General features: G+C 70.5%; 196 protein-coding genes, 1 tRNA gene and 3 pseudogenes (2 of these 200 running past the window's edge). 114 read left to right on the forward strand and 86 right to left on the reverse strand.

Annotated features, from left to right (window positions below):
- Together rsgA and aroA are read right to left on the reverse strand one after the other, a co-directional pair.
- Positions 1-126, reverse strand: partial view of a ribosome small subunit-dependent GTPase A gene (gene rsgA, locus CLV67_RS06080; RefSeq protein ID WP_106316139.1) — the start only. It extends 936 nt beyond the left edge of the window; only the first 126 of its 1,062 coding nucleotides appear in the window; it begins with the start codon at positions 124-126; the stop codon falls past the left edge of the window.
- Between the two features lie 3 nt (positions 127-129).
- The gene (gene aroA, locus CLV67_RS06085; RefSeq protein ID WP_106316140.1) at positions 130-1,425 is read right to left on the reverse strand and encodes a 3-phosphoshikimate 1-carboxyvinyltransferase; all 1,296 of its coding nucleotides are present in this window, start codon (positions 1,423-1,425) and stop codon (positions 130-132) included.
- 249 nt (positions 1,426-1,674) lie between these two features.
- Between aroA and CLV67_RS06090 the strand changes: the two genes are divergently transcribed.
- The 5 genes from CLV67_RS06090 to rsrA all read left to right on the forward strand — a co-directional run bounded on the left by CLV67_RS06090 (position 1,675) and on the right by rsrA (position 4,714).
- Complete coding sequence (locus tag CLV67_RS06090) at positions 1,675-2,352, forward strand: SOS response-associated peptidase (protein ID WP_106316141.1); 678 nt, start codon at positions 1,675-1,677, stop codon at positions 2,350-2,352.
- Positions 2,353-2,544: 192 nt separating this feature from the next.
- The gene (locus CLV67_RS06095) at positions 2,545-2,940 is read left to right on the forward strand and encodes a WhiB family transcriptional regulator (RefSeq protein ID WP_106316142.1); all 396 of its coding nucleotides are present in this window, start codon (positions 2,545-2,547) and stop codon (positions 2,938-2,940) included.
- 13 nt (positions 2,941-2,953) lie between these two features.
- Positions 2,954-3,562, forward strand: a complete 609-nt coding sequence (locus CLV67_RS06100) for an alpha/beta hydrolase family protein (RefSeq protein ID WP_106316143.1) — start codon at positions 2,954-2,956, stop codon at positions 3,560-3,562.
- Positions 3,563-3,633: 71 nt separating this feature from the next.
- On the forward strand, positions 3,634-4,437 hold the full coding sequence (locus CLV67_RS06105; RefSeq protein WP_106316144.1) for a sigma-70 family RNA polymerase sigma factor: 804 nt from the start codon (positions 3,634-3,636) through the stop codon (positions 4,435-4,437).
- Between the two features lie 4 nt (positions 4,438-4,441).
- Positions 4,442-4,714 carry a mycothiol system anti-sigma-R factor gene (rsrA, locus tag CLV67_RS06110; protein WP_106316145.1) on the forward strand — a complete coding sequence of 91 codons (273 nt, stop codon included), beginning with the start codon at positions 4,442-4,444 and terminating at the stop codon, positions 4,712-4,714.
- A 41-nt stretch (positions 4,715-4,755) separates the two neighbouring features.
- On the opposite strand, the gene CLV67_RS54690 is transcribed toward rsrA, so the two are convergent.
- Positions 4,756-4,830: a 50S ribosomal protein bL37 gene (locus CLV67_RS54690; RefSeq protein ID WP_369700219.1), complete on the reverse strand. Its 75-nt coding sequence runs from the start codon at positions 4,828-4,830 to the stop codon at positions 4,756-4,758.
- Positions 4,831-4,933: 103 nt separating this feature from the next.
- Here CLV67_RS54690 and CLV67_RS06115 point away from each other — a divergent pair, with 103 nt between their 5' ends.
- Complete coding sequence (locus tag CLV67_RS06115; RefSeq protein WP_106316460.1) at positions 4,934-5,149, forward strand: biotin/lipoyl-binding carrier protein; 216 nt, start codon at positions 4,934-4,936, stop codon at positions 5,147-5,149.
- On the opposite strand, the gene CLV67_RS06120 is transcribed toward CLV67_RS06115, so the two are convergent.
- Complete coding sequence (locus tag CLV67_RS06120) at positions 5,146-6,669, reverse strand: tetratricopeptide repeat protein (protein ID WP_106316146.1); 1,524 nt, start codon at positions 6,667-6,669, stop codon at positions 5,146-5,148. The two genes, CLV67_RS06115 and CLV67_RS06120, sit on opposite strands and share 4 nt — an antisense overlap.
- A gap of 162 nt (positions 6,670-6,831) precedes the next feature.
- On the opposite strand from CLV67_RS06120, the gene CLV67_RS06125 reads away from it, so the two are divergent.
- Both CLV67_RS06125 and CLV67_RS06130 read left to right on the forward strand, forming a co-directional pair.
- Complete coding sequence (locus CLV67_RS06125) at positions 6,832-7,866, forward strand: SIS domain-containing protein (protein WP_106316147.1); 1,035 nt, start codon at positions 6,832-6,834, stop codon at positions 7,864-7,866.
- Between the two features lie 26 nt (positions 7,867-7,892).
- The gene (locus CLV67_RS06130) at positions 7,893-9,437 is read left to right on the forward strand and encodes a sensor histidine kinase (RefSeq protein ID WP_106316148.1); all 1,545 of its coding nucleotides are present in this window, start codon (positions 7,893-7,895) and stop codon (positions 9,435-9,437) included.
- On the opposite strand, the gene CLV67_RS06135 is transcribed toward CLV67_RS06130, so the two are convergent.
- Positions 9,334-10,548 carry a glycosyltransferase family 39 protein gene (locus CLV67_RS06135; RefSeq protein ID WP_170153758.1) on the reverse strand — a complete coding sequence of 405 codons (1,215 nt, stop codon included), beginning with the start codon at positions 10,546-10,548 and terminating at the stop codon, positions 9,334-9,336. The genes CLV67_RS06130 and CLV67_RS06135 overlap by 104 nt on opposite strands.
- 403 nt (positions 10,549-10,951) lie before the next feature.
- Between CLV67_RS06135 and CLV67_RS06140 the strand changes: the two genes are divergently transcribed.
- The 4 genes and pseudogenes from CLV67_RS06140 to CLV67_RS53165 all read left to right on the forward strand — a co-directional run bounded on the left by CLV67_RS06140 (position 10,952) and on the right by CLV67_RS53165 (position 14,638).
- On the forward strand, positions 10,952-12,646 hold the full coding sequence (locus tag CLV67_RS06140) for a nitrite/sulfite reductase (protein ID WP_106316150.1): 1,695 nt from the start codon (positions 10,952-10,954) through the stop codon (positions 12,644-12,646).
- 154 nt (positions 12,647-12,800) lie between these two features.
- Positions 12,801-13,568, forward strand: coding sequence for a phosphoadenylyl-sulfate reductase (locus CLV67_RS06145; RefSeq protein ID WP_106316151.1), 768 nt, complete (start codon positions 12,801-12,803; stop codon positions 13,566-13,568).
- Positions 13,550-13,831: pseudogene (locus CLV67_RS53160) on the forward strand (sirohydrochlorin chelatase); the annotation flags it as partial. The gene CLV67_RS06145 and the pseudogene CLV67_RS53160, both read left to right, overlap by 19 nt.
- A 456-nt stretch (positions 13,832-14,287) precedes the next feature.
- Complete coding sequence (locus CLV67_RS53165) at positions 14,288-14,638, forward strand: CbiX/SirB N-terminal domain-containing protein (protein ID WP_249037937.1); 351 nt, start codon at positions 14,288-14,290, stop codon at positions 14,636-14,638.
- A 1,173-nt stretch (positions 14,639-15,811) separates the two neighbouring features.
- Here CLV67_RS53165 and CLV67_RS06155 read toward each other — a convergent pair.
- Positions 15,812-16,066 (reverse strand): WhiB family transcriptional regulator, encoded by a 255-nt coding sequence (locus CLV67_RS06155; protein ID WP_093619131.1) that lies wholly within the window; start codon positions 16,064-16,066, stop codon positions 15,812-15,814.
- Positions 16,067-16,477: 411 nt separating this feature from the next.
- Positions 16,478-17,428 (reverse strand): diacylglycerol/lipid kinase family protein, encoded by a 951-nt coding sequence (locus CLV67_RS06160; protein WP_106316153.1) that lies wholly within the window; start codon positions 17,426-17,428, stop codon positions 16,478-16,480.
- Positions 17,429-17,479: 51 nt separating this feature from the next.
- On the opposite strand from CLV67_RS06160, the gene CLV67_RS06165 reads away from it, so the two are divergent.
- Both CLV67_RS06165 and CLV67_RS06170 read left to right on the forward strand, forming a co-directional pair.
- Entirely contained in the window at positions 17,480-17,875 is a 396-nt protein-coding gene (locus tag CLV67_RS06165; RefSeq protein ID WP_239166008.1) for a hypothetical protein, read from the forward strand.
- A gap of 38 nt (positions 17,876-17,913) precedes the next feature.
- The gene (locus tag CLV67_RS06170; protein WP_106316154.1) at positions 17,914-18,606 is read left to right on the forward strand and encodes a FadR/GntR family transcriptional regulator; all 693 of its coding nucleotides are present in this window, start codon (positions 17,914-17,916) and stop codon (positions 18,604-18,606) included.
- Positions 18,607-18,840: 234 nt separating this feature from the next.
- Here the strand turns inward: CLV67_RS06170 and CLV67_RS06175 are convergent, their stop codons facing one another.
- Positions 18,841-19,239, reverse strand: a complete 399-nt coding sequence (locus CLV67_RS06175; RefSeq protein ID WP_106316155.1) for an ATP-binding protein — start codon at positions 19,237-19,239, stop codon at positions 18,841-18,843.
- A gap of 166 nt (positions 19,240-19,405) precedes the next feature.
- Entirely contained in the window at positions 19,406-19,810 is a 405-nt protein-coding gene (gene sodN, locus CLV67_RS06180) for a superoxide dismutase, Ni (RefSeq protein WP_093619126.1), read from the reverse strand.
- Positions 19,811-19,895: 85 nt separating this feature from the next.
- On the opposite strand from sodN, the gene CLV67_RS06185 reads away from it, so the two are divergent.
- The 3 genes from CLV67_RS06185 (at position 19,896) to CLV67_RS06195 (ending at position 22,729) form a co-directional block, all read left to right on the forward strand.
- Positions 19,896-20,204, forward strand: a complete 309-nt coding sequence (locus CLV67_RS06185) for a S26 family signal peptidase (RefSeq protein WP_275414863.1) — start codon at positions 19,896-19,898, stop codon at positions 20,202-20,204.
- 220 nt (positions 20,205-20,424) lie between these two features.
- Positions 20,425-21,612, forward strand: a complete 1,188-nt coding sequence (locus tag CLV67_RS06190; RefSeq protein WP_170153771.1) for an NAD(P)-dependent malic enzyme — start codon at positions 20,425-20,427, stop codon at positions 21,610-21,612.
- Positions 21,613-21,787: 175 nt separating this feature from the next.
- Complete coding sequence (locus tag CLV67_RS06195) at positions 21,788-22,729, forward strand: zinc-binding dehydrogenase (protein ID WP_106316156.1); 942 nt, start codon at positions 21,788-21,790, stop codon at positions 22,727-22,729.
- 176 nt (positions 22,730-22,905) lie between these two features.
- On the opposite strand, the gene CLV67_RS06200 is transcribed toward CLV67_RS06195, so the two are convergent.
- Positions 22,906-23,706, reverse strand: a complete 801-nt coding sequence (locus CLV67_RS06200) for an alpha/beta hydrolase family protein (protein ID WP_170153759.1) — start codon at positions 23,704-23,706, stop codon at positions 22,906-22,908.
- Positions 23,707-23,832: 126 nt separating this feature from the next.
- On the opposite strand from CLV67_RS06200, the gene CLV67_RS51705 reads away from it, so the two are divergent.
- Complete coding sequence (locus CLV67_RS51705; protein WP_170153760.1) at positions 23,833-23,994, forward strand: hypothetical protein; 162 nt, start codon at positions 23,833-23,835, stop codon at positions 23,992-23,994.
- On the opposite strand, the gene CLV67_RS06205 is transcribed toward CLV67_RS51705, so the two are convergent.
- The 7 genes from CLV67_RS06205 to CLV67_RS06230 form a co-directional block, all read right to left on the reverse strand.
- Positions 23,983-25,098, reverse strand: a complete 1,116-nt coding sequence (locus CLV67_RS06205; protein ID WP_106316158.1) for an acetate/propionate family kinase — start codon at positions 25,096-25,098, stop codon at positions 23,983-23,985. The two genes, CLV67_RS51705 and CLV67_RS06205, sit on opposite strands and share 12 nt — an antisense overlap.
- Before the next feature lie 151 nt (positions 25,099-25,249).
- Positions 25,250-27,322: a phosphate acetyltransferase gene (pta, locus tag CLV67_RS06210; protein WP_106316159.1), complete on the reverse strand. Its 2,073-nt coding sequence runs from the start codon at positions 27,320-27,322 to the stop codon at positions 25,250-25,252.
- Between the two features lie 60 nt (positions 27,323-27,382).
- On the reverse strand, positions 27,383-27,559 hold the full coding sequence (locus CLV67_RS51710; RefSeq protein WP_170153761.1) for a DUF6104 family protein: 177 nt from the start codon (positions 27,557-27,559) through the stop codon (positions 27,383-27,385).
- Positions 27,560-27,622: 63 nt separating this feature from the next.
- Positions 27,623-31,339, reverse strand: a complete 3,717-nt coding sequence (locus CLV67_RS06215; RefSeq protein ID WP_106316160.1) for a multifunctional oxoglutarate decarboxylase/oxoglutarate dehydrogenase thiamine pyrophosphate-binding subunit/dihydrolipoyllysine-residue succinyltransferase subunit — start codon at positions 31,337-31,339, stop codon at positions 27,623-27,625.
- Positions 31,340-31,513: 174 nt separating this feature from the next.
- The gene (locus tag CLV67_RS06220) at positions 31,514-32,320 is read right to left on the reverse strand and encodes an ABC transporter permease (RefSeq protein WP_106316161.1); all 807 of its coding nucleotides are present in this window, start codon (positions 32,318-32,320) and stop codon (positions 31,514-31,516) included.
- Complete coding sequence (locus CLV67_RS06225) at positions 32,317-33,237, reverse strand: ABC transporter ATP-binding protein (RefSeq protein WP_106316162.1); 921 nt, start codon at positions 33,235-33,237, stop codon at positions 32,317-32,319. Before CLV67_RS06225 ends, CLV67_RS06220 begins: the two co-directional genes overlap by 4 nt.
- Positions 33,238-33,274: 37 nt before the next feature.
- On the reverse strand, positions 33,275-33,943 hold the full coding sequence (locus CLV67_RS06230; protein ID WP_106316163.1) for a hypothetical protein: 669 nt from the start codon (positions 33,941-33,943) through the stop codon (positions 33,275-33,277).
- Between the two features lie 93 nt (positions 33,944-34,036).
- Here CLV67_RS06230 and CLV67_RS06235 point away from each other — a divergent pair, with 93 nt between their 5' ends.
- From CLV67_RS06235 to CLV67_RS06265, 7 genes are all read left to right on the forward strand, one after another.
- A complete protein-coding gene (locus tag CLV67_RS06235) occupies positions 34,037-34,798 on the forward strand; it encodes a GNAT family N-acetyltransferase (protein ID WP_106316164.1) in 762 nt (253 codons plus the stop codon).
- Entirely contained in the window at positions 34,795-35,577 is a 783-nt protein-coding gene (locus CLV67_RS06240) for a lysophospholipid acyltransferase family protein (RefSeq protein ID WP_106316165.1), read from the forward strand. The genes CLV67_RS06235 and CLV67_RS06240 overlap by 4 nt, the downstream gene beginning before the upstream one ends.
- A 73-nt stretch (positions 35,578-35,650) precedes the next feature.
- Complete coding sequence (locus tag CLV67_RS06245) at positions 35,651-36,364, forward strand: response regulator transcription factor (protein WP_106316166.1); 714 nt, start codon at positions 35,651-35,653, stop codon at positions 36,362-36,364.
- A 9-nt stretch (positions 36,365-36,373) separates the two neighbouring features.
- Positions 36,374-37,963: a sensor histidine kinase gene (locus CLV67_RS06250; protein ID WP_106316167.1), complete on the forward strand. Its 1,590-nt coding sequence runs from the start codon at positions 36,374-36,376 to the stop codon at positions 37,961-37,963.
- 39 nt (positions 37,964-38,002) lie between these two features.
- Positions 38,003-39,526 carry a S1C family serine protease gene (locus CLV67_RS06255; protein WP_106316168.1) on the forward strand — a complete coding sequence of 508 codons (1,524 nt, stop codon included), beginning with the start codon at positions 38,003-38,005 and terminating at the stop codon, positions 39,524-39,526.
- Positions 39,527-39,776: 250 nt separating this feature from the next.
- The gene (locus tag CLV67_RS06260; RefSeq protein ID WP_106316169.1) at positions 39,777-42,944 is read left to right on the forward strand and encodes a cyclic nucleotide-binding protein; all 3,168 of its coding nucleotides are present in this window, start codon (positions 39,777-39,779) and stop codon (positions 42,942-42,944) included.
- A gap of 40 nt (positions 42,945-42,984) precedes the next feature.
- On the forward strand, positions 42,985-43,200 hold the full coding sequence (locus CLV67_RS06265; RefSeq protein WP_106316170.1) for a hypothetical protein: 216 nt from the start codon (positions 42,985-42,987) through the stop codon (positions 43,198-43,200).
- On the opposite strand, the gene CLV67_RS06270 is transcribed toward CLV67_RS06265, so the two are convergent.
- Both CLV67_RS06270 and CLV67_RS06275 read right to left on the reverse strand, forming a co-directional pair.
- On the reverse strand, positions 43,197-43,544 hold the full coding sequence (locus CLV67_RS06270; protein WP_106316171.1) for a thioredoxin family protein: 348 nt from the start codon (positions 43,542-43,544) through the stop codon (positions 43,197-43,199). The genes CLV67_RS06265 and CLV67_RS06270 overlap by 4 nt on opposite strands.
- Complete coding sequence (locus CLV67_RS06275) at positions 43,526-43,888, reverse strand: MerR family transcriptional regulator (RefSeq protein ID WP_106316172.1); 363 nt, start codon at positions 43,886-43,888, stop codon at positions 43,526-43,528. Before CLV67_RS06275 ends, CLV67_RS06270 begins: the two co-directional genes overlap by 19 nt.
- A gap of 66 nt (positions 43,889-43,954) precedes the next feature.
- On the opposite strand from CLV67_RS06275, the gene CLV67_RS06280 reads away from it, so the two are divergent.
- Both CLV67_RS06280 and CLV67_RS06285 read left to right on the forward strand, forming a co-directional pair.
- Entirely contained in the window at positions 43,955-44,812 is an 858-nt protein-coding gene (locus CLV67_RS06280; protein WP_106316173.1) for a patatin-like phospholipase family protein, read from the forward strand.
- A gap of 1 nt (position 44,813) precedes the next feature.
- Entirely contained in the window at positions 44,814-45,854 is a 1,041-nt protein-coding gene (locus CLV67_RS06285) for a 1-acyl-sn-glycerol-3-phosphate acyltransferase (protein WP_106316174.1), read from the forward strand.
- A 16-nt stretch (positions 45,855-45,870) separates the two neighbouring features.
- Here CLV67_RS06285 and CLV67_RS06290 read toward each other — a convergent pair whose 3' ends face one another.
- Positions 45,871-46,629: a hypothetical protein gene (locus CLV67_RS06290; RefSeq protein WP_106316175.1), complete on the reverse strand. Its 759-nt coding sequence runs from the start codon at positions 46,627-46,629 to the stop codon at positions 45,871-45,873.
- Between the two features lie 142 nt (positions 46,630-46,771).
- Between CLV67_RS06290 and CLV67_RS06295 the strand changes: the two genes are divergently transcribed.
- On the forward strand, positions 46,772-47,920 hold the full coding sequence (locus tag CLV67_RS06295; protein ID WP_106316176.1) for an FHA domain-containing protein: 1,149 nt from the start codon (positions 46,772-46,774) through the stop codon (positions 47,918-47,920).
- A gap of 75 nt (positions 47,921-47,995) precedes the next feature.
- Here CLV67_RS06295 and rocD read toward each other — a convergent pair whose 3' ends face one another.
- From rocD to CLV67_RS06315, 4 genes are all read right to left on the reverse strand, one after another.
- Positions 47,996-49,210, reverse strand: coding sequence for an ornithine--oxo-acid transaminase (gene rocD, locus CLV67_RS06300; RefSeq protein ID WP_106316177.1), 1,215 nt, complete (start codon positions 49,208-49,210; stop codon positions 47,996-47,998).
- A gap of 55 nt (positions 49,211-49,265) precedes the next feature.
- Entirely contained in the window at positions 49,266-50,063 is a 798-nt protein-coding gene (ddaH, locus tag CLV67_RS06305) for a dimethylargininase (RefSeq protein WP_106316464.1), read from the reverse strand.
- Positions 50,064-50,322: 259 nt separating this feature from the next.
- Positions 50,323-50,889 carry a hypothetical protein gene (locus CLV67_RS06310; RefSeq protein ID WP_106316178.1) on the reverse strand — a complete coding sequence of 189 codons (567 nt, stop codon included), beginning with the start codon at positions 50,887-50,889 and terminating at the stop codon, positions 50,323-50,325.
- A 103-nt stretch (positions 50,890-50,992) separates the two neighbouring features.
- Entirely contained in the window at positions 50,993-51,598 is a 606-nt protein-coding gene (locus CLV67_RS06315) for an ATP-dependent Clp protease proteolytic subunit (protein WP_106316179.1), read from the reverse strand.
- Between the two features lie 91 nt (positions 51,599-51,689).
- Here CLV67_RS06315 and CLV67_RS06320 point away from each other — a divergent pair, with 91 nt between their 5' ends.
- Positions 51,690-52,523, forward strand: a complete 834-nt coding sequence (locus CLV67_RS06320; RefSeq protein WP_106316465.1) for an Fpg/Nei family DNA glycosylase — start codon at positions 51,690-51,692, stop codon at positions 52,521-52,523.
- Here CLV67_RS06320 and CLV67_RS06325 read toward each other — a convergent pair.
- Together CLV67_RS06325 and CLV67_RS06330 are read right to left on the reverse strand one after the other, a co-directional pair.
- Positions 52,495-53,526: a polysaccharide deacetylase family protein gene (locus CLV67_RS06325; RefSeq protein WP_239166005.1), complete on the reverse strand. Its 1,032-nt coding sequence runs from the start codon at positions 53,524-53,526 to the stop codon at positions 52,495-52,497. The two genes, CLV67_RS06320 and CLV67_RS06325, sit on opposite strands and share 29 nt — an antisense overlap.
- A gap of 531 nt (positions 53,527-54,057) precedes the next feature.
- Entirely contained in the window at positions 54,058-55,197 is a 1,140-nt protein-coding gene (locus CLV67_RS06330; protein WP_106316180.1) for a carboxylate-amine ligase, read from the reverse strand.
- A gap of 126 nt (positions 55,198-55,323) precedes the next feature.
- Here CLV67_RS06330 and CLV67_RS06335 point away from each other — a divergent pair, with 126 nt between their 5' ends.
- Positions 55,324-56,700 (forward strand): carbohydrate-binding protein, encoded by a 1,377-nt coding sequence (locus CLV67_RS06335; RefSeq protein WP_106316181.1) that lies wholly within the window; start codon positions 55,324-55,326, stop codon positions 56,698-56,700.
- On the opposite strand, the gene CLV67_RS06340 is transcribed toward CLV67_RS06335, so the two are convergent.
- Positions 56,675-57,355 (reverse strand): DedA family protein, encoded by a 681-nt coding sequence (locus tag CLV67_RS06340; protein WP_106316182.1) that lies wholly within the window; start codon positions 57,353-57,355, stop codon positions 56,675-56,677. The two genes, CLV67_RS06335 and CLV67_RS06340, sit on opposite strands and share 26 nt — an antisense overlap.
- 126 nt (positions 57,356-57,481) lie before the next feature.
- On the opposite strand from CLV67_RS06340, the gene CLV67_RS06345 reads away from it, so the two are divergent.
- From CLV67_RS06345 to CLV67_RS06370, 6 genes are read left to right on the forward strand one after another with little or no spacing between them, the layout of a single operon-like run.
- The gene (locus CLV67_RS06345) at positions 57,482-57,829 is read left to right on the forward strand and encodes a PadR family transcriptional regulator (protein WP_106316183.1); all 348 of its coding nucleotides are present in this window, start codon (positions 57,482-57,484) and stop codon (positions 57,827-57,829) included.
- Positions 57,826-58,680, forward strand: coding sequence for a hypothetical protein (locus CLV67_RS06350; RefSeq protein ID WP_106316184.1), 855 nt, complete (start codon positions 57,826-57,828; stop codon positions 58,678-58,680). Before CLV67_RS06345 ends, CLV67_RS06350 begins: the two co-directional genes overlap by 4 nt.
- Positions 58,673-60,319, forward strand: a complete 1,647-nt coding sequence (locus tag CLV67_RS06355) for an alpha-amylase family protein (protein WP_106316185.1) — start codon at positions 58,673-58,675, stop codon at positions 60,317-60,319. Before CLV67_RS06350 ends, CLV67_RS06355 begins: the two co-directional genes overlap by 8 nt.
- A 50-nt stretch (positions 60,320-60,369) precedes the next feature.
- The gene (fabG, locus tag CLV67_RS06360) at positions 60,370-61,131 is read left to right on the forward strand and encodes a 3-oxoacyl-ACP reductase FabG (RefSeq protein ID WP_106316186.1); all 762 of its coding nucleotides are present in this window, start codon (positions 60,370-60,372) and stop codon (positions 61,129-61,131) included.
- A gap of 48 nt (positions 61,132-61,179) precedes the next feature.
- Positions 61,180-61,575: a hypothetical protein gene (locus CLV67_RS06365; protein ID WP_106316187.1), complete on the forward strand. Its 396-nt coding sequence runs from the start codon at positions 61,180-61,182 to the stop codon at positions 61,573-61,575.
- Between the two features lie 27 nt (positions 61,576-61,602).
- Positions 61,603-63,033, forward strand: coding sequence for a glutathionylspermidine synthase family protein (locus CLV67_RS06370; RefSeq protein ID WP_239166004.1), 1,431 nt, complete (start codon positions 61,603-61,605; stop codon positions 63,031-63,033).
- Positions 63,034-63,576: 543 nt separating this feature from the next.
- On the opposite strand, the gene CLV67_RS06375 is transcribed toward CLV67_RS06370, so the two are convergent.
- Positions 63,577-64,011, reverse strand: a complete 435-nt coding sequence (locus CLV67_RS06375) for a hypothetical protein (RefSeq protein ID WP_106316189.1) — start codon at positions 64,009-64,011, stop codon at positions 63,577-63,579.
- Positions 64,004-64,369: a hypothetical protein gene (locus CLV67_RS06380; protein WP_106316190.1), complete on the reverse strand. Its 366-nt coding sequence runs from the start codon at positions 64,367-64,369 to the stop codon at positions 64,004-64,006. Before CLV67_RS06380 ends, CLV67_RS06375 begins: the two co-directional genes overlap by 8 nt.
- Positions 64,370-64,446: 77 nt before the next feature.
- Between CLV67_RS06380 and CLV67_RS06385 the strand changes: the two genes are divergently transcribed.
- Positions 64,447-65,340, forward strand: coding sequence for a Gfo/Idh/MocA family protein (locus CLV67_RS06385; protein ID WP_106316191.1), 894 nt, complete (start codon positions 64,447-64,449; stop codon positions 65,338-65,340).
- 295 nt (positions 65,341-65,635) lie between these two features.
- Positions 65,636-65,965, forward strand: coding sequence for a hypothetical protein (locus CLV67_RS06390; protein WP_106316192.1), 330 nt, complete (start codon positions 65,636-65,638; stop codon positions 65,963-65,965).
- Positions 65,966-65,972: 7 nt separating this feature from the next.
- On the opposite strand, the gene CLV67_RS06395 is transcribed toward CLV67_RS06390, so the two are convergent.
- Positions 65,973-66,950: a helix-turn-helix transcriptional regulator gene (locus tag CLV67_RS06395; RefSeq protein ID WP_106316193.1), complete on the reverse strand. Its 978-nt coding sequence runs from the start codon at positions 66,948-66,950 to the stop codon at positions 65,973-65,975.
- 296 nt (positions 66,951-67,246) lie between these two features.
- Between CLV67_RS06395 and CLV67_RS06400 the strand changes: the two genes are divergently transcribed.
- Positions 67,247-67,603 carry an STAS domain-containing protein gene (locus CLV67_RS06400; RefSeq protein ID WP_106316194.1) on the forward strand — a complete coding sequence of 119 codons (357 nt, stop codon included), beginning with the start codon at positions 67,247-67,249 and terminating at the stop codon, positions 67,601-67,603.
- Positions 67,604-67,671: 68 nt separating this feature from the next.
- On the opposite strand, the gene CLV67_RS06405 is transcribed toward CLV67_RS06400, so the two are convergent.
- The 3 genes from CLV67_RS06405 to CLV67_RS06415 are packed head-to-tail and all read right to left on the reverse strand — an operon-like array spanning position 67,672 to position 70,300.
- Complete coding sequence (locus tag CLV67_RS06405; protein WP_106316195.1) at positions 67,672-69,222, reverse strand: MDR family MFS transporter; 1,551 nt, start codon at positions 69,220-69,222, stop codon at positions 67,672-67,674.
- Positions 69,203-69,799 carry a TetR/AcrR family transcriptional regulator gene (locus CLV67_RS06410; RefSeq protein ID WP_146168996.1) on the reverse strand — a complete coding sequence of 199 codons (597 nt, stop codon included), beginning with the start codon at positions 69,797-69,799 and terminating at the stop codon, positions 69,203-69,205. The genes CLV67_RS06405 and CLV67_RS06410 overlap by 20 nt, the downstream gene beginning before the upstream one ends.
- 42 nt (positions 69,800-69,841) lie before the next feature.
- Positions 69,842-70,300, reverse strand: coding sequence for a hypothetical protein (locus CLV67_RS06415; protein ID WP_106316197.1), 459 nt, complete (start codon positions 70,298-70,300; stop codon positions 69,842-69,844).
- 132 nt (positions 70,301-70,432) lie between these two features.
- Between CLV67_RS06415 and CLV67_RS06420 the strand changes: the two genes are divergently transcribed.
- Entirely contained in the window at positions 70,433-71,956 is a 1,524-nt protein-coding gene (locus CLV67_RS06420) for a serine/threonine-protein kinase (protein WP_239166003.1), read from the forward strand.
- 77 nt (positions 71,957-72,033) lie between these two features.
- Entirely contained in the window at positions 72,034-73,746 is a 1,713-nt protein-coding gene (locus CLV67_RS06425) for a capsular polysaccharide synthesis protein (protein ID WP_106316199.1), read from the forward strand.
- Positions 73,747-74,768: 1,022 nt separating this feature from the next.
- On the opposite strand, the gene CLV67_RS06430 is transcribed toward CLV67_RS06425, so the two are convergent.
- From CLV67_RS06430 to CLV67_RS06440, 3 genes are all read right to left on the reverse strand, one after another.
- Positions 74,769-74,840 (reverse strand) — tRNA-Arg (locus CLV67_RS06430).
- A 180-nt stretch (positions 74,841-75,020) separates the two neighbouring features.
- Positions 75,021-75,671, reverse strand: a complete 651-nt coding sequence (locus CLV67_RS06435) for a DUF305 domain-containing protein (protein WP_106316200.1) — start codon at positions 75,669-75,671, stop codon at positions 75,021-75,023.
- A gap of 22 nt (positions 75,672-75,693) precedes the next feature.
- On the reverse strand, positions 75,694-76,488 hold the full coding sequence (locus CLV67_RS06440) for a thioredoxin-like domain-containing protein (protein ID WP_106316201.1): 795 nt from the start codon (positions 76,486-76,488) through the stop codon (positions 75,694-75,696).
- 87 nt (positions 76,489-76,575) lie between these two features.
- Here CLV67_RS06440 and argS point away from each other — a divergent pair, with 87 nt between their 5' ends.
- From argS to thrC, 4 genes are all read left to right on the forward strand, one after another.
- The gene (argS, locus tag CLV67_RS06445; RefSeq protein ID WP_106316202.1) at positions 76,576-78,237 is read left to right on the forward strand and encodes an arginine--tRNA ligase; all 1,662 of its coding nucleotides are present in this window, start codon (positions 76,576-76,578) and stop codon (positions 78,235-78,237) included.
- 3 nt (positions 78,238-78,240) lie between these two features.
- Complete coding sequence (gene lysA / locus CLV67_RS06450; RefSeq protein ID WP_106316203.1) at positions 78,241-79,626, forward strand: diaminopimelate decarboxylase; 1,386 nt, start codon at positions 78,241-78,243, stop codon at positions 79,624-79,626.
- Complete coding sequence (locus tag CLV67_RS06455; RefSeq protein ID WP_106316204.1) at positions 79,623-80,936, forward strand: homoserine dehydrogenase; 1,314 nt, start codon at positions 79,623-79,625, stop codon at positions 80,934-80,936. Before lysA ends, CLV67_RS06455 begins: the two co-directional genes overlap by 4 nt.
- Positions 80,937-81,030: 94 nt before the next feature.
- Positions 81,031-82,080: a threonine synthase gene (thrC, locus tag CLV67_RS06460; protein ID WP_106316205.1), complete on the forward strand. Its 1,050-nt coding sequence runs from the start codon at positions 81,031-81,033 to the stop codon at positions 82,078-82,080.
- Here thrC and CLV67_RS06465 read toward each other — a convergent pair.
- Positions 82,077-82,547: a MarR family transcriptional regulator gene (locus CLV67_RS06465; protein ID WP_106316206.1), complete on the reverse strand. Its 471-nt coding sequence runs from the start codon at positions 82,545-82,547 to the stop codon at positions 82,077-82,079. The two genes, thrC and CLV67_RS06465, sit on opposite strands and share 4 nt — an antisense overlap.
- A 234-nt stretch (positions 82,548-82,781) precedes the next feature.
- On the opposite strand from CLV67_RS06465, the gene CLV67_RS06470 reads away from it, so the two are divergent.
- The 5 genes from CLV67_RS06470 (at position 82,782) to CLV67_RS06490 (ending at position 91,998) form a co-directional block, all read left to right on the forward strand.
- Positions 82,782-86,048, forward strand: a complete 3,267-nt coding sequence (locus tag CLV67_RS06470) for an efflux RND transporter permease subunit (RefSeq protein WP_106316207.1) — start codon at positions 82,782-82,784, stop codon at positions 86,046-86,048.
- A gap of 79 nt (positions 86,049-86,127) precedes the next feature.
- Positions 86,128-87,384 carry an MFS transporter gene (locus CLV67_RS06475; protein WP_106316208.1) on the forward strand — a complete coding sequence of 419 codons (1,257 nt, stop codon included), beginning with the start codon at positions 86,128-86,130 and terminating at the stop codon, positions 87,382-87,384.
- A gap of 20 nt (positions 87,385-87,404) precedes the next feature.
- Positions 87,405-88,349 (forward strand): homoserine kinase, encoded by a 945-nt coding sequence (gene thrB / locus CLV67_RS06480; RefSeq protein WP_106316209.1) that lies wholly within the window; start codon positions 87,405-87,407, stop codon positions 88,347-88,349.
- A gap of 293 nt (positions 88,350-88,642) precedes the next feature.
- A complete protein-coding gene (gene rho, locus CLV67_RS06485) occupies positions 88,643-90,625 on the forward strand; it encodes a transcription termination factor Rho (RefSeq protein ID WP_106316210.1) in 1,983 nt (660 codons plus the stop codon).
- Between the two features lie 212 nt (positions 90,626-90,837).
- On the forward strand, positions 90,838-91,998 hold the full coding sequence (locus tag CLV67_RS06490) for a nitric oxide synthase oxygenase (RefSeq protein ID WP_106316211.1): 1,161 nt from the start codon (positions 90,838-90,840) through the stop codon (positions 91,996-91,998).
- Here CLV67_RS06490 and CLV67_RS06495 read toward each other — a convergent pair.
- Genes CLV67_RS06495 through CLV67_RS06505 form a run of 3 tightly spaced genes read right to left on the reverse strand, consistent with a single transcriptional unit; the run spans position 91,982 to position 94,551 of the window.
- A complete protein-coding gene (locus tag CLV67_RS06495) occupies positions 91,982-92,599 on the reverse strand; it encodes an RNA ligase family protein (RefSeq protein ID WP_106316212.1) in 618 nt (205 codons plus the stop codon). The two genes, CLV67_RS06490 and CLV67_RS06495, sit on opposite strands and share 17 nt — an antisense overlap.
- Position 92,600: 1 nt before the next feature.
- On the reverse strand, positions 92,601-93,497 hold the full coding sequence (locus tag CLV67_RS06500; RefSeq protein WP_106316213.1) for a phosphatase domain-containing protein: 897 nt from the start codon (positions 93,495-93,497) through the stop codon (positions 92,601-92,603).
- 13 nt (positions 93,498-93,510) lie between these two features.
- Positions 93,511-94,551, reverse strand: coding sequence for an RNA ligase (locus tag CLV67_RS06505; RefSeq protein WP_106316214.1), 1,041 nt, complete (start codon positions 94,549-94,551; stop codon positions 93,511-93,513).
- A gap of 199 nt (positions 94,552-94,750) precedes the next feature.
- On the opposite strand from CLV67_RS06505, the gene rpmE reads away from it, so the two are divergent.
- Positions 94,751-94,975 (forward strand): 50S ribosomal protein L31, encoded by a 225-nt coding sequence (rpmE, locus tag CLV67_RS06510; RefSeq protein WP_106316215.1) that lies wholly within the window; start codon positions 94,751-94,753, stop codon positions 94,973-94,975.
- 84 nt (positions 94,976-95,059) lie between these two features.
- On the forward strand, positions 95,060-96,154 hold the full coding sequence (prfA, locus tag CLV67_RS06515; RefSeq protein WP_106316216.1) for a peptide chain release factor 1: 1,095 nt from the start codon (positions 95,060-95,062) through the stop codon (positions 96,152-96,154).
- Here prfA and CLV67_RS06520 read toward each other — a convergent pair.
- Together CLV67_RS06520 and CLV67_RS06525 are read right to left on the reverse strand one after the other, a co-directional pair.
- The gene (locus CLV67_RS06520; protein WP_106316217.1) at positions 96,138-97,511 is read right to left on the reverse strand and encodes an outer membrane protein assembly factor BamB family protein; all 1,374 of its coding nucleotides are present in this window, start codon (positions 97,509-97,511) and stop codon (positions 96,138-96,140) included. The genes prfA and CLV67_RS06520 overlap by 17 nt on opposite strands.
- The gene (locus tag CLV67_RS06525; protein ID WP_106316218.1) at positions 97,508-99,004 is read right to left on the reverse strand and encodes a GGDEF domain-containing protein; all 1,497 of its coding nucleotides are present in this window, start codon (positions 99,002-99,004) and stop codon (positions 97,508-97,510) included. Before CLV67_RS06525 ends, CLV67_RS06520 begins: the two co-directional genes overlap by 4 nt.
- 69 nt (positions 99,005-99,073) lie before the next feature.
- Between CLV67_RS06525 and prmC the strand changes: the two genes are divergently transcribed.
- From prmC to CLV67_RS06545, 4 genes are read left to right on the forward strand one after another with little or no spacing between them, the layout of a single operon-like run.
- On the forward strand, positions 99,074-99,961 hold the full coding sequence (gene prmC, locus CLV67_RS06530) for a peptide chain release factor N(5)-glutamine methyltransferase (RefSeq protein WP_106316219.1): 888 nt from the start codon (positions 99,074-99,076) through the stop codon (positions 99,959-99,961).
- Between the two features lie 24 nt (positions 99,962-99,985).
- Complete coding sequence (locus tag CLV67_RS06535) at positions 99,986-100,630, forward strand: L-threonylcarbamoyladenylate synthase (protein WP_106316467.1); 645 nt, start codon at positions 99,986-99,988, stop codon at positions 100,628-100,630.
- A 7-nt stretch (positions 100,631-100,637) separates the two neighbouring features.
- Positions 100,638-101,228: an arsenate reductase/protein-tyrosine-phosphatase family protein gene (locus CLV67_RS06540; RefSeq protein ID WP_106316468.1), complete on the forward strand. Its 591-nt coding sequence runs from the start codon at positions 100,638-100,640 to the stop codon at positions 101,226-101,228.
- Positions 101,225-102,190: an L-threonylcarbamoyladenylate synthase gene (locus tag CLV67_RS06545; RefSeq protein WP_239166000.1), complete on the forward strand. Its 966-nt coding sequence runs from the start codon at positions 101,225-101,227 to the stop codon at positions 102,188-102,190. The genes CLV67_RS06540 and CLV67_RS06545 overlap by 4 nt, the downstream gene beginning before the upstream one ends.
- Here the strand turns inward: CLV67_RS06545 and CLV67_RS06550 are convergent.
- Positions 102,173-103,636, reverse strand: a complete 1,464-nt coding sequence (locus CLV67_RS06550; protein ID WP_106316220.1) for an SDR family oxidoreductase — start codon at positions 103,634-103,636, stop codon at positions 102,173-102,175. The genes CLV67_RS06545 and CLV67_RS06550 overlap by 18 nt on opposite strands.
- A gap of 52 nt (positions 103,637-103,688) precedes the next feature.
- Here CLV67_RS06550 and CLV67_RS06555 point away from each other — a divergent pair, with 52 nt between their 5' ends.
- From CLV67_RS06555 to CLV67_RS06615, 14 genes are all read left to right on the forward strand, one after another.
- A complete protein-coding gene (locus tag CLV67_RS06555) occupies positions 103,689-104,999 on the forward strand; it encodes a serine hydroxymethyltransferase (RefSeq protein WP_239165999.1) in 1,311 nt (436 codons plus the stop codon).
- 163 nt (positions 105,000-105,162) lie between these two features.
- The gene (locus CLV67_RS06560; RefSeq protein ID WP_106316223.1) at positions 105,163-105,579 is read left to right on the forward strand and encodes a hypothetical protein; all 417 of its coding nucleotides are present in this window, start codon (positions 105,163-105,165) and stop codon (positions 105,577-105,579) included.
- Positions 105,580-105,789: 210 nt separating this feature from the next.
- A complete protein-coding gene (locus tag CLV67_RS50945; protein ID WP_146168997.1) occupies positions 105,790-106,026 on the forward strand; it encodes an AtpZ/AtpI family protein in 237 nt (78 codons plus the stop codon).
- Positions 106,027-106,041: 15 nt separating this feature from the next.
- Positions 106,042-106,827 (forward strand): F0F1 ATP synthase subunit A, encoded by a 786-nt coding sequence (gene atpB, locus CLV67_RS06565; RefSeq protein WP_106316470.1) that lies wholly within the window; start codon positions 106,042-106,044, stop codon positions 106,825-106,827.
- 73 nt (positions 106,828-106,900) lie between these two features.
- Positions 106,901-107,128: an ATP synthase F0 subunit C gene (locus tag CLV67_RS06570; RefSeq protein WP_106316225.1), complete on the forward strand. Its 228-nt coding sequence runs from the start codon at positions 106,901-106,903 to the stop codon at positions 107,126-107,128.
- Positions 107,129-107,158: 30 nt separating this feature from the next.
- Entirely contained in the window at positions 107,159-107,701 is a 543-nt protein-coding gene (locus tag CLV67_RS06575; protein ID WP_106316227.1) for a F0F1 ATP synthase subunit B, read from the forward strand.
- The gene (locus CLV67_RS06580) at positions 107,701-108,522 is read left to right on the forward strand and encodes a F0F1 ATP synthase subunit delta (RefSeq protein WP_106316228.1); all 822 of its coding nucleotides are present in this window, start codon (positions 107,701-107,703) and stop codon (positions 108,520-108,522) included. Before CLV67_RS06575 ends, CLV67_RS06580 begins: the two co-directional genes overlap by 1 nt.
- 79 nt (positions 108,523-108,601) lie before the next feature.
- Positions 108,602-110,149, forward strand: a complete 1,548-nt coding sequence (gene atpA, locus CLV67_RS06585; RefSeq protein WP_106316229.1) for a F0F1 ATP synthase subunit alpha — start codon at positions 108,602-108,604, stop codon at positions 110,147-110,149.
- A gap of 2 nt (positions 110,150-110,151) precedes the next feature.
- On the forward strand, positions 110,152-111,090 hold the full coding sequence (locus CLV67_RS06590; RefSeq protein ID WP_106316231.1) for a F0F1 ATP synthase subunit gamma: 939 nt from the start codon (positions 110,152-110,154) through the stop codon (positions 111,088-111,090).
- On the forward strand, positions 111,090-112,532 hold the full coding sequence (gene atpD / locus CLV67_RS06595) for a F0F1 ATP synthase subunit beta (RefSeq protein WP_106316233.1): 1,443 nt from the start codon (positions 111,090-111,092) through the stop codon (positions 112,530-112,532). The genes CLV67_RS06590 and atpD overlap by 1 nt, the downstream gene beginning before the upstream one ends.
- A gap of 194 nt (positions 112,533-112,726) precedes the next feature.
- Positions 112,727-113,821: an LCP family protein gene (locus CLV67_RS06600; protein WP_239165998.1), complete on the forward strand. Its 1,095-nt coding sequence runs from the start codon at positions 112,727-112,729 to the stop codon at positions 113,819-113,821.
- A gap of 94 nt (positions 113,822-113,915) precedes the next feature.
- Positions 113,916-114,197: a F0F1 ATP synthase subunit epsilon gene (locus CLV67_RS06605; RefSeq protein ID WP_043524744.1), complete on the forward strand. Its 282-nt coding sequence runs from the start codon at positions 113,916-113,918 to the stop codon at positions 114,195-114,197.
- 8 nt (positions 114,198-114,205) lie between these two features.
- Positions 114,206-114,673, forward strand: a complete 468-nt coding sequence (locus tag CLV67_RS06610) for a DUF2550 domain-containing protein (RefSeq protein ID WP_106316235.1) — start codon at positions 114,206-114,208, stop codon at positions 114,671-114,673.
- 171 nt (positions 114,674-114,844) lie between these two features.
- A complete protein-coding gene (locus tag CLV67_RS06615) occupies positions 114,845-115,675 on the forward strand; it encodes a PhzF family phenazine biosynthesis protein (protein ID WP_106316236.1) in 831 nt (276 codons plus the stop codon).
- Positions 115,676-115,892: 217 nt separating this feature from the next.
- Here CLV67_RS06615 and CLV67_RS06620 read toward each other — a convergent pair whose 3' ends face one another.
- Together CLV67_RS06620 and CLV67_RS06625 are read right to left on the reverse strand one after the other, a co-directional pair.
- Positions 115,893-116,276 (reverse strand): VOC family protein, encoded by a 384-nt coding sequence (locus CLV67_RS06620; RefSeq protein ID WP_239165997.1) that lies wholly within the window; start codon positions 116,274-116,276, stop codon positions 115,893-115,895.
- On the reverse strand, positions 116,273-116,851 hold the full coding sequence (locus CLV67_RS06625) for a cob(I)yrinic acid a,c-diamide adenosyltransferase (RefSeq protein WP_106316472.1): 579 nt from the start codon (positions 116,849-116,851) through the stop codon (positions 116,273-116,275). Before CLV67_RS06625 ends, CLV67_RS06620 begins: the two co-directional genes overlap by 4 nt.
- 42 nt (positions 116,852-116,893) lie before the next feature.
- On the opposite strand from CLV67_RS06625, the gene murA reads away from it, so the two are divergent.
- Entirely contained in the window at positions 116,894-118,180 is a 1,287-nt protein-coding gene (gene murA, locus CLV67_RS06630; RefSeq protein ID WP_106316238.1) for a UDP-N-acetylglucosamine 1-carboxyvinyltransferase, read from the forward strand.
- Between the two features lie 5 nt (positions 118,181-118,185).
- On the opposite strand, the gene CLV67_RS06635 is transcribed toward murA, so the two are convergent.
- Complete coding sequence (locus tag CLV67_RS06635) at positions 118,186-118,518, reverse strand: hypothetical protein (protein ID WP_106316239.1); 333 nt, start codon at positions 118,516-118,518, stop codon at positions 118,186-118,188.
- A 118-nt stretch (positions 118,519-118,636) separates the two neighbouring features.
- Here CLV67_RS06635 and CLV67_RS06640 point away from each other — a divergent pair, with 118 nt between their 5' ends.
- Positions 118,637-119,485 (forward strand): 3-hydroxyacyl-CoA dehydrogenase family protein, encoded by an 849-nt coding sequence (locus CLV67_RS06640; protein WP_106316240.1) that lies wholly within the window; start codon positions 118,637-118,639, stop codon positions 119,483-119,485.
- Between the two features lie 94 nt (positions 119,486-119,579).
- Here CLV67_RS06640 and CLV67_RS06645 read toward each other — a convergent pair whose 3' ends face one another.
- From CLV67_RS06645 to CLV67_RS06660, 4 genes are read right to left on the reverse strand one after another with little or no spacing between them, the layout of a single operon-like run.
- Positions 119,580-120,332, reverse strand: coding sequence for a hypothetical protein (locus CLV67_RS06645; RefSeq protein WP_106316241.1), 753 nt, complete (start codon positions 120,330-120,332; stop codon positions 119,580-119,582).
- Positions 120,319-122,778, reverse strand: coding sequence for an FtsK/SpoIIIE domain-containing protein (locus CLV67_RS06650; RefSeq protein ID WP_106316242.1), 2,460 nt, complete (start codon positions 122,776-122,778; stop codon positions 120,319-120,321). Before CLV67_RS06650 ends, CLV67_RS06645 begins: the two co-directional genes overlap by 14 nt.
- A 39-nt stretch (positions 122,779-122,817) precedes the next feature.
- On the reverse strand, positions 122,818-124,155 hold the full coding sequence (locus CLV67_RS06655; protein WP_239165996.1) for a hypothetical protein: 1,338 nt from the start codon (positions 124,153-124,155) through the stop codon (positions 122,818-122,820).
- On the reverse strand, positions 124,152-124,772 hold the full coding sequence (locus tag CLV67_RS06660; protein WP_106316244.1) for a DUF4126 domain-containing protein: 621 nt from the start codon (positions 124,770-124,772) through the stop codon (positions 124,152-124,154). The genes CLV67_RS06655 and CLV67_RS06660 overlap by 4 nt, the downstream gene beginning before the upstream one ends.
- A 71-nt stretch (positions 124,773-124,843) precedes the next feature.
- Here CLV67_RS06660 and nucS point away from each other — a divergent pair, with 71 nt between their 5' ends.
- Entirely contained in the window at positions 124,844-125,503 is a 660-nt protein-coding gene (gene nucS, locus CLV67_RS06665) for an endonuclease NucS (RefSeq protein WP_106316245.1), read from the forward strand.
- Between the two features lie 3,345 nt (positions 125,504-128,848).
- On the opposite strand, the gene CLV67_RS06670 is transcribed toward nucS, so the two are convergent.
- The 3 genes from CLV67_RS06670 to CLV67_RS06680 are packed head-to-tail and all read right to left on the reverse strand — an operon-like array spanning position 128,849 to position 132,552.
- Positions 128,849-130,324, reverse strand: coding sequence for a DUF6297 family protein (locus tag CLV67_RS06670; protein ID WP_106316246.1), 1,476 nt, complete (start codon positions 130,322-130,324; stop codon positions 128,849-128,851).
- A complete protein-coding gene (locus tag CLV67_RS06675; RefSeq protein ID WP_106316247.1) occupies positions 130,321-131,049 on the reverse strand; it encodes an ABC transporter ATP-binding protein in 729 nt (242 codons plus the stop codon). Before CLV67_RS06675 ends, CLV67_RS06670 begins: the two co-directional genes overlap by 4 nt.
- Positions 131,050-131,058: 9 nt before the next feature.
- Positions 131,059-132,552, reverse strand: coding sequence for an aldehyde dehydrogenase family protein (locus CLV67_RS06680; protein WP_106316248.1), 1,494 nt, complete (start codon positions 132,550-132,552; stop codon positions 131,059-131,061).
- A 54-nt stretch (positions 132,553-132,606) separates the two neighbouring features.
- On the opposite strand from CLV67_RS06680, the gene CLV67_RS06685 reads away from it, so the two are divergent.
- On the forward strand, positions 132,607-132,939 hold the full coding sequence (locus CLV67_RS06685; RefSeq protein ID WP_106316249.1) for a hypothetical protein: 333 nt from the start codon (positions 132,607-132,609) through the stop codon (positions 132,937-132,939).
- A gap of 53 nt (positions 132,940-132,992) precedes the next feature.
- Positions 132,993-133,766: an alpha/beta hydrolase gene (locus CLV67_RS06690; RefSeq protein WP_106316250.1), complete on the forward strand. Its 774-nt coding sequence runs from the start codon at positions 132,993-132,995 to the stop codon at positions 133,764-133,766.
- On the opposite strand, the gene CLV67_RS06695 is transcribed toward CLV67_RS06690, so the two are convergent.
- The 4 genes from CLV67_RS06695 to mce form a co-directional block, all read right to left on the reverse strand.
- The gene (locus CLV67_RS06695; RefSeq protein WP_106316251.1) at positions 133,763-134,866 is read right to left on the reverse strand and encodes an AI-2E family transporter; all 1,104 of its coding nucleotides are present in this window, start codon (positions 134,864-134,866) and stop codon (positions 133,763-133,765) included. The two genes, CLV67_RS06690 and CLV67_RS06695, sit on opposite strands and share 4 nt — an antisense overlap.
- A gap of 41 nt (positions 134,867-134,907) precedes the next feature.
- Positions 134,908-136,350, reverse strand: a complete 1,443-nt coding sequence (locus CLV67_RS06700; RefSeq protein ID WP_249037938.1) for a Laminin subunit beta-1 — start codon at positions 136,348-136,350, stop codon at positions 134,908-134,910.
- Between the two features lie 230 nt (positions 136,351-136,580).
- Complete coding sequence (locus tag CLV67_RS06705; RefSeq protein WP_106316253.1) at positions 136,581-137,918, reverse strand: coiled-coil domain-containing protein; 1,338 nt, start codon at positions 137,916-137,918, stop codon at positions 136,581-136,583.
- Between the two features lie 290 nt (positions 137,919-138,208).
- Positions 138,209-138,676: a methylmalonyl-CoA epimerase gene (gene mce / locus CLV67_RS06710; RefSeq protein WP_106316254.1), complete on the reverse strand. Its 468-nt coding sequence runs from the start codon at positions 138,674-138,676 to the stop codon at positions 138,209-138,211.
- Positions 138,677-138,757: 81 nt separating this feature from the next.
- Between mce and CLV67_RS06715 the strand changes: the two genes are divergently transcribed.
- Both CLV67_RS06715 and meaB read left to right on the forward strand, forming a co-directional pair.
- A complete protein-coding gene (locus CLV67_RS06715) occupies positions 138,758-139,942 on the forward strand; it encodes an acetyl-CoA C-acetyltransferase (RefSeq protein ID WP_106316255.1) in 1,185 nt (394 codons plus the stop codon).
- Positions 139,943-139,991: 49 nt separating this feature from the next.
- Complete coding sequence (meaB, locus tag CLV67_RS06720; RefSeq protein ID WP_106316256.1) at positions 139,992-140,951, forward strand: methylmalonyl Co-A mutase-associated GTPase MeaB; 960 nt, start codon at positions 139,992-139,994, stop codon at positions 140,949-140,951.
- Between the two features lie 92 nt (positions 140,952-141,043).
- Here the strand turns inward: meaB and CLV67_RS06725 are convergent, their stop codons facing one another.
- Positions 141,044-141,625, reverse strand: a complete 582-nt coding sequence (locus CLV67_RS06725) for a PadR family transcriptional regulator (protein WP_106316257.1) — start codon at positions 141,623-141,625, stop codon at positions 141,044-141,046.
- A 53-nt stretch (positions 141,626-141,678) separates the two neighbouring features.
- Here CLV67_RS06725 and CLV67_RS06730 point away from each other — a divergent pair, with 53 nt between their 5' ends.
- From CLV67_RS06730 to CLV67_RS06740, 3 genes and pseudogenes are all read left to right on the forward strand, one after another.
- Positions 141,679-142,872 carry an FAD-dependent oxidoreductase gene (locus CLV67_RS06730; protein ID WP_106316258.1) on the forward strand — a complete coding sequence of 398 codons (1,194 nt, stop codon included), beginning with the start codon at positions 141,679-141,681 and terminating at the stop codon, positions 142,870-142,872.
- Between the two features lie 255 nt (positions 142,873-143,127).
- Positions 143,128-144,081 carry a tetratricopeptide repeat protein gene (locus CLV67_RS06735; RefSeq protein WP_106316259.1) on the forward strand — a complete coding sequence of 318 codons (954 nt, stop codon included), beginning with the start codon at positions 143,128-143,130 and terminating at the stop codon, positions 144,079-144,081.
- Positions 144,082-144,110: 29 nt separating this feature from the next.
- Positions 144,111-145,082, forward strand: a pseudogene (locus tag CLV67_RS06740) (arginase family protein); the annotation flags it as partial.
- 2,797 nt (positions 145,083-147,879) lie between these two features.
- On the opposite strand, the gene CLV67_RS06750 reads toward CLV67_RS06740, so the two are convergent.
- Positions 147,880-149,787, reverse strand: coding sequence for a penicillin-binding transpeptidase domain-containing protein (locus CLV67_RS06750; RefSeq protein ID WP_106316260.1), 1,908 nt, complete (start codon positions 149,785-149,787; stop codon positions 147,880-147,882).
- A gap of 167 nt (positions 149,788-149,954) precedes the next feature.
- Here CLV67_RS06750 and CLV67_RS06755 point away from each other — a divergent pair, with 167 nt between their 5' ends.
- On the forward strand, positions 149,955-154,817 hold the full coding sequence (locus tag CLV67_RS06755) for an NAD-glutamate dehydrogenase (protein WP_106316261.1): 4,863 nt from the start codon (positions 149,955-149,957) through the stop codon (positions 154,815-154,817).
- Between the two features lie 286 nt (positions 154,818-155,103).
- Here the strand turns inward: CLV67_RS06755 and CLV67_RS06760 are convergent, their stop codons facing one another.
- Positions 155,104-156,561, reverse strand: a complete 1,458-nt coding sequence (locus CLV67_RS06760) for a glycoside hydrolase family 3 N-terminal domain-containing protein (protein ID WP_106316262.1) — start codon at positions 156,559-156,561, stop codon at positions 155,104-155,106.
- 172 nt (positions 156,562-156,733) lie between these two features.
- On the opposite strand from CLV67_RS06760, the gene CLV67_RS06765 reads away from it, so the two are divergent.
- From CLV67_RS06765 to CLV67_RS06775, 3 genes are all read left to right on the forward strand, one after another.
- Entirely contained in the window at positions 156,734-157,912 is a 1,179-nt protein-coding gene (locus CLV67_RS06765; protein WP_106316263.1) for an ROK family transcriptional regulator, read from the forward strand.
- Positions 157,913-158,090: 178 nt separating this feature from the next.
- Positions 158,091-158,966 (forward strand): ABC transporter ATP-binding protein, encoded by an 876-nt coding sequence (locus CLV67_RS06770; protein WP_239165993.1) that lies wholly within the window; start codon positions 158,091-158,093, stop codon positions 158,964-158,966.
- The gene (locus tag CLV67_RS06775; RefSeq protein WP_106316264.1) at positions 158,966-159,856 is read left to right on the forward strand and encodes a ribokinase; all 891 of its coding nucleotides are present in this window, start codon (positions 158,966-158,968) and stop codon (positions 159,854-159,856) included. The genes CLV67_RS06770 and CLV67_RS06775 overlap by 1 nt, the downstream gene beginning before the upstream one ends.
- Positions 159,857-159,873: 17 nt before the next feature.
- Here CLV67_RS06775 and CLV67_RS06780 read toward each other — a convergent pair whose 3' ends face one another.
- From CLV67_RS06780 to CLV67_RS06805, 6 genes are read right to left on the reverse strand one after another with little or no spacing between them, the layout of a single operon-like run.
- Entirely contained in the window at positions 159,874-160,761 is an 888-nt protein-coding gene (locus CLV67_RS06780) for a methyl-accepting chemotaxis protein (protein WP_239165992.1), read from the reverse strand.
- Positions 160,758-161,300, reverse strand: coding sequence for a PAS domain-containing protein (locus tag CLV67_RS06785; RefSeq protein ID WP_106316266.1), 543 nt, complete (start codon positions 161,298-161,300; stop codon positions 160,758-160,760). The genes CLV67_RS06780 and CLV67_RS06785 overlap by 4 nt, the downstream gene beginning before the upstream one ends.
- Before the next feature lie 43 nt (positions 161,301-161,343).
- On the reverse strand, positions 161,344-162,264 hold the full coding sequence (locus CLV67_RS54175) for a methyl-accepting chemotaxis protein (RefSeq protein WP_106316267.1): 921 nt from the start codon (positions 162,262-162,264) through the stop codon (positions 161,344-161,346).
- Positions 162,261-162,839: a PAS domain-containing protein gene (locus CLV67_RS06795; RefSeq protein WP_239165991.1), complete on the reverse strand. Its 579-nt coding sequence runs from the start codon at positions 162,837-162,839 to the stop codon at positions 162,261-162,263. Before CLV67_RS06795 ends, CLV67_RS54175 begins: the two co-directional genes overlap by 4 nt.
- A 15-nt stretch (positions 162,840-162,854) precedes the next feature.
- Positions 162,855-163,208, reverse strand: a complete 354-nt coding sequence (locus CLV67_RS06800) for a DoxX family protein (RefSeq protein WP_106316268.1) — start codon at positions 163,206-163,208, stop codon at positions 162,855-162,857.
- Positions 163,205-163,666, reverse strand: coding sequence for a DUF6232 family protein (locus CLV67_RS06805; RefSeq protein ID WP_106316269.1), 462 nt, complete (start codon positions 163,664-163,666; stop codon positions 163,205-163,207). The genes CLV67_RS06800 and CLV67_RS06805 overlap by 4 nt, the downstream gene beginning before the upstream one ends.
- An 83-nt stretch (positions 163,667-163,749) precedes the next feature.
- Here CLV67_RS06805 and CLV67_RS06810 point away from each other — a divergent pair, with 83 nt between their 5' ends.
- The 3 genes from CLV67_RS06810 to CLV67_RS06820 all read left to right on the forward strand — a co-directional run bounded on the left by CLV67_RS06810 (position 163,750) and on the right by CLV67_RS06820 (position 168,247).
- On the forward strand, positions 163,750-164,523 hold the full coding sequence (locus tag CLV67_RS06810; protein ID WP_106316270.1) for an enoyl-CoA hydratase/isomerase family protein: 774 nt from the start codon (positions 163,750-163,752) through the stop codon (positions 164,521-164,523).
- Between the two features lie 91 nt (positions 164,524-164,614).
- Positions 164,615-166,627 (forward strand): Hsp70 family protein, encoded by a 2,013-nt coding sequence (locus tag CLV67_RS53175; RefSeq protein WP_239165990.1) that lies wholly within the window; start codon positions 164,615-164,617, stop codon positions 166,625-166,627.
- Positions 166,628-166,633: 6 nt separating this feature from the next.
- The gene (locus CLV67_RS06820) at positions 166,634-168,247 is read left to right on the forward strand and encodes an acetolactate synthase (RefSeq protein ID WP_203736865.1); all 1,614 of its coding nucleotides are present in this window, start codon (positions 166,634-166,636) and stop codon (positions 168,245-168,247) included.
- A 52-nt stretch (positions 168,248-168,299) separates the two neighbouring features.
- On the opposite strand, the gene CLV67_RS06825 is transcribed toward CLV67_RS06820, so the two are convergent.
- The 3 genes from CLV67_RS06825 to CLV67_RS06835 all read right to left on the reverse strand — a co-directional run bounded on the left by CLV67_RS06825 (position 168,300) and on the right by CLV67_RS06835 (position 169,535).
- Positions 168,300-168,701, reverse strand: a complete 402-nt coding sequence (locus tag CLV67_RS06825; protein ID WP_106316272.1) for a PLD nuclease N-terminal domain-containing protein — start codon at positions 168,699-168,701, stop codon at positions 168,300-168,302.
- 38 nt (positions 168,702-168,739) lie between these two features.
- The gene (locus CLV67_RS06830; protein ID WP_106316273.1) at positions 168,740-169,054 is read right to left on the reverse strand and encodes a DUF202 domain-containing protein; all 315 of its coding nucleotides are present in this window, start codon (positions 169,052-169,054) and stop codon (positions 168,740-168,742) included.
- Between the two features lie 106 nt (positions 169,055-169,160).
- Positions 169,161-169,535, reverse strand: coding sequence for a YidH family protein (locus CLV67_RS06835; protein WP_106316274.1), 375 nt, complete (start codon positions 169,533-169,535; stop codon positions 169,161-169,163).
- A gap of 409 nt (positions 169,536-169,944) precedes the next feature.
- On the opposite strand from CLV67_RS06835, the gene CLV67_RS06840 reads away from it, so the two are divergent.
- The 9 genes and pseudogenes from CLV67_RS06840 to gatA all read left to right on the forward strand — a co-directional run bounded on the left by CLV67_RS06840 (position 169,945) and on the right by gatA (position 181,651).
- Complete coding sequence (locus CLV67_RS06840) at positions 169,945-170,721, forward strand: electron transfer flavoprotein subunit beta/FixA family protein (protein ID WP_106316275.1); 777 nt, start codon at positions 169,945-169,947, stop codon at positions 170,719-170,721.
- Between the two features lie 17 nt (positions 170,722-170,738).
- Entirely contained in the window at positions 170,739-171,671 is a 933-nt protein-coding gene (locus tag CLV67_RS06845) for an electron transfer flavoprotein subunit alpha/FixB family protein (RefSeq protein ID WP_106316276.1), read from the forward strand.
- Between the two features lie 266 nt (positions 171,672-171,937).
- Positions 171,938-173,113, forward strand: coding sequence for a cysteine desulfurase family protein (locus CLV67_RS06850; RefSeq protein ID WP_106316277.1), 1,176 nt, complete (start codon positions 171,938-171,940; stop codon positions 173,111-173,113).
- Between the two features lie 9 nt (positions 173,114-173,122).
- On the forward strand, positions 173,123-174,241 hold the full coding sequence (gene mnmA / locus CLV67_RS06855; RefSeq protein ID WP_106316278.1) for a tRNA 2-thiouridine(34) synthase MnmA: 1,119 nt from the start codon (positions 173,123-173,125) through the stop codon (positions 174,239-174,241).
- Positions 174,198-175,229: a methionine synthase gene (locus CLV67_RS06860; RefSeq protein WP_106316279.1), complete on the forward strand. Its 1,032-nt coding sequence runs from the start codon at positions 174,198-174,200 to the stop codon at positions 175,227-175,229. Before mnmA ends, CLV67_RS06860 begins: the two co-directional genes overlap by 44 nt.
- 67 nt (positions 175,230-175,296) lie before the next feature.
- Positions 175,297-177,570, forward strand: a pseudogene (ligA, locus tag CLV67_RS06865) (NAD-dependent DNA ligase LigA); the annotation flags it as partial.
- Between the two features lie 275 nt (positions 177,571-177,845).
- Complete coding sequence (locus CLV67_RS06870) at positions 177,846-179,912, forward strand: putative bifunctional diguanylate cyclase/phosphodiesterase (RefSeq protein WP_106316281.1); 2,067 nt, start codon at positions 177,846-177,848, stop codon at positions 179,910-179,912.
- The gene (gatC, locus tag CLV67_RS06875) at positions 179,885-180,184 is read left to right on the forward strand and encodes an Asp-tRNA(Asn)/Glu-tRNA(Gln) amidotransferase subunit GatC (protein ID WP_106316282.1); all 300 of its coding nucleotides are present in this window, start codon (positions 179,885-179,887) and stop codon (positions 180,182-180,184) included. Before CLV67_RS06870 ends, gatC begins: the two co-directional genes overlap by 28 nt.
- Before the next feature lie 3 nt (positions 180,185-180,187).
- Positions 180,188-181,651 (forward strand): Asp-tRNA(Asn)/Glu-tRNA(Gln) amidotransferase subunit GatA, encoded by a 1,464-nt coding sequence (gatA, locus tag CLV67_RS06880; RefSeq protein ID WP_106316283.1) that lies wholly within the window; start codon positions 180,188-180,190, stop codon positions 181,649-181,651.
- A 37-nt stretch (positions 181,652-181,688) separates the two neighbouring features.
- On the opposite strand, the gene CLV67_RS06885 is transcribed toward gatA, so the two are convergent.
- The 5 genes from CLV67_RS06885 to CLV67_RS06905 form a co-directional block, all read right to left on the reverse strand.
- A complete protein-coding gene (locus CLV67_RS06885) occupies positions 181,689-183,128 on the reverse strand; it encodes a M1 family metallopeptidase (protein ID WP_106316284.1) in 1,440 nt (479 codons plus the stop codon).
- A 57-nt stretch (positions 183,129-183,185) separates the two neighbouring features.
- Positions 183,186-183,953, reverse strand: a complete 768-nt coding sequence (locus tag CLV67_RS06890) for a hypothetical protein (protein ID WP_106316285.1) — start codon at positions 183,951-183,953, stop codon at positions 183,186-183,188.
- Positions 183,954-186,017 (reverse strand): hypothetical protein, encoded by a 2,064-nt coding sequence (locus tag CLV67_RS06895; protein WP_106316286.1) that lies wholly within the window; start codon positions 186,015-186,017, stop codon positions 183,954-183,956.
- A complete protein-coding gene (locus CLV67_RS06900; protein WP_106316287.1) occupies positions 186,014-186,847 on the reverse strand; it encodes a hypothetical protein in 834 nt (277 codons plus the stop codon). Before CLV67_RS06900 ends, CLV67_RS06895 begins: the two co-directional genes overlap by 4 nt.
- 105 nt (positions 186,848-186,952) lie before the next feature.
- Positions 186,953-187,585, reverse strand: a complete 633-nt coding sequence (locus CLV67_RS06905; protein WP_170153762.1) for a Crp/Fnr family transcriptional regulator — start codon at positions 187,583-187,585, stop codon at positions 186,953-186,955.
- Positions 187,586-187,759: 174 nt separating this feature from the next.
- Here CLV67_RS06905 and gatB point away from each other — a divergent pair, with 174 nt between their 5' ends.
- Positions 187,760-189,259 carry an Asp-tRNA(Asn)/Glu-tRNA(Gln) amidotransferase subunit GatB gene (gene gatB / locus CLV67_RS06910; protein ID WP_106316289.1) on the forward strand — a complete coding sequence of 500 codons (1,500 nt, stop codon included), beginning with the start codon at positions 187,760-187,762 and terminating at the stop codon, positions 189,257-189,259.
- Between the two features lie 51 nt (positions 189,260-189,310).
- On the opposite strand, the gene CLV67_RS06915 is transcribed toward gatB, so the two are convergent.
- Positions 189,311-189,883, reverse strand: coding sequence for a hypothetical protein (locus CLV67_RS06915; protein WP_106316290.1), 573 nt, complete (start codon positions 189,881-189,883; stop codon positions 189,311-189,313).
- A gap of 118 nt (positions 189,884-190,001) precedes the next feature.
- Here CLV67_RS06915 and CLV67_RS06920 point away from each other — a divergent pair, with 118 nt between their 5' ends.
- The gene (locus tag CLV67_RS06920; protein ID WP_146168998.1) at positions 190,002-191,102 is read left to right on the forward strand and encodes a hypothetical protein; all 1,101 of its coding nucleotides are present in this window, start codon (positions 190,002-190,004) and stop codon (positions 191,100-191,102) included.
- A 110-nt stretch (positions 191,103-191,212) separates the two neighbouring features.
- Here CLV67_RS06920 and CLV67_RS06925 read toward each other — a convergent pair whose 3' ends face one another.
- From CLV67_RS06925 to CLV67_RS06935, 3 genes are read right to left on the reverse strand one after another with little or no spacing between them, the layout of a single operon-like run.
- On the reverse strand, positions 191,213-192,823 hold the full coding sequence (locus CLV67_RS06925) for a metallophosphoesterase family protein (RefSeq protein WP_106316292.1): 1,611 nt from the start codon (positions 192,821-192,823) through the stop codon (positions 191,213-191,215).
- A 48-nt stretch (positions 192,824-192,871) separates the two neighbouring features.
- On the reverse strand, positions 192,872-194,032 hold the full coding sequence (locus CLV67_RS06930) for a PQQ-dependent sugar dehydrogenase (protein WP_239165987.1): 1,161 nt from the start codon (positions 194,030-194,032) through the stop codon (positions 192,872-192,874).
- Positions 194,033-194,092: 60 nt separating this feature from the next.
- Positions 194,093-194,470 (reverse strand): PH domain-containing protein, encoded by a 378-nt coding sequence (locus CLV67_RS06935; RefSeq protein WP_106316294.1) that lies wholly within the window; start codon positions 194,468-194,470, stop codon positions 194,093-194,095.
- 221 nt (positions 194,471-194,691) lie between these two features.
- On the opposite strand from CLV67_RS06935, the gene CLV67_RS06940 reads away from it, so the two are divergent.
- Positions 194,692-197,163: a putative bifunctional diguanylate cyclase/phosphodiesterase gene (locus tag CLV67_RS06940; protein WP_106316295.1), complete on the forward strand. Its 2,472-nt coding sequence runs from the start codon at positions 194,692-194,694 to the stop codon at positions 197,161-197,163.
- Position 197,164: 1 nt separating this feature from the next.
- Here CLV67_RS06940 and CLV67_RS06945 read toward each other — a convergent pair whose 3' ends face one another.
- Entirely contained in the window at positions 197,165-198,178 is a 1,014-nt protein-coding gene (locus CLV67_RS06945) for a LacI family DNA-binding transcriptional regulator (protein WP_106316296.1), read from the reverse strand.
- Between the two features lie 273 nt (positions 198,179-198,451).
- Here CLV67_RS06945 and CLV67_RS06950 point away from each other — a divergent pair, with 273 nt between their 5' ends.
- From CLV67_RS06950 to CLV67_RS06965, 4 genes are all read left to right on the forward strand, one after another.
- Positions 198,452-199,735 carry an ABC transporter substrate-binding protein gene (locus CLV67_RS06950; protein ID WP_106316297.1) on the forward strand — a complete coding sequence of 428 codons (1,284 nt, stop codon included), beginning with the start codon at positions 198,452-198,454 and terminating at the stop codon, positions 199,733-199,735.
- Positions 199,736-199,800: 65 nt separating this feature from the next.
- Positions 199,801-200,781 carry a carbohydrate ABC transporter permease gene (locus tag CLV67_RS06955; protein ID WP_239165986.1) on the forward strand — a complete coding sequence of 327 codons (981 nt, stop codon included), beginning with the start codon at positions 199,801-199,803 and terminating at the stop codon, positions 200,779-200,781.
- 11 nt (positions 200,782-200,792) lie between these two features.
- On the forward strand, positions 200,793-201,632 hold the full coding sequence (locus CLV67_RS06960) for a carbohydrate ABC transporter permease (protein WP_373873117.1): 840 nt from the start codon (positions 200,793-200,795) through the stop codon (positions 201,630-201,632).
- Positions 201,633-201,807: 175 nt separating this feature from the next.
- Complete coding sequence (locus CLV67_RS06965) at positions 201,808-203,931, forward strand: PKD domain-containing protein (RefSeq protein ID WP_146168999.1); 2,124 nt, start codon at positions 201,808-201,810, stop codon at positions 203,929-203,931.
- A gap of 214 nt (positions 203,932-204,145) precedes the next feature.
- Here the strand turns inward: CLV67_RS06965 and CLV67_RS06970 are convergent, their stop codons facing one another.
- Positions 204,146-205,867, reverse strand: a complete 1,722-nt coding sequence (locus CLV67_RS06970; protein ID WP_170153763.1) for an AfsR/SARP family transcriptional regulator — start codon at positions 205,865-205,867, stop codon at positions 204,146-204,148.
- A 135-nt stretch (positions 205,868-206,002) separates the two neighbouring features.
- Between CLV67_RS06970 and CLV67_RS06975 the strand changes: the two genes are divergently transcribed.
- From CLV67_RS06975 to CLV67_RS06985, 3 genes are all read left to right on the forward strand, one after another.
- Positions 206,003-207,673, forward strand: coding sequence for a multicopper oxidase family protein (locus CLV67_RS06975; protein WP_106316301.1), 1,671 nt, complete (start codon positions 206,003-206,005; stop codon positions 207,671-207,673).
- Positions 207,673-208,404 (forward strand): hypothetical protein, encoded by a 732-nt coding sequence (locus tag CLV67_RS06980; RefSeq protein WP_106316302.1) that lies wholly within the window; start codon positions 207,673-207,675, stop codon positions 208,402-208,404. The genes CLV67_RS06975 and CLV67_RS06980 overlap by 1 nt, the downstream gene beginning before the upstream one ends.
- Positions 208,405-208,529: 125 nt before the next feature.
- Complete coding sequence (locus CLV67_RS06985) at positions 208,530-214,148, forward strand: peroxidase family protein (RefSeq protein ID WP_106316303.1); 5,619 nt, start codon at positions 208,530-208,532, stop codon at positions 214,146-214,148.
- A 98-nt stretch (positions 214,149-214,246) separates the two neighbouring features.
- Here the strand turns inward: CLV67_RS06985 and CLV67_RS06990 are convergent, their stop codons facing one another.
- The 4 genes from CLV67_RS06990 to CLV67_RS07005 all read right to left on the reverse strand — a co-directional run bounded on the left by CLV67_RS06990 (position 214,247) and on the right by CLV67_RS07005 (position 217,675).
- Positions 214,247-215,350 carry an acyltransferase family protein gene (locus CLV67_RS06990; protein ID WP_106316304.1) on the reverse strand — a complete coding sequence of 368 codons (1,104 nt, stop codon included), beginning with the start codon at positions 215,348-215,350 and terminating at the stop codon, positions 214,247-214,249.
- 2 nt (positions 215,351-215,352) lie between these two features.
- On the reverse strand, positions 215,353-215,850 hold the full coding sequence (locus CLV67_RS06995) for a hypothetical protein (protein WP_106316305.1): 498 nt from the start codon (positions 215,848-215,850) through the stop codon (positions 215,353-215,355).
- A 78-nt stretch (positions 215,851-215,928) separates the two neighbouring features.
- The gene (locus CLV67_RS07000) at positions 215,929-217,152 is read right to left on the reverse strand and encodes a hypothetical protein (RefSeq protein WP_146169001.1); all 1,224 of its coding nucleotides are present in this window, start codon (positions 217,150-217,152) and stop codon (positions 215,929-215,931) included.
- Positions 217,136-217,675 (reverse strand): sigma-70 family RNA polymerase sigma factor, encoded by a 540-nt coding sequence (locus tag CLV67_RS07005; protein WP_106316307.1) that lies wholly within the window; start codon positions 217,673-217,675, stop codon positions 217,136-217,138. Before CLV67_RS07005 ends, CLV67_RS07000 begins: the two co-directional genes overlap by 17 nt.
- Positions 217,676-217,872: 197 nt before the next feature.
- Between CLV67_RS07005 and CLV67_RS07010 the strand changes: the two genes are divergently transcribed.
- Positions 217,873-218,946, forward strand: a complete 1,074-nt coding sequence (locus CLV67_RS07010; RefSeq protein WP_146169002.1) for a hypothetical protein — start codon at positions 217,873-217,875, stop codon at positions 218,944-218,946.
- A 147-nt stretch (positions 218,947-219,093) separates the two neighbouring features.
- On the opposite strand, the gene ilvD is transcribed toward CLV67_RS07010, so the two are convergent.
- Positions 219,094-220,941, reverse strand: a complete 1,848-nt coding sequence (gene ilvD / locus CLV67_RS07015) for a dihydroxy-acid dehydratase (protein ID WP_106316477.1) — start codon at positions 220,939-220,941, stop codon at positions 219,094-219,096.
- A 102-nt stretch (positions 220,942-221,043) separates the two neighbouring features.
- On the opposite strand from ilvD, the gene CLV67_RS07020 reads away from it, so the two are divergent.
- The 5 genes from CLV67_RS07020 (at position 221,044) to serA (ending at position 228,599) form a co-directional block, all read left to right on the forward strand.
- Entirely contained in the window at positions 221,044-223,404 is a 2,361-nt protein-coding gene (locus CLV67_RS07020) for a putative bifunctional diguanylate cyclase/phosphodiesterase (RefSeq protein ID WP_307833844.1), read from the forward strand.
- 143 nt (positions 223,405-223,547) lie between these two features.
- Complete coding sequence (locus CLV67_RS07025; RefSeq protein WP_106316310.1) at positions 223,548-225,377, forward strand: acetolactate synthase large subunit; 1,830 nt, start codon at positions 223,548-223,550, stop codon at positions 225,375-225,377.
- Complete coding sequence (gene ilvN / locus CLV67_RS07030) at positions 225,374-225,892, forward strand: acetolactate synthase small subunit (RefSeq protein WP_106316311.1); 519 nt, start codon at positions 225,374-225,376, stop codon at positions 225,890-225,892. The genes CLV67_RS07025 and ilvN overlap by 4 nt, the downstream gene beginning before the upstream one ends.
- A gap of 76 nt (positions 225,893-225,968) precedes the next feature.
- Positions 225,969-226,982, forward strand: a complete 1,014-nt coding sequence (ilvC, locus tag CLV67_RS07035; protein WP_106316312.1) for a ketol-acid reductoisomerase — start codon at positions 225,969-225,971, stop codon at positions 226,980-226,982.
- A 30-nt stretch (positions 226,983-227,012) separates the two neighbouring features.
- The gene (serA, locus tag CLV67_RS07040) at positions 227,013-228,599 is read left to right on the forward strand and encodes a phosphoglycerate dehydrogenase (protein ID WP_106316313.1); all 1,587 of its coding nucleotides are present in this window, start codon (positions 227,013-227,015) and stop codon (positions 228,597-228,599) included.
- Here serA and CLV67_RS07045 read toward each other — a convergent pair.
- Entirely contained in the window at positions 228,596-228,946 is a 351-nt protein-coding gene (locus CLV67_RS07045) for a hypothetical protein (protein WP_106316314.1), read from the reverse strand. The two genes, serA and CLV67_RS07045, sit on opposite strands and share 4 nt — an antisense overlap.
- A 337-nt stretch (positions 228,947-229,283) precedes the next feature.
- Here CLV67_RS07045 and CLV67_RS07050 point away from each other — a divergent pair, with 337 nt between their 5' ends.
- Positions 229,284-230,309 carry a 3-isopropylmalate dehydrogenase gene (locus CLV67_RS07050; protein WP_203736863.1) on the forward strand — a complete coding sequence of 342 codons (1,026 nt, stop codon included), beginning with the start codon at positions 229,284-229,286 and terminating at the stop codon, positions 230,307-230,309.
- A gap of 145 nt (positions 230,310-230,454) precedes the next feature.
- On the forward strand, positions 230,455-230,686 hold the 5' end (the start) of the coding sequence (locus CLV67_RS07055; protein WP_106316316.1) for a branched-chain amino acid aminotransferase. It continues 866 nt past the right edge of the window; the window shows 232 of its 1,098 coding nt (coding positions 1-232); the start codon lies at positions 230,455-230,457; the stop codon falls past the right edge of the window.

Here is a 230,686-nt window from a genome sequence, read left to right on the forward strand (position 1 = left end):
CACGGTGATGACCAGGGCGTCGACGGCGTCGTCATGTTTCGGGCGGGTGCGGGTACGCGGGCGGGACGACCTGCCCGGCCGGATGCGGACGTCGTCCTCGTCGTACTCCCGTTTACGCGCTGGCAGGGTCTAGCTCCTCTTCGCCACGAGTCCCGCCCAGAGTTCGGGGAACTCGGGCAACGTCTTCGACGTACAACCTACGTCGGTGAGGTCGACGCCCGGCACGGCGAGTCCGATCACGGCGGCGGCATGGGCCATCCGATGATCCGCATACGTCTCGAAGACCGCCCCGTGCAACGGCCTCGGCTCGATGCGCAGACCGTCGCGGAACTCGGTCACCCCGGCGCCCACCTTGCCCAGCTCGGCCGCGAGAGCCGCGATCCGGTCGGTCTCGTGACCCCGGATGTGCTCCACCCCGCGCAGCTCGGACGGCCCCTCGGCGAGCGCGGCCAGCGCCGACACCACCGGCGTCAGCTCGCTCACCTCGGACAGGTCGGCGGTGATGCCGCGCAGCGTGCCGGTGCCCCGCACGGTCAGGCCCTCGGCCGAGGAGGTGACCTCGGCGCCCAGGCTCCGGAAGATCTCGGCGACCTGGCCGGCCGGCTGCCAGCTGTCGGACGGCCAGCCCGCCAGGGTGACGGCTCCGCCGGTGACCGCCGCCGCCGCGAAGAACGGTGCCGCACCCGACAGGTCCGGCTCGATCGTCCACGTCCGCCCGCGCAGCGTGCCCGGCTCGACCCGCCACACGTCCGGAACGCTCTCGTCCACCTCGGCGCCGGCGGCCCGCAGCATGTGCGTGGTCATCCGCAGATGCGGGGCGGACGGCACCGGCGGACCCTCGTGGCGCAGGGTCAGGCCCTTGGTGAAGCGCGCCGCGGACAGCAGCAGCCCCGAGACGAACTGGCTGGACGCTGACGCGTCGATCACGGCCTCGCCGCCCTCGACGCCGCCCGTGCCGTGCACGGTGAGCGGCAGGCCGCCGGTGGGCGAGGCGTCGAGCGACACTCCGAGCGAGCGCAGCGCCTCGACGATCGGCCCCATGGGCCGGTTGCGGGCGTGCGGATCGCCGTCGAACTCGACCACCCCGTCGGCCAGCGCGGCCGCCGGTGGCAGGAACCGCATGATCGTGCCGGCCAGCCCCACGTCGACCCGGGCCGGCCCGCGGAAGGGGCCGGGCGTGACCACCCAGCGCTCCTCGTCGGTGGTGTCCACCTCGACGCCGAGCGCGCGCAGGCCGGCGGACATCAGCACGGTGTCGCGGGCCCGTAGCGGCGCCTCGATCACCGAGGGACCGTCGGCCAGAGCGGCAAGGATCAGGGCGCGCGCGGTCATCGACTTGGAGCCGGGCAGCCGCACGGTCGCCGTGACCGGGCCGGCGGCGGGCGGGGCGGTCCAGGGGCGGGCTTCAGCAGTCACGCCCGCCATTGTGCCGCCGCCCTGTGACATTCCCCGGCCGCATTCCCGTCCCGCGAGACATCGCCGGCCCCGCACCGCCCGTCCGGGTGAACCCGGCTCTGTCGCACCGCTGTCCCGGGAGCGTCGACGCAGCGGTGGGACCCGGCTGGATCTTCACGGCTGTGCCTCCCCGCTGTGTCACCCGGCCTGAGACAGCGGTGCGACACAGCCGGGTTTCGGGGCGGACGGGGGTGCGGCGGGCGGCGTAACCTCCTGCTCATGTGCGGCCGATACGCGACGACCAAGAGCAACGCCGACCTCAGCAAGCTGTTCGAGGCCGTCGACGTCGCCGAGCCGTTGCGTGCCAGCTGGAACGTCGCCCCCACCGACCCGGTGCCGCTGGTGCGGATGTCGAAGGAGCACGAGGGCCGCGTCCTCGACACCGCCCGCTGGGGCCTGGTGCCGCACTGGGCCAAGGACCTCAAGGGTGGTGCGCGCATGATCAACGCGCGGGCCGAGACGGTCACCGAGCTGCGGTCGTTCGCGCCGTCGTTCGCGAAGCGGCGCTGCCTGGTCCCGGCCGACGGCTGGTTCGAGTGGGTCCGCGACGGCAAGCAGAAACAGGCGTTCTACATGACCCCGGCGGACGGGCAGCCACTGGTCTTCGCCGGTCTGTGGTCGGCCTGGGGCCCGGAGTCGGTGCTCACCTGCAGCGTGATCACGACCGCGGCGCTCGGCGGGCTGAAACGGGTGCACGACCGGATGCCGCTGATCCTGCCGGCCGACCGGTGGGACGACTGGCTGGCCGGCGGCGGCGACCCGGAGGCGTTGCTGCGGCCGCTCTCCGAAGGCGATCTCGAGGCGATCGAGGTGCGCCCGGTCGGAGCCGCCGTCGGCAATGTGCGGAACAACGGACCCGAGCTGATCGAGACGGCTGCCAACGTTACGCTTTTTTGAACTCTCAAAGATCATCAATAATATTTGTCGGGATATGTGGCTATTCTGAATAGGAAACTTTGTTTCAAGATAGACAACCCCCTTGTTCTGATCTTGTAGCCTGCGGTACAAACCAGCGCCGGAGTGGTGCTGGACCGTAAGGTGCGGCCCGGCCGCCACATGCAGTTCCGGTCCCACGGGGGAGGTGGGCTGATGACACGAGCACGCATGCCGCGTCCGCACGAAGTGGCTATCGCGCGACGCGACCCGCGACTGCTCGAGGCGATCGCGCAACGCAGCACTGATGAGGCCTGGCGCACACGCGGCGCCTGCCGGAGCGTGGATCCCGAGACGTTTTTTCCAGCACCGAACGAGCCCTCCGGCGGAGCCGTCGCGCTCTGCGGGACATGTGACGTGCAGGGGCCCTGCCTGGCCTGGGCGCTGCAGGTCGGTGACTGTCACGGGGTCTGGGGCGGCACGACGCCACGGGAGCGCCGGGCGATGCTGGTCGCCTGGCGGGAGCGGATCCAGACCAACGGTGAGGAGGTCGACGACTCGCCGGACGACGAGGATCGCCGTCTCCTGACCCTGACGCCGGTCAGCCGCTGATACAACGGAGCGCGTGACGCGCTCCGAGTTCACCATCGAGACCCCACGCGGCCCCGCCGTCGTGACCGTCACCGATCCGGCCGGTCCGGCGCTCGCCCTGCTCGTCCTCGGCCACGGCGCCGGGGGCGGGGTCGACGCGCCCGACCTGGTCGCGGTGCACGACGCGGCGGTGGCGGCCGGCGTGCGGGTCGCGCTGGTCACACAGCCCTACCGGGTCGCCGGTCGGCGTGCGCCCGCGCCGGCCGGCCATCTCGACGAGGCCTGGGTCACGGTTGTGGGCGCGTTGCGCGTACCCGATGTGCCGTTGATCGTCGGTGGCCGGTCCAGCGGAGCGCGAGTCGCGTGCCGGACCGTGACCGCGCTGGGCGCCGCGGGGGTTCTCGCCCTGGCCTTTCCGCTGCACCCGCCGGGCAGGCCGGAGAAGAGCCGGGCCGGTGAGCTGCCGGACGGCATTCCTACGCTGGTGGTCAGCGGGGATCGTGATCCGTTCGGAGTTCCGGAGGCCCACGGAACTGTCGAGGTGGCTGTTCGGCCAGGCGCGGTGCACGATCTGCGAAAGGATCTTCCCGGCACCGTGGGGATCGTTCTGGGATGGCTTCGCCGCCATTCCTGGGCACGGTGAAATCGGCCGGGAATGAGTGACCCCGTCACCGGCGTTATCCGACTGGACACATCAGCGGAAGGGGTTTGCCAGTGGGTGCCGGTGTCGGAAGCGTCGAGCGCGACGGCCGGAAGGCGGACCGGGTGCGGGACCTTCTGGGTTCCCCCGAGTGGCCCGCGGTGGAGGCTTCGCCCGCGCGGCGGTCGGTGAGCGTGAGCACACCGGCGGTTTTCGAGAGCGTTACAGGGGCACTACCCGTATCCTCGGCGGGGCGGTCGAGGGGAGAGTCCAGGGTGGCCCAGAAGGAACGGACCGAGGAGCGCCGCGCGCGCTTCGAACGTGAGGCGTTGCCGTTCGTCGACCAGCTGTATGCGGCCGGCCTGCGGATGACCCGTAACCCGGCTGATGCCGAGGACCTGGTGCAGGAGACGTTCCTCAAGGCGTTCTCCGCGTTCCACCAGTTCGAGCAGGGGACGAACCTCAAGGCCTGGCTCTACCGGATCCTCACGAACACGTACATCAACTCGTACCGGCGCAAGCAGCGGCAGCCCGTGCAGGCGCCGACCGAAGAGATCACCGACTGGCAGCTCGCGTCGAGCGAGTCGCACACGTCACAGGGTCTGCGGTCGGCCGAGACCGAGGCGCTGGACCGTCTGCCGGACAGCGACATCAAGGAAGCACTGCAGTCCCTGCCGGAGGACTTCCGGCTCGCCGTCTACCTCGCCGATGTCGAGGGTTTCTCGTACAAGGAGATCGCCGACATCATGGGTACGCCCATCGGAACGGTCATGTCCCGGCTGCATCGTGGCCGCCGCAACCTCCGCAAGCTCCTGGAGCAGTACGCGGTGGACCGCGGCATCACCCGGACCGCGACCTCCGAGCCTCAGGGGGCGTGACGACATGGAGCACGAAGAGAACGACTGCAGTTCCGTCCTCAGCGAGGTCTACCTCTACCTCGACCTGGAGTGCTCGGAGGACCGCCGCCAGCTGATCCAGAAGCACCTCGACGAGTGCGCCGGATGCCTGCGCGAGTTCGGCATCGAGCACGAGGTCAAGGCACTGGTCAGCCGTTGCTGCGGCGACGAGCGGGCCCCGGCCGAGCTGCGCGACCGGTTGCGGTCCAAACTCGGCCAGCTCGAGGTTCAGACCGAGACCCGGGAGTTCCTCCCCTGAACAAACCAAAAGGCCCGGCATCCGCCGGGCCTTTTTGTGTTCTAGCTGTTGGGGCGCTTGCCGTGGTTCGCGCCGCTCTTCTTACGGGCCTTCTTCTTACGGGCCTTCTTCGCCATGCCGACACTCCTGTTCGTCGTGCGTGAACTCGATGCCGATCGTAGTGGGCGGGTCAGGACGAGCAGGACTCACCCGCACCCTGGCCGTGATTTGATGACCCTCATGGCGGACGAGATCCGGGCCGAGATGGTCGCGAACGTGGGGAAGGTCGTGACGTCGCCGGGTGCCACCGTCGCCGAGGGCGACACCCTGGTGATCCTCGAGTCGATGAAGATGGAGATCCCGGTGCTCGCCGACTCCGGCGGCACGGTTTCCCAGCTCGCCGTCCACGAGGGCGACGTCGTCCGGGAGGGCGACCTCATCGCGGTGATCTCCTAGTCGCGGCGCCACCGCAGCAGCGACCGGCCCCGGCCGCGCTGGCGCGGAACTGCCGGCACCCGGAGCGTGGCCGCGGCCAGTTCCCGGGTGGGCCGGTCCAGGCCGGGTGCGGCGAGAGCCAGTTCGGCGACCGCGCGGGCGGACGGGCCGGAGGCGGTCTCGGTGAGCCGCGCGGCCACCACCGAGGCGATGTCCTCGCGGGCCTCCGGGTCCACCCATGCGTAGGCGATCAGCGCGAACAGCGCCGCCTGGGTCACCCGGTCCACGTCACCGTCGAGCAGGCCGAGCAGCAGGCGCCGGCGGCTGGACTCGGCCCACGGCTCCTCGGCCCCGTGGTGCAGCAGGCCCAGGCAGGCCCACACCTCCAGGCCGACCGTCTCCGGGTGGGCGAGCAGGGCCAGCAACTCCCAGGGCTCGACCAGGACCAGGCCGAGCGCCCGGTCGTAGGCGCCGGGCGGGTGCGGCCAGGTCTGCCCGGCGACCCGCTGCAGGCGGCGCAGCGCGTCCGCGGACGGTTCCGCGTTGACCGGGGCACGGCCGGCCGGCAGCGGCTGTCCGGCCGGCAGCCCGCCGAGCCACGGCGTGCTGCGGCAGCACTCCTCCAGGTCGGTGTGCTCGTGCGCGTCGTCCGGGTGGTCTCGGATGAAGTCGGCCAGCTCGACCAGGTGGGCGACGTCGCCGTCGGCGCGGTAGCGCAGCCGGTGGGCGGTGTGCACCACGCAGTCGAAGGCCGGGTCGCGTTCGAGGGCGAGCTCGGTCCAGCGCAGTGCCTCGTCGAGCCGGCCCAGGTCGGCCAGGGTGGCCGCGACGTCGGCGTAGACCGAGAGGTCGTCGGGGTCGTAGGCGACGGCCCTGCGGAGGGCGGCGAGCGCCTCGGGCATCCGGCCGGCGCTGCGGTACGCGTACCCGAGCCAGATCTCGCCGAGTTTGGACGGCTGCGCCCGTGCGCCGCGCCCGGCCCACTCGACGGCGAGACGGACCTCGCCGAGCCGGCGGGCCAGCGCCGAGCCGGCACCGAGCAGCATCGCGTGCTCGCCGTGCGCGGTGACGGCGTGCCGGACCACGGCCAGGTAGGGCCGGAGCGGGTTGACGGTGTCCGCCGGGGCCGGGTCGCCGACGGCGGTGCAGAGGCGCATCACGGTCCGTGCCAGCTGGCCGGGGTCGATGCGGGCGCCCAGTGACGGATCGGCGACCCACGGCACACCGGCCCAGTCGAGAGCCGGCGCGTGCCCGCTGGCGGCGGCGAGCAGGGGCAGGCCCTCCTCGGCGCGACCGGCGGCGGCCAGCAGATGTGCCCGGGCGGCGAGCCGGCCGACGGGTGCGTGCGGCTCGGCGGGGAAGAGTTCCAGCCCGCCGCCGGCCTGTGCCGCCAAGCGGCTGAGCAGCTCATGCGTGTCGGGCAGGGTGGGTGCGTGGGCCAGTGCAGCGGCGAGATGCACGGCCGCGGGCGCGGTCTCGCCGGCGTCCAGCGCGGCGCGTGCGCGCGCGAGATCACGGCGGGCCGATGGGCGGGAATCCACGAGTGAAGACCCTAGGGGAAGAGGGCCCGATTGTCAGTCCTCACGTTTGCTCATTCGTGCACGAAACCTTGACCAAGTAAGCTTGTTCTTGCAAGACTGCGCACGGAATGCGCATGGATAGCGCGAGAAGGGGAGGATCACGTGACACAGCGAGGCCAGGGGATGTCGGAGGACATCGCGGAACAACCCGCCGGTTTCGCGCGGCTGCTGGAGGCCGGCTCGTCCGGTGAGATCGCCGCGGTCGCCGCCGAGGTGGCACGCCGGGCGCCCCGCAGCGTCCTCTTCGTCGGCCGCGGCACGTCCGACCACGCGGCCCTGTACGGCGCCTACCTCGCCGAGATCCGGCTCGGCCTGCCGGTGGCCAGCGCCTCCCCGAGCGCGATCACGCTCTACGGCGCCCGCCCCGACCTCACCGGCACCCTCGTCATCGGTGTCAGCCAGAGCGGCGGCTCACCCGACCTCAGCGGTGTGCTCAGCGTCGCCCGGGAGACCGGTGCGCTGACCCTGGCGGTCACCAACAACCCCGACTCGCCGCTGGCCAAGGCGGCCGAGCTCTCCATCGACGTCGTCGCCGGGCACGAGCGGGCGGTGGCGGCCACCAAGACGTACACGGCCGAACTCCTCGCCCTGCTGATGCTGGTCGAGGGCATCCGCGCCGGTGACGGGCACCTGCCCGCCGAGGAGCGCGCCGCCCTCGAGAAGCTGCCGCAGCTGGCCTCCGACGTGCTGGCCGACCGGTCCGCCACCGAGCTGGCCCAGCGCTACCGGTTCGCGTCGAGCCTGGTCACCACCGGGCGCGGGTACGCCTACCCGACCGCCCGGGAGACCGCGCTCAAGCTGATGGAGACCTCGTACCTGCCGGCGCTCGCGTTCTCCGGCGCCGACCTGCTGCACGGGCCGCTCGCCATGGCCGACCCGGACGTGCCGGTCCTCGCCGTGGCCGGTGAGGGCCCCGGCGGGCAGTCGATGCGCGACGTGGTGGCCCGGCTCGGCGAGCGCCGCGCCGACGTGGTGACCATCGGTGCCACCGACGTGCCCGGAGCCTCGGGCCGGCTCGCCGTCCCGGCCGTCGACGAGCGGTATTCGCCGCTGCTCGACATCCTGCCGCTGCAGCAGCTCGCGCTGGCGCTCGCGCTGGCGCGTGGCGAGGACCCCGATGCACCGCGTGGACTCAAGAAGGTCACCACGACTCTTTAGAAACACGGGCATGAAAGGCTGGGGCCGTGTCCACCCTGCGTGATCTCGCCGAAGAACACACCGGCCTCAGCCCCGCCGACATCGACCATCTGCACCGGATCGCCGGCGACTGGCAGCTGCTCTCCGACCTCTCGTTCGCGGACCTGCTGCTCTGGGTGCCGATCAAGGGGGAGCCGCGGCGGCCGCGGGAATTCCTCTGTGTCGCGCAGGTCCGGCCGACCACCGCGCCCACGGCGTACCAGGACGACCAGGTCGGCAAGATCGTCGGCGGGCCGGAGGTGGCGCACCTGGACGTCGCGATCACGCAGGAGCGGATCTGGCGGGAGGGCGATCCGGTCTGGTACGGCGACACCCCGGCAAGACATGAGGCCATTCCGGTACGCCTTCGTGACGCCACCGATCTGGAGGAGGCGCTCAGCGAAGTGATCGCGGTGATCGGCCGTGACACCAACCTGAGCACCGCCCGCACCCCCAGCCAGCTCGAGCTCAACTACCTGACGACCGCCGACGACCTGGCGCAGATGGTGGCCGACGGCACGTTCCCGCCGCCCCGCATCCCCGGCGAGATCACCTCGGCGCCCCGCGTCGGCGACGGCCTGATCCGGCTGGACGCCTCCGGCAAGGTCACCTACGCGAGCCCGAACGCGCAGTCCGCGTACCGCCGGCTCGGTTTCAACGCCCACCTGGTCGGCGAGGAGCTGGCGAAACTGTCCAGCCGGCTCTCCGGCGACCCGCTGGAGGGCAACGACGCCGCCGAACGCATCCTGGCCTCGCTGCGCGGCGAGTTCCCGGCCCGGATGGAGGTGGAGGCCCGCGGCGCGACCGTGCTCACCCGGGCGCTGCCACTGCTGCCGGCCGGAGTTCCGATCGGTGCTCTGGTGCTGGTCCGGGACGTGACCGAGGTGCGCCGCCGCGAGCGGGCGCTGATGACCAAGGACGCCACCATCCGGGAGATCCACCACCGGGTGAAGAACAACCTGCAGACCGTCGCCGCGCTGCTGCGCCTGCAGGCCCGCCGGGTGGACGCACCGGAGGCTCGGATGGCCCTGGAGGAGTCGGTGCGCCGGGTCGCGTCGATCGCCCTGGTGCACGAGACCCTGTCGATGTCGAGCGACGAGGCGGTCGAGTTCGACGGCATCGTGGACCGGGTCGCGTCGGCCGCGACCGAGGTGGCCACCACCGGCTCCCCGGTGAAGATCCGCCGCGAGGGCACCTTCGGCGTGCTGCCGGCCGAGATCGCCACCTCGCTGGTGATGGTGCTGAACGAGCTGCTGATCAACGCGGTCGAGCACGGGTTCCCGGCACCCGACGAGGACGCCGACCCGCAGCCGCCCGAGATCGGCGGCGAGGTCGTGGTCTCGGCGCACCGGTTCCGCAAGCAGCTGCACGTCACGGTCGCCGACAACGGGCGCGGCCTGCCGGAGGGCTTCAAGTTCGAGGGCAGCAACCGGCTGGGCCTGCAGATCGTCAGGGCGCTGGCCACCGGCGAGCTGCGCGGCAGCATCGAGCTGCGCAACCGGGCCGGTGGCGGCACCGAGGCGGTCCTGGTGGTGCCGCTCGGTAAGCGCTGACCGCATGCCCGCCGGCCCGCCGCAACGCCGCCTGCTGCGGCAGCCCCAGGGCCGCGACCAGGACGATCGCGATCAGGGCCCGCAGCCACAGGCCGCGCAGGGCGGCCGCGGCGCAGAGCGTCACGGCCGGCAGGGCGAACAGCACGTACCGTGGATCCCACAGCGGCCCGGTCAGGAACGACGCGCCGACGAGCACGAGCGGTGGCACGGCGGCGAGCACTGCCAGCTCCCGCAGCAGCGCCCGGTCCGGCCACCGGGCGGTCAGGGCGAGCCCGGTCACCAGCAGCCCGGCGGCCGCCGCGCCGAAGAACGCCTCCGGCAGGGCGCCGACCAGATCCCACGGCGTGTCCGGGCGCCAGGCGAACAGCGCGGTGTGCTGCCGCACCCCCAGGGAGATCAACGGCGCCGGGGGTACGAGAGCGAGCACCGTGACCGGGAACCACCAGAAGAGCGCCCGTTCCCGGCTGAGCCGCCACCGGGACCACACCGTGTAGGTGTGCCCGGCCAGCACCAGCAGCGCCGCCGGATGGGCCAGCCCGGCCAGCGCAACCGACGTGCCGTACCCGAGCCAGCGCGCCCACCCCGGTTCGTCCAGCACCAGGTAGAGCATCAGCGTCGCGGCGGTGCCGAAGAGGAACGCGAGCGCCCACGGCTCGGCGGTCCGCGAGGTCCGGCCGACGATCGGCAGGACGGCCAGCAGCAGCCCGCCGCAGAGCCCGGCGCCCGGGGTGAGCACCCGCCGGCCGAGTTCGGCCGCGAGGCCCACGCCGAGGGTGACCGCGATCAGCGACGCGACCCGCAGGTCGACGATCGAGTCACCGGAGAGCTCGGCCCAGAAACGCAGGAACAGCTGGTACGGCACGTGCACGGCGTCGGTGGCCCGCCCGGCCTCCAGGATCCGCGCCGGCCCGAGCGCCGGGTCGGTGAGACCCTCGCGGGGACCGGGTGCCGGACCGCCCAGACCGAACCGCCCCGCGGCGAGTGTGACCGCGGCCGGGATCAGTGACGGCGCCCAGGTCCGGAGCAGACCGCCGCGCCGGCGCTGCCGGGCCGGGCGAGGGCCGGCGAGGGGCCGGGTCGGCGAGTCGTCATGGGCGGTGTCAGCGGGCATGCGCGCCTCCGGCCCGAGTGTCGCAATCCGGAGCCCTGACGTGCCACCCTGTCTCACCGTGCTGGTCTCGTTACCGCACGTGGCGTTACAGCTTAGGGGGAGACTGTTACAAGATGTTGGCGTTGTGCGACTCGGCACACTCCCGAAATCTGGACCGTGCTGGCCGAGAATGCCTGCGCGTGAGAGGCTTTTCCACATGACCGCTGCAGTTGACCGCCGCTTCGTGGCCCGCCGCCACGTCGACTATGGCCGTGTCCGCAGCGCCATGTGTCCGGCTTCCTGACGACGCCCGATTTCCAGTTCGGGCGCGAGACCGCCGGGCCCACTCCTGACACAGATGTCACGAGCCTCCTCAGGGCCGTGAGCGGCATCGCGCGCCCACCAGACCCGGAGGAACGCCGAGATGGCGCCCAGCAACACTCCCGCTGCAAGGCCGACCGCCCGCCCTCGTAAGGCGCGCGGCGAGGGTCAGTGGGCGCTCGGACACCGCGAGCCGCTGAACCCCAACGAACGCAGCAAGAAGGACGACAACCCGCTCAACGTCCGCGCGCGGATCGAGAACATCTATGCGCACGGTGGCTTCTCCTCGATCGACCCGGCCGACCTGCGTGGACGGTTCCGCTGGTGGGGCCTCTACACCCAGCGCAAGGCGGGCATCGACGGCGGCCGCACCGCGGTGCTGGAGCCGGAGGAGCTCGAGGACGAGTACTTCATGCTCCGCGTCCGCATCGACGGCGGCGCACTGAGCCTCGCCCAGCTGCGCGCCATCGCCGGCATCGCCACCGAGTTCGCCCGCGGCAGCGCCGACATCACCGACCGCCAGAACATCCAGATGCACTGGATCCGGGTCGAGGACATGCCGGAGATCTGGCGCCGCCTGGAGGCGGTCGGCCTGCAGACCACCGAGGCGTGCGGCGACTGCCCGCGTGTCGTGCTGGGCAGCCCGGTCGCCGGCATCTCGGTCGACGAGGTGATCGACGGCACGCCGGCGATCGACGAGATCGTCAAGCGGTACGTCGGCAACCCCGCGTACTCGAACCTGCCGCGCAAGTTCAAGTCGCAGATCTCCTGGCTGCCCGACGGTCCCTACCAGGCCAACGACATCTCGTTCGTGGGCGTGGAACACCCCGACCACGGCCCCGGCTTCGACCTGTGGGTCGGCGGTGGCCTGTCGACCAACCCGCGCCTGGCCGAGCGGCTCGGCGTGTGGGTGCCGCTCGCCGAGATCCCGGACGTGTGGGAGGGCGTGGTCGGCATCTTCCGCGACTACGGCTACCGCCGCCTGCGTCACCGGGCCCGCCTCAAGTTCCTGCTCGCCGACTGGGGCGTGGAGAAGTTCCGCGAGGTCCTGGAGAAGGAGTACCTCGGTCGTGCACTGATCGACGGCCCCTCGCCCGACCTGCCGGAGCGGCCGATCGACCACATCGGCGTGCACAAGCAGCGCGACGGACGCAACTACGTGGGCGCGGCGCCGGTCGTCGGGCGGTCGTCGGGGGAGCAGCTGACCAAGCTCGCCGACCTCGTCGAGGCGCACGGCTCCGACCGGGTGCGACTCACGGCGTACCAGAAACTCCTCGTCCTTGATGTTGCCGATGAGCAGGTGGAGAGCCTGGTGACCGGCCTGCGCGCGATCGGGCTGGAGGCACGGCCGTCGGCGTTCCGGCGGGGCACGATGGCCTGCACCGGCATCGAGTACTGCAAGCTCGCCATCGTCGAGACCAAGGCCCGCGGCGAGGAGCTGGTGGCCCGGCTCGAGGACCGGCTCAAGGAGTTCGACGCCGACCTCTCGATCCACATCAACGGCTGCCCGAACGCCTGCGCCCGCACCCAGGTCGCCGACATCGGGCTCAAGGGCCAGCTCGTCATGAACTCCCACGGCGAACAGGTCGAGGGCTTCCAGATCCACCTCGGCGGGGCCCTCGGCATGGCCAAGGGCGAGACGGCCGGCTTCGGGCGCAAGGTCCGCGGTCTCAAGACCACTGCCGAAGAGCTTCCGGAGTACGTGGAACGCGTGGCCAGGCACTACCTGGACGGCCGGGACGAGGGCGAGACGTTCTCGAACTGGGTGCTGCGGGCCGAGGAGGAGCTCCTCAAATGAGCGAGAACCGGCAACCGCCCCTGTACTGCCCCTACTGCGGCGACGAGGACCTGCGACCCAACGAGGCGTCGCATGGAGCCTGGGAGTGCCACTCCTGCGCCCGTGTCTTCTCCGTCAAGTTCATCGGCCTTCTGTCCAAGGGAGTGAGTGCCAAATGAGCGGTCTCCTCAACGCCTCCGGTCTGGGCCTGATCAGTCTGGGCGGGCCCGTTGTCAGCGCCGATTCCGAACGCCGGAAACCCTCCGAGCTCCAGGCCCTCGCCGTCGCCGCGGCCGAGGCACTGGAGGGAGCGCCCGCCGAGGAGATCGCCAAGTGGGCGACCGACACCTTCGGCGAGCGGTTCTGCGTCACCAGCTCGATGGCCGACGCCGTCGTGGCGCACCTGTTCTCCCGTGTCTCGCCCGGCGTGGACGTGGTCTTCCTCGACACCGGTCTGCACTTCCCCGAGACCCTCAAGGTCCGGGACACGGTCGTACGGACGATGAACGTCAACGTGCGCTCGATCCGCCCGCGCCTGACCGTCGGCCAGCAGGACGGCGAGTACGGCCCGCGCCTGTTCGCCCGCAGCCCCGACGAGTGCTGCTTCCTCCGCAAGGTCGAGCCGCTCGAGCGCGCACTCGGTGACTACGACGCCTGGGCCACCGGCCTGCGCCGCGACGAATCGCCGACCCGCGCCAACACTCCGGTCGTCGCGTTCGACGCCAAGAAGGGCAAGGTGAAGGTCAACCCGATCGCCGCCTGGACCGAGGACGACGTCAACGCCTACATCAGCCGGTGGAACGTGCCGGTCAACGAGCTGTTCAAGAAGGGCTACGGGTCGATCGGCTGCTGGCCGTGCACCCGGCGCACCAAGGCCGGCGAGGACCCGCGCGCCGGACGCTGGGCGATGTTCGAGAAGACCGAATGCGGTCTGCACGTCTGATCTCGTCGTCGCGGCCGGCCGTGGTCCTGGTGGCCCACGGCAGCCGTGACCCCCGGGCAGCCGCGTCGACCTCCTCGCTGGCGCGGGCCGTCCAGCGGGCCCGGCCGGAGTGGATGGTCCGGGCGTCGTACCTGGACCACGCCGGACCCCGCCCCCTGGACGTCCTGGCGGCCCTGCCCGGGCCACGTGCGGTTCTCGTGCCGTTGCTGCTCACCGCGGCCTACCACGGGCGGGTCGACCTGCCCGCGGTGATCCGGGAGGCCGCCGCCTCGCTGCCGATCCGGGTCACCGCCACCGATGTGCTCGGCCCCGCCTCGCCGTTGCTGCTCGCCGCCGTCTCCCATCGCCTCCCCGTCCCCGGCGCCTTCGGGCCCGCCTCGAGCCCGAGTGGCCCTTCCGGGCCCGCCTTGGGTACGGCCGGCCTGTCTGGGCACGGTCCGGGTGCGGGCAGCCCGTCTGGGACTGCCTTGGGTGCGGCCCAGTCGTCTGGGTCCGTGTTGGGTGCGGCCGGCTTGTCTGGTTCTGTGTTGGGTGCGGCCGGCCTGTCTGGGTCCGCGTTAGGTGCGGCCGGGTCGTCTGGGGCCGGGGCGTCTGGGGCCGAGTCGTCTAGGGCCGGGTCGTCTGGGGCCGAGTCGTCTAGGGCCGGGTCGTCTGGGGCCGAGTCGTCTAGGGCCGGGTCGTCTGGGGCCGAGTCGGGTGCGGGCGGGTTGGATGCCGTCGTGCTTGCCGCAGCGGGTACCCGGGACGCCGTTGCCCGGCAGACCGTTGCGGACGCCGCTGTGGCCCTCGGAGAGCGCCTGGGACTGCCGTCGGCGGTTTCCTATGCCTCCGGACCCGGTCCGCGGGCCGATGAGGCCGTCAGCGGGTTGCGCAAGGCCGGAGCCCGCCGGGTCGGTATGGCCGCCTACTTCCTGGCGCCCGGTCTCCTCTACGACGCGTCGGTGGACGCGGCCCTCTCGGCCGGTGCGGTGGCGATCGCCGAGCCGCTGGGCGACGCACCGCAACTGGTCCGCCTCATCGGCGCCCGGGTGGACGCGGTCCTCGCCGGTCCACTCGCGACCGCGGCCTGAGCGGTCGTCTCTCTCGCATCGGCTGCCGCACGCCGCTGCCCTCCCTCCTTCCTTCCCTCCCTCCCCTCTCTGCTTCCTCCGCCCTCCTTTCCCCCTCGCTCTCCCTCGTCCTCTCTCCCGTCGATCTTGTGAGGTTGGGGCTGTATCGAGGGCGTATCCGCACAAGATCTATGCGGATTGGTGCCAGGCGGAGGTGAGGGAGTGATCGCAAGCAGCGGCCGCCGCACAACTGCCGCAGATCTTGTGCATTTCGGGTCGCTGTGGCGGCGCAACCTCACAAGATCGGCGGGAGGTCGGTCGGGGAGGCGTGCAGGGACGGTGTGGAGGCCGGGCGGAAGCCCTCGGGGCCGGAGGGGCGCGGGCGGTGGTGGGGCGCGGGCGGTGGTGGGGCGCGGGTGGTGGGGCGTGGGTGGCGCTTGCCGCAGATCTTGTGCATTTCGGGTCGCTGTGGCGGCGCAACCTCACAAGATCGGCGGGAGGTTGGTCGGGGAGGCGTGCAGGGACGGTGTGGAGGCCGGGCGGAAGCCCTCGGGGCCGGAGGGGCGCGGGCGGTGCTGGGGCGCGGGTGGTGGGGCGCGGGTGGCGCTTGCCGCAGATCTTGTGCATTTCGGGTCGCTGTGGCGGCGCAACCTCACAAGATCGGCGGGAGGTCGGTCGGGGAGGCGTGCAGGGACAGTGCGGAGGCCGGGCGGAAGCCCTCAGGACAGGGGAGGCACGGGCGGTGCTGCGGCGCGGGTGGTGTGGGGCCCGGGTGGTGCTGTGGCGTCGGCGGTGCTGTGGCGCGGTGGTGTGGGGCCGGGCGGTGCTGCGGCGGGGGCGGTGCTGTGGCGCGCGGGCTGGTGCTGGGGCGGGGGCGGTAGCCGCTGCTCTTAGGGATCCTGAGAGATGGCTGGCAATATTTGCCGGCTCGTTGCTCTGGGTGACGATCACTCTGCGCTATGCAATATTCGGCGATCATTGGGATGTGGAAGATGATCGTCCATTGCGGAGTGTGCAGGAGTCGCGACGCAAAGCGTCATGGCCGGTATTTCGAGATCATTTCAGCGATCGGCGGAAACGTACCGTGATCGAATTAACGCACAATGGAGTGGGACGCGCTGTGAGGAGTCCGAAACAGCAAGACGCCCCGGTGCCGTACGGCCCGGGGCGTGAATGCTGTGTTGGGGGATTGATTCAAGCGGTGGGAGCGCCGACCCGAAGGCCACCGCGACGCTTGACTGCACGCCGCTCGTCTTCGCTCATACCGCCCCATACGCCGGCGTCCTGTCCAGACTCGAGTGCCCACGAGAGGCATTCCTCGGTCACCGGGCACCGCCGGCACACGGCCTTGGCCTGCTCGACCTGCAGGAGCGCCGGTCCACTCGTCCCGATCGGGAAGAACAGCTCGGGGTCCTCGTCGCGGCAGATCGCATCGTGACGCCAGTCCATGGCGGCAAACTCCTTGTTTCGGATGGGGTAATGAAAACAGTGCTGTTTACCTATATGCGAGCGCAGTGGTTGGCGACGGCTTGTACCCGTACGCTCACCGATGCGTCAGCAAGCTTTTGTGTTCGGTGCTGTTTGGCGCTTCTGGATTAGGAACGCGCACAACCCGCAACCGGTTACTTCTTATCGCTTGTGAATGCTTTCACGAACTCACGCGTTGTCAAGGGTAGCGCTGGAAGTTTCTCCCGGCGGGTGAGCTGGCTCACGCACCCATATGTCCGGTTCGGACGGTCCTGCCAGAGCCGGTTGACGAACGCTCCCATCAATGTAGTACGGTCCTGGCCACTTCGCAGACCTTTTGCCCGTGTTTCTGTAACGGATCGTGAGCACCTGTCCGGAACACGTACCCCGCAGTCAGCAGATCACACGTAGCGCACACGGGACGGACACGAAGTGCACCTTCTGCCGTTCCCCTAGGTAGTCGCCGTCCAGCTGGAACGCCTGGGGCCGGGACGCAACCACGGTGAACTCGGTGACGTCATGACGACGTAACACCTGTTTACCTCGTGGATCTCCGGCCCGCCACGCGAGCTGTGTCACGGTCCGCGCGCTGCTCGGAACGGTCAGCTTCCGTAAGGCGGTCACGTCGAGTCCCCGATCGAACGAGGCGTCCGGATTCAAATGGACAGGACGGTCGCCGACGTACGTCCACGGCGCGGTGTTCTGCACGATCACCGTGCCGAGCTCCGTGTCCGGGGTCTCACCCGGCCACTCCAGGGTCATGGGCGGGTTCTTCCGATCCATCCCTACGAGGAACTGGCCGATCGTCGAGCGCATGTAGAGCGCCGGGGTCGAAGTACGGCCACGCTGGCGGGCCTGCTCGACCCGGCGGATCGTCGCGGCGTCCCAGCCGAGACCCGCCGTGAAGGTGAAGTAGCGATCGTCGGCCCGGCCGAGCCCGATCACCCGGTGCCGGCCGTCGCGCAGACCGTCCAGGATCACGCTCGTGCCGTCGGCCCAGTCGCGGGGCATGCCGAGCGCGCGGGCGAAGACGTTCGTCGAACCACCCGGCACCACGGCCAGTGTCGGAACCCGGTCGGCGATCGAGCCGGGCAGGTCGGCGAGCGCGGCCGGGGCGGTGAGCAGACCGTTCACCGCCTCGTTCACGGTGCCGTCACCGCCGAGCGTGACGACCAGATCGATGCCGCTCTCCGCCGCGTCGCGGGCCAGTTTCGTGGCATGACCGCGTCGCTCGGTGTAGCTCACCGTCAGGTCCACGGCACTGCGCAGCGCCCGCACCAGGACGTCACGACTGCGCTCGCTCGTGGTCGTCGCCCGGGGGTTGACCACCAGCAACGCTCGCATGCGCGGACTGTACCCGCCGGAGCGCCGCGGGACTGTCGGTATGGTGCAGCAGTGACCGGTGAGAATCACGTGACTACCAGCGCCGCCACCCTCGATTGGGGGGTCCGGCTGCTGTACCTGCAAGGCGCCGGGCTGAGCGCGCTCACCGCGTACCTCATCGTCCTTGATCTGACCCGCGACGATGTCGTCGTCGCCATCGCCGCCTCGCTGACGGTGATGTGCGCCCTCGCCGCGGCGGCGGTCTTCCTGATCGCGCGTGCCCTCGGGCGCCGTTCGGTCCGGGCTCGCGGGCCGGCCGTGGTGGTGCAGTTGTTCCTGCTGGCCACCGGTGGATTCCTGATTCAGTACGGCACGGTCTGGATGGGTGTCGGAGCGCTGATTCTGGGTGCGCTGACCGCGGCGCTGATCCTCGTTCCACCGAGCAGTCGAGCGTTGGGCGTCGATTAGTGGGTCTCCGGAAGCGGATCAGGGCCTAACCTGAACGGGTGACCGGATCAACGGTGCGCCCGCCCGCCTATCAGCAGCTCGCGGACGAGTTGCGTGCGGAGATCACATCCGGCCGGCTGCAACCCGGCGAGCGTCTCCCACCCGAACCTGAGCTGTGCGTGAAAATCGGCGTCAGTCGCAGCACCGTGCGAGAGGCGCTGCGCCTGCTCGCGAGCCAGCACCTCATCGTCACGACGCGCGGCGTCACGGGCGGCAGCTTCGTCGCCCACCCCGACGCCGAGCAGCTCGCGGACGGCCTCTCCACGGGGTTCGCGCTGCTCACGCACTCCGCGGCGGTCGGGCTAGCCGACCTGCTGGAGCTGCGGCGCGCCCTGGAGGTGCCGGCTGCCGGGCTGGCCGCGGTACGCCGGGACGAGTCTCACCTCGTCGAGCTGCAAGGTGCCCTCTTCGATCCCGGCATCGACGACCTCGCCACGATGCTGGCCGCCCATGCGGATTTCCATCGGGCGATCGCCAAGGCCACCGGGAACCCGCTGTTCGAACTCGTCGGACGTCCCATCTACCAGGCGGCCTACGGCGAGGAGGTGATCGGCTCGCTACCCGAGGGCTACTGGACTCGCATAGACAGCGACCACCGAGCCATCCTCGACCGCCTGACAGCGCAGGACGCCGAGGGAGCCACCAGAGCAGCAGCAAACCACCTCGACTACATAGCGAGAACTCTGCGCTAGAGACCCTCGAGGCCGAGGTCTCCGGCACGTCGCCGACCACCGGACGCGAACGATCGTGCCGGTTCCGGCGGCCTCCTCAAACCGACCCGCCACTGATGGGTCTCTGCTGCCTCGCGGCTGATACCGGTCACCTAGACAAGGCTTTACGACGCCGAACCGGCCCCATAGTCGACGCGAGGTCGTAGCCACGTCACCGGCGGCGTTTTGCCGCGAAGCGGAGCCAGCAAGCTCAGCTCAGAACTCGGTGCGCCGAGTCAGAAGGCGGATGGTGGCTTGCCGGCCGTTGGCCTCGGCGGCGGCGCTCGTCGTGAGGGCCGTCAGCACCTTCCACGCGAACGACGACTCCGACGGCAGCCGGGCCCCGCGGACCGTGGCGACGGTAACCTCGACGGTGAGCGCGTCGTCGGTGACGGCGAAGCGGCATTCCAACTCGGCATTGCGGGTGGCGATGGCCAGGAGCATGGCGCACGCCTCGTCGACGGCGATGCGCAGGTCCTCGATCTCGTCGAGTGCGAAGTGCAGGCGGGCGGCGAGGCCCGCGGTGGCCGTCCGGAGGACGCCCAGGTAGCCGCCGTCGGCCGGAACCGTCAGCAGTACGACGTCGTCTCCGACGTCCGGCTCCGTGTCCGTCATCTGAGTCACCCGAGCCCTCCTCCCGATGGAGAGACTGTAGCGGCTGAAGGACGCTGCGGGACCACCTGGTGACCGCCTGTTCTTCCCGTGCGGGTGATCCGGTGGAGCAGACGTCGATGGCCGGCACGCGGTAAGGGGCGGGCCGGCCACCTGCTGACCGTCACGGTCAGGCCTGCTTGGTCTCCCAGAAGATCTTGGAGATCTCCTCGATCTTGCCGAGCAGCTGGTCGGCGACAGCCGGGTCGACCTGGCCCTTGGCGCCCGCGGCGCCGGCGAGCTTGGTGGCCTCGTTGAACAGCTGGTGCAGGTGCGGGTACTTCTCGAAGTGCGGGGCCTTGAAGTAGTCGGTCCACAGCACCCACAGGTGGTGCTTGACCAGCTCGGCCCGCTGCTCCTTGATGAGGATGGCCCGAGTGCGGAACTCGGGGTCGGTGTTCGCCTGGTACTTCTCGGCGATCGCCTTGACGGACTCGGCCTCGATCCGTGCCTGGGCCGGGTCGTACACACCGCACGGCAGGTCGCAGTGGGCGCTGACCACGGTGCGCGGGGTGAGGAAACGCGGAAGTCGCATCAGGACTCCTCCATAGAGTTTGCGATGATCCGTGATTGACACTACCCCTTACGCCTTTCGAGTAACGCGACGGAGGCTTGATGCCTTGAGGTGGCAATTACCACTGTTCGCCGTGCTCGTCCGGGGGCCCTCCATGGTCCCGACACTGCGCGCGGGAGACGCCCTGATCGTGCGGCGTGGCGGCCGCATACGCCCTGGTGACATCGTGGTCGCCGAGTTCCGTAACCGACCGGGTCTGCTCGTCGTCAAACGAGCCGTCGCGGAGCGTGACGGAGGGTGGTGGCTTCTCGGCGATAATGAATTCGTGGAGGATGATTCCCGTGCTCACGGCGTCGCCGACGTTCTCGGGCGTGTGATATTTCGGTACTACCCGAGACCGTTCCGGTTAAGTTAGTGTCCTCTGATCCCCAGCGCACACCCGCGCTGGAGGTGGTTGTACCGGGTGATCCCCGCATCGCACCTCGAGTTCCGGCGCATACTCGCGACCGGAATTCCGGCAGGTGCCACGTATCAATGTCGATGCAGTGTGGAGCTTCACCGTGTCATTCTTCAGTTTCGAACTCGATCCCGCCCTGGCCGCCGACCCCGTCTTCGACCTGCACCGCAGGGGCAAGATGACGATGAGCGCGACCGTCCCGCTGACCAGCCGCGACGACCTCTCGCTGGCCTACACGCCGGGGGTCGCCCGGGTCTGTGAGGCGATCGCCGAGGACGAGGATCTCTACTCCGACTACACCTGGGTCTCGAACACGGTCGCCGTGGTCACCGACGGGTCCGCCGTCCTCGGCCTCGGCAACATCGGTCCCAAGGCCGCGATGCCCGTCATGGAGGGCAAGTCGGTCCTGTTCAAGCAGTTCGGCGGCGTGGACTCGATCCCGATCGTCCTCGACACGCAGGACGTCGAGGGCATCATCGCCACGGTCAAGGCCATGGCGCCGTCGTTCGGCGGCATCAACCTCGAGGACATCAGCGCTCCGCGCTGCTTCGAGATCGAGCGCCGCCTCGACGCCGAGCTCGACATCCCGGTCTTCCACGACGACCAGCACGGCACCGCGGTCGTCACGCTTGCCGCCCTGCGCAACGCCGCGAAGCTCCTCGGACGCTCCTTCGGCGACCTGCGCGTGGTGATCAGCGGAGCCGGAGCCGCCGGCGTCGCGATCACGAACACCCTGATCGCGGCCGGCGTCGAGGGCGCCAACATGATCATCGTCGACTCGCGCGGCATCATCCACGGCGAGCGCGCCGATCTCAGCGGGATGAAGGCCGGGATCGCCGCCGCCACGAACGTCTCCGGGCGTACCGGCGGGATCACCGAGGCGCTGATCGGCGCCGACGTGCTCGTCGGCGTCTCCGGCGGCAGTATCCCGGAGGAGGCGCTGGCCGGCATGGCCCCCGGCGCGATCATCTTCGCGTTGGCCAACCCCACGCCGGAGGTCCACCCGACCGTCGCGCACAAGTACGCGGCGATCGTCGCGACCGGCCGCAGTGACTTCCCCAACCAGATCAACAACGTTCTGGCGTTCCCCGGCATCTTCCGCGGCGCGCTCGACGTCAAGGCGAGCACGATCACCGACCGGATGAAGGTGGCGGCCGCCGACGCGATCGCCGCGATCGTCGCCGACGACCTCCGGCCCGAGGCGATCGTGCCGTCGCCGCTGGACCCGCGGGTCGCTCCGGCGGTGGCCGCCGCGGTGGCCGCCGCGGCCATCGAGGACGGGGTCGCCCGGCGTGCGGTCGCTCCGGAACCCGCGCCCGTGCCGGCTTCCGCGCCTGCACCCGCCGCGGAACGCCAGCCCGCCTGATCGAACGCCGACCAGCCTGATCGGACGCCGACCAGCCTGATCGAACGCCGACCAGCCTGATCGTTCGGCGGACCTCGCCGAACGCGGGCCCTGCGGAACGATCGACGAGCATCACGCCGTCCGCGCCTCACCGGTGCGGGCGGCGTGTCGCGTTAACGGTCGCTAAGGTCGGGAGATGCGCGCTGCCTTTGCTTCCGCCATTGACCCGTCTGAGCCGCTCAGCGGCCTGACCGTGGGCGAACTGCCGCTCACCGTCCCGGACGGCTGGGTGCCCGTCGACGTCCGGGCCGCCTCCCTCAACCACCACGACATCTGGTCGCTGCGCGGCGTGGGACTGCCCGCCGACCGGCTGCCGATGATCCTGGGCTGTGACGCCGCCGGCGTGGACCCGGACGGCAACGAGGTGGTCGTCTACCCGGTGGTGGAGGACAAGGCGGACCCACGGGGCTTCTCGCTCTTCTCCGAGCGGCATCCGGGCACGCTCTCCGAGCGCCTCGCCGCTCCCCGGGCGAACCTGATCCCCAAGCCCGCGGGGGTGTCGTTCGCCGAGGCTGCCTGCCTTCCCACGGCCTGGCTCACGGCGTACCACATGTTGGTGACCAGGGGCCGCATCGCGGAAGCCTCGTCGGTCCTGGTCCAAGGGGCCGGTGGTGGTGTCGCGACGGCGGCGGTCGCGATCGCGGCGGCTCTGGGGAAGAGGGTGTACGCCACGAGCCGCGACCCCGGGAAGCGCGAGCGGATCGCGGGGCTGGGCGCGACCGCGGTGGAACCCGGGGCACGACTGCCGGAGCGGGTCGACCTGGTGATCGAGTCGGTCGGCGCGGCCACTTTTGATCACTCGATGAAGTGCTCGGCTCCTGGTGCCCGGATCGTGGTCTGCGGTGCGACCGCCGGCCACCGTGCCGAGGTCGACCTGCGCCGGGTGTTCGCGATGCAGCTGGAGATCCTGGGCAGCAGCATGGGCACCCCGGACGAGCTGGTGGCCCTGCTCGACCTGGTGGCCTCCGGCAAGGTGCGCCCGGTGATCGACTCGACGTACCGGCTCGCGCAGGCAGACGAGGCGTTCGCCAGGCTGGCCGGCGGCGACATCTTCGGCAAGATCGTGATCGAGCCCTGAGGCCGCCCGCGCGGCGGGAAGGCCCGTTGCAGCCGCCCGTGCGGAGGGTGGGCCCGTTGCAGCCGCCCGCGCGGAGGGTGGGCCCGTTGCAGCCGCCCGCGCGGAGGGTGGGCCCGTTGCAGCCGCCTCGTGCGCAGCGAAGGCTGGGGCCGTCCGAAGAGAAAGCCCAGCAGGCCCTAGAAAGCGCTGGTAAGGCCCACGCTCGAAGACATCCGCTGCTTCGCGGCCTGGTCACCGCGCAGGGCCCAGAGCCAGAAGTCCGTGGTGGTGGTGGCCACCACGGCCGGATCGTCGCGGTGCGGGAGGTGGCCGCCGTCCGGGATCTCCAGGAAGCCCTTCGGCCAGGGCACCTCGTTGTACGCGCCGTACGCCTGCTCGTAGGTGACGGTCTCGTCCTGCTTGCCCTGCACGAACAGCAGCGGCACGGGGGTGCCCGCGAACGGGGCCGGCTGTGCCATCTGCCGTCCGGCGATCAGCAGCCCGGCCCTGAGCCGCTCGTCCCGGCTGCCGCTGAGCAGGCCGATCGTGGTGATTGCCCCGGCCGAGTGCCCGGCCGCGGCGACGCGCTGCGGGTCGACGACGCCGGACAGGGCGCTCAGCAGCTCCGTGATCACGAACTGGGCGTCGGCGGGCTGGTTGACGACGTCATCGGCGTTGAAGGCGGCTGACCCGTACCACGTATGCGGGTATTTCGGTCCTGCGACCACGAAACCGGCGTGCGCCCACGCGGCCAGCAGATCGGCGTAGTCGTCCGGCTGGGATGTCAGACCGTGGCTGAAATAGATCAGTGGATGGGGGCCGGGCCCGGCGGGCAGCCACACCTTCGTCGGGAGGGGCCGATCGCCACCGCGGTTGAACTCGAGGTCCCGGGTCGACGGGCGCGCGGCGGCGGACACCGACGGCTCGGGATCCGGAGCGGACGTGCAGGCGCTCAGGCCGGCGACGGCGAACAGGGTGAGGAAGGAACGGCGCAACACCCGGGCCATTGTGCCGTCCGAAGATCAGAAATCCCTGGTAGAGCGGGGTATCGGACATCACACCGGGTTCCGCCGAACAGGTGCCGCGCTTCGCCATCCTTGAAGCGTTTGGTTAGGGTCGTGCCCATGTCCGATAACCAGGTCGACCCCAGTGGCAACACCGAGGCGTTCCGGGCGTTCACCCGGACCACGCCCGACGCCGAGGCGCCGTCGAAACTTCCGCTCGTCATCGGTGGTGTGGTCGCGGCGGTCGTGCTCATCGCCGTGATCGTGTGGCTAGCCCTCTGATCCGATCGCCTTCCGGGCCTCCGACGCGATCTCCAGCTCCTCCTCGGTCGGCACCACGCACACCGTGATCGGTGACCCGTCCGGGGAGATGACCGTGGCGTTTCTCTCGTTGCGCTCCGGGTCCACCGCGATACCCAGAGGCTCCAGCCCGGCCAGCGTGTTCGCCCGGACCTGCCGCGAGTTCTCCCCGACGCCGCCGGTGAAGGTGATCGCGTCCACCCGGCCCAGCACGGCCAGATAGGACCCGGTGTACTCGCGGATCCGCCGGCAGTAGACGTCGAACGCGAGCGTGGCGTCCGGATCGCCGGCCTCGTAACGCTCCTGCACCGACCGCAGATCGTTGTCTCCGGCCAGGCCGAGCAGACCGGAGCGGCGGGTCAGCAGCTCCTCGATCTCGTCGACCGGTAACCCGCCCACCCTGTGCAGGTGGAAGATCAGGCTCGGGTCGATGTCACCCGACCGGGTGCCCATCACCAGGCCGGGCAGTGGCGTCATGCCCATCGAGGTGGCCACGCTGCGGCCGGCGCGCACCGCCGTGGCGCTCGCCCCGTTGCCCAGGTGCAGGGTGATCACGTTCGTCTCAGCGACCGGACGGCCGAGCACCCGGGCGGTCTCGCGGGAGACGTAGGCGTGCGACGTCCCGTGAAAGCCGTACCGCCGGAGTCCCCACTTCTCGGCCACCTTCCGGTCGATGGCCCAGAGCGCGCCCTCCGGCGGGATGGTCGAGTGGAACGCCGTGTCGAAGACGGCCACCTGCGGTACATCGGGCAGCAGGTCACGTGCCACGCGTAGCCCGGTCAACGCGGCCGGGTTGTGCAGCGGGGCGAGCGGGATGAGCTCCTCGATGGTGGACAGCACCTCGTCGTCGACCACCGTCGACGCGGTGAACCGGTCGCCGCCGTGCACCACGCGATGACCGATTGCGGCCAGCCCGGACAGGTCCAGTTCGTCCATCAGCCGCCGCAGGGCCGCCGCGTGGTCGGCGGCATCTCCACCGGGCTCGCCGATCCGCTGGATCAGCCCCTTGGACAGTACGTCCGTGCCGTCGAAGAGCCGGTACCGCAGCGACGAGGAGCCGCTGTTCAGCACGAGTACGCGGGTCATTGAACCTCTTTAGGATGGCGAGGCCCCGCGGGCTCGGAAGCGGACCGTGAACCTTGCCCCGTGGGCTCGAAGTCAAGATGGCGAGGCCCGGCGGGCCCGGAAGCGGACCGTGAACCTTGCCCCGTGGGCTCGAAGTCATGTTGAAAAAGGTTCACAGCGCTCCCGCCTGGATCGCCGTGATGGCGACCGTGTTCACGATGTCCTTGACCGTCGCACCGCGGGACAGGTCGTTGACCGGTGCCCGCAGGGCCTGCATGACCGGACCCACCGCGACCGCGTTCGCCGACCGCTGGACGGCCTTGTAGGTGTTGTTGCCCGTGTTCAGGTCGGGGAACACGAACACGGTGGCCTTGCCGGCGACCGTGCTGCCGGGCAGCTTGGTGGCGGCGACCGCGGGGTCGACGGCCGCGTCGTACTGGATCGGGCCCTCCACCGGAAGGTCCGGCCGGCGTTCGCGGACCAGCGCGGTGGCGGCGGCGACCTTGTCCACATCGGCGCCGGAACCCGAGCTGCCGGTCGAGTAGGAAAGCATCGCCACGCGGGGCTCGATGCCGAAGGCGGCCGCTGTCTGCGCCGAGGAGAGCGCGATGTCGGCGAGCTGAGCGGCGTCCGGGTCGGGGTTGACCGCGCAGTCGCCGTAGACCAGGACCCGGTCGGCGAGCAGCATGAAGAACACACTGGACGCCACCGACACCCCCGGCACCGTCTTGATGATCTCGAAGGCGGGCCGGATGGTCGCGGCCGTGGTGTGCGTCGCGCCGGAGACCATGCCGTCGGCCAGTCCACCGGCGACCATCAGGGTGCCGAAGTAGTTGACGTCGCGGACCACGTCGTACGCCAGGTCGAGGGTCACTCCCCGGTGTCTGCGGATCTCCGCGTAGCGCTCGGCGAACTGCTCCCGCAGCTCCGACGAAGCGGGGTCGACCAGGTGCGCCCCGCCGATCTCGACGCCGATCTCACGGGCCCGCCGCTGGATCTCCGCCGGGTCGCCGAGCAGGGTCAGGTCGGCCACCCCACGGCGCAGCAGCGTCTCGGTGGCACGCAGAATCCGCTCCTCGGTTCCCTCCGGCAGAACCAGGTGCCTCCGGTCGGCGCGGGCCCTGTCGATCAGGTCGTTCTCGAACATCAGCGGTGTCACCCGGCTCGACCGGGCCACATCGAGCAGCACCGACAGCTCGGCGGTGTCGACGTTCTCCTCGAAGACGCCGAGTGCGGCCTCGACCTTGCGAGGGGTACTCAACTGTGCCTTGATCCGGTCGGCGGCGGCGATCGTGTGATAGCTGTCGGCCTTGGTGACCAGCATGGCCAGCCCGGTGTTGAGCCGCTCGATCACCCGGACCGCCCGCTCGTCGGCCGGCTCCCCGAGGGTGAGCACCAGCCCGGCCAGCGTCACGTTGCCGGCCGCGTGCGCGGCGCTCGCGGCCACCAGCAGATCGGCCCGGTCGCCCGCCGTGATCAGCAGGGCCCCGTCGGTCAGCGCGCCCAGCACGGTCGGCACGTGCGCGGCGCCGACGACGTAGTCGAGCACGTCACGATCCAGCGCTCCGGCCGATCCGGCGATCACCGTGGCGTCCAATGCGGCCGCCACCTCGCCCACGGTCGGCGCGGCGATCGACGCCACCTCCGGCACGGCCCAGAACGGGACCGGGAGTCCCTCCTGAACACTTCCGGCGATCCCTTGCGGTACGCGGTTCGCGATCAGGGCGACGACCGTCGCCCCAAGATCGATCAAGGAGTGGTACGCGCTACGCGCCGCCGACGCGAGCGACTCCGAGGACCGCCCCTCACCACTGACCACCGGCACCACGACACTGCCGAACTCGGTCGCGAGACGGGCGTTGAAGGCCAGTTCCCGGGGCAGTTCCTCGCGGCCCTCCTCGGCGTTGTCGGCGAAGTCGCTGCCGATCACCACGACAGCGCTGCTGCGCCGTTCGACCTCGCGGTAGCGCTCGACGATCCGCCCGATCAGTTCCTCGCGCCGGCCGTCGGCGACCAGCGCGGACGCCTCGGCCACCGTGACGCCGGACGACTCCTCGACCCCGACCGGACCGGGATAGCGCTCGCGCAGGACGGTGAGCAGAGGGTCCTGCCCTGATCCGGCGACCAGCGGCCGGAAGACGGCCACCTTCGCGACCTGACGGGATAGCAGCTCGACGATGCCGAGAGCGACGGTCCCCTTGCCGACGGACGGGCCCAGGCCCGCGACGTACACACTCCGTGCCACGCCTTCAACCTACCGGCCCGGAACCTTCCCGGCCGGGCCGAAAGTCCCGACCATCGAGGTTTACTCGTCATCCTCGTCGTCGCGGGCCAGCCAGGTGGCGAAGCGTTCGATCGGGGTCTCGAACTCGGGGTTCATGTCGACGAAGGTACGCAGCTGCTCGCCGATCCACTCCAGGGTCACGGTCTCCTCGCCGCGCCGCTGGACCAGTTCCTCGATGCCACGATCGGTGAAGTACATGCCTGGATGGTAAGAGGGGCCGCTCCGATCCCCGGAACGGCCCCTCTCGTGTCAGTCAGACGGTCACGGACGCGGCAGCGCGGCCTCGACCAGCGCCGACTGCTCGGCGTCGTGCATCTTGGCCGAGCCCACCGCCGGGGCGGCGGCGGCCGGGCGGGAGATCCGGCGCAGGCGGACCCCCTCCAGGTGCTCCAGGAGGTTGAGGGCCACGAACGACCAGGCGCCCTGGTTGGCCGGCTCCTCCTGGACCCAGGCGAAGTCCTCGGCGTTCGGGTACTTCGCCAGCTCGGCCTTCAGCTCCTCGACCGGCAGCGGGTAGATCTGCTCCATCCGGACGATCGCGGTGTCGGTGATGCCCCGCTCGGCCCGCGCCTGGAACAGGTCGTAGTAGACCTTGCCGGAGCAGAACAGCACCCGCTTCACCGCTGCGCCCTCGAGCGGCTGGCCGTTGACCCCGGCGTCGCCGAGCACCGGCTGGAAGGTGCCCTGGGTGAAGTCGTTCACCCCGGAGACCGCCAGCTTGTGGCGCAGCAGCGACTTCGGCGAGAAGACCACGAGCGGCTTGCGCTTGGTCGACAGGCCCTGGCGGCGCAGCAGGTGGAAGTAGTTCGCCGGGGTGGTCGGGTTCGCCACCCGCATGTTGTCCTGCGCGCAGAGCTGCAGGAACCGCTCGGGCCGGCCGGACGAGTGGTCCGGGCCCTGACCCTCCATGCCGTGCGGGAGCAGCAGCACCAGCGACGACTGCTGGCCCCACTTCACCTCGCCCGAGGAGAGGAACTCGTCCACGATCGACTGGGCGCCGTTGACGAAGTCACCGAACTGGGCCTCCCAGAGGACCAGCGCGTCCGGGTTCTCCACGGAGTAGCCGTACTCGAAGCCCATCGCGGCGTACTCACTGAGCAGCGAGTCGTGCACGAAGAACCGGGCGCTGCCGGTGGCCAGCGAGCCGAGCGGCAGGAAGTCCTTGCCGGTCTTCGAGTCGACGATGGCCGCGTGCCGCGAGGTGAAGGTGCCACGACGCGAGTCCTGGCCGGCCAGCCGGACGGTGACGCCCTGGTTGAGCAGTGAACCGAAGGCGATCAGCTCACCGAAGCCCCAGTCGATGCCGCCGTCGGTGGACATCTTGGCCCGCCGGTCGAGCAGCTGCTGGACCCGCTTGTGCGGGGTGAAGCCCTCGGGCAGCTCGATGTGCGCCTGGCCGACGGCCTGGACCACGGACGGGTCGATCGCCGTCTCCACCGCGGGCTCGGGCTCCTCGGCGATGATGTGCGAGCGCGGCGGGCTGCCGGCCGCGTTGCGGGTGGCCTTGAAGACCTCCTCGAGGCGGCCCTGGTAGTCGCGCAGCTGCTCCTCGGCCTCCTGCACGGTGATGTCGCCGCGGCCGATGAGTTCCTCGGTGTAGAGCTTCCGCACGCTGCGCTTGGTGTCGATGATCTGGTACATCCGCGGGTTGGTCATCGACGGGTCGTCGCCCTCGTTGTGACCGCGGCGGCGGTAGCAGATCATGTCGATCACGACGTCCTTGTTGAACGTCTGGCGGTACTCGAAGGCCAGCTTCGCGACCCGGACCACGGCCTCGGGGTCGTCGCCGTTCACGTGGAAGATCGGAGCCTCGACCATCCGGGCCACGTCGGTCGAGTACATCGAGGAGCGGCTGTACTCCGGGGCGGTGGTGAAGCCGACCTGGTTGTTGACGATCACGTGGACCGTGCCGCCGGTGCGGTAACCGCGCAGCTGCGAGAGGTTGAGCGTCTCGGCGACCACACCCTGACCGGCGAACGCGGCGTCGCCGTGCACCAGCACCGGGAGCACCGTGTAGCCGTGCAGACCGAGGTCGAGGCGGTCCTGCTTGGCCCGGACGATGCCCTCCAGGACCGGGTCGACGGCCTCCAGGTGGGACGGGTTGGCCACCACGCTGACGGTCGTCGAGAACTCGCCGTCCGGCGTCGTGTACTTCCCGGTCTGACCCAGGTGGTACTTCACGTCGCCGGAACCGTGCGCGGTCTTCGGGTCCATCTGACCCTCGAACTCGTTGAAGATCTTCTCGTACGGCTTGCCGACGATGTTGGTGAGAACGTTCAGCCGGCCACGGTGGGCCATGCCGATCACCATCTCGTCCAGCCCCGCCTCGGCGGACGACTGGAGAACCGCGTCGAGCAGCGGGATCAGCGACTCGCCACCCTCCAGCGAGAACCGCTTCTGCCCGACGAACTTGGTCTGCAGGAAGGTCTCGAAGGCCTCGCCCGCGTTCAGCCGGTGCAGGATGTGCTTCTGCTCGTCGGCGTCCGGCTTGGCGTACTTGACCTCGATGCGCTCCTGGACCCAGTTGCGCTCCTCCGGGTCCTGGATGTGCATGTACTCGATGCCGATCCGGCGGCAGTAGCTGTCGCGCAGGACCCCGAGCACGTCCCGCAGCTTCATCTTCTGCTTGCCGGCGAAGCCGCCGACCGGGAAGGTGCGGTCCAGGTCCCACAGGGTCAGTCCGTGCTGGAGAACGTCCAGGTCGGGGTGCTTGCGGATGGTGAACTCGAGCGGGTCGGTGTCGGCCATCAGGTGGCCGCGCACGCGGTAGGCGTGGATCAGCTCGACGACCCGGGCCGCCTTGTCGATCTGGCCCTCGGAGGTGCGGGCCACGTCACGTACCCAGCGGACCGGCTCGTACGGGATCCGCAGCGACGTGAAGATCTCGTCGTAGAACCCGTGCTGGCCGAGCAGCAGCTCATGCATCACCTTGAGGAACTCGCCGGACTGGGCGCCCTGGATGACCCGGTGGTCGTAGGTGCTCGTCAGCGTTGTGACCTTGCTCACGCCGTGCTCGGCGAGGGTCTCGTCGCTCATCCCCGAGTACGGCGCCGGGTACTCCATGGCGCCGACGCCGATGATCGCGCTCTGCCCGTTCATCAGCCGCGGGATGGAGTGGACCGTGCCGATGCCGCCGGGGTTGGTCAGCGAGATCGTCGTGCCGGAGTAGTCCTCCATGGTCAGCTCGTTGCGGCGGGCACGCCGGACGACGTCCTCATACGCCTGCCAGAAGCCGCGGAAGTCGAGCGTCTCGCAGTTCTTGATGGACGGCACCACCAGCGTGCGGGAGCCGTCCTTCTTGGCGAGGTCGATCGCGATGCCGAGATTGATGTGTTCCGGCTGCACCAGCGCGGGCTTGCCGTCGATCTGGGCGTAGGAGTTGTTCATCTCCGGGTGCGCGGCGACCGCGCGGACCAGCGCCCAGCCGATCAGATGGGTGAAGCTCACCTTGCCGCCGCGCCCGCGCGACAGGTGGTTGTTGATCACGATGCGGTTGTCGACCATGAGCTTGGCCGGGACCGCCCGCACCGACGTGGCGGTGGGGACCTCCAGTGAGGTCTCCATGTTCTGCACGATCTTGGCGGCCACGCCGCGCAGCGTGGTGGCCTTGGCACCAGCCGGAGCCGCGGTGGCCGCTGCCGGTTTCGCCGCCGGTGCGGCCTTGGCCGGTGCTGCCTTCGCCGCGGGGGCCGGGGCGGGAGCCGGGGTCACCGGCTTGGCCGGTGCGACCGTCGCCGCGGCCGGGGCGTCCGTGCCGGCCTTCGCCGCGGAGGCGGTGGCCATGGCCGCGGTGGCCTCGTCCGGGGTCGCGATCGAGCCCTGGGACGTCGCCGGCTTGTAGTCGGCGAAGAAATCGTGCCAGGCAGGGTCGACGCTGGTCGGGTCGGCCAGGTAGCGCTGGTACATCTCATCGACGATCCACTCGTTGGGACCGAAATCCGCGAGTGGATTGTCCTGCGAAGTCTGCTGCGTCGACACTGCCGCGTTCGCCTCTTTCACCGTTTTTGTCATCACATGACCGCATGCGTCACGCGGGACGGGTAGGATTCGGTGTCCAGGCTACGCCGTGCGCAGGCGCTGTCGGTGCGGACGTCCGCTCTGTGGCCAATCAGACCCCGGGCTGACCGAAATCAAGCCGGGTTCCGAGGCGGGTCAGGCGATGTCGCGGCGCTTGGTGATCAGGGTGCCGATGACCGCGGTCACCGTGGCGTAACCGAAGAGGATCAGGCCGCCCACCCACCGTGGCGGATCGTCGTCCAGCTGCGGCCCGGTGATCAGCAGATCCGAGGCGAGGGTCGGCACCAGCACCCGGAGCTGCATGAACGGCTCCCATACGTACTCGCTGAGCGCGAAGAAGATCAGCGTGAGCACCTGGGTGCCGATGACGTAGAGCACCGACAGCGTGATCACGGTGCCGATCTGGCTGCGGATCAGCACGCCCGCGCCGACGCCGACCAGCGCCCAGAGGACGAAGGCAAGCCCGTTGAGCCCGATCGCCTGCCAGACGAACGACTCCGCCAGGTACGACGGCTTGTTCAGGTTGCCGAGCGCGAGCGGGGCGGCGGCCAGGTTGAGCACGGTGGTGAGCAGCCAGACGCTCACCGCGATGCCCACCGCGACGATCATCTTGGCCACGATCACGCGCTCCCGGCGCGGGGTCGTGAGGAACGTCGACGTCGCGGTCAGGTGGAAGAACTCGCCCGTCACCATGATCGCGCCGAGCAGGACCACGAGCAGGACGCCGGCGGACTGCCCGCTGGTGTAGAGCCCGGAGACGACCGACTCCACGCTGCCGAACCCGGCCAGCTCCCCGTCGCCGCCCTCCGTCCCCAGGGTCACGTTGGCGGCCAGCCAGTTGTAGCCCAGCGCGAGGCCCCAGAGCGGCAGCAGCACGATCGCGAAGATCCACCACAGCGAGGTGGTGAAGAGTTTGAGCAGCTCGGCACGGATGAGGTTCATCGTGCACCCGCCTTTCCGGCCGTGAGGTCGAGGAAGGCGCGTTCCAGGTCGGCGCCCTCACCGGTCAGCTCGTGCAGCTCGACACCGGCCGTGAAGGCGAGGTGCCCCACGCGGGCCGTGTCGGCGCCGGTGACCTGGAGCGTGCCGTCCGCGGTGGCGACGACCTCCAGCTTCTCGTCGCGCAGAGCGGCGGCGAACTGCTCGGCCTGCGGTGTACGGACCCGGACCCGGGCCATGCCGGCGGTCGCGCCGAGCACCTCGGCGACCGGGCCCTGCCGGATCAGGCGGCCGGCCGCGATGATCACCACGTCGTCGGCGAGCTGCTGCATCTCACCGAGCAGGTGGCTGGAGACCAGGACGGTACGGCCCTCGGCGGCGAGCGCCTTGAGCAGGTCGCGCATCCATCGGATGCCCTCCGGGTCGAGGCCGTTGGTCGGCTCGTCCAGGATCAGTACCCGCGGGTCGCCGAGCATGGCCGCGGCGATGCCGAGCCGCTGCTTCATGCCGAGCGAGTAACCCTTGAACTTGCGGGTTCCCACGGTGTTCAGCCCGACCAGGGCGAGCACCTCGTCGGCGCGCTGATCCGGCAGACCGGCCGCCCGGCAGATCACCCGCAGGTGGTTGCGGGCGCTGCGGCCCCGGTGCGCGCTGGACGCCTCCAGGATCGCGCCGACCCGGCGGATCGGATCCGGCATGTCGGTGTAGCGCACGCCGCCGATGGTGGCGGTGCCGGATGTGGGCGTCACCAGGCCCAGGATCATCCGCAGGGCGGTGGTCTTGCCGGCCCCGTTGGGGCCGAGGAAACCGGTGACACGGCCGGCGTTGACCGTGAAGGAGAGGTCGTCGACGGCCCGCACCTTGGCGTACTGCTTGGTGAGGTGCTCGACGCTGATCTCCGCGTAGTTGGGCCGGCTCACGTCGCGGCTCCTTCCCCGTCAGCTCTGGGTGATCAACTTACTGGACCAGCGCCAGCCAGGTGGCCCGTGCGCGTGCCAGTCGCCTGCCGTCCGGTCCGTACACCGTGGAATCGACCGTCGCCTTCCGGCCGTTCACCCCGGACAGCGCGCCGACCACCACGCACTCCGAGCCGGGGGCGGGCAGCTCGCCGACCGTGGCGGCGATCCGGCCCAGCACGAAGGGCCGTCCGGACCCGCCGATCGCGGTCCAGCCGCCCGGGCAGTCCAGCGCGGCCCACATCGTCTCGGCCGACACCTCGTCCGGGACGGTCCACGGCGCCGCGGTCCGGTCGCCGGGCAGCGGGCCGGGGAAGATCCGCAGCCCGTCGCCGGGCGCCCGGTCCGGCCCGCAGACGTAGCAGGTCCGGAACGGATGGTGGGCGAACCCCGGATAGTCCTTCGAAGCCGCGACCGCCTCCTCGAGCGGCACCGGCGGCACGTCCGCGTCCACCTCGCCGACGTGGGCGACCTCGGCGACGAGGGTGTCTCCGGCCCACACAGAGCCGTCGCGGAGCTCGAGGACGGTCTCCAGGGGTGGCGGCACCCGCAGGGTCACCTGGACGCCCTCACCACCGATCCGGGCGCCCGCCGCGGTGGCGAACGCGCCCGCGCACCATCCGCCGTTGCCGGTGCCGGGCGGGCCGTTGAATCGTGCCGGGATTCGCATCCCCCGACCTTCGCACACGCCGTTCACCAACCGGTCACGCATCGCCACCTGGAGCGACACGCCATCGGCGTTCGTCTGCCTTACACAGATCACATGGCTGTTCTCATGACTGCCGCCGCACCCACGGGGACCAGCGGCTACTCGCTCCTCCTCGCCGACGGACCCGGTCTGGTCGAGGCCGCGCAGCGTCTGCGCCACGATGTCTTCGCCGGCGAACTCGGCGCTCGGCTCACCGGCTCCGGCGAGGGCGTCGACGCCGACGAGTTCGACGCGTACTGCGACCACCTGATCGTTCGCGACGACGCGACCGGTGACGTGGTCGGCACCTACCGGATGCTGCCGCCGCGCGCCGCCGAACTGGCCGGCCGCCGCTACGCCGACTCCGAGTTCGACCTGAGCGCGCTGCGCCCGCTGCGCGACCACCTGGTGGAGATCGGCCGCTCCTGTGTGCACCCCGACCACCGCTCCGGCGCCGTGGTCAACCTGATGTGGGCCGGCATCGCCCGTTACCTGCACCTCAACAACCTGCGCTGGCTCGGCGGCTGCGCGTCGGTGCCGCTTGACGACGGCGGGACCCTCGCGGCGGGCGTACGCGAGCGGGTGAACGGCAAGCACCTGTCCCCGCCGGCGCTGCGGGTGAAACCGCGCCGCCCGTGGACCCCGGCGGAGGGCGTCGCGGCCGATCCCAAGGTGCTGCCCCCGCCGCTGCTGCGCGGTTACCTGCGGCTCGGTAGCTGGGTGTGTGGCGAGCCGGCCTACGACCCGGACTTCGACTGCGCCGACTTCTACGTGCTGTTCTCGATGGACCGGTTGGACCCGCGGTACCGCCGGCACTTCCTGGGAGCGTCACGATGACGGCCGCCGTCCCCGGCACGCTGTGGCAGCCCGCTTCGGCGTGCGGCGACCGGTGCCGGGCCGGCGGGACCCGTCGCGGTGACCCGCTGACGACGCTGGTGCGTCTGTGGAGCCTGGTGGTCGTACTCGCGATCGGTCTTCCTCTCGCCGCCCTGGCACGTGGCACCGCGTTGCGGACACTGGCCCGGGCGATCCTCGCGGCCCTCGGGGTCCGTGCGGTGTGGCGCGGCCCGGCTCCGCGGCCGGGGAGCCTGCTGGTCGCCAACCACGTCTCCTGGCTGGACGCGATCGCGCTGGCCGCGGCGCAGCCGGTGCGGATGGTGGCCAAGCACGACGTGCGGGCCTGGCCCGGCATCGGCGGCACCGCGGCGCGGGCCGGCACGATCTTCATCGACCGGACACGTCCACGGGCGCTGCCGGAGACGGTGGCCGAGGTCGCCGACGCGCTGCGGGCCGGGCATTCGGTCACCCTTTTCCCGGAGGGTACGACCTACTGCGGCGCCGAGCACGGTCGCTTCCGGGCCGCGCTGTTCCAGGCGGCGATCGACGCGGGGGCGCCGGTGGTGCCGATCTCGGTCGGCTACGACTCCACCGAGGCCGCGTTCGTCGGCGCGGACACCCTGGGCGGGTCGGTGCTGCGGATTGCTCGCACCCGCCGGATCACACTGACCCTGGTCGCGGCTCCGGCGTTGCGGCCCGCCCCGGGCGCGGACCGGCGCGCCCTGGCCCGTGCCGCACAATCAAGCCTCGCGGGTGGGGGATATCACCTGGCCGCATGATCGTCCGCGGCTCACAGAAAATTTTCAGCGAGTGTGCAGGCGCGGCGCAGCGGCCGGGGAAAGAATGGGCCGCATGGCTACCCAGACCCAGCCCAAGCAGAGCGAGGCGAAGCTGCTCGTCGTCGAGGACGACGCCAACATCCTCGAGCTGCTCTCCGCCAGCCTCCGCTTCGCCGGGTTCGAGGTGACCACCGCGACCAGTGGCAGCGCGGCCGTCAGTTCCGCCCGCAACTCCACCCCCGACCTCGTCGTCCTCGACGTCATGCTGCCCGACCTGGACGGCTTCGAGGTGATCCGTCTGATGCGCGAGGGCGGGCAGCGGACCCCCGTGGTGTTCCTCACCGCCCGCGACGGCACCGACGACAAGATCCGCGGCCTGACCCTGGGCGGCGACGACTACGTGACCAAGCCGTTCAGCCTCGAGGAGCTCACCGCCCGGATCCGGGCGGTGCTGCGCCGCACCAACGCCGGTGACGAACAGCCCTCCCGGCTGGTCTTCGCCGACCTCGAGCTCGACGAGGAGACGCACGAGGTCTACCGGGCCGGCTCGCGGGTGCAGCTGTCGCCGACCGAGTTCAAGCTCCTGCGCTACCTGATGCTCAACGCCAACCGGGTGCTGTCCAAGGCGCAGATCCTGGACCACGTGTGGAAATACGACTTCCGTGGTGACGACAACATCGTCGAGTCGTACATCTCGTATCTTCGTCGCAAGGTCGACAACGTGCAGCCGCGGCTGATCCACACCCTGCGCGGCGTGGGTTACGTGCTCCGCAAACCAGCCGTCTAGGCGCCGGGCGTGACTTTGACCGAGCGGGTCCGCAGCCGGATCCCGCGCAACGGGGGCCTGCGCCGGATCTCGCTGCAGACCAAGCTGGTCGCCTCGGTGCTGGTGCTGGTGTTCGCGGCGCTGACCCTGATCAGCGCGGCCAGCACCTACTTCCTCAGTGACTACATGGTCACGCGGATGGACTCGCAGCTGTGGACCATGGTCGAGGACGCCAAGAACGACGAGACGATCGTGCACGTCCGGCGGATCCACTACTACACCCCGCCGGACTATCTGGTCGCCTTCACCGGCGTCAGCGGCCAGGACGGGATCGGCCGGGCGGGCTTCGGCGTCGACGCGGAGGATCCGCCGTTGCTGCTCAGCGGCGTGGACGCCATCGAGAAGCACGCCGACAAGCCGTACACGGTCAAGGGCCAGAACGGCAAGTACATGTGGCGGATGCTGGTGGTCGTCCTTCCGGACGGCGCGGTCATGCACGTCGGCCAGCGGATGACCGGGGTCGACGACGTGATCGCCCGCCTCGTCCTGGTGGACGTGCTGGTCGGTGTCGGCGTGCTGATCACCCTGGCCACCGTCGGCGCGGCCCTGGTGCGGCAGAGTCTCATCCCGCTGATCCAGGTCGAGCGGACCGCGGCGGCGATCGCGGCCGGTGACCTCACCCGGCGGGTGCCCGACCCGGAGGAGTCCGGCGGCCATCCCACCACCGAGCTGGGCCGGCTCTCCGAGGCGCTGAACGCGATGCTCGCCCAGATCGAGGCGGCCTTCCGGGCCCGGGCGGACTCCGAGAGCGCGGCCCGGTACGCGGCCGACGCGGCCCAGCGGTCCGAGGCGCGGGCGCTCGAGTCGGAGGCCCGCGCGCTGCAGTCGGAGGGCAAGATGCGGCAGTTCGTCGCGGACGCCTCGCACGAGCTGCGCACCCCGCTGACCACCATCCGCGGATTCGCCGAGCTGTACCGGCAGGGTGCCGTCTCCGACCCCGCGCAGGTGGCCCAGCTGGTCCGCCGGATCGAGGACGAGGCCGCCCGGATGGGGCTGCTCGTCGAGGACCTGCTGCTGCTGGCCCGGCTGGACCGGGAGCGCCCGCTCACGCTGGCCCCGGTGGAGCTGCCGGTGCTGGCCCTGGACGCGGTCGAGGCCGCGCAGGCGACGGCTCCGGAACGGGAGATCAATCTTGAGGTACGCGATTCGGCGGAACAGCTGGTGGCGTACGGCGACGACGCCCGGCTACGCCAGGTGATCGGCAACCTGATGACGAACGCGCTGGTGCACACGCCCGCCGGCGCGGCGGTGACACTGCGGCTCTATGCCGGTGAGGGCGACCACGCGGTGGTCGAGGTCTCGGACACGGGCCCCGGCCTGAGCCCGGCACAGACCGAGCGGGTCTTCGAGCGGTTCTACCGGGTGGACGAGGCCCGGACCCGGCGGACCGATCGGGAGGCCACCAGCACCGGGCTCGGGCTGGCGATCGTGGCCGCCATCGTGCGCGCACACGAAGGTTCCGTGCAGGTGATCTCGGAACCGGGCCAGGGAGCGACGTTCCGCGTCTTGTTGCCCACCATAAATCCGGATAAAGGGTTCACAGAAAACGTCCAGGAGTAACACAGTTCGGTACGAGTGCGACAGGGCAGAGTTAGTGACATGAACGAGAACGAGACCAACCCGCGGCCCGCGGACGCCGCCGCTGACAACACCAGCGCGGAGCGGGTGGAGTCTGAGCAGCCGACGCTTGCGCAGCCGCCGGTTGCCCCGCAGTCAGATGCTCCCCAGTCCGCGGCACCCCAGCAGCAGCATCCCTGGGCGGCCCAGCAGTCGCCCTGGCAGCAGCCCGCCACCGGCCAGCCCACCGGCGGCGAGCCGGTGTCAGCCCAGCCGGTCACCGCGCAGCCGGCGAGCGGTGTGCCCTACGGGCACCCGCACTACGCCTACCAGTCCCCGCAGGGTTACGGCCAGCAGGGCGAGTACTCCCAGCAGCACGCGGCCTACCACGCCTGGCACGCGGCCGCCGCCGCGCAGGCCTCCGGAGCCGGCAACGTGCCGCCCGGCTGGCCTCCGCAGGCAGGCACCGGCGGACAGAAGCCCCGCGGCGGTGGCCGGAAGGTCCTTGTGGCCGGCGCGGCAGCCCTGGTGATCGCGCTGTTCTCGGGCGGCATCGGCGCCGCCACCGCGGTGGCTCTGAGTGACTCGTCGTCCTCGCCCGCCGCCGTGCAGACCGGCAACTCCTCGGTCACCCGGGTGGTGGACCGGTCGTCGCTGGCCCAGATCGCCGCCGCGGTCCAGGACAGCGTCGTCTCGATCACCACCGGCTCCGGCGAGGGCTCCGGTGTGGTGCTCACCGCCGACGGCTACATCGTCACCAACAACCACGTCGTCTCGACGGCGCAGAACGCGAACGTGACGGTCATCTTCGCCGACGGCACCAAGACCGCGGCCAAGGTCGTCGGCACCGACGAGCGCACCGACCTCGCCGTGATCAAGGCCGACGGGGTCACCGACCTCAAGGCCGCCACCTTCGGTGACAGCGCCCAGATCCAGGTCGGTGACACGGTGCTGGCCCTGGGCAGCCCGCTTGGCCTGGAGGGCTCGGTCACGGCCGGCATCATCAGCGCCAAGGACCGCACCATCAAGTCCAGCAGTGAGGGCCAGGAGCAGCAGAGCCCGTGGGGCAGCCAGCAGCAGCAACAGGCGCCCACCACGATGACCGGCCTGCTGCAGACCGACGCACCGATCAACCCGGGCAACTCCGGCGGCGCGCTGGTCAGCACCAATGGTGAGGTGATCGGCATCAACTCGGCGATCGCCACCTCCGGCTCGAACACCGGCAACATCGGTCTCGGCTTCGCGATCCCGAGCAACAAGGCCAAGCAGGTCGCCGAGGCCCTGATGCAGGGTAAGAAGGTCAGCCACCCGGCGCTCGGCGTGAGCGTGACCAACGGGGAGAACGGCGGCGCCGCGGTCAGCGCGGTGGTGGAGAACAGCGCTGCCGCCAAGGCCCAGCTCCAGCGCGGCGACGTGGTCACCAAGGTCGACGGCAAGGCGATCGAGGACTCGGACGACCTGGTGGCGGCCGTTCAGGCGGGCACCGTCGGCCAGAAGATGACCCTCATCTTCACCCGTAACGGCAGCGAGCAGACGGTCACCGTCACCCTGCAGGAATCCCAGTAGAGACGAACCCTTTCCGCTACGGCGGGTGACGTGACCCGGGGGTGGGCGCGTCACCCGCCGTTCTACCGTCCTCCGCCCCGAACGTGAGTCCGCGGGATTCAGGACCTTTCGGGGTCAAGGGGAAGGATTTACCGCCGAGGACTCGCGTTCACGCAGGCAACCGCCTAATCTCCATTCGCCATCGGCGAAGCCATCGTCCGCCGGTGCGGTCGCGCGGTGTTCGCCACGGCGGAGTGAAAGGCCCCCTGAGTTGACGTACGTCGAGACCCGGACCAACGTCTGGGAAGCCCTGGCCGGACGGGCCCCCGGGGTTCCGTCGGGCCCGGCCGACACCGGGCTCTGGCACACCGTCGCCGACCGGCTCAACCCGGCCAGCGCACGCCCGGTCCTGCGTTCCGGCATCGAGGTCCGGCACCGTACCGCGGTGCGCGGCGGCCGGTACGTCATGCTCCGCTCGCCGGAGGACGGCGGCCGCAGCTCGTACCTGCGGCTCACCCCGGAGGAGTACCAGCTCGCGCTGATGATGGACGGCGACAGCACGGTGGCCCGGCTGGTGGCCGAGTTCGCCCGGATCGCCGGCCGCCTCGCCCCCGACCAGGTCCGCCGGGTGGTCGCCGACCTCGCCGCCAACCGGATGCTCGAAGAGCTCCCGATGGACGCCTTCCGCCCGCTGCGTGAGATGCGCCGCGAGCCGCTGCCCCGGCGGGTCGGCGAGTCGCTGGTGGCCGCGGCGCGCGGGCGTGCGGTGCTGTCCTTCCCCGTGGACGGGGTGGTGACGGCGCTCTACCGCTCGGTGGGGCGGTTCCTGTTCACCCGTCCGGCGGTCTGGATCGGCGCCCTGCTGGCCGCCGCCGGGCTGTTGCTGTTCGCCGCCGCCTGGCAGCAGGGCAGCCGGTCACTCTTCCTGGTCGGTGACTCGTACCTGCTCGGCGCGGTCACCCTCGTCCTGCTCAACGTGTTCGTCCTGGCGGTTCACGAGTTCGGGCACGCGCTGGCCGCGAAACGGGTCGGACGCGAGGTGCCGGCCGCCGGGTTGATGCTCTATTTCGGCGTGCCCTCGGTCTTCGTGGACACCAGTGACGTCTGGATGGCCGGGCGCCGGGCTCGGATCGCGGTCACCGCCGCCGGTCCGGCCACCGCGCTCGGGCTGGCCGGTCTGTTGCAGGTGGCCGGGTTCGCCGTACCGGCCGTCGCGGGTCTCGCCTTCAAACTGGCCTTCCTGTTCTACCTGCACACCTTCTTCAACCTCAGTCCGCTGCTGCCGCTCGACGGCAAGTACCTGCTGATGGACTGGCTGGAGATCCCGGACGTACGCGCCCGCGGGCTGGCCTGGACGGCCGGGCGCCTGCGCTTCCGCGGCCCCCGCTGGCGGATGCTGGACCGGGAGGGCCGGCTCGTCGCCCTCTACGGCGTGCTCAGCGTGCTCTGGCTGGTCAGCGCCGCCGGTCTCGGCTACCGGCTGTGGACCGACCGGATCCGCGGTCTCGCCGTCGGTCTCTGGTACGAGGGTTTCGCCAGCCGCCTGCTGTTGCTGGTGATCGTCCTGGGCGTGGTCGCGCCACCGCTCTACTTTCTGCTCGGCCGCGTCGTGCGGACGTTCGGCCGGGTGCGTCAGCAGGCCGCCGAACGCGACCGCGAGACCGACCTGCCCCGCCGGGTGGCCGCGCTGCGCGCCTCCGAGCTGGGTGGTCTGCCGGAGCCGTCGCTGCAGGCGCTGGCCAGCCGGGCCCGCTGGTTCCGTCCGCCCACCGGTCGTCAGCTGGTGCTCGCCGGGGAGACCCAGGGCGCCGTCTTCGTGGTGGTCGAGGGCGCGATGCACGGCCGTCGCCCCGGCGATCCGGGCGGCACCATCCGCCACCACGTCGGCCCGGGCGGCGTCGTCGGCCTGGCCACGGCGCTCACCGGGCGCAGCGCCCAGCTCGACTGGCACACCGCCGGAGTGACGCTGCTGTCCCTGCCCGCCTCCACGGTCGCGACCGTGATCGGCCCGATGCCCGGCCCGCCGCCGCAGGAGCGCGCCGAGGCCGAGGCCCTGTTCGGCGACACACCGGCGCTGGCCGCGCTGGAGGAGGACCAGCGTCTCGCGCTGATCGCCGCCGCGCACCCGCTCGACCTGGACCCCGGAGCGCCGGTCATCCTGCCCGGCCCGACCCACGCCGTGGTCGTCGAGTCCGGGGTGATCGCCATGCCGGACGGTGTCGAGCTGCGGCGCGGCACCCTGGTCGGCCCGGTCGGTGACGGCAGCCCCGGCATGGTGGCGCAGGCCCGGACCCCGGTGCGGCTCTGGGTCATCCCGGACGCCTCCGACCTTCCTCCGCTGATCGGCATGTACGGCCCCGGCGTCCCGATGCCGGCGCTGCGCCCGAGCACCCCGGCCGTGGCCCGGCCCGGCTCGGCGCACCCGCCGCTCGCGGTTCCGCCCGGCCCGCCGGACGCCGACGAGCAGTACGACGTGGACCGGCACTTCGAACGCCGGATGTGGGGCTTCGTGAGCCTGCTCCTGGTGTTCGCCCTCGGCAGCGTGCTGATCAACGTGAGCAGCGGCCCGGCATGGGCCGAGATGCCCGCCGAGCGGGTGCTGCTGAGCGTGCAGCGGGGCACCGTCAGCGCGAACTCGGGCGGCGGGAAGGTCTCCCTGCCGGCCGGTGACCGCCGCTACCTGGCCGCGGGTGGCGGTGTCGAGGTACCCGGCAAGGGTGTGGCCCTGCTGACCTTCCCCGGTGGCGCGGCCGTGGTGCTCTGCGGCGGCTCGCGGCTGGAGATCGACGCGGTCGGTGTGGAGAACGGCCGCACCTCCACCCCGTCCGGCCGGCTGACCCTGGAGAACGGGCGGCTGCTGGCCGACACGAGTAGTTCGAGCGGGGCGTTCGCTCCGCTGGAGCTGACCGTGCTGCGCAGCCAGGGAGAGGTCGCCAACGACGGACGGGCGTGGTACTCGGTCGACCAGGCCGGAGTCAGCGTGTCGTCGGGAACCGTCACCGTCGGCGGCGCCGAGAACGCCGCCGACGGAGCGGGTCTGAACTGTGGTGACGGCGTGACCGTCAAGCCGCCGTCCGAGGCCGAGCCGAGCGAGTCGCCGGTCGAGGAGCCGTGGCCGTCCGAGGAGTCGGCCCCGGAGTCACCGGAGACCTCGACCTCCCCGGATACGGTGCAGAGTGAGACGCCCGATCCGGACACCGAGACCCCGACCGGCGAGACGACCCGTCCGGCCACGAGGCCCACGACTGCTCCGGCCACGCGGCCCACGACGGCTCCCACCACGAGGCCCACGACGACGCCGCCGACCACGAAGCCGACCACGACGCCACCCACCACGAAGCCGACGACGACGCCGCCGACGACCGATCCCACGACGACGGCCCCGACGACCGACCCGACCACCGATCCCGAGAACCCCGCGGATCCGTCCGTCAGCTGACAGCGGGCGGCCCCGCGACGATAGTGAGGAGTGGCCGCCCATGCTGTGCTGGTTCTGCGCCGAGGGAGCGCGCGCGACGTGCCGGTTCTGCGGCCGGGCCGTGTGCGCCGAGCACGCGCGGTTCGGGCCGTACCTGCTGGAGGTGACCCGGTCGGTGCGACGGGACCGGGCCGAGGCGCTGGTGGTGGAGGACGCCGTGCAGTGCGGCACGTGTCATCCGCGCCCCGCGCCGGTCGCGATGCCCGAGCTGGACTAGCTGTTCACGTACGGGCTGAGGGCGTTGGTCATCGCTTGCCGGAGCATCGACTTCGGCCGGGCGCCGACGATCGTCGAGGTCACGACGCCGCCGGTGAAGAAGAGCAGCGACGGCATGGAGATCACCCGGTACTTCAGGGTGGTCTCCGGGTTGGTGTCCACGTCCAACGTGGCGATCAGGAGCCTGCCCTCGAACTCGGGCGCCAGCTCGCCCAGGACCCGGGTCATCGGGCCGCACGGCGGGCACCACCGCGCCCAGAAGTCGACGAGGACCGGCGTGCCGGCGCCCAGCACTACCTCGGCGAACGTCTCGTCGGTGACGACGGTCAGGGATTCATCTGGCATCTGATCTCCTCCAACTGGGTCCGCAGACGATCCCGGACCACGGTGAGCTGATCGAGATAGCCGTCCACCTCGGCCAGCCGGCGGCGCAGCACCGCGGCCGAGTCCGGGCACACGTGGCCGGCGCTGTTGCCGGCCCGCAGGCAGGCGACGAACGGCTTGATGTCGTCCACGCCGAACCCGTCGGCGAGGAGCGACCGGATCTCGTGCACCAGGCGGAGCTCACCGTCGTCGTACTGCCGGTAGCCGTTGGCGTCCCGGCGTGGGTGGATCAGCCCGTGCTCCTCGTAGTAGCGCAGCGTGCGGGGGCTAGTCCCGGCCCGCTCGGCCAGCTCTCCGATCAGCATGGAGTCGACGGTAGGCCCTGACACCGGCGTCAAGGCAAGCCCGCAAGATCGTGGGAGGATGGACACATGGTCGACGGTCCGGTGGCGTTCGTGCTGGGTGGCGGCGGCGTGCTCGGGGCGGTCGAGGTCGGGATGCTGCGGGCGCTGTTCCGCGCCGGGTTCCGGCCGGACGTGGTGGTCGGCACGTCGATCGGCGCGGTCAACGGCGCCCTGGTCGCCTCGGATCCCACCGAGGGCGTCACCGAGCGCCTGGTCCGTCTCTGGACGTCGCCGGAGGCCGCGGCCGTCTACGGCGACTCGCTCGGCCGTCAGATGCGGCGATTCGCGGCCCGGACCCACCTGCACTCGCCGCGGCCGCTGCGCCGCCTGCTGGAGAGCGAACTGGGCGAGTCGGTCACCTTCGCCGACCTGAAGGTGCCGTTCCACTGCTGCGCGGCCAGCATCGAGCGGGCCGCCGAGCACTGGTTCGACAGTGGACCGCTCGTCGACGCGGTGCTCGCCTCGTCGGCGGTGCCCGGCCTGCTGCCGCCCATGGAGATCGGCGGCGAGCACTATGTGGACGGTGGCATCGTCAACTCGATCCCGATCGGCGAGGCCGTCCGGATCGGGGCCAAACTGATCTTCGTGCTCCAGGTCGGCCGGGTGGAGCGGCAGCTCAGCGTGCCGAAGCGGCCGTGGGAGGTGGCACAGGTGGCGTTCGAGATCGCGAGACGGCACCGGTTCGCCCGGGAGCTTGCGTCACTGCCCGACGATGTACGGGTGCACGTGCTCCCGAGCGGCAACAGCGACGGTGACGGCGGCCGGGACGACTCGCCGTGGGCGTACCGGGACATGGCCGCGGTGGGCCGCCGGATCAGCCGCGCCTACACCGCCTCCCGGCGTTACCTGAGCGCCAACGTCAACCCGCTGCCGGACGGCCGCTGACATGGGACTGCCCCCGGTCTGGGTCCGGCGCCTGGTGATCGCGCCGACCGTGGTGGTGCTGGCGTTCCTGCTGGTCACCACACTGCCGATCTGGCTGCTGCTGGCCCTGGCGGTGTCGCCGCTGGTGCCGGGCCGGCTGCGGGTGCCGCGTCTGGTGTTCCTGCTGATCGTCTACCTGGTGTGGGACGCGATCGCACTGGTGTCGCTGGGCGTGCTCTGGATCGTCTCCGGCTTCGGCTGGAAGATCCGCTCGCCGTGGTTCCAGCGCGCGCACTACGTACTCACTGGGCGGTTCTTGAAGATCTTGTTCTGGTTCGCGCGGTGGTCGCTGCACCTGGAGATCGACGTTGTCGGCACCGATCCGGACACCGCCCAGCCCGGCCGCCCGGAGATCGTGGTGAGCCGGCACGCCGGCCCCGGCGACTCGTTCACCCTGATCCACGGGCTGGTCAACTGGTTCGCCAGGGAGCCGCGGATCGTGCTGAAGGCGGCTCTGCAGTGGGATCCGGCCGTGGACGTGCTGCTCAACCGCCTGCCCAACCGGTTCATCTCGCCCGGCCGCACGGTGACCGCGACGCTCGAGGAACAGATCGGCGAGCTGGCCACCGGCCTGGACGACAACGACGCCTTCGTGATCTTCCCGGAGGGTGGCAACTTCACCCCGCGCCGCAAGGTCAACGCCATCGCCCGGCTCCGCGCCCGCGGCCTGCACGACATGGCGGTCAAGGCGGAGAATCTGCGCAACCTGCTGCCACCGAAGCCGGGCGGCCTGCTGGCCGCGATCGACGCCGCCCCCGACGCCGGTGTGATCTTCGTCGCGCACACCGGCCTGGACCGGATGCTCTCGGTCGCCGACGTGTGGCGTGAGCTGCCGATGGACAAGCGTCTGGTGATGCGTTTCTGGAGCGTGCCGCCGGAGGAGGTGCCCACCGGCGAGCAGGAGCGGACCGAGTGGCTGTACGAGTGGTGGGCCCGCATCGACGCGTGGATCGACGAGCATCAGCCCGACCCTCGGCCCCTGTGGACGCCGCGCGCCCGATAGGGGCCCACCATCACGGTCAGGCCCCGGTGGTGCTGAACGCCTTGAGCATGTCCGCCGGCATCGGCTTCACCTGAGCCGCCGGCGGCGCCTCGACCTCGACCTTGGTGCCGAAGTCGTAGTACTTCGTGGTGATGCTGCTCGCCCCCGCGCCCAGGCCGCTCATGTCGACGACCATCTCGGTGAGACGGCCCTCGCCGTCCACCTTGCCCGTGAACGGCACCGCCGTCGCCTTGGCCCCCAACGCCTTGAGTGACGCGGGGTCGGCGGTCGGCGACTTGGTCATGTCGATCGTGCCGCTGAACGAGTCGCCGTTCCGCTCGACCTGAGTCGCGGCCGAGACCAGGGCCTCCGCGTTGAACATGTTCTCCGGGTTGAGCGTGTTGCCGGGTGAGAGCTTCGACACGTCGACAGACATCCACTCAGGGGCGGCGCCGTACTTCATGAAGAGGGTCTGGTCGATGAGTCGCACCGACATCTTGATCGGCTCCGACCCCATGGCGACGGTCATGGTCATCTCGACCTTGCGGTTCGCGAAGTCGGAGACGCCGGTGGCCTCCATGCCGCCCGGCATCGACATCTTCATCCGCAGCGTCTCACCGGAGAGCTTCTTCGACGCGGCGACGAACTCGTCGAGTGCGCTCACGGCCGGTGCACTCGATGTCGCGGGCGCGGAACCGGTGGAGCCGGAGTCGCCCGTCCCGGAATTGCAGCCGCCGAGCCCGAGTGCGACCGCGGTGAGCGTCACCGTCGTGACAGCCAGCCGTTGGAACTTCATATGTGTCTCCCCGTCTATGTCCGAACGGCGCCCACCATAGCCGCAGGGTCCGACAGGACGCGGCCCGGTTTTCCGGGCGATCATGGGAGAGGCATGATGGTTCTTCAGGTGTCCCGCACGCGTACGTACAGGGGGAGGACCCGTGAGATTCGAGGTCAGCAAGGTCCTCGACGCCATCGAGGCCCGGCTCACCACCGATCCGGCGCTCGCTCGCGCTGTGGTGGATCTGGGAGAGGTTGTCCGTTACGCGGACCTCGACGGCGGCCGCCCGGCCAGTCTGGTCCGCCTCGGTCTGCTGGTGGACGCGCTCGGCCGCTACGTCTCCGAGGAGAACGTCCCGGTTTACGTGGTGACGCCGCGTGGGCTGCTGTCGGACACCGACCTCACCTCGAACGAGCGGATGGTGGTGCGCCGCTGGGCCGACGACGGCAAGGTCGAGGTGGTTCCGGAGGTCGGTGACCGGGTGCTGGAGGTGGCCGAGATGCTCGGCCTGCCGGTGCTCACCCGTGACCGGGAGGACCGGTTCCGCGCCAGCCGCCCGTGGGTGACCGAGCCGGGCCGGCTGCTCGCACTGGTGTCGGCGCAGGGCGGCCCGACGCTCGTGGCCCGGGTGGGCCGCGGCGAGGCGACGCCCCCGGTGCCGCGCTCCCCGCTGGGCGAGCGGCTGCTGGCCCGTGTGTGGCGGTGCCCGTCGCTGAGCTGCAACAGCTACGGCGACGGCGGCGATTCGGACAGCCCGTTCGCGGACATGCGCACCTACACCAGCCCGGTCTCGCAGCCGCCGCCGGCACTGCGTTCCGGCGCGCCGACCTGTCCTCGGCACGGTGAGCGCCTCAGGGACGTCGGTCCTCGCCCGGCGACCGAGGTCTTCTCGGTCCGCATCGACGGCGTGATCCGGCAGCGGTTCGTGGTCTCCGAGGACCGGGCCATGGTGGTCGGCCGGGCGCCCGAGGGCGGATCCGGCGTGATGCTGGGTCAGTGGCTCACCGACGACGCCCGGAAGTGGATCAGCCGTGGGCACGTCCAGTTCACGCTGCGCGGCGGCCAGGTGACGGTGACGGACATCAGCATGAACGGCTCGGGTGTACGCCCGGGCGGCTCGATGGACGATGAGGCGCGGATCACCCTGCGCCGCGACGAGAGCCGGGTCCTGGCCGACGACGACATCGTCGAGCTCTACCACGCGGTGCTCATCGGCCGGTCGAACCTCTGGGCCAGCGGCGGCAACGTCCAGCCCGAGTCGGTGATGGGCGAGGCGCCGACCATGGCGTTCCGGCCGGTCGGCCGCTGAAGGCAAACCCGGCTGTCGCACACCGCAGTCTCAAGCACGCAGAGACAGCGGTGCGCGACAGCCGGAGATCCTGCGTCAGCCGCGCAGCACCTCGGCGAGCTGGGCCAGCGCGTGGTCCAGATCCTCCTCGGTGACCACCAGCGGCGGAGCCAGGCGGATCGTCGAGCCGTGCGTGTCCTTCGCGAGTACACCCCGCTCGGCGAGGCGCTCACAGGCCTGCCGTCCGGTCATCAGCAGTGGGTCGATGTCGACACCGGCCCAGAGCCCGCGTCCGCGTACCGCCACCACGCCTTTGCCGATCAGGGCCTCGAGCCCCGCGTGCATCCGGGCGCCGAGACGGGCCGACCGCTCCTGGAACTCACCGGTCTCCAGCAGGCGGACCACCTCGGTGCCGACCGCGCAGGCCAGCGGGTTCCCGCCGAACGTGGAGCCGTGCTCGCCGGGACGCAGCACGCCGAGCACCGCCCGGTCGGCGGCCACCGCGGAGACCGGCACGATGCCGCCGCCGAGCGCCTTGCCGAGCACGTACATGTCCGGCACGACGTCCTCGTGCTCGATCGCGAAGGTCTTGCCGGTACGCCCCAGACCCGACTGGATCTCGTCGGCGATCATCAGGACGTTGTTCTCGGTGCACAGCTCGCGTACTCCGGCCAGGAAACCGGCCGGCGGCACCAGCACGCCGGCCTCGCCCTGAATCGGCTCCATCAGCACGGCGACCGTGTTCGGGTTGATCGCGGCACGGACCGCGGCCAGATCGCCGTACGGCACCACCACGAAGCCGGGCGTGTACGGCCCGAAGTCGGCCCGCGCGTCCGGGTCGGTGGAGAAGCTGACGATCGTCGTGGTGCGCCCGTGGAAGTTGTCCGCGGCCACGATGATCTCGGCGCGCTCGTCGGCCACGCCCTTGACCCGGTAGCCCCACTTGCGGGCGACCTTGATCGCGGTCTCCACGGCCTCGGCGCCGGTGTTCATCGGCAGCACGAGCTCCTTGCCGCAGAGCTCGGCCAGGCCGTGGCAGAACGCCGCGAACTGGTCGTGCACGAAGGCGCGGCTGGTCAGGGTGACCCGGTCGAGCTGAGCGTGGGCGGCCGCGATCAGGCCGGGGTGCCGGTGCCCGAAGTTCAGCGCCGAGTAGCCGGCCAGGAAGTCCAGGTAGCGGCGGCCGTCGACGTCGGTGACCCAGGCACCCTCGGCCTCGGCCACGACCACCGGCAGCGGGTGGTAGTTGTGCGCGGTCCACTTCTCCGCGTCGGCGAGCGCGCCCGGTGTGCGGAACTCAACGGTCGTCATGAGCTGTGCCTCCCTGTCATGCTCTCCCGGCCCTCGCTTCGCTCGGTGCAGTCGATCATGACCGGACCTCCAGCGTGCAGCACTTGGGACCCCCGCCGGCCTTGCGCAGCTCGGACAGGTCGACCCCGATGGTCTTGTAGCCGGCCGCGCGCAGCGCCTCGGCCAGTTGGGTGGCCTGCTCGGCCAGTACAACCGTCTCACCGTCACTGACCGCATTGAGGCCGAGCACGGCGGCGTCCTCCGCGGTGGCGATGATCGCGTCCGGGAAGAGTTGCCGGAGCACGGCCTGCGACCCCGGCGAGAACGCCTCCGGCAGGTACGCGATGTTGCGCTCGTCCAGCACGCAGAGGGCGGTGTCCAGGTGGTAGTACGCCGGGTCGACCAGCTGCAGTGAGATCACCGGCCGCTGGAGGAACTCCTGGGTCTCGGCGTGCGACGCGTGGGCGGTCCGGAACCCGGTGCCGGCCAGCATCACCTCACCGGCGAGCAGGATGTCGCCCTCGCCCTCGTTGGTGTGCTTGGGCTCGAGCACCTCGAAGCCGCGTTCACGGAACCAGGCGGCGTAGGCGGGGGCCTCGTCGGCCCGTTCGGCGTCGCGGAACTGCACACCCAGCACCCGGCCGTCGACGACGGTGCCGCCGTTCGCCGCGAAGACCATGTCGGGCAGGCCCGGCAGCGGGTCGATCAGCTCGACGGTGTGGCCGAGGCCGAGGAACGTCTGCCGCAGGTTCTCCCACTGGCTGATGGCCAGGGCGTTGTCGTAGGGCGCCGTCGGGTCCATCCACGGATTGATCCGGTACGTGACGGCGAAGTGGGTGGGCCGGCACATCAGGTAGCGGCGCTGAGGGCTCATGAAGAAAAACGGTATGCGGCCTGGACCGACGGACACCCCGGATCAACCATGCGTCCAGCGGTCGATCGTTGCGTGATCTCCGGGAGCCGCGGCGATTCATTGCAAAGGCCCCGGCGGGGCGGCGAACCGCTGCCCATGCCGGGGCCTTGGCAACCTCGGCGAACCGCCGGGGTCATTCGGGGCGGGGCGGCCGTGGCCATCCCGGTTCCGAGGGGTAAGTTGCGCCGACTCATCATCGGCGTTGAATGTCAGATACCCGTCAAATCCGGGTTTCAAACTGTGTGTCAAGCCACGTCCGGAACTCGCTGACGGTTGCGGTGTCGGTGCCCAGCCACCACAGCTGACCGGTCAGGGCCAGCACGCCGACCACGATGGCGGTCAGCGACAGCACGAGCCCGATCACCGCGCCGGTCTTGCCCGCCACGTGCCGCTTGCGGGTCGCGAAGACGCCGGCGAGCGAGAGGACGAGTGCGATCGCGGCGACGCCGATGCCGTAGCCCAGCAGGGGGCCGGAGAGCACCAGCAGGGCGCCGGCGACCGAGAGGACCAGGCCGAGGGTCGCCACGAAGCTCGCCCGGGCACGGGGGCCGGGCGGTGGCGGGACGGCGACCGGGTCGGAGACGGCCTTGGCACGCTCGGTCTCGGAACGGACCGGCGAGGGCGCCGGGCGGAACGTCTCCGGCTTGGCCGGCGGCGGGGTCACGGTGTCCGAACGGACCGGCGGCAGACTGGCGGTGGTCGGTTCGTCACGACGAGGCACCACGGGGGTCCGCTCGGTGTTCGCGTCGTCGACGGTCGTCTGACGGGGGAAGGTAGGGAGCCTCACGTCTGAACCTCCTTGGCAGGTTTGACACGGCTACATACCCCTACGACCCGGAAACGACACGAAGGGCACGCCCGAGGAGGACGTGCCCTTTCGAGAAGGCGGGTCAGACCAGCGAGGACACCGCGTTCACGTCGCTCGCCCGGGAGATCACGTGGTCGACGAGGCCGTAGTCCTTGGCCTGCTGGGCGGTGAACCAGCGGTCACGGTCGGAGTCACGATTGATCTCCTCCGGGGTGTGCCCGCTGTGGAAGGCGATCCGCTCGTTCATCACCTGCTTGATGTGCAGCATGCTCTCGGCCTGGATGGCGATGTCGGCCGCGGTGCCGCCGATGCCGCCGGAGAGCTGGTGCATCATCACCCGGGCGTGGGGGAGCGCATAACGCTTGCCGGGGGTGCCGGCGCAGAGCAGGAACTGCCCCATCGAGGCGGCCATGCCCATCGCGATCGTGGCCACGTCGTTCTTGATGTACTGCATGGTGTCGTAGACCGCCATGCCTGCGCTGATCGAGCCGCCCGGGGAGTTGATGTAGAGCGCGATGTCGCGCTCCGGGTCCTCGGAGGCGAGCAGGAGCATCTGGGCGCAGATGCGGTTGGTGACCTCGTCGTTGACCTCGCTGCCGAGGAAGATGATCCGTTCCCGGAGCAGTCGCTCGAAGACCTGGTCGTCGAAGGTCGCGCCGCCACCACGCATGGTCGTCTCTTTGGTCATGTGAACACTTTCTCCCAGCAGGGCCGCGGATCCCAGCGATTCGCCTCAGGGCGAATCCGCTCACGGCATAATGCCCGGCTACCTTTGGTGCGTGCCGGAGGGACATACCATTCACCGCCTCGCCAGCCGCCACCGTGAGCTCTTCGCCGGGCAGACGGTCTCGGCCGGCAGCCCGCAGGGCCGTTTCGCCGCGGGAGCCGCGCTCATCGACGGACGCGTGCTCCTCGACACCGAGGCGTACGGCAAGCATCTGCTCCACCACTACGAGGGCGAGCGCATCCTGCACGTGCACCTCGGGCTCTACGGCAAGTTCGCCGACGGCCCGCTGCCGGCACCCGCGCCGGTCGGCCAGGTCAGGTTCGCGCTGACCGGTTCCGATCATTGGCTGGAGCTGCGTGGCCCGACCGCCTGCGAGGTCCTCGACCCTGGAACGGCCGACCTGCTGCGATCCCGCCTGGGCGCCGATCCGCTGCGTGACGACGCCGAGCCCGCGGCGGCCTGGGCCCGGATCCGCGCCAGCACCAAACCGCTGCTCGCCCTCCTGATGGACCAGTCGATCGTGGCCGGTTGCGGCCTGATCTACGCGAACGAGACGCTGTTCCGGGCCGGGCTCTCCCCCGAGACACCCGGTGCGACCCTCGACGAGGGCCGGTGGACCGCGCTCTGGGACGACCTGCGGGCGTTGATGAAGGAGGGTGTGCTGCGCGGCCGGATCGACACCGTGCACACCGAGCACACCCCGGAGGCGATGCGGCGGGCACCGCGGGTCGACCGGCACGGCGGCGAGGTGTACGTCTACCGCCGTACCGGACAGCCCTGCCTGGTCTGCGGCACCCCGATCGCGATGGGCACGATGGCGGCCCGCAACGTCTACTGGTGCCCGGCCTGCCAGCCGGTCACGCGGTCGCGGCGTCGCTCGAGGTGACCGGCGGGGCCTCGCTCGGCGTGACCGCGGGCGTCGGCGACGACTCGGTCGGCGTCGGCTCCGGAGTGGCCTCGGCGCCCGGGACCCCGACCTCGAAGTTCGCCACCAGCCACGGGAGCAGCTGCTCGTACGCGCTGGTGGTGTCCGGCTGGTTGAAGTCGTGCGACAGCACGATCGATCCGGGCCGGGTCTCCTTCTTGACCTGGGTCACGATCCGCTTGACGTGCTCCGCGGAGGTCTCGCCCTCCGGGTGCTCCCAGTCGCGCGGGTCGACCTCCCAGTACAGCGAGGTCATGCCGTCGCCGTAGGCCGTCTTGACGAGCCGGTCGGTGAAGTTGCCACCGGGCGCCCGGAAGTAGGGGATCTCGACACCCGGAGCGGCCGCGCGGATGGCCGCGTTCGTCCGTTGTAGATCATTCAGGATCTGGTTCGACTTCTTCGTGCCGATCTTCAGATCGTGGCTCCACGTGTGGTTGCAGAGCACGTGACCGGCCTCGGCGATCTGCCGGACCAGGTCGGGGTGCCGCCGCGCCTGCGTGCCGACGAGGCAGAACACCGCCTTCACCTGATGCTTCTCGAGCAGTGCCAGGATCTTCGGCGTCTCGACCGGGTCGGGGCCGTCGTCGAAGCTCAGCATCACGACGCGGGAGCCGGTGGTGCGCAGCGAGTTGAACGGTCCGTCGCCGACCGGCACCACGACCTGCTGCGAACCGTTCTCGGTCGGCTTGGCGGCCGGCTTGGACTGCTGCGGCGGTCTCGGGTCGGCGGTGGCGGTTTCGGTGGCGGCCGGACGGGCGGGGGCCGCCTCGGGCTTCTTCTCCGGCGCGGGCTTCTTCTTCTCCGGCTTCTTGATCACGCCGACCGCCTCGGCGGCGGCACTCATCACGGTGGTACTGCCGCCGTCCTGCGGGATCGGCACCGCGGTGAGCAGCAGCCCGGCGGCGACGAGAGTGCCGAGCAGCACCTGCGGCCGGTTCTTCGCGACCTCGATGACGGATTCCATCGGAGCCGGCGAGGGCGCGCGGTGTGAGCCGCGGGCGGCGCGGTCCTTTGTGGCCCGGCGAGCGACGGCTGCCCGGGTGGCTCCCCATGAGTCGTTGGTCCCGGCGCGGTGGCGCGCCGATCGGGGAGCCGGCACGGTCGCGCCGCCGGCCTCGACGATCGCGGTCCGGAGTCGGCTGGGTCGCGGCTGCTCGGGGCTCTCCTCCGGAGCTCGGTGCCGCCCGGCCACCGGGCGGTCCTCACGGGACGTCGGCGCTGGTGAGAGCGAGGCGTGCGGCGGCATCCGTCATGCCTACCGTGCCGCAAGATCGAGCGCGATACCGAATCGGTCACCACGTGCTCACGTAGTGACATATGTGCTGTTCACCGCGGGTGATTCGGGGAGCGGCAATCTGTGACTGTGATATCCGAATGAGACCGGCTAATCCCACTGATCGGACATAAGCCCACTGTCAGATGATGTCCGTCAAGCGGCTGTGGCTCACTGTTGTCTCAACGTCGTTGAGACAACAGTGAGCCACAGCCGGTGTTTCTAGGCGCCGCGCGTGGTGCGGGCCAGCCAGTCGACGACGTCCTCGACCGAGCCGCCCTGCGCCAGCAGCGCCCGCTGCCGGGCCGCCCCGGTGCCGTGTTCGCGCAACCGTCCCATCAGGAGGGTCGCGGTGGCGAGGTCACCGTGTCGCTCCAACTCCGGGCGTACGTAGTCGAACAGCTGCCGCAGCAGCCGCCAGGCCGGCCGCGTCTCCCGCGTGGCCATGTCGATGTTCAGGCCCTCGAGCCCGTCGTGAGCGGCTCGCCAGTGCGCCGCCATCAGCAGCGGGTGCTCGACGTCCGGCGCCTCGATCCCCGCCTGCGCCTCGCGCAGCAGGGACGCGACCAGGGCGCGGGTCAGGGCCGCGAGCAGCACCGCGTCGTCGGCGCTCGGCATGACGTCGCCCATCCGGATCTCCACGGTGGGGTAGTTCGCGGAGAGGCGGGCGTACCAGTAGAGCATCCCCGAGTCGAGCATCGCGCCGCTCGCCTCGAGGTCTGCCATGAGCGTCAGGTAGTGCTCGTGCGACCGCAGATACGGCGTCGGGCCGACGGTGGGCCAGCGCTCCCACATCATCGAGCGCCAGCTGGCGTAGCCGGTGTCGCGCCCGGCGAACAGCGGCGAGTTGGCGGTGGCCGCCTGCAGCACCGGCAGCCAGGGGCGCAGGTGGTTGAGGACGAGCACACCGGTCTCCGGGTCCGGGATGCTGACGTGCACGTGGGTGCCGCACATGCCCTGACCGGGGGAGAGGTCGCCGAAGCGTTCCCGCATCCGGTAATAGCGTTCGTTCTCCACGATCCGGGCATTGTGGCCTGCCGCGGGCCCGGTGCCGACCGCGACGAGCCGGGCGCCGGCCCGCTCCGCCGCGGCCGCGACCTCCGAGCGCAGTCCGCTCAGGGCCTCGGCGAGCTTGCCCAGTTCGAGTTGCGGCGGACTCGCCACCTCGATCTGGGTCCGGTAGTACTCGTGCTGCACGCCGTCCCGCAAAGCGTCGGGTAGTTCGGCGAAGACTTCCTCGACGGCCTCGACGGCCCGCGGTTCGTCCGCGTCGACGAGCAGATACTCCTCCTCGACGCCGAGAGTGAGCAGGTCATCACGTTCCGCCCGTGCGGCGAGTGCGGGGGAGATCGCCGTATCCATGCCGCCGCATTACCCGGTCGGATCATCCGGAAAACGATCGGCGTTGTTCCATATTGACAAGCCCCGGAAACAAGCGTGCAATCGCTGAGAGCGCTCTCTCAACTCCCCCACGAAAGGCGCGACCCCATGCGAATCCCCCGCAGACTGCTGGCCGTGGCCACCGCGATGCTGGCCGTCGGCGCCTCGGTGACCTTCGTCGCCACCGCCGACGCCGCGGTCCCGCCGCCGCCCTCCGGCATGTCCCTGGTCTTCAGCGACGACTTCACCGGCGCCTCGGGCACCGGGCTCAACCGCACCAACTGGCTCTACTCCACCGGCACGGGATACCCCGGCGGTGCCGCCAACTGGGGCACCGGCGAGATCGAGACGATGACCGACTCGACCGCCAACGTCTACCAGGACGGCGCCGGCAACCTGGTCATCAAGCCGCTGCGCGACTCCGCCGGCCGCTGGACGTCCGGCCGGGTCGAGACCCAGCGCACCGACTTCGCCGCCCCGGCCGGCGGGAAGATGCGGATGGAGGCCCGCATCGCCCAGCCCAACGTGACCGGCGCGGCCGCCGCGGGCTACTGGCCGGCGTTCTGGGCGCTCGGCGCCGCGGCCCGCCCGGTCGGCGCCACCAACTGGCCGAGCATCGGCGAGATCGACATCCTGGAGAACATCAACGGCCGGTCCAGCGTGTTCTCGGCCCTGCACTGCGGCAGCAACCCCGGCGGGCCGTGCAACGAGACCACCGGCCTGACCAGTGGCGAGCGCGCCTGCAGCGGCTGTCTCGGCAGCTTCCACACGTACGCCATGGAGTACGACCGGAGCGTCTCGCCGGAGCAGCTGCGCTTCTACCTCGACGGCAACAACTACTTCACCCTCACGTCCAACGCGGTCGACTCGACCACCTGGAACAACGCCCTGCACCACGGGTTCTTCATGATCCTCAACGTGGCGATCGGCGGCGGGTTCCCGGCGGCGTTCGGGGGCGGACCGACCTCGGCCACCCAGCCGGGCGTGCCGATGCTGATCGACTACGTGGCCGTCTACCAGTCCGGCGGCGGCACCACGCCGACCACGCCGCCGACCACCACGCCGCCGCCGTCCGGCAGTCGCGACGCGTACTCCCGGATCGAGGCCGAGTCGTACAACGCCTCCGCCGGGGTGCAGGTCGAGACCGCCTCGGAGGGTGGCCAGAACGTCAGTCACATCGCGAACGGCGACTGGGTGCAGTTCAACAACGTCAACTTCGGGACCGGCGGGGTGAAGGACTTCGTGGGCCGGGTGGCCTCCGGTGCGGGCACCGCGGTGAGCGGCCTGGTCGAGGTACGCCTGGACAGCCGCAGCAACGCCCCGATCGGGAGTTTCGCCCTCGCCAACACCGGCGGCTGGCAGAACTGGGTCTCGATCCCGGCCAACGTGTCGAACGTGACCGGAACCCACACCGTCTATCTGACCTTCACCAGCGGCCAGCCGGCCGACTTCGTGAACGTCAACTGGATCCAGTTCCGGAAGTAGCAGTGTCGTGTGCGCGGGCGGCGGCGCGCTGCCGCCGCTTGCGCACCTTCTTCACCACCCACGACCCGATGGCGATCGCGAAGAACGCCCAGATCGCGTAATCGAACCACTGGGCGTACATCTCCAGGTCCTTCCACCGGGAGCCGAGCGCATAGCCGCCACCGATGAAGAGGGCGTTCCAGAAGCCGCTGCCGATCGTGGTGAAGAGCATGAACTGGCCCATCGGCATGTGATTGGCGCCCGCCGGGATGGAGACCAGGCTGCGGACCACCGGCGCGCAGCGGCCGAAGAGCACGGCGGCCCGCTCGTGTTTCTCGAACCAGCGGTCGGCCTTGTTCAGATCGTCCGCGTCGACCAGCGGGATGCGGTCGAGCCAGTGCTTGAGCCGCTCCTCGCCGAGGCCCCGGCCCAGCCAGTAGAGGGCGATCGCGCCGGCCAGCGCGCCGAGCGTGGCGGTGAACCAGACCAGCACCAGGTTGACCCGGCCCTGGCTGGCCAGATAGCCGGCCATCGAGAGGACGATCTCACTCGGGATCGGCGGGATCAGGTTCTCCAGCGCGACCAGCAGCCCGACGCCGACCTCGCCGAGCGAGTCGATCACCGAGGCGACCCAGCCGGTCAGTCCGCCGAGATTGCCGAGATCACCGTCGGCCATGTGCCCGCCTTTCGAAAGTCGTCCAGAAAGCTCCCCACACACTGTGCAGGCGGTTGCTGAGAGTTACCCGAGAACGGGCTGATGAACCCTTGCCGCATATATCGCTGATCGGTATATGCTTCCGCCATGACTGAGTCGCCGATGCGGGAGCCGACGTTTCTCGTGCTCACCGCCCTGGCCGAGGAGCCACGCCACGGTTATGCCGTGATCGAGGACGTGGCCACCATGACCGGCGGGCGGGTGCGGCTGCGGGCCGGCACTCTCTACGCCGCTCTCGACCGGCTGCGCGCCGAGGGCCTGATCGAGGTCGAACGGGAGGAGGTGGTGCAGTCCCGGCTGCGGCGCTACTACCGCCTCACCGGGGCCGGCGAGCGGAGTCTCGCCACCGAGACCGCCCGCCTGCGCAGCCAGGCCACCATCGCCGAGAGCCGCCTGAGGCTGCGCGGCACACAGTTCGGGGGAGCGACCGCATGACGATCCTGGAGACGCGCTACCGGCGCCTGCTGCGGGCCTACCCGGCCGGACACCGGGCCGCCTACGGCGAGGAGATGATCGGCGTGCTGATGTCCGGCGCCGAGGAAGGCCGGCGCTTCCCCTCCCCGGCCGACGCGTTCGACCTGGTGCGTGCGGGCCTCGCGGTCCGTCTCGGCCGGGCCTTCCATGCCCCCGCGGGTACGGGCTGGCGCGACGCCGCCGCGGTCACCGGTCTGTTCTCCGCGCTGGCGCTGGCCGCCGTCGCCGTCGGCAGGCTGGTGACCGGCCTGTCCCTGTGGGGCGGCGGAGATCCGATGCGTGCCCTCGGCGTCGACGGTCTGATGCTGGCCGATCCGGCGGCGCGCACGGTGATCTGGCTGCTGGTCGTCGCTGCTGCGGTGCTGGGCCTGCGTCGGACGGCGGTGGTGCTCGCGACCGCCGGCGTGCTGGTGCAGGCCGGAGTGATCCTGCTGTGGTCCGCGATCACGCCGGTGTGGGCGATGTTCCTGCTGTGGCAGTTCGGCCTCGCGATCGTGGTGACCGGTCTGTTCGCGGTCTCCGACCGTCCCGTCCGGGCCGCTCTGGGCGCCGCGGTGCGGGCCACCGGGCGACAGGTGCGGGGCCGTGTCGTGGTGCTGTCAGCCGTGGTCCTGATGATCGGCTACGCGCTGCAGGCGCTGGACCTGGTGGTGACCGAGTGGCGCATGCTCGGGCCGACGGCCGGTGGCGTCCTGTCGGCCGCGGCGCTGCTGATGTCACCGTTCGTGGTGTTCGGCGGTGGCGTGCTGCTGCTGGGCGTCTGGGAACGTTTGGTCGGCCGGGGCCACGGACATGTAAGGGCGCATGAGTGACCGCTGGTACTCGCAGGCCGTCGTCTACTGCCTCGACATCGACTCGTTCGCCGATTCCGACGGTGACGGCTGCGGTGACATCCGCGGTCTGATCGGACGGCTCGACTATCTGGCCCGGCTGGGTGTGACCTGCCTCTGGCTCAACCCGATCCACCCGTCGCCGGGCAAGGACGACGGCTACGACGTGTCCGACTTCTACAACGTCGACCCCCGGTTCGGCACGCTCGGTGACTTCGCGGAGTTGTTGCACCAGGCGGCCAACCGGGGCATCAAGGTCATCATCGACCTGGTGGTGAACCACACCTCGGACCAGCACCCGTGGTTCCAGTCGGCACGATCGTCGCCCGATTCGCCGTACCGCGATTGGTATGTCTGGAGCGAGACCGCGCCGTCCGACCGCAACCAGGGGATGGTCTTCCCCGGCGAGCAGGACGAGACGTGGACCTACGACCGGACCGCGAAGCTCTGGTACTACCACCGGTTCTACAAGTTCCAGCCCGACCTGAACATCAAGAACCCCGAGGTCCGGGCCGAGATCAAGAAGATCTGCGCGTTCTGGCTGCAGCTCGGCGTCTCCGGTTTCCGGATGGACGCCGTGCCGTTCATCATCGAGCGCACCGAACCCGGCGACCCGACCGCGCCGATGGACTTCGGGTTCCTCAGCGAACTGCGCCAGCACGTGCAGTGGCGCCGGGGCGACGCGGTCCTGCTCGCCGAGGCCAATGTGGAACCCGAGATGCTGCCCGGCTACTTCGGCGACGACGGCGGCTCCGGCAACCGCATCCACATGCTGTTCGACTTCATGCTCAACGCCAAACTGGTGCTCGCCCTGGCCCGGCAGGACACCGAGCCGATCATCGACGCGCTGCGTGACACGCCGAAACTGCCGGACGGCGGGCAGTGGGCCACGTTCCTGCGTAACCACGACGAGATCGACCTGTCCCGCCTCACCGCCGAGCAGCGCAAGGACGTCTTCGAGAAATTCGGGCCGGAAGAGCGCATGCAGCTGTACGGCCGGGGCATCCGCCGGCGGCTGGCTCCGATGCTCGGCAACGACCGGAAGCGCCTCGAACTCGCCTACTCGCTGCAGTTCAGCCTGCGCGGCACCCCGGTGCTGCGCTACGGCGAGGAGATCGGAATGGGCGACGACCTCTCGCTCGACGGGCGCAACGCGATCCGTACCCCCATGCAGTGGTCCCAGCTGCCGAACGGCGGATTCTCCAGTGCCGACCCGAAGGACCTTGTCCGGCCGGTGATCTCCGGCGGCGAGTTCGGGTTCGAGCAGGTCAACGCGACCCGGCAACGGCACGACTCGTCGTCGCTGCTGTCGTGGTTCGAGCGCATGATCCGTACGCTCAAGGAATCCCCCGAGATCGGCAGCGGCTCCTGCACCCACGTGGACGTGCCGGCCCCTCGGGGCATCCTGGTGCACCGTGCCGACGCCGCCACCGGGGCCATGCTGTTCGTGCACAACCTCAGCGCGAAGGCCGGTGAGGTGGACCTGAGCAGCCTGGCCGAGGACGCCGAGTTCCCGAACGACGTGCTGGCCGACCAGGACTACCCGGACCCGGACAAACTCGACAGCATCAAGGTCGGCGGATACGGATACCGGTGGATCCGGATGCGCAGAACCGCCTGACCCGGTTTAGCATCGGCTTCCAGCAGCGTGGATCACCACCGGAGGCCGCAATGTCGCAGTCCGTACCTCGTGTCGCTGTCGTCACCGGAGCCGCTCGCGGCATCGGCGCGGCGGTCGCGCGGAAGCTCGCCGCCGACGGGATGGCCGTCGCGGTCGTCGACCTGGACGAGAAGTCCGGGGCCGAGACCGTCGACGCGATCGTCTCGGCCGGCGGCTCCGCGATCGCGATCGGGGCCGACGTGTCCGACAAAGCCCAGGTGGCGTCCGCCGTCGAGCGGACCGTCGCCGAGCTCGGCGCGCCGACCGTGCTGGTCAACAACGCCGGGGTGCTGCGTGACAACCTGCTCTTCAAGATGTCCGAGGACGACTGGGACACGGTGATGGCCGTCCACCTGCGGGGTGCCTTCCTGTTCAGCAAGGCTGTGCAGAAGCACATGGTCGACGCCGGATACGGCCGGATCGTCAGCCTGTCCAGCACGTCCGCTCTCGGCAACCGCGGCCAGGCCAACTACGCCGCGGCCAAGGCCGGTCTGCAGGGCTTCACCAAGACGCTCGCGATCGAGCTCGGCAAGTTCGGCATCACCGCGAACGCGGTCGCGCCCGGCTTCATCGTGACCGACATGACCCGGGCCACGGCGGCCCGCATCGGTGTGGACTTCGACGACTTCGAGAAGGCGACCGTGAGCCAGATTCCCGTCGCACGAGCGGGACGCCCCGAGGACGTCGCCAACACGGTGTCGTTCCTGGTCAGCGAAGGTGCCGGATTCGTGTCCGGTCAGGTCGTCTATGTGGCGGGCGGGCCGAGAGACTGAGAGAGTAACGGTTACTGGCAACTTGCTGAGAAGAGTTACAAAGAAATCATGAACCGACGCATGAGTTCCCGAGCCGTGTCGCTGACCAGCACCTTCCTCCTGCTGGCCGCGGGCGGAACGGCCGCGTGCGACAACGATGAATACGTCGACGAGGGCTTCTACTGCGCCGACGCCAACGGAGTGATCGTCGACGAGGACTACTGCGACGACGACGGCGGTGGTGGTGGCGGCGGTGGAGGCTTCTTCATCTGGCACTCGTCGGGCTACCGCAGCGGCTACCCGATCGGCTCGAAACTGCCGGCCGGCGGCAGCAAGTTCGCCTACAACGACGCGGCCTCACGTTCCAAGTTCGGCCTGCCCTCCAGCGGTAAGGTCGGCAACGGCACGATCAAGACCAGCGTCGTCGGCAAGGGCGGCAGCGGTTCGCGTTCCTCGGGGGGCTGACATTTGCGGAGGGTTCCGCACGGGCCGGTGCGCGACGGGTGGCGGCTCACCAACTACAGCCTCGGGCTGACGTACAACGACGATGTCCTGCCCGACGGGACGACGTATTCGTACTGGCAGGAGGGGACGTACTACGAGTTCCCCGCGGCCGAGATCGAGGAGTTGGAGACCGCCACCGCGACCCTCTACGCCATGTGCCTGGAGGCCGGTGACTGGATGGTGCGGCAGTGCCCCAGGCGGACCGCCGAGGGCCGCAGGGAGGGCTACTTCACCTCGATCTGCAACGCCGACTCGTGCTTCCTGGCCCGCATCGGCATCCCCGAGTACACCCACGAGCAGATCATCCGCACCTGGTTCGACGGCGACGCGGAGACGTGGACGCACCGCGACAAGGACCCTGACGGCCGCCTGCCGACGCAGACCCCGGACTGGTCGCCGACCGTTTATGGTCGCTTCGACCTCTGGTACAACGGCGCCGGGACCGTCCCGCGGCTGCTCGAGTTCAACGCGCAGACGCCCACGTCGCTGATCGAGGCGGCGGTCATCCAGTGGCACTGGATGGACCAGACCGGCGTCACCGAGCACCCGTGGCGGCAGTGGAACTCGATCCACGAGCGCCTGGTCGGCTGGGAGGACGCCCCGGGCGAACCGGGCGACCCCGGTGCCTGGCGGCGCAACATCGGCAAACTGCGCGAGGCCCGGCCCTGGCTCCCGGAGAAACCCAAGATCTTCTTCGCGTACGAGACGTCGGAGACCTCTGGTGAGGACCGGATGAACGTCGCGTACCTGATGGCCACCGCCGAGGAGGCCGGCTTCCCGGTCGAGCTGATCGCGATGAGCCAGATCGGCTGGGACGTCGCCGGCGACCGGGTGTTCTTCGTTCCCTCGCCGGGTCAGGAGCACAAGGCCGAGCCGATCGACGTCATCTTCATGCTCTACCCGTGGGAGTGGTTCTGGCACGAGGAGGGCGGCAAGGCGTTCTTCCGCAACATGGCCGACCCGCAGAAGCGTGGCACGGTGTGGATGGAGCCGCCGTACAAGGCCGCCCTGCTCGGCAACAAGGCTCTGCTGCCGGTTCTGTGGAAGCTCTTCGGCGACGACCCCGAACGCGGGAAGTACCTGCTCCCGTCGTACTTCGCCGAGTCGTCCAGTGCCGCGAGCCTGAAGTCGTACGCGAAGAAGCCCGTCTGGGGCCGTGAGGGCGGCTCGGTCACCCTGGTCCGCGACGGGGCCCCGATCACCGAAACCCCTTCGGAGTACGGCTCGGACGGCCGTTACGTCGTCCAGGAGTTGTGTGAGCTGCCCTCCTTCGAGGGACTGGAGGGCACGGTCCACCCGGTGATCGGCGCCTGGCTGATCGACGGCGAACCTGCCGGCATGGGCATCCGCGAGGGCCTCGGCACAGCCGGCCTGATCACCAACAACATGTGTAACTTCGTTCCTCATGTTGTTGTCTGAACCTGATTGCTTCGCTTCGCTCCGCGGCAAAACGTCTTGTAACCGGTGACGAGGCAGGCGATTTCCCGCCACCCAGAAAACGCTGGGCGTCGGCAAACCGACTGCCTCGTCACCGGCGGCGTTTTGCGGTCGCTCTGCGGCTAGGGGTGCACTGGGAAACTACGCGGTTGAACCATTCGGTGGGCGCGGTCAACCCGCGTGGCGACTTACGGCTTGCTGGTGGGCGCAGGTCACCACGCTGCCCGGGGTGACGGTGTTGCGTGGTGAACTGCGGTTTGATTCGCGCCACGCATCACCACGTTGGATGTGTCCCGGGGTTGTTCGGGTGCTGCCAGCGCGCGCACTGGGGCCATTTGTGTGCTCGTGACGTCGTGGACCGCTGTGAACAGCGACGAGGCGCGCACCCGTTGCGGATCCGTGGGTGCGGATCGTCGTGATGGCGGCGGGCGCAGCACACGTAGCTATTGCGTGTGCTGCGGTTGCGGCTGCGTGTGCTGCGGCGGCTGCGTGTGCGGCGGCGGTTGGGTGTGCGGCCGCTGGGGTCTATGGGGTGGGGCGGTGGCGGTAGATCCACCACAGACCCACGAAGGGCAGCACCAAGGGGACGTAGCCGTAGCCGCTGCCGAAGTTCGACCAGACGGTGGCGTCGGGGAAGTCACCTGTGTCGATGATGCTCAGGGTGCCGATCACCAGGACGCCGACCAGTTCGATGGTGCAGCTGATCAAGGCGAGCATCCGGCCGCGCGGGCCGCCTCGGGCCAGTCCGACCGTGGCGGCGATGTAGACGAGGCCGGCCAGGGCGGAGAGCAGATAGGCGAGCGGCGCCTCGGAGAAATGGGTGCTGATCTGCACGAGGGCGCGGGCGCTCGCCGAGAGCGCGAAGACGCCGTAGACGAGCAGCAGGACGCGGCCGACGCCGGAGCTGAGGGCGGCGTCGGCGGGGCGGGCGGTGGTCCCTGCGGAAGGCTGGTCAGACACCGGTCACCGACGCGATCTGCTGCAGGCGCAGCACGAGGACGGGCAGGACGAGGCAGGCGATGCCGAGGATCAGGTTTCCCCAGCGGGTCGGTTCCATCCTGGCGAGGATCAGCGCCGTCGGGGCCAGGCCGATCGTCGTGACCAGATAGCCGGCGAAGGTGCCGGTGTCGGCGGGCCGGCTGCCGTCGAGGAGCCCGACGACGGCGACCAGGACGAGGACGGCGACCAGCGCGCCGAGGACGACGACGGCGATCAGGTCGATGCGGCCGGGCGCCCGGTCGAGGGCCGTCCGCAACAGGTACCAGACCGCCAGGGCGAGGGCGGCGACAATCGTCGCCGTCGACAGGGCACCGTTCACCCGGCCAGGTTACTGAGACCCTCGGGGCCTGGTAACTTCCGCCCTGGAGATCAACAACCGAATGGTGGGACGATCCAGTGCGCTTCGGACTTTTCGGTACGGGACCATGGGCTCATTTCGCGCACGCACCGGCGCTGGCCGCACACTCCGGCGTGGAGTTCGCCGGCGTCTGGGGCCGTGACCCGGAGAAGGCCGCCGCTCTCGCCGGCCGTTACGACGTTCCGGCGTACTCCGATGTCGACGCTCTGATCGACCAGGTCGACGCGGTCGCGATCGCTCTCCCACCGGACGTGCAGGCCCCGATCGCGCTGCGGGCGGCCCGCGCCGGGCGGCACCTGCTCCTGGACAAGCCGATCGCGTTGCGCGCCCAGGACGCCGAGGAACTGGCCGCCGCTGCCACGGACGTGGCCTCTGTGGTCTTCTTCACCCGCCGGTTCACGCCGGAGCTGGACGGCTTCCTGACCGAGGCCGTGGCGACCGGCGGCTGGAGTGAGGCGCGCGTCGACCACCTCGGTTCGATCTTCGTGCCGGACAACCCGTTCGGCGCCTCGCCGTGGCGGCGTGAGCGCGGCGGCCTGTGGGACGTCGGCCCGCACGCGCTGGCCCTGGTGCTGCCCGTGCTGGGCCCGGTCACCGAGGTGACCGGGGTCGCCGGTGACCGGGATCTGTCTCATCTGCTGCTCAAGCACGCGAGTGGTGCGGTCAGCCGGCTCACTCTCGCGGTGGACGCGCCGCCGGCAGCGGCGCGCGAGGAGGCGGTTCTCGCCGGTGACGCGGGTCTGCTGACGGTTCCGCGTGGTGAGTGGGCACCGGCCGAGGCGTTCGGACGCGCCGTCGACCAGTTACTGGCGGCGGCCGCGGGCGGACCGGCGTCGGCGTGCGACGTGCGTTTCGGCGCTCAGGTGACCGTGATTCTGGCCGCCGCCGAGCGGGCGATCGCCGAGGGTCGAACGATCACTCTGCCGTCCTGACGGCGATTCGCATCTCCGGCCGCCTACTCGCCGTGATCGTCTAGAGGGCCCGTCCAGTCGAACTGAGCGCTAACTGGACAGAACCTGCGCGTTACGGATGGACGCATAGTAGCGAGCCGAATACATTTTCGCCTTGTCACGTACACCGGGGGCCGAACCGCCCGGCGGTGGCCGTCGCGGGCCCGCGACGGCTGCCGGGTACGTGTCGGGGTGAGGGGATGCACTGCATGACCGATCGCATTGCAGAAAGTTCACCGGGCGTGAATCGGCCGGACACGCGTGGGGGAGCGCCGGCGTGACCGGCGCATGGGATGCCGAGCGTGCCGCCTCCGAGGCGGCGCAGGCGCTGGCCGGCCTGGCCGCCCTGCTGCGGGCGGAGGAACCCGCCGACCCCCGCGTGTTGCGGAGCCTGGCCGAGAACGGCGGCGCCGCCGCGGAGCGCGTCGTCGCGTACCTCCGCAGTCGGTGCGCCGCCGGGGACGGTGAGATGGCCGCCGTGCCACCACGTCTGGCGCCGTGGCGGGAGTGGGTGCCGCCGCGAGGTCACCTGTTCGGGACCACCGATTCCGGTCATCGCACCGATGGTGTGCCGCAGCCGAGGCGCTGCGGTGACCCGGGTGAGTGACCCCCGTTCAGGTGGTCGTCCGCAGGGTCTCCGACGGTGACTCTCCGAAGCGCTTGCGATAGGCGGACGCGAACCGGCCGAGGTGCGCGAACCCCCATCGGTGTGCCACGTCGGCGACGGTGAGCTCCGACGAGTCGCCGTTGCGCAGCGTCTCGTGCGCCCGGGTGAGCCGGATCTGCTGCAGGTGCGCCATCGGCGCGCTCCCGATGTGCCGGCGGAACCCGGACTGCAGCGAGCGGATGCTCGTCCCGGCGACGGCTGCCAGCTCGCCCACGGTGAAGGGGTGCTCCGGCTCGTCGCTGATCGCCTCCAGGACCCGTCGGATGGACCGTGGTGGCCCGCCGGTGACCGGTGCGACGAGCTCGTCGTGGAAGCGGTGCGAGACGCTGAGCAGCAGTCCGCTGAGAACGCTGGCGCACAGCTGCTCGGCGATCAGCGGCTGGTAGATCAGGCTGCTCTCGTGTTCCAGCTCGTCGCTCAGCAGCCGGATGAGCCGGCTCCAGCTGTGTGCCGGCCCCTCGGTGAGGTCGAGGACGGGGGACAGGTCGATGGTTCCCTCGACCGGGTGACCGAGCAGCGCGGCCAGCTCCGCCTCGAGCGCCCAGCTCTCGATCCGTACGTCCAGCTCCGCGGAGTTGGGCTCGTGCCGTAGCTGGACCCGGTCGCCAGGGCGGAAAACGAGCGCGGTGGCCGGCGTGGCGGTCAGCTCGCGGCCGTCCAGGCGGGCCAGGACGCGGCCGGCCGTGGGCAACGTGACGTGGTACGCGGCCGGCACCGGCAGGTCCAGAGTTGCGCTACGCGCGAACGTGAGGTGACCGACGGTGAGGGGTCCGAGTTGGATCACCTCGACGCCGAGCTTCAGGTCCCCCTCGGCTGAGACAGGGTGGTAAAAACGATTCAGGACATCGCGGGCCTGATCGCCGTCGACGCTGTCGAAGTAGACGGTGTCCGGCGCCGACGTGGCGCGCGGTTGGGCGTCAACCATTCCGCCCGGCGCTCCAACGCATACGGTGAGTATTCGGTCAAAGCCAGTGGACAGTCAACGTAGGCGCCACGCGCTGACCGTTCCAGCACATTCCGGCCATATGAACTACTCTGGCGTTCCGCGCCTACGTGGCGTAACTTGCAGACCAGCGGATTGTTGTAGGAACGCGGGTTCCGGTCGGCGTCCCCCAGCGAACGCCGCTCAGCGCATGACCCTTCTTCTCCGGTCGGCGCCACCGTGTCTCGCGGCAAATCGGCGTCGGTTCGAACGAGCTGGACGCCAGGAAGAGGGCAGCTGTGTATCTGCCGATCACGACCCGCCAGCTGGCCGACGGCACCGTCGAGATCGCCCCCAGCGGCGAGATCGATCTGGACAACGCTCACGTCATGCGGGACGCGGTCAATGACGTCCTGACCGGCATGGCACCGAGCCGGATCTGTCTGGACCTTCAACGGGTCATGCTGATCGACAGCATCGGGATCGGCATCCTGGTCGCCTGCTTCCACACGGCCGCCGCGAGCGGCGTGAAGCTGGTGGTCAGCCATCCCAGTGCCACGGTCTACCGGCAGCTCTGGGTGTCCGGGCTGGTCGGCCTCCTCGGCTGCGCCGAGCCGCCGGCCCCGCGCACCTCGGTGGGCCTGCGTCCGTCCTGACCACTATCACCCGTCCGGGGAGGGCCGGCCGACCGATTACGACCGATCGGCCAGCCGTCCCCTGAGGGTCAGTGCAGGGCACTCTCCTGCTTGAGGCGTTCGTCTCCGGAGAGGGTGGAGAGCGGCTTCTCCTTGATGAAGACGACCGCGATCACGGCCAGGAACGCGATTGGCGCACCGACCAGGAACAGGTCGGCGGTGGCCGTACCGTAGATCTCCTTGATGACGGCGAGCACCTCCGGCGGCAATGTCGTCAGGTCGGGGACCTCGCCGCCACCGGAGGCCGCGGCGCCGAACTTCTCGGTGAACAGCGTGGTGACCCGGTGCGTGAGCACCGCGCCGAGCGCGCTGACCCCGATCGAACCGCCCATGCTGCGGAAGAACGTCAGCGCCGAGGTGGTGGCACCGAGTTCAGCCGCGGGCACGTCGTTCTGTGCGGCCAGCACCAGGTTCTGCATGAGCAGGCCGACGCCGACGCCGAGCACGGCCATGTACACCGAGATGACCGGCACACCGGTGTGCGCGTCGATCGTGCTGAGCAGCAGCATGCCGACGGTCATCACGATCGCGCCGGACACCAGGTACGCCTTCCACTTACCGAATTTGGTGATCAGCGCGCCTGCCACGGTCGAGGAGATCAGCAGACCGAAGACCATCGGGAGCCCCATCAGGCCTGCGACGGTCGGCGTCTTGCCGAGCGAGACCTGGAAGTACTGCGACAGGAAGACGGTCCCGCCGAACATTGCGACGCCGACCAGCACGCTCGCGACGATGGCGAGGGTGACCGTGCGGTGCCGGAAGATGCCGAGCGGGATGATCGGCTCCTTGGCCTTCGACTCGACCAGGACGGCCAGAGCCAGGACCACCACACCACCGGTGACCAGTGCGGCGGTCTGCCAGGAGGCCCAGTCGAACTTGTCGCCGGCCAGGGTCGACCAGATCAGCAGGGTGCTGACGCCACCGGTGATCAGCAGCGCGCCCAGCCAGTCGATGCTGACCTGCTTGCGGACCACCGGCAGGTGCAGCGTCTTCTGCAGCAGCGCGATGGCGATCAGGCTGAACGGCACGCCGATCAGGAAGCACCAGCGCCAGCCGAGCCACGAGGTGTCCACCAGGACGCCACCGATCAGCGGGCCGGCGATGGTGGCGACGCCGAAGACCGCGCCGAACATGCCGGAGTAGCGGCCCAGTTCGCGCGGCGGGATCATGGCGGCCATCACGATCATCGCGAGCGCGGTCATGCCGCCCGCTCCGACGCCCTGGATGATCCGGCTGACCAGAAGCACCTCGACGTTCGGGGTGAAGCCGGCGATCAGCGAGCCGATGACGAACAGGCCGAGCGAGAGCTGGATCAGCAGCTTCTTGCTGTAGAGGTCGGCCATCTTGCCCCAGAGCGGGACGGTGGCCGTCATGGCGAGCAGCTCGGTGGTGACGATCCACGTGTAGACGGACTGGCTGCCGTTCAGGTCGGCGATGATCCGGGGCAGTGCGTTGGCGACCACGGTGGAGGCCAGGATGCTCACGAACATGCCGAGCATCAGGCCGGACAGGGCCTGCACCACCTCGCGGTGGGACATCCGGCCGCTGGTCTCGGCTATGTCAGGTTCTACGGCTGTCATCGACTTCTTTCAGATGGTGGAAGGCTTCACGGACGTGTTCGATCAGCGGGCGGGAGTCACCGGATTCGGCCCAGCGCACGACGGCGACCCGGACGGCCGCGTTGGCCACCGCGGCGGCGACCTGCGGGCGGGGATGGTCCGGGGCGAGGCCGGTCTGGTCGGCGATCGCCTGTGCCAGTCGCTGCTCGGCGGAGGCGGCCGCGGCGATGAGCAGCGGGAGCAGCTGCGGGTTGGCCGAAATCACCCGCATCCGGAGCAGCCAGAGGTCGCGATCGCCCTGGATCTGCTCGAAGGCCGGCGCCAGCGCGTCGAGCAGCGCGTCCAGCAGCGGCAGCGGCTTGAGGACGGGGGCGGGACAGTCCTCCAGCGGGTCGCCGACGAGGGCGTGCTCCTTGGTGGCGAAATAGTTGAAGAACGTGCGCGGCGAGACCTCGGCGGCCGCGCTGATCTCCTCGGTGGTCACCCGGTCCACGCCGCGCTCGTCGGCGAGGCGTAGCGCGGCGGTGATCAGGGCCAGGCGGGTCTGCCTGCGCTTGATCTCCCGCCGGCCGGGCATGGGTTCGGTCTCCGGGTGCACCCGGAGAGGTTAGAACCAAACTTGCAGTTTCTGCAAAAAGATTTAGTCGTTGAGCTGGGACCGCTCGATCTCGGCGAGCGCGGCCGTCCACCAGGGCTCGATCGGGCGATCCACGAGCAGATCGGCCAGCAGCACGGCGGCGTTACGTGCGAGCGCGTCCGGTTTCGGAGCGGGCGAGCCGTCCTCCTCGAGCACACCCAGCGCTCCGGCCAGCAACCAGAGCACCACCTGCGGATCGGCATCCGGCCACGACCGGACCGCACTCGCCAGGGCGGTGCGCACGTCGTCCGCACCCAGCCCGTCCGGGTGGCCGTCCTCCAGCAGCAGCCGGACGGTCGTGCCCAGCACCAGGCCGGTCTGCGCCGGGTCGAGGGCGGCCAGGCGGCCGGCCGCCTCGTCGAGGGCCTCGGCGTCCGCGGCACGGACCGCGGTGACCGCGTCGGTGGCCGCGGCGGCGATCGGGCGGGCCGGTGCGGGCAGGTGCCGTCGGTTCTCGGTCATGGTGGCGACCCTAAGCCCGTCGCCTCGAGCCGGCGAGATCGCCCCGGAATGGAATGTGAATGTGAAACGTGAATGGCATTGGAGTGGTGTTCGGATGTGCGAATCGGCGAGCATTTCGGCAAACTGCGTCGAGTGGATGCGGAGCGGAAACTCGGCGGAAGGTACCGGCTGGAGAACGAACTCGGCCGTGGCGGCATGGCGGTGGTCTGGCGTGCCCTGGACGAGGTGCTGAATCGCCCGGTCGCGGTGAAGGTACTGGCCGGTCGCTTCGCCGGCGACGACCGGTTCCGGGCCCGGATCCTGCACGAGGCGAGGTCGGCGGCCACCCTGTCGCATCCGAACATCGCGCAGATCTACGACTTCGGGGAATCCGACGAGAATGGGCGGCCGGTCCCGTACGTGGTCATGGAATTGATCAATGGGCCGACGCTCCAGCAACGGATCTCCCGTGGCCGGATCCCACCGCGCACGATTTTCCGGATCTGCGGCGAGGTCGCCACGGCACTGGCCGTCGCGCACGCCGACGGACTCGTGCACCGCGACATCAAACTCGCCAACATCATGGTCACCGGGGGTGGCGCCAAGGTCGTCGACTTCGGCATCGCCGCCGTCGCCGGGCCCGCCTCACCCGAGGACGCCCTGCTCGGCACCCCTGCCTACCTCGCGCCGGAACGGCTCACCGGCGGTGCCATCGAACCGGCCTCCGACGTCTACGCGCTCGGCGTGCTGCTCTACCGCCTGCTGGCCGGGACGGCGCCGTGGAGCGTGGAGACCACCACCCAGATGCTCTCGGCGCACGTCTACCAGGAGCCGAATCCGCTGCCCGATCTACCCGGAGTGCCCGGCGAGATCATCGATCTGGTCACCCGCTGCCTGGACAAGGACCCGGGAGAGCGGCCGGACGCGGCGGAGGTGGCGGGCCTGCTGGGCGACGCCGCCGAGGCTGCGGGCATGACCAAACCTGATCTGGTACGGCCGGAAGCACCCGGATCCGGCGGCTACGACGAGGAGACCCTGCCGGTGACCGGTCCCGCTCCAGGGTGGCGGCCTGCCGCACCCGGCGTGATTCCGGCACGCGTAGCCGTACCGAATAGATGGAAGAAGTCCCGGCTGCTGGCCGGAGCCGTCGCGGCAACCCTGCTCATCGCCCTGCCGTTGTCTTTGACCTCGGGAGACGGTGACGCGCCCGGTGACCTCGCCGCCCCGCCCGCAACGTCACCGAAGGTGACCAGAAGTGTGCCCGGACCGGGGGCCGACCGCCCCGCGGAGGCCACGAGCCGCCCCGAACGCGTCCCCGCGATCAGCTCGGACTCCGGAAACGTCTGGCCCGGCGCGCCGCTCGCACCTGCCGGATCGGCGTCGGCCTCCGGCGGTGCACCGCAACCCAGCGTGACCGTCTCCGTCCCGCCGTCCGGCTCGGCGGCACCACCGCGAGGCACCCTGCTGGAGTCGGCGGGCGGGACGGTCCTGGCTCGCTGCGTGACCGCCGGGACCGAACTGCTGGACTGGGATCCACGCCCCGGTTTCGTCGTGGAGCGGGCCGACCCGGGCCCGGCGCTCACCGCGGTGGTGGTGTTCGCCGGTGCCCTCGCGCGCTACCGGATGACCGTGACCTGCGTGGGCGGCCGTCCGTCCGCCGTGGTCCTCCCGCTGTAGCGACGGTCCGTCCGCTCGATGCCCGGGCGCGTCGGATGTCCGACTAAACTGCGGCGGCACGCTGCGAAGGGACATCGATGACGGCGAACGCACCTGACGATTGGCTCGCCCGTTTCAGGGGTGCGCTCCGCCGTACCCCGCAGACGCCGCAGCCCCAACCCGAGCCGCTTCAGCCGGCCGGCGGTGAACTGGCCGCCGACCCCGGGTTCCGGGACGGCCCGGAGAACGTCGACATGCCCGCGACCGTCACGGCCGAGCGGGTCGAGGTGCCGGGCCGAGCCGGGGTGTACGGCCTCGGCGTGACCGTCTCCGGCGGTGACACCGGGATCGCTCCGCCCATTCAGCCGCTGGCGCCCGGTGTCACCTACCGTGCGGACGTCTCGATCTTCCTGGCCGAGCCGCTGAGCGTGCCGACCCTGCGGATCGTCCCGGAGTGGGTCGCCGACGAGCCCGCCGACCGCCCGTCGGTCCGGTCGATGCCGGCCCGCAACGAATACGGCCACCACCGGATCAGCCTGACCTTCACGGTCCCGGCGGGCGCCCGCGACGCCCTGGTCCGGCTTCATTCGGGCGAGGGCACCACCATCTGGTACGACTACTCGCTCACCGCCGTCGTCGCGCCCGATGTGACCGTCATTCCCGACGGCGACGACCCTCTGGCGGCCGCGCGGGCCGCTCTCGCCGCGGGTGACCTCCCGGTGGCCGTAACCGCGCTGCGGCAGGTGGTCAAGGCCGGCGACCCCGACGGCGACGCCGCCTGGGAACTGGGCCGGATCGCGCTCACCGAACAGCGCTGGTCCGCCGCCGAGCAGCTGCTGCGCGGCGCCGCGGCGAAACGGCCGGAGGCGTTCGAGCGTGGGTACGCCCTGGCACTGGCCTACGACCGGCTCAAGCGCCGCGACGACAGTCGCAGGGCCTCGGCCGCGGCCCTGGTGTACGACACCAAACTGCCGTTCGACGGGCCGGCCCTGCTCGACTCCGACGTGACGTCCTTCGGCGCCCGCCGCGAGGTGGGAATCTTCCTCGCCGAACACCTGACACAGATCCGCACCCAGGCAGAACAGCGCCTTGCCCGGCCCGTGGACAGCACCTTCGACCAGCCGATCTTCGTCTACTGGGCGCAGGGCTTCGACTCCGCGCCGCCGGTCGTACGGGCCTGCCTGGCCGCGCTCAAGGCGAACAACCCGGATTCCCGCGTGCACGAGTTGTCGCTGGACGGCATCGGCGACTACGTCGACGTTCCGGAGGATCTGGTGGCCTCCCTGGCGGGCGACCACTACCACTTCTCGGATCTGCTGCGGATGCTGCTGCTGGAGAAGTTCGGCGGTGTCTGGCTGGACGCCACCTGCCTGGTCACCGAGCCGCTGCGCCCACACGTCGACCGGGCGCTGGCCAAGGGCAGCGTGTTCGCCTTCAACTACACCGGCCCGTACCTGGTCAACTGGTTCCTGGCGAGCCGCCCCGACAGCTACGTCATGCACCTGTGGCGGGCCGCGTCGTTCCTGTGGTGGGAGAAGCGCGGCGAGATCGTCGACCTCCTCCTGCACCACCACATCTTCGAGATGCTGCACCGGCTCGACGACCGTTTCCGCGCCGAGTGGGACGCCGGCCTGCGGCTCAACGCGACACCGCCGCACGCCCTGCAGTCGGTGCTGCTCAAGCCGTACGAGCCGGAGATGTTCCAGACGATCATGGAGAGCGCGTTCGTCCACAAACTCCGTCACCACGCCCTCAACGAAGCCCCGAACAGCGAGTCCTACCTGTCCCGCATCATTCGCCGCGACTACTGACGGCCGGCTCCGCGCCCACGCGGGCCTCACAGGGCAACTCCCAACCAGCCCACCACCGCCCGCCCCCGCCCCCGCCCCCGCACCTCGCGTGGCGAGTTGCGGTTCGCGGGTGGGTTATCGCGGGTGGGCGTAGGTCACCACGCTGTCAGGCGGCCGGCTGGCCGTGCGTGGTGAGTTGCGGTCCGTGGCTGGGCGTGGGTGGTCACGTTGGTGGGCGGGCTGGCTGGCCGTGCGTGGTGAGTTGCGGTCCGTGGCTGGGCGTGGGTGGTCACGTTGGTGGGCGGGCTGGCCGTGCGTGGTGAGTTGCGGTCCGCGGGTGGGCGTGGGTAGTCACGTTGGTGGGCGGGCTGGCCATGCGTGGTGAGTTGCGGTCCGCGGGTGGGCGTGGGTAGTCACGTTGGCGGGCGGGCTGGCCATGCGTGGTGAGTTGCGGTCCGCGGGTGGGCGTAGGTCACCACGCTGGCAGGCGGCCCTGGTGCGTGGTGAGTTGCGGTCCGCGGGTGGGCGCCGGGGGCGTGGGTCACCCCATCGCGGGGCGGCTGGCGTGTGCGTGGTGATCTGCGGTCTGTGGCTGGGCGTGGGTGGCCACGTTGGTGGGCGACTGGCCGTGCGTGGTGAGTTGCGGTCCGTGGGTGGGCGTAGGTCACCACGCTGCCAGGAGGTCGGCGTGTGCGTGGTGAGGTGTGGTCCGTGGGTGGGCGTGGGTCACCACGTTGGTGGGCGGCCGGCCGTGCGTGGTGAGGTGTGGCTCGGACCGGGCCACTGGTCTCCACGCAGCGGGTCTCTACGCAGCGGGTCTCTACGCAGCGGGTCTCCACGCAGCGGGTCTGCCGTGGACGCCACAATGGCGAAAAAGCGCACCTGAAAACGTACGAGCAAATGCAATTAAGCCGACGACCAACCGCAAGGAACCCGCAAACGCGGAGCCAGTAACGCGGGGTCTGGGGGCTCGGCCCCCAGGCAAGTAAAAAGAAAAGCGCCCAAGTCCGAGCATTCCGCGGACAGGGCGCTACCAAAGCTTGTGCCCCCGGCAGGATTCGAACCTGCGCTTTCGCCTCCGGAGGGCGACGCTCTATCCCCTGAGCTACGGGGGCTCAGTGGTTAGAAGCCTAGCAGGTGCCTCCACGGCGGGGCCAACGGGTATGACGGCGAGCCGCAGCCGCAGGTGAGGGCGAGATTCCAGTGACGAACGGGCCCGGCAACCATCGGTCGCCGGGCCCGCCGCTTCGGTCTGCGGCTCGCTCAGGAAGTCTGCATCCGGGCGAGCGGATCGGTCAGGCGGCCTGCACCTGGGCGAGCAGATCCGTCATCGCGGTGATCTCGTACTGCTGCGATTCCATGATGTTTTTCGCGATGCCGGTCACATTCTCGTTGTCCGACATCTCGAGAATCTCCTGCGCCATGTGGATGCCACCGAGGTGGTGCTGGCGCATCAGCGTCAGGTAGAGGATGTCCACCTGCTTGCCCTGGGCCTGACGCAATTCCTCCATCTGCTGCTGGGTGGCCATGCCCGGCATGAGGCCGTTCTGCATCGAGGCCTGACCGTCGGGCATCCAGGCCATGGGGGGCTGGGTGCCGTTCAGGTTGAGGCCCCACTCACCCAGCCAGGTCTGCATGATGTTGACCTGGCCGTGCTGGGTGAGTGCGGTGTCCAGGCCCATTGAGCGGACCTCGGCGTTCGTGGCCTTCGCGTACGCGATCGTGCCCATGTCGACGGCCTGGGCGTGGTGGGCCGCCATGTCGCGCAGGAAGCCCGCCTCCGGCGAGTCGTCGGCCGGGTGGTCGGGGGACGCTATGGCCAGTCCCGCCGCCAGTCCGGCCCCCGCGCCCACGAGGAGGATCAGTACCGCCAGCAGCACCCGCAGGGCCAGGCCGGCGCGCCGGTGGTCCGGCGCGTCGAGTTCTACGGCCTCATCGGTCGACATGGTCGATCGCACTCGTTCCCGCCTAGCCGTCGAGCGGCGTGGTGCCGGTCTGGGTCAGGCCACCGGAGCAGGGGATACCCGGCTCGATCGTCGCGTTCTGGCTCAGGGCCCGGATGAAGTCGTCGATGCGGGGGTCGTCGGCCGTGGCGACCTTGAGCTGGTAACCCCACGCCTGGAGCGAGATGTTCTCGGTCAGGCCCTCGACCGGGCTCATCATGGTGAACGGCTTGCCCTTCACCTTCGACTCGAGCGCGGTGATCTGGTCGGCGGCGAGGCCGGGCTTGTAGGCGACCCAGACGGCACCGTGCTCCAGGCTGTGCACGGCGTGCTCGTTGGCGACCGGGGCGTTGTAGACGTCACCCATGCAGTTCTGCCAGCGGGCGTTGTGCGCGCCACCGACCGGCGGGGTCAGCTTGTAGGTCAGCGGGCCGGTCTTGTGGTCCCGCGCGGTGAGCGTCTTGTCCGGGTCGTTCCGGTAGTTGACGATGCCGGAGATCGCGTTGGCGCGTTCCTCCCACGGCGTCGCTTTCTCCTTGTCGGACTGCATCGCGGCGACGACACCCCAGCCGATGATGCCGACCGCGATGAGCACGACGGCGCCGGCGACAAGGATCGGGCCCCAGGGGCGGCTCCCGGCTACCTTGACCGGGGTGACCGGTTTGCGACCCTTGCCGCCCTTTCCGCCCTTTCCGGCGGGCCGGGTGCCACCCGGACGGTTGGCGCCGGACTTGCCCGCGGGGGGCTTGCCCTGGCCGGTGGTCTTGTCGACCTTGACGGTGGACGGAACCCGGTCGGGACCCGGGGAACTGATACTCATCGTGCCTCGTCGATTCGTCAGCAGAGGGAAGGGGCGGGGCGCGGGTGGCCGCCGAACGCCGAAGTCTACCCCCGATAGCATGGCCGGGTGACTCCCGCCAACCTTGCTGACACCGTTCTCTCAGCCGCTCGTGCCGTATTCGAGACGCGCGGACTCGACGTCACGCTGCTGCCCGCCGCGACGACGGTGGAGCGGCCGCGCAACCCCGAGCACGGCGACTACGCCTCGAACCTCGCACTGCAACTGGGCAAGAAGGCCGGTGTCGCGCCGCGCGAGCTCGCCACGGCGCTCGCCGAGGAACTCGCCGGCCGGGACGGGATCAAGTCGGTGGAGATCGCCGGCCCGGGCTTCCTGAACATCCGGTTGGACGCGGCCGCGACCGGCGCGATCGCCAAACTGGTGGTCGAGGCAGGCCCAGCCTACGGCCGGAACACCGCCCTGGCCGGGCAGAAGGTGAACCTCGAGTTCGTCTCGGCGAACCCGACCGGCCCGATCCACCTGGGCCACACCCGCTGGGCCGCCGTCGGCGACTCGCTGCGCCGGGTGCTGTCGGCCGCCGGAGCCGAGGTGAGCAGTGAGTACTACATCAACGACGCGGGCGCCCAGGTGGACCGCTTCGCCCGCTCGCTGTTCGCGGCCGCCAACGGCGAGCCCACCCCGGAGGACGGCTACGTCGGCGACTACATCACCGAGATCGCCAAGGTGATCACCGACGCCGACCCCGGCCTGGTCGGACAGCCCGCCGAGACCGCCCTGCCGATCTTCCTGGCCCGCGGTTACGAGCTGATGCTGAAGGAGATCCGGGAGAGCCTGGAGCGCTTCGGCGTGCACTTCGACGTCTGGTTCTCCGAGCAGACGCTGCACAACGGCGGCGCGGTCGAGCACGCCATCGAGGAGCTGCGCAAGCAGGGGCACATCTTCGAGGACGGCGGCGCGATCTGGCTGCGGACCACCGACTTCACCGACGACAAGGACCGGGTGCTGATCCGGTCGAACGGTGAGAAGACCTACTTCGCGGCCGACGCGGCGTATTACATCAACAAGCGGGAGCGCGGTTTCGACCGCTGCATCTACCTGCTCGGCGCCGACCACCACGGCTACATCGGCCGGCTCAAGGCGATCGCGGCGTGCGCCGGCGACGACCCGGCGGAGAACATCGAGATCCTGATCGGACAGCTGGTCAACCTGGTCCGCGGCGGGCAGCCGGTGCGGCTGTCGAAGCGGGCCGGCAACATCATCACGCTGGACGAGCTGGTCGAGGCGGTCGGCTCGGACGCCGCCCGGTACTCGCTGGCCCGCTCCTCGACCGACTCCACGCTGACGCTGGACATCGAGGAGATCACCAAGAACTCGAGCGACAATCCGGTCTTCTACGTGCAGTACGCCCACGCGCGGATCTGCTCGCTGCTGCGCAACGCCGAGGACAAGAAGATCAGCCGCGGTGACGACTACGATCCCGCGCTGCTCTCCCACGAGCGTGAGAAGAACCTGCTCAAGACGCTGAACCAGTTCCCGGAGGTGGTCGCCACCGCCGCCGAGCTGCGCGAGCCGCACCGGATCGCGGTGTACCTCGAGGAGCGGGTGGCCACCGACTACCACCGCTTCTACGACGCGTGCCAGGTGCTGCCGAAGGGCGACGAACCGGTCTCCGAGTTCGCGCAGTCGCGGCTCTGGCTGGTCGAGGCCACCCGAACGGTGCTCGCGAACGGTTTGGACCTCCTCGGGGTCTCCGCTCCGGAGAGGATGTAAATCATGCGCGCACACGAGGCCGGGGCCCTGCACGGCGACCTCGGCAGCCGCGGGCCGGCCTGGCTCCGCAACCCCGAGGACGTCAACGCCCTGGTGCCGCAGCTGTGGCCGCGGACCGTGGTCCGTACCGAATCCGGAAGTCTCGAGATCGGTGGCGTGAGCGTCGCCGACCTGGCGGCCGACTACGGCACACCCGCCTACCTGCTCGACGAGGACGACCTGCGTGCCCGGTGCCGGGACTTCGCGGCCGCGTTCGGCGAGGCCGACGTCTACTACGCCGGCAAGTCGTTCATCTGCAAGGCCGTCGTCCGGGTGATCGACGAGGAGGGGCTCTTCCTCGACGTCTGCTCCGGCGGCGAGCTGGCGGTGGCACTCGCGGCCGGGTTCCCGCCCGAGCGGATCGGGTTCCACGGCAACAACAAATCCGAGAGCGAGCTGCGCCGGGCGCTGGAGGCCGGGGTCGGCCGGATCATCGTCGACTCGTTCCACGAGATCGCCCGGCTGACCGCGCTCGCCACCGAGCTGAACAAGCGGCCCGGTGTGCTGGTCCGTGTCACGGTGGGTGTCGAGGCTCACACCCACGAGTTCATCGCGACCGCGCACGAGGACCAGAAGTTCGGGTTCTCGCTGGCCGGCGGGGCGGCGTTCGCGGCCGCGGCGCAGATCATCGACGAGGGCGTGCTCGACCTGCGCGGCCTGCACTCGCACATCGGCTCGCAGATCTTCGACACGAGCGGGTTCGAGGTGGCCGCCCGGCGCATCCTGGAGCTGCAGGCGCAGATCCGTGACGCCCGCGGGGTGGAGCTGCCGGAGCTCGACCTCGGCGGTGGTTTCGGCATCGCGTACACCACCCAGGACGACCCGTCGACGCCCGGTGATCTGGCCAAGCGGATCAACAAGATCGTCGAGTCGGAGTGCGAGCTGGCCTCGCTGCGCAAGCCGCACCTCTCGATCGAGCCGGGCCGGGCCATCGTCGGCCCGTCGGTCTTCACGCTGTACGAGGTCGGGACCGTCAAGGACGTCGACGGCATCCGCACCTACGTGAGCGTCGACGGCGGGATGAGCGACAACATCCGCACCGCCCTTTACGACGCCTCCTACTCGGCGACCATGGCGAACCGGCGTAGCGACGCGGAGCCGATGCTCGCCCGAGTGGTGGGAAAACATTGTGAGTCCGGGGACATCGTCGTGAAGGATGAATTCCTGCCCAGCGACGTGCAGCCCGGAGATCTTATCGCCGTGCCCGGCACGGGGGCGTATTGCCGCAGCATGGCCAGCAACTACAACCACGTTCCTCGGCCACCGGTGGTGGCGGTCCGCGACGGCGCCGCCCGCGTGATCGTGCGCCGGGAGACCGAGGACGACCTGCTTGCATTGGATGTTGGATGAGCTCAGCGAAATCGGTCCGGCTGGCCCTGCTCGGCTGCGGCACCGTCGGTACTGAAGTGGTCCGTCTGCTGCACGAGCAGGCCGAGGACCTGACCGCCCGGATCGGCGCCCCCCTCGAGCTCGTCGGTATCGCTGTGCGGCGCATGGGCCGCGAGCGCGGCGACCTGCCGGTCGACCCGTCGCTGTTCACCACGGACGCGCTGGGTCTGGTCAAGCGGGACGACGTGGACGTGGTGATCGAGGTCGTCGGCGGGATCGAGCCCGCCAGGACCTGGCTGACCGAGGCGCTGCGGGCAGGCAAGAGCGTGGTCACCGCCAACAAGGCGCTGCTCGCCGAGGACGGCGGCACCCTGCACGACGCCGCGGCCGAGGGCGGTGCCGACCTCTACTACGAGGCCTCGGTCGCCGGCGCGATCCCGCTGCTGCGGCCGCTGCGCGAGTCGCTGCACGGCGACCGCGTCACGGCGGTCACCGGCATCGTGAACGGCACCACCAACTTCATCCTCTCCTCGATGGCGGCGACCGGCGCGGGCTTCAACGAGGCCTTGGAGGAGGCGACCGAGCTGGGGTACGCGGAAGCCGACCCCACGGCCGACGTGGAGGGCTTCGACGCCGCCGCGAAGGCCGCCATCCTCGCCTCGCTGGCGTTCCACACCCGGGTCACCGCCGCCGACGTGTTCCGTGAGGGCATGACCGGCGTGACCGCCGGCGACATGGCCAGCGCCAAGGAGATGGGCTGCACGATCAAGCTGCTCTGCATCGCGCAGCGCACGAGCGATCCCGCGGGGGGCAGCGCGGTCAGCGTCCGCGTGCACCCGGCGATGATCCCGCTGACCCACCCGCTGGCGAGCGTCGGCGACGCGTTCAACGCGGTGTTCGTCGAGGCCGAGGCGGCCGGTCCGCTGATGTTCTACGGCCGGGGCGCCGGTGGCCGCCCGACCGCCAGCGCGGTGCTCGGCGACATCGTCGCGGCGGCCCGCAACAAGCTCACCGGCACCCGGGCGCCGAGCGAGAGCAATTACGCCCAGCTGCCGGTCCGCCCGATCGGTGAGTCGCTGACGAGGTACCACATCAGTCTCGACGTGGCCGAGAAGCCGGGCGTGCTGGCCACCGTGGCCGGGGTGTTCGCCCACCACGAGGTGTCGATCGCGACGGTCCGTCAGTCGGGTCGCGCGGACGACGCGAAGCTGGTCATCGTCACCCACAGCGCGCCGGACTCGGCACTGGCCGCTACCGTCGAGGCGTTGTCGCGACTGGACATCGTCCGTTCCATCGCAAGTGTGCTGCGCGTCGAGGGCGGGGCCGGCTAGGCCCGCGTCCTAAATATTGGTCATCCGGTCCCAAAGATCGGGTGAGTCCGGCACCCTGGGCCGGAACTTCCCAGCATGAGTGAGGAGTACGGCCATGTGGCGGGGCTTGATCGAGGCGTACCGGGACCGGCTGCCGGTCACCGACGCCACTCCGGTGGTCTCGTTGCACGAGGGGAACACTCCGCTGGTGCCGGCGCCGGTCCTGTCGTCGCGGGTGAACGCCGACGTCTACCTGAAGGTGGAGGGCGCCAATCCCACCGGGTCCTTCAAGGACCGCGGTATGACGATGGCCGTCTCCAAGGCGGTCGAGGAGGGCGCGAAGGCGATCATCTGCGCGTCCACCGGCAACACCAGCGCGTCGGCCGCGGCGTACGCCGCCCGGGCCGGCATCACCTGTGCCGTCCTCGTGCCGCAGGGCAAGATCGCGCTCGGCAAGCTGGCCCAGGCCCTGGTGCACGGCGCCCGGCTGCTCCAGGTCGACGGCAACTTCGACGACTGCCTGGCACTCGCCTCCAAGCTGTCCCAGGACTACCCGGTCTCCCTGGTCAACTCGGTGAACATCTTCCGCCTGCACGGGCAGAAGACGGCGTCCTTCGAGATCGTCGAGGCGCTCGGCGACGCCCCGGACATCCACTGTCTCCCGGTCGGCAACGCGGGCAACATCTCCGCGTACTGGATGGGCTACCAGGAGGACCGCGAGGCCGGGAATTCGACGAGGCTCCCGAAGATGTACGGCTTCCAGGCCTCCGGCGCCGCGCCGATCGTGAACGGCCAGGTCGTCGAGCACCCGTCGACGATCGCCACCGCGATCCGCATCGGCAACCCGGCCAGCTGGACCAAGGCGCTGGACGCGCGGGACTCCTCGAGCGGCCTGATCTCGGCCGTCACCGACCGGGACATCCTCAACGCGTACCGGCTGCTCGCCCGCGAGGTCGGCGTCTTCGTCGAGCTGGGCAGCGCGGCGAGCGTGGCGGGTCTGCTCCAGCAGGCGGCCGCCGGCAAGATTCCGGCCGGTTCCCGGGTGGTCTGCACGGTGACCGGGCACGGCCTGAAGGATCCGGAGTGGGCGATCTCGACTGCCCCGTCCCCGACCGTCATCGCGAACGACGCGCTGCTTGCGGCGAAGGCCCTCGACCTGGCCTAGGTTTCCGAAGTTGTGGTATCGGCCGCGGCGTGGTCTGCAAGACTGGCTGCGGCCTCTTCGGCCGCCTGGCACCCCGCCTCGCGGACCAGCAACTCCATGGCCTGGGCCACGATCGTCAGTTCCTCCGCTGAGAGTCGGCTGAGGAGTTGGCGTTGCTTCGCCACCCCTGCCGTGATGATGCCCTCGATGACTTCGGTGCCCGCCTTCGTGAGTCCGATCCGGCGAACGCGCCGGTCGTTGACGTCCTCCGTGCGTGTCACCAGGTCCTGCACGACCAGACGGTCGATCATCCCGCTGAGAGCGGCGGCGCCCACCCCGAGCATCCGGGCCAGTTCCCCGCCGGCGAGTGTGCCGTGCCGGGACAGCAACAGCATGATCTTCAGCTGCGACATCGTCAGGTGTGACGAGAAGAGCGGGTCGGACCGGTCATCGGCGAACAGGTGCTCGAGCTGGATCGACGCGCCCATGATGTCCGCGATGAGCTTTTCTTCCTGGCTCAGCGCCTGCTCCTTTTGTGGCGTTCGTGTGCACGGGACGTTACCAGTGGGGTTCGTTCGCGACCCACCTTCAGTTCTGCCTCGTGAAGGAAGGCTGCGACATCTCCATCGTCGCGAACGAGTCCCACAGGACCCGGTGGAAAACCATTTGTTCGCGTCATGCAAACTATCAATATCGACCGAACCAATCTCGGGGGAGTGCCAATGTCAGCTCTGACACGGCTCAGCCTTGCCAACCGAGGTCTCGTCGCCCTGATCGCTCTCGTGATCAGCGGCTTCGGGCTCTATGCGATTCCGTCCCTCAAGCAGCAGCTCTTCCCCTCGATCGAGCTGCCCGCCGCGTTCGTGAGCGCGGTGCTGCCCGGAGCCTCGCCCGAAGCGGTCGAGGAACAGGTGACCAAGCCGATCGAGGACGCGGTCAAGGGCATCGACGGCATCGACACGGTGACCTCGACCTCCCGCGAGAACGTGTCCAGCGTCGTGGTGATGTTCGAGTTCGGCACGGACATCGAGTCCGCGGTGAACCAGGTGACCACCTCGCTCAACCGGATCCAGGCCCAGCTGCCGGAGAACGTCGACCCGGCCGTCTTCGCGGGCGGCACCGACGACATCCCGGCGATCGTGCTCGCCGCCTCCGGCGGTTCCGACGAGTCCGACCTGCTCAACCGGCTGAACGAGACCGTCGTACCGGAGCTCAACGCCATCGAGGGCGTCCGTGACGTCCAGGTCACCGGGGCCCGTTCCAAGCAGGTCGTGATCACCCCCGACCTGGCCAAGATGGGCGCGGCCGGGGTCAGCCCCGCCTCGCTCACCACGGTGCTCCAGGCCAACGGCGTCTCCATCCCGGCCGGTGCGGTCGTCGAGGGCGACAAGTCGCTGACCGTCCAGGTCGGCACTCCGATCACCGCGGTCGACCAGCTCAAGGACGTCTACCTCACCGGCTCCCGCGGACCGGTCCGGCTCGGTGACGTGGCCGCGGTGGAGAGCAAGCTGCCGGCCGCCGAGTCGTACACGCGGACCGACGGGGTGGACAGTCTCGGCATCGCGGTGACTGCCCGGCCCGACGGCAACCCGGTCTCCATCTCGCACGAGGTCCGGGACATCCTGGCCGACCTGCAGAACGACTCCGGCGCCACGCTGACCGTGATCACCGACCAGGCGCCCTACGTCGAGAAGTCCATCGAGAGCCTGACCACCGAGGGCCTGCTCGGCCTGCTGATGGCGGTCGTGGTCATCCTGGTCTTCCTGCTCAGCGTCCGCTCGACCCTGGTCACCGCGGTCTCCATCCCGCTCTCGGTGCTGGTCGCCCTGATCGCGCTGTGGATCGGCGACTACACGCTCAACCTGCTCACCCTCGGCGCGCTGACGATCGCGGTCGGCCGGGTGGTGGACGACTCGATCGTGGTGCTGGAGAACATCAAACGCCATCTCGAGTACGGCGAGGAGAAGGTCCAGGCCATCCTCGGCGCCGTTCGTGAGGTGGCCGGCGCGGTCGTCGCGTCGACGCTCACCACGGTCGCCGTGTTCGCTCCGATCGCGCTGGTCGGCGGCCTGGTCGGACAGATCTTCTCGTCCTTCGCGATCACCGTGACGGTGGCCCTGCTGGCCTCGCTCTTCGTGTCGCTGACCATCGTGCCGGTGCTGGCCTACTGGTTCCTCAAGCCGCCGCCCGTGGGCGCCGACAACGAGGCCGTCCGCCGGGCCGCCGAGGAGAAGGAGCTGCGCAGCCCGCTGCAGCGCGGTTACCTGCCGGTCATCCGATTCGCCACCACCAAGCGCTGGACCACGGTGCTGATCGGCATCGTGGTGCTCGTCGGCACGTTCGTCCTCTCCACCCGGCTGGAGACCAACTTCCTCGACGAGTCGGGGCAGGACAGCCTGACCATCAGCCAGGAGCTGCCGGCCGGTACCAGCCTGGCGGCCACCGACGCGGCGGCCAAGAAGGTCGAGGGCGTGCTCGAGGCCCGCGCCGAGATCAAGACCTACCAGGTCACCGTGGGCGGCAACTCCGCCAACCCGTTCGCCGGGGGCGGCGGATCCGGTACTGCCAACTACAACGTGGCCCTCAACGAGGACGCCGACGCCGAGCAGCTCTCCGACGACCTGCGCGACCAGTTCGCCCAGCTGGTCGGGGTCGGCGAGATCAAGATCGGTCAGGAGAGCTCGGGTCTGGGCGGTAGCCAGCTCGCCGTGCAGGTCTCCGCGTCCGACAATGCCGTGCTCGCGAGCACCACCGAGCAGGTCCGGAAAGCGATGGCCGGCATCGAGGGCGTGACCGACGTCGACACCACCCTGGTGGCCAGCGTCCCGCGACTCGACGTGGTGGTGGACCGCAAGGCCGCCGCGGCCGCCGGGCTCACCGAGGCGCAGATCGCCCAGACCGTGGCGGGCATGTTCCGCAGCGCCCCGGCCGGTCAGATCAGCGTCGACGGCAACACCCAGGACGTGGTCGTCTCGTTCGGCAAGGCGCCGGCCGACCCGGCCGCGCTCCGTGCCCTGCCGCTGACCACCCCGCGTGGGTTCGTCCCGCTGGACCAGGTCGCCGACGTCAAGGAGGTCGGCGGTCCGGCCGCGGTCACCCGGGTCGACGGCAACCGCACCGCCACCGTCAGCGGCGTGGTGGTCGGCTCCGACCTCCGCGTGGTCAACGCCGACCTGACGAAGGCGCTGGACGCACTGGAGGAGGCGCCCGGAGCGGAGATCACCGTCGCCGGTGTCGGCGCCGACCAGGCGGAGGCGTTCGAGCAGCTCGGCCTGGCCGTGCTGGCCGCCATCGCGATCGTCTTCATCATCATGGTCGCCACCTTCCGCAGCCTGCTGCAGCCGGTGATCCTGCTGGTGTCGATCCCGTTCGCGGCGACCGGTGCGATCGGTCTGCTGCTGATCACCGGCACCCCGCTCGGCGTTCCGGCGCTGATCGGTGTGCTGATGCTTGTCGGCATCGTGGTCACGAACGCGATCGTGCTGATGGACCTGATCAACCATTACCGGGCCGAGGGGTACGGCGTACGCGAGGCCGTGATCGAGGGCGGCCGGCACCGGCTGCGCCCGATCCTGATGACCGCCATCGCGACGATCTTCGCACTCATCCCGATGGCCCTGGGTCTCACCGGCGAGGGCGGCTTCATCTCCCAGCCGCTGGCCATCGTGGTGATCGGTGGTCTGGTCAGCTCGACGCTGCTGACCCTGGTGCTGGTGCCGACGCTCTACACCATGGTGGAGAACCGCAGGGAGAAGAGCCGGACCAAGCGTCAGGCGAAGCGCCTGCGGAAGGGCCAGGCGGCCGGGCAGCCGAAGCACGCCGCCGACGAGCCCGCCGACGACCTGGTGCCGGCCGGTGTGGCTCCGGACTCCAGCGGCGGGGCGCACGAGGCGCCGGCCGAGACCGGTGGGAAGTCCGCCCTGCGCGGGTTCACCGACCAGTTCGAGGTGCTGAAGATGCCGCGTAAGCCGGTCAATCCGGCTGAATAGCCTCAGATAGACGCTGATGCCCGGCCCAAGTGGCCGGGCATCGGTGTTTACAAGACCGTGACAACGTTAAAGTCGGTACGTGCCAGCGTCGTTTTCGGTCCTTACCCGCAACCGTGACTTCCGCCGCCTCTTCGCGGCCGAGCTGGTGGTCTTCGGCGCCGACTGGTTCGTGATGATTCCGCTGCTCGTGCTGCTTCCCGAGCTCACCGGCAGCGGCACGCTGGGCGCGATGGTGCTGGCCGTGGACACCGGAATCCTGGCCCTGCTGCTCCCGTGGACCGGCACGGTCGCCGACCGGGTGGACCGCCGCAAGATCCTGATCGTCTCGAACGCCGCGGCGTTCCTGTCGGTGCTGCTGCTGTTCGCGGTCCGGTCCGAGGCGACCGCCCCGCTCGCACTCGTCGCGGTCGGCGCCATCGCGGTGTCGAAGGCTTTCTATTCACCGGCCGCGTCGGCCGCGCTGCCGAACCTGGTGGACCCGGCCGACCTGGCCGCGGCCAACACGATCGCCGGCTCTGCGTGGGGCACCATGACGGTGGTGGGCGCCTCGCTCGGTGGCGTGGTGAGCAGCGTCTTCAACCCGTACGTCTGCTTCGCCGTGACCGCCGTGTGCCTGCTGACCGGGAGCCTGATCACCGCCCTGATCCAGCGCCCGATGCAGGCGCCGCGCAGCGGGGGAGCCCCGTCGGTCCGGGCCCTGGCCGCCCTGCTGGAGTCGCTGCGCTGGATCGCCGGCCACCCGCGGGTCCGGGCCCTGGTCACGGTGAAGTCGGCGGTCGGTCTTGGTAACGGCGTGCTGACCGTGTTCCCGTTGATCGCCGCGTCGCACGGCGTCGGCGCGGTGGGCACCGGCCTGCTGTTCGCGCTGCGCGGCGCGGGCGCGCTGATCGGCCCGCTGGTGATGCGCCCGGTGCTGAACCGGCCGGCCTGGCTGCTGCCCGGGCTGGCTCTCTCCATGGGCCTGTACGGTCTCGGCTACCTGGGTGTCGCCGCGGCGCCGTGGTTCCCGCTGGTCCTGGCGCTGGTCTTCGTCGCGCACTTCGCCGGCGGCAGCAACTGGGTGCTGTCGAACTACGCCCTGCAGGGCGAGGTTCCGGACGAACTGCGCGGCCGTGTCTTCGCCACCGACATGATGCTCGCGACGCTCGCGATCGCGGTGAGCCAGCTGGTGGCGGGCGCGGCCATCGACCGCATCGACCAGGAGTGGATCATCGCGGGCTGCGGTTTGATCACCCTCACCTACGCGATCGGATGGCGGCTGGCCACCCGTCGGCTCAAGCCCTCGGCCGAGCCGACATTCGGGATTACCGGGACCGGGGAGCTTCCGTCGAAATGATCACGCCCTAGCATGTGGCGATGGGCTTGACCTTCGTCACCGAACCGGTCTCCGTCAGCACGCCGGCGACCAGCGCCAATCTGGGCCCCGGCTTCGACGCCCTGGGTCTGGCGCTGACGATGTACGACGACCTGACGGCGCGGGTGACCGGCGACGGCTTCGTCGTCACGGTCCGCGGTGAGGGGGCGGGCGACCTGCCGACCGGTGCCGACCATCTGGTGGTGCGGGCGATGCTGGCCACCTTCGACGAGGCCGGTGAGCGTCCGCCGGGTCTGGCCGTGGAGTGCGTCAACCGGATCCCGCAGGCGCGCGGCATGGGCAGTTCGTCGGCTGCGATCGTGGGCGGCGTACAACTGGCCCGTGGTCTGATCAAAGACGGACTCGAGCTGATCGACGACGCCGCCGCCCTGCGCATCGCGGCGCGGCTCGAGGGACATCCGGACAACGTCGCCCCGTGTCTGCTCGGCGGGTTCACCATCGCGTGGACCGGGCCGGACGGAGCACGGGCGGTCAGACTGGCGCCGGCCGACGGCGTACGTCCGACTGTTTTCATCCCCGCCGAACTGGGGTACACCGCCTCCGCGCGGGCGGCGTTGCCGTCCGAGGTGCCGCACCGCGACGCGGCCTTCAACGCCGGACGGGCGGCTCTGTTCACGCACGCACTCACGAGTGACCCGTCCCTGTTGTTCCCGGCCACCGAGGACCGGCTTCACCAGGACTACCGCGCTCCGGGGATGCCGGGTACGGCCTCTCTGGTGGCGGCGCTCCGATCGGTCGGAGTGGCCGCCGTGGTCAGCGGAGCCGGTCCGACCGTGCTGGCGTTGACCGAGGTCCCGGCCGATTTCACGCCGGGCGCGCACTGGCACAGCGAAGTGCTGGGCGTGGATGACGCCGGTGCTCTTGTGAAAGGGGGTATGGTGGAACACGCCGAGCGGGGTCCTGTTGCCGCAGGTCGCACGAGTTGACTACGCTCAAGACCTAGCACAGCCGCGAAGCAAGCGATCTCTGCGGTTCGGCGCACCCCCGAGATTCTGGGCCTTCTGGTCTTTCTCAACTCTCACCAAGGCAAACGCCGGGCAGCAGTCGATAGATTGCTGCACTCGCCGAGACCTACCCGTCGAGCCTCGCCGGGCAGGGATACCGTCGAGCTGCCGTGCTGCAAACTCCCGCGCCGCTGTTGCGAAGCGGGTTCCGAGGGCACCCGGCCCAAAGCTGCAGTTCCGGGTGAACTCGGGCTTTTTCCGACGGAAGGAATCCATTGAGCGACACCACCGACGTGACGTCGGGTGTTTCTGACGTCGCTGACGGCGCAGGCACCACCGCGACCGCTACTAAGCGTCGCCGGGGCGGCACCGGGCTGTCCGCGATGCTGCTGCCCGAGTTGCAGAGCCTCGCCGCCTCCCTCGGCATCTCCGGCACCGCCCGGATGCGCAAGGGCGAGCTGATCGCCGCGATCACCGAGCGTCAGAGCGGAGGCGCCCCCGCCGCCGCGGCCGAGACCGCCCCGCGTCCGCGCACCAACGGCTCCGAGACCGTCGCCCCGGCTCCCGCCCAGGCCGCTACGGTCGAGGCTCCCCAGACCGCATCCGTTCCGGCTGAGACCGCTGCTCCGGCCGAGCGACCGTCCCGTAGCCGCCGTGAGCGCGGTTCCCGGGAGTCGGCGCCGCGTGAGTCGGCGCCGCGTGAGACCGCCGAGGTCGCTCCCGCTGCTGCTCCCGTTGTGGCTCCGGCCGAGGCTCCCGCGCCCGCCGCCGAGACGACCGAGCGCCCGGAGCGGGGTGACCGTCCCGAGCGGGGCGAGCGCAACCGCGACCGGCAGCGCAACCAGCGTGACGGTCAGTCGCGTGACGGTCAGTCGCGTGACGGCCAGTCGCGTGACGGCCAGCGTGACAACCAGCAGCGCGACGACCGCGGCGGCAACGACCGCGGCCAGCGTGCCGACCAGGGTCACGACGACGACGACAACGACGGCGAGGGTGGCCGCCGGAGCCGGCGCAGCCGCTTCCGGGACCGTCGTCGCGGCCGCGACCGTGACGACAACCCGCGCGAGGACCGCGGGGGCCAGCGCGAGGGCCGGGAGCCGCACGTGACCGAGGACGAGGTCCTCGTCCCGGTCGCCGGCATCCTCGATGTGCTGGACAACTACGCGTTCGTCCGGACCACCGGGTACCTCTCCGGCCCGAACGACGTCTACGTGTCGATGTCGCAGGTCAAGAAGTACGGCCTGCGCCGCGGCGACGCGGTCACCGGTGCGGTGCGTTCCGCCCCGCGTGAGGGCGGCAACGACGGGCAGCGGCGGGACAAGTACAACCCGCTGGTCCGCCTCGACACCATCAACGGGATGGAGCCGGACGAGGCCCGTCGCCGTCCCGAGTTCTACAAGCTCACGCCGCTCTACCCGCAGGAGCGCCTGCGGCTGGAGACCGAGCCGCACATCCTCACCACCCGCATCATCGACCTGGTGATGCCGATCGGTAAGGGCCAGCGCGCGCTCATCGTCTCCCCGCCGAAGGCCGGTAAGACGATGGTCCTGCAGGCGCTGGCCAACGCGATCACCCGCAACAACCCCGAGTGCCACCTGATGGTCGTGCTCGTGGACGAGCGGCCCGAAGAGGTCACCGACATGCAGCGCACGGTCAAGGGCGAGGTCATCGCGGCCACGTTCGACCGTCCGCCGCAGGACCACACCACGGTCGCCGAGCTCGCCATCGAGCGGGCCAAGCGGCTGGTCGAGCTGGGCCACGACGTGGTCGTGCTGCTCGACTCGGTCACCCGGCTCGGCCGGTCGTACAACCTGGCCGCTCCGGCTTCCGGCCGGATCATGTCGGGTGGTATCGATTCGACGGCGCTCTACCCGCCGAAGCGCTTCCTCGGCGCCGCGCGCAACATCGAGAACGGTGGCTCGCTCACCATCCTCGCGACCGCGCTGGTCGAGACCGGCTCGATGATGGACACGGTCATCTTCGAGGAGTTCAAGGGCACGGGTAACGCCGAGCTCAAGCTCGACCGGAAGATCGCCGACAAGCGTGTCTTCCCGGCCGTGGACGTCTCCGCCTCCAGCACCCGTAAGGAAGAGATCCTTCTGGGCAAGGAGGAGCTGGCGATCATCCACAAGCTCCGCAAGGTGCTCAGCTCGCTGGAGTCCGGCGCGGCTCTGGACCTCCTGATGGACCGGCTCAAGCAGACCCGGACCAACATCGAGTTCCTGATGCAGATCGCCAAGTCGACGCCAGGCGAATAGATGAGAATTGTTCGCGACTTACCTTGAGATGCAAAACGCGTAATCAGCGCAGGACGCCTCAACCGTCGCGAACAAGTCTCGCAGGACAAAAATGACGCGACCCACCCAATCGGGTGGGTCGCGTCATTTTTGTCGCACAACCTGTCTGATTCCGCCCATCCCGGGTCATGCGAACCTCCGGTATCCCCATCCCACTCATCCGGAGGCGCCCGATGATCGTGCCCGGCTACCGGGACAATCCGGTCGAGCCCTGGGATCCGAGCTCGCCCGTGGATCCCGGCGAGGCCGAGGACTTCCTGCGTGCCTGCTACACCGAGAATCCCCGTCTCGGGCCGGTCGAGCCCCGCCTGGCCATAGTCCGGGCGCAGATCGCGGCGACCGGCACCTACGTGCACACCACCGACGAACTGACCCACGGCGCCCGGATGGCCTGGCGCAACGCGAGCCGCTGCATCGGGCGGCTCTACTGGCGCAGCCTCATGGTGCTGGACCGGCGGCGTGCCCGTACCGCCGACGAGATCTACTCGCTGCTCGTGCAGCACCTGCAGACCGCCGGGAGCGGCCAGATCCGGCCGGTGATCAGCGTCTTCGCTCCCGCGCAGCCCGGTCAGCCGTACGCCCGGGTGTGGAACGAGCAGCTGATCCGGTACGCCGGCTACCGCATCGGGGACGGCGGTACGGTCGGCGACCCGCGCCAGATCGGGCTCACCGAGGCGATCCGCGGCTTCGGCTGGCGGGGCAAGGGTGAGGCGTTCGACGTGCTGCCGCTGGTGATCGAGACACCCACCGAGGGAGTACGCGTCTACGAGCTGCCGGAACGGGCGATCCGCGAGGTGCCGCTCAGCCACCCCGAGTTCGGCTGGTTCGCCGAGCTAGGACTGCGGTGGCACGCCGTGCCCGCGATCTCCGGCATGCGCCTCACCGTCGGTGGCGTGCACTACCCGCTCGCGCCCTTCAACGGCTGGTACCTGGGCTCCGAGATCGGCGCCCGCAACCTCGCCGACGCCGACCGCTACGACCTGCTGCCATTGGTCGCCGAGCGGATGGGCCTGGACACGAGCCGCGAGTCCACGCTCTGGCGCGACCGTGCGCTGGTCGAGCTGAACCGGGCGGTCCTGCACAGTTTCGAGGTGGCCGGCGTCAAGATGAGCGACCACCACACCGAGTCGCAGCGGTTCCTCACCCACCTGCGCAACGAGGAGAAGGCCGGGCGGCGGGTACCCGCGGACTGGAGTTGGATCGTCCCGCCCATCTCCGGCGGCATCACCCCGGTCTTCCACCGGTACTACGAGGAGTTCGACCAGCGGCCCGCCTTCTATCTCGACGACGAGGCCGCGGAGCTGGCCCGGGGCTGCCCTAGGCGAACTCGTTGAGCGCGAAGTCGTCGCGGTGACGCCAGGACGCCTCGGTACGGACGTGGTCGGAGCGCACCCACTTGAGCAGCTTGCGGTCGAACTCGGACGCCGGGATGCGCCCGGCCGCGCGTACCACGTACCCCTCGGATGTCTCGGTGTTTCTTTGAAGTGCCCAGGCGGCCCGCGCCTCCGAGAGGCTCCCGCCGCGGTAGAGGACCGGCACCATCGGAAGCTCCAGGCGGCGGGACCAGTCCACGGTGTCGTCCCACCCGAGCAGCGTGTTCGTCTCGTCCCAGATGCCGAACACCAGGAAGACGCCGGGCAGGTCGGTGTAGGCGACGCTGCGGCGAGCCCACATGGACTCGCCGCAGACGCGCCATCCGTCGGGGATGCGGTACGCCGTCATGGCCCACAACGCCTTCGCCGGCCGGTCCCACGGCTGGGTGCCGGAGTCGAGCGAGCGGGCGTACATGGTGTCGCGGGTGAAGGTGAGGTTCCCGCCGTCCATCTTCTCGGTCACCACGAGCTCGCCGTCCAGCCACGACAGATCCTGCTGGATCCGATCGTCGTCGGTCGCCCCCGGTGAGTCGGGGAGGTGGAACGTCCGCGGGTACTTCACCCTAGAAATCCCCCTCCGCTACCTGGAAGACGGTCAGGCCGAGCTGCCGCCACATACGTACCACCTGCTGACGGTCGTCGAACACCCCGACGATCCGCCAGCGGTCCCGGATCTCCTGGTCGAAGATCTCGCGCTTGACGATCGAGTCCTTGCGGCTGTCGCCCTCCGGCCGCATGAACAACGCCTCGTACGGCACCCCGACGAACAGCTCCAGCCAGGCCTCCGTCTCCGGGCGGCACACGGCGTCGCGGCCGGAGCAGAAGACGATCGCGTGGCCGGCCGCGTGCATCGCCCGGACCGCGGCGATGACCGACGGGTTCGGTTCGTCCTCACCGACCCGGCCCCAGTCGTACGGACTACGCCCGCGCATCAGCGCGACGGTCCCGTCGATGTCCACCAGGACGGCCTCCGGCAGCTCCGGATCCGGCCGGTAGACCACGCCGGGTCCACCCGGGTCGACGAACGGCACCGGCAGCGGCAGGTTCTTGCCGGCCAGGTAGCGCTCGTGCATGCGGCGGATGCCCTCCTCGCCGACCCGCTCGCCCTCGGGCCGGTCGGCGTCGCGCCGGACGCACTCGTCGACCGGCACGTCGGTGAAGTCGTGCACCTCGAACGACGCGTTGAACCGCGCGGCCATCTCGGCCCACTCGCGGACCGTCTTGGCGCGCAGGTTCGTGTCGTCGACGATCACGTTGCCGCGGGCGCGCAGCAGCGCCTCCACGGCGACCCGCTGAGCCTGGGTGACCTGAGCCTCGGCGTGCTGCGTGAACAGTCGCCGGCCGTGCAGCATGAGCCGCAGGTCGTCGCGGTTGACCCGGACGACCTCCGGCTGCAGCTTGCGCGCGAACGTGGTCTTGCCGGAGGCCGGCAGGCCCCGGGTGATGAGAAGTCGTGTCATTTCCTGTCGCTTCCTAACCGGCCGGTCGCACGCGCTGCCACAGGCCGGGACGGTAATCCTTGCCGTCCAGCCGGAGGAAGAGCTCCCCCCGGTAATCGCTGCGCACCGCGCTCGCCGCGAACTCCTTGCGGCCCCAGCCCTCGGGCAGCGCGGCGACGATGCCCGCGTAGGCGTCCTCGACCGCGGCGGCCCGCCCGTCGACCTCGGCCACGAGTCCCTCGGCGATCCCGCGGACCCACACGTGGAACTCGTCGGGCAGCGGCTCGGTGAGCGCGTCCAGGTCGCCGCCGGTGGCGAGGATCTCCCACACGCTTCGCGGTGTGAGACCCGTCACGAGCCGGTGCAGCCGGACGTACTCGGCGTACTTGATCTTGACGAGCTCGCCGGTCTCGTCGACCCGCACGACCATGCCCTCGCGGCCGTCACGCGGCGGAGCCGCCAGAGCCTCGGCGAACGTCGCGTAGGTGAGCGACTCGACGACCGGGCCCGGCCACTCCGGCACCGCGTCGGGACCGAGGACCCGGCCCGTCGCGATCTCGACCGCCCCGAGCAGCACGAGATCGTCGAGGCCCTGGTAGTCCACGACGATCCGGTTGCCCGGGTAGATGATCTCCACGAGTACGGTCAGTCCCGCGGGGGCGGCGAAGGTCCCGTACCGGGTGCGGAGCACCTCGGTGGCGTGCAGGGCCTGGTCGGAGGCGAACGATCCACGGGTGGCGACGGCCCAGTCCGAGCCGTCGTGGTAGATCACACCGAGGCTGCCGTCCAGCTTGTCGGTCACCGTGACCTTCGCGCCCGGATCGAGGACCGGAGCGTGGCTCTCCGAGTGGTTGAAGAACTTGTTCATCGGCCGGGCGGCGATCCGTCCGTCCGCGTCCACGATCAGGCCACGGCAGGCGAGCGTCACCGGCGACCAGGCGCCGCCGTACTGGCAGGCCTCGGTGTAGTTGTAGATGACGAACGGCAGGCTGGGGTGACGCTGTGTCCGGATCAACCCGTTGTCGACCGCGGAGGCCAGTTCGACCGGATCGAGGACGTCGTTCAGGAGCGTCACTTTCGGTGCCTTTCATCGACGGGAATGCCGGCGGGGACGCTCACGTTATCCAGCGTGAAACCAGTTGCACCTCCTGATTTCAGGCCTGTACGGGAGGCATGGCAGACTGGTACATCGGCCAGTAGGGGTTCCGGTTCACGTCATTCCGTCACAGGTTGGCGACCCGGCGACCCGACCATCTGAGAGGGACCGAGAAGACATGAAGAGCGGCATCCACCCGGAGTACACGACCACCGAGGTCATCTGCTCCTGCGGCAGCAGCTTCACCACCCGTAGCACCGCCAAGAGCGGCGAGATCCGCGTCGAGACCTGCAGCGCCTGCCACCCGTTCTACACCGGCAAGCAGCGCGTCCTCGACACCGCGGGCCGGGTCGCGAAGTTCCAGGCGAAGTACGCCAAGGTCACTGCCGCGAAGAAGAAGTAACTGCTTCAACGGCGCCCGTCCCGGAATCCGGGGCGGGCGCCGTTCGCGTGTGAGCCGCTTCTTCCGACCTCTTGGAGAGATTCGATGAGCAACGACCGTTTGAGCACGCTTCTCGCCGAGTACGCGGATCTCGAGAAGCGGATGGAAGACCCTTCGATCCATTCCGACCAGGCTCTGGTACGGCGGGTCGGCCGCCGTTTCGCCGAGCTGGCCCCGCTCTACGCCGCCAACCAGGAGCTGGAGGCCGCACGCGCCGACCTGGCCGCCGCCAAGGAGCTGGCCGCCGAGGACCCGGGGTTCGCCTCCGAGGTCGAGGCGGTCGCCGCGATGCTGCCCGCGCTGGAGGAGAAGCTCGGCGAGATGCTGATCCCGCGCGACCCGAGCGACGCCAAGGACGTGATCGTCGAGATCAAGGCGGGCGAGGGCGGTCAGGAGTCCGCGCTGTTCGCCGGTGACCTGCTGCGCATGTACACCCGGTACGCCGAGCGCCGCGGCTGGGTGGTCGAGGTGATCGACTCGCAGGAGTCGGACCTCGGCGGTGTGAAGGACATCTCGGTCGCGGTCAAGACGCGTGGTGTGCCCGAGGGCGGTCACGGTGTCTGGTCCCGGATGAAGTGGGAGGGCGGCGTGCACCGGGTGCAGCGCGTCCCGGTCACCGAGTCGCAGGGCCGCATCCACACCTCGGCCGCCGGCGTGCTGGTGCTGCCCGAGGCCGAGGAGGTCGACATCGACATCCAGGCCGGTGACCTGCGCATCGACGTGTACCGATCGTCCGGCCCGGGTGGCCAGTCGGTCAACACCACCGACTCCGCGGTCCGCATCACGCACCTGCCCACCGGCACGGTGGTGAGCTGCCAGAACGAGAAGAGCCAGCTCCAGAACAAGGAGTCGGCGATGCGTATCCTGCGGTCCCGGTTGCTGGCCCAGGCGCAGGAGGCGGCCGACGCGGCGGCCGGCGACGCCCGCAAGGCCCAGGTGCGTACGGTCGACCGCTCGGAGCGGGTCCGCACCTACAACTTCCCGCAGAACCGGATCACCGACCACCGGATCGGCTACACCGCGTACAACCTGGACCTGGTCCTCAGTGGTGAGCTGGACGGCGTGCTCGACGCGCTGGCCGCCTCCGACCGGGCGGCCCGGCTGTCCGGCGACCCGGACGACGTCAGCCGACGGCAGTGATCACGAGCCGGCCGCTGTCCAGGCAGGCGAGGTAACGGTCGGCGCCGTCGCAGAATCGGCCCTGGGTGACCCTGATCGCCCCGAACGTGATGGTGCGGCCGGTGGCCGGATCGAGCCGGGACACGGCGTTTCGCTCCGGGTCGGGGTAGAGGCCCCGGAGCAGCATGAGCGAGCCGGTCCCGCGGTCCCGGAAGGTCACATAACCGGGAACCGAGGGCCCGATCTGGCGGCCGGTCGCCACGTGGAGGATCGCCTGGCTCGGAATCGTGTCTCCGGTGCTCATCAACAGCCGGCCCTCGCCGACCGGTATCCCGTTGAACGAGTTGCCCAGGAAATCCCAGCGCTGCTCGCCGGTGGCCGGGTCGACCGCGGAGGTGAAGTTGCCGGACGCGCCCAGGCAGATCAGCGGGCCGCAGGTCTCCGCGTAGGTCCAGCCGGGCATGACCCGCGACCAGAGACGGCGCAGGTCGTCCGGGTGGTAGGCGGTGACCTCGCTCTGCTGCGAGCCGTTGGTGATGACCAGGATCCGGCCACCCGCCGTCGTGAGCTGGCTGCCCTCGCCGCTCGCCGCCGAGACCGGGGTCCACGGCACCCTCCCGGAACTCTGGGGCCGCCCGTCGGAGAAGGCCGACATGGTCAGCTCGCCCTCGTTCGACGCGGTGACCACACGTGACGGCACGCCGGCCTCCGACAGGACCGCGACGTTCTCGGCGAGGGGCGGCGCCGCACGCTCCCAGAGGATCGCTCCGGTCCGTGTGCCGATCAACCGCAGCGTGGTCAACCGGCCGTTCTCGGCCCGCTCGAACAGCAGCAGCGAATCGCCGGTCTCCTCGCCGGTCTGCATGCCGTCGTGCTCCCACAGCTGCTCGCCGGTGACCGGATCCAGCGCGGTCAACCTGCCGCTGTGGACGTAGCTGAGGTAGCCACCATCGGGTAGCTGACGTTCGACGAGTTCCTCACCGGTGGGTAGAAGCAGCACGCCTGCCCGGGGCAGGGTCGTCATCCAGATCGGGTCACCGGGGGTGCGGCGACTCCAGCGTGTCGTCCCGGTCGCGAGATCGTGGGCGGTCAGTTCGGACTCGCCGCCGGGAACCGAGCGGTACAGGAAGACGGAGCCGCCGAGGACCGTCATGGCGTCCATGTCCGAGAACGGGGTCGACCACACCTGATGGAGCACGGGCGGGCCGGGCTGCCCGGAGCCACCGAGCGCCAGGACCGCGACGGCCGCGATCACGCCGCGGATCCAGCGGCCGGCGGCCGCCCGGTCGATTTTCCGGCGCCGGCCGCCGTCCGGATAGTCGTCCGGTCCGGCCGGGGAGTCGCTGACGTCGCCGAGATCGATCACGGCCATGGTCATGTGGGTTTCCTGCTCGCGGCCGCGGCAGCCAGTGCCGCGCTGAGTCCACGCCCGTTGGTGCCGACCTCCGACCAGCCCGAGGCGAGGCCGACCGAGGTCCCCGGCACCAGGGCCTGCCAGTTCTCGGCGGTCGCGGCAGCGCCGATCCGGCGTGACACCTCGGCCGCCTGGTTCGGCCCGGCTCCGGGCAGGACCAGGACGAATTCGTCGCCGGCGAATCGGGCGACGAAGTCACCGCGCCGCATCACCCGGTGCAGCACACCGGCGATCCGTTGCAGCACCAGGTCACCGCAGTGCCGCCCGTGCCGGACGTTGACCGTGGTGAATCCGATCACATCGCAGAGACCGACGGCGGCCCGTTCGCCGCGCGAGAGAAGGGAGTCGACGTACCGCTCGAGCTGACGGCGGTTGGGCAGGCCGGTGAGTGGATCGGTGAGGGTCTCGTCGCCGTACCGGCCCGGATCGCGATGGGTCTCCTGAGCGTCCAGGCGCGCGGCCACCCCGTCCAGGTAACCGTCGCGGAGCTGGTCGATGCGCAGCGCTGCGAGGCGGAACGCGTACCGGTCGGCGGAGTGGGCGGCGGCGTGGTCACCCGCGGCCGCGTGGCACATGCTGCGCAGCCGGGCGGGTTCCGCGGGCCCGAGCACCTCGGCCGAGACCGGCACCGCGGCGAGCATGGCCAGGGCCTGCTGCGGGCGGCCGGCCGCGATCGAGAGACAGACCGAACCGAGATGCCGCAGGTCACGGGTGCGGGCACTGTCGCCTCCGCCGGTCAGCCAGCGGGCCGCCTCGGACACGGTGGGCTCGCCGACCGCGGCACGGCGGGCCAGGGCGTAGCCGTAGACCGTGCGGCTGCCCGGCCGCAGCCGGTCGGTGGCGAGATAGCGGGACAGCTCGGCGTCCATGTCGCGCAGCACCCGCAGACAACCGTCGGTGTCGCCGTGATGGTCGAGGGCGACCGCGTTGCGCAGCCGGATGCCGGGCGCGGCGAACACCTCGGGCGCCAGCCCGGCCGCCGCACCGATCTCCCGGGCCTGCTCGACGGCGGTCAGAGCCTGGCCGTGGAAACCCAGGTAGGAGTAGGCCATGGCGAGGTCGTGCCAGCCCCAGGCCGTCTCCGCGTCCCGGTCGGGCACCGCGGCGAGCGCCCGCGCGGCCTGCACCAGGTGCGTGACGCCGCGGTCCAGGTTGCTCTGCAGATGCGCGGCGAGGGCCGCGAACGCGTGCATCTGGCCGCGCAGGTAGGGGTCGGGCACCTCGCGGACCGCCTCGACGGCCGCCGCCATCGCGGTGGGCAGCTCACCGGCCCGGCCCAGGTTGATCAGCGCACCGAAGCGCTGGACCAGCGCGTACGCCCGGGTGGCCGGATCGGTCCCGGAAGCGAGAACCCCGTCGAGGATCGGGAGGGCGAGCGCCGACTGCCCGTCCTGTTGCAGGCGACCGGCATGACGCAGGTCCTCGACGTGTTCCGCGAGCTGGTCCAACCAACCCACCAGGCGCCTCCCACGGCCTAGGCACGTCCCGCCGACGACCCCCGGCGCGCGACGTCCCATGATTATGCCGTGACACCGCGACACGAACACCCCCGCGAGGACACGGATCGGGCGCGCCTGACCCCGGCGCTGGCAGCGGCCGTCGTCGATCTCGCAAAAGCCGGAGTCGAATCGCCCCGGGTCGATGCCGAGTTGCTGGTGGCACACGTGCTGGGCGTGTCCCGGGGGCGGCTCCTGCTGATCGACTCGATCCGGGCGGGCGAGCTGGCCCGGTTCCGTGACCTGGTGGCCCGGCGCCGCGAGCGGATCCCGTTGCAGCATCTGCTGGGCACGGCCGCGTTCCGGCACGTGGAGCTCGCGGTGGGCGACGGTGTCTTCGTGCCGCGGCCGGAGACCGAGCTGCTGGCCGGGTGGGGCGCCGAGCGGACCGGGACGGGCGCGCTCGTGGTCGACCTGTGCAGCGGCAGTGGCGCCATCGCGATCGCGATCGCCGACGAGACGCGGGCCGGCCGGGTGATCGCCGTGGAACGGTCCGCGGCGGCGCTGCCGTGGCTGCGGCGCAACGCCTCGGCGTACCCGGTGGTCGAGGTCGTCGAAGGCGACGTGACCGATCCGCGACTGCTGTCCGAACTGCACGGTGCGGTCGACGTGCTGCTCTGCAATCCGCCGTACGTCCCGGACGGCACCGCGGTCCCGCCGGAGGTCGCGGAGCACGACCCGGCCGAGGCGGTGTTCGGCGGCGGCGACGGCCTGGAGGTGATCCGGCCGGTGATCGAGCTGGCCGCGGCCCTGCTCAGGCCGGGCGGAGCGCTCGGCATCGAGCACGACGACGTGCACGGCGAGGCGGTTCCGGCGCTGCTGCGCGCCGACGGGCGGTTCGACGAGGTGACCGCGCACGACGACCTCACCGGCCGTCCGCGGTACGCGACGGCCCGCCGCCGGTGGGACGCCGGATAGTCACATGGCACACTGCATCTCGTGATGCTCTACGACTGTGCCACCGTCACGGACCGGGACCGTGGCATCGCCGCCGCTGTCGAGGCGGCCAAGAGTGGCGAGCTCGTGGTGCTCCCCACCGACACCGTCTACGGGGTGGGGGCCGACGCGTTCGCCACCCACGCGATCACCCAGCTGCACCACGCCCGCGGCTCGGACCGCCGGGTGCCGCCGCCGGTGCTGGTCGGCTCCCGCCACACCCTCGACGGCCTGGTCTACTCGCTGCCCCGCGCGGCACGTGACCTGGCCGACGCGTTCTGGCCGGGCGCGCTGACCATCATCGTGGAGCACTCGCCCAGCCTGCAGTGGGACCTCGGCGACACCGGTGGCGTGGTGGCCGTGCGGATGCCGCTGCACCCGGTCGCGCTGGAGGTGCTGCGCGAGGTCGGCCCGATGGCCGTGACCACCGCCAACAAGCTCGGCGCTGCCGCTCCGCTGACCGCCGAGGAAGCCCGCGACCAGCTCGAGTACGCGGTCCGCGTCTATCTGGAGGCGGGTCCCGCCGCCGATCCCGCGCCGAGCACGATCGTCGACGTCACCGGTGACGTGCCGCGGATCCTGCGGGCCGGCGCGATTCCGGTCGAGAAACTTCGTGACGTCGTTCCGGACCTCGTCGACGGGCAGGGCTGACGCGGAGATGTTCACCGTTCTGCACGTCTGCATGGGCAACATCTGCCGGTCCCCGATGGCCGAGCGCCTGCTGGCCCGGGCCGTCCGCGAGCGCGCCGGTGACGCCGACGGCGCTCAGCTGCTGCGCAGTGTCAGCGCAGGCACCGGCGGTTGGCACGAGGGCGAACAGATGAATCCGCCGGCCGCCCGGCTGGTCCGCGCCCGCCGCGGCTCCGACGAGAACTTCCTGGCCCGCAAGCTGCGCGGCGACTTCATCGACGAGGCCGACCTGATCCTCACGGCCACCGCCGACCAGTACGACTACGTGGTGGCGCTGCGTCCCGACGCCGCCGCCCGCACGTTCGTCCTCGGTGAGTTCGGCCGCCTGCTGAGCGCGGTGGACACCGCCGCGCTGCCGCCGGCCGAGCCGAAACCCGACTCGGTCCGGGCCCGCGGCACGGCGATCGTCGAGGCGGTGGCCGTGTTGCGCGGTACCGAGCCGGCGCAGCCCGCCGACGACCTCGACGACCCGTGGGGGCGCGGCGACCAGACGTTCCAGCGGGTGGCCGACGAGATCGAGGACACCACGATGCCGTTCGCCGCGCTCCTGCTGCCGTGAACGTCTACCTGTGGCGCGACCGGATCGTCGCGCCGGACGCCGAGGGGCTGGATCGCGCGGCCGATCTGCTGCGGTCCGGTTCGGTCGTGGCGTTCCCGACCGAGACCGTCTACGGCCTCGGCGCCGACGCCTTCGACGAGAAGGCGGTCGGTGAGATCTACCGGCTGAAGAACCGGCCGACCTGGAACCCGCTGATCGTGCATGTGGTGGATGTCGCGGCGGCCCGTGCCCTCGCCGCCGACTGGCCGGACAAGGCGGAGGAACTGGCCGTCCGATTCTGGCCCGGTCCGCTCACCCTGGTCGTCCGCAGAGCGCGGCACCTGCCGGGAATCGGGGCGTCCAACGACACCGTGGCGGTCCGGGTGCCTGCCCACCCGGTGGCGCTCGACCTGCTGAGGGTCTCCGGACTGCCACTGGCCGCGCCGAGCGCGAACCGCTCCGAGGGCATCTCACCGACCACGGCCGAGCATGTGATCAGCAGCCTGCCGGAAGTCCCGATGGTGCTGGACGGCGGCCCGAGCTCGTGGGGCATCGAGTCGACAGTGCTGGATCTCACCGGTGACGTGCCGCGACTGCTCCGCCCGGGCGCGCTCGCTCTGCGGGTGTTGCGCGACGCGGTCGGCCCGATCGCGCTGCCCGTCGCGGAGACCGAGGACGGCGAGGCCCGGCCGTCTCCGGGCATGAGCCGCCGGCACTACGCGCCGCGTGCCAAGGTCGTCCTCTGCGAGGACGTGCGGGCCGTCGATCGGTCGGATCTCACCGAGCCGATCGCGGTGCTGTCCTACGAGGGGACCGACGGCACCGAAGTGCTGTCCGCCGACCCGCGGGAGTACGCCGCCGATCTGTACGCGGCCCTGCACCGGCTGGACGACCAGGGCTTTCCCACCATCCTCATCCAGCAACCGCCCGCGACCGAGGACTGGCTCGCCGTCCGGGACCGTCTGTCACGGGCCGCCGCCTGACGTCTCCGCGGTCCGGGTGATGTTGCGGGCCATCCCGTTGAAGACGATCCCGTGGAACGGCAGCACCGACGCCCAGTACAGATGCCCTCCCAGCCCGCGTGGCAGGAACACCGCCCGCTGGCGGTAGACGCTGCCGCCGTCGCCGTCGGGTTCGGCGCGCATCTCCAGCCAGGCCCGGCCCGGTACCCGCATCTCGGCGCGCAGCCGCAGCAGCGATCCCGGCTCGATCTCCTCGACCCGCCACCAGTCGAGCGCCTCGCCGACGCGCAGCCGGTGCTTGTCCCGCCGGCCGCGGCGCAGCCCGACCCCGCCGGCCAGCCGGTCCAGCCAGCCGCGCACCGACCAGGCCAGCGGGAACGAATACCAGCCGTTCTCGCCGCCGACGCCCTCGATGACCCGCCACAGCCGGTCGGCCGGCGCGCCCACCGGACGGGTCCGCTCGTCGACGTAGATGCTGCCGCCGGACCAGTCGGGGTCGCTGGGCAGCGGCTCGGCCGACGGGTTCAGGCCGGACGCGGTGGACCAGCGGGTCTCCACGTCGGCGTCGCGGATCTTGCCGAGGGCCAGCCGGACCGCCTCGTCGAAACCCAGCGGCGCGGGGCCGGGGAGCAGTTCGGCCAGGTCGTTCTCGTGTGCCACCGCCTCGTGGATCAGGCTGGCGACCAGCGGACGGGCGATGCTGTTCGGCACCGGGGTGATCAGGCCGACCCAGTGTGCGGAGAGCCACGGGCTGAGCGGGCGAACCGGGATGATGACGCGGCGGGGGAGTCCGGCCACACGGGCGTACCGCTGCATCATCTCCCGATAGGTCAGCACTTCGGCGCCGCCGATGTCGAAACCGCGACTGACCTCGGGTGGAAGGGTCGCCACGCCGATCAGGTAGCGCAGGACGTCGCGTACCGCGATGGGCTGGATCCGGTTGTCGACCCACCGGGGCGTGACCATGGCGGGAAGGCGTTCGGTCAGATAGCGCAGCATCTCGAAGGACGCGGAGCCCGAGCCGATGATCACCGGCGCCCGCAGCACCACCGTCGGCACCCCGCTGTCCAGCAGGATGCGGGCCACCTCGGCCCGGGAACGCAGATGGGCGGAGGGCCGCTCGTGGGCGGGCGGTTCCGGACCGCCGAGATAGACGATCCGATGTACGCCCGCCGCGCGCGCCGCCGCAGCGAAGTTCCGGGCGGCCTCCCGGTCGAGCTGCTCGAAGTCCGGCCGGCCCAGCGAGTGCATCAGGAAGTACGCGACGTCGACGCCCTCGAAAGCGGCCGGGAGGGTGGCCGGATCGGACAGGTCCGCCTCGACGATTTCCGTCCGGCCCGCCCACGGCACGTCCCGCAGACGTGCCGCGCTGCGGGCGAGACATCGAACCTCGTGTCCCGCCTCGAGTAGCCGGGGGGCCAGCCGCCCCCCGATGTAGCCGGTCGCGCCGGTCACCAAGCACCGCATAACACCAGAGTGTGCCCACGGACGGGGGGTCGTAAGCCATATGCTCTTGCACGTGGGCACCTTCTGGGGGCCGGACTTCGCAATGCTGGAGAGCGACGATCCGGAGATCGCGGCCGTGCTCGTCGACGAGGTGGCCCGCCAGCGGGACACGCTCCAGCTGATCGCGAGCGAGAGTTTCACGTCACCGGCGGTGTTGGCGGCGCTCGGCTCCACCCTGGCGAACAAGTACGCCGAGGGATATCCGGGGCAGCGCTACTACGGTGGCTGCGCGAATGTGGACCGGGCCGAGACGCTGGCCGTGGAGCGGGCCAAGGACCTGTTCGCCGCCGAGCACGTCAACGTGCAGCCGCACTCCGGTGCGTGCGCGAACCTGGCGGCGTACGCGGCGCTGGCCGAGCCGGGTGACGTGGTGCTGGCCATGGGCCTGCCGCACGGTGGCCACCTCACCCACGGCAGCCGGGCCAACTTCTCCGGCAAGTGGTTCCACCCGATCGCCTACCGGGTCACCCCGGACACCGAGGAGATCGACTACGACGAGGTACGCGATCTGGCGCTGGCCCATCGGCCCAAGCTGATCATCTGTGGCGCCACGTCGTACCCGCGGCTGATCGACTTCGCCCGCTTCCGCGCGATCGCCGACGAGGTGGGCGCATACCTGCTGGTCGACGCGGCGCACTTCATCGGCCTGGTGGCCGGGCGGGCGGTGCCCTCGCCGGTGCCGCATGCCGACGTGGTCACCGGAACGACGCACAAGGCGCTGCGCGGCCCGCGCGGCGGCATGATCATCTGCCGGGGTGACCTGGCGCAGCGCATCGACAAGGCGGTCTTCCCGTTTGCCCAGGGCGGTCCGATGATGCACACCATCGCGGCCAAGGCGGTCGCGTTCCGGGAGGCCGGCACACCGGCCTTCCGCGGGTACGCGAACCAGACGGTCCGCAACGCGAGGGCGCTCACCGGCGGACTGGCCGGCGAGGGCATGCGCCCGGTCACCGGCGGCACCGACAACCATCTCGCGGTGCTCGACCTCCGCGAGGTCGGCGTCACCGGGCGCGAGGCCGAGGCGCGGTGCGCCCGGGCGGGCATCGCCCTCAACAAGAACCCGGTGCCGTACGACCCGGAGCGTCCCGCCGTGGCCTCGGGTGTCCGGGTCGGCACGCCCAGCGTGACCTCGCAGGGGATGCGCGAGGGCGAGATGCTGCGGATCGCCGGTCTGATCGGCCGGGTGGTACGCGACGGCACACCGACCACGGCCGGGGAGGCGGTGATCCGCGAGGCGGCCGACGAGGTGCGCGAGATCGTCGGCGGCTTCCCGCCCTATCCGCTCGACACGGAATTGCCGGTGGATTCCGCGTTGGCGCGCTGAATCGGGCGGGGATCGAATTCCCGGCGAGATTTCCGGGAACGCGACCTTAACGAGCGCTAACGGTGCGCCGACGTGATTCCGGCGCGTTCCGGGCACGGTGATAGCGTGACGCGCCATCGGCCGCCCGGGCCGGTGATGTCGGTTGTCGGTGAGGGGTGGAGCGGTGAGTGGGGCTCCGGCGGATCCGGTTGCGAAGGATCCGCGCTGGAAGGTCGAACATCTCCCGGTCCTGACCGCGGTCTCGACGGCGTTGTTGCTGTTCGCGGTCTCGGCGGCGTTCTTCGCGGCCGGGCCGCAGGCGGCGGTGGGCGCGGCGGCCGGCGTTCTGATCGTGACGTTCAGTTACACCTTGTCCACATTGGTGATCGCCTGGGCGGATACCGTCCGGCCGGCTTTGCTGATGCCCCTCGGGATGCTCACCTATGTGGTGAAATACACGTTGTTGGGAGTCGTGCTGGCCTTCGGGGTGAGCAGCGACTGGGAGGGCAAGAAGGCGCTCGGGTGGAGCATCGTCGCCGCCGTGGTGGTCTGGACCGGGGTCCAGGCCTGGTGGGTCCACCTGCGCACCACTCGGAAGTGATCTAGGACACCTCGAACCACCTAGTCAACGTTGTGATTTTCGGGCAACCGACCACGATTCGGTGACCTCTCCGCACGTGCCGTGTTCCGATTTGGCGCGACAGGAGTACCGTGTCCAGTCAGTTGCGAGACCCCTGACGCCTGGACAACTACGGTTGTGCGGGGGGTCCCGCTTAGCTTCGTGTTTCCTGCTGATATCGTTCGGGCCGTCATGACCGGCCAGAAACCTCCCCACGATCCCCGCGGTGACAACGGTCAAAACCAGCCGCCTGACACGGGCGCAGGGATGACCGCGTTGTCATATCTCATCGCGGGCATTCTCGTCTGGGGTGGAATCGGCTGGCTTGTCGACTACTTCGTCGGAACCACGGGCATCTTCGCCGGGATCGGCGCGGTCCTCGGGGTCGCCGGTGGTGTGTACCTCATCGTGCGCCGTCTCGGCGCCTGACAGGAAAGGGCCATGGTGATCGGTCAGTCGACGGTCCTCGCGGCGGCGTTCCCGCCCAGCGTCGAGGATTTCTACCTGCCCAGCATCCTGCCGTGGGGCGAGCACAACGCCTACTGGTTCACCAAGATCACGGTCCTGGTCTGGGTGGCGGTTGCAGCGATCATCATCTTCTTCCTGATGTCGTACCGGAAGCCGCAGCTCGTACCCACGAAGAAGCAGTGGCTCGCCGAGAGCATCTACGGTTTCGTGCGGAACAACATCGCGGTCGACATGATCGGCCCGCAGGGTGTGCGCTTCGCGCCGTACCTGACCACGCTCTTCATGTTCATCCTGGTGAACAACTTCTTCGGCATCCTGCCGCTCGTGCAGATCTCGCCCATGTCGCACATCGCCTTCCCGGCCGTGCTCGCGGTGGTCAGCTACGTCATGTTCATCTGGGTCGGCATCCGGAAGCACGGCATCGGCTACTTCAAGATGGCGGTCGTCCCGAACGCCCCGCTGGGCATTCTGCCGCTGCTGGTCCCGATCGAGATCTTCTCGAACTTCCTGGTCCGGCCGTTCTCGCTGGCGGTTCGTCTCTTCGCCAACATGTTCGCGGGCCACATGCTGCTGCTCGTGTTCACACTCGGCGGCTTCGCGATGATCAACGCGAACGTGCTGCTGGCGCCGGTCTCGGTGCTGTCCTGGGTGCTCACCATCGCGATCACGTTCCTCGAGTTCATGGTGATCTGCCTCCAGGCCTACGTCTTCACGGTGCTGACGGCGAGCTACGTCCAGGGCTCGCTCGCCGACGAGCACTGAGTACCACCGCAACTCGTAACACCCCGTTGTCGTCCCGCGTGATAGTCACGCGAGATACCAGGAGGAATTGGTAATGGAGCTTCTGTCCGCCGTTGAGGGCAGCACCGCCGCCATCGGCTACGGCCTCGCCGCCATCGGCCCCGGCATCGGTGTTGGTCTGGTCTTCTCGGCCTACATCCAGGCCACGGCGCGCCAGCCCGAGTCGTCCCGCCTGACCCTGCCGTTCGTCTGGATCGGCTTCGCCGTCATCGAGGCGCTCGCGCTGCTGGGCATCGCGTTCGGTTTCATCTGGGCCGGCTGATAGTCCTTTCCACCTCGTTGGGAGGTCTCCATGCTCACCTATCTCGCTGCTGCTGAGGGCGCGACCGAGCACAACCCGATCGTGCCTGTATGGCAGGAGATCGTGGTCGGGTCCGTCGCGTTCGGTGTGCTCTGCTTCGTGCTGATCAAGTTCGTCTTCCCGCAGATGGAGAAGACGTTCCAGGCGCGGGTGGACGCGATCGAGGGCGGCATCAAGCGCGCCGAGGCCGCACAGGCCGAGGCGAACCAGCTGCTCGAGCAGTACAAGGCTCAGCTCGCCGAGGCTCGGACCGAAGCCGCTCGCATCCGCGACGAGGCCCGGGCCGACGCCGAGGGCATCCGGCAGGACGTGCTGGCGAAGGCCCGCGAGGAGTCGGACCGCATCATCGCGGCCGGCAACGAGCAGCTGTCCGCCCAGCGCGACTCCATCGTGCGGGAGCTCCGCTCCGAGGTCGGCACCATCGCGGTCGACCTGGCCAGCAAGATCGTCGGCGAGGCTCTCGCTGACGAGGCCCGCACCCGTGGCACCGTCGAGCGGTTCATCGCCGACCTCGACACGGCGGGACAGCGCTGATGACGTCGCCGAGCGTAAGCCGCGAGGCCTACGGCGAGGCGTCGGACCGGCTCGTCGCGGACACCGCGTCGGCCACGTCCGCGCAGCTGGCGACGGTTGCCGACGAGATCCTGTCGGTGGCCGGCCTGCTGCGGACGGACCTGCGCCTGCGCCGGGCTCTGACCGACCCGTCCCGGCCCGGTTCCGACCGGGCCGAGCTGATCGGATCACTGCTGTCCGGCAAGGTCTCCCAGGTCACGGTCGACTCGGTGGCCACTCTGGTGGCCGGCCGCTTCGCCCGCCCTGGACAGCTGCTGGACGCCGCGGAGCACCTGGGTGTCGACGCGCTCCTCGCTTCGGCGGAGCGGGACGGCAAATTGGCCGAGGTCGAGGACGAACTGTTCCGGTTCGGCCAGATCGCCACCGGCGACTCCGGCCTGGCCGGTGCGCTGAGCGACGCCAACGTCCCGCTCAGCGTCCGCGTTAAGCTGGTCGAGGACTTGCTGAAGGGCAAGGCTCAGCCGGCCACCGTCCGCCTCGTCGAGGTGGCGTTGACCGGCTTCGGTGGTCGTGGCTTCGCGGCTTCGCTGAACCGGCTGGTCGAGGCGACCGCCGAGAAACGCGACCGGGAGGTGGCCTACGTGACGGTGGCCAAGCCGCTCACCGACGCCGAGGAGCAGTCGCTCGCCGCCAAGCTGTCCGCGTTGTACGGGCGCGATGTGTCGTTGAAGGTGGACGTCGTGCCCGCCGTTCTCGGTGGGGTCAGCGTCCGGGTCGGTTCCGACCTCTACGACGGCACGGTCCTGCGCAAGCTGAACGCGGCCAAGCAGGCGTTCGCCTAATAGCTTTTTCCCCTCGATTCCTTATCGAGAAGCCCCCTCGGCGGCGGTGACGTCCCGAGCTAGACAGAGAAGGCAGAGGATGGCCGAGCTGACCATCTCCTCGGACGAGATCCGTGGGGCGCTAGAGCGCTACGTCTCGTCCGCCACGAGCGACCTCACCCGTGAAGAGGTGGGCGTCGTCTCCGACGCAGGCGACGGCATCGCGCACGTCGAGGGTCTCCCCTCGGTGATGGCGAACGAACTGCTCGAGTTCGCTGACGGCACCCTGGGTGTCGCGTCGAACCTCGACGTCCGCGAGATCGGCGCCGTGATCCTGGGCGACTACGCCGCCATCGAGGAGGGCCAGCCGGTCAAGCGCACCGGCCGCGTCCTCTCGGTACCGGTGGGCGACGCCTTCCTGGGCCGCGTGGTCGACGCCCTGGGCAAGCCGATCGACGGTCTCGGTGAGATCGCGAACGAAGGATTCCGCGAGCTCGAGCTGCAGGCGCCGAACGTGATGGCCCGGCAGCCGGTGAAGCAGCCGCTGCAGACCGGCATCAAGGCGATCGACGCCATGACGCCGATCGGCCGTGGCCAGCGCCAGCTGATCATCGGCGACCGCAAGACCGGTAAGACCACGGTCGCGATCGACACGATCATCAACCAGAAGGCGAACTGGGACTCCGGCGACCCGGAGAAGCAGGTCCGCTGCATCTACGTGGCGATCGGCCAGAAGGCCTCCACCGTCGCCAGCATCCGGGGCACCCTGGAGGCGCAGGGCGCGCTGCAGTACACGACGATCGTCGCGGCTCCGGCGTCCGACCCGGCCGGCTTCAAGTACATCGCCCCGTACACCGGCTCGTCCATCGGACAGCACTGGATGTACAACGGCAAGCACGTCCTGATCGTCTTCGACGACCTGACGAAGCAGGCCGAGGCCTACCGTGCCGTGTCGCTGCTGCTGCGCCGCCCGCCGGGCCGCGAGGCGTACCCGGGTGACGTCTTCTACCTGCACTCCCGCCTGCTGGAGCGTTGCGCCAAGCTCTCCAACGAGCTGGGTGGCGGTTCGATGACCGGCCTGCCGATCATCGAGACCAAGGCCAACGACATCTCGGCCTTCATCCCGACCAACGTGATCTCGATCACCGACGGTCAGATCTTCCTCGAGACCGACCTGTTCGCCTCGGGTGTGCGTCCCGCCATCAACGTCGGCACCTCGGTGTCCCGCGTGGGTGGTTCGGCGCAGGTCAAGGCGATGCGTACCGTCTCCGGCCGCCTCCGTCTCGACCTGGCCCAGTTCCGTGAGCTGGAGGCCTTCTCGGCCTTCGCCTCCGACCTGGACCGCGCGTCGCGTGCTCAGCTCGAGAAGGGCGTCCGCCTGGTCGAGCTGCTCAAGCAGCCGCAGTACTCCCCGTACTCGACCGTCGACCAGGTGATCGTGATCTGGGCCGGCACCACGGGTCAGCTCGACGACATCGCCGTCGCTGACGTGCGCCGCTTCGAGCAGGAGTTCCTGCAGTGGTTCAAGCAGCACAACAGCGACACCTACACCGCGATCGAGTCGACGAACCTGCTGAGCGACGACAACATCGAGAGCCTGAAGTCGGGCGTCGTCGAGTTCAAGAAGTCGTTCCAGGGCGGTAGCTAGGCATGGCCGCCGGTCAGGTATCGGCGCTGCGTCGGCGCATTCGCACCGTCAAGTCGACCAAGAAGATCACCAAGGCCCAGGAGCTGGTCGCCACCAGCCGGATCGCGAAGGCCCAGGAACGGGTCAACGCCTCCCGGCCGTACTCGCTGGCGATCACCAAGGTGCTCGGCGCCCTCGCGTCGAACGCCTCGGTCGACAACCCGCTGCTGACCGCGCGTGAGCGCGTTCAGCGGGCGGGTGTCCTGCTGATCACCAGTGACCGGGGCCTGGCCGGCGCCTACAACGCCAACGCCATCCGCACCGCCGAGCAGCTGATCGCTCAGCTGAAGTCGGAGGGCAAGGAGGTGGCGTTGTACATCGTGGGCCGCAAGGGCGTCGGGTACTACACGTTCCGGGGCCGCGAGGTGGCCGCCAGCTGGACCGGGTTCTCCGAGCGCCCGTCGTTCGCCGACGCCAAGCGCATCGGTGACGGTCTGATCGAGGGCTTCCAGGCGGGTTCGGCGACCGAGGGGACGTTCGGGCCCGAGGGCATCGCGGGTGTGGACGAGCTCCACATCGTGAGCACCGAGTTCAAGTCCCTGATGACGCAGAGCGCCAACGCGAAGCCGCTCGCCCCGGTTCAGGTCGAGGAGCAGGAGGAGGAGAAGAAGTCCTCCGAGCTCAAGGCGGCGTACGAGTTCGAGCCGGACGCCGACGAGCTGCTCGACGCGCTGCTGCCGAAGTACCTCAACACGCGTATCTACGCGGCGTTGCTGGACTCGGCCGCCAGCGAGTCGGCCTCGCGTCGGCGGGCGATGAAGAGCGCGTCGGACAACGCCGACGACCTTCTCAAGCGGTACACGCGCGAGATGAACTCCGCGCGGCAGGCTGCGATCACCCAGGAAATCAGTGAGATCGTCGGCGGCGCCAACGCGCTGGCCGAGGCGGGAAGTGATGTGTGATGACTGCTGTAGCTGAGCCCATTAAGGCGGAGACCGCTGTCGGCCGCGTCGTCCGGGTCATCGGCCCGGTCGTCGACGTCGAGTTTCCCCGTGACGCTATGCCCGCGATCTTCAACGCGCTGAAGGTCGACGTCACCCTCTCCGAGGGCACGAAGACGCTGACCATGGAGGTCGCCCAGCACCTGGGCGGCAACCTGCTCCGTACCATCTCGATGCAGCCGACCGACGGCCTGGTCCGTGGTGCCGCGGTCACCGACACCGGTGCGCCGATCTCGGTGCCGGTCGGTGACGTGACCAAGGGCCACGTGTTCAACGCCCTCGGCGAGGTGCTCAACGTCGACCCGTCGACGCTGAACATCACCGAGCGCTGGTCGATCCACCGCAAGCCCCCGGCGTTCGCGGACCTCGAGCCGAAGACCGAGATGCTGGAGACCGGCATCAAGGTGCTCGACCTGCTCGCGCCGTACGTGCGTGGTGGCAAGATCGGCCTGTTCGGCGGTGCCGGCGTGGGCAAGACGGTGCTCATCCAGGAGATGATCATCCGCGTTGCCCGTAACTTCGGCGGTACCTCCGTGTTCGCCGGCGTCGGCGAGCGCACCCGTGAGGGCAACGACCTCATCCTGGAAATGGACGAGGGTGGCGTTCTGGACAAGACCGCGCTGGTCTTCGGCCAGATGGACGAGCCGCCGGGCACCCGTCTGCGGGTCGCCCTGACCGCTCTGACCATGGCGGAGTACTTCCGGGACGTCCAGAACCAGGAGGTGCTGCTCTTCATCGACAACATCTTCCGGTTCACCCAGGCCGGTTCCGAGGTCTCCACCCTGCTCGGCCGTATGCCGTCGGCCGTGGGTTACCAGCCCACCCTGGCCGATGAGATGGGCGAGCTCCAGGAGCGGATCACCTCGGTCCGTGGCAAGGCGATCACCTCGCTGCAGGCGATCTACGTGCCCGCCGACGACTACACCGACCCGGCGCCGGCCACCACGTTCGCCCACCTGGACGCGACCACGAACCTCGAGCGGTCGATCTCCGACAAGGGCATCTACCCGGCCGTGGACCCGCTGGCCTCCAGCTCGCGGATCCTGGCCCCGGAGTTCGTCGGCGTCGAGCACTACACGGTCGCCCGTGAGGTCCAGCGGATCCTCCAGAAGTACAAGGACCTGCAGGACATCATCGCCATCCTCGGTATGGACGAACTGTCCGAGGAGGACAAGGTCACGGTGCAGCGGGCTCGCCGCATCGAGCGGTTCCTGTCGCAGAACACCTACGCGGCGGAGCAGTTCACCGGCGTCCCCGGCTCGACGGTCCCGCTGAAGGAGACCATCGAGGCGTTCAAGAAGATCGCCGAGGGTGAGTACGACAACTTCCCGGAGCAGGCCTTCTTCATGTGCGGTGGTCTCGAGGACCTCGAGAAGAACGCGCACGAGCTGATGAAGGGCTGACGTTGTAGTCAGTTCCAACACGTGAGCCGCGCCGGTGCGAACCGGCGCGGTTTTCGCGTTCCAGGGTTTCCGCAGCTCAACGCGGGTAGGCTGGTCCGCGCATTCGCTTGAGTGATGGTCGCCCGCCACCTCGGCGGCCCGGCGGAGTTGGGATTCGCGTGCCACAGTCTTCGAGGAAACGTCGCCGCGCGCCCATGTGGGCGAGACTCAGCGCCGCCTTCGGCTGCGTGCTGATGGTCTCGAGCGGGGGTGTCCTGGTCACCGGCCAGGCGCTCATCGCCAGGTACACCGGCTCGGTCGACGCCGCCGGGAGCCTGATCGGCGACCCGGCGTCGGGCTCCGGCCGCGACCGCGCCGACATCAAAGGGCCGCTCAACATCCTGCTGGCCGGCATCGACCCGCGCGACGACTCGCAGGCCCCGCGCTCCGACTCGATCATCGTGGCGCACGTGCCGGCGAGCATGGACCGGGTCTTTCTCTTCAGCGTCCCCCGCGACCTCTACGTGCAGATCCCGGCCTTCGCGAAGACCGGCTTCGCCGGCACCACTGCAAAGATCAATTCCGCTATGTCGTACGGGAGCGACGCCGGCGACGGCACGCATGACGTGAGGCAGGGCTTCCAGCTGCTCGCCGAGACGGTCAGCGGTTTCACGGGCATCGCGGAGTTCGACGCCGGTGCGATCATCAACTTCGGCGGCTTCAAGAAGATCGTCGAAGCCATGGGCGGCGTCACCATGACGATCGACCAGGACGTGAGGTCCGAGCATCTGCAGCCGAACGGCAAGGCGCGGCCCAAGCGCGCGGAGTGTCTCGACGGGGGCTGCGATCACCCGTACACCGGCCCGCAGAAGACCTATGAGAAGGGCACCCACCACCTGCAGGCGTGGGAGGCGCTCGACTACGTCCGGCAGCGTTACGGGCTCCCCAACGGCGACTACGACCGGCAGCGGCACCAGCAGCAGTTCATCAAGGCGATGGCCGAGCAGGCGATGAGCAAAGACGTCGTGACCGACCCCGGCAAGCTGCTCGGTGTGCTCGACGCGGCCGGTGACTCGCTCACCTTCGACGGCGGCGGCAACAGCATCATCGACTGGGGCCTGGCGCTCAAGGACCTCGACACCGACGACATGACGCTCGTCAAGCTGCCGGGTGGTGGCGTCTACGACGGCGGGCGTTACCTCGGTGAGCAGCTCGCCCCCGGCACGGCCGACTTCTTCCGGGCGGTCGCCGAGGATCGGGTCGCGGCGTTCCTGCTCGACAATCCGGAGTACGCCGCGGGGGAGAGCTAGGGTACCCCGTACCACGTCGGCGTTCGCCGCCGATTAGACTTCACCCGTTCGGTTCGTAGCATCTGAGGGATCCGTAGCATCTGAGGGGAACAGCGTGGCCAACCAGCTGCACGTCGAGGTCGTCGCGGTCGAGGAGAAGGTCTGGGCCGGCGAGGCCGAGATGCTCGTCGCGCGCACCACCGAGGGTGAGATCGGTGTGCTGCCCGGTCACTCGCCGCTGCTCGGCCTGCTCAAGGAGCCGTCCCAGGTTCGCGTCAAGCTCGCCGGGGGCGAGCAGCTGACCTACGACGTCGCCGGCGGGTTCCTCTCGATCGACGCGAACGGCGTCACGGTGCTCGCCGAGAGCGCCACGCCCGCCACGCCCGAGTCTCACTGACCCCGGCGATGCGGGTTCTGGAAGTCACCGGAATCTGCGTCGTCGCGCTGCTCGCGCTCCTTTTCGCAATCTTCTTCCGCCGCCGGCTGCTGAGGCTCGGCGGCGGAACCATTCGCCTGCAGGTCCGGATCAGCACCATGGTGCCCGGCCGGGGCTGGTCGACCGGAGTCGGCCAGTTCGTCGGTGACGAGTTGCGCTTCCACCGCATGTTCAGCCTGGCGATCCGGCCGAAACGTGTTCTCGACCGCAGGGCGCTCACCGTCGAGGAACGCCGCCTGCCGTCCGGGCCCGAGAGGCTCACCATGCCCGGTCACTGGGTGGTGCTGCGCTGCCGCACCGGCGCGACCGACCTCGAGATCGCGATGGCCGAGACCACGGTGACCGGCTTCCTGTCCTGGCTCGAGGCGGGTCCGCCCCGAGACCCCGGCAGCCTCCGCGGCCGCCCGGTCTTCGGGCCCCGCCCGATCGAGGGCTGACCGCCTTCGACGGACCGGCTACCCGGTTCTCGGCCCGTGCCCGATCTAGGGCTGACCGCCTTCTACGGACCGGCTACCCGGTTCTCGGCCCGTGCCCGCTCGAGACGGTCGGCGCCGCCTTCTTCGGATTGGCCGTCGTGCGGATTCCCTTGAGTTCGTAACGTCGGCGGTATGCGGATCAGAATCGTCGACGCCTTCACCGACCGTCCGTTCGCCGGTAACCCCGCCGGGGTGGTGGTCCTGGACTCCGGCGCCTTCCCGCCCGGCGCCTTCCCTCCGGACGAGTGGATGCGGAACGTCGCGGCCGAGGTCAACCAGGCCGAGACGGCCTTCGTGCACCGGCTGCCCGCCGGGTCGGACGCGGACTGGGCGCTGCGCTGGTTCACGCCCCTCGTCGAGGTGGCACTCTGCGGGCACGCCACGCTCGCCACGACGCACGTGCTGCATCGGAGTGGGCTCCTCGACGGTCCGGTCCGCTATCAGACGCTCAGCGGTGTCCTGACCGCCTCCGTGGACGCCGGTGGATTGATCACGCTGGACTTCCCGACGGCTCCGCTCAGCCCGATCGAGGCCGATCCGGAGCTGGTCGCCGCCCTCGGTGCGGAGCACCGGTCGGTCGTGCACACCGGTCCCTACACCGACGACCTGCTGTTCGAGGTGGCCGACGAGAAGACGGTCCGGGCCCTCGCTCCCGACCTGCGGGCGGTCGCCCGGCTGACCCGGCGCGGCGTGATCGTCACGGCCGCGGCCGAGGATCCGGCATCCGGGTACGACTTCGTGTCCCGCTTCTTCGGCCCGGCCGTCGGGGTGGACGAGGACCCGGTCACCGGAAGCGCGCACACCGCCCTGACCCCGTACTGGGCGCGGCGCCTCGGCCGGACCGAGCTGACCGGCTACCAGGCCTCACCGCGCGGTGGCCTGGTCCGGGTGTCCCTGCACGGCGAGCGCACCCACCTGTCCGGCCACGCCGTGACCACCATCGACGGCACCCTGCTGCCCTGACCGCCCCCACCCGCGTGGTGATCTGTGCCCGTATACGAGCCGCAGTTCACCACGCTGACCACCGGATATGCCCCGGCGGTCGCGTTGGGGCCGTGAGGACCGCCTGCGTCGCGGTGTAGTCCGGGAAGTCGTAGTTGCGGTTGGGCGCTGTTCGCCGCGTACAGAATCGGCGGTCAATCGAGGAGGGTCCGCAAAGGGTGACCGAATCGCGGCACCGTCAGGGATCGGCCACCAGTTCGACCTCGTAGCCCCAGGCGTCCTCCAGGTATGCGGCGTAGCAGTCCGGGCCACCGGCGTGCGGGTACCGGTCGGCGAACAGCGGCGACCAGCCGTGTTCCGGGGCGGCCGAAGCGAGCCGGTCCACGGCCGACGGTGGACCGGCGGTGAAGGCCAGGTGGTTGAGCCCGGGCGCGAGCCGGTCGTGGACGGCGCCGGAGAGGGCCGGCGACTGCTCCAGCACGAGGTAGAGGGAGCCGTGCCGCCAGGAGCGACCGGCCGGCCACTCCTGGAACGGCGTCCAGCCGAGCTCGCCGAGCAGCCAGCCCCACGGCCGGAGGGCGCCGGCCAGGTCCGGCACCCACAGCTCGATGTGGTGGATCACCGCGGGTTGACGCCGCCCGGCACCCACTTCACGTCGCCGGACGGGTTGGCCACCCGGGACAGGATGAAGAGCAGGTCGGACAGGCGGTTGAGGTACTTGGCGGGAAGCACGGACGTGCGGTCGGTCTCGAGCTCGTAGAGGGCCCACGCGGTGCGCTCGGCGCGGCGGGCCACCGTGCGCGCGACGTGCAGCAGGGCAGCGCCTGGGGTGCCACCCGGGAGGATGAAACTGTCCAGCGGTGCGAGCCGCTCGTTGAACTCGTCGCACCAGCCTTCGAGCCTGGTCACGTACGCCTCAGTGATCCTCAGCGGCGGGTACGGCGGGTCTTCGCTGAGGGGGTTGCCCAGGTCGGCGCCGAGGTCGAAGAGGTCGTTCTGGATCGCCGCGAGCACCGTACGCACGTCGTCGGGCAGCTCGCCGAGCGCGAGGGCGACACCCAGCGCGGCATTGCACTCGTCGGTGTCCGCGTAGGCGGCGATCCGCGGTGCGGTCTTCGGCGCGACCTCGTTGTTGACCAGTCTGGTCTGGCCGGCGTCGCCGGTCCGGGTGTAGATACGGGTGAGATGCACAGCCATGAGGCCCACCCTACGAGGCGGAGGTGGGCAGGGGACCATACGATGGCCCGCGTGGATGTGATCAGGGTTAAGGGCGGCGCCCGTCTCGCCGGTGACGTCAGGGTCGGCGGGGCGAAGAACTCGGCGCTCAAGCTGATGGCGGTCGCGCTGCTGGCCGAGGGGCGCAGCGTCGTGTCGAACGTCCCCCGGATCACCGACATAGCCATCATGGCCGAGGTGCTGCGGCGACTGGGCTGCGACGTCACGCTCGAGGGCACCGAGGCGATCATCGACGTGCCCGCGGAGCCGGGCAGCGAGGCCGACTACGACCTGGTCCGGCGGCTGCGCGCGTCGATCTGTGTGCTCGGGCCGCTGCTGGCCCGCCGCGGTTACGTTCGGGTGGCGCTGCCCGGCGGCGACATGATCGGCTCCCGTGGCCTGGACATGCACGTGTCCGGCCTGGCCCGGATGGGCGCCGAGATCTCCGGCGAGCACGGTTTCGTGATCGCCTCGGCACCGGCCGGCCTGCGGGGCGCGAAGATCTGGCTGGACTTCCCGAGCGTCGGCGCGACCGAGAACATCCTGATGGCCGCCGTGCTGGCCAAGGGCGTCACCGAGATCGACAACGCGGCCCGCGAGCCGGAGATCGTCGACATCTGCAACATGCTCGTCGAGATGGGCGCGAAGATCGAGGGCGCCGGCTCGTCCACGCTGATCGTCGAGGGTGTGGAGGCGCTGAAGCCGGTTCGCCACGAGACGATCGGCGACCGGATCGTGGGCGGCACCTGGGCGTTCGCCTCGGTGATGACCCGCGGCGACGTGACCGTGCACGGTGTGCGTCCGGAGTTCCTCGACATCGCCCTCGACAAGCTGGTGACGGCGGGCGCGAGGGTCGAGCCGGGCGACAACCGCTTCCGGGTGGTGATGGCCGACCGGCCGCGCGGTGTCGACATCGTGACGCTGCCCTACCCGGGGTTCGCGACCGACCTGCTGCCGATGGCGCTGGGACTGGCCGCGGTCGCCGAGGGCTCCTCGCTGATCACCGAGAACATCTTCGACGGCCGGTTCATGTTCGTGAACGAGATGGTGCGCCTGGGCGCCGACATCCGTACCGACGGGCACCACGCGGTCGTCAACGGCCGTGACCGGCTCTCCGGCGCCCCGGTGCGCGCCACCGACATCCGGGCCGGTGCCGGGCTGGTCATCGCCGGCCTGTGCGCGGACGGGGTGACCGAGGTGGGCGAGGTGCACCACATCGACCGCGGCTACCCGGACTTCGTCTCGGACCTGGAGAACCTGGGTGTCGAGGTGGAGCGGACCGACGTCCCGGAGCCCACGTTCGACTTCTGAGAGAGTCAGAACGACGCCACCAGGCGCCGCGCCTCCTCCACCTCTTCGGAGAAGACCAGCACACTCACCCGGCCGTCACGCCGGATCGCCTTGGTGGCACGGATGCCCGCCTCGGACAGCAGCCGCCTGATCTCGTCGGCGACCTCGGGCTCGTCGGTGACGGCGGCCGGCCAGAGCAGGCCGTAATCGTCCGGTTCGCCGAAGATCGCCAGTCCGTCGGCGGCGGTTTCGGCGCCGGTGGGTTGCAGGCCCATGCGCCAGAAGACGGCGCCGAGAAAGCCGACCAGACCGACGGCGATCAGTGGTCCGATCAGGTACCAGCCGTCGCTCGTGGCCATGGGCACAGTCTGGCACCGTGAGCGCGCGTTTTCCGGCGATTGGCCCCGATCGGGAACCGGGCTGAACTTCCGTTAAGGATCGCCGCTAAACTGACGGCCTCGGACTAAGGAGTGGATCATGGCAGGTCGTCTCGCGGTCATCGGTTCCGGACTGATGGGCTCCGGTATCGCGCAGGTCTCGGCGCAGGCCGGCTGGCAGGTCACCATGCGCGACGTCGACGACGCCTCGCTCGACCGCGGCATGTCCGCGATCAGGGACTCGCTGAACCGGTTCGCGGCCAAGGGCAAGATCGCCGAGACCGACGTGGAGGCGACCCTCGCCCGCATCAACCCGACCACCGATCTGGACGCGGCCGCCGACGCCGACATCGTGGTCGAGGCCATCTACGAGAAGGTGGAAGCCAAGCACGAGGTCTTCAAGGCCCTCGACAAGATCTGCAAGCCCGGCGCGATCCTCGGCACCAACACGTCCGCCATCCCGATCACCCAGATCGCCACGGTCACCAGCCGCCCCGAGTCGGTCGTCGGCATCCACTTCTTCTCGCCCGTTCCGATGATGAAGCTGGTCGAGCTGGTCCGCGGGTACCAAACCTCCGACGAGACCCTCGCGGCCGCCCGCAACTACGCCGAAGAGGTCGGCAAGACCTGTGTAGAGGTCAAGCGCGACGTGGCCGGCTTCGTCTCCAACCGGCTCTTCTCGGCCATCCTCGTCGAGGCCATCAAGCTGGTCGAGTCGGGCGTGGTCTCCGCCGCCGACCTCGACACGGTCATGAAGCTCGGCTTCGGCCACGCCATGGGGCCGCTCGCCACCGTCGACCTGACCGGCCTCGACGTCATGCTCAACGCGGCCGGCAACATCTACCGCGACACCGCCGACGAGAAGTTCTTCCCGCCGGAGCTGCTCCAGCGCATGGTCCAGGCCGGCGACCTCGGCCGGAAGACCGGCAAGGGCTTCTACTCCTACTGATCTCCGGCCGGACGTGGCACGCCGGGTCCCGCATCGCGGTGCCCGGCGTGCCTTTTCCGGTACGCCCTGAGCAGCCCACCGGTCCCGAAGGGCCTCAGCGGGTCGCGGCGAAGGAGAGGGAGAGCAGGGTGGCGGCGAGCATGCCGCCGAGCAGCGTCAGGCCGATGCCGCCGATGTCCATGCGCGCCCGCAGGCGGCGATGGACGAGACAGGCGGCGACAGGCACCCCCGCGGACGGGGCGATCAGGAACGTGAGCCACCCGAGACCGCGGATCAGGAAGCCGCCCCAGGCCGCGTTGTCGCCGAACGTGACCAGCCCGGCGGCGACCAGCCCGGTGACGAAGGCGCTCAGCGCACCGGTCAGCGGCAGCAACGGCAGCGCCCAGCGGGGGACCGCGGCGCCGGCCGGGCGGACGGTGACGTCGATACGGTCGGCGGCCCGGGAGAGCAGCACGCGTGGGGACTGGCGCCCCGCCGGTACCACGTCCTCGCCCGGCTCGGGCCGGCGCTGGAGGGCCACCCGCGGCATTGCTTCGACCGACGCCGGCTCGGGCAGCTCACCGAGAGCGCGGACGCGCAGGCCACGGGCCCGGCGCAGCTGGTCCCAGAGGCGGGCGGCCTCCCGGTCGACGTCGAGCACCTGGGCGGCGGCGGCTCCGGCCCAGCGGTCGGCGGCCAGCGCCTCGCCCTCGGCGCGGGCCAGTTCGCCGGCGGCGCGGGCAGCGCTGTCCTGGTAGGCCTGTTCGGCGTCGTCGAGTTCGGTGTCGCGGCGGCGGGTCACGTCGGCGAGTGCGCTCACCATCAGCTGGTAGTCGCGGCCCAGGGGCTGACGGTCATGTGTGGTCACTGTTCACCTCGTACGGGATGATCACTTCGGGTGTGCGGTGCACCGACCGGTCGAAGAAGAGGGCGCGGCGTGGCCGTGGCCGCCACAGCGGGCCGCCCGGCTGTGGATAGAGGGGTGCCAGTTCGGAGCCGTGCACGTCGAGGGCGACCCACGCGCCGATCGGGTCGAACCGGCCGGCCAGGTCGTCGCGCAGCCGGCTGACCGTCCGCCACCAGCCGAGTACGTGCACCCGCCGGGACGGGCCGCTGTCGAGCAGGGCGCGCAGCGCGGGCCGGTGCGCCGGGCCGGCCGATTCGAGGCCGTAACCGATGAGGTAGCGGGGGATCTCGGAGACGGGCGGGTCGAAGTGGACGTCGGACGCGTCGTACCAGTCGGCCGCCGGCAGCTCGGCGACCAGCCGGGCGGCGGCCCGTTCGGTGTCCGGGTCCAGGCAGACGATGCTGAAGTGTGCCGGACCCTGAGCGGCCAGCGACAGCGCGGCCGCCGCCAGGACGTCGCAGGCCTCGTCGGCGCGGGTGCCGAGGACCGCGAGGTTGCGCCCGGGCATCCGGCCGAGCCGCAGCCGGGCCGGGCGGGCGGACACGTCGATCCGTTCGCCGAGTACGGCGCCGGGTGAGGAGCCGACCGGTGTGTCGGCGGTCGGTACCCGTCCGGACGGCCGGTACGCCGACGGCAGCCGGGGCACCGCGTCCCCGTCGAACAGCCGCGGCTCCTCGCAGCCGAGCGGCCGGGACCGCCACAGCCGCCGCTGGGTGGCCCTCCAGGTGGCCGGGTCGCCGGCGTCGGGAAGCCGCACCACCCGGTTGGCGCCGGCCAGCCCCGACTCGGCGTTCACGACCGCGTGGTGGCGGGGGATGACCGAGGCGGCCAGGTTGTCGTCGGCGAGTACCCGCACGGCCTTGGGCAGGGCGATCCGCAGGGTGAACGGGGCGATCAGGGCGGGGCGGCCCCACAGCGACCGGACGGCGGCGGTGTCCCCGGTGGCGAGGATCAGGTGGATGCCGTGCGAGCGGCCGCGCCGGGCCAGGTCCTCGAGCAGGTCCACGGCCTCGTCGGCGATCGCGTCCCGGCCGTCGAGCAGCACCGGGAACTCGTCGACGACGGCGACGATCCGCGGATGGTCGGCGAGGTCCTCGCCGCGGGCGGTCCGGCCGCGCAGCTCTTCGCCGAGGTGGCGGAGCACGGCCAGGCCGAACTCCCGGTCGTCGCGCACGTTGATCCCGGCCAGCCGGACCTGCGGCAGCCAGCTGGGGTCGCGGGGGCCCGGCGTGTACCGGGCGAACGAGCCGCCGGCCTGGAAGTCGAGCAGGTACAGGGCCAGGTCGGCGGGGCCGTACCGGGTGGCCAGCGAACCGAGCCAGGTGTAGATCAGGTTGGTCTTGCCGGATCCGGGCGGGCCGCCGATCAGCGCGTGCGGCGGATCGTCGCCGAGCCGGAGATCGACGAGCGTGCCGTCGGTGCTGTCGCCGATGGGGGCGGACAGGCCGTACCGGGAGGACTCGTCCCAGAGCCGGGCCGGTTCGAGATCGGCGAGCCGGGCCGGTGGCGGGCCCTGCCGCAGGCGGTCCGCCACGTCCCGGAAGAGTGTGGCCGGCGGCGGAGGGTCGAGCCGCACCTCGATGCGGCCGAGCGAGCCGACCGCGGCGACCCGGTCCCGGACCATGATCCGCTCGACCGCCGGATCGTCCGGCAGGTCCAGGCCGCGAACGACCAGGTGGACCCCGAGGCCCACCCCGGTACGCGCGATCCGGTCCAGTTGCACCCGCTGCACCCGGGTCAGCTCGTCGGCGGTGGTCGGGTCGGCGAGCAGGACGGCGAGCCGCCATTCGTCGCCGGCGGGCCGGCCGAGTTCCTCGAGCAGTGCCCCGAACCCGTCCGGCCCGACGAACCGTGGCCCCAGCTGTCCGAAAGTGCCCAGTCGCTGCGGGTCGTAGACGATCAGTTCCACCTCGCCGGGCCGCGTGCTGCCCAGCGCCCGCAGCAGCAGCCCGGTGATTACGTCGTCGAGGGTCGCGGCGGGCCCGCTCAGGTGCAGGTGGGCGCGGCCGAGCAGGGGGATGAGCGCGGGCAGCGAGGCCGTCTCGTCGAAGCTGATGGTGCCGATGCGCAGCATGCCCGGCGGGCGGCCGGGTTCGGGCTCGCTGGGTGCCCAGAGTCGCCAGGGCGCCCCCGCGGCCCCGGTCGCGCTGATCGTGGCGAGGCCGCGCAGGTGCCCGGCGAGGCGGGTCGCCTCATCCTGGTAGCGCTCCTGGATGTCCTGGCGGGCGGACTCCCGGGCGGTGGCCAGCTGGTTGAGGCAGGTGGCGTAGGCCTCCCGCACCAGCCGCCGCCGGTGCTGTGCCTCGCCCCGGGCCGACTCGGCGGCGGCGAGGACGGCGCGGGCGGTGCCGCGGGCCTCGGCGAGCTCCTGCCGGACCGCGGCGACCAGCGCCTTGCGGTGGCTCATGGTCGGGGATATTAGCCATAAAAGACCATTTTAGGAGGTTTACGTGGTGCGTGTCGTGATCTCGGCCGAGGGCAGCGCGCGGCGCCGGCCCACCACATCGGTCCACAGCTGCTCGGCCACCACGATCGCGGCCTCCCGCTGCCACTGCTTGGCGATGTCCTTCGGCACATACCGTTTGAACCAGTCGACGGCCAGCCGGGCCTCCCGGCTCACCCCGTCCAGTCGGGGGCGGCGGGCGTACGGATCCAGGCCGAGCACACAGCAGAACTGGAGCACGTTGTAGAACCGCCACTCCTCGGTCGTACTGAACGGCCCGGCCGGTCGCAGCCCCGAGACGCACTCCCGCAGGACCGCACGCAGCTCCCGGGCCCGGGCCCGCGGCTGGTCGTCACGTCCCGCGAGCCGCCGCTCCACCGACGGCAGGTCGGTCAGCGGACTGCGCGCCAGCCGGTTCAGGTCACCGAAGTCGACCAGTGCCCTCCGGGTCAGCCGCAGGAACTCGGGCTCGGCGATGGTGTTGAGCCTCCGCTGCTCGCGCCGCCGCAACAGCGCGTCCGCGTTCAGGAACAGCGCCGACCGGTCGGTCCGCAGCGCCTGCTCGTCGGCGAGGGCGACCCGGTCCAGTGCCCGGCGCACCTGGGAACCCAGCCCGGCCAGCGCCGCGCCGGCGGCCAGCACCACGAACTGCAGCAGCGCCACCCCGTCCTCGTCCGGCACCAGGAACATCGTGGCGGCCGTCGGGATGCCGGCCAGTACCAGCACGGCGACCGCGGCGGCCAGCGAGCGCCGCAGATCGGGCCGCAGCCGCTCGCCGGTCTCGGTCGCGTGCGCCACCGCGATCAGGTAGCCGACCACCAGCAGGTTCAGACCGAGCGCCGGCACCGCCGCGATCGCACCGGAGTCGGTGAACACCAGCAGCACCAGAGCGGCCGTGAACAGCAGGGACATCACGGTCAGCGCCGGTGTCAGCATCGTCGGCGTCACCTGTGCCCGCATCCGCCAGAGCAGGCTCAGCCCGCCGACCAGCGGCGCCAGCACGACCAGCCGGCCCGCCTGCGGCAGGAAAATGATCATCAGAAGGAACGCGGCGCCGAGCAGCAGGGCGCCGCGGTCGATCGGTCGCCGCTCGGCCGGCGTCAGCGGCAGCAGCGACACCACCGCGCCGGCCCAGCACAGCGCCGGGATGCAGAGCAGGATCTCGGCGGTCGAGGAACCGGGAGCCACGGCCCAGGCGGCCACTCCGATGGCGTACGACACCAGGGCCGTCGCCGTCCAGCGCAGTGTGGCGCGGGCCGGATCCCGGCCGATCAGGTAGCAGGCGAGCCAGCAGCTGAGGGTGAATGCGGATACGGCGATCGCGGGCACCCCGAGAGTCAACCAAACAGGTGACGGGTCTCGACACTCCCGAGGCGTTCCCTCTTCCGGCGGTTCCGGCGCCGCATCACCCAGATCGCCGCCCACACGAACAGGCCGAGGCCGATCAGAACCAGCACCGGAAGCACGATGGCCAGCACCGACATCACCACGCTGCCGATGTCCTCGGCCGTGCTGGCGACCGGAGCACCGAATCCGGCGGTGGCCGTGTTGACCACAGGGCGGGACGCCGCCTTCACTCCGTGGACCATCAGGGCGATCACGACACCCGAGACGATCGGGACCCACTGGTTCGAGGTGAAGAACGCGCCCGGATCGGAGACCGTCACCGTCTCCGACGCCGAGCCCGCGCCGAACGCCAGCCCGCCCGCGGTCGGCCGGACGAACGTCTGCACCACGTCGTTGAGATGGTCGACGACCGGAACCTTGTCCGCGACCACCTCGATGGCCAGCAGCACCGCGAGAATCGACAGGGTCCAGCCGTTCGCCAGCCAGGTCGACGAGGACGGCAGCTCGATGGCCTCGGTGTAGCGGGCCAGCAGCCCCATGGTCAGCAGCGGGATGTAGGCGTTCAGTCCGGCGGAGGCAGCGAGACCGGTACCGGTCAATACTTCGAACACGCTACGAGCATGGCACCGTCACGCACGTGGCGCCCGCCGGGCCCGCGCGACGCGTCAGGTACCGTCGTGCGGTGCGTCTGGTCATCGCGAAGTGCTCCGTGGACTATGTCGGCAAACTCTCCGCCCATCTGCCCCCGGCGGTGCGGCTGCTGATGGTCAAAGCCGACGGGTCGGTGTCGATCCATGCCGACGACCGTGCCTACAAGCCTCTCAACTGGATGAGCCCACCCTGCAGGCTGCAGGAGGCCCCCGGCGTCTGGAAGGTGATCAACAAGGCCGGCGAGGAGCTGCGGATCACCCTCGAGGAGGTCTTCCAGGACTACTCGTACGAGCTGGGCGTCGACCCCGGCCTGGTCAAGGACGGCGTCGAGGCGCACCTGCAGGAGCTGCTCGCCAAGCACCCGGAGACCTTCGGCGAGGGCTACACCCTGGTCCGCCGCGAGTACATGACCGCCATCGGCCCGGTCGACCTGCTGCTGAAGGACGCCGGCGGCGGCTCGGTGGCCGTCGAGGTGAAGCGCCGAGGCGAGATCGACGGCGTCGAGCAGTTGACCCGCTACCTCGAACTGATGAACCGCGACCCGCTACTGGCCCCGGTCCAGGGCGTCTTCGCCGCCCAGGAGATCAAGCCCCAGGCACGCGTCCTGGCCACCGACCGCGGCATCCGCTGCGTCGTCGTCGACTACGACGCGCTACGCGGCATGAAACGCGACGAGCTGACCCTTTTCTAGAACCATTATTTCGTACGGCTACGAGGAGCACCCGGGCTCCGCCGGCGACGCAGGCGGTCCCTCCCGGGCCCCAGCGCCCCTGACGGGCTGAGGCCTCCCCTCACCGCCCACCCACCCCTCCGCACGCCTTGGCCGACCTGCCGGCCCTGCCCAGGGTGATGCCCCCTGTCCTGCTCACGCTGATGTACCCGCCCTGTCCGGGCTGATCCACCTGTCCTGCCAGGCCGATTTGTCTGCCCTTCCTTGGTCGATCCGGTCGCTCTGCCTGACCTGATCTACCCCGTCCCGCCCGGTTGATCTGTGCGCCCCGCCCGGCTGATCCACCCCGCGGACCTACTTTGTGGCCCGTTGTCCCCGCTTCGGCTGAGACGGTGACCGAGCCGGCCAGGCTGACTTACCCGGCTGGTCCGGGCCGCTGTCTCCGCTCATCCGGAACCGTGGCCCAAACTGCCCCGACGATCCCTCCCGCGCCGTTGTCGGGCGACCATGCCCCGTCCCCGTCCCCGTCCCCGTCCCCGTCGTCGGGAGATCTTGAGCGCGAGTTGGGTGCGCGAGCGACAGAAGGAAGGAATGGAGAGGCCGCACGTGGGCGGCGGCGTGCGGCCATGCAAGCGGCGGTGTGTGGCCGTGCAAGCGGCGGTGTGTGGCCGTGCAAGCGGCGGTGTGGGGCCGTGCAAGCGGCGGTGTGTGGCCGTGCAAGCGGCGGTGTGTGGCCGTGCAAGCGGCAGGCTGCGGCCGGGCTGCGGGCGTGCGGGCTGCGACAACGTGTTCGGCGAGATCGCTGTCCGGATCGGGTCGCTTGTCGGGCCGCTCGCTCTAGTGAGCCTTCTCCGGTCGAGGTCCAGCCCGCCAGCCGCATCTCAAACCCGGAATCCGAGCTCTATCGCACACCTCGGCCACGGCTCCCCGGCTGCCGGAGGCCCTGACCCCCGAACCTATCTGGCGTTGGTCATGCGGCTCCCCCCTCGCCGTCATCGACAGTTTACCAATGTGTTCATCGTCTCGGTTGGACAATTGGCATGATCCATTGCTGACAGTTCCTGATCGGGTTTAGGGACAATTGATGCATGGGGCAGGCTTCATTGTTCAGTCGAGCGGAAACAGCCGCCATGCGCGATCGCACCGCGTCACGAAATTACTCTGCGAGCCGCGATGAATTCCGCCGTGAGCATGAGCGACGCCGTTCCTGGGGACTGCGGCGCCGGCATGCCGAGAAACTGCGCCGGAACCGCGAGGCAGGGTACTCCGTCACCCCATCATCGCCAGCTCCCGCTGGGAGCCGGTCGGTAACTGCGGGGGCGCCACCCGCCGTGGATCTGCCGGCAGCTGGACCGCAGTCATCGGTTTCCGCATCCGCCGTTGCCGGCTCTACTCCCTCTGTTTCGGTCTTACCCTCCGCATCCGCCTCTGCCCACGTTTCCCCTGCTACATCCGTTTCGGTGTCATCATCTGCATCCGTATCCCCTGTTACCTGCGTTTCGGTTTCCGCATCCGCCACTGCCCACGCATCCCCTGCTACCTCCGCCTCGCCCTCGTCCCTCGCATCCGTCTCTGCCTCCGTTTCGGCCTCGCCCGTCCGCTCTGTCTTCCCTTCTGCCTCTGCCTCGCCCTCCCCTTCTACCTCGACCTCTACCTCCGCCCCTGCCTGCCGTTCTGCCTGTCGTTCTGCTTTCCCTTCTGCCTCTACCTCTACCTCTACCTCTGCCTGTACCTCTGCCTCTACCTCTGCCGCTGGCTGTCGTTCTGCTTTCCCTTCTGCCTCGGCCGCCGCTTCCTCGTCTGTTCCTGCCCCCGACTCTGCTTCCTCCTCTACGGTCGTTTCGCTGCGGCGGAGTTCGGCGGCTCGGACGGCTGCCCCGTCAGGGCCGATCCCAGCATCGGATGCAGTACAGGCAGTCCACTCGGAACGGGTGGCACGGAGCGGGCCGTTTCGACAGGCGCGGAGCGCGGGGCGATCGGCGGCAGACAGTTCGGTCACACGAGGTGCCTCACTTCGCACGCAGCGGTCGTTGCCTACGGCCCGGCGACTTGATCATGGTGTGGGGCCGGCCTTGCTGTCCGTGTCTCGACCGGCTCTATATGGAATTTCATTGCTTGGGGGTGGTTCCCGCAGGACGGAGGTCGCGGTAACGGGTCCCGGTGATTTCCTTCCCGGCCGCACCGATGGGGTTCGCCCAGCGACGGTTACCGCAGACAGAACCTGCATATGCGTGCACTCTCCGTCTTCCTCGCCACTGGCGAGAGCGGCTGGCCTGAAGCGCGTTCGTAGAATCTTCAGGGATTCACGGAAGAGTCAGGTTCAAACTGTCTCGTCGAAGGCCGCTATTTTGTTACGGCCCCGAAAGAGGACGAGCGCCCATTCCGTCAGTGGCGGGCAATGCCGGCCAAACCAATGCCTTCCACCAAGCCCGGCAACGGCCCCACCGTGGACGCACCACCCGCCCAACTCGACCACGTCCCGCCTAGCCAGTCGGGCACACCGCCAATGCAAGCGCCCTCACCCCACTCGCGAGGCCCACCAGACTGGGCGAGGCCCGCCAGACTGGGCGAGGCCTGCCGGGCCAGCACCATCCGCGATGGTCGGCATCATCCGCGAGGTCGGGCACCCTCTGTCGGCGAGAGGCTATTTGCCGGGCGGGAGGCCGTTTGCCAGGCTGGTGCCCTCTGCTAGGTCGGGCGCCTCCTGCCGGGCAGGAGGCTATTTGCCAGGCTGGTGCCCCTGCCAGGCGGGAGGCCGTTTGCCAGGCTGGCGTCCACTGTCGGGCGGGAGGCTATTTGCCGGGCGGGAGGCCGTTTGCCAGGCTGGTGCCCTCTGCTAGGTCGGGCGCCTCCTGCCGGGCGGGAGGCCGTTTGCCAGGCTGGCGTCCACTGGCGGGCGGGAGGCCATCGGCCAGGCCGGGCGCCCTTCGTCAGGGTTGTGTCCTTTGCCAACCTGGCGACGGCTGCGCGGTGTCCTCCAGATCCGAGCGTGTCCGGCAGATCCGAGCGCGTCCGCGGAAGCGAGCACGGCCACCGAAGCCGGCGCTTTCGCCGAGCCCCTACCCTCGGTCTGCAGAGCCTGCGGAGCCAAGGTCCGGGGCGTATCGCGAGCCGCGACCGAGCCACCCTTCGGCAGCCATATTCCGCGGCTGAGCTACGGCCGGCGGGCTCGCACCCTGACCACGGAAGCCCAGAGCGATTCCGGGGTCAAGGTCTCAGTCGGGCCCGCGAGTCGCGTGATGGCACCGGGATCAGGGCCGAGCTACCGCTGGCGGGCTGGACCTCGACTGCGAAAGAGTTGACCACCGCGGCGATCGAGGGGATCCGGCCGGCGAGCCGGTGTCGCCACGGCGTGACTGAAGGTGATCACTTGGACAGGCCGACGCGCTCCGGGTCTGTGGTCCAGGACAGGTAGACCTGTATGCCGAGCCATGCCGTGCTCAGTTGGACGGCGATCATCGTCGGGGTCAGCGGCAGGTCCTGGAGCAGGACGATCACCGTCGGCAGCGTGAGGATCAGCAGGTCGACGCCGGCGAAGGCGTAGACCACGGGGCCGGTCGGGACGGCGCCCATCGGGGTGTCGATGGGGATGAGGTCGTTGCGGACGAAACCGGCCCGTGCGGCCCGCACCGCCGACGCGGCGCCGATCGGGCCGACGGCGAGTCCCAGCAGCCACCACTGGCCGGGTGGCAGGGCGCCGGACAGCTGCAGCAGCGCCAGGGCGGCGGTGGCCCAGGCCGCGCCGAGCACGGCCGGCACCCACAGTCGCTGCCGGACTACCTGACGGGAGGTCAGGCCGAGCAGACGCAGCAGCACCGGGTTGCCGGCGTCGGTCTTCAGTGAGGCGGTGGTGGCGCGGGCCGCGATCACGGTTCCGGCGAGCAGCGCGATGGTCAGGACCCAGCGTGGTGCGCCGGCGAGCAGCAGCGGCATGGCGGTGGAGGCGGCCGTCCACAACAGGCGGGCCGGGCGTCGGCGGGCCAGCAGCAGATCCTGGGCGGTGAGCGGCGGCAGCCGGCGGGACAGCGTCGTCGAACGCAGGCGGCGGCGTGCCCAGTAACGGCGTTCCAGCATCTCGGCCAGGAACGAGGGCTCAATCCCGTACACCGAGTCGGCGAGCGTTCCGGCGGTCTTGGCGGACTCGAGGATCTCGTCGTTCGGTGTGCGCGCGAGGTCCCGTACGCCAAAAAGAAAAGCGATGATTGTGAGGGCGCCGACCACCGGGACCACGACGGACATCGCGACCTCCCCGCCGACCTCCGGTGGCGTCCATCCGGTCGCCTCGGCGACCAGGGCGGCCAGGCCGAGGGCGAGCGCGACGCGGGCGGTGGCATCGGCGAGTGACGCGAGTCTCGGCCGCGATTGCGCGGCAGAAGCCAGAAGCGCCAGGAGTACGCCGAAAAGCGCGCCCGTGACGATCATGAGCAGGGATCCGGACGTAACGGCGTGGCCGAGGACGCCGAACGCGGCGGCCGCTCCGGCCAGGCCGGCACCGAAAGCGGCGGCGTGCAGTGACGGCGACAGCAGCCGCCGGCGGCTCACCGGTGCCGTGAGCAGGAAGTACGCGGCCGGGCGGGTGACCGAGACCGGTCCGAGCCGGCGCAGCGCGAGGAACAGCAGGCCCGCGCAGACGGTCGCGGCGGCGAGCGCACCCACGTCGCTGAGGTGTGGCACGAGTGGGCTGAAGACGGCTTTCAGGGTGTCCTGGGCCATCACCGCGATCACGGCGATCGAGAAGACGACCGTGTAGACGGTGCCGAGCAGCTCGCCGCGGTCGCGATGCGAGGCCTGTGCGCGGCGGATCCAGCGCCGGACCGGCCGGAGCGCGACGACGGCGGTCACGGCTGATCGTCCCGCGCGGTGGGGTCGGGTGCGGTGGGGTCGGGCACGGTGGGATCGGGCACGGAGGGGTCGGGTGCGGTGGGGTCGGGCCCGGTGAGCTGCTCCATGGAGACGATCTCGGCGCCCGAGGCGACCGCGAACTTGTCGTCGTGGCTGGCCAGCAGCAGGGATCCGCCGCCCGCCTGATACTCGGCGAGCATGGCGGCCACCTTGGCGCGGCCGTCCGGGTCGAGGCGCTGCTCCGGCTCGTCGAGGATGAGCAGCGAGCTCGGGCGCAGCAGCACCAGCGCCAGGGTGAGGCGCTGCTTCTGCCCGGAGGACAGCGACGGCGGGATCGCGTCGGCGTGCCCGGCCAGCCCGAACCGTTCGAGGGCCTCGTCGATGCCGGCGTCGTCCGCCGTCTGGCCGTGCGCGCGGCACACCAGTTCGGCGTGCTCGCGGAGGGTCAGGCCGGGGTACCAGGTGGGCGGTTCGACCGTGGTGGCGACGGCCCGCCAGAAGTCAGGGCTGTCGCCGGGCTCGCCGCCGAACACCCGGATGGTGCCCGAGTCGGCCCGCTGAAGGCTGCTCACACAGCGCAGCAGGGTCGACTTGCCGATGCCGTTCTCGCCGGTCACACAGACGCCGGCACCGGCCGGGACGGTCAGTCCCACGTTCACCAGCACCGGCGTCGAGCCGTAGCTCACCTGTAGACCATCGACTTGTACCGCTGGGTGATCGACCACCCAGTCAGACTAGGGCTTGCGGCCGTACAGCAGGCGCAGTGCCTTGACGATCTGCTTGACCTGGGCCGGGGTACGTTCGAACGTCATGGCCGGCAGCAGCGACGGGCCGCGGCGGACCGTGATCGCCTTGGCGCGGGCGAACTCGCGCAGCCCGTCCTCGCCGTGGATGCGCCCGAACCCGGACTCGCCTACGCCACCGAACGGCAGGTTGCCCATGCCGACGAAGGTGAGCGTCCCGTTGACGGCGACCATGCCGGAACGCAGCCGCCGGGCGATGCGGATCGCGTTCTTCTTGCCGAAGACCGAGCCGCCCAGGCCGTACGGCGTGTCGTTGGCCTTCTGAATCGCCTCGTCGGCGTCGCGCACCTTGGTGATGGTCAGCGTCGGCCCGAAGGTCTCCTCACGGATCTCCGACGAGTCGTCCGGCACGTCGACCAGCACGGTCGGGGACACATAGGGCGCCTGCACCGCGTCGGCGCCGCCGAGGACCGCCTTACCGCCCTTGGCCAGCGCGTCCTCGATGTGGTCGCGGATGATGTCGAGCTGCTTCGGCATGGTGATCGGGCCGATCTCCTCGCCGGTGCGCAGCTTGCCGGCCTTGGCGACCACGGCCTCGACGAACCGGTCGTAGACCGGCTCGACCGCATAGACCCGCTCGATGCCGATGCAGGTCTGCCCCGCGTTGGTCATCGCGCCCCACACCGCGGCGTCGGCGGCCAGGTTCACGTCCGCGTCCGCGTCGACGATCAGCGCATCCTTGCCGCCGGCCTCCAGCACCACGGGCACCAGGTTCTCGGCACAGGCGGCCATCACCTTCTTGGCGGTGGCGGTGGAGCCGGTGAAGGAGACCTTGTTGACCCCCGAGCGGCACAGTGCCCCGCCGACGTCACCGAGCCCGTGCACCACCTGCAGGACCGGCTGCTCCGGCACCACCTCGGCGAACGTGTCGGCGAGCCACTGGCCGACGACCGGGGTGTACTCGCTGGGCTTGAAGACGATCGCGTTGCCGGCCGCCAGCGCGCCGCTGATCGGGCCGACCGGCGTGACGATCGGGTAGTTCCACGGGCCGATCACACCGACCACGCCGTACGGCTGGTATTCCAGATGCCCGGAGTGCTCGGCGACCAGGATGCGGGTGCGGACCCGGCGCGGGCCGAGGACACGTTTGGCGTTGCGGGCCGCCCAGTCCAGGTGCTCGACCGCGGCGACCGCCTCGATCGTGCCGTCGGCCAGGGGCTTGCCGGACTCGAGGTGGACCAGCTCGGCCAGCTCCTCGATCCGCTGGACGATCAATGAGCGCCAGCGGAGCAGCCTGGTCTTCCGGCCGTCGAAGCCGAGCCCCTGCCACCACACGGCGGCTTCCCGGGCGCGTTCGACCGCCGCGGTCACGGCCTTCTCGTCGGCGACCGGCACGCGGCCGGCCTCCTCGCCGGTGGCCGGATTCGTCGAGATCAGGTGGCCGTCCGCGATCACGGGCAGGCCGGGAACGTGAGTCGCCGTCATGTCCGCGAGTCTAGGGCGATTGTTACCGGCGAGTCACTACGTACGCTTGACTCCGTGAGCCCCCGTCGAAATCACCCCCGCCGTCCGTCGAAGGAAGAGGAACCGTCCGCGGACCGTCCCGGCATCACCGAGCAGCGCGTCCAGCAATGGCAGGACGGCGAGTGGATGGTGCGCTCCATCTTCGGCGCGGCGGCCGTGAAGACCTACCTGTGCCCGGGTTGCGTGCAGGACATCCGGCCGGGTGTGGCGCATGTGGTGGCGTGGCCGGCCGACGACTGGGGCGACATGGCCGACCGGCGGCACTGGCACACCGGCTGCTGGCGCGGCCGTGACCGCCGGGCTCCGGGGGTGGAACGCTCGCGCAACGCCCCGCGCTATGGGCGGTGACCATCCGGCCGCCCCGCCCACCACCCGAAAAACGGAGATGAAAGCCTTCATTCATGACTCAGATCCGTGCGAACTCGATTCTCCCCGCCCACCGCGAGGACATCGAGCTGCACACCGCGGACGGTGTCACTCTCGTGGGTGAGCTGGCACGCCCGCTCGACCGCGATCCGGTGGCCACCCTCGTCTGCCTGCACCCGCTGCCCACCCACGGCGGGATGATGGACAGCCACGTCTACCGCAAGGCCGCCTGGCGTCTGCCCGCGCTGGCCGGTCTCGCCGTGCTGCGCTTCAACTCACGCGGTACGAGCAGCGTGCGCGGCACCAGCGGCGGCAGCTTCTCGCACGCGATCGACGAGCGTTTCGACGTGGCAGCCGCGATCGAGTACGCGGAGTTCGCCGACCTGCCGGACATCTGGCTGGTCGGCTGGTCGTTCGGCACCGACCTGACCCTGATGTACGGCCTGGACCCGGCCGTCACCGGCGCGATCCTGCTCTCCCCGCCGCTGCGGTTCAGCAAGGCGGAGCACCTGGCGGCCTGGGCCGAGGACGGCAAGCCGGTGACCGCGCTGATCCCCGAGTTCGACGACTACCTGCGCCCCACCGAGGCCGCCGAGAGGTTCGCCGCCATCCCGCAGGCCGAGGTGGTGCCGATGGCCGGCGCCAAGCACCTGTGGGTGGGCGACGCCGAGAAGGTCCTCGACGAGATCGTGCGCCGGGTGGCGCCCGGCGTCGCGACCCCGCTGCCGACGACCTGGGACGGCCCGATGGAGACCGGTGACGCCAGTGCGTACGCCGACCGTACGGTCGCGGCCTTCGACAAGAATTAACGCTCGTCGAGGCTGGGGAACGCCACCTCACGCAGGATCAGCTGGATGGCGGCCACCAGCGGGATCGCGATCAGCGCGCCGATCACGCCGAACAGGCCGACCCCGAGCAGGGCCGCCACCAGCGCCGCCACGTCACTGACCCGGACCGACCGCCGCATCACCCGTGGGTAGATCAGATAGTTCTCGATCTGCTGGTAGATCAGGAAGAAGACCAGGCAGACGATCCCGTCGGTCAGTGACGACGCCAGCCCGACCAGGCTGACGATCACGGCGCCGAGGGTGGCGCCGATCTGCGGGATCAGGTCACAGATCGCGACGACCACGGCGAGAGCGAAGGGGAACGCCAGTCCCAGGGCCAGCGCCAGGGCGAACGTGCTCGCCCCGGCCAGCACCGCGATCGCCAGCGCGCCGACCATGTACGCCCCGACCTTGCTCAGGATCTCGTCGGTCAGCAGCGTGACCCGCTCCCGCCGGGAGGCCGGGACCAGGCGGTACCCGGTCGCCTTGATCCGGTCGAACGAGGCCATGAAGTAGATCGTCAGCACCAGCACGGTCAGGATGTTGAAGATCGTGCCGAACAGCAGCCGGGCACCGCCCACCACGCCGCCCAGCGCGTTGGTGATCGTCCCGGCGTTCACCGCGCCCTGCACCCGGTTCGCGATGTCGTAGCGCTGCACCAGCTCGTTGACCGTCTCGCTGCGGCGCAGGCTCTCCACCACGTCCGGAGCGTTGTTGATCAGCTCGGTGGTCTGTGTGACGAGCGGCGGTATCAGCGCCACCAGGCCGCCGATCAGCAGTCCGACCACGCTGAGCGCCACGATCGCGACCGCCGCGCCCCGGCGCAGGCCCCAGCGACGCAGCCGGGTCACCGCCGGATTGAGCCCGATCGCCAGGAACAGCGCGATGAAGATCAGGACGAGCATCGAGGTGGCGTTGCGCACGCCGAGGAACAGCGCATACGCCACGATCACGCCGAGCCCGAACAGGAAGCCGAGCAGGAACGGGTTCCGCTTGTTCAGCGGCGGACCCGGATCACCGTACGGCTTCTCCTCGTCGGGCTCGGCCGGAGGCTGCTCAGGCGCGGGTGGCTCGGCGGACATCGACAGAGGTTATCGCCGCCGGGCCACCCTCGCCAGCGACGTCACTCGGCGTCGGCCGGCACCCGGCTCGCCTGCGGGACCGTGACCTTGGCCGAGGCGGTGACCTTGGCCGGCTGCTTCTCGGCGGGCTGCACCGCGACCGGAGCCGGCTCCACCGGCTTCTCCGCCGCGGGCTGCTCCACCTGCGGCTTCTCGGCCTGGGGCACCGGGGGCTTCTCGGCGTCGGGATCGTCCGGGTCGGCGGCGGCCGCCATGACCGCGGCGGCGGCCAGCTCGGCCACCCGCTTCGCCTCTTTCTGCACCTGACGGCGAACCTCGGCGGCATGCCGCTCGGCGGCCTCACCGGAGCGCTTGGCCTCGGCCACCCGCTTCAGCTCCGCCTCCAGCTGCTGCTGGGTATCGGCGAGCCGCTGGCGGACCCGCTCGGCCTCCTTCTCGGCGGCCTGTGCCTGCTCCTGGGACGCCGCGCGCTGCTTCTCGGCCTTCGCCACCTCGGCGTTGGCGGCCTCCAGATCCCGGCCGGCCTGGGCGATCTTCTCCTGCTGGGCGGCGATCTCCTTGCGTACGGCCGTCGCCTGCTCGTCCGAACGCCGAAGGACCTCCTCGGCGTACTTGTCGGCCTCGCTGCGCAGGTCGGCGCACTGCTTCTCGACGCCGGTCCGCATCTGGGTCAGCTCCTCGATCACCGAGTGCCGGCGCAGTGCCAGCTCGTGCTCGACGGCCGCCTTCAGATCGGCCTGCTCGCGCTCGGCCCCGGCCCGCTGCGCGGCCAGCTCCTGACCGGTCTTCTCGCGCAACGCCTTGAGCTCCTGCTCGGCCTGCATACGGGTGGACTGCACGTAACCGTCCACCTCGGCGCGGGCCCGAGCGGCGTCCTGGGTGGCCTGCTCGACCAGATGCCGGCCCTCGTTACGGGACCGGGCCAGGACCGCCTCGGCCTCCTTACGCATCTGCTCGGCGGACTGCCGGGCGGCCGCCAGCGCCTTCTCGGAGGCGGCCCGCCGGGCGGCGTCGGCCTTCTCCTCCTCGGCCCGGCGTGCGGCCAGGGCGATCTCGAAGTCGCGGATGCCGTTGTGGGCGTGCGCCTCGGCCTCGGCCCGGATCCGCTCCGCCTCGGCCAGCCGGGAGGCGATGTCGTCGGTCGCCGACGCCTTGATCGCCTCGCCCTGCTCCTCGGCGAGCGCCAGGATCTGCTCGACCCGGGGGCCGAGATGCCGGAACGACACCTCACCGCTTATCCCCGAGTCCCGTCGTGCCTGTGCCAGCTCCGCCTGCAGACCCTTTATCTGGGCCGTCATCGCCTGCATCTGCGAGTACGCCTGCTCGCGGTCGGCGAGGAGGGCGGCGATCTCGTTCTCCGCCCGGGCCACGTAACGCTCGACCTGCTTACGTTCGTAACCCCGCAGGGCGGTCTCGAAGCTGGGTTCGGTGGCCGACTCTCCGCCGAGACCGAGAATTTCACCGCCGTGCGACATACTTTCCATCCTCACATACGCATCGTCCCGTGGCGTGTCGATACACACCGGGTTGGTAGAGACGGTGCGGGTAGTTGCGATTCGTCTGACCTCGGCTCGATAAACCCAGGCAAGCGCGAAACGAGTCAGGCCGTACCGGAGAAACTCCGGTACGGCCTGTTTCGTCATTGAACGCCCGGCCGGTGTCAACCGTTGCGCACTCGCGGCGGCTCCGCAACTTCAGCGGAGTGACGTCACGATCAAGAGTTGGTCTTGGCGGCCACCGGCTCGTCGCCGGCCTCCTCCGCCACGGGCTGCTCGGCCTGCTGCTCAGGCTGCTCGGGAGCCCGCTGCACGGGCGCCTCGGCCGGTTTGGCAGCCGCGGCGGCCACCGCTGCGGCGGCGGCCGGAGCCGCGCCACCGACGCCGGGGACCAGGCCGGACAGGCCGGAGAGCATCTGGCCCAGCTGGTTGGTGACGGCGTCCTTCTGCCGGGTGAGGTCCTCGACCTCGCGGCGGGCCGCCTGGGTGGTCAGCTCGGCCTCCTGACGGGCCTCGCTGAGCAGCCGGTGCGCCTCGGAACGGGCCTCGGTGACGGTCTTCTCGGCCAGCGCCCGGGCCTTCTCCACGGTCTCCGTCGAGTGACGCTCGGACTCGACGCGGCGGCTCTCGGCGCGCTGCTCGATCTCCTTGGACCGGTCCTCGGCGGCGCGGGCCCGCTCCTCGGCCTCGGCCACCATCTTCTGGGTGGCGGCGACCTGGGCGGCGTGCCGCTGCGACTCCTCGGACTCGGCCTTCTCCCGGCGCTCGGCGATCTCCAGTGCCAAGGCCTGCAGGTCCTTCTCGCGCTTGTCGCGCGCGTCACTGAGCAGCTTGGTGGCCTCAGCGCGCTTCTCCTCGGCCTCGCGGCCGGTCTTCGCGCGGGCCTGGGTGATCTCCCGCTCGGCGGTGGCGCGCAGCGATGCGACCTCGCGCTCCACGGTCGACTTGAGTTCGGCGACCTCGTGGGCGGTGACCGTGCGCAGCTGCTTGGTCTCCCGGTCCGCGTCCGACCGCAGCGTGTCCGCCTCGCGCCGGGCCTGGACCCGGGTCTCGGCGGCCTCGCGCTCGGCGTGCGTGCGGACCTGGCCGGCCTCCCGCTCGGCGGTCGCCTTCATGGCGGCGGCCTCGGCGCGGGCCTTGTCGGTGATCTCCCGGGCCTCGAGACGGGCCGCGGAGAGAATGCCCTCGGACTCCCGCTTCGCCTCGTTGCGGTGATCGTTCGCCTGTTCCTCGGCGAGCCGAAGGATCTGCTCCACCCGGGTGCCCAGCCCGGAGAGCGTCGGACGGTTGTTCTCCTCCAGCAGCTTGTTGCTGTCGGCCAGCTTCTGCTCGAGCGCGTTCAGCCGCTGCTCGGCCTGTCGCAGGCGACGCTGAGCGTCGTTCATCCGCTGCTCGGCCTCACCGCGGGCCTGCTCGGACTGGTTCAGCGCGGCGAGCAGCCGGCCGATGTGTCCGTCGACCTGGTGACGGTCGTAACCACGCAGGACGACGGTGAAGTCGTGCTGCGAGTTGGCGGTCTCGAAGAAGGCCAGGTTCTGATCCTGCTGCTGGGGCATTGCGCCATCCTGGCGAAGAGGAATCGGACATGCAAGAGCCGATGGGTATCCGCACCGCATCGTAGATCAGCTTTGACCTGGAGCGCAGCCCGCCCCCAGGCCGTTCGGCGAGGACTGCCGACTCACCGGCCGGTCCGGCGTCGTCCCGCCGCCACCTGGCCACTCGGGGCTTCGGGGGATTCCGGGTCCGTCACGGACGTCGTCGGCCCTGCTCAATGGCCCCGATCCTGCCAGGCGGGCGGGTCCGCGTCAGGTCGATTCACCCGACCGGTGTACGCGTCGGCGTCGGCTCAGGCCGGCTCCACCAGCTCCACCAGGACACCTCCGGCGTCCTTGGGGTGCACGAAGTTGATGCGCGAGCCGGCGGTGCCGCGTTTCGGTGTGTCGTAGAGCAGCCGCAGGCCCCGGGCCCGCAGAGCGTCCGCGGCGGCCTCCACGTCGGCCACCGTGTAGGCGAGTTGCTGCAGGCCGGGGCCACTGCGATCGATGAATTTAGCGATCGCCGAGTCGGGTCGTGCCGGGGCCAGCAGCTGAATGCGGGGACCGCTGCCGTCGCCGACCGCGAGCATCGCCTCTCGTACGCCCTGCTCCTCGTTCGTCTCTTGGTGCACACAGTGCAAACCGAAGTTGTCCGCATAGAACTTCAAGGCGGCGTCGAGATCGGGAACCGCGATTCCGACGTGGTCGACGCGCAGCAGGCCCACATCGGTGAATGTGACATTCTCGGCCAGGTCCGCGCTCGGTGTGTCGTCAGTCATGGGGCTAGTCTCTGACCTGACCCATCGTTAAGGCCAGCCCCGGGTGTGCCCCTCCCGGTTCGCGCAGATCGGATCGTGACCGTGACCAGCTCCGTCATCATCAGTGGCGCCCGGACCCCGATGGGGCGCCTCCTCGGAAACCTCAAGCACCTGCCCGCCACCGCCCTCGGCGGGCACGCCATCGCCGCCGCGCTGTCCCGGGCCGGCGTCGATCCCGCCCACGTCCAGTACGTGATCATGGGTCAGGTCCTGCAGGCCGGCTGCGGCCAGATCCCGGCCCGGCAGGCGGCCGTCGCGGCCGGCATCCCGATGACCACACCGGCCCTGACCGTCAACAAGGTGTGTCTCTCCGGCCTGGACGCGATCGCCCTGGCCGACCAGCTGATCCGGGCCGGCGAGTTCGACATCGTGGTGGCCGGCGGCATGGAGTCGATGACCAACGCGCCGCATCTGCTGACCGACCAGCGCGCGGGCCGTAAGTTCGGTGACGTGCTGGTACGAGACCACACCGCGTTCGACGGCCTGATGGACCCGTGGGCCGGCATCTCGATGGGCGAGTCCACCGAGGCGAGTGGCACCGGACTCGGGATCAGCCGTGAGGAGCAGGACGCCTTCGCCGCCCGCAGCCACCAGCGGGCCGCCGCGGCGCAGCGCGAGGGCCGGTTCGCCGAGGAGATCGCACCGGTCCCGGCCGGCGGGCGCAAGGCAACCGGCGCGGTCGACGGCGACGAGGGCGTGCGCCCCGAGGCCACCACCGAGTCGCTGGCCGGGCTGCGGCCCGCCTTCACCCCGGACGGCACCATCACCGCCGCCAGCGCGTCGCCGATCTCCGACGGTGCCGCCGCGGTCGTCGTGATGAGCCGGGCCAAGGCCGAGGAGCTCGGGCTGACCTGGATCGCCGAGATCGTGTCGCACGGCAATGTGGCCGGTCCGGACAGCTCGCTGCAGTCCCAGCCGGCCAACGCCATCAAGCACGCGCTCGGCAAAGCCGGCCTCGTCGTCGAGGACCTGGACCTCATCGAGATCAACGAGGCGTTCGCCCAGGTGGTCATCCAGTCCGCCCGGGAGCTCAAGGTGGACGAGACGATCGTCAACGTGAACGGCGGCGCCATCGCGCTGGGCCATCCGATCGGCATGTCCGGCGCCCGGCTCGTGCTGACCCTGGCGCTCGAGCTGCGGCGGCGCGGCGGCGGTCTCGGCGCGGCCGGCCTGTGCGGCGGTGGCGGCCAGGGCGACGCCCTGATCATCAAGGTGCCATCGGCGTGACGACCGGTGCCGGGCGGCAGCCGTCCGCGGGGTCGATCGGCCGCCGGTCGTGACCGCCCGGCGGTCCCGTGACGTGCCCTCCCTCGTCGCCGGGGCGCGGGAGGGCGACGCCCGGTCCGTGGCGCGGCTGATCAGCCTCGTCGAGAACGGCGACCCGGCCCTGCCCGAGGTGGCCGCCGCGATGGCGCCGCACGCCGGCCGGGCCCAGGTCCTGGGCCTGACCGGCGCTCCCGGTGTCGGCAAGTCGACGACGACGAACGAGCTGGTCCGGGCCCTGCGCGAGGCGGGGAACCGGGTCGGAGTGCTGGCCGTCGACCCGTCCAGCCCGTTCACCGGCGGTGCGATCCTCGGCGACCGGATCCGCATGCAGGACCACACCGCCGACACCGGCGTCTACATCCGCTCGATGTCCAGCCGGGGCCAGCTTGGCGGACTGTCCGCGGCCACCCCCCAGGCGGTGCGGGTGCTCGAGGGCGCGGGCTGCGACGTGATCCTGGTCGAGACGGTCGGCGTCGGGCAGGCCGAGGTGGAGATCGCCTCGCTCGCCGACACCACGCTGGTGCTGCTCGCGCCGGGGATGGGCGACGCCATCCAGGCGGTCAAGGCCGGCGTGCTGGAGATCGCCGACGTCTTCGTGATCAACAAGGCGGACCGGCCGGGCGCCGACGCCACCTACCGCGACATCCAGGGCATGCTCGCCCTCGGCGAGCGCGGCCCGGGGGAGTGGCGGCCCCAGGTCGTACGCGCGGTCGCGGCCAAGGGCGAGGGCGTCGACGACGTCGTGGCCGCGATCGGCAAGCACCGGGACTGGCTGGAGAGCACCGGCAACCTGCAGAAACGTCGCGAGCATCGGGCGTCGGCGGAGATCTCGGCGCTGGCGCTGGGCACCCTGCGCGCCCGGATCGGCGACCTGAGTGGCGGCACCGCGCTGCCGGCCCTGGCCGCCCGAGTCGCCAGCGGTGACCTCGACCCGCACGCCGCCGCCGCCGAGCTCGTCGCCGGTCTCTGACGCCTCCGCCCCCGCCTCCGTTCGTCCGCGATCTTGTGAAGTTCGGGTTGAAATGACGGCCAAACCTCGCAAGATCGCGGCCAAGAGCGGCGTCAGGCGAAGCGGGCGAGTGTCTCCTCGATGAGGGTGCGGTCCCAGGTCAGAGTGCCGTCGCCCAGCTCGGCGACGAGTGCTCGCAGCCACTCGATCTCGGCGCGCAGCATGCCGGCGCGGTACTCGTCCTCGATCAGGAACAGTCTGGGCAGCCCGGGCGGAGCCTGCGAGTCGATGGCCGCCACTCGCTCGGTCAGCGCCTCGACGCGTCGTTGCAGCAGCTCACGGGTCTCGGCCGGCGTCAGCATCGGCAGGAAGGCGAGCGCCACCGGGAACTCCGGGAACTCCCGGGCCGGCTCCGGAAGCATGGCGAGCAGCCAGCGGCGCAGGGTGGCGGCGCCCTCCTCGGTCACCTCGTAGACGGTCCGTTCCGGACGGCCGGCCTCCCGTGCCGTGCCGCCAGGGCGCGCCAGTCCCTCACGTACCAATCGATCGAGGGTTTGATAGACGCTGTTGCGCTGCGCGACGTTGACCAGCTGGTCCTGACCACGCTCTTTGATCATCTGCTGCATGCGGTACGGGTGCATCGGCGCCTCCACGAGCAGTGCCAGCAGAACCATCGCCAGGGGAGACCGCTTCATGCGGGTCAGCTTAGGGGTTGACGGTTCTTAGTCATTTCATCAATAGTCATTGTATGACTAACACTCTCGTCGTGGGTGGCGGCATCGCTGGAACGGCCGCCGCCATCGCCCTCCGCACCGCCGGCCGCACGCCGGTGATCTACGAGTCCGGCCATCCCGGCGACGCCGAGCGCGGCGTCTTCGTGACCATCGCGATCAACGGTGTGAACGCCCTGCGATCCCTCGGCGCGGACCCGGCCGTCGTGCTGTCCCGCGGATTCGCCACCCCACGGCTGGCGATGCGCGGCGCGTCCGGCCGCATGCTCTTCGAGGCGCCGCTCGGCGGCCCTCTGCCGGACGGGACGGTCACCACGACGATCCGGCGCGCGGACCTCTATGCGGCGCTGCGGGCCGAGGCCGAGAGGAGAGGCATCGAGATCGTGTACGGCCACCGGCTCACCACCGCCACGTCCGGCGCGGACGGCGTCACCGCCGAGTTCGCGAACGGCCGGACCGTCACGGGCGACCTGCTGGTCGGGGCGGACGGGCTGAACTCGCGGACCCGTACCGCCCTCGATCCCTCGACGCCCGAGCCGCACTTCCTCGGCCTGCTGGACACCGGTGGTTTCACCGACGACCCGGTCGCCCCCGCGCTGCTGCCACCGCCCGGCGTCATGCAGATGTCGTTCGGTCGCCGCGCGTTCTTCGGCTGGGCCGCGGCGCCGGACGGCCGGGTGTGGTGGTTCGCCAACCCGCCGCGACGGCGCCCGGTCGAGCCCGGCGAGTTCACCGCGGAGACCTGGCGGACCTACCTGCTGGAGCTCTTCGAGGGTGAGCCGGGCGCTGATCTGATCCGGGCCACCGGCGAGATCCGCGGTCCGTGGAGCACCCGTGACCTGCCGCGGGTGCCGGTGTGGCACGGTGACCGGATCGTGCTGATCGGTGACGCCGCCCACGCCGTCGCGCCGTCGTCCGGGCAGGGCGCGTCGATGGCGCTGGAGGACGCCGTGGTCCTCGGGCACAGCCTGCTGGAGCACCGGGATCTACCGGCCGCGCTGTCCGCCTACGAGGCCGCTCGTCGTCCGCGGGTGGAGAAGGTGGTCGCGCACGGGCGGCGGACCAGCGGCACGAAGGTGCTCGGGCCGGTCGGCGCGGCCATGCGGGACGCGATGATGCCGCTGGTGATGCGGATGATGCACCGGCGCGGCGACCCGCAGGCGTGGATCTTCGAGCACCGTGTGCCCGTGCTGACCCCCGCGCGGCGGTGAGCAGTGGGAGCCCCGGCGGCGTTGGCGGGCGCCACCGGGGCCTTCTGGGGAACTGCTTGTCTCCACTCTCGTTCGCGACCGGCCCCGGCGACATTGGGGAAAACCCTTGCAGTGCATTCAACGGCGAGTTCAACCGTGATGTCGTACGGGTCGAAGCCGCCTCCGGAGCCTGCCGGGCGCAAGGGCTGTGACGTCCGATATCGGCGCGCTGGTGGCGACGCGAACGGGCGTGACAGCGTGCGAGACTAGGTAACCATGAGCGACCCACGGACCACTCCGTCGATCTTCACCCGCGGCGCGGTCGATCTCAGCGCGCTGCGTCCCTCGGCGCCGGCCAAACCGGCCGCGCCGAGCCGTCCCGCCGCCCCCGCCGACGCGGGTTCCGGCGCCGGCCCGGGCGCGGTTCCCGGTGCTGTTCCCGGCGCGATTCCGGGCGTCACCCCGGACACGATCATCGACGTCACCGAGGCCGATTTCCAGGCCGTCCTGGAGCGGTCCCTGACCACTCCGATCCTGCTGGACTTCTGGGCCGACTGGTGCGAGCCCTGCAAGAAACTCTCCCCCGTGCTGGAGAAGCTCGCGGTGGAGTACGGCGGGTCCTGGATCCTCGGCAAGGTCAATGTGGATCTCAACCCGCGTCTCGCGCAGGTGTTCCGGGTGCAGGGCATCCCGCAGGTGACCGCCCTGATCGGCGGCCAGCCGGTGGAAGGCTTCAGCGGCGTGCTCGCCGAGGGCCAGGTCCGGCAGTACGTCGACGCGGTGCTGAAGGCCGCCGGGGTCAGCGTGGCCACCCCCGAGGACCCGCGGCTCGACGCCGCCGACGACGCGCTGATGGGCGGCGACCTGGACGCGGCCGAGGCCGCCTACAAGAAGATCCTCGCCGAGTCGCCCGCCGACGCCGCCGCCGAGTCCGGCCTGGCCCAGGTGGAGCTCTACCGGCGGATCAGTGGCGCCGACCCGTCCGAGGTCCTCGCCAAGGCCGAGGCCGACCCGGCCGACGTGCAGGCCCAGCGGCTCGCCGCCGACATCGAGGTGCTCAGCGGCCAGGCCGAGCAGGCGTATGCCCGTCTGGTCGCCCTGATCAAGCTCACCACCGGTGACGACCGCGACGCCGTACGCAAGCACCTGCTGTCGCTGTTCGCCGTGGCCGGCCCCGACGACCCCGCGGTCGCCGGAGCAAGACGTGCGTTGGCCAGCGCACTCTTCTAAGCTGCGGCTTTCGAACGAAGGGGGGCGTCGTGCGCCGCATCGCCGTTCTGGACGCACCGTCCAATCTCGGCCTGCGCCCGCCGACCGCGACGTCGGTCCCGGGTTGCGCCAAGGCACCCGGCGCCCTCCGCGATCAGGGTCTGCTGGCCCGGCTCGGCGCCCGTGACGCGGGCTGCCTGACCCCGCCCCGCTACGACCCCGGCGACTGGCGCCCCGGCGACGGCGTCGCCCACGCCGCCGAGATCTCGGCCTACTCCCGCGCCCTCGCCGACCGGATCGGCGCGATCATCGACGGCGGTGAGTTCCCGGTCGTCCTCGGCGGCGACTGCTCGATACTGATCGGCTCCGGCATCGCCATGCACCGCCTCGGCGACGCCGTCGGCGGCCGCATCGGGCTGGTCTTCGTCGACGGCCACTCCGACTTCCGGCACCCCGGCAACGCCTCGTACGTGGGCGCCGCCGCCGGCGAGGACCTGGCCCTGGTGACCGGCCGGGGCCAGGCCGACCTCGCGGCGATCGAGTCCCGCCGGCCGTACTTCCGCGACATCGACGTGGTGGTCCTCGGCATCCGCGCGCAGGACGAGTACCGCCTCGACCTGCAGGCCGCCGGCATCGTGACCAGGCCGGTTCCCGCCCTGCGCGCCGAGGGCGCGGCCCGCAGCGCCCAGTGGGCCCGCGACCAGCTCGTCGACTGCGCCGGCTACTGGGTGCACGTCGACGTCGACGTCCTCGACCCCGCCGTCATGCCGGCCGTCGACGCCCCCGACCCCGGCGGGATCGCCTTCCCCGAGCTGGAACTGCTGCTGTCCGGCCTGGTCGAGTCACCACACTGCCTGGGCGTGGAGATCACCGTCTTCGACCCCGACTACGACCCGGACGGCCGCTACGCGGCCGAGATCACGTCCGCGGTGGTCAGTGGCCTCTCTCCGGTACGCACCACGACTCCCCGTCCCGACCTGATCGCCGCCCGCCGCGACCTGGCCAGCACGCCCGCCCCGACTATCCCTCCGCTCTCCATGCCTGCTTCCGCTGTGCCTTTCACCGTGGGCCCGGATGCCGCGTCGCTCGTCCCGGAAGCGGACGAGGCATCACCCGCTTCCGCTGCGGGCCCGGACGCCGATTCGCACGTTGCCGGCGCGGCCACTGCGGATGCCACGGCTTCTGTTCCTGAAGGTGCTGTCGTCGCGTCCACTTCGGAACCGGAAGCCACGCCGGCCGCTTCGGTGGAATCTTCTTCCTCGGGCGCGTCCGTCACTTCGGCTGGACCGGCGGCGTCGGATGAACCGTCCCATCCGGCGGCGGACACCCCGATGACCGGTGGCGTTGGGGCGGCCGCCTTCCTGGCTCCGGGATCGGGCGATGCCCTGACCGATGGGGGCGGCAGTCTCCCCGCCGCCGGGTCTGACGCCACGTCTTCAGCTGCGGACCCGGACACCGGTTCCACCGCGACGGAGACGCCCGGTGATCAGACCACCGAAGAGCCGTTGGCGACGGGAGACTCCGACGAGCAACCCGGGGTCGACTCGTTCGCTGGGCCACCGGCGGCCGGCGACGACCGGGCCCAGGCTTCACCTGAGTCGACCGACTTCCAGCCCGGGTTCATGTCCGGCATCACGCCGTTGCCGAACGCGACCGATGTGGACCTCACCAAGCCGGCCGGGACGTCGGCGGCCGAAGCATCCGGGCCTGCCGGATCTCTGCCCAGTGACGCTGAGTTCGTCCTGGCTGCGGCACTCGGCGACACCGCTGCGTCCGACGGCCTCCGCCGGTCCGACGGCCTCCACCTTTCCGACGGCCTTCGCGTGTCCGACAGCCTTCGCCTGTCCGACAGGTTGAAGGCCGGTGACGGATCCGCCGACCATGCCTTAACTGCCGATCTTGACGGCTCTGATGCTGACGGTTCTGCTGGAAACGGCGCATCCGCCGACAGCGACGTATCTGCCGAGCGTGACTTGTCTGCGGAGCGTGACGAATCCGCCAAGCGTGACGTGGCTGCCAGCGGTGAGGTGTCTACCTACGACGAGGTGTCTGCGGACACCGGCTTGCCAACCGACACCGAATCGCTTGCCGACACCAGCTTGCCCACTGACACCGAATCGCTTGCCGACACCAGCTTGCCCACCCACACCGAATCGCTTGCCGACACCAACTCGCTCGCCGACACCAGTGCGCTCGCCGACATCAGCTTGTCCACCGACAGCGACGCCGCGGCCGAGCATGAGGAGTCCGTGGGCCGCGAGGAGCCGAAGAGCCAGGACGAGCACACCGCCGATGACGAAGAGGAAGCCACGAACCAGGACGGCTTCGCCGGACGGACCGCGCAGGAGGAGCCGGCCGGGCCGGACGGCGAAGAGCCCGCGGGCGAACTCGCCGATCCGGAGCGGTCCGCCGACGCCGGCGGGCATCTCGCAGCGGTTTCAGCGGCTGACCAGGAGGAAGCGGCGCGATCCGCCGACGACTGGGACGAGCCGGACTCCGTCGATGACGATCAGCTCGGCGTTGACAGTCACAGTGACGGTCAGCTCGGCGATGGCATCCGCGGTGACGATGAGCTCGGCGTTGACAGTCACAGTGACGGTCAGCTCGGCGATGGCATCCACGGTGACGATGAGCTCGGCGTTGACAGTCACAGTGACGGTCAGCTCGGCGATGGCATCCACGATGACGATGAGCTCGGCGATGGCACCCATGGTGACGATGAGCTCGGCGCTGACAGTCACGGTGACGATGAGTCCGATCGGCGGGCTGACGTGGTGGCCGCAGCCGACGGTGCGGTGGAGCCTCTCCGGGAATACGGTGACACCGCGATCCGCCTGCTGTCCCGGCCGCTCGGGTCGGCACCGCTGCTCGATTCGGAGCCACTGCCCGCCACCCGGCCGGGAATGCTGCGCCCGCGCCCGCCGGCTGATCCACCGACGTCCGGTGGAGTCGGCTCGCCCGCTGCCGGAACAGGGCGGATCAGCGGATTCCCACCCGGAGCTGCCTGAGCCGACCCTGTAGGTGGTGACCTACGGTTGATCCGCACCGGACGTCACCACGCATGAGCCGCATCGATGTCGGCTGGAGTCTCGTGGTGCGGGTCGTGCCGTGATCCACGCGAATCGCCACCGCGTTCCACTGCCCGGGCCGCTGGTTTGACGGCCGGGGCACCTGTGGTGAGTTCGGCGCGTTCGAACCTGGGTTCACCACGCAGAGCTGGTGTCGACGACGGGTGTCGTTCTGCGGCTCGCGCCGCAATTCTCACTACGAGAACCGCTGCAGACTGTGGTGAGTTGCGGCTTGCGGGTGGGCGTGGGTTACCACGGTGGGTGGGTTGGCGGGTTGTGTGGTGAGTTGCGGCTTGCGGGTGGGCGTGGGTTACCACGGCGGGTGGGTTGGCGGGCTGTGCGGTGAGTTGCGGCTTGCGGGTGGGCGTGGGTTACCACGGCGGGTGGGTTGGCGGGCTGTGCGGTGAGTTGCGGCTTGCGGGTGGGCGTGGGTTACCACGGCGGGTGGGTTGGCGGGCTGTGCGGTGAGTTGCGGCTTGCGGGTGGGCGCGGGTCACCACGGCGGGCTGTGTGGTGAATTGCGGCTTGCGGGTGGCCGCGGGTTATCACGGCGGCGGGCGTGGGTTACCACGGCGGGCGGGATGGCGGGTTGGGTGGTGAGTTGCGGTGCGCGGGTGGGCACGGGTCGCCACGCCGCGGTGCGGCGGTGACCGCCGAGTGGGCTGGTGACAGCAGCGAACTGCGGCGCGGTCGCCGTCGGGGCAGGGGGCGGCGGTGAGCTGGGGCGCCCCAGCTCACCGCAGCAGGTGGGTCAGCGGTTCAGGGTGGTCAGGAAGCGGCTCACTGCGGGCACGGCGGCCTCCGAACCCGCGCCGCCTTTCTGGATCATGACGGCGAAGGCCACGTCGCCCTGGTAGCCGATGAACCAGGAGTGGGTGTCGGCCGAGCCGGTCTGGAATTCGGCTGTTCCGGTCTTGCCGTACACGGGCGGGCCGGGGACCTTGCGCAGCGCTGTGCCGGTGCCGGCCGTGATCACCTCGCGCATCATGCCGCGCAGCGCGGTGACCGCGTCCGCGTCGAGTGGTGCGGGAGCGGTGGCGGGAGCAGGGGGCGCCGGGTCGAGGACCAGCTTCGGCGGCTGGAACTGTCCTTTGGCGACGGCCGCGGTGGCGGTGGCCATGGCGAGCGGGCTGACCACGGTGCTGCCCTGGCCGAAGACGGCGGCGGCGAGTTCGGTGGCGGTGCCGCCGTCGGAGACCTGGCCGGCGTACGCGTCGACGCCCACGTTCCAGTCGCCGCCCAGGCCCAGGGCCGCGGACGCCTCCTGCAGACCGGCGGAGCCCAGCTTGGGGGCGAGCGCCGCGAACGCGGTGTTGCACGACTTGGCGAAGTCCACATGGAACTGGACCTTGCCGAGCGCCTGGTTGTGCGAGTTCTTGAACTCGCGACCATCCACGGTGACCGTTTTGGGACAGTCGACGACGGTGTTGGAGGTGACCGCGTCGCGCGCGAGTAGCCCGTACGCCGAAATCATCTTGAAGGTCGACCCGGGCGGGACCTGGCCGGTGAAGGCGGTGTTGACCCCACCGGGGTCGGGGCCGTTGGCGACGGCGAGCACGGCGCCGTCGCTGACCCGGATGGCGACGAGGGAGCTGGGCTGCTTCTCGGCGGCGAGGGCGGTGTCGGCGGCGTTCTGCACCCGGGTGTCGAGCGTCACCTTGATCGGTTTGCCGGCGGCCGGCTTCGCGGTGAAGAGCTCGGTGTCCTCGGTCTTGCCGTCGGTGGCCTGGCGTTCGATCACGACCGAGAGGCCTGACGTGCCGCGCAGCGTGTCGTCGTACTTCTGCTGGACGCCGCCGTGTCCGGCCTGGTCACCGGCGATCAGGACGCCTGGCCGGGCGGCGATGTCCTCCTCTGTGGCCGGGTCGACCGTGCCGAGGAGCGCGCGGGCGAAGGCCCGGGTGGGTCCGAGCTGGCGAACCTCGTCGCGGAAGACGGTGCCGGGCAGCGGCCGGATCTCGTCGCGGATCTTCTCGTAGTCGGTGCGCCGCAGGGAGACGAGGTCGATGAAGGCGCCGGGGTCGGACTTGTCGACCCGGTCCTTGAGGTCGCTCATGTTCAGATCCACATTGATCTTGCGGAGTGATGTGGCGAGCGCCTTCTGCAGCGAGGGCAGGTCGGTGATCTTTTCGGGGCTGACGCCGACGATCACCACCTTCTGCGGGCCGACCAGGAGCTTGCCGGACGCGTCGACGATGCCGCCGCGGGTGGCGGCGACCCGGCGCAGCCGCAGTTTCTCGCCGGCCCCCAGCTCGGGCTGGACGATCGCGGGCTCCCAGACCACGCTCCACCCGTCCTGGCCGGCCTTGGTGCTGCGGACGGTGCTCTGATAGCTCCACTCGACGCCACCGGGCAGGGTCCACTTGACGGTGATCGGCGTGCTGGCGTTGTCGCCGGTCTCTTTGGTGTCACCGGACGCGGTCACGGTGACCGGCTGGCCGGTGAGGTCGCCGTACGTGGCGTTGATCTGGCTCAGCACGTCGGCTGCGGCGATCTTGCCGCCGGCCGCGGTCACAAAGCCGACGTCGTCGACCTTGCCCGCGGTCCAGCCGCTCACGAACGCCTCGACGGTGTCCTCGGCAGGGTCCGAGGAGCAGGCGGTGAGACCGCACGCGGTGGCGAGCAGCAGCGCGGTCAGCCCGGCGGGGGAGCGACGCATGAGGGTCCCTTCGGTGGGTAGCTGAACGAACCGTAATAAACCAATGCCCATTCCGGCTGTCCCGCGGAACGGGCACACCGGGGGTGTAAAGGTTGTCGGAGGCTGGCTCTAGGCTGTCCTCGACACGTTCAAGCCCACAGTGTCGTGGGTGAGGGGAGCGCCGGAACATGGCTGTCGCCGACGAGGCAGTGACCGATTCTGATCAGACTGTGCTCGACGATGTGCCCAACGCCGAGCGGTTGGTGGCACAGGCGGTCGAACAGGCGGGGGACGACCACACGACCGCATCTCTGGTGGGCCGCTTCTGGCGGTTCGCACCCGACGAGGAACTGGTCGGTTACACACCCGACGAGATGTACGCGGCCGCGGTCGAACACCGCGAACTGGCCCGTAACCGGCTGCCGGGTGAGCTGAAACTGGCCATCACCGAGCCGGGGGGCCCGCAGGGGCACAGTGTCCTGCGGATCGTCACGGACGACATGCCGTTCCTGGTCGACTCGGTGATAGCCCTGCTCACGGCACACAACCTACAGGTCGACCTGATGGTGCACCCGCTGATCGTGGTGCGCCGTGAGCCGCTCGGCGCGCTCGCCCAGCTCGAGGCCGACGTCGAGCCGGACGACGCCATCGAGGGCGATCTGGTGGAGAGCTGGATCCGGATCGAGATCGACCCGATCCGCCGGCCGGAGGCCCGGGAGCAGCTGCTCAACGAGGTCCGGCGGGTGCTCACCGATGTCCGCGACGCGGTCGAGGACTGGCCGCGCATGCGTCAGCGGGCCCTGGTCATCTCCGACGAGCTGGCCGCCGCCCGTGGGTCGCACAGGATGCCGGCGCCGGACAAGGACGTCACCGACTCGATCGAGCTGCTCAAGTGGCTCGCGCACGACCACTTCACCTTCCTCGGGTACCGCGAGTACCGGCTGGACGACGGCGTCCTGACCGCGGTTCCGGGCACCGGGCTGGGCATCCTGCGCGGCGCTAGCAAGCCCCGCCGGCTCGCCGCCGAGATGGCTCCCGAGATCTACGAGCGGGCCATGGAGAAACGGCTCCTCGTCATCACCAAGGCGAACTCGCGGGCGACCGTGCACCGCTCGGCCTACCTCGACTACATCGGTGTGAAGCTCTTCGACGACGCCGGCAACGTGGTCGGCGAGCGCCGTTTCCTGGGCCTGTTCTCCAGCTCGGCCTATCGCACCAGCGTGCGCCAGCTGCCGGTGGTCAAGCGCAAGGTGCAGGAGGTGATGGACCGCTCGGGCCTGTCGCCGCGCGGCCACTCCGGCAAGGACCTGCTCCAGATCCTCGAGACGTACCCCCGTGACGAGCTGTTCCAGATCAAGACCGACGACCTGTATGAAGCGGTCATCGGCGTGCTGCGGATGGCCGGGCGCCGGCAGCTGCGGCTCTTCCTGCGGCGCGACGGCTACGGGCGGTTCATCTCCTGCCTGATCTACCTGCCACGGGACCGGTTCACCACCGGGAACCGGCTGCGCATGCAGGAGATCCTGCTGCGTGAGCTGAACGGCGTCGGGGTGGACTACACCACCCGGGTCACCGAGCGGATGCTGGCGCGGGTGCACTTCATCGTGCGCACCGACCCGGCGGCGCCGCCCGGCCACCTGGACCCGAACGAGCTGGCCGAGCTGCTGGCCGACGCCACCCGGATGTGGGACGACGACTTCTCTCTGGTGCTGGAGCGCAAACTCGGCGACGAGCAGGCCCGGCGCCTGTTCCTGCGCTACTCCTCGGCCTATCCGGAGAGCTACAAGAACACCCACACGCCGTACGAAGGCATGCAGGACCTGGCGAAGCTGGAGCTCCTGGAGGAGCCCGGCCAGCTGGCCATGCACCTGTTCCGGCGGCGCAGGCTGGGCGCGGACGGCACTCCCGAGCCGGACGAGCGCGACGTGCGTTTCAAGGTGTACCGCTACGGCGAGCCGATGATGCTGTCGGCGGTGCTCCCGGTGCTCCACTCGCTGGGCGTCCGGGTCACCGACGAACGGCCGTACGAGATCCGCCGTCCCGACGGTGTCATCTACCTCTACGACTTCGGCCTGCTGCCGCCGGCCGGGCACCGTGAGCTGGCCGAGGTCCGCCCGCAGGTGGAGAACGCGTTCGCGGCCGCCTGGCGGGGCGAGGCCGAGGTGGACGGGTTCAACGAGCTGGTGCTGCTGGCCGGGATGACCTGGCGTCAGGTGGTGGTGCTCAGGGCGTACGCCAAATATCTCCGGCAGACCGGGAACCTCTTCTCGGAGCGCTACCTGGAGTCGACGTTCACCTCGTATCCGGAGATCGCCGGACTGCTGGTGAAGCTGTTCGAGATCCGGTTCTCACCACACCTGGAGGTCGGCGAGACCGAGCGGGCCCGGCAGGCCGGAGAGGTCCGTGACCGGATCACCGAGCTGCTCGACAAGGTCGAGAGTCTGGACCAGGACCGGATCCTGCGTTCCTACCTGACCTTGATCGAGGCGACGCTGCGGACCAGCTTCTTCCAGCGCGGGTCGGATGGCCGGCCGAAGTCCTACGTGGCCTTCAAGCTGGACCCGCAGGCCATCCCGGACCTGCCGCAGCCGCGGCCCAAGTTCGAGATCTTCGTCTACTCGCCGCGCTTCGAGGGTGTGCACCTGCGGTTCGGTGCGGTCGCCCGCGGCGGTCTGCGCTGGTCGGACCGGCGCGAGGACTTCCGGACCGAGGTGCTCGGCCTGGTCAAGGCGCAGATGGTGAAGAACGCGGTGATCGTGCCGGTCGGCGCCAAGGGCGGCTTCGTGCTGAAGCAGAAGCCGGGCGACCGGGACGAGGCGGTGGAGTGCTACAAGCGCTTCATCCGGGCGCTGCTCGACGTCACGGACAACATCCAGAGCGGCAAGATCGTCCCGCCGCCCGAAGTGGTCCGGCACGACGGCGACGACCCCTACCTGGTGGTGGCCGCGGACAAGGGCACCGCCACCTTCTCCGACATCGCCAACGAGATCTCGGTCGGCAAGGACTTCTGGATGGGCGACGCGTTCGCCTCCGGAGGCTCGGCCGGCTACGACCACAAGAAGATGGGCATCACCGCCTGCGGCGCCTGGGAATCGGTCAAGAAGCACTTCCGCGACCTGGGCCTCGACACCCAGACCCAGGACTTCACGGTGGTCGGCGTCGGCGACATGTCCGGCGACGTCTTCGGTAACGGCATGCTGCTGTCGGAGCACATCCGGCTGGTGGCGGCGTTCGACCACCGCCACATCTTCCTGGACCCCAACCCAACGGCATCGATTTCGTACGCGGAACGCGCGCGCCTGTTCGACCTGCCCCGCTCCTCGTGGGACGACTACGACAAGTCCCTGATCAGCGAGGGCGGCGGGGTGTACCCGAGGTCCGCGAAGTCGATCCCGGTCAGCCCCCAGGTCCGGGAGCTGCTGCAGCTGAGCGACGCCGCCGTCGTCAGCCCCGGTGAGCTGATGCGCGCGATCCTGCTGGCGCCGGTCGACCTGTTCTTCAACGGTGGCATCGGCACCTATGTGAAGGCGGCCGGCGAGTCGCACGCCGACGTCGGTGACAAGGGCAACGACGCGATCCGGGTGAACGGCGCCGACCTGCGGGTCCGTGTCGTCGGTGAGGGCGGCAACCTGGGCCTGACCCAGCGCGGCCGCATCGAGTTCGCCCGCAACGGCGGCCGGGTCTTCACCGACTTCATCGACAACTCCGCCGGTGTGGACTGCTCCGACCACGAGGTCAACATCAAGATCCTGCTCGGCGGTGCGGTCGCCGACGGCGAGATGACCATCCCCGAGCGCGACGAACTGCTCGCGGCGATGACCGACGAGGTCGGCGAGATGGTGCTGCGTGACAACTACGAGCAGGCCATGGCGCTCGGTAACGCCCGGGCGCAGGCGCACTCACTGCTGCCGGTGCACCGGCGCATGCTCACCTCGCTCGAGCAGCGCGGTGTGCTGAACCGTGAGCTGGAGGCTCTGCCGACGGACTCCGAGCTCGCCGCCCGCCATGAGAACGGCGAAGGCCTCACTCCGCCGGAATTCGCGGTGCTCCTGGCGTACGTCAAGATCAGTTTGGAACGAGAGGTGCTCGCCGACGAACTCGTCGACGAGGCGTGGACGGCCGAGGTCCTGACCGAGTACTTCCCCACGCCGCTGCGGGAGCGGTTCGCCAAGCGGATGGCCGGGCACCGGCTGCGGCGCGAGATCATCTCCACGTCGCTGGTGAACGAGGTGGTCAACCGCGGTGGTACCTCGTTCGTCCACCGGGCCATGGAGGAGAGCGGCGCGTCCGCGGCCGACGTGATCCGGGCGTACGTGGTGATCCGCGACGTCTACGGCCTGCCGGAGGTCTGGGCGGCCGGTGAGGCGCTCGACAACGAGGTGCCGACGTCCGCGCAGACGCTGGTCTTCCTGGAGACCCGGCGGCTGCTCGACCGTGCGGTGCGCTGGCTGGTCAGCACCCGGCGTTCGCCGATCGACGTGGCCGGCGAAATCGCCAAGCTGCGTCCCGGTGTCGCCGATCTTCTGCCGCGCCTGCCGCAGGTGATCGTCGGAGCCGAGCGCCGGGCACTCGGCGACCGGGTGAACGAGCTGGTCGGCAAGGGGGTCCCGGAGGAGCTGTCCGGTGCGGTGGCCCGGGTGTTCTACGGCTTCGGCCTGCTGGACATCCTGGAGACGGCGTCGTCGGTCGACCGGGATCCGGGCGAGGTGGCGCAGGTCTACTTCGTGCTGTCCGAGCGGTTCGGGGTGGACGCGCTGCTGTCGCACATCTCCAAGCTGCCGCGGGGTGACCGCTGGCAGACCCTGGCCCGGATGGCGCTGCGCTACGACCTGTACGCCGCGCTGGCGGCCCTGACCGCGGAGGTGCTCCAGTCGACGCCGTCCACGGCGGCGCCGGAGGACCGGGTCTCGGAGTGGGAGCAGGTGAACGCGGCGTCGATCGCCCGTGCCTCGAACGCGATGGGCAACGTGGAGGACACTCCGGCCGACCTGGCGGCGCTGTCGGTGCTGCTGCGTCAGATCCGCACGCTGGTGAAGACGTCGGCGGCCTGAGTCCTCATTTTGGTGAGCCGGGCTTTCGGGGGTCTGCTCCCGAAGTCCCGCCGAAGCCCGGCTCACCGTCTGCGTCGCGGTTCGTACTGGTCCCGAGTCGAGTTCCGCGACGTTCCCCAGACCCACCTTCTGGCCATCACGCTAGGTGACGCCCAGTGGGCAGGGAAGCGGAGCGTAGGCGGAATGTCCGTTCGGTTAGCCCGGATCGTCCGGAAGTTTCGCCCATAATCGGACACCGGTGACGGCGGGCACGTGCCCAGTGACTGACTGTTATGTCGGTCGTGTTCTAGCGGGCCAGGCCGAGCGCCTCGGCGGCCGCCCGGCTGTTCGCGAGGCTCGCGCCGTGCGTGACGACGAAGGCCTGTACCCCGGCCGGCCGCCACGACGACGGCCAGCCCATCTCGACCACACCGATCGGCCGGTCGATGGCCAGCTTCTCGACCAGGGTGCGTGCCGCCGGAGAGCTGTGGATGCGACGCCCGACGACCACGATGGGCCGGTCACCGGCACGCTCCGTGATCGACTCCGCGGTGGTCTCGGCGGCCACCACCTCGATCTCCTCGGCGTTCGCCAGGTGCGGGGCCAGTCCCCACGGCACCTTGCCCTCGGCGATCGAGTAGCCGGCCACGAACCTGACCACGAGCGGGTCGCGCAGTTCGTCGTCCGAGCCCTCGAACCGCATGCCCTGGCGGGCTGCCTCCACGCCGAGCGCGAAGTCCGGCCGGCCGGCGGCGTCAACCGGGCGGAGGGTGGCGGCGGCGGCCAGTTCGGCGGTGCGGGCCGCGGCGTCCTCCAGGCGGGCCAGGCTGAGGCGGCCGTCGGTGGTGGCCGCCGCGATCTCGGCGGCGACCGCCTCGACCAGCTCCAGGTCGACCACCGCGCCGATGCAGAGCAGGTCGGCGCCGGCGGCGAGGGCGGCGACCGCGGCCCGCGGGATGCTGCCGGCCGCTCCCGCCGCACCGCGCATCTCCAGCGCGTCGGTGACGATCGCGCCCCGGAAGCCGAGCTCGTCGCGGAGCAGCCCGGCCAGCGCTGCACGGCTGAACGTCGCCGGGCCGGTGCCGGTCAGCTCGGGCACCCGGATGTGGGCGCTCATGATCGCGCGTACCCCGGCCTCGACCGCGGCCGCGAACGGCGGCAGGTCCCTGGTGCGCAGCAGCGACAGCGGCACGTCGACGGTGGGCAGCTCGAGGTGCGAGTCGCTGACCGTGGCCCCGTGCCCGGGGAAGTGTTTGGCGCACGCGGCCACTCCGCCGGACTGGAGTCCGGTGACGGCCGCGGCGGTGTGCAGGGCCACCAGCGACGGGTCGGCGCCGAAGGACCGGGTCCCGATGATCGGGTTCTCGGCCGCGGTGTTTACGTCAACAGTCGGCGCCAGATCGAGGTTGATGCCGACGGCGGCCAGGTCGGCGCCGATCGCGGCGTACACCCGGCGGGTCAGGTCCGGGTCGCCGGCCGCCCCGAGGGCCGCGTTGCCGGGATAGGCGCTGCCGGTCCGGTGGCCGAGCCGGGTGACGTCGCCGCCCTCCTCGTCGATCGCGATCAGCACGTCCGCCCGGGCGTCGCGCAGTTGCGCGGTCAGCCGGGCGACCTGACCGGGATCGACCACGTTGGCCCCGAACAGGGTGTGCCCGGCGAGCCCGTCGAGCAGGAGGTCGCCGGCCCATTGCGGCGCCTCGGCGCCGGGAAATGCGGCGAGGAGGGTGCGGAGGGCCAGTCGGCGGAGGCCGGGGTCGATCGCCATGGTGTCCTTCCGATGACGCAACTCTGGCCGCGAGGGGCCACTAGCTGCCATGATCGCTCGGAGTCGATAGCCACCTTGCGGTTCGGCGACATTGCCTACCGTTACGCTGCGGCTGCGTGTCGTGCGTCGACACTGTAACAGGAAAGAATCCTTTCTATTAGGGGACTACGTTATGGCCGCCACTCGCCTTCCGGGCACACCCCGGTTGCTGCGCGCTCTCAACGACCGCGCCGCGCTGGATCTGCTGCTCAACCGAGGCCCGCTCACCCGGGCTCAGCTCGGCGAGATGACCGGCCTCAGCAAGGTCACCGCATCCCAGCTGGTGGAACGGCTGGAGGAGCGTGGCCTGGTCCGCCGCGTGGGTGAGCAGGCCGGTGGCCGCGGCCCGAACGCGCAGCTCTACGCCGTGACGCCGTCCAGCGCGCACGTGATCGGCGTCGAGGTCGGCCCGGACGGCGTCGTCGCCGCGTGCGCCGACATCACCGGCACCGTGATCAGCCGGGTCGAGCAGAGCACCAAGGACACCGACGACCCGGTCGGTGTGGTGCACAACGCCGTGGTCCAGGCCGCGGGCGAGGCCGGCGCGGACATGTCCTCGGTCCGCCGGGTGGTGCTCGGCACCCCGGGCCTGGTCGACCCGCAGTCCGGCGAGATCTCGTTCGCCCACGATCTGCCCCGCTGGCACCGCGGCCTGCTCGCCGATCTGCGCCGCGACCTGAACATCCCGGTCTTCTTCGGCAACGACGTCAACCTGGCCGCGGTGGCCGAGCTGAGCACCGGCGCCGCCAGCGGGGTGACCGATTTCGCACTGGTCTGGATCGGTCGTGGCGTCGGTCTCGCCACGGTCATCGCCGGCCGTCTCCACCAGGGCGCCACCGGTGCCGCCGGTGAGATCGGCTACCTGCCGGTGGCCGGTGCCGAGGTGCCGCACAACGCGTCCCGGCGCGGTGTGAAGGGCGCCTTCCAGTCGATCGCCGGTGCCGACGCGGTCAAGGCGATCGGCAAGCAGTTCGGCTTCCGCGGCACCGAGGCGGCCGACGTGGTGCGTGCCGCGGTGGCGGCCGGCCCGGCAGGTGAGCCGGTCCTCGACGAGCTGGCCCGGCGGCTGGCGCTCGGTGTCGCCGCCACCTGCGCGGTCCTCGACCCGCCGCTGGTCGTGCTGGCCGGCGAGGTGAGCCGGGCCGGTGGTCCGGCGCTGGCCGACCGGGTGGAACGCGAGGTGGCCGCGATAACGCTGGTGTCGCCCAAGGTCGTGGTGACCACGGTGGCGTCTGAGCCGGTCCTGCACGGCGCCCTGCGCACGGCCCTCGACGCCGTCCGCGACGAGGTGTTCGGCTCGACCACGGACTGACGATCTCCCCGGCTGTGCGTCACCGCTGTCTCAGCGCCGTTGAGACAGCGGTATGCGAGAGCCGCGAAGATCCGGCTGTGCCGCGCCGTTGTCTGGGACGCGTTGAGACAGCGGTATGCGAGAGCCGCGAAGATCCGGCTGTGCCGCACCGTTGTCTGGGACGCGTTGAGGCAGCGGTATGTCACAGCTGCCCGGCACGCCGTCCGGCGTACACGGCCGGGCATGGTTGGATGGACGCGTGCGCGAGGCTGCCGTATCCATTCCGCCCGACGAGGACACCGTCATCGCCTTCGACCGCGTCAACGTGGTCCGCGGCGGGAACTACCTGATCCGCGACCTGTCCTGGCAGGTCGAGCTGGACGAGCGGTGGGTGGTGCTGGGCCCGAACGGCGCCGGCAAGACCACCCTGCTCAACCTGGCGTCCGCCCGGATGCATCCGACACGCGGGACCGCGTATGTGCTCGGCGAGAAGCTGGGCCGGACCGACGTGACCGAGCTGCGGACCCGGGTCGGCATCACCACCGGCCGGTTCGCCGAGCAGGTGCCGCCGTCCGAGCGGGTGCTCGACGTGGTGGTGACCGCCGCCTGGTCGGTGGTCGGCCGCTGGCGCGAGAGCTACGACCCGCAGGACGAGGCCCGCGCCCGTGAGCTGCTCGACCAGCTGGGCATCGCCGGGTTCGCCGATCGTGAGTTCGGCACCCTGTCCGAGGGGGAGCGCAAACGCACCCAGATCGCCCGGGCGCTGATGACCGACCCCGAGCTGATGCTGCTCGACGAGCCGACCGCCGGGCTCGACCTGGGCGGCCGGGAGACCCTCATCGGCCACCTGGCCGAGCTGGCGATGGACCCGGACGCACCGGCCATGGTGCTGGTCACCCACCACGTCGAGGAGATCCCGCCGGGCTTCACCCACGGCCTGCTGCTGCGCGAGGGCACCGTGGTGGCGGCCGGCCTGCTCGGCGAGGTGATGACCGCGGAGAACCTGACGAAGACCTTCGGCCTGCCGCTGATCGTCGACCGCTTCGGCGACCGGTACACCGCCCGGGCCGGCTGATGACCCGGGTCGTCGTCGCGGGCAGCGCGAACATGGACCTGGTCGGGCTGGCGCCGAGCCTGCCCCGGCCGGGTGAGACGGTGCTCGGCGACGACTTCGTGATGACGCCCGGCGGCAAGGGTTCCAACCAGGCCATCGCCGCCGCTCTGGCCGGTGCCGGGACAACCTTCCTGGGAGCCATCGGCTCCGACGCCTTCGGCGTCACCCTCAACGCGCGGTTGGCGGCGGCCGGCGTCGACGTCGATCTGGTACGGACGAGCTACGGCTCGTCCGGTGTCGCGGTGATCATGGTGGACCGCGCCGGCGAGAACTCCATCCTGGTCAGCCCCGGCGCGAACCGCACCTTCGTCGAGCTCACCGACGAGGAGCGGTCCGCGATCGCCGCCGCCGACGTGCTGCTCTGCCAGCAGGAGATCCCGATGGCCACGGTGCTGGCCGCGCTGCGGGCCGGCCGGGCCGCCGGGACCAGGACGATCCTGAACGCCGCCCCCGCCCGTGTGCTGCCGTCCGGCCTGCTCGAGGAGGTGGACCTGCTGGTGGTGAACGAGACCGAGGCGCAGGCCATCACCGGCGGCGACGAGCCGGACGTGAAGGCGCTGCTCGCCCTGGTGCCGCGGGTCGTGCTGACGCTCAGCGGCAACGGTTCCCGCTACGCCGACCGGGACGGCGCGGACGTGCATGTGCCCGCGTTCCGGGTGAAGGTCGCCGACACCACGGCGGCCGGGGACGCCTTCACCGGCGCGCTGGCCGTGGCCTGGGGCGAGGGCCGCGACCTGGTCGACGCGGTGCGCTGGGCCAACGCCGCGGGAGCGGCCTGCGTCCGCCGGGTGGGCGCCAGCAACGCCCTGCCCGCCCGGGCCGACATCGAAGCCCTCTACGCCCAGGCCTGAGGCCCTCCGGCCGGGCCTCAGGCGCGGGCAGCGGTGAGGAACCGCTGGACCTCGGTGCGCAGCACCCCGGCGAGTTCGGTCAGGCCGTTCGCGTCGTGCTCGGTGTCGCCCTCGACGGCCGCCGCGATCCCGTCGATCAGGCCGCTCATCTCACGGATCCGGTCGGTCACCGAGCGGAGGACCCGGACGGCGTCCTCGGAGGCGAGCTGCACCGCGTCGACCTGGTCGATGATCTCGCCGCTGGACTCGCCGGTCTCGTTGGCGAGCGTCTTGACCTCGTTGGCGACCACGCTGAACCCGCGTCCGGCGGCGCCGGCACGGGCCGCCTCGATCGACGCGTTCAGGGAGAGCAGCTGGGTCTGCATCGCCACCCGGTTGATCAGGTCGACGGCGTTGCGGATCTGCCCGGAGGCCCGGCGAAGTTCGCCGACAGTGCCGAGGCCGCGCTCGGCGTCGGTGACCGCGGCCCGCGCGAAGCCGGCCAGCCCGTTCGCGGAGCGGCCCATCTCACCGGCGGCGGTGGCGATCCGCTCGGAGAGGGTCAGCACCGCGCTCTCCAGCTGATCGGCCAGTGTGATCCGGGACGCGGCGGCCGCCGCGATCTCGTCGGCGTTGCGGCTCATCGCGTCACCGGAGCGGCCGATCTCCTCGGCGGCCCGGCGGTACGCCCCGCCCATTCCCTCGGCCAGGAACTTCCGGTAGAAATGCCCGGCGGCGCCGGCCGCGGAGGCGGCTCCGGCCTCCCGGACGAACGCGTCGGTGCGGTCCAGCAGCTCGTTGAGCGCGGACCTCACCTCGTAGGCGGCGTCCGACTCCCCGATCCGGGTCAGGCGCGCCTCGAAGTCCCCCGAGGCGGCCCGCCGGCAGACATCGGCGATCTCGTACAACGCCTGGTCGTCGGTCACCGCCGGCCTCCCGTCGAGATGTCCCATACCAGTTCGTCGTACGTGCGGCCGCGTTCGGCCAGGACCCGTTGCAGGGTGTCGTGGCCGGCGGCGACCGCGTCCTGGGCCCGGTCGTGGCGGCGCTCGGCGGCCCGCAGCACGCCGTACAGGTCGTCGGCGGCGGCGATCGCGGCCCGGGACGGGACCCGCCGGTTGGAGTGGTAGCCGACGACCCGGCCGGTCTCGTCGAAGGAGGGCGTGACGTGCGCGAACACCCAGTAGTGCGCTCCGTCGGCGGCGAGGTTCACCACGTACGCGAAGATCTCCCGTTGTTGTCTGAGGGTGTCCCAGAGCAGTTTGAAGACGGCGCGGGGCATGTCCGGGTGCCGGATGAGGTTGTGTGGCTGCCCGATCGCCTCGTCCTCGTCGAGCGCGGACAGCCGCAGGAAGACGTCGTTGGCATAGGTGAGGATGCCGCGGGGGTCGGTTTTCGTGACGATCAGTTCGTCGGCGCCGAACGTACGTTCCTGACCCGACGGGCGTACCCGAATCAGTTTCATGATGTTTTGATTCTGCGGCCTCGACGGAGCCGGTGTGGCCCTTTCAGGACGCGCGGATGGTACTCACGAAACGGGACACCTCGGCCCGCAGCACCTCGGCGAGCTGCGACAACCCGACGTCCTCAATCTGGTGCCCGCCGTCGACCGCCTGTGCGATGCCTTCGACCAGCACGCTCATCTCGCGGATCCGGTTCGTCACCGCCTCCAGCACGCCGATCGCGTCAGCCGCCGACTGCTGCACGGTGTTGACCTGGCTCATGATCTCCTCGCTGGAGGCGCTCGTCTCGTTCGCCAGGTTCTTCACCTCGTTGGCGACCACGCCGAATCCGCGTCCCGCCGAACCGGCCCGCGCCGCCTCGATCGTCGCGTTGAGTGCCAGCAGCCGCGTCTGTGCCGCCACCTGGTTGATCAGGTCGACCGCGTGCCGGATCTCGTCCGACGACGTGCGCAGTGACGACACCGTGCCCAGACCCCGCTCGGCGTCGGCGACCGCCACCCGGGCGAAGTCGGCGAGCCCGTTCGCCGACCGGCCCATCTCGGTCGCGGCCGTGGCGACCTGCTCGGAGACGGTCAGCACGGCCGACTCCAGCTCGTCGGCGAGCGCCTGCCGGGCCCGGGCGGCGTCCGCGAACTGGGCCGCGGTCCGGCTCATCACCTGATTGGAGTGGGTGATCTGCTCGGCGGCCGCCCGGTACGCCCCGTCCAGCCCCTGGGTGAGGAAACGCCGATGGAACCGGCCCTCGGCGGCGGCGGCCGACGCGGCCCCCGACTCCCGGACGAACGCGTCCACGTGGTCGAGCAGACCGTTGATGGCGATACGGATCCGGGCCGCCCGCTCCGAGCCGCTGATCACCGGCACCCGCGCCTCCAGGTCGCCGTTGCAGGCCCGCTCGCAGACCTCGGTGACGAGCCGGACCGCCTCATCGAGGGCGGCGGCGTCGACGGTCTCCGGACGCGCCTTCATCGTGCGCCGCCGTCGGTGACGTCCCAGACCAGCTCGTCGTAGGTGCGGCCGCGCTCGGCGAGCATCCGCTCCAGGGCGGCCATCCCGGCGGCGACGGCATCGGGGGTACGGCTCTGCCGCCGCTCCTCGTCCAGCAGCCGGGCGTAGACCTCGCGGATCGCGGCGACCGCCGGCTGCGACGGCCGGCGCCGGTTGGAGTGGTAGCCGAGCAACCGGCCGGACCTGTCGAAAGAGGGCGTGACGTGTGCGTACACCCAGTAGTGGGCACCGTCGGAGGCGAGATTCAGGACGTAGGCAAAGATCTCTTTCCGTTGCTCCAGAGTGTCCCAGAGGAGCTTGAAGACGGCCCGCGGCATGTCCGGGTGCCGGATGATGTTGTGCGGGCTACCCAGGGCCTGATCCTCGGACAGCGCCGAGATACGCAGGAAGACGTCATTGGCGTACGTGATGACCCCGCGCGGATCGGTCTTGGACACGATCAGCTCGTTCTCGCCGAAGGTGCGCTCGATGCCGCTGGGTCGTACCTCGGTGGCTCGCATGATGTCCTGATCGTCGCCAATCAGGACGTTTCGCACCGGGGAATGCTCGAATCAGCGGGCGACCCGCCACGCCCACGCGACGAGCGGCACCTGCAGCGGCAGCCGTCCGAACGCGATCGCCCGCTGGGCCGGCGAACCGTGCCGCCAGTCCGCAGCCATCTTCACGTTCGCCGGGAAGACCGCGACGAACAGGGCGGCAGCGGCCAGCCCACCGGCCCGGCGGGTCCGTGGATGCGCGACGGCGGCGGCCACCGCGAGCTCGGCCACCCCGCTGAGGTACGTCCACGTGCGCGGCGAACCCGGCAGCGACCGGGGCACGATGGCGTCGAACGGCTTCGGCGCCACGAAGTGCAGCACGCCCATGCCGCCGAGCAGCGCGGCGAGTCCGGCCGCGTCCCGCCTCACCGCCGGACCGCCGGCTCGAGCGCCCGTTGCAGGGCTCGGTAGATCTGGCCGAACCGCTGCGCGTTGTTCGTGCGCATCAGCAGCACGTCACCGCCGCGGACCCGGCCCCAGATCTCCAGGGTCCGGGTGCCCCGGTCGTACGATCGGTCGACGCGTTCCAGCATCAGGTCGGCGACCGGCACCACGGCCAGGCCGAGCAGGATGCCGCCGACCACCATCGCCGCGGTCGTGCCGATCGAGAGGTCCATCAGGACGGCCAGCAGCACGGCGAGCGCGCCGACCAGAAGCGGTAGCAGGATGGTGAGTCCGAGAGCGCCGCGCCAGGCGATGACACCCCAGGAGCGGGCGCCCTTCGTGTACCACACCTGGATGAGCTCGGGCAGCTGGAACTCGCGGCCGTTCATCCAGACCCTGGACGATGTGATCAGCACTTCCGGATCCCGGTAGTACGTGGTCATCTTCTTCCTCCCCAGGGGACCCAGGTTAGTCGGTACCCGTCGTAGGCTGGCGGCGAAACGACTCGATGACGAGGAGGCTCCGGGTGGGCGGGTTCGTGCGGCTCGAAGTTGCGGACGGCATCGGCACGATCCGGCTCGACCGGCCACCGGTGAACGCGTTGAACGCCGCGCTCCAGGAGGAGCTGCTGGAGGCCGCAAAGGCGGTGACGACCGATCCGGCGGTACGCGCGGTCGTGCTGCACGGCGCCGGGAAGCACTTCGCCGCGGGCGCCGACATCACCGAGTTCACCACCGTGACGTACCAGGAGATGGTCGCTCAGTCCGGCGCGCTGTCCGGTGTCTGTGACGCGCTCGCCCGGATCCCCAAGCCGGTCGTCGCCGCCGTCACCGGATTCGCCCTGGGCGGTGGCTGCGAACTGGCCCTGGCCTGCGACTGGCGGGTGGTCGCCGAGGACGTGAAGCTCGGCCTGCCGGAGATCAAGCTCGGCCTGATCCCGGGCGCCGGCGGCACCCAGCGGCTGGCCCGGCTGATCGGACCGGCCAAGGCCAAGGATCTGATCTTCTCGGGTCGGATGGTCGACAGCACGGAGGCCCTGCGGATCGGTCTGGCCGACCGGGTCGCCCCCGCAGCCGGCGTGTATGACGCCGCGGTGGAGCTGGTCCGGCCGTTCACCACCGGCCCCGCCCTCGCCCTGCGCGCCGCCAAGCAGGCCGTCGACGGCGGCCTGAATCTTGACCTGGCCTCCGGAATCGCCCTGGAGGCGCATCTGTTCGCGGGCCTCTTCGCCACCGACGATCGGGTCGAAGGGACCACCGCGTTCGTCGAGAAGCGGGCCCCGAAGTTCACCGGGAGTTAGTCCCCTGACGCATCGGTGAGTGATCCTCACCGTAGTGAACATGCCTGACCGGATGGACCGGACACGGGCTGTCATTGCCTAGACTGCGGGCATGTCCATCGACCAGGGTGGTCCGAAGCGGTACGCCCTCGGCGTCGACTTCGGCACCTCCAACACCGTCGCCGTGGCGCGATGGCCGGACGGCCGCGCCCGCCCGATCCTGGTCGACGGGTCCCCGCTGCTGCCGTCCGCCGTCTTCGCCGACTCCGAGGGCAACGTGCTCGTCGGCCGTGACGCCGTGCACAGCGCCCGCCTCGACCCGGCGCGCTTCGAGCCCAACCCGAAACGTCGCGTCGACGACGGCCTGGTGCTGCTCGGCGAGCGCGAGTTCGAGGTCGTCGAGCTGATCGCGGCCGTGCTGGCCCGAGTCGCCGAGGAGTGGCACCGGGCCGTCGGGCCGCACCGCCCGGACGTCACCCTCACCTGTCCGGCCAGCTGGGGCGCGACCCGCCGGACCCTGCTGGCCGAGGCCGCCACGCGGGCCGGGCTCGAGGGTGCCCGCCTGGTCGCCGAGCCGGTCGCCGCAGCCACCTACTTCGCCGAGGTGCTCGGCCGTGACGTGCCGATCGGCTCGGTCGTGATGGTCCACGACTTCGGCGCCGGCACCTTCGACACCAGCGTGGTCGCCCGCACCGCCACCGGCTTCGAGGTGCTGGCCGTCGACGGCCGCGACGACCTCGGCGGCCTCGACGTGGATGCCGCGATCGTCGAACACCTGCGCACCGACGACTGGGCGCGGCTGATGGAACCGGCCACCGTCGAGGAGCGCCGCGCCCGCCGCCAGCTCTGGGACGACGTGCGGATCGCGAAGGAACGCCTCTCCCGCGCGCAGGCCGCCGACTTCGTGGTGCCGCTGCTCGACGTCGAGGCGCACCTGACCCGTGAGGAGCTCGAGACGGTCGCGCGGCCGGTGCTCGAGCAGACTGTTCAGATCACGCAAAATCTCCTGCGCTGGGCCGATCTTCCGGACGGCCGGCTGGCCGGCGTCTTCCTGGTCGGCGGCGCCAGCCGGATCCCGCTCGTGGCGACCCTGCTGCATCGTGCGCTCGGCGATCCGCCCGTGGCGATCGAGCAGCCCGAACTGGTCGTCGCCGAGGGCAGCATCCTGGCCGGCGCGGCCCTGCTCGCCACCGAACCGGCCGCGCCCGGCCCGACGGAGCTGCTGCGGCTGCCGTCGAAGTACCTCCCGGCCCGCGCCGAGGACCCGGAGTCCGACGACCGGCCGACCATGGTCGCCGACAAGCCGCTGCCACAGCGCGTCGAGGAGGACCGGCCCACCGCGCTGGTCGACAAACCGGTGCCGCTGCCGGCCACCACCCCGGTCCCGGCCGTCGCCACGAAGCAGGGCCCCGAAGCAGAGCCGACGACCGTCGACGACGAGGCCCCAGCCGAGCCGGCCGCCGTTTCCGCCGAAACCGTGGTGGTGCCCGCCCAGGCGTCGCCGACGGAGTCGAAACCGCTGCCCAAGCGGCCGAGTCGGCCGCCGCAGACCGGCCGGGCGCAGCCGGGGACCCCGCAGCAGACCGGGCGGACACCGCAGGGCACCCCGACGCAGCCGGGCCGGGCACAGGCGGGCCCACCGGCGCACCTGCGGCCGCCGGTCGACCCGTGGCCGCACGCCGCCTCGGTGACCTGGCGTCCCGATCCGGACGCCACGGTCGCCACCAGCCCGCCCGAGCACGAGAGCCGGACACCCGTACCGCCGAGGCAACCCGGACCACCGACGCGCCCGCAGCGGACGCAGCCTCCTCGGGCCCAGCAGCCCGTGGTCGTGCCGTCCCGCCCGGTCTCGCCCGCGGTGGGCTCCGCGCGCCCGGTCTCCCCGCCGCGCGCGACGGCCGCCGTGCCGAAACCGCAGCCCGCGCCGGAACCGGCCCGTGTGCACCGGCCACGACGGCGCGGACGGCTCCGGCGGACGCTGCAGGTGTTGCTCAGCCTGCTGGTGATGGTGACCGTGCCGGTCGTGGCGCTGATCCTGGCCTACGGCTACGGCAGCGACACCACGTTCGAGCAGGACGCCATCGCCGTGTTCAAGGACATCGCACAGCTGATCGGCCTCCGGTGAGCGATCGTGATCGAGGGGCACGGCGGTGAACTCGCGCTGGCGGCCCTGCGGGCGTTCGGCGTCGCCGAGATGTTCACCCTCTCCGGCGGTCACGTCTTCCCGCTCTACGCGGCCGCCCACGAGTCCGGTTTCGGCTTGTACGACGTACGCCACGAACAGTCCGCGGTCTTCGCCGCCGAGGCCGTCGCCAAACTGACCCGGCGCCCCGGCCTGGCCGTCCTGACCGCCGGACCCGGTGTGACCAACGGCATCTCCGCCCTGACCAGCGCACACTTCAACGGCTCGCCGGTCCTGGTGCTCGGCGGCAGGGCGCCCGCCTTCCGCTGGGGTGCCGGCAGCCTGCAGGAGCTCGACCACGTGCCACTGGTCGCCCCGGTCACCAAATACGCCGCCACGGTCAGCGCCACCGCGTCGATCCCCGGTGAGATCGGTGCCGCCCTCACGGCGGCCCTCACTCCGCACCGCGGCCCGGTCTTCCTCGACCTGCCGCTGGACGTCGTCTACGCGACCGGCACCGCCGCGGCGCCGGGCGAGCCGGCAATCACCGTGGAGGAGGCCGACCCCGACGACGTGGCGAGGGCCGCCACGCTGCTGGCCGGCGCGGAGCGGCCGGTCATCGTGGCCGGTTCGGACGTGTGGACCGGTGACGCGGTCGAGCAGCTGCGGGCCGCCGCCGAGGAGCTGCGGGTGCCGGTCTTCACCAACGGGATGGGCCGGGGCGCCCTGCCGCCGGGGCATCCGCTCGCCTTCTCCCGGGCCCGCCGGGCCGCTCTCGGCGGCGCCGACGTGGTCGCGGTCGTCGGTACTCCGCTCGACTTCCGGCTCGGGTTCGGCGACTTCGGCGCGGCCGCCGTGGTGCACGTGGTCGACGCGGTGAGCCGGCGGGCCACGCACGTCACCCCGGCCGTCTCACCGGCCGGTGACCTCGGGCGCATCCTCGCCGCCTTCGCCGCCTGGACCGGGTCGCGGCGCTCCCACGACGACTGGATCGCCTCGCTGCGGACGGCCGAGGACGCCGCGAAGGCGCGGGACGCCGAGGCGATGGCGGCCGGCAGCGACCCGATCAGGCCGGCACGTGTCTACGGCGAACTGCGCCGGGTGCTCGACCCGGACGCCGTGACGATCGGTGACGGCGGTGACTTCGTCTCCTACGCGGGCCGCTTCCTGGAACCCGCACAGCCCGGGCTCTGGCTGGACCCCGGGCCGTACGGCTGTCTCGGCACGGGCCTCGGTTACGCCATGGGCGCCCGGGTCGTCCACCCCGGCCGGCAGGTGTGCGTGCTGATGGGCGACGGGGCGGCCGGATTCTCCCTGATGGACGCGGAGTCCCTGGCCAGGCAGCACCTTCCCGCGGTGATCGTGGTCGGCAACAACGGCATCTGGGGCCTGGAGAAACATCCGATGCGGGCCATGTACGGCTACGACGTCGCCGCCGACCTGTCGCCCGGCCTGCGTTACGACGATGTGGTCCGTGCCCTCGGCGGCGCGGGCGAGACCGTCACGAAGGCGGGCGACCTGGGGCCCGCCCTGCGCCGCGCGTTCGATGCGGGCGTGCCGTACCTGGTCAACGTGCTGACCGACCCGGCCGACGCCTATCCCCGCAGCTCCAGCCTGGCCTAGGCCGAGTCTCGGACCTGCCACGCCGCGGCGCGTCTCCCACTTCGATACAGCCCTAAGGCCTGTCCTGTTGCTCGTCGCGTTGCTCGTCGTCCTGGTGCTGTCCATCGTCGTGCTGCTTGTCGTCGCGGTGCAGCTCGCGTTCCCAGCGGTCGAGCAACTCGCGGTCGCGGCGGGCCTGCTCGCCGCCGGGCGAGGCCGCCGAGCTGTCCATCGAACGCAGGAAGTCGGGATCGTCGTCGGGTGCGGAGGGACGCCGGAACGTCCGCCGGCCGGAGCTGACCGGTCGCCCCCAGACGAAGTAGGCGGTGGGGCCGGCGATCGGGATCAGCAGGATCACCGGGATCCACACGGCTCGCGGCGCGTTGCGGACCCGCTCCGCCGAAAGGGCGCTGATGAGGGCCAGGATCAGCAGCACGAGCGCCGCCCCGGCCAGCAGGATGAACAACCGGACCATGCCGCAATGATGCCCCGCCCGAGCCGGGACGGCGACGATCAGAGCATGACAACCCATCCGCCGAGGACCGCCATGGTCGTTACGAGGAGTGCGTAGGCACGTACCGAGCGCGGCGCCGGCCGGGGGAACCGTGTCCGCAGATCGCGTGCGCGGTGCAGCGAGAGGCCCACGATCCCGGCCCAGGCGACCATCGCGGCCGCCGCGGCGAGCCACTCGGCCGGACCCGCGCCGGGCACGAAGGCGGGCCGGACGGTGAGAAGTCCCACCGCCGCGGCCGACAGGCTGGTCCGCCGCCAGGCGAGCCGGGTCCGCTCGGCCGAGGCGCCCGGATCGCGATGGCGTTCGTCACTCATCTGAGGGCCTGGACGAGTCGGTAGGCCTGGACGAGTCGGTAGGCCTGGACGGGTCGGTAGACCTGGACGAGTCGGTAGACCTGGACGGGTCAGAAGACATGACGAGTCAGAAGACCTGGACGAGGACCGCGACGATGATCACCACGGCGCCGAGGGCCACCGCGATCGCCAGCGCTGCCGGGAAGTGCGACCGTGGCAGATCGGTGCCGAGCCGCATGGCCCGCTCGGTCTGTGCCCAGTGGTGCACCGCCCGCAGCGCCACCAGGGCACCGAGGACGAGCAGCAGGATGGCGATGATCTCGCGCAGGTGGGCGACCGGCAGCGGTGGCAGGAACTGCGCGCAGGCCAGACCGCCGGCGATGAGGGCGAGGCCGGTGCGGATCCAGGCCAGGAAGGTGCGCTCGTTGGCCAGCGAGAACCGGTAGTCGGGTGTGTCGCCCGCGGATGTCGGTTCGAACCATTCCCTCAGACCACCGGCCACGCCGCCGATTATTGACCTATTGGGTCGAGAAGGTGGTGCCAGAGACTGCGGACTTCGTCACTCACGCATGCCTCCCGTGGCCGTCCACACCGGCACCACGGAGAGTCCGGGCCGGAGCGACCGTGGGACTGCGGCTTCAGATCTTCGGGGCGTGGGGGAGTATGGGTCGTGGATGGGCTCATGCCCTCCACGAGTGAGACGTTTTGACCGGACATGTCTGACACCTCCTCATCGCCCACTGTAGCGATGGTGATCGCCACGCGGGTGAGGTGTGTCACTCTGGGTGGCCGGCAACAGTGAAGCTACTGGCGGGTAACCTGGCTGACATGTCCGCCGTCCGGCACCGACACCGGTCGTGGGCAGGTCGATCGCAACGGTGCGTTCAATACAGGAGGGTCGTAGGAGCGCGATGAACATCGTCGTACTGGTTAAGCAGGTACCCGACTCCGGTGCCGAGCGCACCCTGAGCCCGAGCGACAACACCGTCGAACGTGGCCCGGGCAACGTCATCAACGAGATGGACGAGTACGCCATCGAGGAAGCGCTGAAGATCAAAGAGGCGCACGGTGGCGAGGTGACCGTCCTGACCGTCGGCCCGGCGGGTGCAACCGACTCGATCCGCAAGGCCCTGTCCATGGGCCCCGACAAGGCCGTCCACGTGCAGGACGACGCCCTGCACGGTTCCTGCGCGGTCGCCACGTCCAAGGTGCTCGCCGCCGCGCTGCGCACCCTGAACGCCGACCTGATCATCAGTGGTGCCGAGTCCACCGACGGCCGTGTCCAGGTCGTGCCGCACATGCTGGCCGAGCTCCTCGGCGTGGCCGCTCTCACCGGCGCCCGCAAGCTCACCGTGGACGGTTCGCAGCTGACCGTCGAGCGCCAGACCGACGAGGGCTACGAGGTCGTCACCGCCGCGACCCCGGCCGTCGTCAGCGTCTGGGACACCATCAACGAGCCGCGGTACCCCTCCTTCAAGGGCATCATGGCCGCCAAGAAGAAGCCGGTGCAGGCGCTGACTCTCGGTGACCTGGGTATCTCCGGCGACGAGGTCGGCTTTGCCGGCGCCACCAGCCAGGTGCTGGAGTTCACCAAGCGCCCGGCCCGCACCGGCGGCGCCAAGGTCGTCGACGAGGGCAACGGCGGCGAGCAGCTCGTCGCGTACCTCGCCACCGAGAAGTTCGTCTGAGCCGAGGGGATAGAGACATGGCTGAAGTACTCGTCGTCGTCGAGAACGGCGTCAAGAAGGTCACCCTCGAGATGCTGACGATCGCCCGTGGACTCGGGTCCGTCTCGGCGGTCGTGTTCGGGGAGGCCGACACCGCCAAGCTCGGGGAGTTCGGTGCCGAGAAGATCTACGTCGCGTCCGGTGAGGACGTCGACGGCTACCTGGTCGCTCCCAAGGCCACCGTGGTCGCCGAGCTGGTGAAGCAGGTGCAGCCGGCCGCCGTGCTGCTGGCCTCCACCCAGGAGGGCAAGGAGATCGCCGGTCGTCTGGCGATCAAGCTGGACAACGGCCTGCTCACCGACGCGGTCGAGGTCGCCGCAGACGGCACCGCCACCCAGGTGGTCTTTGCCGGCTCCACGATCGTCAAGTCCAAGGTCACCAAGGGCATCCCGATCGTGACCGTCCGCCCCAACTCGGTCACCCCGGCTCCCTCCGCCGCCACCCCGGCCGTCGAGCAGCTGACCGTGGCGGTCACCGACGCCGACAAGCTGACCAAGGTCGTCGAGCGGGTCGCCGAGCAGAAGGGCTCCCGCCCCGAGCTCACCGAGGCCGGCATCGTCGTCTCCGGCGGCCGCGGCGTCGGCAACGCCGACAACTTCAAGCTGGTCGAGGAGCTCGCCGACCTGCTCGGCGGCGCGGTCGGCGCCTCCCGCGCGGCCGTCGACTCGGGCTACTACCCGCACCAGTTCCAGGTCGGGCAGACCGGCAAGACGGTGTCCCCGCAGCTGTACGTCGCGCTCGGCATCTCCGGCGCGATCCAGCACCGGGCCGGCATGCAGACCTCGAAGACGATCGTGGCGGTCAACAAGGACGCCGAGGCCCCGATCTTCGAGCTGGCCGACTACGGCGTCGTCGGCGACCTCTTCAAGGTCGTCCCGCAGGCGGCCGACGAGATTCGCAAGCGCAAGTAGAACCGGCGTCTCGAACGGCCCGGCGGTCCTCCGCCGGGTCGTTCGGCTTTTCCCGCGGTACGCCCTACGCGGATCCCGGGTCCGGTGAGTGGGCAGCAGCCCGGCGGGGGCGCCGCGGAGCGGGAGTGGGCAGCCACGTCGCTGCGGAGCCCGGGTACGCGGGGATTGCGGTCGGAGTGACGTAGCCGTACCGCAGCAGAAGTTTGACGTTGATCTTCCCGGGCGGGCTGGGGGAGCCGGTCGCGGGACGGCCTAAGCTGGAGATGATGGCCTACCTCGATCATGCGGCGACCACGCCGATGCTCCCCGCCGCGCTCGACGCCTACGTCGCGGCGGCGCGTGAGCTTGGGAACCCGTCTTCCCTGCATGCGGCTGGTCGTGGCGCTCGGCGGCTGGTGGAGGAGTCGCGGGAGCGGATCGCCGCCGCACTGGGTGCGCGGCCGTCCGAGGTGGTGTTCACCGGTGGCGGCACCGAGGCGGACAATCTGGCGGCCAAGGGGATCTTCTGGGCGCGCCGGGAGGCCGATCCACGACTGCGCCGGGTGGTCGCCTCGGCGGTCGAGCACCACGCCGTGCTGGACGCGGTCGAGTGGCTCGGCCGGCACGAGGAGGCCGAAGTCACACTGCAGCCGGTGGACGGGTTCGGGCGGGTGGATCCGGACGGATTCGCCGAGCTGATCCGGGCGCACGGTGACGAGATCGCCGTGGTCAGCGTGCAGTGGGCCAACAACGAGGTGGGCACGATTCAGCCGGTGGCCGACCTGGCGGCGATCGCGGCCGCGGCGGGTGTGCCTTTTCACACCGACGCCGTGCAGGCGGTCGGGCAGACACCTGTCGACTTCGCGGCCAGCGGCGCCGCGGCGCTGACGCTGACCGGGCACAAGGTCGGCGGCCCGGTCGGGGTGGGCGCGCTGCTGCTGGGCCGGGACGTGCCGTGCACACCCCTGCTGCACGGCGGCGGCCAGGAACGCGACGTCCGCTCCGGCACGCTGGACACACCGGGCGTGGTCGCGTTCGCCACGGCGGTCGAGGCCGCGGTCGCCGAGCGCGAGGAGTACACCGTGCGGGTCGCGGCGCTGCGTGACGACCTGGTGCAACGGGTGCGGGCCGCGATTCCCGAGGCGATCCTCAACGGTGACCCGGAGAGCCGGCTGCCGGGCAACGCGCACTTCTCCTTCCCGGGCTGCGAGGGCGACGCGCTGCTGCTGCTCCTGGACGCGCAGGGTGTCTACTGCTCGACGGGCTCGGCCTGCTCGGCCGGCGTGGCCCAGCCGAGCCACGTGCTGCTCGCGATGGGGGCCGACGACGGGCGGGCGCGGTCGTCGCTGCGGTTCAGCCTGGGGCACGACAGCACCAAGGCGGATGTGGACGCGCTGATGGTGGCGCTGCCGGGAGCCGTCGAGCGGGCCAGGCGGGCGGGGGCCTGGAAGACTCCCAGATAGGCTTGCTCCATGCGAGTTCTTGCGGCTATGTCGGGCGGTGTCGACTCCGCGGTCGCTGCCGCGCGCGCCCGGGATGCCGGCCATGACGTCACCGGTGTGCACCTGGCTCTTGCGCGTAATCCACAGACGTTCCGGACAGGCGCCCGCGGCTGCTGCACGCTGGAGGACTCGCGCGACGCCCGCCGGGCCGCCGATGTGATCGGCATCCCGTTCTATGTCTGGGACATGGCGGAGGAGTTCCACGACAGCGTGGTCGACGACTTCGTGAACGAGTACGCGGCGGGCCGTACCCCCAACCCGTGCCTGCGCTGCAACGAGAAGATCAAGTTCGCTGCGGTACTGGACCGGGCGGTCGCGCTCGGCTTCGACGCGGTCGTCACCGGCCACCACGCCCGGCTCGGTGCCGACGGCCTGCTGCGCCGCAGTGTCGACCTGCCGAAGGACCAGTCCTACGTGCTGGCGGTGCTGACCCGGCAGCAGCTGGACCGGGCGATCTTCCCGCTGGGCGACTCGACGAAGGAGCGCGTCCGGGCCGAGGCCGCCGAGCGTGGCCTGGCCGTCGCCGACAAGCCCGACTCCCACGACATCTGCTTCATCTCCGACGGCGACACCCGCGGGTTCCTGGAGAGCCGGCTCGGGTCGGCGCCCGGCGACATCGTGGACGGTCGGACCGGCGAGAGACTGGGGACCCACAACGGGGCGTACGGCTTCACGATCGGCCAGCGCAAGGGCCTCGACCTGCGGGTTCCGGCCGCCGACGGCCGCCCGCGCTACGTGCTGTCGATCACGCCGGTGTCCAACACGGTGACCGTGGGGCCCCGCGAGGACCTTCTCGTCGACGTCGTCAGCGCCGACCGGCCGATCTGGCACGACCCGGCTTCCGAGGTCGACTGTGAGGTCCAGCTCAGGGCGCACGGCGAGGTCGTCGGAGCATCCGTGTCGGTCACCGGGGACGCGCTGGTGGCGACCTTGAGATCGCCGGCGCGCGGAGTGGCCGCCGGTCAGGCGATCGTGGCGTACCGGCCCGACCCGGACGGCGACATCGTGCTCGGCTCGGCGACGATCGCCGAAGGCATCAGGTCGGATGCGGGTGCCCTCGTGGCTGAGCAGGCGGCGACGCGTGCCTGACTTCCCGTGGGCCCCGGGCACGGCGACCGGCATCGGGTCGCTGCCGGGTATCGACATCGCCGAGGCCCAGCGGATCGTGCTGGGCGAGCTGCCCGGCCTGCCGCACCTGGCCGAGCTGCCGGAACGCGGCCCGGGCGCCGACATGATCGGGCGGACCGCCGGATTCCTGGTCGAGATGCCGGTCCAGGTCTATGCCGGTCGGTGGCAGATCAGTTCAAAACCGGGCAAGGACCTTCGGCGTACGGCTGACCTGCTGGAACGGGACCTCGATGAGCTGACCGAGCAGGCTGACGGGTACTCGGGCCCGCTGAAGATCCAGGCGGCCGGCCCGTGGACCCTCGCCGCGAACCTGGACCTGCCCATCGGCGGCCGGATGCTGCGCGACCCGGGCGCTGTGCGCGACCTGACCGACTCGCTGGCCGAGGGTCTGCGCCGGCACGTGGCCGAGGTGCGCAAACGGGTGCCGAGGGCGACCGTGCTGCTCCAGCTGGACGAGCCGTCGTTGCCGTCGGTGCTGGCCGGCCGGGTGCCGACCGAGAGCGGGCTGAGCGCGTACCGGGAGGTCGACGGGCCCGACGCGGCCACCCGCCTGCGCGGTCTGGTCGAGGCCGTCGACACGCCGGTGATCGTGCACTGCTGTGCCCCTGAGTTCCCGTTGCAGGTGATCCGCGACGCCCTCGCCTCAGCCGTGGCGTTCGACCTGTCGTTGCTCAAGGATCTGGACCCCCTGGGCGAGGCGATCGAGGCCGGCCTGGGGATCTTCGTGGGTGCCGCGCCGACCCGTCCCGGGACCGGCCGTGGGCCCGACTCGAAGCAGATCGCCGAGCGGGTGAGCACCCTGTGGCGGCGCCTGGGCTTCCCTGCCGCCCGGCTGCCCGAGCAGGTGGTGATCACCCCGGCGTGCGGGCTGGCGGGCGCGCCGATGGGCTACGTTCGCGCGTTGCTCAAGGCGTGCACGGAGGCCGGCCGCCGGATCGCCGAGGTCTGAACGCGGAAAGTGTCAGGGGGTGGGGTTACCGTGCCCCTTAGGTTTCCTGACACGGAGGTTCGGTTCAGTGGCTACACCAGAGGCATCTTCCCGGCATGCCGAGCTGGCCGACGAGATCCGCGAGCATCAGCACCGCTATTACGAGCTCGACGCCCCGACGGTCTCGGATGCCGAGTTCGACCTGCTGCTGCGTGAGCTCGAGGCTCTCGAGACGGAGTTCCCTGAGCTGCGCACGCCCGAGTCGCCGACCCAGATGGTGGGCGGCACGGCCTCCGGTGACTTCCCCAAGGTCGAGCACGCCGAGCGGATGATGTCGCTGGACAACGTGTTCAACCTCGACGAGCTGACGGCGTGGACCGAGCGTGCCGTGCGGGACGCGGGCGGCCCGGTGCGATTCCTCTGCGAGCTCAAGATCGACGGCCTGGCGATCAACCTGACGTATGAGAAGGGCGTGCTGGTCCGTGCCGCCACCCGGGGCACCGGGCGGGTCGGTGACGACGTGACGCCCAACGTGCGGACCATCGCCGACATCCCGGAGCGGCTGACCGGCGACGACGTGCCCGACCTGGTCGAGGTGCGCGGCGAGATCTACTTCCCGGCCGAGGCGTTCGCGGCGCTCAACGCGATGCTGGTCGAGCAGGGCAAACCGACGTATATGAATCCGCGTAACGCGGCGTCCGGCAGCCTGCGGCAGAAGGACCCACGGGTCACCGGGGCGCGTGGGCTCGGCATGGTGGTGCACGGGCTCGGCGCGCGCGAGGGGTTCAGCCCGGCGTCACAGTCGGACGCCTATGCCGCGATGAAGGCGTGGGGCCTGCCGGTCAGCTCGCGGTGGAGGCTGGTCGACGATCTGGCCGGGGTGCGCGAGTTCATCGAGTTCTACGGCAAGAACAGACATTCCGTCGAGCACGACATCGACGGCGTGGTGGTGAAGATCGACGACGTCTCGATCCAGGGCCGGTTGGGTTCGACGAGCCGGGCGCCGCGCTGGGCGATCGCCTTCAAGTATCCGCCCGAGGAGGTCACCACCAAGCTCCTCGACATCGCGGTGAACGTGGGACGGACCGGCCGGGTCACTCCCTACGCCGTGGTGGAGCCGGTCGTGGTGGCCGGGTCGGAGGTCGAGTTCGCCACCCTGCACAACGCGCAGGAGGTCGTCCGTAAGAACGTGCTGATCGGCGACACCGTGGTGCTGCGCAAGGCCGGCGACGTCATCCCGGAGATCCTCGGGCCGGTGCTGGAGCTGCGTCCGGCGGACGCGCGGGCGTTCGTGATGCCCACCGAGTGTCCCGACTGCGGCACGCCGCTGGCCCCGGCGAAAGAGGGCGACATCGACATCCGCTGCCCGAATTCGCAGTATTGCCTGGGCCAGCGTCGCGAGCGGCTGACCTACGTCGGTCATCGCAACGTCCTCGACATCGACGTTCTGGGAGAGAAGTCGGCGCGTGCGCTGATCGACTCGGGTGTGCTGTTCGACGAGGGCGATCTGTTCAGCCTCACCGAGGAGGATCTGCTGCGTGCCCCGTTCTTCGTGAAGAAGGACGGCACCCTCGGCGCCAACGCGGCCAAGATGCTGGCCAGCATCGAGGAGGCGAAGACGCGGCCGCTCGCCCGGGTCCTGCGCGGACTGTCGATCCGGCACGTCGGGCCGGACGCGGCCGGCGCACTGGCGCTGGAGTTCGGCTCGATGGAGGCGTTGGAGGAGATCATCGCCCGAGCCCCGGAGACGCCGGCTCTCGAAGCGCCGGCCGCAGAAGCGCCGGCCCTTCAGTCGCCGGCCGCGGAGGCGGGGGTTGCGGAAGCGGCGGCTGCGGCGCCGGCGATCGGGCAAGCGACGCTTGAGGTGACGACAGCCGCGGGGACGACAGCCGCGGAGGCGTCGGCTGAGGTGGCGACAGCCGCGGAGGTGTCGGCTGAGGTGGCGACAGCCGCGGAGGTGTCGGCTGAGGTGGCGACAGCCGCGGAGGGCAAGGCCGCGGCGAAGCGCAAGGTCAAGGTCGTCGACCCGCTCGCCGCCGTCGACAAGGTGGGGCCGACGATCGCGGAGAGTCTGCGGGAGTGGTTCGCCGTCGACTGGCACCGGGAGATCATCCGGAAATGGCGGGACGCCGGGGTCCGGATGGCCGACGAGCGGGTGGAGACCGGGCCGCGCACGCTCGACGGGCTGACCGTCGTGGTGACCGGGACCCTCGCGGGCTTCACCCGCGACAAGGCGGCCGAGGAGATCACGTCCCGAGGCGGCAAGGTGACCGGCTCGGTGTCGAAGAAGACGGGGTTCGTGGTGGTCGGGGACAACCCTGGCAGCAAGTACGACAAGGCGATGGCCCTGAAGGTGCCCGTGCTCGACGAGGCCGGTTTCGGCGTGCTGCTCACCGAGGGGCCGGAGGCGGCCCGCGCGGTTGCGGAGACCGGGCCGGAGGCGACCAGCGCGGTCGCGGAGGCCGGGCCGGAGGCGACCAGCGCGGTCGCGGAGGCCACCCCGGAAGGGTGAATCATGACGGAAATCACGTTCAGGAGGTTAGAGGCGTCTAACAACGTTTAGGTGCTTTAGGGCAAAAAGCGCCATATGGATCTATGGTGTATGCGATCGGTGATCGAGGCCATCGTGGAGGTCGCATGGATGCCGCTCGCCCTCGGACGGCCGGCCCGCGTCACCGGCGCACGGTGATCGTCTCCACGGTCACCGCCGGAGTCGCCGCCCTCGCGCTGCTGCTCGGACCGGCTGCCGCCCTGCCACCGGCCTTCTGGATGATGGCCCTGCTCGCCATCCTGGTCGACGCCCGGCCCTACGTGGTGCCCGGGCGCCGGGCCAGCGCCGTGATCCTGCCGTCCATCTGCTTCAGCTTCGCCGTCGTGCTGGCCTGGGGCGCGGCCCCGGCCATCGCGGTGCAACTGGCCGCGGTCGTGGTGGCCGGCGCCCGGATGCGGCACTCGCTGCGCCGGACCGTGCACCTCGGCCTGCAGCACACCGCCGCGCTCGGGGCTGCCGCTGCGGTGGCGGGGATGGGCCGGCTGCGGGTCGACGCGAGCCCGGACTGGTGGGACGCCCTGGTCATCTGCGCCGCGGCGGCCGCCTGGATCACCGCCCGGCTCGCGGTCGCGGGTCTGGTCCGGGCTCTGACCTCGGACGGCCGCGTCCCGTCCCGGCGCCGCCGCGGTCACGCCGACCTGCTGGCCACCGCGGCCTTGCTGCTGCTCGGCCCCGTGGTGCTGGTCGCCGCCCTGGTCACCCCGATCCTGCTTCCGCTGGCGTTGCTCGCGCTGCACGCCGTGCATCGGATGGTCCGCTGGGCCGGCGAGTCGGAGCGGGCCACCCGCTTCGACACGCTCACCGGCCTGCCGAACCGGCGTGCCCTGCAGACCGCGATGGCCGAGCGGGCTCCCGACCGCCGTCGTGCCCTGCTGCTGCTCGACCTGGACCGTTTCCGCACCGTCAACGACGCTCTCGGGCACGGCGCCGGCGACCGGCTGCTGACCCGGGTCGCCGACCGGCTGACCGCCGTGGTGCCCGCCCACGACCTGGTGGTCCGGCTCGGTGGCGACGAGTTCGCGGTCCTCGCCACCCGGGTCGAGGACCCGGCCTCGGCGCGTCGGATCGCCCAGCACCTGGCCGAGGCGTTGAGCCGGCCGTTCCCGTTGGACGGCACCCCGGTCGAGCTGAGCGCGTCGATCGGGATCGCCCTGCAGTCCGGCCGCCGGGACGCCAGCACGCTGCTGGTCGAGGCCGAGTCGGCGATGTATGAGGCGAAACAGCGCGGCGACCAGGTCGCGGTGCACGGGCCGGACGCCGCCAAGCACACCCCCGACCGGCTCAGCCTGGTCGCCGACCTGCGGACCGCGCTGCGCCGGGAACCGCCCGACGACGGGATAGTCCTCTACTACCAGCCGCAGATCGCGATCGCGACCGGCGAGGTGGTCGGTGTGGAGGCGCTACTGCGCTGGCGGCACCCGGAGCGGGGCACGGTCGGTCCGGAGGAGTTGCTGCGGGCGGCCGAGCCGACGCCGGTGATGCGCCTGCTCACCGCCCGGGTGCTCGAGGAGGTGGTGGCGCAGCTCGCGGCGTGGCGGGCCGCGCGTACCCCGTTGCGGGCCGCCGTCAACGTGAGCGCCCGTGACCTGCACGCCGGTGACATCGCCGACCGGGTCGGTGCGCTCCTCGAGCGGTACGCGGTGCCGGCCGACCTGCTCCAGCTGGAGATCACCGAGAGCGCGCTGATGGCCGACCCGCACCGGGTCCTGGAGACCACCACCCGGCTCTGCCGGATGGGCGTGGCCATCTCGCTGGACGACTTCGGCACCGGTTACTCGTCGCTGCAGCACCTGCGCCGGCTGCCGCTGTCCGAGGTCAAGATCGACCGCTCGTTCGTGCTCGGCATGGCCACCGATCGCGGCGACGCGGCGATCGTACGATCGGTTATCGGTCTTGCCGAGGCCCTCGGCCTGCGTGCCGTCGCGGAAGGGGTGGAGGACGAGGCGACCTGGCGTCTGCTGGCCGCCGCCGGGTGCCATACCGCGCAGGGCTGGTTCCACGCACGCCCGATGCCGGCCGCCGATCTCGCCGACTGGCTGACGCGGTACCGCCCGGTCCGACCCGGGAAACGCGGCGAAATAGACTCTGCAGGCACATCTACAACGTCAAGCAACGAGGGGGCAGGATGGCCGCCATCTCCCGCGAAGAGGTAGCGCACCTGGCGCGCCTGTCGCGGCTCGCCGTGACCGAGGAGGAGCTGGACCAATTCGCGGGTCAGCTCGACGTGATCCTCCAGTCGGTCGCCCGGGTCGGTGAGGTGGCCGCGGAGGACATTCCGCCGACCTCGCACTCGGTTCCGCTGACCAACGTGTATCGCGAGGACGTCCCCACGCCGAGCCTGGCGCAGGAGGCCGCCCTGTCCGGGGCGCCGGACGCCTATGAGGGCCGGTTCCGCGTGCCGCGGATCCTGGACGAGGAGGACTGACCTGTGAGTGACCTGACCAGGCTCTCCGCCGCTGAACTGGCTTCTCTCGTGGCGAAGCGGGAGGTGTCGGCCGTCGAGGTGGCGACCGCCCACCTGGACCGCATCGACGCCGTCGACGAGCGGGTGCACGCGTTCCTGCACGTCGACCGGGAGGGCGCGCTGGCGGCCGCCGCAGCCGTGGACCGCGGTGAGATCACCGGGCCGCTGGCCGGTGTGCCGATCGCCGTCAAGGACGTGGTGACGACCAAGGGCGTCCCGACCACGGCCGCCTCCAAGATCCTCGAGGGCTGGAAGCCGCCGTACGACGCGACGATCGTCGAACGTCTGAAGGCCGCCGGCATGCCGATCCTCGGCAAGACCAACATGGACGAGTTCGCGATGGGCTCCTCCACCGAGTACAGCGCGTACGGTCCGACGAACAACCCGTGGGACCTGGGCCGCATCCCGGGTGGCTCGGGCGGTGGCTCGGCCGCGGCGCTCGCGGCCTACGAGGCGCCGCTCGCGATCGGCACCGACACCGGTGGCTCGATCCGCCAGCCGGGCGCGGTCACCGGCACGGTCGGCGCCAAGCCGACGTACGGCGGCACGTCCCGCTACGGCCTCATCGCCTTCTCGTCCTCGCTGGACACGCCCGGCCCCTGTGGCCGGACCGTCGAGGACACCGCCCTGCTGCACGCGGTGATCGCCGGGCACGACCCGCGCGACTCCACCTCGATCCCGCAGCCGGTGCCGGACGTCGTGGCCGCGGCCCGTCTCGGCGCGACCGGTGACCTGACCGGCGTCAAGCTGGGTCTGGTCAAGGAGTTCGCCGGCGACGGTTCCGAGCCCGGCGTGGTCGCCGCGTTCCGGGAGTCGCTGGAAGCGCTGGTCAAGCTGGGTGCCGAGGTCGTCGAGGTGTCCTGCCCGAACTTCCAGTACGCGCTTCCCGCGTACTATCTGATCGCCCCGAGTGAATGCTCGTCGAACCTGGCCCGCTTCGACGGTGTGCGGTACGGCCTGCGCTCCGGTGACGACGGCAGCCGTTCGCTCGAGGAGGTCATGTCGCTGACCCGTGACGAGGGCTTCGGCCCCGAGGTGAAGCGGCGCATCATCCTCGGCACCTACGCCCTGTCGTCGGGTTACTACGACGCCTACTACGGCCAGGCGCAGAAGGTCCGCACGCTCATCACCCGGGACTTCCAGGCCGCGTTCGAGCAGGTCGACGTGCTCGTCTCGCCGACCACGCCGTTCGTGGCGTTCCCGTTCGGCTCGCGGACCGGCGACCCGTACCAGATGTACCTCGCCGACCTGTTCACCATCCCGACGAACCTGTACGGCGGACCGGCCATCTCGGTCCCCTGCGGTCTCTCCGAGGGCCTGCCGGTCGGCTTCCAGATCATGGCTCCGACGATGGCCGACGACCGGATGTACCGGGTCGCCGCCGCCCTGGAGTCCGCGGTCGGCACCTTCACGCCGCCGGCGCTCTGAAAAGCTCGGGGGCTCTTCCACAGAGCCCCCGAGCACATCACGCGGGCGTCTTCGGCGAGTCCAGCCAGCTGTCGATCAGTTTCGTGAAGTCCTTACCGGTCTCCGCGTTCACGAACGCGATGAACGCGGCCCGGTCCTGGTTGGTGTTGCGGTTCTTCGCGGCCCACGCCGTCGTCAGGGCGAAGAACTTCTTGTCGCCGAGCGCGTCGTTCAGTTCCTTCAGCATGGCCGCCGGGCAGAGATACACGTTGCTCTCGGCGAAGGTGCCGGCCTTCGGCTTCCCGGGCGGGCCCACCTCGCGGCGCAGCTCGGCGTCGCGCTCACGCAGGTACTTCTCCAGGTACGCCTTGTCGAAGCCGTACAGCCTCATCTCGTACAGATATTGGAAGTAGGTTGCGAAGCCCTCGTTGAGCCACAGATCCGTCCAGGTCTTCGGCGTGACCGAGTTGCCGAACCACTGGTGGGCGTATTCGTGGACCAGGACGGCCTCGAACTGGCGGAGGTCGGCCCTCCGGAACGACTCCCGGCCCATGCTCAGCATCTGCTGCGTCTCCATGGCCGAGAACGAGCCGTTCAACAGGGCACCGGCGCTCGGGTACGGGTACGCCCCGAGCCGCTCCTCCAGCCACTCGAGCAGCTGCGGCGTCTTCTTCAAGGTGCTCAGATAGCGATCGTCGGTCTTCGGCACCACGAAGTTGGTGATCTTCAGCCCGCGCGGCCCGGTCTGCTCGATCCGCTTGTACCTGTCGACCGCCAGGGTCGTCACGTAGGCGGCAACCGGATCGGTGCTGGCGTAGTGGAAGGTGTTGCCGTCCACCTTGCCCGGCGTGCCACTGGCGGCCGCCGTCCAGCCCGGCGGGACCGTCACAGCCATGTCGTAGAGCGCCTCGTCGGACGGGTGCTCGTTGACCGGGTACCAGGTGAGCGCCCCCCACGGCTCCTGCATGGTCCAGAGCACGCCGTCCTTCGACGACCGCATGCCGATGCCCTCGGAGGCGTCCCCCCGGTGCGACGGCATCTCGACCTGCTTCGGCGACCCGTGGTAACTCACGGTCAGCGTCACCGGCCTGTCGGCGACGACCGGCGCCGGCACCACGAGCTTGGCCTTCTCGACGGTCCCCGTGGCCGGCTTCCCGTCGACGGTGACCTCGTCGACGGTCAGGCCGGTGAAGTCCAGCCTGATCTCCGGCGCGGCGGCGACCGGCCGGATCCGCAGCGTGGCGACGCCGGTGAGGACCCGGGCGTCCGGCTTCCAGTCCAGTTTCAGCCCGTAGTGCAGCACGTCCAGACCGGCGTTGCCCTTCTCCGGGTAGAGCGGGTCGGCGATCGGGGTGGAACGGCCGGCCGTCCACACGCTGTAGTCGGTCGTCGGTGCCTTCGAGGTCTCGGCGGGCGGTGCCGCCTTCTCAGGAGAACTCGTGCAGCCGGTAGCGAGAAGCATCGCGGCGACCGCGACGGTGGCGAAGGGGTGACGCATTCGCGGACCGTACACCGAACATCGATCTTCATGGGGTGCAGAACGACTCGGCGGTGCTCATCCCGGAGGCAGACCGCCGTCGAGCATCCGGGCCCGGGCGGCGAGGTCTCCCAGTTCGTGCTCGGTGAGAATGCGGTTGAGTTGGTGCCCGAGCAGGTATCGCGCGGAAGGTTCCGCCCGGCGCTGGAACTCCGCGAAGATCTCGTCCCAACTGTCACCGTCGCTCCCCATCTCGTCCCGGGCACGTCCGGCCAGGTCGTCGCGCAGCGTCTGGAAGATTCGCGCGATCTCCGGCAGCCGGAGAACCTCGTCCGGGTGCTGGCGGAACCACCAGGCGGTGGCCTTCGCCGGATCATCGATCAGGCGACTCAGGTACGTGATCTCGGCTTCCTCGGCCTCCCGTTCCCAGTCCCGGATCGTCTCCTGCCGACGCAGCTCCTCATGCCGCCGGACGACCTCCACGAACCGGGTCGGCGAGGAGACGCCGAGGCAGGTCGCCCAGGCGACGACCCCGGTGGACTCGACCTCCTTCTGTGCGCTCAGGGCGACCTCGAGTTCTCTGCGGACCCGGCTCGTCTCCGTGATCGGATACTGGCGGGTGACCGGACGGGTTCGGCGGTCGATGCCGGCCTGAGCGACCAGAAACGGATCGGGTACCGCAACGCCGTCCGCGATCCAGTAACGGACCGCGAGATGGACCTCGAATGGGAAGTGGTCGTTGCGGCTGACCGGCCGGAGGATGAGATTGGCGGTCGGAGCGGGCGCCTCAGGGGTTGCCGCAGAGTTCTCGGCCTCGTCCGCATAGCGCTGGAACCAGCGGTACATCTAAATGTCCTCCTCCGCGCCGGCCATGGTCGGCAGTATGCCGTCGAGTTGCAGGCGTACTTGCTGGAACAGATCGTCGAGCGGGCCTTCTCCGGCCATGTCCGGGTCGAGGGGGCGGGTGGCGTAGAAGAGCTGACCCACCCGGCGCAGGTCTGATCCCGCCGCGCGACAGAGCACCTGGACGGCCTCGCTTCTGCGGTCCGGGGACGTCCCGGCGAGCCGGAGGTACGACTGAACGAGACCGGCGACCGTCACCGCGGGTAAGCAGTCCAGCGATCTTCGCCAGAAGAGCAGGCCGGCGGTGGCCGACCCGGGACCGGTTCTTGCCACGTCGGCTCCGGACATGGCTCGGGTAGCCGCCTCGGCCGCTACCTCCGCGCGGCGCGGATCGCCGGCGCGGAACCAGTCGGCGAGGTACCGGAGGAACTGCCCGATGTCCATCTCGCCGGACAGGCGTACGACCGCTTCCACCACCGCGGTGATCACCTCGTTCTCGGGACCGCGGGCCAGGTGCTTGAGGCGGGTCATCGCCGCGGCCTGGTGAGAGACGTCCCACCAGCCAACTGCCTCCGCAAGCGCGGCGCGGAACCGTGCCGACTGGCTGCCGTAGTAGGAATGCTCATAGACGCGGTGGCGCATGTCGCGGCCGATGCGCGTGTGGAGGCAGGCGTCGCGGAGCAGGAGCACCGCGGCGGCCCGCCGTGCGGCGTCCGGCCGGGGCGACAGCCGCGTCCAGCGACGGGCCACCTCCACTGCGATCTGTCCGCTGTTGTCGCGGGCCGCCAGGGCGACGACGCGTTGAGTCAGACCGTCGAGATCGTTCACGGTCCGGGCGGCGATGACCGACGGGAGCTGGTTGAGCCATTCGATCAGGACAGGCCGTAGACCGGGGTAGTCACGCCACGCCAGATGCAGAAGTGCCGTCCCGAAGCCGGCCCGGGTGAATCTTGTGGTGTCCGCGTTCAGGGCGGCGCCGCCCACCGCTCGCAGCTCCGTGACGACATCGGTCCGTTCCAGGACGTTGATCGGTTCGACCGGGAATCGGCTCGTTCGCAGCAGCAGGTCCCGTGCCGCCACGATCGTGAGCGGAGCGGAGCCCTCCAGCATCGACACCGCCAGGAGCAGCGCTCGGCTGGCCGCGTCGTGGCACCGGCGCAGCTCCTCCCGAGCCTCCTCCCGCCAATCCGACAGGGCACCGCGAAGGTGCTGCACGATGTCCGCAGCGTCGGTGATGCCGGAATCGTGGGCCTGAACGGCGAGCTTCGCCAATCGGGCGGCTCGTGGCGGCCAGACGTCGTGCAGGCTCTTCCGGACCCATTCGTTCGTCACGAGCACATCGGTCAGGGAGGGGTGGAGTCGGTCCGCGTGGGCACGGAAGACCTGCTCGGCTGATGGTTTCCCCAACCTGTAGGTGCGTCCCGGGAACTGTTTGTGCGCTTCCTCGGCAAGGTCGTCCGGGATCGCCATCACCGCGACACAACCCGCCTCGGGCAGCCGGGCCTCCAGCACCCCGAGTTGCCGCAGGCGGTCGGTTGTTGCGGGACTGCTTCCCTGACCGGCGAAATCGAAGAAGAAGGCGACATCGGCGGCGCTGTTGACCGATTCTTCCAATTCCACCCCCTCGGTCTCCGGCTCCTGGAAGTCCAGGACGGCATGGGGTGCGCCGCGTGTATTGATGCGATCGACGAGATAGGCCGCCGTCGCGCGTTGACCGCAGTGGCGTTCAGCGGCCGGGCAGAGCAGCACCACAACCCGGTCGGTCGCCAGCCGCCACGCCATCTCTTCCAGGCCGTCCGGAGCCTGGAACCGGCGGAGCTGTTCGGCGAGGGTCTTCGCGGTGGTGTGGCGTCTTTTCAAGATCGAGGCCACCGCGTTGTTGATCGTTTGGTAGATCACGTCGCGTCCGGCTTGAACCAGGTCGCCGCTCACTTGCGTCAGGTGCTCGCTCTGGTCCACGTCACGGCCCGCGTGCACCCACGGAGGGACACCGGCCTCGTAGGTGCCGACGTCCGTGTCATCGTCCGGGTCCGGTGCTTCGTCGGGCAGCGGCACGTCGCCGATCACCGGGCATCCCGCCCGATCGTCAGGTTGCGGCCCGCCCGGTACTGATTCCCCTGGACGTTCGTGGTGTGGCTGGACTGGTCGACGTCCCGGCCGGCCACGACCCCGGGACGCGGTGCCTTCCGGCGCTCGCCCGGCGAGGGCTGAACAGCGATGGGTTCCTGGGGGAAGGCGCCGATCAACCCGGTCCGGAGGAGTTCGCCGGAGACAACCGGCACGTGCAGGAACGCGGTCGTCTTGAATGCCTTCCCGGCGATCTCCAGGGGGCACTCGACGAACTGGGAGGACTTGAGCCGCCGGGTGTGCCCGGCCGTGACGACGTCCGTCATGACCCGTTCCGACAGGGCGACGGCGAGCAGGGTCGCGTCGGGGTCGGACCGGTCCAGCAGGACGCGCAGCGGACCGGCGTCGACCAGCCGATGCGTAGTGATCATGGCGGTTCCGACCGGCGAGTCGACGCCGTCCAGCACCCGGGCCGGCCCGAGGTGCACGCTCAGCCGCATCCGGAGCCGCATCTGCCGCGCCCTGAGGCGGTCCGCCTTCTCCGCGAGCACCTTCTGAAGGCTGTCGAAGTACCGGTCGATCAGGCGGGTAAGGAACGCGGGCGGGAAGCCGATGAGATAGCCGTCCCCCGTGCTGTCCGGGAACATCCGCTGTTCCCACAGCTCCTCCAGCCCGCAGCGGTGGCAGGCGTCCTCGAGAACTTCGGGGATGAGGCGGGCCAGTTCGTCCTGCTGGCGGTCGTCATGGCGGCTGAACTTCTCGGCGTCGACCACCAGGATCGCGGTCAGGTCGGGCAGGTCGGCGGTTTCGTCGGGGCGGTATTCCGGCATCGGACTCTCCTCTGAACGCGGTCGCATCGAACAGATCCGATCCTTTGCGGCGGCGGGCGGGGGCGGTGTCCAGATTTGGACGTACGGCCGGTAAAGCGTCGGCCGTCACAGCTCACGACGGATCGCCTCCAGATCGAGGACGGTGATGTGTGATCGGGAGATGGACACCATGTGACGCCGCTTCCAGTCGGCGAGCACGGGCGTGATCGAGCTGCGCGCGAGGCCGAGTCCGCGCGCGATCTCGTCCTGTGACATGGGGACGGTCGGCGGGCCGGGGATCTCGGTGCGGCCGGCGCTGACGACCGTGAGGACGAGTGAGGCCAGCCGTTGCGCGGGCCGGCAGTGGGTCAGCTGCCAGGTGACCCGGGCGGCCTCCCGGGTCTTCGCCAGGATGTATCGGTCGAGGTGGCGGCGGTTCTGATGGAGGGCCGTCCAGGCGGTGAAGCGGGTGTCCGTGACGAGGCTGCCGAGGCAGGGTTCGATGGCGATCACGGAGGCGGACCGGGGCTCGCGGTCGCCGTAGCCGAATTCACCGAGGAGATCGCCGGGTCCCCGGATCGCGAGAAGAACCTCCGAGCCGGTTGCCGCGGTGTAGGTCACCCGTACCCGGCCCTTGATCAAAGCGACTACCCAGCTGCCCTCCTCGCCCTGCCTGAGGAGGTACTGGCCTGGCAGGTAGGTGCGCCGAACGCCACTCTCCACCAGCGCGGCCCAGTCCGAGGGCGACCAGCGTGTCACCTTATGTGGTTCTTCGTGCACGCTAAGTCATAGTTGTCGATGTCCGACGTCCCGACAAGGGGCTTGATCGCCGGGGTGGTGAAACGGTCGTAAACCCGGCGACGGAGTGTCATGGTGGCCGACTAGGCTTGGCCTTTGTCCGTAACGATGTCCTCAAGCCGGAGCCGCCCGCACATGACGACCATCGCGCTGCCGTCCTACGAAGACGCCACCAGCCGTTACGAGCCGGTGATCGGCTTGGAGACACACGTCGAGCTGGGCACGCAGACCAAGATGTTCTGCGGCTGCAAGACCGAGTTCGGCGCCGAGCCGAACACTCAGGTCTGCCCGGTCTGCCTGGCCCTGCCCGGTGCGCTGCCCGCGATGAACGGCGCGGCCATCGAGGCCACCATCAAGATCGGCCTCGCGCTGAACTGCGACATCGCCGAGTGGTGCCGGATGGCCCGGAAGAACTACTTCTACCCGGACATGCCGAAGAACTTCCAGACCTCGCAGTACGACGAGCCGCTCTGCGTGGACGGTTACGTCGACGTCGAAGTGGACGGCAAGACGTACCGGATCGGCATCGAGCGGGTGCACATCGAGGAGGACACCGGCAAGACCCTGCACGTCGGCGGGGCCACCGGTCGCATCCACGGCGCCACCGAGTCGCTCGTCGACTACAACCGGGCCGGCATCCCGCTGGTGGAGATCGTCACGAAGCCGGTCCCCGGCCTCGGTGACCAGGCGCCCGAGATCGCCAAGGCCTACGTCGCCGAGCTGCGCGACATCATCCGCTCCCTCGGCGTCTCCGACGTCCGCATGGAGCAGGGCTCGATGCGCTGTGACGTCAACACCTCGCTGAACAAGCCCGGCGAGGAGTGGGGCACCCGCACCGAGACGAAGAACGTCAACTCGCTGCGTTCGGTCGAGCGTGCCGTCCGGTCCGAGATCATCCGGCAGGCCGGCCTGCTCGACGTCGGCACCCGGATCTTCCAGGAGACCCGGCACTTCCAGGAGACCACCGGCGACACCCGGCCGGGCCGCTCCAAGGAGACCGCGACCGACTACCGCTACTTCCCCGAGCCCGACCTGGTCCCGATCGCGCCCGACCCGGCGTGGGTGGCCCAGCTCAAGAGCGAGCTGCCGGAGCGGCCGAGCGCCAAGCGGGCCCGGCTCCGCGAGGACTGGGGCATCTCCGAGCTCGACATGCAGTCGGTGGCGAACGCCGGCGCGGTGGAGCTGATCGAGGAGACCATCGCCGCGGGCGCGTCCCCGGCCGGCGCCCGCAAGTGGTGGATGGGTGAGCTGGCCCGCCGCGCCAACGAGCTGGACATCGAGCTGTCCACGGTCGGCGCCACCCCGGCCCAGGTCGCGGCCCTGCAGAAGCTCGTCGACGAGGGCAAGCTCAACGACAAGCTGGCCCGCGCGGTGCTCGAGGGTGTCGTCGCCGGCGAGGGCGACCCGGCCGAGGTGATGGCCGCCCGCGGCCTCGAGGTGGTCAACGACACCGGCGCGCTCACCGCGGCCGTCGACGAGGCGATCGCCGCCAACCCCGACATCGCCGCCAAGATCCGTGACGGCAAGGTGGCCGCGGCCGGTGCCTTGGTGGGCGCGGTCATGAAGACCACGCGGGGCCAGGCGGACGCCAAGACCGTGCGTGAGCTCATCCTCTCCCGGCTCGGCGCTTCTTAAGATCTTTCTGCGGTACGTCCGAAGCCCGGTCCCGCCACGGCGGTGCCGGGCTCACGGCATTCCGGGCGGGCGCATGACCGGCGTCCACGTGACGCCGTCGGTGATGGCGTAGGCCCGGTGGACCCGTCGCCGGAGCACCCAGACGGCCAGCAGGAGAACGAGGACGGCGGCGCCGCGCAGGCCGTGCAGGGCGATGTCCAGCTCCTGGATCCGCACCGCGTAGCCGGGCGAGCTCACCTCCAGCGAGGCGAACTCCTGGACGCCGAACGGGACGAGGAGCATCACGAGCCAGACCGGGATCGTCCAGTGCCAGATCGCCTTGGCGGGGTTCGGCACCCGGCCCCGTACGTGATCGACGGTCCGGGTCCGCCAGGCGACGAAGCCGAGCAGGTAACCGAGGATCGCCAGGAACCCGAGAAGGTCGATCCCCTTGTCGTTGGCGAGGCACCATCGCACCACCGCCGGCAGGGTGTCGCCGTCGAGCAGATACTGCCGGACGAACACCGCGTTCACCGCCGTCATGGTGTCGAACACGCATGCCACGACGGCTGTCAGGACCAGTGCGAGTGTGCCGAGTTCCCATCTCCGTGGCGGACGGTTCTCGGGAAAGAAGCGTTCGGTCATGTGGATTCCCCGTGGTCGATGTGCCCGCCGGAGACGTTAGTGGATCTCCCCGCAACCGCGCGCGTGGGTTAAATGCCTTTTTCGAGTCTTTTGTCAGCAATTAGAATAATCTGCCTCGGTGGCAATGCACTCAGTGGCGCTCCGCCGCCGGCGATGGACCGGTGCGGCGCTGGTCGCCGCCTCGTTGACCCTCGCCTTCCCCGCGGCTGCCTCCCCTGCCGCCGCCGTATCGGCAGGTGGCCTTCCCGCGGCCGCCGTGCCGGTCATGGGCGGCGACCGGCTCACCGTCGGCGGGCCCGGTGTGCTGGTCGACCTCAAGGGAGCCGGCAGCGTCACCTTCGACGTCTCAGCCGGCCGGCGTCTGACAGTCCTCGCCCAGCGCCGGACACTCACCGCCGCCGACAACACCGACCTGGTGATCCGGCGCGGCGGCACCCGGGTGGCCGAGGGCACCCTCATCACCACCTGGTCCTCGGTGAGCCTCGACTTCACCGCACCGGCGGCCGGCACCTACACGGTCGACATCCGGCCCCGCGCCGCCGATCGTGGCACCGTGCTGCTGAGCCTCGCCGGGGCGGCCACGGGCAGTCTGAGTCCGCGCGGTCCGGCCCACCTGGTCACCATCGCGCGGCCCGGTGAACGCGCCTTTCTCACTTTCGCCGCGACGTCCGGGCAGCGGCTCACCCTGGTCGCGCGCCGCGGGACGATCTCCCAGGACGAATACACCAACCTGGAGGTCCGGGGCCCGTCCGGTGGGGTGGCCACGGCCGGAGCGGTCGGGTACGAGGCCGACCACCGCACCCTCGACTTCGACGTCACCGAGACCGGCACCCACACCGTCGAGGTGAACCCGGACACCGACCGCACCGGCACGCTGACGCTCCAGCTGGCCGGAACCGTCACCGCCCGTCTCACCCCCGGCCGTCCCACCTCACTCCGGCTCGCCCAGGCCGGCGAACGGGCCTTCGTCACGTTCACGGCCGCCGAGTCCGAGCAGTTTCGCCTGACGATCCGCCGAGGCACCCTGACAACCGCCGAGCCGACCCGTCTCCGGGTGCGTACCCCGATCGGCCTCGATGTCGTCCACGCCGAACTGAACGCGACAAGGCCGTCCGCGGTGCTGGCCTTCAGCGCCTCGGCCGGCACCTACACCGTCGAGATAGATCCCGATGGCCTCGACGCCGGCACCCTGACCCTCGACCTCCGCAAAACCCCTTAGCCGGCTGTGTCGTATGGCCGTGCCGGGCCGACCAGCGGGCCAGGCCCGGCCGGCTGCCGCGGGCCCGCTGTCTCGGATGGTTGGAGACGGCGGTACGACACAGCTGGGGGTCAGCTGGGGGAGGGTGCACCAGCCGGCTGGGAGGACGCCGGCGCCGGGGTCTCCTCCGGTTCGAGGCCGACCACGTTGCGCTGCATCTCCACGTTGGACTCGCCGGTGCCGCCGAGCTGGATGTCGTCGTACGCCTTGAGCTCGCGGTTCTCGTCGAAGTAGAGCACCGACAGGCTCAGCGGGGTCGCCTCCTCCTTCTCCAGGCCGCGCAGGCCGGCGCCGCCCGTGGAGCCCTCCACCATGATCCGCGTGGTCACCGTGGGCTGGGCGGCGACCGGCGGCGCCGGGGCGGGGGAGGCCGAGGCCGACGGGTCGGGGGCGGGCGTCTCGGGAGGTGGCAGGAGGGCGACCGAGCGGCGGTGCTGGTGGCCGGAGAGAACGAGCGGGACCAGCCCGGACAGCGGCTGCGCCATCGCCGGGTCGTGCACCAGGGCGATGTCGACCTTCTTGCCGGAGCCACGGATGGTCTGCGCCAGGCGGTCACCGGCCGCGGACAACAGCTCCGGCCCGGATTCGTCGCCGGCCTCGTTGGACTCGCTCTTGTCCGGGGTGAACTGGGGGTCGCCGATGCCGGCGATGGTCAGTCCGTCGACCTCGGTGAGCCCGTTGTCGAGGACGACCGCGTTGCTCTGCGCGGCGACCGCGTTCTGAATGCCGATCGAGTCGTGGTTGCCGCGGACGAAGATGTAGGGGACCTGGATCGACGGGATGGACGAGACGTACCCGGTCTCGGCGCTGCTGCCCCAGTCGACGATGTCCCCGGTGTCGACGACCGCGTCGATCTCGAAGGTCTCCACGACGGTCCGGATGAGACCCCATGACGCCGGGTTCAGGTGCAGGTCGGAGACGTGCAGGATCCGCGTGGTGTTGCCGGCCGGCTCGTAGACCGGCAGCACCGAGATGGTCGAGTAGACCCGGCTGACGTTGCCGAGGATGGTCTGCAGCTGTTCGGCGTACCGCCCGTAGTTGTCGGCGATGCGCCGCGCGTCACCGACCACCGCGGGCGCGTTGATCAGCAGACCCTCGTAGCGCGGCTCACTGATCGAGTCGGGGCGCAGGGTGCCGGCGGCCAGGCCGAGGCTGCCACCGGTGACCACCAGCGCGGTGATCCCGGCCGCAGCCGTACGGCGGACGTCGCGGAAGACGAGCGCGGCGAGGATCAGCCCGCCGAGCACGGCCAGGCCCATGGTGCGCAACCCGAGGCGAGACACCCCGGCGACCACCTCGTCGACGGCCCGGTCACCGGCCGAGCTGATCGCCGCCGGGTTGTCGATCAGCGCCTCGGTGCGGCTCTGGTCGAGCGAGCCGAGATCCACCCGCAGGTGGATCGGGCCGCGGTGGCTGTCCAGATGCAACGATCCCAGCGGCGGGATGTTGATCTCGGTGCCGCCCTCGACCGAGGGGACGACCGACATCTCGGCGCTGAACGGACCCACATTGATGTCGGCACGAGCGAAGAGCATGACACCGATCAGCGAGCCCGCCACCGCGGTGAGCCCGACCGCGCCGGCCACCCGCACCCGGCGGGTCCATCGGTGCCGGAACACCCGCCCGGTCAGTGCGGCCGCTGATCGCCGACGACTTTGCCACGAGGGCCGGTCTTCCTTCATCGGGGCCTCACCTGCCCCATCGGGCTCGGGACGAAACAGTCATGGCCGTCAACTCCGGCCGGCGCCGCCGTCGGAGAAGACCAGCCGGAGGATGCGGTCGTCCTCGGGAGTCGGGCGGCCCGCCTCCTCCTGGTTGGAGGTGCCCACCCAGAACGACCCGTCCGGTGCGGCGACCAGCGAGCGCAGGCGGCCGTACTCACCGGTCAGCAGCTCCTGCGGACTGCCCAGAACCGTACCCCCGCCGGTGACACTGAGCAGCTGAACACGCTGTCCCAGCACACAGGCGGTGGCGACCATGGTCTCCACGACCCCGACACCCGCGCAGGAGGACGCCTCGGACGGCCAGAAGGCCAGCGGGTTGGTGAACTTCGGGTCGGTGCCGACGCCGTCGGTCTTCGGCCAGCCGTAGTTCTTGCCCTTCGTCACGACGTTGAGCTCGGCCGAGCGTGGCTGGCCGCGATCGGTCGCGTACATCCTCTTGGTCTTGTCCCAGGCGAGTCCCTGGACGTTGCGGTGACCGGAGGACCAGACGGGTGAGGTCTTGACCGGGTTGCCGGAGGCCGGCTTGCCGGCCGTGGTGATCCGCAGGATCTTGCCGCCCAGGCTCTTGGGGTCCTGTGCCTGGCCGCTGTCGGCGCTGCCGTCGCCGGTGCCGGCGTAGAGGAATCCGTCCGGCCCGAAGGCCAGGGCGCCGCCGTTGTGCTCGGCCGAGCGCGGGATGCCGGTCAGGATCGGCTCCAGTTTCCCGTCGCCGGAAAGCTTGCCGATGCGGTTGTCCTCGTCGGTGGAGTAGTAGACGAACAGGGTCTTGTCCGTCGCGTATGCGGGCGAGACGGCGATGCCGAGCAGGCCGCCGTCGCCGGAGGCGCGGACCTCGTCGAGCCGCCGCAGCTCGGCGACCTTGAGACCGCTGGACGTCGACTCGGGCCCGACCTTCAGGATGCGGGCGGTGTCGCGCTCGGTCACCACCGCCGAGCCGTCGGGCAGGAACGCGATGCCCCACGGCACCTCGAGTGTGCGGGCCAGGACGGTGATCGCGACCTCGCGCTCACCGTCGTCACCACCGGCTGTCGGCGCGGCCGACGGGCGTGGCAGGTTGGGCGGGGATCCGGCCTGATCCGGGCCGGGTGGCCCGAAGCTGCACCCCGCGGTCAGCGCCAGCAGAGCCACGGAGACGACCGCGGCTGCACGACCCCGGTGGAAGAGCACACCCGACCCCTTTCGACTATGCCGACCAGGGTAGCCGCGCCGTCTGACAGAACCGGGCCATCAATGCTCGCCCGCACCGACCGCGTGACCGCTTGCCTCCAGCACCAGCGGGAGATTGTCCCTGGTGACGCCGGTCAGACGGATGACGTTGCCGTTGTCGAGAAGGGCGGAGACCCGGCCGCGGGCGTCGGGGGCGAGCTCGGTGATCCGGCCGAACGGCACCCGGCTGCCACCGAAGAGGGCGCGAACGCGCAGCTCGTCGGGGTAGACGTCGGTGCCGGCCCGCCAGGCCCAGACCAGGACGGCGAGCGGGATCAGCAGCACGGGGCTCAGCGCCCAGGAGGAACCGGCGAGCGGGACCGTGCCGACGAGCGCGATCAACGCGGCGACCAGCACGGCGCCGGACTTGCGGACGCGGAGAACGGGACGACTGCTCACCCCCTCATCCTCCCACCCGGCCGGACCGATGGCGGGAGCGGACCCGTCCGTACCCCCGAGGAGTTGACCGTCGTCGCTGGATGGTCGACGATCCGTTCGTGGGATGACGACACGCCGTGCCGTAACCCGATCCGGGGACCGTCGTTGACCCGGTGCAGTTCCCTCTTGCTCCCGCCCCCGCGCTCCGGGCGATCCCGGGGCCCCAAGCAGAGGACTCGTCGATGGTCGCCGTGCTGCTCGCGTGGACGATCGGCTTCGCCGGTCTGAGTGCAGGCGCCGTCCTCATCCGCGCCGCCCTGGCGCTGCATCGTGCCGAGCGGGCGTTCGTCTCCTGTCGCGGCGCCGGTCTCGTCGGCATGGGCGCACTGTTCACCGCGCTCACCGGGCTGGTCCCGTGGTGGGCGCCGGAGCAGGAGTCCGCCTGGCTGACCGCCGGGCTGGCCCTGGCCGCCGCCTGTTTCGTCGCCGGTACCTCGCTGCTGCCCGGTGCGGCCAGCAACTGGGTGGTCCGGCTGCGCCGCGCCTACGACGGGGTGGGTCTCGGTGTGAGTCTGGGCTTCGCGATCTACCTGGTCCCGGCGGCAGCGAGCCGTCCCCGGGCGGTGCCCGCGCTGCTGATCGCGGCCGGTGCGATCGCGATCGTCACGGTGATCGTGCTGCGGGCCCGGCCCCGGCCGCGGGCGGCGGTCTGGTGCGGCGGAGGCACCACCCTCGTGATGCTCAGCCTCAGCGTCCTGGCGTTCGGTTCGGACGGCCCGGCGGCCGTGGTGGCCGGACTCGGTGTGGTGGCCGGGCTGACCGCCTCGGCGATCGGCGGTTCCCGGCGCGACCTGCCGCCCCCGCCGCTGGAGCCGCGACACCCGGATCAGTACCTGGCTAGCTATCCGCTGCTCGCGGTGCCGGCGGCGGTCGGCGTGGTGGCGGCCGTCTGGCACCTGCTGGCCGTCGAGGAGTTCGGCACCGAGGCGATCGTCTTCGGCCTCGTCATGGTGAGCGTGCTGGTCGTCCGGGAGTTGCTCGTGGTCCGCGACATCCGGCGGTACGCGGGCCGGCTGCGGGTCACCGAGGCGCACTTCCGCTCCCTGGTCGCGGGCGCGACCGACCTGACCCTGGTGCTCGACGAGCGTCTGACCGTCCGCTGGCAGTCACCGGCCGCGGCCCGGCTCTTCGGGCTGCGCGACACCGAGGTGATCGGCCGGGAGTTCGCCGAGCTGATCCACCCCGACGACGTGGCCGACGCGCAGGCGGTGATCGGTTCGGTGCTCGCCGGTGAGCACGAGGGCGGGCCGCCCGTGCTGGTCCAGGCCCGGGTACGCGACGGCGCCTGCCTGTGGCGCGACACCGAGTCGACCATCTCCGACCTGCGTCGTGTCCCGGAGGTGGCGGCGCTCGTCGTACACGTACGGGATGTGGGTGAACGCCGTCATCTGGAACGCACCCTGCACCGCCTCTCCTACCTGGACCAGCTGACCGGCCTGGCGAACCGCCGAGCCCTGATGCGGGACCTGCTGGGCATGCGCCGGCAGGCCGGGCAGCGCGGCACCCTGCTGGTGATCGACCTGCACGGGCTCGCCGAGATCAACGACTCGCGGGGCCGGGAGGTCGGCGACGCCGTGCTGATCGAGGTGGCCCGGCGGCTGCGCACCCTGATCGGTGACGAGGACGTCGCGGCGCGGCTGGGTGGCGACGAGTTCGCGGTGCTCACGCCGGCCTCCTCGGTTCCGGCGTACGCCCTGGCGAGCCGGATCGTGGCGGGGCTGGGCGAGCTGTATCCGCTTCCCGGCAACACCGCCGAGCTGCACTTCAGCGTGGGCCTGGCCGAGCTGGCCGGCGCCGCGGACTCCGACGAGGTGCTACGGCACGCCGACCTGGCCCGGCAGCGGGCCCGTCAGCTCGGCCGGGATCGCGTCGAGTGGTACGACCCGGACGTCGAGATCCAGCTGCACCGCCGGATGGAACTGGAGCAGCAGCTGCTCGGCGCGGCCGCCCGCGGTGAGCTGGACCTGGTGTTCCAGCCGGTCGCCGGGCTGACCGACGGCCGTCCGGCCGGGGTGGAGGCGCTGCTGCGCTGGCGGCATCCGCATCTGGGCCCGATACCGCCGCGGGAGCTGCTGCCCATCGCCGCGGCCCTCGGGATCACCGCCGAGCTGGACGAATGGGTCCTCGAAGAGGCGTGCCGCCGGATGACGGGCTGGTCGGTGAGCGACGACTTCTGGCTGTCGGTCAACGTCGGCCCGCGTGAACTGCTCACGGCCCGGTTCCCCGAGCAGGTGGCGACGACCCTGCGGCGGTACGGCCTGGCGCCGGAACGCCTGGTGGTCGAGGTGGCTGAGACATGGATCGCCGAGGACGTGCCGGCGATCGTGGCGGCCCTCACCGGGCTGCGCAGACTCGGCGTCCGCGCGGCTTTGGACGACTTCGGTTCGGGGCAGACGTCGCTGTCGCATCTGCGCCGCCTGCCGGTGGACATGCTGAAGCTGAGCCCGGCGCTGATGGCCGAGAAGTCGGTGGTCGACGTGGTGGTCAGTCTCGGCCGCCGGCTCGGCCTGGACATCGTCGCCAAGGGCCTGGAGACGGACGACGACATCAAGCGCGCCACCGAGGCCGGCTGCCGTTTCGGCCAGGGGTTCGCCCTCGGACATCCGGGCCCGGCCGAGCGCGTCGAGGCGTACCTCGACTCTCATCGAAGTTGATTCAACGCGGAGGCGCGGTACTTCCGCGTGGCGTGAGATGGACGCGGCCGGCTTCGACGTTGCCCACGGTCTTGCCGTCGATGGCGTTGAGCAGTTCCAGGGCGGCCTGCGCGCCGTACGCCGAGATGTCCCGGCTCAGCGCGGTGAGCGGCGGGTGCACGAGGCTGCACAGTGGTGAGTCGTCCCAGGCCACGATGGACAGATCGCCCGGGACGGAGAGCCCCATCTCCTGGGCGACGGCCAGTCCGGCGACCGCCATCACGTCGTTGTCGTAGATGATCGCGGTGGGCCGGTCGCCGCCGATCAGCAGCCGCCGGGTGGCCCGGCTGCCCTCCTCGCCGGTGTAGTCGGCCGGAATGGTGATCGCGTTGTCCAGCCCGAGGGCGGCGCAGACGTTCTGGAAGGCCTTGGTCCGGTTCTGCGTGTGCAGCAGATCGGGGACACCGCTGACCCGGGCGATCTTGTGGTGGCCGAGGGCGACCAGGTAGCGGACGGCCTCGGTGATGGCGCCCGCGTCGTCGGACCAGATCTGCGCGATCGGGCCGGTGTCGCCGGGGCCGCCGATGACCACGGCCGGCAGCTGGAGCTGTTGCAGGACCGGGATGCGGATGTCGTCCTCGCGGATGTCGGTGACGATCACGCCGTCGATGCGACGCTCACCCCACCAGCGGCGGTAGACCTCGACCTCCTGCTCGGGAGTGGCCACCACCTGGAGCGTCAACGCATATGACCGGGCACCGAGCTCGGCCTCGAAACCGCTGATCAGGCCCATGAACCAGGGCTCAATCCCGAGGATCCGGGCGGGGCGGCACAGGGTGAGACCGACGGCGCGCGCCCGTGCGCCGGAGAGGGCTCGGGCCGCGCTGTTGGCGTTGAACCCGATCTCTTCGGCGATCGACAGGATGCGTTTGCGGGTCGCCTCGGAGACGCCGGGCTGGCCGTTGAGGGCGTACGACACGGCGCCCTTGGACACGCCGGCCCGCCGTGCGATGTCGGCGATGGTGGGCCGCTTCACTCAGTCTCCTCTGTCCCCACTGCAGCCGAGCTTATCGGGCGCGGGGTGATGGCCGCCGGACTCCCTCGACGTTGGACGCTCGCTTGATCGGTTAAGTGTTACGGCACAGCGCTTGTGATGTAAACCGTCGATTTCCGTGCGTCCGAAAAATCCGGCTTGATACGGGATGGGAGCGCGCCCGTAACCGGGTATTGACAGCGTTGAAAGGTCGGCTTACGGTTCCCACAACTTACCCGGTTCAGTGATGCGGATCTCCTTGCGGAGGAAATGACTATGGAAAAGTTCGGACGCCGTGCCCTGCGCATGGGCGCCGCCGGCCTCGTGGCCGCGCTGGCGATAACCGGTTGTAGCGGCAAGGACCTGGAAGGCGGCAACACCGACAGCGGCAACGCCCAGGTCACGCTGAAGATCAACTTCTGGGGCGACATGGGCCTGGACCAGCTGAAGGCGAAGTACGAGGCGGCCAACCCCAACGTCAAGATCTCGCTGAACACCGGCGAGTACCAGGCGCAGCACCAGGACCTGCAGAAGAAGCTCGTCGCGGGCTCCGGCGCCCCGGACATCTCGGCGGTCGACGAGGGCTTCATCGTCCAGTTCCGCGAGCAGGCCGACCAGTTCGTCAACCTGAACGACAAGGGCGCCGGCGCGCTCGAGTCGAAGTACCTGCCGTGGAAGTGGCAGGCCTCGAAGTCCGCCGCCGGTGCGCAGATCGGCCTCGGCACCGACGTCGGCGGTCTGGCCATGTGCTACCGCACCGACCTGTTCAAGGCGGCCGGCCTGCCCACCGACCGCGCTGAGGTCTCCAAGCTCTGGCCGACGTGGGACGCGTTCCTCGAGACCGGCAAGACCTACACCGACAAGACGAAGAAGAAGTTCATCGACTCGGCCACCAACCTGTTCAACCCGATCCTGTCGCAGCAGCCGGTCGGCTTCTACAACGAGCAGGAGCAGCTCCAGATGGAGGGCGGCCCGAAGGTCGGCTTCGACGTCGCGATGAAGGCGCTCGACTCCGGCATCTCGGCGAACCTCGCCAGCTTCCAGCCGAACTGGGACCAGGGCTTCAAGCAGGACCAGTTCGCGGTCCTGGCCTGCCCGGCCTGGATGCTCGGTCACATCCAGAAGACCGCGCCCGACCAGGCCGGCAAGTGGGACATCGCCGCGATCCCGGGCGGCGGCGGTAACTGGGGCGGTTCCTGGTGGACCATCCCCAAGCAGGGCAAGAACGTCGACGAGGCGTACAAGTTCGTCGAGTGGCTGATCCAGCCGGAGCAGCAGATCGAGGTCTTCAAGACGGTCGGCAACCTGCCGTCGCAGCCGGCGCTCTACAAGGACCCGGCCGTCCTCGACTACAAGAAGGAGTTCTTCACCAACGCCCCGACCGGCCAGATCTTCGCCTCCACCGCGGAGAACCTGAAGCCGCAGTACCTGGGCAAGAAGAACGGTCCGACCCGTCTGGCCGTGGAGAACGTGATCAACCGCGTCGGACAGGGCACGCTGAAGTCCGCTGACGCGTGGGCCGAGGCCGTCAAGGAAGCCGAGAAGGCCGCGAACTCCTGACCCATCCCGAAAAGAGCGGCGGGGCGGCCACGGCCGTCCCGCCGTCCGGCCCTTAGGAGTTACCCGTGGCCCTCACTGATGTGCGACACGCGCGCACCGAGGAGCCGAGGCACGCGCCGCCGAAGCGGCAGCGGTTCTGGCTTCACCGTTTCGACACCAAGACCTTCCCGTACCTGATGATCGCGCCGTTCTTCCTGCTCTTCGCGGTCTTCGGGTTGTTCCCGCTCATCTTCAACGCGGTGGTGTCGCTACGGCACTGGCACCTCATCGACAAGGAGAAGAACGGCTGGGTCGGTCTCGACAACTTCACCAAACTGGCGAGCGACACCGACTTCTGGGACGCGCTGGTCAACACGTTCGGCATCTTCGTCCTCTCCACCGTGCCGCAGCTGCTCCTCGCCCTGATGATCGCGAACCTGCTGAACCGCAAGCTGCGTGGCGCGACCTTCTGGCGGATCGGGATCCTGCTGCCGTACGTCACGCCGGTGGCCGCGTCGTCACTGGTCTTCGCGGTCTTCTTCAGCCGCGACAACGGACTGGCCAACTGGTTCCTGTCCCTGGTCGGGTTCGGTCAGGAGCAGCCGCTCGACTGGCGCGCGGGCACCTGGAGCAGCTGGATCGCCATCGCCGTCATGGTCAACTGGAAGTGGATCGGCTACAACGCGCTGCTCTACCTGTCCGCGATGCAGGCGATCCCGAAGGACGTCTACGAGGCCGCGGCGGTCGACGGCGCGGGCCCGTGGCGCCAGCTGTGGCAGATCACCGTGCCGATGATCCAGCCGGTGGTCCTGTTCACCGTCATCCTCTCCACCATCGGCGGTCTCCAGCTCTTCACCGAGCCGATGCTGTTCGACGAGAACCCGGCGCAGGCCAACGGTGGCTACGACCACCAGTGGCGGACCATCGCGCAGCTGATCTACCGCGTCGGCTGGAGTGACCTCAACCTCGGCTACGCCGCGGCGATGAGCTGGGCACTCTTCTTGATCATTCTGGTCGTGGCCGGCATCAACGCCCTGGTCACCCGGCGCCTGGGAGGCGGAAAGTGAGTAGCCGCCTGTTGAGCCGGGCACCCCAGGACACCCCGGGCACCTGGAAGTCGTACCTCGGGCTGGGCGTGATCCTGCTGGTCTCGGCCTTCCCCGTGTACTGGATGTTCGTCATCGCGACCAGCAGCGACGAGGCAGTGATGTCGTCGCCGCCGGCGCTGATTCCGGGCGATCAGCTGATGGTGAACCTGCGTGAAGTCTTCACCATGCAGGACGTCTTCTTCACCGCCTCGCTGATCAACAGCTTGATCGTGTCCCTCGCGGTGACCGCGTCGACGCTGTTCTTCTGCTCGCTGGCCGGTTTCGCCTTCGCCAAGCTGCGCTTCAAGGGCCACAACGTCCTGATGTTCATCGTCATCCTGACCCTGACGGTGCCGAACCAGCTCGGCGTGGTCGCGCTCTTCATCGTGATGGGCGAGCTCGGCTGGAACGGCACCCTGCTCGCGGTCATCGCCCCGGGCCTGGTCACCGCGTTCGGCGTCTTCTACATGCGCCAGTTCATCGGGCACGCGATCCCGGACGAACTGGTCGAGGCGGCCCGCATCGACGGTGCCCTCACGATGCGCATCTACTGGACGGTCGTCGTCCCGGCGATCCGGCCCGCCCTCGCGGTCCTGGGCCTGCTCACCTTCGTGGCCACCTGGAACGACTTCCAGTGGCCGCTGATCACCCTGAACGGCACCGACTACCCCACGTCGATGGTCGCTCTCTCCGACCTGGCGAGCGGCAACTACGTGGTGTACCGCCGCGTGCTGGCCGGCGCCTTCGTCGCCACGGTTCCCCTGGTCGTCCTGCTGCTCGTCGGCGGTCGCCAGCTGGTCCGCGGCATCATGGAGGGCGCTCTCAAGTAGCGCGGCCGTCCCTGACCGGGCCCGTCCACCAGCTCTCGGTGGGCGGGCCTCGTTCTTTCAGCGAAAGCTCAGCCTGCGCGCAGGCGACCTCAGGCGGACCAACGGTCGGCCCGGCAGGGTGCCCCCTCACGAGCCCCGGTCATCCGGTGGCGTTCGGAGAACCCTGAGGAGTCCGATGAAGAGAAGAATGGGCCGTTGGGCGATCGCCGCGGGGGTGACCGTCACGGTGATCCTGCCTCTCGCCGTGCCGGCGGCCGCCATCGTGGTGAATCCCGGCACCCGGCAGGGCAGCCTGACCCAGGCCGGTCCGCTCGCCGAGCACGGTTTCCCGGCCTGGTACAGGGACAGCAACGGCCTGCGGCTGGAGGCCTGCACGACGCTTGAGGATCCGCTCTGCTCGACCCTGCCGGACGAGGTGCCGAATCCGGACGCGCCCGTCTCGTACCCGGAGAACTTCCCGGGCGAGTTCTTCTACCAGCTGGCCGGCGCTGAGATGACGCTGTCCAACGGGGTGGACTTCGGGATCGGCATGGACCTGGAGGGCGCCTGGGCGGCCGAGGAGGTCCGTGACGGCGACCAGATGGTGTTCGGCCGGGTCCGCATCCGGTTCGACGCCAACGAGGGCGACCGCTTCCGGATCACCCACCCGTACGGCATCGACGACCTGACCGCGACCGACCGTGGCGTCAACATGACCGAGGACATCGGCACCACGCCGGGCGCGTTCGGCGCGGCGATCGCCAGCCGGATCGGCCCGTTCCTCAAGTGGGACCCGGCGGTCGCACCGGCGGCTCCGGCCGGCTACACCGGTGACCCCGGCGTCGATCACCGGGTCGTCGGCAGCCCGTACGCCACGAACTTCGTCCGGGTCGAGCAGTTGAACCCGGCGACCGGCGCGGTGATCGCACAGCTCGGGTTCACCGACCTGTTCAGCGTGCAGGGCCGGTACGCCACCAACGCGGGCGTCGACATCGACCAGGCCACCTACACGGTCGGTGCGGACGGCAACGGTGTCGTCGAGGTCTACGCCAGCAGCGAGCCCGGCCAGTCCATCGAGGTGAGCGCCAACGCGACCCTCGGCTTCCGGACCACCAAGCTGCGTGGCGGCAACGGCCGCTACTACGGCCGGTTCCCGGTCACCGGCCCGGTACCGCCCGGTGCCACCATCGAGGTGGTCAACTCGGGTGACCGCCCGATCGCCAGGAAGAGCCGCAAGGTGGTCGACGTGATCCGGGTCAGCGAGGCCCGGTACGACTCGGACGCCGGCACCCTGACCGTCGTGGCCTCCTCCAGTGACGCCGACTCGACGCCGCCGGCCCTCTCGGTCACCGGCTTCGGCCCCATCAACGGTCCGTTCACCGGTGTGAGCGCCCCGCCCGCGGCGATCACCGTGACCTCGACCGGCGGCGGCTCGACCACGGTTCCGCTGACCGGCACCGGCCAGGTGTTCCTGCCGGACATCCCGGTGGCGAGCGCGGTCGCGACGGCCGGTGCGGTCGCCGGCCAGCGGGTGACGCTGGACGGTTCCGGTTCGACCGGTGCGATCGACTCGTACGCCTGGAGCCAGGTCGGCGGCCCGAACGTCCCACTGGCCGACGCCACGCTGGCGAAAGCGTCGTTCACGCCCACCGCGCCCGGTACCTACTCGTTCCGGCTGGCCGTCTCCGGTCCCGGCGGCGCCGGACTGCCGGCCACCGTGACCGTCGTGATCGCCGGGACCGCCCCGGCCCGGGCCGACGCGGGCGCCGACCAGACCGTGGTCCGCGGCCGTGCCGTCACCCTGGACGGCTCCGCCTCGACCGGTGCCGAGACGTACTCGTGGCGGCAGGTCTCCGGCCCGGCGGTGAACAACCTCGTCGGTGCGACCAGTGCCAAGCCGACGTTCAGCTACCCGGCCCAGGCGATGCCGGCCGTGCCGGGTCCGAACACCGGGTTCGTCTACAACAACGACCCGGTCGTGATGGAACTGACCGTCACCAACCCGGCCGGCACCGGCACGGCGCGGGTGACCGTCCGGCCGCAGGCGGAGGCGCTCGGCGGGCTGACGGTCCGCTACCGCACCGGGAACAACGAGTGGCGGATCTCCGGCACCAGCAACCTGCTCGCCGGGCAGCGGGTCACCGCGGTCCTCGGCAGTACGCTGACCGGCCGGGTCATCGGCAGCCCGGTCACCGTCGACGCGGCGGGCGCGTTCAGCATCCGGGTCACCGGCCCGAACCCCGCCGGGGTGAACACGATCAGCTTCGTCACTTCGACAGGTGCTCAGGTCCTCGGTACTCCGGTGAACGTCACCAACTGACACCACTGAAGATCGGGAACGCGTAGCCGTACTCCCAGAAGGTTTTGAACGACCGCAAAGCAGGCGGCGGGCTCCCAACCGGAGCCCGCCGCTTTCTTGCGTGGTGACCTGTGCCCGCGGGCGGACCGTAAGTCACCACGCACGCCGCGTCTGCCTGTTGCGTGGTGATCTGTGCCCGCGGGCGGACCGTAAGTCACCACGCACGCCGCGCGGGTCAGGAGTCGGCGGCCAGCCGGCGACGCAGGTAACGGGCCGACGCCGCCGAGACCTGCCCGGAAACCGCGGCACTGGTCAGCGAGCTGCGATGCCGGACCCGGCCGTCGTCGTTCTCGGTGAGCAGGTGCGCGTGCACCAGATGGTCCAGACAGGACAGCAGCTCGGGCAGCGGATAGCCGGTGAGAGTCGACAGCTCGGCCACACTCAGCGGCCCGAGGACCGCGCACAGCCGCAGGACCTCCCACGACGGGTCGGGCATCCAGCGGGTGCGCTGCCGGGCGATCTGCATGGCCACCGCATGGGACACCGCGGTGGGCCGCAGCGCGGCTCCGACCAGCGCCGGAATGCCACCGGTCTTCTCCGCCAGCTCCTCGTCGCCGATCTCGGACAGGTCGCGGCTGGTGAGCGGTTCGAGGCGCAGCACCACCGGTGAGCCCAGCCCGGACAGCGGCCGTTCGGCGATCTCCGACGGGTAGCAGTAGGTGAGCACGATCCGCAGCGCCGGGCAGTGCCGGCCCAGCCAGGAGAGCTCGGCGACACTTGCGGCGTCCAGGTCGGCGGCGTCGTCGATGGCCACGAAGATCGGTTCGGTGCCGTCGAACGCCGTGCCGATCAGCTCCAGGTCCGGGCGTAGCAGCGGCTTCTCAGGCCCGGCCGCGTCGACGACCGCCAGCACCTCGGCCGGCGCCTTCAGATCGGTGAGGGCGGCCCGCAGCCAGGCGTGCCGCAGCACACCGACCGAGGACGCGCCGTGCCCGATGCCGACCCGGCCGGGCGCGTGCCGCTCCAGTTCGGCCAGGAACGCGGACTTGCCCGAGCCGGACGGCCCGACGATGTGCACCACCGGCGGCGGGTCCGGTTCCAGCAGCACACGCAGTTCGGTGATCCGGCCCAGGAAGAGTTCCCGGCCCGGGTCCGGCGCCGGGACGGGTGCGCGGCGCGGGGCCGGTTCAGGCAAGACCTCGACCGGGGCGGTACGGGTGGCGAGCACCTCCCGTTTGAGCCGGATGAGCTCGGCGGACGGCGTGACACCGAGTTCCTCGTCGAGCAGCTGACGGCATCGTTCGAAGATGCGCAGCGCGTCGTCCTGCCGGTCCATCGCGATCGCCGCGGTCATGGCCGCCCGGTATCCGGACTCCAGGAACGGGTTGAGCTCGATCGCCTCCTGTGCCAGGCGCAGCGACCGGGCCGGGTCGCCGGACAGCACGCACTCGGACGTCTGCAGGAGCGCGTTCACCGCTGCGACCTGCACCTCGGTCCGGACCGGTTCGGCCCATTCGGCGTACGGGTCCTCCGGGAACGGCAACTGCCGGGCCAGCGTGAGGATGTCCGCGTGCACGCTGAGGCGCTCCGGGCAGGCAGGGGTGAGCGAGTCGAGCCGCCGGACCAACGCCCGCAGGTCGGCCAGGTCGAGCCCGGCGCGGCTGGTGTCGAAGAGGTAGCCGCCGCTGCGGGTGACGATGAACCAGCTCGCCGAGGAGCCGTCCGGCTGAAGCCGCCGCCGGATCACCGACACGTAGTGCTCCAGTGCCGCCACATGGTTTCCCGGCAGGTCGTCGCCCCAGACCGAGTCCGCGAGCGCGTCCTTCGACTGGATCCGGTCGTGCCGTGCGGCCAGCACGGCCAGGACCTGGCGGGCCCGTCTCGGCAGTTCTCCGGCGGGCAGCACCTCGCCGGTGCCGCCGGTGACGGTCAGCTGTCCGAGCACGCTGACGCGCATGTGGCCTCCTCGTGTCCTTCTACGGGAGGACGTTTCGGCGCGCGGCGGGCCCGGGTTGAGGCTTTCCACAGGATTACCAAAGGCCTTCCGCATAGCGTCCGCGACCGACTGATGGATGAAACCTGAGGGAGTTCGATGTCACGGGGAAGTCTGAGCCGGCGGGGTCTGCTCAAGGGCGCGCTGGCACTGGGTGGCGGCGGCATCGTGCTCGCGGCCGGCGGCGGTGCGGTGATCGCCAAGTCGAGCGGGCTGGCCAGGAAGAACACGCCCACGCCGTACACGAGCATGTTCCGCCGTCCTCCGGTGCTCATGCCGTTCGAGGAGGGCGTCGACGACCACGGGCCGTTCCAGAAGTACCGGCTCACCCAGAAGGCGGGGACGGCGAGCATCCTGCCGGGCCTGACCACGCCGATCGCCGGGTACAACGGGATCTTCCCGGGGCCGACCATCCGGGTCCCGCGCGGCACGCGGTCCGAGGTGCGGATCAAGAACTCGCTGACCCTGAACCGGCTCAACGGCCGGCCGTTCAGTACGGTCACCCACCTGCACGGCTCGGCGTCGCTGCCGCAGTACGACGGGTACGCCAACGATCACAGCCACCCGGGCGAGTGCAAGAACTACCGCTACCCGAACTGGCAGCCCGCCCGGACGCTCTGGTACCACGACCACAACCACCGGACCACGGCCGAGAACGCGTACACCGGCCTGGCCGGCATGTACCACCTGACCGACGAGTACGAGGCCGCGCAGCTGCCGCAGGGCCAGTTCGACGTCCCGATCGTGGTCAACGACATGGCGTTCAAGTCCGACGGCACGGTGGCCTTCGACGACGACGACCACGCCGGGTTCATGGGTGACGTGATCCTGGTGAACGGCGTGCCGTGGCCGAAGATGCGGGTCAAGCCGCGGGTCTACCGGTTCCGTTTCCTGGTGGCGTCGATCTCCCGGTCGTACCGGTGGAGGCTGAGCACCGGTGAGCCGTTCCACGTGGTCGCGACCGACGGCGGCATGACGCCGAGGGTGGCCGCCGTGACGTCGTTCCGGCAGGCGCCGGCCGAGCGGTACGAGGTGCTGATCGACTTCCGGAAGTACAAGGTCGGCCAGAAGATCGAGCTGCTGAACCTGAGCAACAAGAACAACGAGGACTTCGACAACACCGGCAAGGTGATGCAGTTCGAGGTCGTCGCCGACTCCGGGGCGCCGGACACGTACGTGATCCCGGCGACCCTTGATGCCGGTCCGGTGCCGTGGGCGAACCGGGGCGCGATCGACGTGATGAAGCTGAAGCCGGAGATGGCCACGGCCCGCCGGACGGTACGGGTGGAGCGCAAGCACGGGCTCTGGACGGTCAACGGGGAGACCTGGGACGACGTCGAGAAGAGCGACTTCAAGCGGGTGCTCGGCAACCCGAAGCCGTACGACGTGGAGATCTGGGACCTGGTGAACGAGTCGGGTGGCTGGTTCCATCCGGTTCACATCCACCTGATCGACGGTCTGCTGCTGTCGCGCAACAACACCCCGGGCAACAAGCCGTACGCCTGGGAGAACGGCCCGAAGGACGTCTTCTACCTCGGCGAGAACGAGACGGCGTCGGTGCTCATGCAGTTCACCACCGGGGACGGCAACGACGGTGGCCGCTACATGTTGCACTGCCACAACCTGGTGCACGAGGACAGCGACATGATGATCCAGTTCGCGGTCGGTGACATGGAGGTCAACGACCCGATCGTCTCCGACCCGGCCTTCCACGACGAGATGCCCGAGCAGTCGTGCGTCTACGCTCCCAGCTACCCGCTGGGCACCTGATGAAGCGGGTCCTGGCCGGGCTGCTCGTCGCGGCCGCAGGTGTGGCCTGGTACGCCCGTCCCGTACCGGAGCCCGCGCCGGTCGCCCACGTCGTCGTCGGCGACGCGGGCGACCGGCTTGCGACCACCACCTTCGACGGCCCGATGGTCCGCAAGCGGGCCGCCATCGCGATCAAGCCGGCGCCGGGTGCCGACCGCGCGTCGATCGCCCGTGAGCTGCGGGCACTGGCCGCCGAGCAGAAGCTGGGCCGGCTGACCGACGCCACCTTCGCGGTCTTCTCCGAGCAGCTGCTGGAGTATCTGGTGCCGGAGATGACCCTGGTCCTCGACGAGGGTGTACGGGTCTACGACGCCGAGGCGCTGATGCGTGATCACCAGCCGGCCAGTGTCGCGTTCTACCTGGTCGAGCCGGTGCTCGTGCACGACGTGACGTTCTGCGTGCTGCCACCTGACGGCGTGACGCCGGAGCAGGTACGGGAGCGTCAGGACGCGGAGGGCGTGCTCGGTGACGCGTTGAACCGGTACGTCACGGACGTGCAGCCCACCGGGGTGACCGTCCGCTACTTCGGGGCGGTGATCAGCGACGAGACGATCACGGCGGTGCGCGAGTCGATGGGACGCGCCGCCGGGGTGCCGGCCGGCCGGGTCCACGTCACGGCGAACCTGCCGGAGCCGGGGGTGGATCTGTCGCACGGCGTACCCGATCTCCGGGACCGGCCACACGGACACTGAATTCTCTGAAGGGCCCCGCTGAGCGGGGCCCTTTCTGTATTCAGGATCACCACAGGTGGACCACACCCCGCTGCCTGAGGATATGCCCGAAATAACCGGACATTCCCTCCCCGGATGAGGTCCCCTTGCGTAGAGTCTGGTCCGCCGCCGCGCTCGGTGCGCTACTCACCACCACCGTCATGGTCGTTCCCGCACAGGCCGCCCCGATCGGTCAGGGATTCACGATCACCGAGGCCGATCTGTCGTACATCCTCAAGCAGATCAAGATCGCTGAGGCGCACGTCGCGAACACCACGAGCGAGACGGGACCCTGCGGGGCCCTGCTCGACGAGCTCGGCAGCCCCATGCTCTCGATGGGCCTGCGGACCGTCGACGGCACCTGCAACCACCTGACCCCCGGCCAGGAGGGCTACGGCGCCGCCGACCGGGAGTTCCCCCGCCTCGTGCCGGCCCAGCACACCGGCGTCTACCAGGGCACCCGCCCGGTCGACGCGCAGCCCCGGCAGATCAGCAACATCATCGCCGACCAGACCGCCGCCAACCCGGCAGCCGTCGCGGTGTCCGGCGGCAAGACCGACGGGACCACGCTGTTCATCCCGAACGTCACCACCGACTTCGGGCTGTCCGCCCCGTACAACTCGTGGTTCACGCTCTTCGGGCAGTTCTTCGACCACGGCATCGACCAGACCGTCAAGGGCAACGACATCGTCATGGTGCCGCTGCGCGCCGACGACCCGCTGATCGCCGGACCGGACCGGATCGCCGGGAACGCCGACGACCCCAGGCCCGGCGACGCGAAGTACGTCCCGCCCGCCATGCGGTTCATGATGCTGACCCGGGCCGCGAACCCGTCGAAGAACACCGACACCCCGTACGTCGACAACTCACAGGTCTACACGTCGCACGCCGCCCACCAGGTGTTCCTGCGCGAGTACACCCCGGCCGCGAAGACCACCGGCAACCTGCTCGGCGGCGCCGCCGGCGGCCTGCCCACCTGGGCCGACGTGAAGCGGCAGGCCCGTGAGGTGCTCGGTCTGTCACTGTCCGACCTGGACGCACTCAACGTGCCGATGGTGCTCGCCGACGCTTACGGCAACTTCGTCCCCGGCCCGGCCCGCGGCCTGCCGCAGTACGTCACGGCAACCGGACTGGTCGAGGGCGACCTCGCGAACCCGGTCGCCGTCCCCGCGAACGTGGTGCACTTCGACACCCCGTTCCTGACCGATGTCGCCCACCACGCGACGCCGTCCGCGAAACTCGTCCCGGACTCGGACGGGGTGGCGAGCGCCGACTTCGCGGCACAGCCGGCCGGCACCTACGACGACGAGATGCTCGCGGCCCACTACATCGCCGGTGACGGCCGGGCCAACGAGAACATCGGCCTCACCGCCGTGCACCAGATCTTCCACTCCGAGCACAACCGGCTCGTCGGCGACATCAACCGGATCATCGCGGGCAACCCCGAGTGGACCGGCGAGCGGATCTTCCAGGCCGCCAAGTTCATCAACGAGATGGAGTACCAGCACCTCGTCTTCGAGGAGTTCGCCCGCAAGATCCAGCCGGCGATCAACCCCTTCCAGCCGGCCGCGTTCACGCAGACCGAGCTCGACCCGGCGATCTACGCCGAGTTCGCGCACGCCGTCTACCGCTTCGGCCACTCGATGCTGAACGAGAGCATCGAGCGGCCCACGGCCGGGAACCTCTCCCTGCTCGACGGCTTCCTCAACCCGCCCGCGTTCACCAACCAGGGCACGCTGTCCCCCGAGGCCGCGGCCGGCGAGATCGTCCTCGGCATGAGCGAGCAGGTCGGCAACGACCTCGACGAGTTCATGACCGACACGCTGCGCAACAACCTGCTCGGCCTGCCGATGGACCTCGGCGCGATCAACATCGCCCGGGGCCGGTCCGAGGGCATCCCGACGCTCAACAACTTCCGGCGGGCGCTGCACGCCAGGAGCAACGACGGCCGGCTGCGGCCCTACGTCAGCTGGATCGACTTCGGTGAGCACCTCAAACATCCAGAATCCTTGGTCAACTTCATTGCGGCGTACGGCAGGCACGCCTCGATCCTGAGCCGAGCCACTGTGGACGAGAAGCGGGCCGCGGCGCGCACCCTGCTCGAGACCGCCGCCGGCGCCGACTTCCTGAACGCCACCGGCTCCTGGACCACGGCCACCTCCGGGCTCGACGACATCGACCTGTGGATCGGCGGTCTCGCCGAGACCACCGAACCGTTCGGCGGGCTGCTCGGCAGCACCTTCGACTACGTCTTCGAGAGCCAGCTGACCGCCCTGCAGAACGGCGACCGGCTGTACTACCTGGCCCGCACCCCCGGCATGAACCTGCGCAGCCAGCTCGAGGGCAACACGTTCGCCGAACTGATCAGCCGCAACACCACGGCCAGCGGCCTGCGCGCCGACGTCTTCGCGACCACCGACTGCAAGTTCGACCTGAACACCCTCAACGGCACCGAGGCCGGGTACGCCCGCGACGGCAACCTGGTCGACGACGACCCCGCCACCGAGTGCAACGAGCGTGCCCTGCTGCTGCGCCACCCGGACGGCACCATCGCGTACCGGGCCCGCAACAGCGTCGACAAGCCCGGCATGAACGCCCAGTCCGTGTTCGTCGGCACCGAGAACCGCGACCGGGTCCGCGCCGGCAACGACAACGACACCATCTGGGGCGCCGAGGGCGACGACGTGCTCGAAGGCGGTGCCGGTGACGACGTCACCGTCGGCGGCGAGGACGACGACGTCCTCACCGACGAGGGCGGCGCCGACTTCTCGATGGGCGGTCCCGGCAACGACGCCGTCGACGCCGGTCCCGGCGTCGACATCATCCTCGGCGGCGACGGACGCGACTTCACCAACGGCGGCGCCAACGCCAACGAGACGTTCGGTGGCGAGGGCGACGACCTGATCGTCGCCGGTGACGGCGAGGACGGCGCGTTCGGTGACTCCGGCGACGACTGGATCGAGGGCGGGGACTCGCCCGACCTGCTCCAGGGCGACAGCGGCAACCTGTTCTTCCGCGACGACTCCAACAAGCCCGGCCACGACGTGCTCCTCGGTCAGGGCGGCGACGACGACTACGACATGGAGGGCGGCGACGACATCGGGGTCCAGGGCCCCGGCATCGAGAAGAACGCCGGCGGTTCCGGCTGGGACTGGTCCATCGCCGGCCCCGTCGCCGAGTCCGTCGACTCCGACCTCGACCTGCCGCTGCTCGGCCTCGACGGCCTCGACACCGGCGTCCGCGACCGCTACGACGAGGTCGAATCCCTCTCCGGCGGGTTCGGCGACGACATCCTCCGCGGCGACGACAGCGTGCCCGCCACCGACGGCGCGATCGGCTGCGACGCCCTCGACGCCACCCACATCGCCCGCATCCGTGGTCTCGACCAGGTGGTCACCGAACTGCCGATGCCCGCGAGCGGCGTCGCCAACCTGACCGGCCGTCCGTGCGACCTCACCGGCGACGTCTGGGGCGAGGGCAACATCCTGCTCGGCGGCGCCGGCGACGACCTCCTCCAGGGCCGCGGCGGCAACGACATCATCGACGGCGACCGCTACCTCTCGGTCCGGCTCAGCGTCCGGGCCGCCGACGGCACCGAGATCCGTTCCGCGCGGAGCCTCACCGAGCTCTACGCCGACGTCTTCGCAGGCAGGATCAACCCCAAGAGCATCTTCGCGGTACGGGAGATCGTGTCGGCCAATTCGGTCGCGGACCGGGACACCGCGCTCTTCAGCGGCGCCCGCTCCGAGTACGCCGTCACCCCGATCTCCGGCGGCGTCCTGGTCTCCGGCCCCGACGGCAACGACCTGGTGCGCAACGCGGAGCTGCTGCAGTTCGACGATCAGACCGTGGACATCAGCGGAATGTCGGCCTTCCTCGGCGTCAGCGCCTTCGCCGGCGACGCCCAGGCCACAGTGCTGATCACCGTGCCGGACGCCACCGGCGGCGAGCCGATCACCGGCCTCACCCTGGAGCGCACCGGCGGCGATGGTGACCCCGTCCTGACCTCGCTGGCCGCGGACACCCGCAGCCTGGTCGTCACCGGCCTCACCAACGGCACCGGCTACACCTTCCGGGTCCGCGCCGACACCGCCGCCGGCCCCGGTACCTTCACCGCACCGTTCGGCCCCATAACCCCCGTGGCGACGGCCCCCGGCGACGACGGCCCGGCCGAGCCCCGCGAAGGCGACGACGACGTACCGCCGGCCCCGCAGCCGACGACCGCCCCGCCGGTCACTCCCACCACCCCGCCCGTCACCCCGACCACCCCGCCGGTGGTTCCCACCACCCCGCCGGTGGTGAACCCGACCACGACCACGCCGACCACCACGCCGACCATCGAACCGACCGTCACCCCGACCCACCCGGTCACCCCGGTGGCCCCGGACGCCCCCGGCATCGGCACCGCGACCGCCGGCCCCGAGAGCGCCGTGGTCCGCTGGACCACCCCACTCAACGACGGCGGCACCCCGATCTACGGCTACGAGATCCAGGCGCTCGACGCGGAGACCGGCATCGTCGTCGGCGTCGACGTGGCCGAGACCGGAGTCACCGAGCTGACCATGACCGGTCTGACCAGCGGTGTCGCTTACGCCTTCTGGGTGCGGGCCGTGAACGCGGCCGGGGCGAGCGCCTTCTCGAGCATCTCCAACACCGTCGTCCCGACGGTCGCGACCGACCCCGGAACGGACCCGGGTACCGGTCCCGGTACCGGCACGGGCACGGGCACCGACCCGGGCACCGGCGACCCCGGCACGGGCAACCCGGGAACGGGTAGCCCTGGCACCGGTAACCCCGGGACGGGTAACCCTGGCACCGGTAACCCCGGGACCGGTAACCCTGGCACCGGTAACCCCGGGACCGGTAACCCTGGAACGGGCAACCCCGGGACCGGCAACCCTGGAACGGGGAACCCGGGCGCCGGTAACCCTGGAACGGGCAACCCGGGCACCGGCAACCCTGGTACCGGTAACCCCGGCCCCACGCCCACTCCCACGATTCCCGGCACGCCGACGCCTCGCCCGACCGTGACCATCACACCGACCCCCGGTGGGACCGCGACCCCCGGCCCGACCGGCACCCCCGGCGGCCCCGGCCCGTCCCCCGACGCCCGGACCGTCCCCGGAGCCGCCCGCATCGGTTCCCCGGCCCCCGCAGCCGGCGCTGCAGTGGTCCGCTGGACCGCCCCCGCCGACAACGGAGGCAGCCCCATCCAGCAGTACGAGATCCAGGTCCTGACCGGAAACAATCACCCGACCGGCAACCTTCGAACGGCCTCCGCCTCGGCCGCCGTCCACACGGTGACCGGCCTGACCAACGGAACCGCGTACCGATTCCGGGTCCGCGCGGTGAACGCCCTGGGCGCGGGCGCCTGGTCCGCCACCAGCACGACGGTGACCCCGCGTACCGCCCCCGGAAAGGTCCGCAACCTGACCGCCAAGCCTGGCGGCAAGGGCGGCAAGAACACGGCGTCGGTCCACTGGACCGCCCCCGCCACCACCGGAGGCGCCACCATCACCGGATACCGGATCACCTGGCAGCGCCTGAACGCCAAGGGCACCCCACTCGGCGCGGCCGTGATCACGACGGTCCCCGGCCCGTCCCGCTCGGCGGCGTTCACCGCCCCCGAGGGGGTACCGGCAGGAACCCGCTACCGGGTGACCGTCCAGGCCGTGAACCAGGCCGGAGCAGCCACCGGAACCACGGTGACCGCCACCGTCCGCTGAACCCGTCACCACCGACGACCGGCGCCGCCGACCCAGCCAGGGCCGGCGGCGCCGCATCGCGTGGCGCATCCCGGCGTCCGGAACACCGCGAAGGCGCTTCAGACGCTCCTCTTCGTGAGCGCCCTTGCCAGCCGGGCTGCGAACGGCCGTTCCACGTGGCGGCTCACCAGGATCGACAGGCCGATCAGGGCCACGATCACGAGGACCAGCAGGGTGACCGGGTCGATCGTCGTGTGTCGGCGGACCAGGTGGACGACCGCGAAGCCCACGACGTAATGCAGCAGGTAGAACGGGTAGGTGGCGGTGCCGAGGGTCTCCAGTGGACGCCAGCGGATCCGGTCGAGGCAGCCCAGCGACAGCAACGCCAGGGCTCCGAAGCAGAGCGTCACCGCGACGCTCGACGGCCGGTAGGACATGCCGTGGACGGCCTGCCAGGGGTTGCCGTCGTAGTAGTGCATCGACAGGGCCCAGCTGAACGCGACGAGCAGCCACAGCTCCGGCCGGGAGCCGTGACGGTGGATCAGGTGGAACGCGACGCCCGCCACGAAGTAGTGGGAGTTGCCGCGCATCACCAGCGCGTCCAGCCATGGTTGCCCGGCCTCGGCGGCCAGCACCGACGCCACACTCCAGAGCAGGCAGAAGGCGACCACATTGCGGTACGTGACACCGATCCACACGACGGCCAGGAACAACAGGTAGAACTTGATCTCGAGCCAGAGTGTCCAGTAGACGTCGTCGACGCGGGGCACGCCCAGCGGGTCGGCGAGCAGGAACATGTTCGCGAGGAAAGCCCGGAACGGGACCGGCGTGAACACTCGTGGATAGGCGGTGGCGACCAGTGTCGTGATCGTCATGCAGACCCACAGGGCCGGGAACAGGCGGACGACCCGGGAGCGCAGGTACTGCTCGGGGGTGCGGTCCCACGCGGTCATGCAGACCACGAAGCCGCTGATCATGAAGAAGAACGGGACGCCGACCCAGCCGTACGACGCGATCCGGTGGAACGAGCCGAAGACCGCTTCGGGCGGGTCGCCCCAGATGCGTACGCCTCCGCTACCGGCGACCGCCACCAGGTGGAAGAGGGCGACGCCGAGTGCCGACACGAACCGGAAGAGGTCCAGCGCCGCCAGGCGCGTGCTCCGGCCGTCCGGCGTGGCGAGGGCCGCCGGTTCGGTGAGCCGGGCCGGTTCGGCGGCCGTCATCGTCACGGGGCCGGCTCCGCCGCCGGACCCGCGGTCAGGGCGCGCAGCATCCGGACCCAGGGCGACCACCGGGCGGGGCGGCGGACCCTGCCGGTGGCGGCGCGTTCGGCGTTGTCCAGCAGGTCGGCGACGAGCGCCTGGTGCGTCCAGCGCATCACCAGCGGCCAGAACAGCAGCATCACGCCGCGCGGGCGGGCCACCAGGATGTGCACCATCTCGGACCGGTCCGCGGCGAGCCCGCGTACCCACAGCTCGTGGAAACCCTCGAAAGGCGAGCCGGCCGGGAATTCGAAGCGGATCCGCAGGCCCGGCTGGTACGCGGTGACGGCGTAACCGAGGTTCCCGTGACCGCCGGTCGCGCCGGCGCCGAGCGGGCGGTCGAGTCGCAGTGGCTCCCAGCCGACCGGCCACAGCGGGTCGCCCGGGCCGGCGAGCCCGTCGAGCAGGTTTCCGAGAACGGTGACCGGCGCGTGGACGACGCGGCGCTGCATGTTGATCATGAGAGACTCCGTCCGGGCATGGCGAAGCGATTCGCCACCGAGAGGTGTGAATGGAGGGGAGCGTGTGAGGTTCTGCGGCTACCGGACCGGGCCGGGCAAGGCCTCACCGAGTTCCGACCAGGTCGCGGGGTCGTCCGGGTCGGCGAGCCGCGTGCCGCGCAGCACCTGGATGAGCTCGGCGTCCGGCTCCGGCGTCGTGGTGGTCGCCTCGATCAGGTACGCGCCGTCGGCCGTGTATCGGAAGCAGCGGCTCTGCCCGGGCGCGCAGAACGGATCGACGAGGGGCGGATGCGCCGAGGGGTTCGACGTCGGCCAGTCCGAGATACCGGTCGGCGGTGCGTAAGACGGCCACATCGACGGATCGAGGGACGGCCCGTAAGACGGGTCGTAGGAGGAAGAGTTCGAGGGCCCGGCGGACGGGTGGACAGCGGTCCCACCGAAGAGGATGGAGAGCTGGTTCTCGCCGTACCACCGTGGAAAGACCTTGATCCGCAGGCTGTCGGCATCCTCGCCGGTCAGCGGCCCGCTCAGCCCCGAGAAGCTCTCCGGCTGCCGGGTGAACCGGGCGTCGCCCCGCTGCACATATGCGCCGGACAGGCTGTCGTCCGCGACGAGACCCATCGAGCTGAGCTGGTAGCCGGCCGGGAGGTAGGTCATCCGCCAGGGCAGTGTCGCGGGACGGCTCGGTCCGATCCGCATCGCCTCGGCCACGTGCACCATGTCGTCCAGGCTCAGGTGGCCGGGGGCGGAGCGGATCACCGCCCAGGCGTCCGGTCCGTACGGCCACGCCAGCATCGTGTTCGAGACGTACCGCCCGGTGGCCTTGCCGATCCGCACCTGCTCACCGCCGCTCACCGCCGCCGGATCGAAGATCCCGTCCCGGTAGACGGTGAGCACCGAGCCGCTGACCTCAACCTGCTCGAAAGTGCCGTCGCCGCGGTCGAGGCGGGTCGTCTCGTCGCCGCGCCGGATGCGGGCCTGCTGGTAGCCGGACGTGACGTTGACCGGGTCGCTGACCTCGATGCCGCGGACCGTGTAGCCGGTCAGGGTGTGGTCGAACGCCGTCGCCGGGTAGCGCATCGGGTCGTTGGCGCTCGCCGGAACGGTCCGGTGCCCGGCGACGACCTGCGGCACGACCGCGACCCCGGCGACCGCCAGCATCATTCCGGCAGCGCCGGCGGCCCAGGCCGCGCGCCGGCGTGCCCGGCGGCTGCGGCCTCCCGCGACGAAGTCGTCGGTGCTGTGTCGCATGGGCGGTTCGCCGGCGTGCGCCGCCTGCAGCAACTCACGCATGTCTGGCATAACGCTCCACCTCGTCTGACTCTGCGGCCGGCAGATCGGCGTCGGCACCCAGAACCTCACGCAGCGTCCGCAATCCGCGGACGGTGTGGCTCTTCACGGTGTTCTCCGGGCAGTTGAGCGCCTCGGCCGTCTCCTGCACGGTCAGGCCTTCGAAATAGCGGAGCACCAGCACGGCCCGGCGGGACACCGGTAGCTGTGCGAGCGCCGCGTGGATGCGCAGGCGCTCGTCGACCTCGTGGGCGCTGTCGTGGACGGCGCGTTCGGGGATGGCGTGGCCGGCCGGCTGCTCGCGGCGCCACCACGGGCGGCGGACCTCGTCGATGGCGGCGCGCACCACCATGCTGCGGGCGTAGCTCTCCGGCCGGTCGACGCGCCGCCACCGGGTGTAGAGCTTCGCCAGGGCGGTGAAGACCGCGTCCTCCGCCAGCTGCCAGTCGCCGCAGGTGAGGTATGCGAGCCTGCGCAACGAGTGCGCCTGCGCATCGACGAAACTTCGATAGTTCGCCTCTTCATCACTGTTCACCAACCGTGGCTCCCGTCTGCCCCAGCACTAGACGGCCGGAACCCCCCGCGTCGGACGCAGCGGGGCCGAACTATTTTCGGAGAGTTTCTGCCCGGGCCCTGCTCGGCCATGGGGTTCGCGCCGGTCCGGTAACCGGCCATTGTGGGTGGTGCCTACGCTGGGCGCGGCGGATGCCGGCTCACGAAAGGGCTGACGGGATGGCGAGTCCCCGGAAACGTTCGCGTATCCACCCCCACCGTCCACCGACCGACATCGATCGAGGAGTCATCCCCGCTCCGCGCGGTCCGGCCGGCCGGACCCCGGCCGGCCCGGTGAACGGCTCCGCCGTGTCACCGCCCGATCCCGCCGCCTCCACGCCACCCGCGCCCGAAGGAGCGCCCGTCGGTGCGCGCGACGAGCAGGCGACGCCCATGGTCACCGCCAGGGAACTGGTGGCGATCGGCTCGGCGCTGCTCCTCCTGCTCTTCCTGATCAAGATCTATGGCGTCGCACGGTACTCGCTCACTACCACGACCGCGCTGCTCGCTGCCACGCCGGTGCAGGTGGCGCTGGGTACGGTGACGATCTACGCCTACTTCGTGCTTCCCGCGATCGCGCTCGGCACCCTGTGGTTCGCGGTACGGTTCCGCGCCCGTATCCAGCCCGCTCTCTGGCCGCTGATTCTGATCATCGCTTCCGTGACGGCGCTCGCGTCGCCGTACAAATATCTGCTTCAAGGTCTTGCAGTGGTTCTCGCCGCTCTCTGTGTCGAGCTCTTCATCCGTCAGGTCCGGCACCGGTGGCGGGACTCGGCCGACGAGCGGCTCGTCCGGCGCTATCACCGGCTGGCCGGCTGGCGGGGGCTGTCGGTCGTCTACCTGGGCGCCGCCTCGCTCGCGTTCCAGTTCATGCACAGCCTCGACGTGCCGTGGGTGTCGGCGCAGGCGTTTCTGCTGAACGGTTCGGCGGTGACGACGACCCAGGACCTGTTCGACGGCGCGAACCGGTTGAAGGTGCGGCCGGAGAGCCGGTTCGTGGGCTATCCCATCGCCGAGACCGAGGAGTGGCTGACGGTGCTGCACGCCGACACCCGGTACGTCATGCGCATCCCGCAATCGGCCGTGGACACCCGCCTGACCTGCCACAACGAGGATGACCAGCTGTCCGGCGACCAGCCTCTGCTGGAGGCTCTGCAGGGCAACACCTACAGCTCGCCGAACCTCGACTGCCGTGAGGTGCTGCGCTACCTGTCTCAGAAGGTCCCGGGCCGGCCACTCCCCACCGGCAACTGACCCCGTCCGTCCTCCCCAGCTGTGCCGTACCGCTGTCTCAGCCCGGCCATGACAGCGGTGAGACCCAGCCGGGGCAGGATCGGTGGCCCTACCGGAAAAGACCGGGGCCGGTGAGTGACCGGCCCCGGATCAGTGCGGTGATGCGGGTTACTCGGGAACGCGCCGGTAAGCGCCGTCACTGGCCGCCGTCGCCATCGAGGCGTAGGCGCGCAGCGCCGCGGAGACCGGCCGCTGGCGGTCGACCGGCGTGTACGGCTTCGGCCGCCGTTCCTGCTCGTGCCGGCGCTGCGCCAGCACGTCGTCGTGGACGTTGAGGGTGATGCTGCGTCCCGGGATGTCGATGGTGATCTCGTCACCGGTCTCGACGAGGGCGATGAGCCCGCCGCCGGCCGCCTCGGGGGAGACGTGGCCGATGGAGAGGCCGGAGGTGCCGCCGGAGAAGCGTCCGTCGGTGATCAGTGCGCACGCTTTGCCGAGGCCGCGGCCCTTGAGGAACGAGGTCGGGTAGAGCATCTCCTGCATGCCGGGACCGCCACGCGGGCCCTCGTACCGGATGATCACGACGTCGCCCTCGACGACCTCCTTGCCGAGGATGCCGGTGACCGCGTCGTCCTGGGACTCGTAGACGCGGGCCGGGCCGGTGAACTTCCAGATCGACTCGTCGACGCCGGCGGTCTTGACGACGCAGCCGTCCGGGGCGAGGTTGCCGAAGAGGATCGCCAGACCACCGTCGACGGTGTAGGCGTGCTCGACCGACCGGATGCAGCCCTCGACCGCGTCGGTGTCCAGTTTCGCCCAGCGGTTCTGTGTGCTGAACGGTTCGACGGTGCGGACGCCGCCGGGAGCGGCGTGGAACAGCTCCAGCGCCTCCGCGGAGGGGGAGCCGCCGCGGATGTCCCACTTGTCCAGCCAGGAGGACAGGTCGGGGGAGTGCACCGCGCGGACGTCGGTCTTGAGAGCGCCACCCCGGTGCAGCTCACCGAGCAGGGCCGGGATGCCGCCGGCCCGATGCACGTCCTCCATGTGGTACTTCGGGCTGTTCGGCGCGACCTTGGACAGGCAGGGCACCCGGCGCGAGATGGCGTCGATGTCGGAGACGCTGAAGTCGAGCTCGGCCTCGCGGGCCGCGGCCAGCAGGTGCAGGATCGTGTTCGTCGAGCCGCCCATGGCCACGTCGAGGGCGACCGCGTTCTCGAAGGCGTCCCGGTTGGCGATCGAGCGCGGCAGCACCGCCTCGTCGTTCTGCTCGTAATACTCCTTGGCGATCTGCACGATCAGCCGGCCGGCCTCGGTGAACAGCGCCTTGCGGGACGCGTGCGTGGCCAGCGTCGAGCCGTTGCCCGGCAGTGACAGGCCGATCGCCTCGGTGAGGCAGTTCATCGAGTTGGCGGTGAACATGCCGGAGCACGAGCCGCAGGTGGGACAGGCCGAGCGCTCGATGGTGTCGAGCTGGGCGTCGGTGACGTTGTCGTTGGCGGCGGCGCTCATCGCGTCGACCAGGTCGAGCTTCTCGTGGACGATGCCCTCGATGGCGATCGTCTTGCCGGCCTCCATCGGGCCGCCGGAGACGAAGACCGTCGGGATGTTGAGCCGCAGCGCGGCGATCAGCATGCCGGGGGTGATCTTGTCGCAGTTCGAGATGCAGACCAGGGCGTCGGCGCAGTGCGCGTTCACCATGTATTCGACGGCGTCGGCGATCAGTTCCCGGCTGGGCAGGCTGTAGAGCATGCCGCCGTGGCCCATCGCGATGCCGTCGTCGACGGCGATCGTGTTGAACTCGCGCCCGATGCCGCCCGCCTCGAAGATCGACTCGGCGACGAGGCCGCCCATGTCCTTGAGATGCACGTGCCCGGGTACGAACTGGGTGTAGCTGTTGGCGATGGCGACGATCGGCTTGCCGAAGTCGTCGTCGGTCATGCCGGTGGCGCGCCACAGGGCGCGCGCGCCGGCCATCGTCCGACCGTGAGTAGAGGTCCGGGAGCGCAGCTCAGGCATGCCACCCATAGTGCCACTGCGCAGGCCGTCGACCACGGCGGACGTCCACAGCTCGGGACGGCCGGGGTGTCGCAATCGGCGAAGATCCGGCAGAGTGTGTCCGTGCACTCACCGTCCGGTATGGAACTGGCGGGCCTCGCGGGCCTGCTCGTCGCCGTACCGGCGGTCGCCTACCTCGGTCAGTCCGGCCGCCGGCACACCGGCGCGGCCCGCCGGGCCCACCTTCTGCTGGCCGCCGGCGGCGCGGTGGCGACCGCCGCGGCGCTGGCCGGACTGGCCACCGCTCTGCTGACCGGGCACCACGACGTTCCGGGCCACAGCCGGGCCCTGGCCACGGCGGTCGCGATCGGCATGGGCCTGGGCACGCTCGCCCTGCTCGCCGGCACGGTCGCGCTGCCCGGTGCCGCCCGCAGCCCGGGCGATGCGGTCCGGCACGTGCTGGACGGCCTGGTCATCGCGGCCGCCATCTGGTTCGTCGGCTGGGTGCTGCTGAGCCGGCCGACCCGCGTGCTGGGCGACGCGACGCCCAACACGTGCCTGGCCATCCTGCTGCCGGCCGTGCTCCTGGTGATCGGGCTCGGTCTGACCGCGGTGCTGGCGCTGCACGCCCACCGGCCGCGGCGGCACACCGTGCGGGTGGCGGCCGGGGTGACCGTGGTGGCCGCCGCGGCGAACGTGCTGGCCATCGGCATCTGCCGGGAGCACGACGGGTACACGCTGGTCAGCGGCCTGCTGCTGACCGCCGGGCTGACGCACGTGGCGTGGGCTGTACGCGCCGCCGACCGGCCGGTCGAGGTGTCCGGCGACGTGCTGGAGCGCGGCGGGGCGTACGTGGTGGTCCCGATGCTCGCCATGGTCGCCGCGCTCGGCTACCACCTGGCCCGGGGCGGGACGATGGACCTGTTCGGCTATCTCGGCGCCACCGTCGAGGGCCTGGCGCTGGTCGGGCGGCAGTATCTGGCTCTCGGCGACGTGCGGCGCTACACGATGCGGCTCCGGCAGAGCGAGGCGCACTTCCGTGAACTGGCGCACACCGACCCGCTGACCGGGCTGGCCAACCGGCGTGGCCTGCAACGTGCACTGCGCTCGGCGCCGGACGGGGCGAAGACCGCCCTCATCGGCATCGACATGGACGGCTTCAAGACCGTCAACGACATGCGCGGGCACGACGTCGGCGACCGGGTGCTGGCCGAGGTCGGCGCCCGGCTGCGGCGGAACCTGCTGGCCGGGGACGTGGCGGCCCGGCTCGGCGGTGACGAGTTCGCGGTGCTGATGCACGGGGGCGCCGACGAGGCCGTGCTGGCGGCGCACCGGCTGCTCGCGGTACTCGGTGAGCCGTACGACGTCGACGGGGGTTCGATCTTCCTCTCCGCCAGTGTGGGTGTGGCCGCCACCGGTGAGCTGCTGCACGACGCCGACCTGGCGCTGCGGTACGCCAAGCAGCGCGGCAAGAACCGGGTCGAGAGCTATCAGGCCGAGTACGACGAACTGCTGCGCCGCCGGGGCACGCTGACCGGTGAGCTCCGTCATGCGATCGACCGTGACCAGCTGCGCCTGGTGTACCAGCCGGTGGTGGCGCTGCCGTCGATGCGCCCGGTGGGTGCCGAGGCGCTGCTGCGCTGGACGCACCCGGACCTGGGCCGGGTCCCGCCGGTGGAGTTCATCCCGGTGGCCGAGGAGTCCGGGCTGATCAACCGGATCGGCGCCTGGGTGCTCGAGGAGGCCTGCAAGCAGCTCGCCGAGTGGCTGGCCAAGGGGCATGACGTGTGGCTGTCGGTGAACCTGTCGCCGAAGGAGCTGCACGACGCCGATTACGCGGGCCGGGTCGCGGACGTGCTGGAGGAGTACGGCGTACCTCCGCAGCGCCTGGTCCTGGAGGTGACCGAGCACGCCGTGGCCACCGACATGGAGGAACTGGTCCGCCGGCTCGCCGAACTGCGGGAGACCGGGGTGCGGATCGCGCTGGACGACTTCGGCGCCGGGTACTCCTCGCTGACCCAGCTGCGCACTCTTCCGGTGGACATCCTGAAGATCGACCACGCGCTGGTGGCCGAGCCGGAGTCGCGGACCGGTACGGCGGCGCCGCTGGTCGACGTGGTGGTGCGGCTCGGGCACCGGCTGGGTCTCGAGGTGCTGGCCGAGGGGATCGGCACCCCGGCGCAGCGGGAGGTGGTCGAGGAGGCCGGCTGCCGGCTGGGCCAGGGCTCGCTGTTCGGCTGGGGAGTGCCCGCCGAGCACCTCGAATCACGGCTGTTGTCATTGCGGTCACCCGGCCCGCGACCGGCTCCGGCACCCCGGTCGACGCCGCAGAACGACGCGCCGGCCCGCAGTCAGGTGGTCCGCCTCGGACCGGGAATGCGGCAGGTCAGAGCGTTGTTGCCGAGCGATCCGGATTTCGTGGCGGCGACCCGTGATCAAAATGTGGGATCAGTTGACTCAGGCCGTGAGATGGGGCAAGGTTAGCCGCATGTGCTTCGCGTCCCGAGTACTTATCTGAGCGCACCGCTCCCACCTTGGGGAGGGTGCGCTAGGTCCCGTGCTTCCGCACGAGGGCCTTTTTTGTTGCTCAAGTGCCGGGACCGCTTACCGAAAAGGTCTGAACTGCCATGACTAGACCCACTCCTGAAACCCTCGCCCACCGAGCCACGCCGGCCACCGTCGCGGCGGCCGTGAACACCGCTCCCACCACCGTGGCCCCGGTAGCCACGACCGGTGCCGGCGCGCTCGTCCGGTCACTCGAGGCACTCGGGGTCGAGGTCGCGTTCGGCATTCCGGGCGGGGCGATCCTTCCGGCGTACGACCCGCTGTTCGACTCGAAGGTGCGGCACATCCTGGTGCGCCACGAGCAGGGCGCCGGTCACGCCGCCACCGGCTACGCGCAGGCCACCGGCAGGGTCGGCGTCTGCATCGCGACCAGTGGGCCGGGCGCCACCAACCTGGTCACGCCGATCGCCGACGCGTACATGGACTCGGTGCCGATCGTCGCGATCACCGGTCAGGTCGGCCGGCCGTACATCGGCACGGACGCCTTCCAGGAGGCGGACATCCAGGGCATCACCCTGCCGATCACCAAGCACAACTTCCTGGTGCAGAACGCCGAGGAGCTGCCCCGGATCCTGGCCGAGGCGTTCCACCTGGCGCTCACCGGCCGTCCCGGCCCGGTCCTGGTCGACATCCCGAAGGACGTGCTGACCTCGCAGACCACGTTCCAGTGGCCGCCCACGCTGGACCTGCCCGGTTACCGCCCGACCCTGCACCCGCACGGCAAGCAGATCCGTGAGGCGGCCCGTCTCATCGCGGCGGCCAAGCGCCCGGTGCTGTACGTGGGTGGCGGCGTCCACAAGGCCGGCGCCACCGACGGGCTGCGCAAGCTGGCCGAGCTCACCGGCATCCCGGTGGTCACCACGCTGATGGGCATCGGCGCGTTCCCCGACTCGCACCCGCAGCACCTGGGCATGCCCGGCATGCACGGCACGGTTCCGGCCGTCTACGCGCTGCAGAAGTCGGACCTGCTGATCACGCTCGGCGCCCGCTTCGACGACCGGGTGACCGGCAAGCTCGACTCGTTCGCGCCGGACGCCAAGATCGTGCACGCGGACATCGACCCGGCCGAGATCGGCAAGAACCGGCACGCGGACGTCCCGATCGTCGGCGACGCCCGGCACGTGATCGACGAGCTGATCGCTGCGGTCTCCGCCACCGCGGGCGGCACCGAGCAGTACGCCGCCTGGTGGGCCACGCTCAACGACATCCGCGAGCGCTACCCGCTGGGCTACGACGAGCCGACCGACGGCACCCTGGCCCCGCAGTACGTGATCGAGCGGCTCGGCGAGATCGTCGGCCCGGACGCGATCTACTGCGCCGGTGTCGGTCAGCACCAGATGTGGGCGTCCCAGTTCATCAAGTACGAGAAGCCGGGCACCTGGCTCAACTCGGGCGGCGCCGGAACGATGGGCTACGCGGTCCCGGCCGCGATGGGCGCCAAGGTCGCGCAGCCGGACACCACGGTCTGGGCGATCGACGGCGACGGCTGCTTCCAGATGACCAACCAGGAGCTGGCCACCTGCGCGCTGGAGGGCATCCCGATCAAGGTGGCCGTCATCAACAACGGCAACCTGGGCATGGTCCGGCAGTGGCAGACGCTGTTCTACGACGGCCGTTACTCCAACACCGAGCTGGGCACGCACAAGCACCGCATCCCGGACTTCGTGAAGCTGGCCGAGGCGCTCGGCTGCATCGGCCTGCGGTGCGAGTCGAAGGACGACGTCGACAAGGTCATCAAGCAGGCCATGGAGATCAACGACGCCCCGGTGGTCATCGACTTCACGGTCGGCAAGGACGCCATGGTGTGGCCGATGGTCCCGGCCGGCACCAGCAACGACGAGATCATGTTCGCCCGGGACGTGCGCCCGACGTTCGAAGAGGACGACCTGTGACCAACAAACACACGCTCTCCGTGCTGGTCGAGAACAAGCCCGGTGTGCTCGCCCGGGTGAGCGGCCTGTTCTCCCGGCGCAGCTTCAACATCGACTCCCTGGCGGTCGGCGAGACGGAGAACCCGGACGTCAGCCGCATCACGATCGTGGTCAACGCGGACTCGTCCCCGTTGGAGCAGGTCACCAAGCAGCTCAACAAGCTGGTCAACGTCCTGAAGATCGTGGAGCTGGACCCGGCCCAGTCGGTCCAGCGCGAGCTCCTGCTGGTCAAGGTGCGTGCCGATCGGGCGCAGCGCGGCCAGGTGCTCGAGACCGTCGAGCTGTTCCGGGCGCGAGTGATCGACGTCGCTCCGGACACCCTGACGATCGAGGCCACCGGTAATCCCGACAAACTGGATGCGTTGCTGCGCGATCTCGAGCCGTACGGCATCAAGGAGATGGTCCAGTCGGGCCTCGTGGCCATCGGCCGCGGATCCCGCTCCATCACCACGGGCCCCGCGCTCCGCGCCGCCTAGTCCATCCGACCGCCCCACCCGCCGCCCGAAAAGCGGACTGAAGGCTCTCCCAGCAAAGCCAGAGAAGAAGGAAGTCATGACCGCGGAAGTGTTCTACGACGGCGACGCCGACCTGTCGATCATCCAGGGCAAGAAGGTCGCCGTGATCGGCTACGGCAGCCAGGGCCACGCGCACTCGCTGTCGCTGCGCGACTCGGGCGTCGAGGTCGTGGTGGGTCTGCAGGAGGGCTCGAAGAGCCGTCCGAAGGCCGAGGAGCAGGGCCTGACCGTGAAGACCCCGGCCGAGGCCTCCGCGTGGGCCGACGTGATCATGGTGCTCGCGCCGGACACCGCGCAGCGCAAGATCTACGCCGAGTCGATCGAGCCGAACCTGACCGCGGGCAAGGCGCTCTTCTTCGGCCACGGCCTGAACATCCGCTTCGAGCTGATCAAGCCGCCGGCCGACGTCACCATCGCCATGGTCGCCCCGAAGGGCCCGGGCCACCTGGTCCGCCGCCAGTACGTGGACGGCAAGGGCGTCCCGGCCCTGATCGCGGTCGAGCAGGACCCGACCGGCGACGGCCAGGCGCTCGCTCTCTCCTACGCGAAGGCGATCGGCGGCACCCGCGCCGGCGTCATCAAGACCACCTTCAAGGAAGAGACCGAGACCGACCTCTTCGGTGAGCAGGCCGTCCTCTGCGGTGGCGCGTCCGCGCTCGTACAGACCGGTTTCGAGGTGCTGACCGAGGCGGGTTACGCCCCCGAGATCGCCTACTTCGAGTGCCTGCACGAGCTCAAGCTGATCGTCGACCTCATGTACGAGGGCGGCATCGCCCGCCAGCGCTACAGCGTCTCGGACACCGCCGAGTTCGGTGACTACGTCTCCGGCCCGCGCGTGATCAACGCGTCGGTCAAGGAGGAGATGAAGAAGATCCTCGCCGACATCCAGTCCGGCGAGTTCACCCGCCGCCTGATCGCGGACGACGACGCCGGCGCGCCGGAGCTCAAGAAGTTCCGCGAGGAGGCCGCCAAGCACCCGATCGAGATCACCGGTGCGAAGCTGCGCGGCATGATGAGCTGGGTGGACCGGCCCATCACCGAGACCGCCTGATCATGAAAAAGGCCTCTAACATCGAGGCCCATGAGTCCAGTAGTGCTCGTCACCGAGGAACTGGCAGCGGCCGCGCTCGACGTGCTGGCCGAGGACTTCGAGGTTAGACGGATCGACGGCACGGATCGGGCAGCGCTCCTCGGAGCGCTGCCCGATGCGCATGCGGTGATCATTCGCAGTGCCACCCGGGTCGACGCCGAGGCCCTCGCGCACGGCACGAGGCTGCGCGTCGTGGCCCGCGCCGGGGTCGGTCTCGACAACGTCGACATCCCCGCCGCCACCGCCCGCGGTGTGCTCGTCGTCAACGCTCCGACCAGCAACATCGTCTCCGCGGCCGAGCAGGCGGTGGCCTTGCTGCTGGCGGTGGCCCGGCACACGGCGGCGGCGAGCGCGGCGCTCAAGGCGGGCGCCTGGCGGCGCTCGGCCTACACCGGGGTCGAGGTGCAGGGCAAAACCGTCGGGGTGGTCGGCCTGGGGCGGATCGGCGTCCTGTTCGCGCAGCGCATGGCGGCCTTCGGCGTACGCCTGATCGCCTACGACCCCTATGTACAGCCGGCCCGCGCGGCCCAGCTGGGTGTGCACCTCGTGGAGCTCCCGGAGCTGCTGCGGGAGAGTGACTTCGTCTCGGTGCACCTTCCCCGTACGCCTGAGACGTTGGGTTTGATCGGGGAGAAGGAACTCGCGCTGGTCAAGCCGGGGCTCCGGATCGTCAACGCGGCCCGCGGCGGGCTCGTCGACGAGCGGGCGCTGGCCGAGGCGCTGATCGACGGCCGGGTGGCGGGCGCCGGGCTGGACGTCTTCGAGACCGAGCCGCTCACCGAGTCACCGCTGTTCGGACTGGACAACGTGGTGGTCACGCCGCATCTGGGCGCCTCGACCGTGGAGGCGCAGGACAAGGCGGGACTGGCCGTGGCCCGCAGCGTGCGGTTGGCGCTGCGTGGCGAGTTCGTCCCGGACGCGGTGAACGTACGGGCCGGAGGCGCCGTCGACGAGGACGTGCGCCCCCTGCTGCCGCTGGCCGAGAAGCTCGGCCGGATCCTCACCGCGGTCGCGGGTGGTGTCGCCGACGGTGTGACGGTCGAGGTGCGCGGCGAGATCGCGGGCCGCGATCTGTCGGTGCTGCCGCTGGCCGCGGCGAAAGGCCTGTTCGCGCCGATCGTGGACGAGCGGGTGACCTATGTGAACGCCACCCAGCTGGCCGCCGACCGCGGTGTCGAGGTCCGGCTGGCCACGGCCGAGGACGCCGGGGAGCACGCGAGCCTCGTGGTGGTGCACGGCGCGTTGCCGGACGGCCGCTCCGTCGTGGTGGCCGGCGCGGTGACCGTCACCGGGACCCGGCTCACCGAGGTCGACGGATTCGATCTGGACCTGCCGGCCGAGGGTGTCCTGGTGTTCCTCTCCTACACCGACCGTCCCGGGGTCGTCGGCGCCATCGGCACGGCGTTCGGCACGGCCGGCATCAACATCGCCGCCATGCGCGTGGCCCGCCGGGCGGCCGGTGGTGAGGCGCTCATGGTGCTGACCGTGGACTCGCCCGTCACGCCGGAGCTGCTGGCCGGGGTGGGCGCGGTGATCGGCGCCTCCCGGGCCGCCGTGGCGGACCTGCGCAACGACTAGAAGGCGCGGTAGACCGAGCCGTCTTGGAGGTCGAGCAGGTCGAGATGGAACTGTGCGGCGTACTTCTCGATCATCTCGAGCACGATGTCGGCACAGTTCTCGTCGAGTTTCATGTGGATGTGGTCGGCCTCGGCATGCAGCGGAGCGGCGGCCCACGGCGAGCCCGGCTCCGCCGCGCCCGGCCCGCGGTCCGGGTAATGGCTGGTCACAGCGTCGTAGAAGGCCACGACACGAGGATCGGCGGCCCGATGCGGATGCTCGCCGCGAGTGCAGCGTGCGTTGGCGTCCCGGACCGCGTCCGGTTCGGCCGTCTGGCCCATGGCCCACACCACTAGGTCGAAACTCACCGGCGCATGGTGCCACTACCGCGGGCGTACGCGACGAACCGGATGCCCGACACGCGGGCGTGCGCCTTGCGCGTCTTTAGTCCGCATCGCTAGCGTTGTCCCCTAGCCGCACGTCTTGACCGGGCCTGTCTTCGGGTGATGGTGCCCGGATCCGGGGCGAGCGGTGTGCATCCCGGCGGGACTTCTCGTCGCTTCAGCCCCCGTGACCGTTTGCCGCGGTCCGGGGGCTGTTCGCATTCCCGTTCCGTCCATTGGATGGGACTGTCCGTCCGATGATCGGGACGGGCGGGTAGCCTGGCCGGGGTTCACCAGAATGGTTGGGGGAGTTGACGTGAGCGTGGCGCGGATCGCGGTTGTCGGCGGTGACGGCATCGGTACCGAGGTGACCGCCCAGGCTCGCAAGGTCATCGACGCCGTCCTCCCCGGAGTGGCCTACAACGAGTACGACCTGGGCGCCCGCCTCTACCACCGCACCGGTGAGGTCCTCCCGCAGTCGGTCGAGGACGAGCTGGCCGGTCACGACGCCATCCTGCTGGGTGCCATCGGCGACCCGAGCGTCCCGCCGGGCGTCCTGGAGCGCGGCCTGCTGCTGAAGCTCCGCTTCGACTTCGACCAGTATGTGAACCTGCGCCCCTCCAAGCTGTGGCCCGGCACCACCAGCCCGCTGGCCGGCGTCAAGCCCGGTGAGATCGACATGGTGGTGGTCCGCGAGGGCACCGAGGGTCTCTACGTCGGCGCCGGCGGCGTCCTGCACAAGAACACGCCCGCCGAGATCGCCACCGAGGAGAGCCTGAACACCCGGCACGGCGTCGAGCGGGTCATCCGCGACGCGTTCGCCCGCGCCCAGCGCCGCGACCGCCGCCACGTCACCCTGGTGCACAAGACCAACGTGCTGACCCACGCCGGCAACCTGTGGTCACGGGCGTTCGCCGCCGTCGCCGCGGAGTTCCCCGAGGTCACCACGGAATATCAGCACATCGACGCGGCCAGCATGTTCATGGTCAGCAACCCGCAGCGTTTCGACGTCGTGGTGACCGACAACCTCTTCGGTGACATCCTCACCGACATCGCCGCTGCCGTGACCGGCGGCATCGGCATGGCGGCCAGCGGTTCCGTCAACCCCGAGCGGATCTACCCGTCGACGTTCGAGCCGGTGCACGGCTCCGCGCCGGACATCGCCGGCAAGGGCATCGCCGACCCGGCGGCCGCCATCCTCTCCGCGGCCCTGCTCCTGGAGCACCTGGGCAAGCTCGACGAGGCCCGGCGAGTAACCGAGGCGGTCGCGGCCGAGGTCGCGTCCCGGGCCCCGGGCGCGCCACTGCGTACCGCCGAAGTCGGCGACCGCGTCGCCGCCGCCGTCTGAGCAGGTCGGTCCGTCACCCAGCCCTACGGGGCTCGTTACCCATGGTCATTATTTTTTAACGACCGTTCGGGGTAAATTCATGGGGCACTACGGGTGCCCCCATGCATGCTTCCAAACTTCTGCGCAGAAAGCAGGTCCACCTGTTATGAGCGGTGGTGACCACCTCGACTTCGAGATCCGTCCGAACCCGGCACCCGTCAGCGACGCGGACCGCGCCGCGCTGCTGGCCAGCCCCGGTTTCGGCCGCATCTTCACCGACCACATGGTCACGGTGCGCTACGCCGACGGCAAGGGCTGGTATGAGCCTCGCGTCGAAGCCCGCGCGCCGATCCCGATGGACCCGGCCAGCGCCGTCCTGCACTACGCGCAGGAGATCT

The sequence above is a fragment of the Actinoplanes italicus genome (assembly GCF_003001815.1).
Classification (GTDB): domain Bacteria; phylum Actinomycetota; class Actinomycetes; order Mycobacteriales; family Micromonosporaceae; genus Actinoplanes; species Actinoplanes italicus.

Coding starts and splice junctions, on each gene's coding strand:
- aroA (WP_106316140.1), bottom strand. CDS start 1,425: ATGGCGGGCGTGACTGCTGAAGCCCGCCCCTGGACCGCCCCGCCCGCC.
- CLV67_RS06090 (WP_106316141.1), top strand. CDS start 1,675: ATGTGCGGCCGATACGCGACGACCAAGAGCAACGCCGACCTCAGCAAG.
- CLV67_RS06095 (WP_106316142.1), top strand. CDS start 2,545: ATGACACGAGCACGCATGCCGCGTCCGCACGAAGTGGCTATCGCGCGA.
- rsrA (WP_106316145.1), top strand. CDS start 4,442: ATGGAGCACGAAGAGAACGACTGCAGTTCCGTCCTCAGCGAGGTCTAC.
- CLV67_RS06115 (WP_106316460.1), top strand. CDS start 4,934: ATGGCGGACGAGATCCGGGCCGAGATGGTCGCGAACGTGGGGAAGGTC.
- CLV67_RS06125 (WP_106316147.1), top strand. CDS start 6,832: ATGTCGGAGGACATCGCGGAACAACCCGCCGGTTTCGCGCGGCTGCTG.
- CLV67_RS06135 (WP_170153758.1), bottom strand. CDS start 10,548: ATGCCCGCTGACACCGCCCATGACGACTCGCCGACCCGGCCCCTCGCC.
- CLV67_RS06140 (WP_106316150.1), top strand. CDS start 10,952: ATGGCGCCCAGCAACACTCCCGCTGCAAGGCCGACCGCCCGCCCTCGT.
- CLV67_RS06145 (WP_106316151.1), top strand. CDS start 12,801: ATGAGCGGTCTCCTCAACGCCTCCGGTCTGGGCCTGATCAGTCTGGGC.
- CLV67_RS06155 (WP_093619131.1), bottom strand. CDS start 16,066: ATGGACTGGCGTCACGATGCGATCTGCCGCGACGAGGACCCCGAGCTG.
- CLV67_RS06160 (WP_106316153.1), bottom strand. CDS start 17,428: ATGCGAGCGTTGCTGGTGGTCAACCCCCGGGCGACGACCACGAGCGAG.
- CLV67_RS06175 (WP_106316155.1), bottom strand. CDS start 19,239: ATGACGGACACGGAGCCGGACGTCGGAGACGACGTCGTACTGCTGACG.
- sodN (WP_093619126.1), bottom strand. CDS start 19,810: ATGCGACTTCCGCGTTTCCTCACCCCGCGCACCGTGGTCAGCGCCCAC.
- CLV67_RS06190 (WP_170153771.1), top strand. CDS start 20,425: ATGACGATGAGCGCGACCGTCCCGCTGACCAGCCGCGACGACCTCTCG.
- CLV67_RS06195 (WP_106316156.1), top strand. CDS start 21,788: ATGCGCGCTGCCTTTGCTTCCGCCATTGACCCGTCTGAGCCGCTCAGC.
- CLV67_RS51705 (WP_170153760.1), top strand. CDS start 23,833: ATGTCCGATAACCAGGTCGACCCCAGTGGCAACACCGAGGCGTTCCGG.
- CLV67_RS06205 (WP_106316158.1), bottom strand. CDS start 25,098: ATGACCCGCGTACTCGTGCTGAACAGCGGCTCCTCGTCGCTGCGGTAC.
- CLV67_RS51710 (WP_170153761.1), bottom strand. CDS start 27,559: ATGTACTTCACCGATCGTGGCATCGAGGAACTGGTCCAGCGGCGCGGC.
- CLV67_RS06220 (WP_106316161.1), bottom strand. CDS start 32,320: ATGAACCTCATCCGTGCCGAGCTGCTCAAACTCTTCACCACCTCGCTG.
- CLV67_RS06230 (WP_106316163.1), bottom strand. CDS start 33,943: ATGCGAATCCCGGCACGATTCAACGGCCCGCCCGGCACCGGCAACGGC.
- CLV67_RS06235 (WP_106316164.1), top strand. CDS start 34,037: ATGGCTGTTCTCATGACTGCCGCCGCACCCACGGGGACCAGCGGCTAC.
- CLV67_RS06240 (WP_106316165.1), top strand. CDS start 34,795: ATGACGGCCGCCGTCCCCGGCACGCTGTGGCAGCCCGCTTCGGCGTGC.
- CLV67_RS06245 (WP_106316166.1), top strand. CDS start 35,651: ATGGCTACCCAGACCCAGCCCAAGCAGAGCGAGGCGAAGCTGCTCGTC.
- CLV67_RS06255 (WP_106316168.1), top strand. CDS start 38,003: ATGAACGAGAACGAGACCAACCCGCGGCCCGCGGACGCCGCCGCTGAC.
- CLV67_RS06265 (WP_106316170.1), top strand. CDS start 42,985: ATGCTGTGCTGGTTCTGCGCCGAGGGAGCGCGCGCGACGTGCCGGTTC.
- CLV67_RS06270 (WP_106316171.1), bottom strand. CDS start 43,544: ATGCCAGATGAATCCCTGACCGTCGTCACCGACGAGACGTTCGCCGAG.
- CLV67_RS06275 (WP_106316172.1), bottom strand. CDS start 43,888: ATGCTGATCGGAGAGCTGGCCGAGCGGGCCGGGACTAGCCCCCGCACG.
- CLV67_RS06280 (WP_106316173.1), top strand. CDS start 43,955: ATGGTCGACGGTCCGGTGGCGTTCGTGCTGGGTGGCGGCGGCGTGCTC.
- CLV67_RS06285 (WP_106316174.1), top strand. CDS start 44,814: ATGGGACTGCCCCCGGTCTGGGTCCGGCGCCTGGTGATCGCGCCGACC.
- CLV67_RS06290 (WP_106316175.1), bottom strand. CDS start 46,629: ATGAAGTTCCAACGGCTGGCTGTCACGACGGTGACGCTCACCGCGGTC.
- rocD (WP_106316177.1), bottom strand. CDS start 49,210: ATGACGACCGTTGAGTTCCGCACACCGGGCGCGCTCGCCGACGCGGAG.
- ddaH (WP_106316464.1), bottom strand. CDS start 50,063: ATGAGCCCTCAGCGCCGCTACCTGATGTGCCGGCCCACCCACTTCGCC.
- CLV67_RS06315 (WP_106316179.1), bottom strand. CDS start 51,598: ATGACCAAAGAGACGACCATGCGTGGTGGCGGCGCGACCTTCGACGAC.
- CLV67_RS06325 (WP_239166005.1), bottom strand. CDS start 53,526: ATGGAATCCGTCATCGAGGTCGCGAAGAACCGGCCGCAGGTGCTGCTC.
- CLV67_RS06330 (WP_106316180.1), bottom strand. CDS start 55,197: ATGGATACGGCGATCTCCCCCGCACTCGCCGCACGGGCGGAACGTGAT.
- CLV67_RS06335 (WP_106316181.1), top strand. CDS start 55,324: ATGCGAATCCCCCGCAGACTGCTGGCCGTGGCCACCGCGATGCTGGCC.
- CLV67_RS06340 (WP_106316182.1), bottom strand. CDS start 57,355: ATGGCCGACGGTGATCTCGGCAATCTCGGCGGACTGACCGGCTGGGTC.
- CLV67_RS06345 (WP_106316183.1), top strand. CDS start 57,482: ATGACTGAGTCGCCGATGCGGGAGCCGACGTTTCTCGTGCTCACCGCC.
- CLV67_RS06350 (WP_106316184.1), top strand. CDS start 57,826: ATGACGATCCTGGAGACGCGCTACCGGCGCCTGCTGCGGGCCTACCCG.
- CLV67_RS06355 (WP_106316185.1), top strand. CDS start 58,673: ATGAGTGACCGCTGGTACTCGCAGGCCGTCGTCTACTGCCTCGACATC.
- fabG (WP_106316186.1), top strand. CDS start 60,370: ATGTCGCAGTCCGTACCTCGTGTCGCTGTCGTCACCGGAGCCGCTCGC.
- CLV67_RS06365 (WP_106316187.1), top strand. CDS start 61,180: ATGAACCGACGCATGAGTTCCCGAGCCGTGTCGCTGACCAGCACCTTC.
- CLV67_RS06395 (WP_106316193.1), bottom strand. CDS start 66,950: ATGGTTGACGCCCAACCGCGCGCCACGTCGGCGCCGGACACCGTCTAC.
- CLV67_RS06405 (WP_106316195.1), bottom strand. CDS start 69,222: ATGACAGCCGTAGAACCTGACATAGCCGAGACCAGCGGCCGGATGTCC.
- CLV67_RS06415 (WP_106316197.1), bottom strand. CDS start 70,300: ATGACCGAGAACCGACGGCACCTGCCCGCACCGGCCCGCCCGATCGCC.
- CLV67_RS06425 (WP_106316199.1), top strand. CDS start 72,034: ATGACGGCGAACGCACCTGACGATTGGCTCGCCCGTTTCAGGGGTGCG.
- CLV67_RS06435 (WP_106316200.1), bottom strand. CDS start 75,671: ATGTCGACCGATGAGGCCGTAGAACTCGACGCGCCGGACCACCGGCGC.
- CLV67_RS06440 (WP_106316201.1), bottom strand. CDS start 76,488: ATGAGTATCAGTTCCCCGGGTCCCGACCGGGTTCCGTCCACCGTCAAG.
- lysA (WP_106316203.1), top strand. CDS start 78,241: ATGCGCGCACACGAGGCCGGGGCCCTGCACGGCGACCTCGGCAGCCGC.
- CLV67_RS06455 (WP_106316204.1), top strand. CDS start 79,623: ATGAGCTCAGCGAAATCGGTCCGGCTGGCCCTGCTCGGCTGCGGCACC.
- thrC (WP_106316205.1), top strand. CDS start 81,031: ATGTGGCGGGGCTTGATCGAGGCGTACCGGGACCGGCTGCCGGTCACC.
- CLV67_RS06465 (WP_106316206.1), bottom strand. CDS start 82,547: ATGGGCGCGTCGATCCAGCTCGAGCACCTGTTCGCCGATGACCGGTCC.
- CLV67_RS06470 (WP_106316207.1), top strand. CDS start 82,782: ATGTCAGCTCTGACACGGCTCAGCCTTGCCAACCGAGGTCTCGTCGCC.
- thrB (WP_106316209.1), top strand. CDS start 87,405: ATGGGCTTGACCTTCGTCACCGAACCGGTCTCCGTCAGCACGCCGGCG.
- CLV67_RS06490 (WP_106316211.1), top strand. CDS start 90,838: ATGATCGTGCCCGGCTACCGGGACAATCCGGTCGAGCCCTGGGATCCG.
- CLV67_RS06500 (WP_106316213.1), bottom strand. CDS start 93,497: ATGACACGACTTCTCATCACCCGGGGCCTGCCGGCCTCCGGCAAGACC.
- rpmE (WP_106316215.1), top strand. CDS start 94,751: ATGAAGAGCGGCATCCACCCGGAGTACACGACCACCGAGGTCATCTGC.
- prfA (WP_106316216.1), top strand. CDS start 95,060: ATGAGCAACGACCGTTTGAGCACGCTTCTCGCCGAGTACGCGGATCTC.
- CLV67_RS06520 (WP_106316217.1), bottom strand. CDS start 97,511: ATGACCATGGCCGTGATCGATCTCGGCGACGTCAGCGACTCCCCGGCC.
- CLV67_RS06535 (WP_106316467.1), top strand. CDS start 99,986: ATGCTCTACGACTGTGCCACCGTCACGGACCGGGACCGTGGCATCGCC.
- CLV67_RS06540 (WP_106316468.1), top strand. CDS start 100,638: ATGTTCACCGTTCTGCACGTCTGCATGGGCAACATCTGCCGGTCCCCG.
- CLV67_RS06550 (WP_106316220.1), bottom strand. CDS start 103,636: ATGCGGTGCTTGGTGACCGGCGCGACCGGCTACATCGGGGGGCGGCTG.
- CLV67_RS50945 (WP_146168997.1), top strand. CDS start 105,790: ATGACCGGCCAGAAACCTCCCCACGATCCCCGCGGTGACAACGGTCAA.
- CLV67_RS06570 (WP_106316225.1), top strand. CDS start 106,901: ATGGAGCTTCTGTCCGCCGTTGAGGGCAGCACCGCCGCCATCGGCTAC.
- CLV67_RS06575 (WP_106316227.1), top strand. CDS start 107,159: ATGCTCACCTATCTCGCTGCTGCTGAGGGCGCGACCGAGCACAACCCG.
- CLV67_RS06580 (WP_106316228.1), top strand. CDS start 107,701: ATGACGTCGCCGAGCGTAAGCCGCGAGGCCTACGGCGAGGCGTCGGAC.
- atpA (WP_106316229.1), top strand. CDS start 108,602: ATGGCCGAGCTGACCATCTCCTCGGACGAGATCCGTGGGGCGCTAGAG.
- CLV67_RS06590 (WP_106316231.1), top strand. CDS start 110,152: ATGGCCGCCGGTCAGGTATCGGCGCTGCGTCGGCGCATTCGCACCGTC.
- atpD (WP_106316233.1), top strand. CDS start 111,090: ATGACTGCTGTAGCTGAGCCCATTAAGGCGGAGACCGCTGTCGGCCGC.
- CLV67_RS06600 (WP_239165998.1), top strand. CDS start 112,727: ATGTGGGCGAGACTCAGCGCCGCCTTCGGCTGCGTGCTGATGGTCTCG.
- CLV67_RS06610 (WP_106316235.1), top strand. CDS start 114,206: ATGCGGGTTCTGGAAGTCACCGGAATCTGCGTCGTCGCGCTGCTCGCG.
- CLV67_RS06615 (WP_106316236.1), top strand. CDS start 114,845: ATGCGGATCAGAATCGTCGACGCCTTCACCGACCGTCCGTTCGCCGGT.
- CLV67_RS06625 (WP_106316472.1), bottom strand. CDS start 116,851: ATGGCTGTGCATCTCACCCGTATCTACACCCGGACCGGCGACGCCGGC.
- murA (WP_106316238.1), top strand. CDS start 116,894: ATGGCCCGCGTGGATGTGATCAGGGTTAAGGGCGGCGCCCGTCTCGCC.
- CLV67_RS06635 (WP_106316239.1), bottom strand. CDS start 118,518: ATGGCCACGAGCGACGGCTGGTACCTGATCGGACCACTGATCGCCGTC.
- CLV67_RS06640 (WP_106316240.1), top strand. CDS start 118,637: ATGGCAGGTCGTCTCGCGGTCATCGGTTCCGGACTGATGGGCTCCGGT.
- CLV67_RS06650 (WP_106316242.1), bottom strand. CDS start 122,778: ATGAGCCACCGCAAGGCGCTGGTCGCCGCGGTCCGGCAGGAGCTCGCC.
- CLV67_RS06680 (WP_106316248.1), bottom strand. CDS start 132,552: ATGACGGCGACTCACGTTCCCGGCCTGCCCGTGATCGCGGACGGCCAC.
- CLV67_RS06690 (WP_106316250.1), top strand. CDS start 132,993: ATGACTCAGATCCGTGCGAACTCGATTCTCCCCGCCCACCGCGAGGAC.
- CLV67_RS06695 (WP_106316251.1), bottom strand. CDS start 134,866: ATGTCCGCCGAGCCACCCGCGCCTGAGCAGCCTCCGGCCGAGCCCGAC.
- CLV67_RS06700 (WP_249037938.1), bottom strand. CDS start 136,350: ATGGAAAGTATGTCGCACGGCGGTGAAATTCTCGGTCTCGGCGGAGAG.
- CLV67_RS06705 (WP_106316253.1), bottom strand. CDS start 137,918: ATGCCCCAGCAGCAGGATCAGAACCTGGCCTTCTTCGAGACCGCCAAC.
- mce (WP_106316254.1), bottom strand. CDS start 138,676: ATGACTGACGACACACCGAGCGCGGACCTGGCCGAGAATGTCACATTC.
- CLV67_RS06725 (WP_106316257.1), bottom strand. CDS start 141,625: ATGAAGCGGTCTCCCCTGGCGATGGTTCTGCTGGCACTGCTCGTGGAG.
- CLV67_RS06730 (WP_106316258.1), top strand. CDS start 141,679: ATGACTAACACTCTCGTCGTGGGTGGCGGCATCGCTGGAACGGCCGCC.
- CLV67_RS06735 (WP_106316259.1), top strand. CDS start 143,128: ATGAGCGACCCACGGACCACTCCGTCGATCTTCACCCGCGGCGCGGTC.
- CLV67_RS06750 (WP_106316260.1), bottom strand. CDS start 149,787: ATGCGTCGCTCCCCCGCCGGGCTGACCGCGCTGCTGCTCGCCACCGCG.
- CLV67_RS06755 (WP_106316261.1), top strand. CDS start 149,955: ATGGCTGTCGCCGACGAGGCAGTGACCGATTCTGATCAGACTGTGCTC.
- CLV67_RS06760 (WP_106316262.1), bottom strand. CDS start 156,561: ATGGCGATCGACCCCGGCCTCCGCCGACTGGCCCTCCGCACCCTCCTC.
- CLV67_RS06765 (WP_106316263.1), top strand. CDS start 156,734: ATGGCCGCCACTCGCCTTCCGGGCACACCCCGGTTGCTGCGCGCTCTC.
- CLV67_RS06770 (WP_239165993.1), top strand. CDS start 158,091: ATGTCACAGCTGCCCGGCACGCCGTCCGGCGTACACGGCCGGGCATGG.
- CLV67_RS06775 (WP_106316264.1), top strand. CDS start 158,966: ATGACCCGGGTCGTCGTCGCGGGCAGCGCGAACATGGACCTGGTCGGG.
- CLV67_RS06785 (WP_106316266.1), bottom strand. CDS start 161,300: ATGAAACTGATTCGGGTACGCCCGTCGGGTCAGGAACGTACGTTCGGC.
- CLV67_RS54175 (WP_106316267.1), bottom strand. CDS start 162,264: ATGAAGGCGCGTCCGGAGACCGTCGACGCCGCCGCCCTCGATGAGGCG.
- CLV67_RS06805 (WP_106316269.1), bottom strand. CDS start 163,666: ATGACCACGTACTACCGGGATCCGGAAGTGCTGATCACATCGTCCAGG.
- CLV67_RS53175 (WP_239165990.1), top strand. CDS start 164,615: ATGTCCATCGACCAGGGTGGTCCGAAGCGGTACGCCCTCGGCGTCGAC.
- CLV67_RS06825 (WP_106316272.1), bottom strand. CDS start 168,701: ATGGTCCGGTTGTTCATCCTGCTGGCCGGGGCGGCGCTCGTGCTGCTG.
- CLV67_RS06830 (WP_106316273.1), bottom strand. CDS start 169,054: ATGAGTGACGAACGCCATCGCGATCCGGGCGCCTCGGCCGAGCGGACC.
- CLV67_RS06840 (WP_106316275.1), top strand. CDS start 169,945: ATGAACATCGTCGTACTGGTTAAGCAGGTACCCGACTCCGGTGCCGAG.
- CLV67_RS06845 (WP_106316276.1), top strand. CDS start 170,739: ATGGCTGAAGTACTCGTCGTCGTCGAGAACGGCGTCAAGAAGGTCACC.
- CLV67_RS06850 (WP_106316277.1), top strand. CDS start 171,938: ATGGCCTACCTCGATCATGCGGCGACCACGCCGATGCTCCCCGCCGCG.
- mnmA (WP_106316278.1), top strand. CDS start 173,123: ATGCGAGTTCTTGCGGCTATGTCGGGCGGTGTCGACTCCGCGGTCGCT.
- CLV67_RS06860 (WP_106316279.1), top strand. CDS start 174,198: ATGCGGGTGCCCTCGTGGCTGAGCAGGCGGCGACGCGTGCCTGACTTC.
- CLV67_RS06870 (WP_106316281.1), top strand. CDS start 177,846: ATGGATGCCGCTCGCCCTCGGACGGCCGGCCCGCGTCACCGGCGCACG.
- gatC (WP_106316282.1), top strand. CDS start 179,885: ATGGCCGCCATCTCCCGCGAAGAGGTAGCGCACCTGGCGCGCCTGTCG.
- CLV67_RS06885 (WP_106316284.1), bottom strand. CDS start 183,128: ATGCGTCACCCCTTCGCCACCGTCGCGGTCGCCGCGATGCTTCTCGCT.
- CLV67_RS06890 (WP_106316285.1), bottom strand. CDS start 183,953: ATGTACCGCTGGTTCCAGCGCTATGCGGACGAGGCCGAGAACTCTGCG.
- CLV67_RS06900 (WP_106316287.1), bottom strand. CDS start 186,847: ATGCCGGAATACCGCCCCGACGAAACCGCCGACCTGCCCGACCTGACC.
- gatB (WP_106316289.1), top strand. CDS start 187,760: ATGACGACCATCGCGCTGCCGTCCTACGAAGACGCCACCAGCCGTTAC.
- CLV67_RS06915 (WP_106316290.1), bottom strand. CDS start 189,883: ATGACCGAACGCTTCTTTCCCGAGAACCGTCCGCCACGGAGATGGGAA.
- CLV67_RS06925 (WP_106316292.1), bottom strand. CDS start 192,823: ATGAAGGAAGACCGGCCCTCGTGGCAAAGTCGTCGGCGATCAGCGGCC.
- CLV67_RS06940 (WP_106316295.1), top strand. CDS start 194,692: ATGGTCGCCGTGCTGCTCGCGTGGACGATCGGCTTCGCCGGTCTGAGT.
- CLV67_RS06950 (WP_106316297.1), top strand. CDS start 198,452: ATGGAAAAGTTCGGACGCCGTGCCCTGCGCATGGGCGCCGCCGGCCTC.
- CLV67_RS06965 (WP_146168999.1), top strand. CDS start 201,808: ATGAAGAGAAGAATGGGCCGTTGGGCGATCGCCGCGGGGGTGACCGTC.
- CLV67_RS06970 (WP_170153763.1), bottom strand. CDS start 205,867: ATGCGCGTCAGCGTGCTCGGACAGCTGACCGTCACCGGCGGCACCGGC.
- CLV67_RS06975 (WP_106316301.1), top strand. CDS start 206,003: ATGTCACGGGGAAGTCTGAGCCGGCGGGGTCTGCTCAAGGGCGCGCTG.
- CLV67_RS06980 (WP_106316302.1), top strand. CDS start 207,673: ATGAAGCGGGTCCTGGCCGGGCTGCTCGTCGCGGCCGCAGGTGTGGCC.
- CLV67_RS06990 (WP_106316304.1), bottom strand. CDS start 215,350: ATGACGGCCGCCGAACCGGCCCGGCTCACCGAACCGGCGGCCCTCGCC.
- CLV67_RS06995 (WP_106316305.1), bottom strand. CDS start 215,850: ATGATCAACATGCAGCGCCGCGTCGTCCACGCGCCGGTCACCGTTCTC.
- CLV67_RS07000 (WP_146169001.1), bottom strand. CDS start 217,152: ATGCCAGACATGCGTGAGTTGCTGCAGGCGGCGCACGCCGGCGAACCG.
- CLV67_RS07010 (WP_146169002.1), top strand. CDS start 217,873: ATGGCGAGTCCCCGGAAACGTTCGCGTATCCACCCCCACCGTCCACCG.
- ilvD (WP_106316477.1), bottom strand. CDS start 220,941: ATGCCTGAGCTGCGCTCCCGGACCTCTACTCACGGTCGGACGATGGCC.
- CLV67_RS07025 (WP_106316310.1), top strand. CDS start 223,548: ATGACTAGACCCACTCCTGAAACCCTCGCCCACCGAGCCACGCCGGCC.
- ilvC (WP_106316312.1), top strand. CDS start 225,969: ATGACCGCGGAAGTGTTCTACGACGGCGACGCCGACCTGTCGATCATC.
- serA (WP_106316313.1), top strand. CDS start 227,013: ATGAGTCCAGTAGTGCTCGTCACCGAGGAACTGGCAGCGGCCGCGCTC.